This is a genomic window from Saccharothrix coeruleofusca, assembly GCF_017876325.1.
Taxonomy (GTDB): domain Bacteria; phylum Actinomycetota; class Actinomycetes; order Mycobacteriales; family Pseudonocardiaceae; genus Actinosynnema; species Actinosynnema coeruleofuscum.
The window spans coordinates 5,023,327-5,248,731 of sequence record NZ_JAGINV010000001.1 but is presented as its reverse complement, the minus strand read 5'-3'; the positions used below and the strand labels follow the sequence as shown (position 1 = coordinate 5,248,731).

Annotated in this window: 231 protein-coding genes and 2 riboswitches (2 of these 233 cut by a window edge); of the genes, 169 read left to right on the top strand and 62 right to left on the bottom strand. The window is 73.4% G+C overall.

The genetic code is table 11. The features are described from left to right. Positions 1 to 130, bottom strand: partial view of an anhydro-N-acetylmuramic acid kinase gene (locus JOF41_RS23575; protein ID WP_209622020.1) — the beginning only. Its footprint begins 1,025 nt before the window's first position; 130 of the gene's 1,155 nt are visible here — the first part of the coding sequence; it begins with the start codon at positions 128 to 130; its stop codon lies beyond the left edge, outside the window. Between the two features lie 114 nt (positions 131 to 244). On the opposite strand from JOF41_RS23575, the gene ftsY reads away from it, so the two are divergent. Further along, positions 245 to 1,759, top strand: a complete 1,515-nt coding sequence (gene ftsY, locus JOF41_RS23570) for a signal recognition particle-docking protein FtsY (RefSeq protein WP_209622017.1) — start codon at positions 245 to 247, stop codon at positions 1,757 to 1,759. 62 nt (positions 1,760 to 1,821) lie between these two features. Here the strand turns inward: ftsY and JOF41_RS23565 are convergent, their stop codons facing one another. Next, a complete protein-coding gene (locus tag JOF41_RS23565; protein ID WP_209622013.1) occupies positions 1,822 to 2,160 on the bottom strand; it encodes a hypothetical protein in 339 nt (112 codons plus the stop codon). Between the two features lie 61 nt (positions 2,161 to 2,221). Next, positions 2,222 to 2,992 (bottom strand): IclR family transcriptional regulator, encoded by a 771-nt coding sequence (locus JOF41_RS23560; protein ID WP_189222853.1) that lies wholly within the window; start codon positions 2,990 to 2,992, stop codon positions 2,222 to 2,224. Between the two features lie 72 nt (positions 2,993 to 3,064). Between JOF41_RS23560 and aceB the strand changes: the two genes are divergently transcribed. From aceB to JOF41_RS23545, 3 genes are all read left to right on the top strand, one after another. Then, on the top strand, positions 3,065 to 4,597 hold the full coding sequence (gene aceB, locus JOF41_RS23555) for a malate synthase A (protein WP_209622010.1): 1,533 nt from the start codon (positions 3,065 to 3,067) through the stop codon (positions 4,595 to 4,597). Then, positions 4,581 to 5,795, top strand: coding sequence for a DUF6986 family protein (locus JOF41_RS23550; RefSeq protein WP_209622007.1), 1,215 nt, complete (start codon positions 4,581 to 4,583; stop codon positions 5,793 to 5,795). Before aceB ends, JOF41_RS23550 begins: the two co-directional genes overlap by 17 nt. 83 nt (positions 5,796 to 5,878) lie before the next feature. After that, entirely contained in the window at positions 5,879 to 6,334 is a 456-nt protein-coding gene (locus JOF41_RS23545; RefSeq protein ID WP_189222856.1) for an Imm1 family immunity protein, read from the top strand. A 6-nt stretch (positions 6,335 to 6,340) separates the two neighbouring features. On the opposite strand, the gene pucL is transcribed toward JOF41_RS23545, so the two are convergent. The 3 genes from pucL to uraD are packed head-to-tail and all read right to left on the bottom strand — an operon-like array spanning position 6,341 to position 7,985. Further along, a complete protein-coding gene (gene pucL / locus JOF41_RS23540) occupies positions 6,341 to 7,207 on the bottom strand; it encodes a factor-independent urate hydroxylase (protein ID WP_189222857.1) in 867 nt (288 codons plus the stop codon). Between the two features lie 2 nt (positions 7,208 to 7,209). Beyond that, complete coding sequence (gene uraH, locus JOF41_RS23535; protein ID WP_189222858.1) at positions 7,210 to 7,506, bottom strand: hydroxyisourate hydrolase; 297 nt, start codon at positions 7,504 to 7,506, stop codon at positions 7,210 to 7,212. Then, positions 7,503 to 7,985, bottom strand: a complete 483-nt coding sequence (gene uraD / locus JOF41_RS23530) for a 2-oxo-4-hydroxy-4-carboxy-5-ureidoimidazoline decarboxylase (protein WP_209622004.1) — start codon at positions 7,983 to 7,985, stop codon at positions 7,503 to 7,505. The genes uraH and uraD overlap by 4 nt, the downstream gene beginning before the upstream one ends. A 119-nt stretch (positions 7,986 to 8,104) precedes the next feature. Between uraD and allB the strand changes: the two genes are divergently transcribed. The 26 genes from allB to JOF41_RS23400 all read left to right on the top strand — a co-directional run bounded on the left by allB (position 8,105) and on the right by JOF41_RS23400 (position 33,194). Next, on the top strand, positions 8,105 to 9,397 hold the full coding sequence (gene allB, locus JOF41_RS23525; RefSeq protein WP_189222860.1) for an allantoinase AllB: 1,293 nt from the start codon (positions 8,105 to 8,107) through the stop codon (positions 9,395 to 9,397). Beyond that, positions 9,394 to 10,413 (top strand): allantoicase, encoded by a 1,020-nt coding sequence (gene alc, locus JOF41_RS23520; protein WP_209622001.1) that lies wholly within the window; start codon positions 9,394 to 9,396, stop codon positions 10,411 to 10,413. Before allB ends, alc begins: the two co-directional genes overlap by 4 nt. Before the next feature lie 100 nt (positions 10,414 to 10,513). Further along, the gene (locus JOF41_RS23515) at positions 10,514 to 12,073 is read left to right on the top strand and encodes an alpha/beta hydrolase (protein WP_189222862.1); all 1,560 of its coding nucleotides are present in this window, start codon (positions 10,514 to 10,516) and stop codon (positions 12,071 to 12,073) included. 422 nt (positions 12,074 to 12,495) lie between these two features. Next, a complete protein-coding gene (locus JOF41_RS23510) occupies positions 12,496 to 13,836 on the top strand; it encodes an ammonium transporter (protein ID WP_189222863.1) in 1,341 nt (446 codons plus the stop codon). Positions 13,837 to 13,838: 2 nt separating this feature from the next. Continuing rightward, positions 13,839 to 14,177 (top strand): P-II family nitrogen regulator, encoded by a 339-nt coding sequence (locus JOF41_RS23505; RefSeq protein ID WP_189222864.1) that lies wholly within the window; start codon positions 13,839 to 13,841, stop codon positions 14,175 to 14,177. Between the two features lie 17 nt (positions 14,178 to 14,194). Beyond that, positions 14,195 to 16,564 (top strand): [protein-PII] uridylyltransferase, encoded by a 2,370-nt coding sequence (locus JOF41_RS23500; protein WP_209621999.1) that lies wholly within the window; start codon positions 14,195 to 14,197, stop codon positions 16,562 to 16,564. 240 nt (positions 16,565 to 16,804) lie between these two features. Beyond that, positions 16,805 to 17,347, top strand: a complete 543-nt coding sequence (locus JOF41_RS23495; RefSeq protein ID WP_244989666.1) for an AAA family ATPase — start codon at positions 16,805 to 16,807, stop codon at positions 17,345 to 17,347. A gap of 61 nt (positions 17,348 to 17,408) precedes the next feature. Then, positions 17,409 to 18,941 carry a signal recognition particle protein gene (gene ffh / locus JOF41_RS23490; protein WP_189222867.1) on the top strand — a complete coding sequence of 511 codons (1,533 nt, stop codon included), beginning with the start codon at positions 17,409 to 17,411 and terminating at the stop codon, positions 18,939 to 18,941. After that, positions 18,938 to 20,008, top strand: coding sequence for an amidohydrolase family protein (locus tag JOF41_RS23485; protein WP_209621993.1), 1,071 nt, complete (start codon positions 18,938 to 18,940; stop codon positions 20,006 to 20,008). Before ffh ends, JOF41_RS23485 begins: the two co-directional genes overlap by 4 nt. A gap of 83 nt (positions 20,009 to 20,091) precedes the next feature. Beyond that, on the top strand, positions 20,092 to 20,802 hold the full coding sequence (locus JOF41_RS23480) for a CPBP family intramembrane glutamic endopeptidase (protein ID WP_209621989.1): 711 nt from the start codon (positions 20,092 to 20,094) through the stop codon (positions 20,800 to 20,802). Between the two features lie 15 nt (positions 20,803 to 20,817). After that, positions 20,818 to 21,591 (top strand): CPBP family intramembrane glutamic endopeptidase, encoded by a 774-nt coding sequence (locus JOF41_RS23475; RefSeq protein ID WP_189222869.1) that lies wholly within the window; start codon positions 20,818 to 20,820, stop codon positions 21,589 to 21,591. After that, complete coding sequence (locus JOF41_RS23470) at positions 21,588 to 22,346, top strand: LamB/YcsF family protein (protein ID WP_189222870.1); 759 nt, start codon at positions 21,588 to 21,590, stop codon at positions 22,344 to 22,346. Before JOF41_RS23475 ends, JOF41_RS23470 begins: the two co-directional genes overlap by 4 nt. Positions 22,347 to 22,500: 154 nt before the next feature. After that, entirely contained in the window at positions 22,501 to 22,938 is a 438-nt protein-coding gene (gene rpsP, locus JOF41_RS23465; protein WP_189222871.1) for a 30S ribosomal protein S16, read from the top strand. Next, positions 22,935 to 23,174: an RNA-binding protein gene (locus JOF41_RS23460; protein ID WP_015804618.1), complete on the top strand. Its 240-nt coding sequence runs from the start codon at positions 22,935 to 22,937 to the stop codon at positions 23,172 to 23,174. The genes rpsP and JOF41_RS23460 overlap by 4 nt, the downstream gene beginning before the upstream one ends. A gap of 8 nt (positions 23,175 to 23,182) precedes the next feature. Then, positions 23,183 to 23,701: a ribosome maturation factor RimM gene (gene rimM, locus JOF41_RS23455; RefSeq protein WP_189222872.1), complete on the top strand. Its 519-nt coding sequence runs from the start codon at positions 23,183 to 23,185 to the stop codon at positions 23,699 to 23,701. Continuing rightward, positions 23,691 to 24,464 carry a tRNA (guanosine(37)-N1)-methyltransferase TrmD gene (gene trmD, locus JOF41_RS23450; RefSeq protein ID WP_209621986.1) on the top strand — a complete coding sequence of 258 codons (774 nt, stop codon included), beginning with the start codon at positions 23,691 to 23,693 and terminating at the stop codon, positions 24,462 to 24,464. The genes rimM and trmD overlap by 11 nt, the downstream gene beginning before the upstream one ends. A 190-nt stretch (positions 24,465 to 24,654) precedes the next feature. Beyond that, positions 24,655 to 25,014: a 50S ribosomal protein L19 gene (rplS, locus tag JOF41_RS23445; RefSeq protein ID WP_073896548.1), complete on the top strand. Its 360-nt coding sequence runs from the start codon at positions 24,655 to 24,657 to the stop codon at positions 25,012 to 25,014. Positions 25,015 to 25,049: 35 nt separating this feature from the next. Next, positions 25,050 to 25,952: a signal peptidase I gene (gene lepB / locus JOF41_RS23440; protein WP_307867510.1), complete on the top strand. Its 903-nt coding sequence runs from the start codon at positions 25,050 to 25,052 to the stop codon at positions 25,950 to 25,952. 16 nt (positions 25,953 to 25,968) lie between these two features. Then, entirely contained in the window at positions 25,969 to 26,880 is a 912-nt protein-coding gene (gene lepB / locus JOF41_RS23435; RefSeq protein WP_189222874.1) for a signal peptidase I, read from the top strand. Between the two features lie 9 nt (positions 26,881 to 26,889). Beyond that, a complete protein-coding gene (locus tag JOF41_RS23430; RefSeq protein WP_189222875.1) occupies positions 26,890 to 27,684 on the top strand; it encodes a ribonuclease HII in 795 nt (264 codons plus the stop codon). Next, a complete protein-coding gene (locus JOF41_RS23425; protein WP_033431454.1) occupies positions 27,684 to 28,007 on the top strand; it encodes a DUF2469 domain-containing protein in 324 nt (107 codons plus the stop codon). The genes JOF41_RS23430 and JOF41_RS23425 overlap by 1 nt, the downstream gene beginning before the upstream one ends. Before the next feature lie 205 nt (positions 28,008 to 28,212). Further along, entirely contained in the window at positions 28,213 to 28,581 is a 369-nt protein-coding gene (locus JOF41_RS23420) for a YraN family protein (protein WP_189222876.1), read from the top strand. Further along, positions 28,581 to 30,092, top strand: coding sequence for a YifB family Mg chelatase-like AAA ATPase (locus JOF41_RS23415; protein ID WP_209621983.1), 1,512 nt, complete (start codon positions 28,581 to 28,583; stop codon positions 30,090 to 30,092). The genes JOF41_RS23420 and JOF41_RS23415 overlap by 1 nt, the downstream gene beginning before the upstream one ends. Further along, positions 30,089 to 31,243, top strand: coding sequence for a DNA-processing protein DprA (dprA, locus tag JOF41_RS23410; RefSeq protein ID WP_209621980.1), 1,155 nt, complete (start codon positions 30,089 to 30,091; stop codon positions 31,241 to 31,243). Before JOF41_RS23415 ends, dprA begins: the two co-directional genes overlap by 4 nt. 33 nt (positions 31,244 to 31,276) lie before the next feature. Beyond that, complete coding sequence (locus JOF41_RS23405; protein WP_209621977.1) at positions 31,277 to 32,251, top strand: tyrosine recombinase XerC; 975 nt, start codon at positions 31,277 to 31,279, stop codon at positions 32,249 to 32,251. Further along, positions 32,226 to 33,194 (top strand): FliA/WhiG family RNA polymerase sigma factor, encoded by a 969-nt coding sequence (locus JOF41_RS23400; protein WP_189222880.1) that lies wholly within the window; start codon positions 32,226 to 32,228, stop codon positions 33,192 to 33,194. The genes JOF41_RS23405 and JOF41_RS23400 overlap by 26 nt, the downstream gene beginning before the upstream one ends. Before the next feature lie 160 nt (positions 33,195 to 33,354). Here JOF41_RS23400 and JOF41_RS23395 read toward each other — a convergent pair whose 3' ends face one another. Then, positions 33,355 to 33,873 carry a M23 family metallopeptidase gene (locus tag JOF41_RS23395; RefSeq protein WP_244989665.1) on the bottom strand — a complete coding sequence of 173 codons (519 nt, stop codon included), beginning with the start codon at positions 33,871 to 33,873 and terminating at the stop codon, positions 33,355 to 33,357. Between the two features lie 380 nt (positions 33,874 to 34,253). Here JOF41_RS23395 and rpsB point away from each other — a divergent pair, with 380 nt between their 5' ends. From rpsB to JOF41_RS23370, 5 genes are all read left to right on the top strand, one after another. Then, on the top strand, positions 34,254 to 35,090 hold the full coding sequence (gene rpsB, locus JOF41_RS23390) for a 30S ribosomal protein S2 (protein ID WP_189222882.1): 837 nt from the start codon (positions 34,254 to 34,256) through the stop codon (positions 35,088 to 35,090). A 92-nt stretch (positions 35,091 to 35,182) separates the two neighbouring features. Beyond that, positions 35,183 to 35,998, top strand: coding sequence for a translation elongation factor Ts (tsf, locus tag JOF41_RS23385; RefSeq protein ID WP_189222883.1), 816 nt, complete (start codon positions 35,183 to 35,185; stop codon positions 35,996 to 35,998). A gap of 118 nt (positions 35,999 to 36,116) precedes the next feature. Beyond that, the gene (gene pyrH / locus JOF41_RS23380; RefSeq protein WP_229795489.1) at positions 36,117 to 36,827 is read left to right on the top strand and encodes a UMP kinase; all 711 of its coding nucleotides are present in this window, start codon (positions 36,117 to 36,119) and stop codon (positions 36,825 to 36,827) included. 39 nt (positions 36,828 to 36,866) lie between these two features. Continuing rightward, positions 36,867 to 37,424 carry a ribosome recycling factor gene (gene frr / locus JOF41_RS23375; RefSeq protein WP_121008492.1) on the top strand — a complete coding sequence of 186 codons (558 nt, stop codon included), beginning with the start codon at positions 36,867 to 36,869 and terminating at the stop codon, positions 37,422 to 37,424. A 75-nt stretch (positions 37,425 to 37,499) separates the two neighbouring features. Continuing rightward, positions 37,500 to 38,354 (top strand): phosphatidate cytidylyltransferase, encoded by an 855-nt coding sequence (locus tag JOF41_RS23370; RefSeq protein WP_189222885.1) that lies wholly within the window; start codon positions 37,500 to 37,502, stop codon positions 38,352 to 38,354. A 4-nt stretch (positions 38,355 to 38,358) separates the two neighbouring features. Here the strand turns inward: JOF41_RS23370 and JOF41_RS23365 are convergent, their stop codons facing one another. Continuing rightward, positions 38,359 to 39,168 carry a VOC family protein gene (locus JOF41_RS23365; protein ID WP_189222886.1) on the bottom strand — a complete coding sequence of 270 codons (810 nt, stop codon included), beginning with the start codon at positions 39,166 to 39,168 and terminating at the stop codon, positions 38,359 to 38,361. Between the two features lie 54 nt (positions 39,169 to 39,222). Between JOF41_RS23365 and JOF41_RS23360 the strand changes: the two genes are divergently transcribed. From JOF41_RS23360 to JOF41_RS23345, 4 genes are all read left to right on the top strand, one after another. Beyond that, positions 39,223 to 39,969 carry a class I SAM-dependent methyltransferase gene (locus JOF41_RS23360; protein WP_229795359.1) on the top strand — a complete coding sequence of 249 codons (747 nt, stop codon included), beginning with the start codon at positions 39,223 to 39,225 and terminating at the stop codon, positions 39,967 to 39,969. A 38-nt stretch (positions 39,970 to 40,007) separates the two neighbouring features. Continuing rightward, the gene (locus JOF41_RS23355; RefSeq protein ID WP_189222888.1) at positions 40,008 to 40,985 is read left to right on the top strand and encodes an aldo/keto reductase; all 978 of its coding nucleotides are present in this window, start codon (positions 40,008 to 40,010) and stop codon (positions 40,983 to 40,985) included. Positions 40,986 to 41,079: 94 nt separating this feature from the next. After that, complete coding sequence (locus tag JOF41_RS23350; RefSeq protein ID WP_209621974.1) at positions 41,080 to 41,442, top strand: Scr1 family TA system antitoxin-like transcriptional regulator; 363 nt, start codon at positions 41,080 to 41,082, stop codon at positions 41,440 to 41,442. Between the two features lie 11 nt (positions 41,443 to 41,453). After that, positions 41,454 to 41,672 (top strand): DUF397 domain-containing protein, encoded by a 219-nt coding sequence (locus JOF41_RS23345; protein ID WP_209621971.1) that lies wholly within the window; start codon positions 41,454 to 41,456, stop codon positions 41,670 to 41,672. 142 nt (positions 41,673 to 41,814) lie between these two features. Here JOF41_RS23345 and JOF41_RS23340 read toward each other — a convergent pair whose 3' ends face one another. After that, positions 41,815 to 42,459, bottom strand: coding sequence for a PadR family transcriptional regulator (locus JOF41_RS23340; RefSeq protein WP_189222891.1), 645 nt, complete (start codon positions 42,457 to 42,459; stop codon positions 41,815 to 41,817). A gap of 139 nt (positions 42,460 to 42,598) precedes the next feature. On the opposite strand from JOF41_RS23340, the gene rlmN reads away from it, so the two are divergent. Continuing rightward, complete coding sequence (gene rlmN / locus JOF41_RS23335) at positions 42,599 to 43,705, top strand: dual-specificity RNA methyltransferase RlmN (RefSeq protein ID WP_189222892.1); 1,107 nt, start codon at positions 42,599 to 42,601, stop codon at positions 43,703 to 43,705. A gap of 119 nt (positions 43,706 to 43,824) precedes the next feature. Here the strand turns inward: rlmN and JOF41_RS23330 are convergent, their stop codons facing one another. After that, positions 43,825 to 44,211: a hypothetical protein gene (locus tag JOF41_RS23330; RefSeq protein ID WP_189222893.1), complete on the bottom strand. Its 387-nt coding sequence runs from the start codon at positions 44,209 to 44,211 to the stop codon at positions 43,825 to 43,827. A gap of 209 nt (positions 44,212 to 44,420) precedes the next feature. Between JOF41_RS23330 and JOF41_RS23325 the strand changes: the two genes are divergently transcribed. Beyond that, positions 44,421 to 44,660 (top strand): CopG family transcriptional regulator, encoded by a 240-nt coding sequence (locus tag JOF41_RS23325; RefSeq protein ID WP_209621968.1) that lies wholly within the window; start codon positions 44,421 to 44,423, stop codon positions 44,658 to 44,660. Then, entirely contained in the window at positions 44,654 to 44,998 is a 345-nt protein-coding gene (locus tag JOF41_RS23320) for a type II toxin-antitoxin system PemK/MazF family toxin (RefSeq protein WP_189222895.1), read from the top strand. The genes JOF41_RS23325 and JOF41_RS23320 overlap by 7 nt, the downstream gene beginning before the upstream one ends. A 6-nt stretch (positions 44,999 to 45,004) precedes the next feature. On the opposite strand, the gene JOF41_RS23315 is transcribed toward JOF41_RS23320, so the two are convergent. Then, complete coding sequence (locus JOF41_RS23315; protein ID WP_209621966.1) at positions 45,005 to 45,493, bottom strand: beta-class carbonic anhydrase; 489 nt, start codon at positions 45,491 to 45,493, stop codon at positions 45,005 to 45,007. Positions 45,494 to 45,622: 129 nt separating this feature from the next. Further along, positions 45,623 to 45,904 (bottom strand): DUF2631 domain-containing protein, encoded by a 282-nt coding sequence (locus JOF41_RS23310; RefSeq protein ID WP_189222897.1) that lies wholly within the window; start codon positions 45,902 to 45,904, stop codon positions 45,623 to 45,625. Positions 45,905 to 46,086: 182 nt separating this feature from the next. Here JOF41_RS23310 and JOF41_RS23305 point away from each other — a divergent pair, with 182 nt between their 5' ends. Genes JOF41_RS23305 through JOF41_RS23280 form a run of 6 tightly spaced genes read left to right on the top strand, consistent with a single transcriptional unit; the run spans position 46,087 to position 52,349 of the window. After that, positions 46,087 to 47,235: an ABC transporter ATP-binding protein gene (locus JOF41_RS23305; RefSeq protein ID WP_209621964.1), complete on the top strand. Its 1,149-nt coding sequence runs from the start codon at positions 46,087 to 46,089 to the stop codon at positions 47,233 to 47,235. Next, positions 47,228 to 48,376 carry a polyamine ABC transporter substrate-binding protein gene (locus tag JOF41_RS23300; protein ID WP_209621961.1) on the top strand — a complete coding sequence of 383 codons (1,149 nt, stop codon included), beginning with the start codon at positions 47,228 to 47,230 and terminating at the stop codon, positions 48,374 to 48,376. The genes JOF41_RS23305 and JOF41_RS23300 overlap by 8 nt, the downstream gene beginning before the upstream one ends. Then, positions 48,376 to 49,224 carry an ABC transporter permease gene (locus JOF41_RS23295; protein WP_189222900.1) on the top strand — a complete coding sequence of 283 codons (849 nt, stop codon included), beginning with the start codon at positions 48,376 to 48,378 and terminating at the stop codon, positions 49,222 to 49,224. The genes JOF41_RS23300 and JOF41_RS23295 overlap by 1 nt, the downstream gene beginning before the upstream one ends. Then, the gene (locus tag JOF41_RS23290; protein WP_189222901.1) at positions 49,221 to 50,033 is read left to right on the top strand and encodes an ABC transporter permease; all 813 of its coding nucleotides are present in this window, start codon (positions 49,221 to 49,223) and stop codon (positions 50,031 to 50,033) included. The genes JOF41_RS23295 and JOF41_RS23290 overlap by 4 nt, the downstream gene beginning before the upstream one ends. Positions 50,034 to 50,073: 40 nt before the next feature. Continuing rightward, a complete protein-coding gene (locus JOF41_RS23285; protein WP_307867509.1) occupies positions 50,074 to 51,696 on the top strand; it encodes a sensor histidine kinase in 1,623 nt (540 codons plus the stop codon). 2 nt (positions 51,697 to 51,698) lie between these two features. Next, on the top strand, positions 51,699 to 52,349 hold the full coding sequence (locus JOF41_RS23280) for a response regulator (RefSeq protein WP_189223316.1): 651 nt from the start codon (positions 51,699 to 51,701) through the stop codon (positions 52,347 to 52,349). 64 nt (positions 52,350 to 52,413) lie between these two features. On the opposite strand, the gene JOF41_RS23275 is transcribed toward JOF41_RS23280, so the two are convergent. Beyond that, entirely contained in the window at positions 52,414 to 52,680 is a 267-nt protein-coding gene (locus tag JOF41_RS23275) for a GlsB/YeaQ/YmgE family stress response membrane protein (RefSeq protein WP_189222903.1), read from the bottom strand. 158 nt (positions 52,681 to 52,838) lie between these two features. On the opposite strand from JOF41_RS23275, the gene dxr reads away from it, so the two are divergent. From dxr to map, 6 genes are all read left to right on the top strand, one after another. Continuing rightward, complete coding sequence (dxr, locus tag JOF41_RS23270) at positions 52,839 to 54,059, top strand: 1-deoxy-D-xylulose-5-phosphate reductoisomerase (protein WP_189222904.1); 1,221 nt, start codon at positions 52,839 to 52,841, stop codon at positions 54,057 to 54,059. A 4-nt stretch (positions 54,060 to 54,063) separates the two neighbouring features. Further along, positions 54,064 to 55,260 carry a M50 family metallopeptidase gene (locus JOF41_RS23265; RefSeq protein WP_209621955.1) on the top strand — a complete coding sequence of 399 codons (1,197 nt, stop codon included), beginning with the start codon at positions 54,064 to 54,066 and terminating at the stop codon, positions 55,258 to 55,260. Between the two features lie 13 nt (positions 55,261 to 55,273). Beyond that, a complete protein-coding gene (gene ispG / locus JOF41_RS23260) occupies positions 55,274 to 56,425 on the top strand; it encodes a flavodoxin-dependent (E)-4-hydroxy-3-methylbut-2-enyl-diphosphate synthase (protein ID WP_189222906.1) in 1,152 nt (383 codons plus the stop codon). A 49-nt stretch (positions 56,426 to 56,474) separates the two neighbouring features. Beyond that, the gene (locus JOF41_RS23255; protein ID WP_209621953.1) at positions 56,475 to 57,329 is read left to right on the top strand and encodes a GNAT family N-acetyltransferase; all 855 of its coding nucleotides are present in this window, start codon (positions 56,475 to 56,477) and stop codon (positions 57,327 to 57,329) included. Between the two features lie 120 nt (positions 57,330 to 57,449). Continuing rightward, positions 57,450 to 59,249, top strand: a complete 1,800-nt coding sequence (locus JOF41_RS23250) for a penicillin-binding transpeptidase domain-containing protein (protein WP_189222908.1) — start codon at positions 57,450 to 57,452, stop codon at positions 59,247 to 59,249. A 117-nt stretch (positions 59,250 to 59,366) separates the two neighbouring features. Next, positions 59,367 to 60,224 carry a type I methionyl aminopeptidase gene (map, locus tag JOF41_RS23245; RefSeq protein ID WP_189222909.1) on the top strand — a complete coding sequence of 286 codons (858 nt, stop codon included), beginning with the start codon at positions 59,367 to 59,369 and terminating at the stop codon, positions 60,222 to 60,224. On the opposite strand, the gene JOF41_RS23240 is transcribed toward map, so the two are convergent. Further along, entirely contained in the window at positions 60,211 to 60,909 is a 699-nt protein-coding gene (locus tag JOF41_RS23240; protein ID WP_189222910.1) for an alpha/beta fold hydrolase, read from the bottom strand. The two genes, map and JOF41_RS23240, sit on opposite strands and share 14 nt — an antisense overlap. Positions 60,910 to 60,916: 7 nt before the next feature. Between JOF41_RS23240 and JOF41_RS23235 the strand changes: the two genes are divergently transcribed. Further along, the gene (locus tag JOF41_RS23235; protein ID WP_209621950.1) at positions 60,917 to 62,488 is read left to right on the top strand and encodes a cobyric acid synthase; all 1,572 of its coding nucleotides are present in this window, start codon (positions 60,917 to 60,919) and stop codon (positions 62,486 to 62,488) included. Positions 62,489 to 62,864: 376 nt separating this feature from the next. Here the strand turns inward: JOF41_RS23235 and JOF41_RS23230 are convergent, their stop codons facing one another. Beyond that, positions 62,865 to 63,791: a pentapeptide repeat-containing protein gene (locus JOF41_RS23230; protein ID WP_209621946.1), complete on the bottom strand. Its 927-nt coding sequence runs from the start codon at positions 63,789 to 63,791 to the stop codon at positions 62,865 to 62,867. Positions 63,792 to 63,801: 10 nt separating this feature from the next. Further along, on the bottom strand, positions 63,802 to 64,695 hold the full coding sequence (locus tag JOF41_RS23225; RefSeq protein ID WP_209621943.1) for an EamA family transporter: 894 nt from the start codon (positions 64,693 to 64,695) through the stop codon (positions 63,802 to 63,804). A gap of 73 nt (positions 64,696 to 64,768) precedes the next feature. On the opposite strand from JOF41_RS23225, the gene JOF41_RS23220 reads away from it, so the two are divergent. After that, on the top strand, positions 64,769 to 65,677 hold the full coding sequence (locus tag JOF41_RS23220; RefSeq protein ID WP_189222914.1) for a LysR family transcriptional regulator: 909 nt from the start codon (positions 64,769 to 64,771) through the stop codon (positions 65,675 to 65,677). A gap of 30 nt (positions 65,678 to 65,707) precedes the next feature. Here the strand turns inward: JOF41_RS23220 and JOF41_RS23215 are convergent, their stop codons facing one another. After that, entirely contained in the window at positions 65,708 to 66,379 is a 672-nt protein-coding gene (locus JOF41_RS23215) for a FadR/GntR family transcriptional regulator (protein WP_189222915.1), read from the bottom strand. Between the two features lie 188 nt (positions 66,380 to 66,567). Between JOF41_RS23215 and JOF41_RS23210 the strand changes: the two genes are divergently transcribed. Beyond that, a complete protein-coding gene (locus JOF41_RS23210; RefSeq protein WP_229795362.1) occupies positions 66,568 to 67,725 on the top strand; it encodes an MFS transporter in 1,158 nt (385 codons plus the stop codon). 174 nt (positions 67,726 to 67,899) lie between these two features. On the opposite strand, the gene JOF41_RS23205 is transcribed toward JOF41_RS23210, so the two are convergent. Together JOF41_RS23205 and JOF41_RS23200 are read right to left on the bottom strand one after the other, a co-directional pair. Next, positions 67,900 to 69,273, bottom strand: a complete 1,374-nt coding sequence (locus JOF41_RS23205) for a mycothione reductase (protein WP_209621940.1) — start codon at positions 69,271 to 69,273, stop codon at positions 67,900 to 67,902. Positions 69,274 to 69,313: 40 nt separating this feature from the next. After that, positions 69,314 to 69,841: a YbhB/YbcL family Raf kinase inhibitor-like protein gene (locus JOF41_RS23200; RefSeq protein WP_189222918.1), complete on the bottom strand. Its 528-nt coding sequence runs from the start codon at positions 69,839 to 69,841 to the stop codon at positions 69,314 to 69,316. Between the two features lie 180 nt (positions 69,842 to 70,021). Here JOF41_RS23200 and JOF41_RS23195 point away from each other — a divergent pair, with 180 nt between their 5' ends. Next, the gene (locus JOF41_RS23195; protein ID WP_229795364.1) at positions 70,022 to 70,498 is read left to right on the top strand and encodes an AMIN-like domain-containing (lipo)protein; all 477 of its coding nucleotides are present in this window, start codon (positions 70,022 to 70,024) and stop codon (positions 70,496 to 70,498) included. A gap of 47 nt (positions 70,499 to 70,545) precedes the next feature. Here JOF41_RS23195 and lon read toward each other — a convergent pair whose 3' ends face one another. Continuing rightward, positions 70,546 to 72,906, bottom strand: coding sequence for an endopeptidase La (gene lon / locus JOF41_RS23190; RefSeq protein WP_209621937.1), 2,361 nt, complete (start codon positions 72,904 to 72,906; stop codon positions 70,546 to 70,548). A 126-nt stretch (positions 72,907 to 73,032) separates the two neighbouring features. Here lon and JOF41_RS23185 point away from each other — a divergent pair, with 126 nt between their 5' ends. Together JOF41_RS23185 and JOF41_RS23180 are read left to right on the top strand one after the other, a co-directional pair. After that, positions 73,033 to 73,821: an SAM-dependent methyltransferase gene (locus tag JOF41_RS23185; RefSeq protein WP_209621934.1), complete on the top strand. Its 789-nt coding sequence runs from the start codon at positions 73,033 to 73,035 to the stop codon at positions 73,819 to 73,821. A 64-nt stretch (positions 73,822 to 73,885) separates the two neighbouring features. Continuing rightward, entirely contained in the window at positions 73,886 to 74,674 is a 789-nt protein-coding gene (locus JOF41_RS23180) for an SAM-dependent methyltransferase (protein ID WP_209621932.1), read from the top strand. Positions 74,675 to 74,695: 21 nt separating this feature from the next. On the opposite strand, the gene JOF41_RS23175 is transcribed toward JOF41_RS23180, so the two are convergent. Both JOF41_RS23175 and JOF41_RS23170 read right to left on the bottom strand, forming a co-directional pair. Beyond that, positions 74,696 to 76,609, bottom strand: coding sequence for a patatin-like phospholipase domain-containing protein (locus JOF41_RS23175; RefSeq protein WP_209621929.1), 1,914 nt, complete (start codon positions 76,607 to 76,609; stop codon positions 74,696 to 74,698). A 99-nt stretch (positions 76,610 to 76,708) separates the two neighbouring features. Further along, positions 76,709 to 77,317 (bottom strand): CatB-related O-acetyltransferase, encoded by a 609-nt coding sequence (locus JOF41_RS23170; RefSeq protein WP_244991875.1) that lies wholly within the window; start codon positions 77,315 to 77,317, stop codon positions 76,709 to 76,711. Positions 77,318 to 77,420: 103 nt separating this feature from the next. Here JOF41_RS23170 and JOF41_RS23165 point away from each other — a divergent pair, with 103 nt between their 5' ends. Beyond that, positions 77,421 to 78,002 (top strand): TetR/AcrR family transcriptional regulator, encoded by a 582-nt coding sequence (locus tag JOF41_RS23165; protein ID WP_189222922.1) that lies wholly within the window; start codon positions 77,421 to 77,423, stop codon positions 78,000 to 78,002. Between the two features lie 3 nt (positions 78,003 to 78,005). Here the strand turns inward: JOF41_RS23165 and JOF41_RS23160 are convergent, their stop codons facing one another. Next, positions 78,006 to 78,722: a helix-turn-helix domain-containing protein gene (locus JOF41_RS23160; protein WP_209621923.1), complete on the bottom strand. Its 717-nt coding sequence runs from the start codon at positions 78,720 to 78,722 to the stop codon at positions 78,006 to 78,008. A 78-nt stretch (positions 78,723 to 78,800) separates the two neighbouring features. On the opposite strand from JOF41_RS23160, the gene JOF41_RS23155 reads away from it, so the two are divergent. Further along, positions 78,801 to 79,217 carry a VOC family protein gene (locus tag JOF41_RS23155; protein WP_209621906.1) on the top strand — a complete coding sequence of 139 codons (417 nt, stop codon included), beginning with the start codon at positions 78,801 to 78,803 and terminating at the stop codon, positions 79,215 to 79,217. Between the two features lie 64 nt (positions 79,218 to 79,281). On the opposite strand, the gene JOF41_RS23150 is transcribed toward JOF41_RS23155, so the two are convergent. Further along, positions 79,282 to 80,208 carry an alpha/beta hydrolase gene (locus JOF41_RS23150; protein ID WP_189222925.1) on the bottom strand — a complete coding sequence of 309 codons (927 nt, stop codon included), beginning with the start codon at positions 80,206 to 80,208 and terminating at the stop codon, positions 79,282 to 79,284. Positions 80,209 to 80,216: 8 nt separating this feature from the next. Here JOF41_RS23150 and JOF41_RS23145 point away from each other — a divergent pair, with 8 nt between their 5' ends. Together JOF41_RS23145 and JOF41_RS23140 are read left to right on the top strand one after the other, a co-directional pair. Further along, positions 80,217 to 81,068 (top strand): M48 family metallopeptidase, encoded by an 852-nt coding sequence (locus JOF41_RS23145; RefSeq protein WP_307867508.1) that lies wholly within the window; start codon positions 80,217 to 80,219, stop codon positions 81,066 to 81,068. Positions 81,069 to 81,139: 71 nt separating this feature from the next. Then, positions 81,140 to 81,895 carry a S1 family peptidase gene (locus tag JOF41_RS23140; RefSeq protein WP_189222926.1) on the top strand — a complete coding sequence of 252 codons (756 nt, stop codon included), beginning with the start codon at positions 81,140 to 81,142 and terminating at the stop codon, positions 81,893 to 81,895. Between the two features lie 44 nt (positions 81,896 to 81,939). On the opposite strand, the gene JOF41_RS23135 is transcribed toward JOF41_RS23140, so the two are convergent. Beyond that, positions 81,940 to 82,554 (bottom strand): LysE family translocator, encoded by a 615-nt coding sequence (locus JOF41_RS23135; protein ID WP_209621903.1) that lies wholly within the window; start codon positions 82,552 to 82,554, stop codon positions 81,940 to 81,942. Between the two features lie 165 nt (positions 82,555 to 82,719). Between JOF41_RS23135 and JOF41_RS23130 the strand changes: the two genes are divergently transcribed. Together JOF41_RS23130 and JOF41_RS23125 are read left to right on the top strand one after the other, a co-directional pair. Beyond that, complete coding sequence (locus JOF41_RS23130; RefSeq protein ID WP_209621900.1) at positions 82,720 to 83,442, top strand: S1 family peptidase; 723 nt, start codon at positions 82,720 to 82,722, stop codon at positions 83,440 to 83,442. Between the two features lie 50 nt (positions 83,443 to 83,492). Further along, positions 83,493 to 83,948: a GNAT family N-acetyltransferase gene (locus JOF41_RS23125; protein WP_189222928.1), complete on the top strand. Its 456-nt coding sequence runs from the start codon at positions 83,493 to 83,495 to the stop codon at positions 83,946 to 83,948. Here JOF41_RS23125 and JOF41_RS23120 read toward each other — a convergent pair. Continuing rightward, the gene (locus JOF41_RS23120; protein ID WP_189222929.1) at positions 83,902 to 85,080 is read right to left on the bottom strand and encodes an 8-amino-7-oxononanoate synthase; all 1,179 of its coding nucleotides are present in this window, start codon (positions 85,078 to 85,080) and stop codon (positions 83,902 to 83,904) included. The two genes, JOF41_RS23125 and JOF41_RS23120, sit on opposite strands and share 47 nt — an antisense overlap. A 36-nt stretch (positions 85,081 to 85,116) precedes the next feature. Between JOF41_RS23120 and JOF41_RS38390 the strand changes: the two genes are divergently transcribed. From JOF41_RS38390 to cobA, 11 genes are all read left to right on the top strand, one after another. Next, on the top strand, positions 85,117 to 86,328 hold the full coding sequence (locus JOF41_RS38390; RefSeq protein ID WP_209621897.1) for a cytochrome P450: 1,212 nt from the start codon (positions 85,117 to 85,119) through the stop codon (positions 86,326 to 86,328). A gap of 107 nt (positions 86,329 to 86,435) precedes the next feature. Further along, entirely contained in the window at positions 86,436 to 87,056 is a 621-nt protein-coding gene (locus tag JOF41_RS23110; protein ID WP_229795378.1) for a DUF433 domain-containing protein, read from the top strand. Further along, the gene (locus JOF41_RS23105; RefSeq protein WP_209621893.1) at positions 87,053 to 87,475 is read left to right on the top strand and encodes a PIN-like domain-containing protein; all 423 of its coding nucleotides are present in this window, start codon (positions 87,053 to 87,055) and stop codon (positions 87,473 to 87,475) included. Before JOF41_RS23110 ends, JOF41_RS23105 begins: the two co-directional genes overlap by 4 nt. A gap of 240 nt (positions 87,476 to 87,715) precedes the next feature. Continuing rightward, positions 87,716 to 87,837: riboswitch (cobalamin riboswitch) on the top strand. Positions 87,838 to 87,875: 38 nt separating this feature from the next. Next, complete coding sequence (locus JOF41_RS23100) at positions 87,876 to 89,861, top strand: putative cobaltochelatase (RefSeq protein WP_209621890.1); 1,986 nt, start codon at positions 87,876 to 87,878, stop codon at positions 89,859 to 89,861. A gap of 12 nt (positions 89,862 to 89,873) precedes the next feature. Beyond that, complete coding sequence (gene cobO / locus JOF41_RS23095; RefSeq protein ID WP_189222932.1) at positions 89,874 to 90,488, top strand: cob(I)yrinic acid a,c-diamide adenosyltransferase; 615 nt, start codon at positions 89,874 to 89,876, stop codon at positions 90,486 to 90,488. Next, positions 90,485 to 91,849: a cobyrinic acid a,c-diamide synthase CobB gene (locus tag JOF41_RS23090; protein ID WP_209621887.1), complete on the top strand. Its 1,365-nt coding sequence runs from the start codon at positions 90,485 to 90,487 to the stop codon at positions 91,847 to 91,849. The genes cobO and JOF41_RS23090 overlap by 4 nt, the downstream gene beginning before the upstream one ends. Positions 91,850 to 91,916: 67 nt before the next feature. Beyond that, positions 91,917 to 92,990: a cobalt-precorrin-4/precorrin-4 C(11)-methyltransferase gene (locus tag JOF41_RS23085; protein WP_209621884.1), complete on the top strand. Its 1,074-nt coding sequence runs from the start codon at positions 91,917 to 91,919 to the stop codon at positions 92,988 to 92,990. 1 nt (position 92,991) lies between these two features. Further along, on the top strand, positions 92,992 to 93,840 hold the full coding sequence (locus JOF41_RS23080) for a bifunctional cobalt-precorrin-7 (C(5))-methyltransferase/cobalt-precorrin-6B (C(15))-methyltransferase (protein ID WP_209621881.1): 849 nt from the start codon (positions 92,992 to 92,994) through the stop codon (positions 93,838 to 93,840). Between the two features lie 64 nt (positions 93,841 to 93,904). Next, positions 93,905 to 95,161 carry a cobalamin biosynthesis protein gene (locus JOF41_RS37920; RefSeq protein WP_189222936.1) on the top strand — a complete coding sequence of 419 codons (1,257 nt, stop codon included), beginning with the start codon at positions 93,905 to 93,907 and terminating at the stop codon, positions 95,159 to 95,161. Between the two features lie 90 nt (positions 95,162 to 95,251). Continuing rightward, positions 95,252 to 96,040 carry a S1 family peptidase gene (locus tag JOF41_RS23070; protein ID WP_209621878.1) on the top strand — a complete coding sequence of 263 codons (789 nt, stop codon included), beginning with the start codon at positions 95,252 to 95,254 and terminating at the stop codon, positions 96,038 to 96,040. A gap of 104 nt (positions 96,041 to 96,144) precedes the next feature. Next, on the top strand, positions 96,145 to 97,362 hold the full coding sequence (gene cobA, locus JOF41_RS23065; RefSeq protein WP_209621876.1) for a uroporphyrinogen-III C-methyltransferase: 1,218 nt from the start codon (positions 96,145 to 96,147) through the stop codon (positions 97,360 to 97,362). On the opposite strand, the gene JOF41_RS23060 is transcribed toward cobA, so the two are convergent. From JOF41_RS23060 to JOF41_RS23050, 3 genes are all read right to left on the bottom strand, one after another. Beyond that, a complete protein-coding gene (locus JOF41_RS23060; protein WP_189222939.1) occupies positions 97,307 to 98,254 on the bottom strand; it encodes a hypothetical protein in 948 nt (315 codons plus the stop codon). The genes cobA and JOF41_RS23060 overlap by 56 nt on opposite strands. 140 nt (positions 98,255 to 98,394) lie before the next feature. After that, positions 98,395 to 99,870: a DEAD/DEAH box helicase gene (locus JOF41_RS23055; protein ID WP_189222940.1), complete on the bottom strand. Its 1,476-nt coding sequence runs from the start codon at positions 99,868 to 99,870 to the stop codon at positions 98,395 to 98,397. Between the two features lie 178 nt (positions 99,871 to 100,048). Further along, the gene (locus JOF41_RS23050) at positions 100,049 to 100,540 is read right to left on the bottom strand and encodes an HXXEE domain-containing protein (protein ID WP_209621861.1); all 492 of its coding nucleotides are present in this window, start codon (positions 100,538 to 100,540) and stop codon (positions 100,049 to 100,051) included. Between the two features lie 31 nt (positions 100,541 to 100,571). Here JOF41_RS23050 and JOF41_RS23045 point away from each other — a divergent pair, with 31 nt between their 5' ends. Next, positions 100,572 to 101,129 (top strand): TetR/AcrR family transcriptional regulator, encoded by a 558-nt coding sequence (locus JOF41_RS23045; RefSeq protein WP_307867507.1) that lies wholly within the window; start codon positions 100,572 to 100,574, stop codon positions 101,127 to 101,129. Here the strand turns inward: JOF41_RS23045 and JOF41_RS23040 are convergent. The 4 genes from JOF41_RS23040 to JOF41_RS23025 all read right to left on the bottom strand — a co-directional run bounded on the left by JOF41_RS23040 (position 101,092) and on the right by JOF41_RS23025 (position 105,010). Then, a complete protein-coding gene (locus JOF41_RS23040) occupies positions 101,092 to 101,985 on the bottom strand; it encodes a serine protein kinase RIO (protein WP_244991858.1) in 894 nt (297 codons plus the stop codon). The genes JOF41_RS23045 and JOF41_RS23040 overlap by 38 nt on opposite strands. A gap of 244 nt (positions 101,986 to 102,229) precedes the next feature. Continuing rightward, positions 102,230 to 103,222: a Crp/Fnr family transcriptional regulator gene (locus JOF41_RS23035; protein ID WP_229795381.1), complete on the bottom strand. Its 993-nt coding sequence runs from the start codon at positions 103,220 to 103,222 to the stop codon at positions 102,230 to 102,232. Next, entirely contained in the window at positions 103,215 to 103,919 is a 705-nt protein-coding gene (locus JOF41_RS23030; RefSeq protein WP_189222942.1) for an RNA polymerase sigma factor, read from the bottom strand. Before JOF41_RS23030 ends, JOF41_RS23035 begins: the two co-directional genes overlap by 8 nt. 146 nt (positions 103,920 to 104,065) lie before the next feature. Continuing rightward, positions 104,066 to 105,010 (bottom strand): helix-turn-helix domain-containing protein, encoded by a 945-nt coding sequence (locus JOF41_RS23025; RefSeq protein ID WP_189222943.1) that lies wholly within the window; start codon positions 105,008 to 105,010, stop codon positions 104,066 to 104,068. Positions 105,011 to 105,096: 86 nt separating this feature from the next. Between JOF41_RS23025 and JOF41_RS23020 the strand changes: the two genes are divergently transcribed. After that, positions 105,097 to 105,315: a hypothetical protein gene (locus tag JOF41_RS23020; protein WP_189222944.1), complete on the top strand. Its 219-nt coding sequence runs from the start codon at positions 105,097 to 105,099 to the stop codon at positions 105,313 to 105,315. A gap of 34 nt (positions 105,316 to 105,349) precedes the next feature. Here the strand turns inward: JOF41_RS23020 and yaaA are convergent, their stop codons facing one another. Further along, the gene (gene yaaA / locus JOF41_RS23015) at positions 105,350 to 106,090 is read right to left on the bottom strand and encodes a peroxide stress protein YaaA (RefSeq protein WP_189222945.1); all 741 of its coding nucleotides are present in this window, start codon (positions 106,088 to 106,090) and stop codon (positions 105,350 to 105,352) included. A gap of 186 nt (positions 106,091 to 106,276) precedes the next feature. Here yaaA and JOF41_RS23010 point away from each other — a divergent pair, with 186 nt between their 5' ends. Beyond that, positions 106,277 to 108,022 (top strand): proline--tRNA ligase, encoded by a 1,746-nt coding sequence (locus JOF41_RS23010; protein WP_209621859.1) that lies wholly within the window; start codon positions 106,277 to 106,279, stop codon positions 108,020 to 108,022. 76 nt (positions 108,023 to 108,098) lie between these two features. On the opposite strand, the gene JOF41_RS23005 is transcribed toward JOF41_RS23010, so the two are convergent. The 3 genes from JOF41_RS23005 to JOF41_RS22995 form a co-directional block, all read right to left on the bottom strand. After that, positions 108,099 to 108,782: an HAD family hydrolase gene (locus JOF41_RS23005; protein WP_307867506.1), complete on the bottom strand. Its 684-nt coding sequence runs from the start codon at positions 108,780 to 108,782 to the stop codon at positions 108,099 to 108,101. Between the two features lie 3 nt (positions 108,783 to 108,785). After that, positions 108,786 to 109,733 (bottom strand): DUF8017 domain-containing protein, encoded by a 948-nt coding sequence (locus JOF41_RS23000; RefSeq protein ID WP_209621857.1) that lies wholly within the window; start codon positions 109,731 to 109,733, stop codon positions 108,786 to 108,788. Between the two features lie 157 nt (positions 109,734 to 109,890). Continuing rightward, complete coding sequence (locus JOF41_RS22995) at positions 109,891 to 110,298, bottom strand: YjbQ family protein (protein WP_209621854.1); 408 nt, start codon at positions 110,296 to 110,298, stop codon at positions 109,891 to 109,893. A 59-nt stretch (positions 110,299 to 110,357) separates the two neighbouring features. Here JOF41_RS22995 and JOF41_RS22990 point away from each other — a divergent pair, with 59 nt between their 5' ends. From JOF41_RS22990 to JOF41_RS22975, 4 genes are all read left to right on the top strand, one after another. Continuing rightward, positions 110,358 to 111,134: an SDR family NAD(P)-dependent oxidoreductase gene (locus JOF41_RS22990; RefSeq protein ID WP_307867505.1), complete on the top strand. Its 777-nt coding sequence runs from the start codon at positions 110,358 to 110,360 to the stop codon at positions 111,132 to 111,134. Positions 111,135 to 111,160: 26 nt separating this feature from the next. After that, a complete protein-coding gene (locus JOF41_RS22985; protein WP_209621850.1) occupies positions 111,161 to 111,640 on the top strand; it encodes a DUF4442 domain-containing protein in 480 nt (159 codons plus the stop codon). Between the two features lie 7 nt (positions 111,641 to 111,647). Beyond that, positions 111,648 to 112,649, top strand: coding sequence for an aminotransferase class V-fold PLP-dependent enzyme (locus JOF41_RS22980; RefSeq protein WP_189222951.1), 1,002 nt, complete (start codon positions 111,648 to 111,650; stop codon positions 112,647 to 112,649). Between the two features lie 127 nt (positions 112,650 to 112,776). Continuing rightward, positions 112,777 to 113,484, top strand: coding sequence for a hypothetical protein (locus JOF41_RS22975; RefSeq protein WP_209621848.1), 708 nt, complete (start codon positions 112,777 to 112,779; stop codon positions 113,482 to 113,484). 18 nt (positions 113,485 to 113,502) lie between these two features. Here the strand turns inward: JOF41_RS22975 and JOF41_RS22970 are convergent, their stop codons facing one another. Both JOF41_RS22970 and JOF41_RS22965 read right to left on the bottom strand, forming a co-directional pair. After that, positions 113,503 to 113,937 (bottom strand): ferritin-like domain-containing protein, encoded by a 435-nt coding sequence (locus JOF41_RS22970; RefSeq protein WP_189223324.1) that lies wholly within the window; start codon positions 113,935 to 113,937, stop codon positions 113,503 to 113,505. Further along, the gene (locus JOF41_RS22965) at positions 113,937 to 114,380 is read right to left on the bottom strand and encodes a hypothetical protein (protein WP_229795386.1); all 444 of its coding nucleotides are present in this window, start codon (positions 114,378 to 114,380) and stop codon (positions 113,937 to 113,939) included. The genes JOF41_RS22970 and JOF41_RS22965 overlap by 1 nt, the downstream gene beginning before the upstream one ends. A gap of 158 nt (positions 114,381 to 114,538) precedes the next feature. Between JOF41_RS22965 and rimP the strand changes: the two genes are divergently transcribed. The 20 genes from rimP (at position 114,539) to JOF41_RS22870 (ending at position 133,934) form a co-directional block, all read left to right on the top strand. Further along, a complete protein-coding gene (gene rimP, locus JOF41_RS22960) occupies positions 114,539 to 115,063 on the top strand; it encodes a ribosome maturation factor RimP (protein WP_189222953.1) in 525 nt (174 codons plus the stop codon). Next, positions 115,060 to 116,082 carry a transcription termination factor NusA gene (nusA, locus tag JOF41_RS22955; protein ID WP_189222954.1) on the top strand — a complete coding sequence of 341 codons (1,023 nt, stop codon included), beginning with the start codon at positions 115,060 to 115,062 and terminating at the stop codon, positions 116,080 to 116,082. Before rimP ends, nusA begins: the two co-directional genes overlap by 4 nt. Next, complete coding sequence (locus tag JOF41_RS22950; protein WP_372448492.1) at positions 116,036 to 116,449, top strand: YlxR family protein; 414 nt, start codon at positions 116,036 to 116,038, stop codon at positions 116,447 to 116,449. Before nusA ends, JOF41_RS22950 begins: the two co-directional genes overlap by 47 nt. A gap of 86 nt (positions 116,450 to 116,535) precedes the next feature. Continuing rightward, positions 116,536 to 119,613: a translation initiation factor IF-2 gene (gene infB / locus JOF41_RS22945; RefSeq protein WP_189222956.1), complete on the top strand. Its 3,078-nt coding sequence runs from the start codon at positions 116,536 to 116,538 to the stop codon at positions 119,611 to 119,613. 72 nt (positions 119,614 to 119,685) lie between these two features. Continuing rightward, positions 119,686 to 119,982, top strand: coding sequence for a DUF503 domain-containing protein (locus tag JOF41_RS22940; protein ID WP_189222957.1), 297 nt, complete (start codon positions 119,686 to 119,688; stop codon positions 119,980 to 119,982). Between the two features lie 17 nt (positions 119,983 to 119,999). Then, complete coding sequence (rbfA, locus tag JOF41_RS22935) at positions 120,000 to 120,449, top strand: 30S ribosome-binding factor RbfA (protein WP_189222958.1); 450 nt, start codon at positions 120,000 to 120,002, stop codon at positions 120,447 to 120,449. Positions 120,450 to 120,460: 11 nt separating this feature from the next. Next, positions 120,461 to 121,468 carry a DHH family phosphoesterase gene (locus JOF41_RS22930; RefSeq protein ID WP_307867504.1) on the top strand — a complete coding sequence of 336 codons (1,008 nt, stop codon included), beginning with the start codon at positions 120,461 to 120,463 and terminating at the stop codon, positions 121,466 to 121,468. A gap of 34 nt (positions 121,469 to 121,502) precedes the next feature. Next, positions 121,503 to 122,837 carry an MATE family efflux transporter gene (locus tag JOF41_RS22925; protein ID WP_307867503.1) on the top strand — a complete coding sequence of 445 codons (1,335 nt, stop codon included), beginning with the start codon at positions 121,503 to 121,505 and terminating at the stop codon, positions 122,835 to 122,837. Positions 122,838 to 122,905: 68 nt separating this feature from the next. Further along, positions 122,906 to 124,258 carry an MFS transporter gene (locus tag JOF41_RS22920; RefSeq protein ID WP_189222959.1) on the top strand — a complete coding sequence of 451 codons (1,353 nt, stop codon included), beginning with the start codon at positions 122,906 to 122,908 and terminating at the stop codon, positions 124,256 to 124,258. Between the two features lie 11 nt (positions 124,259 to 124,269). After that, positions 124,270 to 125,169 carry a tRNA pseudouridine(55) synthase TruB gene (gene truB / locus JOF41_RS22915; protein ID WP_209621844.1) on the top strand — a complete coding sequence of 300 codons (900 nt, stop codon included), beginning with the start codon at positions 124,270 to 124,272 and terminating at the stop codon, positions 125,167 to 125,169. A 61-nt stretch (positions 125,170 to 125,230) separates the two neighbouring features. Continuing rightward, complete coding sequence (locus JOF41_RS22910) at positions 125,231 to 125,617, top strand: hypothetical protein (protein WP_189222961.1); 387 nt, start codon at positions 125,231 to 125,233, stop codon at positions 125,615 to 125,617. Positions 125,618 to 125,664: 47 nt separating this feature from the next. Beyond that, the gene (locus tag JOF41_RS22905; RefSeq protein ID WP_209621842.1) at positions 125,665 to 126,603 is read left to right on the top strand and encodes a bifunctional riboflavin kinase/FAD synthetase; all 939 of its coding nucleotides are present in this window, start codon (positions 125,665 to 125,667) and stop codon (positions 126,601 to 126,603) included. 91 nt (positions 126,604 to 126,694) lie between these two features. Beyond that, positions 126,695 to 127,174, top strand: coding sequence for a helix-turn-helix domain-containing protein (locus JOF41_RS37320; RefSeq protein ID WP_189222963.1), 480 nt, complete (start codon positions 126,695 to 126,697; stop codon positions 127,172 to 127,174). Further along, positions 127,171 to 127,632, top strand: a complete 462-nt coding sequence (locus tag JOF41_RS37315) for a 2'-5' RNA ligase family protein (RefSeq protein ID WP_307867502.1) — start codon at positions 127,171 to 127,173, stop codon at positions 127,630 to 127,632. Before JOF41_RS37320 ends, JOF41_RS37315 begins: the two co-directional genes overlap by 4 nt. 123 nt (positions 127,633 to 127,755) lie before the next feature. Next, complete coding sequence (rpsO, locus tag JOF41_RS22895; protein WP_189222965.1) at positions 127,756 to 128,025, top strand: 30S ribosomal protein S15; 270 nt, start codon at positions 127,756 to 127,758, stop codon at positions 128,023 to 128,025. A 221-nt stretch (positions 128,026 to 128,246) separates the two neighbouring features. After that, a complete protein-coding gene (locus JOF41_RS22890; protein WP_209621840.1) occupies positions 128,247 to 130,490 on the top strand; it encodes a polyribonucleotide nucleotidyltransferase in 2,244 nt (747 codons plus the stop codon). Positions 130,491 to 130,636: 146 nt separating this feature from the next. Beyond that, complete coding sequence (locus tag JOF41_RS22885) at positions 130,637 to 131,941, top strand: M16 family metallopeptidase (RefSeq protein WP_189222966.1); 1,305 nt, start codon at positions 130,637 to 130,639, stop codon at positions 131,939 to 131,941. Next, positions 131,938 to 132,705, top strand: coding sequence for a 4-hydroxy-tetrahydrodipicolinate reductase (gene dapB / locus JOF41_RS22880; RefSeq protein ID WP_189222967.1), 768 nt, complete (start codon positions 131,938 to 131,940; stop codon positions 132,703 to 132,705). The genes JOF41_RS22885 and dapB overlap by 4 nt, the downstream gene beginning before the upstream one ends. A 214-nt stretch (positions 132,706 to 132,919) precedes the next feature. After that, a complete protein-coding gene (locus tag JOF41_RS22875; RefSeq protein ID WP_189222968.1) occupies positions 132,920 to 133,375 on the top strand; it encodes a tetratricopeptide repeat protein in 456 nt (151 codons plus the stop codon). A gap of 136 nt (positions 133,376 to 133,511) precedes the next feature. Then, positions 133,512 to 133,934, top strand: a complete 423-nt coding sequence (locus JOF41_RS22870; protein WP_209621838.1) for a PRC-barrel domain-containing protein — start codon at positions 133,512 to 133,514, stop codon at positions 133,932 to 133,934. On the opposite strand, the gene JOF41_RS22865 is transcribed toward JOF41_RS22870, so the two are convergent. Further along, entirely contained in the window at positions 133,885 to 134,379 is a 495-nt protein-coding gene (locus tag JOF41_RS22865; protein ID WP_209621835.1) for a YqaA family protein, read from the bottom strand. The genes JOF41_RS22870 and JOF41_RS22865 overlap by 50 nt on opposite strands. A gap of 21 nt (positions 134,380 to 134,400) precedes the next feature. Further along, entirely contained in the window at positions 134,401 to 134,955 is a 555-nt protein-coding gene (locus JOF41_RS22860) for a GNAT family N-acetyltransferase (protein ID WP_189222971.1), read from the bottom strand. 73 nt (positions 134,956 to 135,028) lie between these two features. Here JOF41_RS22860 and JOF41_RS22855 point away from each other — a divergent pair, with 73 nt between their 5' ends. Together JOF41_RS22855 and JOF41_RS22850 are read left to right on the top strand one after the other, a co-directional pair. Next, positions 135,029 to 136,240 carry a winged helix-turn-helix domain-containing protein gene (locus JOF41_RS22855; RefSeq protein ID WP_209621832.1) on the top strand — a complete coding sequence of 404 codons (1,212 nt, stop codon included), beginning with the start codon at positions 135,029 to 135,031 and terminating at the stop codon, positions 136,238 to 136,240. Positions 136,241 to 136,417: 177 nt separating this feature from the next. After that, positions 136,418 to 137,005 (top strand): TetR/AcrR family transcriptional regulator, encoded by a 588-nt coding sequence (locus JOF41_RS22850; protein ID WP_189222973.1) that lies wholly within the window; start codon positions 136,418 to 136,420, stop codon positions 137,003 to 137,005. Between the two features lie 54 nt (positions 137,006 to 137,059). Here JOF41_RS22850 and JOF41_RS22845 read toward each other — a convergent pair whose 3' ends face one another. After that, on the bottom strand, positions 137,060 to 137,953 hold the full coding sequence (locus tag JOF41_RS22845; protein WP_189222974.1) for a DUF4097 family beta strand repeat-containing protein: 894 nt from the start codon (positions 137,951 to 137,953) through the stop codon (positions 137,060 to 137,062). Between the two features lie 12 nt (positions 137,954 to 137,965). Next, positions 137,966 to 138,478 (bottom strand): toxin-antitoxin system HicB family antitoxin, encoded by a 513-nt coding sequence (locus JOF41_RS22840; RefSeq protein ID WP_189222975.1) that lies wholly within the window; start codon positions 138,476 to 138,478, stop codon positions 137,966 to 137,968. A 120-nt stretch (positions 138,479 to 138,598) separates the two neighbouring features. Between JOF41_RS22840 and thyX the strand changes: the two genes are divergently transcribed. From thyX to JOF41_RS22810, 6 genes are all read left to right on the top strand, one after another. After that, a complete protein-coding gene (gene thyX, locus JOF41_RS22835; RefSeq protein WP_189222976.1) occupies positions 138,599 to 139,351 on the top strand; it encodes an FAD-dependent thymidylate synthase in 753 nt (250 codons plus the stop codon). Positions 139,352 to 139,353: 2 nt separating this feature from the next. Then, complete coding sequence (locus JOF41_RS22830) at positions 139,354 to 139,743, top strand: ACT domain-containing protein (protein WP_209621829.1); 390 nt, start codon at positions 139,354 to 139,356, stop codon at positions 139,741 to 139,743. 84 nt (positions 139,744 to 139,827) lie between these two features. After that, the gene (locus JOF41_RS22825) at positions 139,828 to 141,261 is read left to right on the top strand and encodes a serine/threonine-protein kinase (protein ID WP_189222978.1); all 1,434 of its coding nucleotides are present in this window, start codon (positions 139,828 to 139,830) and stop codon (positions 141,259 to 141,261) included. A gap of 26 nt (positions 141,262 to 141,287) precedes the next feature. Next, the gene (locus tag JOF41_RS22820) at positions 141,288 to 141,908 is read left to right on the top strand and encodes a TIGR03085 family metal-binding protein (protein ID WP_209621828.1); all 621 of its coding nucleotides are present in this window, start codon (positions 141,288 to 141,290) and stop codon (positions 141,906 to 141,908) included. Positions 141,909 to 141,945: 37 nt separating this feature from the next. Next, positions 141,946 to 142,854: a 4-hydroxy-tetrahydrodipicolinate synthase gene (gene dapA / locus JOF41_RS22815; RefSeq protein WP_189222980.1), complete on the top strand. Its 909-nt coding sequence runs from the start codon at positions 141,946 to 141,948 to the stop codon at positions 142,852 to 142,854. Beyond that, a complete protein-coding gene (locus JOF41_RS22810) occupies positions 142,851 to 144,530 on the top strand; it encodes a ribonuclease J (protein ID WP_307867501.1) in 1,680 nt (559 codons plus the stop codon). The genes dapA and JOF41_RS22810 overlap by 4 nt, the downstream gene beginning before the upstream one ends. A gap of 203 nt (positions 144,531 to 144,733) precedes the next feature. On the opposite strand, the gene JOF41_RS22805 is transcribed toward JOF41_RS22810, so the two are convergent. Then, positions 144,734 to 145,537, bottom strand: a complete 804-nt coding sequence (locus JOF41_RS22805) for a lysophospholipid acyltransferase family protein (RefSeq protein WP_229795395.1) — start codon at positions 145,535 to 145,537, stop codon at positions 144,734 to 144,736. 130 nt (positions 145,538 to 145,667) lie between these two features. Here JOF41_RS22805 and JOF41_RS22800 point away from each other — a divergent pair, with 130 nt between their 5' ends. After that, positions 145,668 to 148,178 carry an FtsK/SpoIIIE family DNA translocase gene (locus JOF41_RS22800; protein ID WP_209621825.1) on the top strand — a complete coding sequence of 837 codons (2,511 nt, stop codon included), beginning with the start codon at positions 145,668 to 145,670 and terminating at the stop codon, positions 148,176 to 148,178. A 51-nt stretch (positions 148,179 to 148,229) separates the two neighbouring features. On the opposite strand, the gene JOF41_RS22795 is transcribed toward JOF41_RS22800, so the two are convergent. From JOF41_RS22795 to JOF41_RS22785, 3 genes are all read right to left on the bottom strand, one after another. Continuing rightward, a complete protein-coding gene (locus tag JOF41_RS22795) occupies positions 148,230 to 148,652 on the bottom strand; it encodes a phospholipase (RefSeq protein ID WP_189222983.1) in 423 nt (140 codons plus the stop codon). A gap of 273 nt (positions 148,653 to 148,925) precedes the next feature. After that, positions 148,926 to 149,789: a MerR family transcriptional regulator gene (locus JOF41_RS22790; protein ID WP_209621819.1), complete on the bottom strand. Its 864-nt coding sequence runs from the start codon at positions 149,787 to 149,789 to the stop codon at positions 148,926 to 148,928. A 54-nt stretch (positions 149,790 to 149,843) separates the two neighbouring features. Beyond that, complete coding sequence (locus JOF41_RS22785; RefSeq protein ID WP_189222985.1) at positions 149,844 to 150,344, bottom strand: amino-acid N-acetyltransferase; 501 nt, start codon at positions 150,342 to 150,344, stop codon at positions 149,844 to 149,846. A gap of 159 nt (positions 150,345 to 150,503) precedes the next feature. Between JOF41_RS22785 and JOF41_RS22780 the strand changes: the two genes are divergently transcribed. From JOF41_RS22780 to JOF41_RS22745, 8 genes are all read left to right on the top strand, one after another. Then, a complete protein-coding gene (locus JOF41_RS22780; RefSeq protein ID WP_209621817.1) occupies positions 150,504 to 151,682 on the top strand; it encodes an AAA family ATPase in 1,179 nt (392 codons plus the stop codon). Positions 151,683 to 151,883: 201 nt separating this feature from the next. Continuing rightward, on the top strand, positions 151,884 to 153,260 hold the full coding sequence (rimO, locus tag JOF41_RS22775) for a 30S ribosomal protein S12 methylthiotransferase RimO (RefSeq protein WP_189223329.1): 1,377 nt from the start codon (positions 151,884 to 151,886) through the stop codon (positions 153,258 to 153,260). Then, entirely contained in the window at positions 153,257 to 153,841 is a 585-nt protein-coding gene (pgsA, locus tag JOF41_RS22770; RefSeq protein ID WP_209621815.1) for a CDP-diacylglycerol--glycerol-3-phosphate 3-phosphatidyltransferase, read from the top strand. Before rimO ends, pgsA begins: the two co-directional genes overlap by 4 nt. Continuing rightward, positions 153,838 to 154,311, top strand: coding sequence for a CinA family protein (locus tag JOF41_RS22765; RefSeq protein WP_189222989.1), 474 nt, complete (start codon positions 153,838 to 153,840; stop codon positions 154,309 to 154,311). The genes pgsA and JOF41_RS22765 overlap by 4 nt, the downstream gene beginning before the upstream one ends. Before the next feature lie 157 nt (positions 154,312 to 154,468). Further along, the gene (locus JOF41_RS22760) at positions 154,469 to 154,888 is read left to right on the top strand and encodes a helix-turn-helix domain-containing protein (protein ID WP_189222990.1); all 420 of its coding nucleotides are present in this window, start codon (positions 154,469 to 154,471) and stop codon (positions 154,886 to 154,888) included. Between the two features lie 289 nt (positions 154,889 to 155,177). Further along, positions 155,178 to 156,029: a PspA/IM30 family protein gene (locus tag JOF41_RS22755; RefSeq protein ID WP_189222991.1), complete on the top strand. Its 852-nt coding sequence runs from the start codon at positions 155,178 to 155,180 to the stop codon at positions 156,027 to 156,029. 13 nt (positions 156,030 to 156,042) lie between these two features. Continuing rightward, positions 156,043 to 156,828, top strand: a complete 786-nt coding sequence (gene pspM / locus JOF41_RS22750) for a phage shock envelope stress response protein PspM (protein WP_189222992.1) — start codon at positions 156,043 to 156,045, stop codon at positions 156,826 to 156,828. Between the two features lie 194 nt (positions 156,829 to 157,022). Next, positions 157,023 to 158,267, top strand: a complete 1,245-nt coding sequence (locus JOF41_RS22745) for a uracil-xanthine permease family protein (RefSeq protein WP_209621813.1) — start codon at positions 157,023 to 157,025, stop codon at positions 158,265 to 158,267. Between the two features lie 143 nt (positions 158,268 to 158,410). On the opposite strand, the gene JOF41_RS22740 is transcribed toward JOF41_RS22745, so the two are convergent. From JOF41_RS22740 to JOF41_RS22730, 3 genes are read right to left on the bottom strand one after another with little or no spacing between them, the layout of a single operon-like run. Next, entirely contained in the window at positions 158,411 to 159,433 is a 1,023-nt protein-coding gene (locus JOF41_RS22740; RefSeq protein ID WP_189222994.1) for a quinone-dependent dihydroorotate dehydrogenase, read from the bottom strand. Between the two features lie 10 nt (positions 159,434 to 159,443). Beyond that, positions 159,444 to 160,241 carry a DNA-formamidopyrimidine glycosylase family protein gene (locus JOF41_RS22735; protein ID WP_189222995.1) on the bottom strand — a complete coding sequence of 266 codons (798 nt, stop codon included), beginning with the start codon at positions 160,239 to 160,241 and terminating at the stop codon, positions 159,444 to 159,446. Between the two features lie 18 nt (positions 160,242 to 160,259). Beyond that, positions 160,260 to 161,087, bottom strand: coding sequence for a ParA family protein (locus tag JOF41_RS22730; protein ID WP_189222996.1), 828 nt, complete (start codon positions 161,085 to 161,087; stop codon positions 160,260 to 160,262). 34 nt (positions 161,088 to 161,121) lie between these two features. On the opposite strand from JOF41_RS22730, the gene JOF41_RS22725 reads away from it, so the two are divergent. Together JOF41_RS22725 and JOF41_RS22720 are read left to right on the top strand one after the other, a co-directional pair. Continuing rightward, positions 161,122 to 161,832: a class I SAM-dependent methyltransferase gene (locus tag JOF41_RS22725; protein WP_189222997.1), complete on the top strand. Its 711-nt coding sequence runs from the start codon at positions 161,122 to 161,124 to the stop codon at positions 161,830 to 161,832. A 10-nt stretch (positions 161,833 to 161,842) separates the two neighbouring features. Next, positions 161,843 to 162,451, top strand: coding sequence for a sigma-70 family RNA polymerase sigma factor (locus tag JOF41_RS22720; protein WP_209621807.1), 609 nt, complete (start codon positions 161,843 to 161,845; stop codon positions 162,449 to 162,451). A gap of 135 nt (positions 162,452 to 162,586) precedes the next feature. Here the strand turns inward: JOF41_RS22720 and JOF41_RS22715 are convergent, their stop codons facing one another. Beyond that, positions 162,587 to 163,918, bottom strand: a complete 1,332-nt coding sequence (locus tag JOF41_RS22715) for a glutamine synthetase family protein (RefSeq protein ID WP_189222999.1) — start codon at positions 163,916 to 163,918, stop codon at positions 162,587 to 162,589. Positions 163,919 to 163,955: 37 nt separating this feature from the next. Here JOF41_RS22715 and JOF41_RS22710 point away from each other — a divergent pair, with 37 nt between their 5' ends. The 7 genes from JOF41_RS22710 (at position 163,956) to JOF41_RS22680 (ending at position 170,406) form a co-directional block, all read left to right on the top strand. Continuing rightward, entirely contained in the window at positions 163,956 to 165,053 is a 1,098-nt protein-coding gene (locus JOF41_RS22710; RefSeq protein ID WP_189223000.1) for an amidohydrolase family protein, read from the top strand. Between the two features lie 40 nt (positions 165,054 to 165,093). Next, positions 165,094 to 166,410 (top strand): DNA polymerase IV, encoded by a 1,317-nt coding sequence (locus JOF41_RS22705; RefSeq protein WP_189223001.1) that lies wholly within the window; start codon positions 165,094 to 165,096, stop codon positions 166,408 to 166,410. Between the two features lie 52 nt (positions 166,411 to 166,462). Beyond that, a complete protein-coding gene (locus tag JOF41_RS22700) occupies positions 166,463 to 167,653 on the top strand; it encodes an MFS transporter (RefSeq protein WP_189223002.1) in 1,191 nt (396 codons plus the stop codon). 68 nt (positions 167,654 to 167,721) lie between these two features. Further along, a complete protein-coding gene (locus tag JOF41_RS22695; RefSeq protein ID WP_189223003.1) occupies positions 167,722 to 168,363 on the top strand; it encodes a Crp/Fnr family transcriptional regulator in 642 nt (213 codons plus the stop codon). An 83-nt stretch (positions 168,364 to 168,446) separates the two neighbouring features. After that, complete coding sequence (locus tag JOF41_RS22690) at positions 168,447 to 168,707, top strand: hypothetical protein (protein ID WP_189223004.1); 261 nt, start codon at positions 168,447 to 168,449, stop codon at positions 168,705 to 168,707. Positions 168,708 to 168,879: 172 nt separating this feature from the next. Next, positions 168,880 to 169,845: a hypothetical protein gene (locus JOF41_RS22685; protein ID WP_209621804.1), complete on the top strand. Its 966-nt coding sequence runs from the start codon at positions 168,880 to 168,882 to the stop codon at positions 169,843 to 169,845. Between the two features lie 177 nt (positions 169,846 to 170,022). Next, entirely contained in the window at positions 170,023 to 170,406 is a 384-nt protein-coding gene (locus tag JOF41_RS22680; protein ID WP_189223006.1) for an SCO2097 family morphological protein, read from the top strand. Positions 170,407 to 170,562: 156 nt separating this feature from the next. On the opposite strand, the gene JOF41_RS22675 is transcribed toward JOF41_RS22680, so the two are convergent. The 3 genes from JOF41_RS22675 to JOF41_RS22665 are packed head-to-tail and all read right to left on the bottom strand — an operon-like array spanning position 170,563 to position 175,392. Next, complete coding sequence (locus JOF41_RS22675) at positions 170,563 to 173,025, bottom strand: transglutaminase TgpA family protein (protein WP_209621801.1); 2,463 nt, start codon at positions 173,023 to 173,025, stop codon at positions 170,563 to 170,565. Continuing rightward, positions 173,025 to 174,290, bottom strand: a complete 1,266-nt coding sequence (locus tag JOF41_RS22670; RefSeq protein WP_209621798.1) for a DUF58 domain-containing protein — start codon at positions 174,288 to 174,290, stop codon at positions 173,025 to 173,027. Before JOF41_RS22670 ends, JOF41_RS22675 begins: the two co-directional genes overlap by 1 nt. Before the next feature lies 1 nt (position 174,291). Next, positions 174,292 to 175,392: an AAA family ATPase gene (locus tag JOF41_RS22665; protein WP_189223009.1), complete on the bottom strand. Its 1,101-nt coding sequence runs from the start codon at positions 175,390 to 175,392 to the stop codon at positions 174,292 to 174,294. A gap of 447 nt (positions 175,393 to 175,839) precedes the next feature. On the opposite strand from JOF41_RS22665, the gene mraZ reads away from it, so the two are divergent. The 8 genes from mraZ (at position 175,840) to murD (ending at position 185,635) form a co-directional block, all read left to right on the top strand. After that, positions 175,840 to 176,271, top strand: a complete 432-nt coding sequence (mraZ, locus tag JOF41_RS22660) for a division/cell wall cluster transcriptional repressor MraZ (protein WP_189223010.1) — start codon at positions 175,840 to 175,842, stop codon at positions 176,269 to 176,271. A 160-nt stretch (positions 176,272 to 176,431) separates the two neighbouring features. Further along, positions 176,432 to 177,379 carry a 16S rRNA (cytosine(1402)-N(4))-methyltransferase RsmH gene (rsmH, locus tag JOF41_RS22655; RefSeq protein ID WP_189223011.1) on the top strand — a complete coding sequence of 316 codons (948 nt, stop codon included), beginning with the start codon at positions 176,432 to 176,434 and terminating at the stop codon, positions 177,377 to 177,379. Then, positions 177,376 to 178,053, top strand: coding sequence for a cell division protein FtsL (gene ftsL, locus JOF41_RS22650; RefSeq protein WP_209621796.1), 678 nt, complete (start codon positions 177,376 to 177,378; stop codon positions 178,051 to 178,053). The genes rsmH and ftsL overlap by 4 nt, the downstream gene beginning before the upstream one ends. Before the next feature lie 136 nt (positions 178,054 to 178,189). Beyond that, positions 178,190 to 180,094 carry a peptidoglycan D,D-transpeptidase FtsI family protein gene (locus JOF41_RS22645; RefSeq protein WP_189223012.1) on the top strand — a complete coding sequence of 635 codons (1,905 nt, stop codon included), beginning with the start codon at positions 178,190 to 178,192 and terminating at the stop codon, positions 180,092 to 180,094. A 51-nt stretch (positions 180,095 to 180,145) separates the two neighbouring features. Further along, the gene (locus tag JOF41_RS22640) at positions 180,146 to 181,732 is read left to right on the top strand and encodes a UDP-N-acetylmuramoyl-L-alanyl-D-glutamate--2,6-diaminopimelate ligase (RefSeq protein ID WP_209621793.1); all 1,587 of its coding nucleotides are present in this window, start codon (positions 180,146 to 180,148) and stop codon (positions 181,730 to 181,732) included. Further along, positions 181,729 to 183,198 carry a UDP-N-acetylmuramoyl-tripeptide--D-alanyl-D-alanine ligase gene (locus JOF41_RS22635; RefSeq protein ID WP_209621790.1) on the top strand — a complete coding sequence of 490 codons (1,470 nt, stop codon included), beginning with the start codon at positions 181,729 to 181,731 and terminating at the stop codon, positions 183,196 to 183,198. The genes JOF41_RS22640 and JOF41_RS22635 overlap by 4 nt, the downstream gene beginning before the upstream one ends. Beyond that, positions 183,195 to 184,283: a phospho-N-acetylmuramoyl-pentapeptide-transferase gene (gene mraY / locus JOF41_RS22630; RefSeq protein ID WP_189223015.1), complete on the top strand. Its 1,089-nt coding sequence runs from the start codon at positions 183,195 to 183,197 to the stop codon at positions 184,281 to 184,283. The genes JOF41_RS22635 and mraY overlap by 4 nt, the downstream gene beginning before the upstream one ends. 2 nt (positions 184,284 to 184,285) lie before the next feature. Further along, positions 184,286 to 185,635: a UDP-N-acetylmuramoyl-L-alanine--D-glutamate ligase gene (gene murD / locus JOF41_RS22625; protein ID WP_189223330.1), complete on the top strand. Its 1,350-nt coding sequence runs from the start codon at positions 184,286 to 184,288 to the stop codon at positions 185,633 to 185,635. Here murD and JOF41_RS22620 read toward each other — a convergent pair. Beyond that, positions 185,623 to 185,952: a hypothetical protein gene (locus JOF41_RS22620; RefSeq protein WP_189223016.1), complete on the bottom strand. Its 330-nt coding sequence runs from the start codon at positions 185,950 to 185,952 to the stop codon at positions 185,623 to 185,625. The two genes, murD and JOF41_RS22620, sit on opposite strands and share 13 nt — an antisense overlap. Positions 185,953 to 186,056: 104 nt before the next feature. Here JOF41_RS22620 and JOF41_RS22615 point away from each other — a divergent pair, with 104 nt between their 5' ends. The 15 genes from JOF41_RS22615 (at position 186,057) to ileS (ending at position 201,268) form a co-directional block, all read left to right on the top strand. Then, positions 186,057 to 186,902 (top strand): helix-turn-helix domain-containing protein, encoded by an 846-nt coding sequence (locus JOF41_RS22615; protein ID WP_189223017.1) that lies wholly within the window; start codon positions 186,057 to 186,059, stop codon positions 186,900 to 186,902. A 15-nt stretch (positions 186,903 to 186,917) separates the two neighbouring features. Beyond that, positions 186,918 to 187,106, top strand: coding sequence for a DUF397 domain-containing protein (locus tag JOF41_RS22610; protein ID WP_209621788.1), 189 nt, complete (start codon positions 186,918 to 186,920; stop codon positions 187,104 to 187,106). 188 nt (positions 187,107 to 187,294) lie between these two features. After that, positions 187,295 to 188,752, top strand: a complete 1,458-nt coding sequence (gene ftsW / locus JOF41_RS22605) for a putative lipid II flippase FtsW (protein ID WP_189223019.1) — start codon at positions 187,295 to 187,297, stop codon at positions 188,750 to 188,752. A gap of 26 nt (positions 188,753 to 188,778) precedes the next feature. Further along, on the top strand, positions 188,779 to 189,882 hold the full coding sequence (murG, locus tag JOF41_RS22600) for an undecaprenyldiphospho-muramoylpentapeptide beta-N-acetylglucosaminyltransferase (RefSeq protein WP_229795400.1): 1,104 nt from the start codon (positions 188,779 to 188,781) through the stop codon (positions 189,880 to 189,882). Then, a complete protein-coding gene (murC, locus tag JOF41_RS22595; protein WP_189223020.1) occupies positions 189,879 to 191,279 on the top strand; it encodes a UDP-N-acetylmuramate--L-alanine ligase in 1,401 nt (466 codons plus the stop codon). Before murG ends, murC begins: the two co-directional genes overlap by 4 nt. Continuing rightward, entirely contained in the window at positions 191,276 to 192,022 is a 747-nt protein-coding gene (locus tag JOF41_RS22590) for a cell division protein FtsQ/DivIB (RefSeq protein ID WP_209621785.1), read from the top strand. The genes murC and JOF41_RS22590 overlap by 4 nt, the downstream gene beginning before the upstream one ends. A gap of 66 nt (positions 192,023 to 192,088) precedes the next feature. Further along, positions 192,089 to 192,589 (top strand): DinB family protein, encoded by a 501-nt coding sequence (locus JOF41_RS22585; RefSeq protein ID WP_189223022.1) that lies wholly within the window; start codon positions 192,089 to 192,091, stop codon positions 192,587 to 192,589. A 181-nt stretch (positions 192,590 to 192,770) separates the two neighbouring features. Further along, positions 192,771 to 194,084 carry a cell division protein FtsZ gene (gene ftsZ / locus JOF41_RS22580; protein WP_189223023.1) on the top strand — a complete coding sequence of 438 codons (1,314 nt, stop codon included), beginning with the start codon at positions 192,771 to 192,773 and terminating at the stop codon, positions 194,082 to 194,084. Between the two features lie 77 nt (positions 194,085 to 194,161). After that, the gene (gene pgeF / locus JOF41_RS22575; protein ID WP_189223024.1) at positions 194,162 to 194,866 is read left to right on the top strand and encodes a peptidoglycan editing factor PgeF; all 705 of its coding nucleotides are present in this window, start codon (positions 194,162 to 194,164) and stop codon (positions 194,864 to 194,866) included. Continuing rightward, entirely contained in the window at positions 194,863 to 195,567 is a 705-nt protein-coding gene (locus JOF41_RS22570) for a YggS family pyridoxal phosphate-dependent enzyme (protein ID WP_189223025.1), read from the top strand. The genes pgeF and JOF41_RS22570 overlap by 4 nt, the downstream gene beginning before the upstream one ends. Positions 195,568 to 195,634: 67 nt before the next feature. Next, positions 195,635 to 196,267 carry a cell division protein SepF gene (locus JOF41_RS22565; RefSeq protein WP_189223026.1) on the top strand — a complete coding sequence of 211 codons (633 nt, stop codon included), beginning with the start codon at positions 195,635 to 195,637 and terminating at the stop codon, positions 196,265 to 196,267. 19 nt (positions 196,268 to 196,286) lie between these two features. Further along, positions 196,287 to 196,571 (top strand): YggT family protein, encoded by a 285-nt coding sequence (locus tag JOF41_RS22560; RefSeq protein ID WP_189223027.1) that lies wholly within the window; start codon positions 196,287 to 196,289, stop codon positions 196,569 to 196,571. Between the two features lie 45 nt (positions 196,572 to 196,616). Continuing rightward, entirely contained in the window at positions 196,617 to 197,432 is an 816-nt protein-coding gene (wag31, locus tag JOF41_RS22555; protein ID WP_189223028.1) for a DivIVA-like cell division protein Wag31, read from the top strand. Between the two features lie 12 nt (positions 197,433 to 197,444). Then, positions 197,445 to 197,912, top strand: a complete 468-nt coding sequence (locus JOF41_RS22550; RefSeq protein WP_189223029.1) for a hypothetical protein — start codon at positions 197,445 to 197,447, stop codon at positions 197,910 to 197,912. 248 nt (positions 197,913 to 198,160) lie between these two features. Then, positions 198,161 to 201,268, top strand: coding sequence for an isoleucine--tRNA ligase (gene ileS, locus JOF41_RS22545; protein WP_189223030.1), 3,108 nt, complete (start codon positions 198,161 to 198,163; stop codon positions 201,266 to 201,268). 41 nt (positions 201,269 to 201,309) lie between these two features. Here the strand turns inward: ileS and JOF41_RS22540 are convergent, their stop codons facing one another. Next, positions 201,310 to 201,930: an RNA polymerase sigma factor gene (locus JOF41_RS22540; RefSeq protein ID WP_189223031.1), complete on the bottom strand. Its 621-nt coding sequence runs from the start codon at positions 201,928 to 201,930 to the stop codon at positions 201,310 to 201,312. A gap of 201 nt (positions 201,931 to 202,131) precedes the next feature. Between JOF41_RS22540 and JOF41_RS22535 the strand changes: the two genes are divergently transcribed. The 5 genes from JOF41_RS22535 to JOF41_RS22515 all read left to right on the top strand — a co-directional run bounded on the left by JOF41_RS22535 (position 202,132) and on the right by JOF41_RS22515 (position 207,018). Next, positions 202,132 to 202,407, top strand: coding sequence for a DUF167 domain-containing protein (locus tag JOF41_RS22535; protein ID WP_443705667.1), 276 nt, complete (start codon positions 202,132 to 202,134; stop codon positions 202,405 to 202,407). Positions 202,408 to 202,483: 76 nt separating this feature from the next. Next, positions 202,484 to 203,971 carry a potassium/proton antiporter gene (locus JOF41_RS22530; RefSeq protein WP_189223032.1) on the top strand — a complete coding sequence of 496 codons (1,488 nt, stop codon included), beginning with the start codon at positions 202,484 to 202,486 and terminating at the stop codon, positions 203,969 to 203,971. A 50-nt stretch (positions 203,972 to 204,021) separates the two neighbouring features. After that, a riboswitch (SAM riboswitch) is annotated at positions 204,022 to 204,136 on the top strand. A gap of 41 nt (positions 204,137 to 204,177) precedes the next feature. Then, positions 204,178 to 205,494 (top strand): aminotransferase class V-fold PLP-dependent enzyme, encoded by a 1,317-nt coding sequence (locus tag JOF41_RS22525; RefSeq protein ID WP_209621781.1) that lies wholly within the window; start codon positions 204,178 to 204,180, stop codon positions 205,492 to 205,494. A gap of 19 nt (positions 205,495 to 205,513) precedes the next feature. Then, positions 205,514 to 206,092 (top strand): signal peptidase II, encoded by a 579-nt coding sequence (gene lspA / locus JOF41_RS22520; RefSeq protein ID WP_189223034.1) that lies wholly within the window; start codon positions 205,514 to 205,516, stop codon positions 206,090 to 206,092. Then, entirely contained in the window at positions 206,089 to 207,018 is a 930-nt protein-coding gene (locus tag JOF41_RS22515; RefSeq protein WP_209621779.1) for an RluA family pseudouridine synthase, read from the top strand. The genes lspA and JOF41_RS22515 overlap by 4 nt, the downstream gene beginning before the upstream one ends. Before the next feature lie 84 nt (positions 207,019 to 207,102). On the opposite strand, the gene JOF41_RS22510 is transcribed toward JOF41_RS22515, so the two are convergent. After that, entirely contained in the window at positions 207,103 to 207,978 is an 876-nt protein-coding gene (locus JOF41_RS22510) for an AsnC family protein (RefSeq protein ID WP_189223036.1), read from the bottom strand. Between the two features lie 167 nt (positions 207,979 to 208,145). Here JOF41_RS22510 and dnaE point away from each other — a divergent pair, with 167 nt between their 5' ends. From dnaE to JOF41_RS22495, 3 genes are all read left to right on the top strand, one after another. Continuing rightward, positions 208,146 to 211,676 (top strand): DNA polymerase III subunit alpha, encoded by a 3,531-nt coding sequence (gene dnaE, locus JOF41_RS22505; RefSeq protein ID WP_209621775.1) that lies wholly within the window; start codon positions 208,146 to 208,148, stop codon positions 211,674 to 211,676. A 134-nt stretch (positions 211,677 to 211,810) separates the two neighbouring features. Further along, complete coding sequence (locus JOF41_RS22500) at positions 211,811 to 213,037, top strand: cytochrome P450 family protein (RefSeq protein WP_229795401.1); 1,227 nt, start codon at positions 211,811 to 211,813, stop codon at positions 213,035 to 213,037. Then, entirely contained in the window at positions 213,024 to 214,277 is a 1,254-nt protein-coding gene (locus JOF41_RS22495; protein WP_189223039.1) for an adenosylmethionine--8-amino-7-oxononanoate transaminase, read from the top strand. Before JOF41_RS22500 ends, JOF41_RS22495 begins: the two co-directional genes overlap by 14 nt. Positions 214,278 to 214,290: 13 nt before the next feature. Here the strand turns inward: JOF41_RS22495 and JOF41_RS22490 are convergent, their stop codons facing one another. After that, on the bottom strand, positions 214,291 to 214,539 hold the full coding sequence (locus JOF41_RS22490; protein WP_189223040.1) for a glutaredoxin family protein: 249 nt from the start codon (positions 214,537 to 214,539) through the stop codon (positions 214,291 to 214,293). A gap of 60 nt (positions 214,540 to 214,599) precedes the next feature. On the opposite strand from JOF41_RS22490, the gene bioD reads away from it, so the two are divergent. The 8 genes from bioD (at position 214,600) to JOF41_RS22450 (ending at position 221,951) form a co-directional block, all read left to right on the top strand. Next, positions 214,600 to 215,340, top strand: a complete 741-nt coding sequence (bioD, locus tag JOF41_RS22485) for a dethiobiotin synthase (RefSeq protein ID WP_189223041.1) — start codon at positions 214,600 to 214,602, stop codon at positions 215,338 to 215,340. Between the two features lie 123 nt (positions 215,341 to 215,463). After that, entirely contained in the window at positions 215,464 to 216,480 is a 1,017-nt protein-coding gene (gene bioB, locus JOF41_RS22480; RefSeq protein ID WP_189223042.1) for a biotin synthase BioB, read from the top strand. After that, the gene (gene bsaP / locus JOF41_RS22475) at positions 216,477 to 216,665 is read left to right on the top strand and encodes a biotin synthase auxiliary protein BsaP (protein WP_189223043.1); all 189 of its coding nucleotides are present in this window, start codon (positions 216,477 to 216,479) and stop codon (positions 216,663 to 216,665) included. Before bioB ends, bsaP begins: the two co-directional genes overlap by 4 nt. Before the next feature lie 36 nt (positions 216,666 to 216,701). Further along, positions 216,702 to 217,319 (top strand): DUF2567 domain-containing protein, encoded by a 618-nt coding sequence (locus tag JOF41_RS22470; RefSeq protein WP_229795403.1) that lies wholly within the window; start codon positions 216,702 to 216,704, stop codon positions 217,317 to 217,319. Positions 217,320 to 217,487: 168 nt separating this feature from the next. Continuing rightward, positions 217,488 to 218,963, top strand: a complete 1,476-nt coding sequence (gene mptB / locus JOF41_RS22465) for a polyprenol phosphomannose-dependent alpha 1,6 mannosyltransferase MptB (protein WP_307867499.1) — start codon at positions 217,488 to 217,490, stop codon at positions 218,961 to 218,963. Between the two features lie 78 nt (positions 218,964 to 219,041). Next, complete coding sequence (gene lnt / locus JOF41_RS22460) at positions 219,042 to 220,577, top strand: apolipoprotein N-acyltransferase (protein WP_229795407.1); 1,536 nt, start codon at positions 219,042 to 219,044, stop codon at positions 220,575 to 220,577. 700 nt (positions 220,578 to 221,277) lie between these two features. Next, positions 221,278 to 221,598, top strand: coding sequence for a hypothetical protein (locus tag JOF41_RS22455; protein ID WP_209621770.1), 321 nt, complete (start codon positions 221,278 to 221,280; stop codon positions 221,596 to 221,598). Next, positions 221,598 to 221,951, top strand: coding sequence for a hypothetical protein (locus JOF41_RS22450; RefSeq protein ID WP_194523936.1), 354 nt, complete (start codon positions 221,598 to 221,600; stop codon positions 221,949 to 221,951). Before JOF41_RS22455 ends, JOF41_RS22450 begins: the two co-directional genes overlap by 1 nt. A gap of 75 nt (positions 221,952 to 222,026) precedes the next feature. Here the strand turns inward: JOF41_RS22450 and JOF41_RS22445 are convergent, their stop codons facing one another. The 4 genes from JOF41_RS22445 to JOF41_RS22430 form a co-directional block, all read right to left on the bottom strand. Further along, entirely contained in the window at positions 222,027 to 222,779 is a 753-nt protein-coding gene (locus JOF41_RS22445; RefSeq protein WP_209621767.1) for a putative hydro-lyase, read from the bottom strand. Continuing rightward, the gene (locus JOF41_RS22440) at positions 222,776 to 224,035 is read right to left on the bottom strand and encodes an MFS transporter (protein WP_189223048.1); all 1,260 of its coding nucleotides are present in this window, start codon (positions 224,033 to 224,035) and stop codon (positions 222,776 to 222,778) included. The genes JOF41_RS22445 and JOF41_RS22440 overlap by 4 nt, the downstream gene beginning before the upstream one ends. A 494-nt stretch (positions 224,036 to 224,529) precedes the next feature. Next, the gene (locus JOF41_RS22435; protein ID WP_189223049.1) at positions 224,530 to 225,210 is read right to left on the bottom strand and encodes an LON peptidase substrate-binding domain-containing protein; all 681 of its coding nucleotides are present in this window, start codon (positions 225,208 to 225,210) and stop codon (positions 224,530 to 224,532) included. Next, positions 225,207 to 225,405, bottom strand: the final stretch of a protein-coding gene (locus JOF41_RS22430; protein WP_189223050.1) for an NUDIX hydrolase. It continues 491 nt past the right edge of the window; only the last 199 of its 690 coding nucleotides appear in the window; its start codon lies beyond the right edge, outside the window — the gene reads right to left on this strand; the stop codon is at positions 225,207 to 225,209. Before JOF41_RS22430 ends, JOF41_RS22435 begins: the two co-directional genes overlap by 4 nt.

Sequence of the window (225,405 nt, the reverse complement as noted above, 5' to 3'; positions counted from 1 at the left end):
CCTCGGGGAACGGGTGCTCGTGGTGCTCGACCGGTTCGAGCACGACGATGGCGCCGTCCAGGGACAGGTCGGCGACGGCCACGTCGACGGCGTCCATCGACGTGCCCGAAATGAGACCGATCACCCTCACGGTTTGTGGTCTATTGCACACCGAACGCCCGCGCAAGGGGAATGGTGGGAAAGTTGCGGTAAATCCACCTGGTTCGTTGATTGATCACAATGCGTGGCGTGCGAGGATTGCCGCGTGTCCACCACGACCCTGATCTGGATCGTCGTCGTCGTCGCGGTGCTGCTCGCGGTCGCCCTCGTGGCGGGTGTCGCGCTGTCCCGGCGCAGGCGGATCAGCCTCACCGAGGAGAAGCCGGACCAGCCGTCGAAGGGGTACCAGGCGGGCGGCAGCATCTCGCTGTCCGCGCCCACGAGACCGGCGCCGGAGCCACCGCCCGCGCGGGCTCCGGAGAAGGTGCCCGAGCCGCGCACCGCGCCGAAGCCCAAGCCCAAGCCGGAGCCCAAGGCCGCGCCGAAGCCGAAGCCGAAGCCGGAACCGAAGCCCAAGCCGGAACCGAAGCCCAAGCCGGAACCGAAGCCCAAGCCGGAACCGAAGCCGGAACCGAAGCCGGAGCCCGCGCCGGTGCGGGAGCCGGAGGTCGAGGCGGAACCGGAGCCGAAGTCGGCGCCGGTGCGGGAGCCGGAGCCGGTTGAGCACCCGGTGGTCGACCGGACCGAGGTCGACGGGCAGCCGGGTGTCGGCGACGACGCGGCCGTGCCGCGCGACTCGGTCAAGCGCGGCTTCGTCGAGGTCGAGCTGCCCGAGCAGGCGCCGGAGATCGAGGAGATCGAGCCCACCGAGGGCAGGCTGGAGCGGCTGCGCGGCAGGCTCTCCCGGTCCCGGTCGGCGTTCGGCTCGGGCCTGCTTGGCCTGCTCGGCGCGGGTGACCTGGACGAGGACTCGTGGACCGACGTCGAGGACACCCTGCTGCTGGCCGACCTGGGCGCGGCCATCACCGACCAGGTCGTCACGGCGCTGCGCGAGCAGATCGCCGCCCGCGGGGTGCGCACCCCCGAGCAGGCCCGCGCGCTGCTGCGCGAGGTGCTGGTCGACGCGCTGCACCCGGAGATGGAGCGCTCGGTCAACGCCCTGCCGCACTCCGGCAAGCCCGCCGTGGTGCTGGTGGTGGGCGTCAACGGCGTGGGCAAGACGACCACGACCGGCAAGCTGGCCCGCGTGCTGGTCGCCGACGGCCGCACCGTGCTGCTGGGCGCGGCGGACACCTTCCGCGCGGCGGCGGCGGACCAGCTGGAGACGTGGGGCTCCCGCGTCGGCGCGACGACCGTGCGCGGCGCGGAGGGCGCGGACCCGGCGTCGGTCGCCTTCGAGGCGGTCAAGCGGGGCGTGGAGCAGGGCGTGGACACCGTGCTGGTGGACACCGCGGGCAGGCTGCACACCAAGACCGGCCTGATGGACGAGCTGGGCAAGGTCAAGCGGGTGGTGGAGAAGCAGGCCGCGGTGGACGAGGTGCTGCTCGTGCTCGACGCCACCACCGGGCAGAACGGGCTGACCCAGGCGCGGGTGTTCGCCGAGGTGGTGGCGGTGACCGGGATCGTGCTGACCAAGCTGGACGGCACCGCCAAGGGCGGCATCGTGTTCCAGGTGCAGCGCGAGCTGGGCGTGCCGGTGAAGCTGGTCGGGCTCGGCGAGGGCGCGGACCACCTGGCCCCGTTCGAGCCCGAGGCGTTCGTGGACGCCCTGCTCGGCTAGCGGCTCCGAAGGCGTCTGCAAGTACTACCCGACCGGGGTCGGGTAGTACTTGCAGACGCGGGTCAGTTGGCGCAGAGGTGCCAGCACTCCTTGGCCACCCGCCTGCCGGGCAGCACGTGGAAGTGCAGTGGCGCCAGCGCCTCGGCGGCGGGCACGGGCTCGGGGGCGGCGAGGCGGAACGACCCGCGCTCGGGCTCGCGCCAGCGGGGGCGGTTGGTCGCCCGCACCCGAGCGCCGGGGTAGGCGCGCTGGTAGGACCCGATCAGCTCAACCAGCCACTGCACGCGGTCGGCCGGCTCGGCGGCGCGGACGGGTTCCAGTTCCCCGCCGTCGCACCACCTGCCCACCACGTGCCGGTCGTCCCAGAACAAGGTCAGCGTGCGTCCGTAGTGCGTTGCCACGGCGTCGATCTTCCCCCGGCCCATCCCGACAGGCCCGACCGCATCACACGATGGAGTGGGATCAGGTCCTGGCCGCCTCGTGCGAGAGCCGCTCGGCGGTCTCCACGACGGCGGGCACGATGCGCGCCAGCGCCTCCCTGGTCAGCCGCCCCTCCGGCCCGGACACCGACACCGCGGCCAGCGTCGGCCCGCCCACCAGGGGCACCGCGACGCACCGCACGCCCAGCTCCTGCTCGCTCTCGTCGAGCGCGTAGCCCTGCGCCGCGATCCGGTCCAGCGCGGACAGCAGCCGCTCCGGGTCGGTGATCGTGTTGGGCGTGCGGGCGGGCAGCCCGGTCCGCTCCAGCAGCGCCCGCGCCTCCTGCCTGGGCAGCTGGGCCAGCATCGCCTTGCCCACGCCGGTGGCGTGCGGCAGCAGCCGTCGCCCCACCTCGGTGAACACGCGCATCGAGTGCGGCGACGGCACCTGCGCCACGTACACCACCTCGTCGCCGTCGAGCACGGCCAGGTTCGCGGTCTCCCCGACCAGGTCCACCAGCCGCGCCAGGAACGGCCGGGCCCAGGCGCCGAACTGGCCGCTCGCGCTCTCCCCGAGGCGGATCAGCCGCGCGCCCAGCGCGTAGCGCCGGTTGCTGTTCTGCCGCACGTACCCGAGCGCCACCAGGGTGCGGATCAGCCGGTGGATGGTGGGCAGCGGCAGCCCGGTGATCGCGGCCAGCTCGGACAGGCTCGCCTCGCCGCCCGCGTCGGCCAGGCGCTCCAGGAGCTCGAAGGCGCGCCGCAGCGACTGCACACCGCCCGTGGACTCGCCCGCCACCGGGACCAACTCCATTCGTTGCTGTTCCGCGATGCGAGAACTATAGTCCGCGAAGTAGAACCAGGCGTTGCGGAAGAGGTGGCCTCCATGTCCGGTATCCGCGTCCTCGGGGGCGAAGTTGAGCGCGGGGAGCAGATCCTCACGCCGGACGCGCTGGAGTTCCTGGCCATGCTGCACCGCTCGTTCGCGGCCACCCGCGACGAGCTGCTGGCCCGCCGCGCCGAGCGGCACCCGCTGGGCTTCCTGCCGGAGACCGCCGAGGTGCGGGAGAGCGAGTGGCGGGTGGCGCCCGCCCCCGAGCCGCTGCGCGACCGCCGGGTGGAGATCACCGGCCCCACCGAGCGCAAGATGACCGTCAACGCGCTCAACTCCGGCGCGCGGGTCTGGCTGGCGGACCTGGAGGACGCCAACACCCCGCACTGGCGCAACGTGATCTCCGGCCAGGTCAACCTCTACGACGCCGCGCGCGACCAGGTCGAGTTCACCTCGCCCGAGGGCAAGCACTACGCGCTGCGCGACGACGTGGCCAGGCCCGCCGTGGTGGTCCGCCCGCGCGGTTGGCACCTGCCCGAGCGCAACATCGAGATCGAGGGCAGGCCCGCCATCGGCGCGCTGGTCGACTTCGGCCTGCACTTCTTCCACAACGCGGCGCTGGGCAAGCCCTACTACTACCTGCCCAAGATGGAGAGCTACCTGGAAGCGCGGCTGTGGAACGACGTGTTCTCCGCCGCCGAGGCCGCGCTGGACGTCCCGCGCGGCGCCATCCGCGCCACCGTGCTGATCGAGACGATCCCGGCCGCGTTCCAGATGGAGGAGATCCTCTACGAGCTGCGCGAGCGCGCGTCGGGGCTCAACGCGGGCCGGTGGGACTACCTGTTCAGCATCATCAAGTACTTCCGCGACGCGGGCGAGGACCACGTGCTGCCCGACCGCGACAGCATCACCATGACCGCGCCGTTCATGCGCGCCTACACCGAGCTGCTGGTGCGCACCTGCCACAAGCGGGGCGCGTTCGCCATCGGCGGCATGGCCGCGTTCATCCCCAACCGGCGCGACCCGGAGGTCACCGAGCGGGCGCTGGCCAAGGTGCGCGAGGACAAGCGGCGCGAGGCCGAGGACGGCTTCGACGGCTCCTGGGTGGCGCACCCGGACCTGGTGCCGGTGTGCCGGGAGGTCTTCGACGCCAAGCTCGGCGACCGGCCCAACCAGCTGCACGTGCTGCGCCCCGAGGTGTCGGTGAGCGCCGAGCGGCTGCTGGACTTCCGCTCGGCGGGCGGCCGGGCGACCATGGCGGGCCTGGAGTCGGCGGTGGACGTCGGCGTGCGGTATCTGCTGTCGTGGCTGGGCGGAAACGGCGCGGCGGCGATCCACAACCTGATGGAGGACGCGGCGACCGCGGAGATCTCCCGCTCCCAGGTGTGGCAGTGGGTGCACAACGGCGTGGTGCTCGACGACGGCACGCCGGTCACCGCGGAGCTGGTGCGCTCGGTGCTGGCGCGGACCGCGCAGCGGCTGGAGGGCGAGCACCTGGACCAGGCCGTGCGGCTGTTCGAGCGGGTCGCGCTGGCCGACGAGTTCGTGGACTTCCTGACGCTGCCCGCGTATGAGCGGATCGCCTGACACGCCGCGGACCTCCCTGTCCGCGGAGGCGGTGCGGGCGGTCACCGCGCGCTTGGTGGACGTGGAGCCGCGCGAGCCGGTGGGGCGGCAGCCGGTGCACACCTGCTACGTCCCGGCGGACCGGGTGACGCCTTCGGTGCTGCGGGACTGGGGCGGGCAAGCGCTTGCGGCGCTGGACGCGCACAGCCCCGCCGAGCTCGCCGGGGTGCTGGGCCTGCCGGACGGGCTGGCGGAGGTGGTGCACGCGCGGGTCCGCGCGAAGCTGGTCGCCGAACCGGTGGAGGACCTGCGGGTGGACTTCGAGGACGGCTACGGCGTCCGCGACGAGGACGAGGAGGACGCCGACGCCGTGCGCACCGCGTCCGTGGTGCGCACGTGGCTGCGCGACGGGGTGGCCCCGCCGCGCTTCGGGCTGCGGATGAAGTCGTTCGACACCAGGGCGCTGCGCGAGCGGGGCATCCGGACGCTGGACGTCTTCCTCACCGAGCTGGGCGAGGCCCCGCCCGGTTTCGTGATCACCTTCCCGAAGGTCACCTCGGTCGAGCAGGTCGAGGTCCTCGGCGACGTGCTGGACCTGTTCGGGCTGCCGCTGCGGTTCGAGATCCAGGTGGAGACCACCCGATCCATCGTCGACCCGTCCGGCGCGCTGGCCCTGCCGCGCTTCATCGCGGCCGGGCGGGGCCGGGTGGTCGGGCTGCACTTCGGCACCTACGACTACACCGCCGGGTGCGGCCTCGGCGCGGCGCACCAGCACCTCGCGCACGGCGCGTGCGACTTCGCCCGCCACGTCATGCAGGTCTCGGCGGCGGGCACCGGGGTCGCCCTGTCCGACGGCTCGACCAACGAGCTGCCGGTGGGCGAGCACCTGCACGAGGGCTGGCGCACCCACTACCGGCTGGTGCGGCGCTCCCTGGCGCACGGCTTCTACCAGGGCTGGGACCTGCACCCGGCGCAGCTGGTCACCCGCTACGCCGCCGTGCACGCCTTCTACCGGGAGGGCGCGCAGGCCGACGCGCGGCGGCTGCGGGCCTACGTGGCGCGGGCGGGCGGGGCGGTGCTGGACGAGCCCGCCACCGCGCGGGCGCTGTCGTCGTCGTTCCTGCGGGCGCTGGACTGCGGGGCGTTGGACCCGGACGAGGTGCGCGGCATCACCGGGTTGGGGGTGTCCGAGCTGCGCGCGCTGGCGGACCGTCGGTGAGGGCTCGCGCCGGGTTCGCTGGATGGGGTGATCCTCGGCGGTGAGGGGGGCCGTGGGCGCGGGCAGCGTCCAGGGTGGTGCTCATGACCATGAGAGCCGGGTTGTGGACCGGTCTGCCCGACCCCGAACGGGCCGAGCACCGCTACCAGGTGGTGGCGTCCGTGGCGGACGTGGACGCGCTCATCGCCGCGCTGGCGCGGCCGGAGTGCAACGACGGCAGCCTGGAGCACTTCGACCGGGACACCGACGCGGACGGGGAGTGCGACCACAACGTGGTGCTGGCCGTGCGGGGCCGGTGGGGTTACCTCAACTTCGTCGACGAGGGGTTCTCCGGCTGGCCCAAGGGCGACCCGGAGGCGCCGTGCGTCAACGAGGCGTACACCGACTTCCCGCCCGGCGTGGGGCTGCCGCTGGAGGTGTTCCGCAGGGTGCTGCTGGAGTTCATGGTCACCGCGCGGCGGCCAAGGACGGTCGAGTGGTACATGGAGACCGAGCTGTTCCACCGGTGGCGGGCGCAGCGGCTGGGCATCGCGGACTGAGCCGCGTCACGGCAGCCACGCGGGGGCGGGGGGCTCGGCGTCCTCCCGCAGCACGGTGCCCTCGATGAGGCCGTAGGGGCGGTCGGCGGCGTGGAAGACCTCGTTGCGGTTCTCCAGGCCGAACGGGCTCAGGTCGACCGCGAAGTGGTGCTTGTTGGGCAGCGACAGGCTCACCTCGGCGACCTCGGGGCGGGCCAGCAGCACCGCCTCGCCCATCGCGTACAGGGTCTGCTGCAGCGACCGGCTGTGCTTGGTGGCGAAGGCGTCCAGCAGCGCCGCGCGGATCGCGGTGGCGCTGTCCGCCCAGTCGATCCCGTCGCCCTGGTAGCGCCACCGCGCGGTCACCGACGTGGCCAGGACGCGGTCGTCGGTCTCCGGCAGGGTGGTGTACCGGTCGCGCGGGAACCCGCGGAACTCCGAACCGGTCGTCTTGAGCACCACGAGGTCCCGCACGCCCGAGGTGACCCACGCGCGGTCGCTCTCGACGACCACCTCGGTGGTGCGCTTCTCGTTGCCCGCCTGGACGAACGAGTGGCCGTTGCCCCCGATGCGCGACCACGGGTGCTCGTCGACGCGCACCCGCGCGCCGGTGATGGCCCGTCCCGCGCCGACGAAGTGCCGCGCCAGCCGCAGCGCGAAGTCCTCGATCTCGCCGACCGGCGCCTGTTCGGCGAAGGCGTACACGGTGTTCTTCTGCGTGTCGGTGGCGAGCACCTCGGAGTTGTCGCCGGTGAGGTGGGTGGCGGCGAGGTCGCCGCGCAGCGCGGTGCTGACCGTGAGGTCCTTGATCGAGTGCACGTCCCCCTCGCGGGTCACCGCCACCAGCCGCGTCTCGGCCTTCCCGTACTGGTTGGGCCCCAGCACGATGCCCATCGTCAGCTCCCTCGGTAGGTGGTGAACGCGAACGGGCTCAGCAGGATCGGCACGTGGTAGTGCGCGCCGGGCTCGGTGACCCGGAAGGCCACCACGACCTCCGGGTAGAACGGCCCGTCGACCTCGAACACGATCCGGTAGACCCCCACCGGCAGGTCCGCGCCCAGCGCGCGGACGCGGCCGTCGTCGTCGGTGCGGTCCTCGGCCAGCACGCGGCCCTCGTGCTCCAGCCGCACCGGCACGCCGACCGCCGGACGCCCCGCCTCGGCGTCGAGCACGTGCGTCGACAGGGTGCTCACGCCACCACCTCGCGCAGCCGCAGGGCGGCGATCCTGGCCAGTTCGCGGTTGACCACGCGCAGCTCGACCTCGGGCGGGTTGGCCATCCGCCCGGCCAGGTCGGCCAGCACCTGATCGCCGCTCAACCCCTTGGCGCACACCAGGTAGATGTGCCCGAAGCGCTCCTCGTAGGCGCGGTTGGCGGCGGCGAGGAAGTCGGCGGGGGACTCCACGCCGGACTGCTCGGCGGCCGACCACCGCGCGGAAACGCCGTCGTGCCCCGCCCGCTCGCCGATCCGGGGGTGACCCGCGAGGGCGGCGCGCACCTCGTCGTCGCTCAGCCGCGCCGCGGCGTCGGACGCGGCCAGCAGGGCGTCCACGTCGGCGTAGGGCCGGTCGGCGAGCACGGCGTCGGCCCAGCGGGGCACCGCGAGGCACTCCAGCAGCAGCGGGCGCAGCTCCCGCGCCGGTGCGGTGTTGAACCCCTCCAGATCCGGCACGCTGGCACCCGCTTCCCGTGTGGCGGGGGAGATTCCACCTGCGGGGGACGCTACGAGCGGCCCCTTGGCGTGTCAACAGCCCCTCGCGCCGGGGACCGCCCGCTGTCACAGTGGGCGGCGTGGACCTGGTGCTGCGCGCCCGCCGCGTGATCACGCCCGAAGGCGAGGTCGCCGCCGACGTCGGGGTGCTCGACGGGCGGATCGCCGCCGTCGAGCCCCGGATCGGCGGTGCCGCGCGCGTGGTGGAGCTGGCGCCCGACGAGGTGCTGCTGCCGGGGCTGGTCGACTCGCACGTGCACGTCAACGATCCCGGCCGCGACGAGTGGGAGGGCTTCGAGACGGCCACCCGCGCCGCCGCGGCCGGGGGCGTGACCACCATCGTCGACATGCCGCTGAACAGCCTGCCGCCGACCACCGACGTGGCCGCGCTGGAGGTCAAGCGGGCCGCCGCGCGGGGCCGCGCGCACGTCGACGTCGGTTTCTGGGGCGGGATCGTCCCCGGCAACCTGGCCGACCTGCGGCCGCTGCGCGAGGCGGGGGTGTTCGGGTTCAAGTGCTTCCTGGTCCACTCCGGTGTGGACGAGTTCCCGCCGGTCGGCCCGGACCAGTTGCGCGCCGCGCTGGCCGAGGCGGGCGCGCTGGTGGTGGTGCACGCCGAGGACCCGCACAGCGTCACCGAGGCGGGCGGCTCCTACGCCGGGTTCCTCGCCTCCCGGCCGCACGAGGCCGAGTCCCGCGCCATCGCCACCGTCGTGGACGCGGCCAGGGAGACCGGCGCGCGGGTGCACGTGCTGCACCTGTCCAGCGCGCGGGGCCTGGAGGTGCTGCGGGCCGCCCGCCGCGACGGCGTCGCGGTGACCGCCGAGACCTGCCCCCACTACCTGACCTTCACCGCCGAGGAGATCGCCGACGGGGCCACCGAGTTCAAGTGCTGCCCGCCGATCCGGGAGGCGCGCAACCGCGAGCTGCTGTGGCGCGGACTGGCCGACGGCGACGTGGACGTGGTGGTCAGCGACCACTCGCCGTGCACCCCGGAGCTGAAGGCGGGCGACTTCGCCTCCGCCTGGGGCGGGATCGCGAGCCTGCAGCTGGGCCTGCCCGCGGTCTGGACGCAGGCCCGGCGGCGCGGCCACGCGCTGACCGACGTGGTGCGGTGGATGGCCTCCGGCCCCGCGGACCTGGTCGGGCTGCCGCACAAGGGGCGCATCGCGCCCGGCGCCGACGCGGACTTGTGCGCCTTCGCGCCGGACGAGGCGTTCGTGGTCGACCGCGCGCGGCTGCGCCACCGCAACCCCGTCACCCCCTACCACGGCCGCCCGCTGGCGGGCGTGGTGCGGCGGACGTGGTTGCGCGGGCACGAGGTCGACGGGGAGCGGCCGCGCGGGCGGCTGCTGAGCGGAGGAGGCGCATGAGCGGCGTGCCGGAGTGGGTCCACCTGCCGGACCTGGCCTCGCGCGGGGTGGGCGGCAGCGTGGTGTGGGCCAACGACGAGTCCTTCGCCGAGCGGGAGAACCTGATCAGCCGGGCGGAGCCGGTCCACCGCGCGGGCACCTTCGGCCACAAGGGCCAGGTCTACGACGGGTGGGAGACCCGCCGCCGCCGCGAACCCGGTGACGACGCGGCCGTGGTGCGGCTCGGGCTGCCAGGGGTGGTGCGCGGGGTCGTGGTGGACACCGCGTTCTTCACCGGCAACTACCCGCCGTTCGCCACGGTCGAGGCCACCTCGGCGGTCGGTCACCCGAGCCCGGAGGAGCTGGCCGGGTGGGAGGTCGTGGTGCCCAGGTCGCCGCTGCGGGGCGACCGGAAGCACCACTTCGACGTGGCGGTGCGGCGCCGGTTCACGCACGTGCGGCTGATCATCCACCCGGACGGCGGGGTGGCGCGGCTGCGCGTGCACGGGGAGCCGGTGCCCGATCCGGGGCTGCTGCTGCCCGGCGCGGTCGACCTGGCCGCGCTGGAGAACGGCGCCGCCGTCGTGGGGTGCAGCGACATGTTCTACAGCTCGCCCAACAACCTCATCGCCCCCGGACAGGCCGCGGTGATGGGCGAGGGCTGGGAGACCGCGCGCCGCCGCGACGACGGCCACGACTGGGTGGAGGTCCGGTTGGCGGGCGCGGGCGTGGTGCGCTTGGCGGAGCTGGACACCAGCCACTTCAAGGGCAACGCGCCCGGCTGGGCGGCGGTGCGCGGGCGCGACGCGCGGGTGGCCCCGGACCGGTGGTTCGACCTGCTCCCGCGCACCCGGCTGCAGCCCGACACGCGCCACCGGTTCCGCCTCGACGCCGCGCCCGAGGCGACCCACGCGCGGCTGGAGGTGTTCCCCGACGGCGGTATGGCGCGGCTGCGGCTGTTCGGCTCGTTGACCGATGATGGGATGTCCGATCTCGTGCGCCAGTACCAGGTTTTGACCGCGACTTCCTCGTCCTGAAGAGGACATCGGCATCCGACTTCAGTCGGTTGTGGCGCAGTTACACCCTTTGGAACCCTTCCGGCACCCGCATGGGTGACAGGGAACAAGGGAGGTACCTGTGCGAACCATCATCAGGGCGTTGGGTGGTGTGGCCACCACCGCGGCGCTCGTCGTGGGGACCGGCGTCGCCGCCGCCGCCCCGCAGGACAGCGGGCAGCGCGACCAGGACCGGGGGTACGCGGGGACCATCAGCTGGGCGCCGTGCCCGGAGGTCGCCGAGGTCGAGTGCGGCACGCTCAGCTTGCCGATCGACTGGGCTGAGCCGGAGGGCGAGAAGTTCGACCTCGCCGTGGCGCGCCGCAAGGCCACCGATCCGAGCAAGCGCGTCGGCGTGCTGTTCATCAACCCCGGCGGCCCCGGCGGTTCGGGCGTGGACTTCGCCTACAGCGCCAACAATTACTTCAGCCCCGAGGTGCAGCAGCGCTTCGACATCATCGGCTTCGACCCGCGCGGTGTCGCGCGCAGCCAGCCGGTGCGGTGCTCGCTGGACAAGCTGCTGGCGCAGCCCTCGACCTACCCCGCCAACCAGGCCGAGTTCGAGGCGCTGGGCCAGTACAACCGGGAGCTGGCCGCGGACTGCCGCGAGCACACCGGGCCGATGTACGACCACGCCGACACCCTTGGCGTCATCGACGACATGGACGCGCTGCGCCGCTCGCTCGGTGAGCGCAAGATCAACTACTACGGCATCTCCTACGGCACGCTGATCGGCCAGCAGTACGCCGAGCGCTACGGCCACCGCATCCGGTCCATGGTCATCGACAGCAACATGGACCACAGCCTGGACACCTGGGCGTTCAACGAGACCGAGGCCGCCACCGCCGAGGACTCCTTCGAGGAGTTCGTCAAGTGGTGCGAGCGCACCGAGTCCTGCGCGCTGCACGGCCAGGACGTGGTCAAGTACTGGAACCTGCTGCTGGAGCGGGCCGACCGCGGCGAGATCGTGGACCCGGACTTCCCCGACGAGAAGATCACCTCCGAGGTGATCATCGGCCAGGCGTTCGGCGCGTTCTACGGCCCCAGCTGGGCGCCGCTGGCCGACTGGCTGGTCGCGCTGGGCGGCTCCGAGCCGTCGGCGCGGGCGGCGGGCTTCGCCGAGGAGCAGCTGGTGCACAACCCCTTCCCGGCGGTGTTCTGCCAGGACTGGCAGATCCGGGTCAAGAGCTACCGGGAGATGTCCGCGCTGACGCGGCGGGCCGAGCAGATCGCGCCGAACATGCGCGGTTCCTCGCTGGGGCACTCGGCCATCGCGGGCTGCGTCGGCCTGACCGACGACGCGAACAACCCGCAGCACCGGCTGCGGATCAAGAACGCGCCGAAGATCCTGATGATGAACGCGCTGCACGACCCGGCGACCGGCTACGAGTGGGCCGTCAACGCCCACCGGCAGAGCCGCGACACCACCGTGCTGCTGACCTACGAAGGCTGGGGTCACGGCGTGTACGACCGCAGCGAGTGCACCCGCGGCACCACCGACGCCTACCTGATCAACCTGACCGTGCCGCGTGACGGCACCCGGTGCGCCGCGGTCGAGCCGCCCGCGCTGGGCACCGCCTCGGTCGGCGGCGCGGACCGTCCGGCGGGCCCGAAGCCCGGCCTGCCCGGCTGGCTGATCTAGCACCACCGCTGGTAATCAGGAGGGCCGACCCCACCGGGGCCGGCCCTCCCCTTTTTCCCGCGAACCGAGCGTTCGCGCACCACGAACCGAGCGTTGGCGTTGCCGGGGGGTGGTTACCGGCCCTCGCGAGCGGGTCGGGTAGTACTTGCAGGCGCGGGGTTCGACGGGTGGTGACCCACCGTTGTGGGCGTTCACGACCGCCGCACCGCACCCGCCGCTCGGGTGGGACCGGCAGCACGGTCCGTCACCGCACACCGCGACGCGACGCCCGGCGAGCGCGGGAAGCCACCCTTCCTTCAAAAGCGGGAAACGCGCCCGTAACACCGGGGCTCGGACAGTTCACCACCGCGAAACCTGAGGCGCGGCCGGTCGAAACAGGACATCTCGATGCTCCCTGCAACCGACGTGCAGTGGAGGTCGACGTGGATACAGGGGACACCGCCTGGGTGCTCGCCAGCTCCGCGCTGGTGCTGTTGATGACCCCCGGACTTGCCTTCTTCTACGGGGGCATGGTCCGGTCGAAGAGCGTGCTCAACATGATGATGATGAGCCTGGGTGCGATCGGCGTTGTCGGTGTGCTCTGGGTGCTGGTCGGCTACTCGACCGCGTTCGGCACCGACGTCGGCGCCGGCCTGCTGGGCAAGCCGTTCGAGTTCTTCGGCCTTGACGGCCTGCTGGGCAAGGAGTCCCTGTCCGGCACCATCCCGACCACCGTGTTCGTCTCCTTCCAGGCGATGTTCGCGATCATCACGGTGGCGCTGATCTCCGGCGCGATCGCCGACCGCGCGCGGTTCGGCCCGTGGCTGCTGTTCGCGGGCCTGTGGGCGCTGGTGGTCTACTTCCCGGTCGCGCACTGGGTGTTCGACTTCGACGGCAAGGACGAGGCGGGCAACGTCGTCGACCCCGGCGGCTGGATCGCCAACGACCTGCTCGCGATCGACTTCGCGGGCGGCACCGCCGTGCACATCAACGCGGGCGCGGCGGGCCTGGCGCTGGCACTGGTCCTCGGCAAGCGCGTCGGTTGGCCGAAGGACCGGATGAAGCCGCACAGCCTGCCCCTGGTCGTGCTCGGCGCGGGTCTGCTGTGGTTCGGCTGGTTCGGCTTCAACGCCGGTTCCGCGCTGGGCGCGAACTCCACCGCGGGCGTCACCTTCATCAACACCACCGTCGCCACCGCCGCCGCCATGCTGGCCTGGCTGCTGGTCGAGCGGGTCCGCGACGGCCACGCCACCACCCTGGGCGCCGCCTCCGGCGTGGTCGCGGGCCTGGTCGCGATCACCCCGGCCTGCTCGTCGGTCACCCCGCTGGGCGCGATCGCGGTCGGCGCGATCACCGGCGCGCTGTGCGCGCTGGCGGTCAGCCTGAAGTACCGCTTCGGCTTCGACGACTCGCTCGACGTGGTCGGCGTGCACCTGGTCGGCGGCCTGTCCGGCACCGTCCTGATCGGCTTGTTCGCCAGCGACGCCGCGCCCGCCGGGATCAACGGCCTGTTCTACGGCGGCGGCGTGGACCAGCTGTGGCGGCAGGTCGTGGGCGCCGCGGCGGTGCTCGCCTACTCCTTCGTCCTCAGCCTCGTGCTGGGCTACCTGGTCAAGCTCACCGTCGGCTTCCGGGCCGACGAGGAGGCCGAGGTCGGCGGCATCGACGAGGCCGAGCACGCGGAGACCGCGTACGAGTTCGGCAGCGGACTGGCCGGGTCGCGCGGCTCCGCCAAGCCCAGTGTCGCCGCGGGCGCTTCCGCGGTCCTTGAGGGGAGCAACTAGTCATGAAGCTGGTCACGGCGATCATCAAGCCGTTCACGCTCGACGACGTGAAGACCTCCTTGGAGCAGCTCGGCGTCCTCGGCATGACGGTCAGCGAGGTCCAGGGCTACGGCAGGCAGAAGGGCCACACCGAGGTCTACCGCGGCGCGGAGTACGCCGTGGACTTCGTGCCCAAGCTGCGCGTCGAGGTGCTGATCGACGACGCCGCGGTGGACAAGGTCCTGGACGCGGTGGTCGAGGCCGCGCGCACCGGCAAGATCGGGGACGGGAAGGTCTGGGTCACCCCGGTCGAGACCGTCATCCGGGTCCGCACCGGGGAGCGCGGCACGGACGCCCTGTAGCGATGGGGGACGGCCGTATGGACCACGAGGCAACGGCCGTCGTCACGGCTGACGACCTGGTGCGGGCACGCGATCGGCTGCTCGCGCCGGGTCGTCGCCGCTTGACGGGGGAATCGCTGCGCGAGGCGCTGGTGGACCTGCACGAGTTCTGGCTCACCGCGCACGCCGCCACCGCCGGGGTGGGCGGGGCGGGCAGCGGGCTGGCGCTGGTCGCCGTGGGGGGACTGGGCAGGCGCGAGCTGGTGCCCTACTCGGACCTGGACCTGGTCCTGGTGCACAACGGGCACAAGGGCGTGGACCGGGTCGCGGAGAGCCTGTGGTACCCGCTGTGGAACTCCGGCATCGGCCTGGACCACTCGGTGCGCACGGTCGGCGAGGCGCTGCGGGTGGCCGGGGAGGACCTGCGCACCGCGCTGGGCCTGCTCGACGTCCGGCACCTGGCCGGTGACCAGGAGGTCAGCGGGCGGCTGGCGGAGGCCGCGCGGCAGGCGTGGCGCTCGGGCGTGCGCACCCGGCTGGACGAGATGGCCGAGGCCGCGCAGCGCCGCTGGGCGCGCAGCGGGGAGATCGCGCACCGGGTCGAGCCCGACCTCAAGCACGGCCGGGGCGGGCTGCGGGACGTGACGCTGCTGGACGCGCTGTCCGCGGCGCAGCTGGTGGACCGGCCGGGGGCCGAGGTCGGCGACGCGCGCAAGCTGCTGCTGGACGTGCGCACCGAGCTGCGCCGGGTGGCGGGCAAGCCCAGGGACGTGCTGCGCGCGCAGGACGGCGACGAGGTCGCCGCCGCGCTGGGGCTGCCCGACCGGTTCGCGCTGGCGCGGGCGATGTCGTCGGCCGCGCGCACGGTCGTGTACTCGGTGGACGTGGCCATGCGCACGGCGCGGGCCGCGGTGCCCAGGCGCGGGCTGGGCGTGTTCGCCCGCTCGCCGCTGCGCCGCGCGCCCACCCGCCGCCCGCTGGACGAGGGCGTGGTGCTGCACGGGACGGAGGTGGCGCTGGCGCGCGACGCGATGCCCAGCCGCGACCCGGCGCTGCTGCTGCGGGTGGCCACGGCCGCGGCGCGCGGCAAGCACCCGATCGCCGCGGGCACCCTGTCGCGGCTGGCCGACTCCGCGCCGGAGCTGCGCCAGCCGTGGCCGCGCGAGGCCCGCGAGGAGCTGCTGGCCCTGCTGGGCAGCGGCCAGGGGCTGGTCGACGTGGTCGAGGCGCTGGACCGCACCGGCCTGTGGGGCAGGCTGTTCCCGGAGTGGGGCGCGGTCCGGGACCTGCCGCCGCGCGACGCGGCGCACGTGTGGACCGTGGACCGGCACCTGGTGCAGGCCACCGCGCACGCCGCGCGGCTGGTGACCAGGGTGTCGCGGCCGGACCTGCTGCTGCTGGGCGCGCTGCTGCACGACATCGGCAAGGGCAGGCAGGCCGACCACTCGGAGGTCGGCGCGGCGCTGACCAGGCAGGTGGCCGAGCGGCTGGGGCTGTGGCCGCAGGACGTGCTGACGCTGACCGCGCTGGTGCGCCACCACCTGCTGCTGCCGCACACCGCGACCCGGCGGGACGTGCGGGACGAGGCGACCGTGCGGCGGGTGGCCGACACCCTGGGCGGCGACCCGGTGCTGCTGGAGCTGCTGCACGCGCTGGCCGAGGCCGACGCGCTGGCGACCGGCCCCGGCGTGTGGTCGGGCTGGAAGTCCTCGCTGGTCGGCGACCTGGTGGCGGGCTGCCGCGCGGTGATGGCGGGCGAGGCGCTGCCCGAGCCGGAGCCGCTGGACCAGCGGCAGCGGGAGCTGGCCGCGGCGGTGCTGGCGTCGGGCAAGCCGGACGTGCTGGTGGCCGGGGCGGGCCAGTCGGCCACGGTCACCGTGGTCGCGCCGGACCGGCGGGGGCTGCTGTCCCGCGCGGCGGGCGTGCTGGCGCTGAACTCGCTGGAGGTGCACGCGGCGGCGGTGCGCTCGCACCGCGACCCCGCGCTGGGGGTGGCCGCGGTGGACGTGTTCACCGTCTCGCCCCGGTTCGGCTCGCTGCCGGACGTGGCGCTGCTGCGCGAGCAGCTGAGCCGGGCGGTGGACGGCTCGCTGCCGCTGGCGGAGAAGCTGGCGGCCAAGGAGCGCGACTACGGCGGCCCGCCGCAGGACCCGCCGCCGCCCAAGGTGCTGTGGTTCGACGACGAGTCCACCGGCGCGGTGGTGCTGGAGCTGCGCGCGGCGGACCGGATCGGGTTGCTGCACCACGTCGCGGGAGCGCTGGAGCAGTCCGGTGTGGACGTGCTGTGGGCGCGGGTGTCCACAGTGGGCGGAACGGTGATCGACTCCTTCGCGCTGGCCGCCGAGGGCGGCTTGGACGCGGGGCTGCGCAAGGGCGTCGAGCGCGCCGTGCTGGCCGCGACCGGGTGAGCGGGCCGGTGGGGCGAGCCGGTGGGTTGAGTAGGTCTACGCACGGCGGGCCGGGGGTGCTTGCGCTGCCGCCCGCCGTGCCCGCCGGGCAGGCTTGCCCTCGTGGCGCGCGGGGAGGAAGCGCCGCCACGGGGGTTGTCCGGGGGTGGCCCGCTGAGGGGATGGGGCCGCCCCCGGACGCACATCACGCCGGATCGCGGAACTCCTGCGCGTCCCGTACGTCTCTTTACTATGGAGACGATGACCGCCGTTGCCGTGGGCCCGCGTTCGCTGGTCGTGCTGGCGGGGCTGCCCGGCGCGGGGAAGACGACGCTGCTCGCCGACCTGGACACCGGCGGCGCGAAGGCGGTCGTGCTGGACTCCGACCAGGTGCGCGGTTCCCTCAAGGCGGCGTTGCCGCGCGGGCTGCCCTACCGCTGCTACCGGCCCCTGGTGCACCTGCTGCACCGGTCGCGCATCGCCTGGGCGGCGCTCTCCGCCCCCGGCCTGGTGCTGGTGCACGAGCCGTCGACCCGCGCGACCACACGCGCGGCGCTGGCCGGGCTGGGCGCGCTCACCGGCAGGCCCCGGCACTTCCTGTGGCTCGACGCCAGCCCCGAGGAGGCGCTGGAGGGGCAGGTGGAGCGGGGCAGGCTGGTGCGGTCGCGCTCGTTCGCCCGGCACGTGCGGCGGGCCGAGCGGTTGCGGGCCCGGTTCTCCGGCGGCGTCCCGCCGCGCGGCTGGCAGGGGCTGACCGTGCTCACCCGCGGAGACCGGCTGCGGCTGTCCGTGCCACCCCGGTGAGGACGGGCGGCTACCCTGGCGGGTGGCTCATCACCGACGACGTGCGAGGTCTGGCGGCACCGTGTTCAACACCCTTTCCGACCGGCTCACCTCGGTCCTGCAGAACCTGCGGGGCAAGGGGCGGCTGTCCGAGGCCGACATCGACGCCACCGCTCGGGAGATCCGGGTGGCGCTGCTGGAGGCCGACGTCGCGCTGCCCGTCGTCCGCGCCTTCATCGCCAAGGTCAAGGAGCGCGCCAAGGGCGCCGAGGTCTCCCAGGCGCTGAACCCGGCCCAGCAGGTCGTCAAGATCGTCAACGAGGAGCTGGTCGGCATCCTCGGCGGCGAGACCCGCAGGCTGAACCTGGCCAAGAACCCGCCGACGGTGATCATGCTCGCCGGCCTGCAGGGCGCGGGCAAGACCACGCTGGCGGGCAAGCTGGCCAGGTGGCTGCGCGGGCAGGGGCACACCCCGCTGCTGGTGGCCTGCGACCTGCAGCGCCCCAACGCGGTCACCCAGCTGCAGGTGGTCGGCGAGCGCGCGGGCGTGCCGGTGTTCGCGCCCGAGCCGGGCAACGGCGTGGGCGACCCGGTGTCGGTGGCGCGGCGCGGCATCGACGAGGCCCGCCGGGCCCAGCACGACGTGGTCGTGGTCGACACCGCCGGACGGCTGGGCGTCGACGAGGAGATGATGCAGCAGGCCGTCGACATCCGGGACGCCGTCCAGCCCGACGAGGTCCTGTTCGTGGTCGACGCCATGATCGGCCAAGACGCGGTGAACACCGCGACCGCGTTCCGCGACGGCGTCGGCTTCACCGGCGTGGTGCTGACCAAGCTCGACGGCGACGCCCGCGGCGGTGCCGCGCTGAGCGTGCGCGAGGTGACCGGCCAGCCGATCCTGTTCGCCTCCAACGGGGAGAAGCTGGAGGACTTCGACGTCTTCCACCCCGACCGGATGGCCTCGCGCATCCTGGGCATGGGCGACGTGCTCACCCTGATCGAGCAGGCCGAGCAGGCGTTCGACGCCGAGCAGGCCGAGGCCACCGCGGTGAAGATGGGGTCCGGCCAGCTGACGCTGGAGGACTTCCTGGAGCAGATGCTCGCGCTGCGCAAGATGGGCCCGATCGCGAACCTGCTGGGGATGCTGCCCGGCGCGGGCCAGATGAAGGACCAGCTGGCCATGCTGGACGAGAAGCACCTGGACCGGGTGCAGGCGATCATCCGGGGCATGACGCCCGCGGAGCGCGAAGACCCCAAGATCATCAACGCCTCCCGGCGGCTGCGCATCGCCAACGGCTCCGGTGTCCGCGTCAGCGACGTCAACGACCTGGTCAACCGCTTCTTCGAGGCGCGCAAGATGATGTCGCAGATGGCGGGCCGGTTCGGCCTGCCGGGCGGCGGCAAGGGCAAGAAGGGCGCCAAGGGCAAGAAGGGCAAGAAGGGCAAGGGGCGCGGCCCGACGCCGCCGAAGGTGCGCGGCGGGTTCCCGCCCGGCATGTTCCCCGGCGTGCCCGGCGGCCCCGGCGGCGGGATGCCCCAGCTGCCGCCCGGCCTGGGCTCGCTGGACCAGCTGCCGCCCGACTTCGACCCGTCGAAGCTGAAGTTCGGCAAGTGAGCGGTCTGCACCTGCGCGGCGTCGTGCTGCCCGACGACGAGCCGCGCGACCTGTGGGTGGTCAACGGGCGCATCCGGACCCGGCCCGTGCCCGGCGCGCGGACCGTGGTCGACGGCGGCTACCTGCTGCCCGGCCTGGTCGACGCGCACTGCCACGTCGGCCTGGGCCCGCAGGGCGCGGTCGAGCTGCCCGAGGCCGTCGACCAGGCGCTGGCGGACCGGGACGCGGGCGCCCTGCTGATCCGCGACTGCGGCTCGCCGATCGACACCCGCCCGCTGCAGGAGCGGCTGGACCTGCCCCGGATCATCCGCGCGGGCAGGCACATCGCCCGCCCCAAGCGGTACACCCGGTACGTGGGCGTGGAGGTCGAGGACCCGGCCGCGCTGCCCGCCGTCGTGGCCGAGCAGGCCGCCGAGGGCGACGGCTGGGTCAAGCTGGTCGGCGACTGGATCGACCGGTCCACCGGCGACCTGGCCCCGCTGTGGCCGGACGACGTGCTGGCCGAGGCGGTGAAGGTGGCGCACGAGGCCAAGGCGCGCGTCACCGCGCACGTGTTCGGCGAGGACGCGCTGCCGGGCCTGCTGGCGGCGGGCGTGGACTGCGTCGAGCACGGCACCGGCCTGACCGACGACGCCATCGCCGCCATGGCCAGGGCGGGCACCGCCCTGGTGCCCACGCTGATCAACATCGAGACGTTCCCCGGCATCGCGGCGAACGCGGAGAAGTACCCGGTGTACGCCCGGCACATGCTGGACCTGCACGCCCGCAACCGGGCCACGGTGGCCGCCGCCGTCGAGGCCGGGGTGCCGGTGTTCGCGGGCACCGACGCGGGCGGCGGCATCGCGCACGGCCGCATCGCCGACGAGATCGCGGCGCTGCACGGCGTGGGCATGAGCACGACCCTGGCCATCGGCGCGGCCTCCTGGGCGGCTCGGGAGTGGCTGGGCTTCCCGTCGCTGGTCGAGGGCGCGGCGGCGGACGTGGTCGTCTACCGGGAGGACCCGCGCCGCGACCTCGGCGTGCTGCGCCACCCGGACCTGGTGATGCTGCGCGGCCGAATCCACTGACGGCGCACGGGGTGCGGCCGTCAGGGTGATCTTGTGCGGTCCTGCTGGCCACCCCGCGCGGGCGTGCCAGTACGTTCGGTCGAGTGGAGGAACCGCGGCGGACCGCTCTGGCGCACTGGGGTTTCCCTGCCTTCTTCGCGGGCCTGGGCGGCTACCACCTGGCCACCCTGCTGATCACGGCGGTCAGCGCCGACCGCTTCGCCGAGATCGACATCGCCGACCCGCCGGTGCTCGGCCCGCTGCTGTTGCTGCTGTTCGTGCCCAACGCGCTGCTGGGGCTGGGGCCGGTGGTGCTGTCCTGGTGGCGCGGCGGGGGCCCGCGCCGCGACTTCGGCGTCGTCCCCACCGCGCGGGACGTCAAGGTCGGCTTGGCCTGCGGGGGGTTGTCCCTGCTGGCCGCGTGGGTACTCGGGGTCGTGCTCCTCCGACTGCGCCGCGACACCAGCAGCCCGCTGGAGGAGATCGGCGCGCTGTCGGGCGGGAAGTCGGTGTGGCTCGCGCTGGCGGCGCTGTTCGTGGTCGTCGGCGCTCCGCTGACCGAGGAGCTGCTCACCCGCGGCGCGCTCTGGGGCGCACTGGAGCACCACCGCGTCCCCCCGCTGGCCATACTGGGGCTGACCGCGCTGATCTTCGCGTTCCTGCACGAGGAGTCGTGGCGGACCGTCAGCCTCTTCGCCCAGGGCCTGGCGATCGGCGCGGCCCGCCTGATCACCGGCCGGGTGCCGGCCAGCGTGATCGCCCACGCCACCAACAACCTGCTGCCCGCGGCCTACCTGTACGCAGGCGCTTCCTGACTGGGGTGATGGCTCGTGAACCCACCGGATGAACCGCCACCGGGGCTCATCGCCAGCGTGCGCGCGGTCGGCCGCGAACCGCAGCAGCGGGCGGGGCAGCGCTGGGGCTTCGGCGCCTTCCTGCTCGTGGAGGCGGTCTTCGTGCTGTCCGCGGTGTTCATCACCGCGCTGGCCCGCACCTCCGGCACCGACATCGGCTCGTCGGTGACCTTCATCCTGGTGGGCTCGATGGTGCCCACCGTGCTGGCCGCGGCCGTGGCGGTGGTGATCACCCGGCTGCGCGGCAACGGGCCGCTGACCGACCTGCGGCTGCGCTGGGACTGGGCGGACGTGAAGGTCGGGCTCAAGCTGGGCCTGCTCGGCCTGGCGCTGACCTACGTGGCCGCGCTGGCCTGGTCCCGGCTGGTCGGCGACCAGAACGCCACCTCGGCCATCGGCGAGCTGGTGGACGGGGCGTCGCTGCCGCTGGGCGCGGCCGTCGCGATGTTCCTCTACGTCTGCTTCGTCGGGCCGGTGTGCGAGGAGATCATCTACCGCGGCCTGCTGTGGGGCGCGATCGAGCGGCAGGGCTGGAGCCGGTGGGCGGCGTTCGTGCTGACCACGCTCATCTTCGCGGCCAGCCACCTGGAGCCGCTGCGCACCTCGCTGCTGATCGTCATCGCGCTGCCCATCGGCATCGCCCGGCTGGTCACCGGCAGGCTCACCGCCAGCGTGGTGGCGCACGTGATCAACAACTTCCTGCCCGGTCTCACCCTGCTGCTGGTCACCCTGGGGGCGATGCCCGCGTGAACCTGGATCTCAACAGCGACCTCGGCGAGGGCTTCGGCATCTGGCGGCTGGGCGACGACGAGGCCCTGCTCGACGTCGTGACCAGCGCCAACGTGGCCTGCGGGTTCCACGCGGGCGACCCGTCGACGATGCGGAGGGTGTGCGCGGCGGCGGCCGAGCGCGGCGTCGCGGTGGGCGCGCAGGTGTCCTACCGCGACCTGGCCGGGTTCGGCCGCCGGTTCATCGACGCCGACCCGGCCGAGCTGGCCGACGAGGTGCTCTACCAGATCGGGGCGCTGGACGCGTGCGCCCGCGCGGCGGGCACGCGGGTGCTCTACGTGAAGCCGCACGGCGCGCTCTACAACGCCACCGTCCACCACGAGGCGCAGGCGCGGGCGGTGGTGGCGGGGGTGCGGGCGTTCGGCGAGCTGCCCGTGCTGGGCCTGCCCGGCTCGCGGCTGCTGGAGGCGGCCGAGCGGGCCGGGCTGCGCGCGGTGCGCGAGGCGTTCGCCGATCGCGGCTACACCCCGGAGGGCACGCTGGTCCCGCGCTCCCAGCCGGGCGCCCTGCTGACCAGCACCGACGCCGTGGTGGAGCGGGCGGTGCGGCTGGCCCAGCGGCGGGAGCTGATCGCCGTGGACGGTTCCGCGGTGCCCGTCGAGGTCGACTCGCTGTGCCTGCACGGGGACACCCCCGGCGCCGTCCGGCACGCCCGCGCGGTCCGCGCGGCACTGGTCGAGGCGGGCGTCGTGCCGGGCCGATTCGTCGCGGACTAGCCACGTCTGGCAGAATGGCTGGTTGTTCGCCGAGGCCGGTCCCTCTCACCGTGCCGTGGCGCCCAGACATTTGGGCTTTCACCACCCGTGCCCCACTCGGGTGAGGGAGTGCCCGCACGTGAGCAAAACGAGAGCCTGAGGAGCACCCACACCCGTGGCCGTCAAGATCAAGCTGCAGCGGCTTGGCAAGATCCGTCAGCCGTACTACCGGATCGTCGTCGCCGACGCTCGCACCCGCCGCAACGGCAAGGCCATCGAGACCATCGGCAAGTACCACCCGAAGGAGGAGCCGTCGTTCATCGCGGTCGACTCCGAGCGGGCCCAGTACTGGCTGGGTGTCGGCGCGCAGCCGACCGAGTCCGTCCAGCGCCTGCTGGAGATCACCGGCGACTGGCAGAAGTTCAAGGGCCTGCCCGGCGCCGAGGGCACCCTGAAGGTCAAGGAGCCCAAGCCGAGCAAGGCGGACCTGTTCGCCGCCGCGCTGGCCGCCGCCGGTGAGGAGCCCACCACCGAGGCGACCACCCCGAAGAAGAAGGCCGCCAAGAAGGCCGACGCCGAGCCCGCCGCCGAGGCAGCCAAGGACGAGGCGTGAGCTTGTTGGCTGACGCCCTGGAACATCTCGTTCGGGGCATCGTCGACCACCCGGACGAGGTCCGGGTGAACCTGGTCACGACCCGTCGCGGTCGCACGCTCGAGGTGCACGTCCACCCGGACGACCTCGGCAAGGTGATCGGCCGCAGCGGCCGCACCGCGACCGCGCTGCGCACCGTGATGGCGGGCATCGGGGGTCGTGGCGTGCGCGTCGACGTGGTCGACACCGACCGCTGAGCGCACGCATGGACGTCGTCGTCGGCCGAGTGGCCAAGGCGCACGGCATCCACGGCGAGCTCGCCGTGGACGTGCGCACCGATTCGCCGGAAACGCGGTTCGCGCTGGGCTCGGTCCTGGTCGCGAAGCTGCGCGACGGCACGTCTCGCAACCTCACCGTCGCAGCCGCCCGGCACCACGCCGGGCGGCTGCTGGTGCGCTTCGAGGAAGTCCTGACCCGCGACGTGGCCGAGCTGCTGCGCGGCACGCTGCTGTTCGGCCGCACCGAGGACCTGCCGCCCACCGGTGACCCGGACGAGTTCTACGACCACGAGCTGGAGGGCCTGTCGGCAGAGCTGGCCGACGGCACGAAGGTGGGCACCGTCCTGGAGATCGTGCACGGCCCCGGCGGCGAGCTGCTGGTCGTGCGCCGCGAGGGCGGCGGCGAGGCGCTGGTGCCGTTCGTGCGGGAGATCGTGCCCACCGTGGACGTGGCCGGTGGCCGCGTCGTCCTGGACCCGCCAGAGGGCCTGCTCGATGCGGATTGACGTCGTCACCATCTTCCCCGAGTACCTCCAGCCGCTGCGCGCCGCGCTGCTGGGCAAGGCCATCGACCGGGGCCTGATCAGCGTCGAGGTGCACGACCTGCGCGACTGGACGCACGACGTGCACAAGGCCGTGGACGACAGCCCGTACGGCGGCGGTCCCGGCATGGTGATGAAGCCCCAGGTGTGGGGCGAGGCGCTGGACGAGGTGTGCGCGGGCCAGACCCCCCGCCTGGTGGTGCCCACCCCCGCGGGCAGGCCGTTCACCCAGGAGTTGGCGCACGAGTTCGCCGCCGAGCCGCGCCTGGTCTTCGCCTGCGGCCGGTACGAGGGCATCGACCAGCGCGTGGTGGACGACGCGGCCCGCCGGATGCGCGTGGACGAGGTCTCCATCGGCGACTACGTGCTCGTCGGCGGCGAGGTCGCGGTGCTGGTGATGGTGGAGGCCGTGGCCCGGCTGCTGCCCGGTGTGCTGGGCAACCCGGCCTCGGCCGCGCAGGACTCGTTCTCCGACGGCCTGCTGGAGGGCCCCAGCTACACCCGGCCCGAGGTGTGGCGCGACCTGGCGGTGCCCGAGGTGCTGCGGTCGGGCAACCACAAGGCCATCGACCGCTGGCGGCGCGACCAGGCGCTGCTGCGCACCCTGGAGCGGCGACCCGACCTGCTGGCCGCCCTCCCCGAGGACGCGCTGGACAAGCACGACCGCAAGCTGCTCGACACCCGAACGCAAGCAAGTACCACCCGACCCGCGCCGCGGGGCCGTTAACCACTACCCGGCGTCGCCGGTTCACCCAGCACCCGATTTCGTGCGGACGCTGGTCGTCTGGCACACTGGACAGGTTGCTGCAGCCGGGTACGTCCGGCGTGCGCCGCAAGCCCGCCCCCAAGCTGGTAGTTGACATGGAACGCGCCCTGGGGGAGTACGCAATACACGTGAGGACGAGGACGGACCACCGATGAACACCCTGGACGCTCTTGACGCCCAGTCGCTGCGCTCCGACATCCCGAGCTTCCGGCCGGGCGACACGCTGAAGGTCCACGTCCGCGTCATCGAGGGCTCCCGCGAGCGGGTCCAGGTGTTCCAGGGCGTCGTGATCCGCCGTCAGGGCGGCGGCATCCGCGAGACCTTCACCGTCCGCAAGGTCTCGTTCGGCGTCGGCGTGGAGCGCACCTTCCCGGTGCACTCGCCCAACATCGCCGAGATCGAGGTCGCCTCGCGCGGCGACGTCCGCCGGGCGAAGCTGTACTACCTGCGCGACCTGCGCGGCAAGGCCGCCAAGATCAAGGAGAAGCGCGAGGCGAAGCCGGCCTCCTGACGGCGGGTTCACGCGACACGGATAGTCTGCCCCACGTGGCAGACCCCGTGCGCCCCTCCGCCGACGGAGGCGACCAGGATCGTCCCGGCGCGGCCGAGTCCCCAGCGGACTCGGCCGCCCAGCACCAGGGCGAGGCGAAGAAGAAGCCTCCGCTGTGGCGCGAGCTGCTCGTGCTGGCGGCCACCGCCCTGGTGCTGACGTTCCTCATCCAGACCTTCCTGGCGCGGGTGTACGTCATCCCCTCGCAGTCGATGGAGCAGACGCTGCACGGCTGCCCCGACTGCTCGAACGACCGGGTGCTGGTCGACAAGCTGGTCTACGACTTCAGCGAGATCGAGCCCGGCGAGGTCGTGGTGTTCCGCGGCCCGGACGCCTGGGGCAACGACTTCGTCTCCCAGCGCTCGGACAACCCCGTGGTGCACGGCCTGCAGACCGTGCTGTCCCTGGTCGGCCTCGCGCCGCCGGACGAGCGCGACTTCGTCAAGCGGGTCATCGCCGTCGGCGGGCAGACCGTGGAGTGCTGCGACGAGCAGCACCGCGTCAAGGTCGACGGCAAGCCGCTGGACGAGCCGTACATCTACTGGCAGCCCGGCACCTCCCCGGCCGATCACGAGCCGTTCGCGCCCGTGAAGGTCCCCGAGGGACACCTTTGGGTGATGGGTGACAACCGCACGAACTCCACCGACTCGCGCAAGCAGGGCGGCGGTGGCGAGGCGGGCACCGTGCCGGAGGAGAACGTCATCGGCAAGGCCCGCGTGATCGTGCTGCCGCCGTCGCGTTGGCAGGGCATCGGCGACCACAACCCGCAGGCGGTGGCCATGGGCGCGCCCGCCTGGCAGGGCGCGGTCCCGGCGGGCGCGGGCGTGCTCGCCGCGTGGCCGGTGCTGTTCCTCGGTCGGCGGCTGCGCAAGCGGCTGACCGGCCCCTCCCGAACCTGATCGGTACGCTGGGGGAGTGGTAGACGTCGCACCGTCCCGTGGCTCGTCCGACGAGGACCCCCAGCGCTCCTCCGACGAGGAGGCCGTCGAGGCGTGGCGCAGGCGCGCCCGGAAGGCGGGCAAGCACAAGCGCAAGGGCTCGTTCTGGCGCGAACTGCCGATCCTGGTCGTGGTGGCGGTCGGCCTGGCCTTCCTGATCCAGACCTTCCTGGCGCGGGTCTACATGATCCCGTCGGAGTCGATGGAGCAGACGCTGCACGGCTGCGCGAACTGCTACGGCGACCGCGTGCTGGTCGACAAGATCACCTACGACTTCAGCGAGCCCGCGCCGGGTGACGTGGTGGTCTTCCACGGGCCCGACACGTGGGTAAACCAGGACTTCGTGACCCAGGAGCCGACCAGCCCGGTGGCCAGGTTCTTCAACGGCCTCGGCACGCTGATCGGGCTGCCGTCGGCCAACGAGGAGGACTTCGTCAAGCGGGTCATCGCCGTCGGCGGGCAGACCGTGCAGTGCTGCGACGCCCGCAACCGGGTGGTGGTGGACGGCAAGCCGCTGGAGGAGCCGTACCTGTACTGGGAGCCCGGCCGCAGCACGGTCCAGGAGTCCTTCGCCGAGCTGAAGATCCCCGAGGGCTACCTGTTCGTGCTGGGGGACAACCGCAACGACTCGTGCGACTCGCGCTGCCAGGGCGACGGGCGCGAGGGCGGCCTGGTGCCGGTGGACAACGTGGTGGGCAAGGCGCGCGTGGTGGTGCTGCCCCCGTCGCGCTGGCAGACCGTGAGCGACCACAACCCGCAGGCGCAGGCCATCGGCGCGCCCGCGTGGCAGGACCTGGCCCCGGCGGGCGTGGGGTTCGCCGCGGCGTGGCCGGTGCTGCTGCTGGGCAAGCGCGCGCGGGCCAAGCTGCGGCGGTCCAGGCTGGGATAGGGTCGTGGGGTGATCCGCAAGCCGCCGCGCGCCCAGGTTCGGCAGACCGCGGGCATCTGGGCTTTCCAGGCCGCGCTGGACCGGCGCGGCCTCGGACCCGTCGCCGGGGTGGACGAGGCCGGTCGGGGCGCCTGCGCCGGTCCGCTGGTGGTGGCCTCCTGCGTGCTCAGACCCGGTGACGCCGCGAGGTTCGCCGGGCTCACCGACTCCAAGCTGCTCACCGCGGCGGCCCGCGACCGCATGTACGACCTGCTGCTGGAGCGCGCGGTCGACTACGCGGTGGTGGTCGTCCCGGCGAGTGAGGTCGACCTGATCGGCGTGCACGTGGCCAACATCGAGGGGATGCGGCGGGCGGTGGCCCAGTTGTCCGAGCACCCCGGCTACGTGCTGACCGACGGCTTCCCCGTGCCCGGCCTGACCGCGCCGAGCACGCCGGTGGTCAAGGGCGACCGGGTGGCCGCCTGCGTGGCGGCGGCGTCGGTGCTGGCCAAGGTGACCAGGGACCGGATCATGACCGGGTTGCACGAGGAGTTCCCGGTCTACGGCTTCGACGTGCACAAGGGCTACAGCACCGCCGAGCACACCGCCGCGCTGCTGGAGCACGGCCCGAGTGCGCAACACCGCTGGTCGTATGCGAACGTGGCGGCTGCGGCGGTTCGACATGGCGTGGAACCACCGCACCGGGTGGCGCGCGGGGTGATCAGCGCCGGCGTGGTCCAGAATGGAGGACCCCCGCAGATCGGCGGTGGCAGGCTCGCGACGAGGAGGGGCGCGGATTCGATGAGCACCCGCGCGGAGGCGTAATGAGTGCAGAGGATCTCGAGAAGTACGAGACCGAGATGGAGTTGTCGCTGTACAAGGAGTACCGCGACATCGTCAGCCAGTTCTCGTTCGTCGTGGAGACCGAGCGGCGGTTCTACCTGGCCAACTCGGTGGACGTGCAGGTCCGCAACGCGGACGGCGAGGTCTACTTCGAGGTGCGGATGTCCGACGCGTGGGTCTGGGACATGTACCGTCCCGCCCGGTTCGTGAAGAACGTCCGGGTGATCACGTTCAAGGACGTCAACGTCGAAGAACTGGACAAGCCCGAGTTGCGGCTGCCGGAGGACGGCCCGTTCAACTCCTAGTGCTCGTCGTCCGGAAGGGGGTTCCTCCGCGGAGGAACCCCCTTCCGGCGTTAGCACACCCCACCGACAGTTCCGGCTGACCCGGCCGGAGTCGTCCCCGGAGTTGTCCACAGCCACCCCGGTTGTCCACAGCCGCGCGACCGCCGCTGGATCGCCTCGCCCCCGGTGGGCACAGTCGGATCACCGACTGACCCGAGGAGGGGACATGACCGCACCGGCCAAGGCGATCGCCGCCGACCTGGGCCGCAAGGCCGAGGACGTGGCCTGCCGGTACCTGGAGGAGCAGGGCCTGGTGGTGCTCTCGCGCAACTGGCGCTGCCGCGAGGGCGAGCTGGACGTGGTGGCCACCGACGGCGAGCAGCTGGTGGTGTGCGAGGTGAAGTGCCGGTCCGGATCGGGGCGCGGCGACCCGGTCGAGGCGGTGACCCCGGAGAAGCTGGACCGGGTGCGGCGGGTCGCGCTGCGCTGGCTGACCGAGTACCGGGTCGGCTGGGTGCGGTTGCGCTTCGACGTGGTGGCGGTGGAGTGGCCGCCGGACGGACCGGTGCGGCTGCGCCACGTCAGGGGCGTGTGATGGCGCTGGCACGCGCGTGGTCGGTGGCGCTGTTCGGGGTCGACGGCGTCCCGGTGGAGATCGAGGCCGACGTCGGCGTCGGCGTGGTGCGGACCCAGCTGCTCGGCCTGCCCGACGCGGCGCTGCACGAGTCCAAGGACCGGGTCAGGGCGGCGGTCCGCAACAGCGGGCACCAGTGGCCCACCCAGCGGGTGACGCTGGGCATGTCGCCCGCGACGCTGCCCAAGGGCGGTTCCGGCTACGACCTGGCCCTGGCCTGCGTGGTGCTGGCGGCGGCGGGCGCGGTGCCCGCCGAGCGCCTGGAGGGCACCGCGCTGCTGGGCGAGCTGGCGCTGGACGGCCGGGTGCGCCCCGTCCGGGGAGCGCTCCCGGCGCTGCTGGCGGCCCGCCGGGCGGGCCTGCGCCGAGCCGTGGTGCCCGCCGACTCCCTGCCCGAAGCGGCGCTGGTGGACGGCGTGGAACTGCTCGGCGCGGCCTCGCTGGCCGAGGTGATCGCCTGGCTCGACGGCGACGACGTCCTGCCGCAGCCGGGCCCGGCGCCTGTCGCGGCGGTGCCCGAGGGGCTGGACCTGGCCGACGTGATCGGCCAGCCCGAGGCCAGGTGGGCGCTGGAGGTGGCCGCGGCGGGCGGCCACCACCTGCTGCTGGCCGGGCCGCCGGGCACCGGCAAGACCATGCTGGCCCAACGCCTGGTGAGCCTGCTGCCGCCGCTGTCACCGGAGGAGGCCCTGGGCGTGACGGCGGTGCACTCCGTGGCGGGTCTGCTGACCCCGGAGTCCCCGCTGGTGGCGACCCCGCCGTTCGTCTCGCTGCACCACTCGGCCTCACCAGCGGCGCTGGTGGGCGGCGGGCAGGGGCTGGCAAGGCCCGGCGCGGTCAGCCGCGCCCACCGCGGCGTGCTGTTCCTGGACGAGGCGTGCGAGTTCGGGCCGGGCAAGCTGGAGGCCCTGCGCACCGCCCTCGAGGAGGGGGAGGTCCGCCTGGCCAGGCGGGACGGCATCGTCCGCTACCCCGCGAGATTCCAGCTGGTGCTGGCGACCAACCCCTGCCCGTGCGCCCCGCCGAAGGAGGTCGACTGCGTCTGCCCGCCCGCCGCGCGCAGGCGCTACCAGGGCAAGCTGTCCGGTCCGCTGCTGGACCGGGTGGACCTGCGCGTCACGATGCGGCCGCTGACCGCCATGAGCGGCGCGGACGTGGCCGAGCCGGAGTCCACGGCGGTGGTCCGCGCTCGGGTGCTGGCGGCCAGGGACAGGGCGGCGGCCCGCTGGTCGGCCCACGGCTGGCGGACCAACGCCGAGGTGCCCGGCCCGGTGCTGCGCCGCGAGCACGCCCTGCCCAGGGCGACCACCGCGCTGCTCGACCGCGCGCTGGCCGTCGGGGCGCTGACCGGCAGGGGCGCGGACCGGTGCCTGCGGGTGGCGTGGACGCTGGCGGACCTGGCGGGCGCGGACCGACCGGAGGCCGACCACGTCGCCGCGGCCCTGCAGTTCCGCGAGCGGAGGGCGGGGTGAGCGGGGGTGAGCGGGCGCTGCGCCTGGCGCGGGCCTACCTCTCGCGCGTGGCCGAGCCACCGGCCCCGGCGCTGGCGTCGTTCGTCGCGGAACTCGGCCCGGTCCGGGCGGCCGAACTGGTGCGCCGGGGGGAGGTGCCCCCGGCGGTGGACAGCCAGACCTCGGCCCGCCGCGCCGAGGACCGGGCCGAGGACGACCTGCGGCGGGTCGCCCGGATCGGCGGCAGGCTGGTGGTCCCCGAGGACGAGGAGTGGCCCGCCTGGCCGTTCACCGCCCTGTCCGTGGCCGCCTCGCACGGCCTGCGCTGCGGTTTGGCACCGCTGGCCCTGTGGGTGCGCGGCGACGCGGACCTGGCCGGACTGGTCGAGCGGGCGGTCGCCGTGGTCGGCAGCCGGGCGGCCAGCGGATACGGCCAGCACGTGGCCGCCGAGTTCGGCTTCGGGCTGGCCGAAGCCGGTGTCACGGTGGTCTCCGGCGCGGCCTACGGCATCGACGGCGCGGCGCACCGGGGCGCGCTGGCCGCGGGCGGGCGGACGATCGCGGTGCTCGCGTGCGGGGTGGACGTCGCCTACCCGGCAGGGCACCAGGCGCTGCTGGAGCGCATCCCGCGGCAGGGGCTCGTGGTCAGCGAGTACCCGCCGGGCCACACCCCGGCCCGCCACCGCTTCCTCACCCGGAACCGCCTGATCGCGGCGCTGGGCGACGGCACGGTGGTGGTGGAGGCGGGCAGGCGCAGCGGCGCCAAGAACACCGCCGCGACGACGGCGGCGCTGGGGCGGGTGCTGATGGCCGTGCCGGGGCCGATCACCTCCGCCAGCTCGCAGGGCTGCCACGAGCTGCTCAGATCCGGAGAGGCGGTCGCGGTCGGCAGCGTCGCCGAGGTGATCGAGTCGACCGGTCGGCTCGGCGACGACCTGGTGCGGGCGGGGCGGTGCGACGGGCCGGGACCGCCGCAGGGCGACGCGATGCGGGTGCACGAAGCGCTGGGCCTGGCGGGCGGGCGCAGCGCCGAGGCCATCGCGGTGGAGTCCGGCGTCGAGCTGGCCAGGGTGCGCGCCCTGCTGCCGGAACTGGAGCTGGTGGGCCTCGCCGAGCGGGACGCCGCAGGTTGGAAGCGTTCCCAACGCACGACAGGGCGTGGCGATGCTTGACCAGGAGCGCCGACAGGCGCAGCGTTTGACGCTATGTCCCCGTCGCCAGCCAGGGCTCGCCGCGCAGACCTCGTCCGACTGCGCGGTGAGCTGCCCGACGACGTGCGCGGCTCCCTGGCCGCCTACGAGCGCCACCTGGCGATGGAGCGGTCCCTGTCCCCGCACACGGTCCGCGCCTACCTGGGCGACGCGGTGTCCCTGCTGGTCCACCTCTCGGGCGGCACGCCCGCCGACGCCACCGTGGAGTCGGTCGACCTGGCCGGGCTGCGGTCCTGGCTGGCCGCCCAGCACGCGGCGGGCGCCAGCCGCACCACCCTCGCCCGCCGCACGGCCGCCGCCCGGACGTTCACCGCGTGGGCGGTCCGCGCCGGTCTGCTCGGCGAGGACCACGGGCTGCGGCTGACCGCCCCGCGCAGGCACCGCACCCTGCCGACGGTGCTGCGACCGGACCAGGCGCGCGCCGCCCTGGAGGCCGCCGAGGCGGCTGCGGAGCAGAACGATCCGGTTGCGCTGCGTGACCGGGCCGTGGTGGAGTTGCTCTACGCGTCGGGCGTCCGGGTCGCCGAGCTGTGCGGTCTGGACCTCGACGACGTGGACTACTCCCAAAGGGTGATCCGAGTGCTGGGCAAGGGCAGTCGCGAGCGGACCGTGCCGTTCGGCATCCCGGCCGAACGCGCACTGCGGCAGTGGCTGGACCACGGGCGGTCCGCGCTGGTCAGCGACCGTTCACAGCGGGCGCTGTTCCTGGGCGCGCGCGGCGGCAGGCTCGACCCGCGTACCGCCAGGCGGGTTGTCCACGATGTCATGGGTGCGGTCCCCGACCCGGCGGACACCGGACCGCACGGCCTGCGCCACTCCGCGGCCACGCACCTGTTGGAAGGGGGAGCCGACCTGCGCACCGTCCAAGAGCTCCTCGGTCACGCTACGCTCGCGACGACCCAGCTCTACACCCACGTCACCGTCGAACGGTTGAAGGCGATCCATGACCGAACCCACCCCCGTTCCTGACGACGCCGGGGGACGTTCGCGGACCGCGACCGTGACCTCCCCGCACGCCGAACGCTCGGGGACCCCGTCGCAGGCGCAAGCCCCGGCGGGGGCGGACGATCATGCCGGCGGTGGGGCGGTGTTCAACGGCCACCAGCGGCCCGCGCACCCGGCCGCCGACTCGCGCACGACCGACGACGTGGAAGCCGGGATCATCGCGCTGTGGCAGACCTACGGCCGCTCGCGCGAGAACGCCCTGCGCGACCGGCTGGTGCTGCACTACGCGCCGCTGGTCAAGTACGTCGCGGGCCGGGTGGGCACCGGTCTGCCCGCGCACATCGACGTGTCGGACCTGATCCAGTCCGGCATCTTCGGCCTGGTCGACGCCATCGAGAAGTTCGAGCCCGAACGCGGCCTGAAGTTCGAGACCTACGCGATGCAGCGCATCCGCGGCGCGATCCTGGACGACCTCCGCTCCCAGGACTGGGTTCCCCGATCGGTGCGCAGCCGGGCGCGCGACGTCGAGCGGGCGCTGGAACGCCTCGGCGCCAAGCTCCAGCGCACCCCCACCGACCGCGAACTGGCCGCCGAACTGCGGATCGGCCTGGACGAGTTGCGGGAGCTGTACGCGCAGCTCCAGCTCACCAGCGTGGTGGCGCTGGACGAGCTGATCGCCGCCGGGCGCAGCGCGGGCGGCGTGGGCTCCTCGCTGGCCGAATCGCTGCCCGACGAGGACGCCGAAGACCCGGTGGCCACCCTCGTCGACCAGGACAGCCGCCGCCAGCTCGCCGACGCCATCGCCCAGCTCGCCGAACGCGACCGCGTCGTGGTCACCCTCTACTACTTCGAGAACCTCACCCTCGCCGAGATCGGCAAGGTCCTCGGCGTCACCGAATCACGGGTCTGCCAGCTGCACACCCGCGCCGTGCTGAGACTGCGCACCAAGCTCAACGAGCTGAGTTGAATTGCCGCGCCTCCGGCGCGGCGGGCTCGGCCGCCTGGAAGTCGGCCCATCGGCACGCGTTTCGGAAAAATCGAAGGGCGTGATTTTTCCGAAAGGCATGCCGACAGGCCGACGCGGCCTCGCGTGGTGGTCACCTGGCCTGCGCGGCCTCGCGTGGTGGTCACCTGGTTGGGGTGGCTTCGGGTGGGGGTTGCCTAGTTGGTGTGACTGGTAGTAGGCGGACGCGGGGTGGGGTGAGCAGGCGCAGGGGGTTGAGGTAGTCGCGGCTCCTGGGGGTTGTTCCGAGTGCTGCCCTGGTGGCGCCCCAGTGGAGGCAGGCCGCGGTGGGACAGCCCTGGTGGCCTGGCCGCAGGGTGCCGATCGGGGTGCCTCGGTTCACCCGTTGGCCTGGGCGCACGGTGGGGTGCACCGGTTCGTAGGTGGTGCGCAGGCCGCCCGCGTGCAGCAGGGAGACGAGCGGGCGGTCGGCCAGCACGGCGGCGTGCACCACCACCGCGTCACCCGCCGCCAGCACCTGCGCGCCCGGCGGCGCGCCCAGGTCGACGCCGCGGTGGCCGGGGCCGTACGGGGTGGCGGGTGGCTGGAACGGCCGCACCACCGGGTGCGGGGGTGCCAGCGGCCAGCCGAACCGCGCCGGGGCCGCCGCGGCGGGTGGCGCGACCAGCAGTGTCAAGGCCATGACCAGGAGCGTTCGCATCGTGGGAGTCACGGGCCCACCGTGCCGTCGCGGGCACGTGCCTGCCAGCGCGAACGGCCCGCCTGTGGACAACCCACCCGCCTGTGGACAACTCGCGGGGTCGGTTCGTGGTCGCGCGGGCTCCGGGCGTACACTCCTTGCGCGGCCCGTGTGAGCGCGGGGCGACTTCGCGTGCCAACGCAGATCCGACCTGTTCCTTCCGCGGTCGAGTCACGGCGTCCGGCGGTCCGGGGGTGAGTTCGACCCCCGGTTCGGACGGCGGCGGGGCACCAGGGCGGTGGGCCACCCGGTCCGCCGCGTGCAACCGGACACCGCGTGCCCGCCCGGCGGGCGCGCCTGATCGAAGAGGTGCGATACCGGCCATGGCCGTCGTCACCATGAAGCAGCTGCTCGACAGCGGCGTGCACTTCGGGCACCAGACCCGGCGCTGGAACCCGAAGATGAAGCGCTACATCTTCACCGAGCGCAACGGCATCTACATCATCGACCTGCAGCAGACGCTGACCTACATCGACCGGGCTTACGAGTTCGTCAAGGAGACGGTCGCGCACGGCGGGTCGATCCTGTTCATCGGCACCAAGAAGCAGGCGCAGGAAGCCATCGCGAACGAGGCCCTGCGGGTCGGCATGCCGTTCGTGAACCAGCGCTGGCTGGGCGGCATGCTGACGAACTTCTCCACCGTGCACAAGCGCCTCCAGCGGCTCAAGGAGCTGGAGTCGATGGAGCAGACCGGCGGTTTCCAGGGTTTCACCAAGAAGGAAATCCTGATGATGAACCGCGAGAAGGACAAGCTGGAGCGCACGCTCGGCGGTATCCGCGACATGTCCAAGGTGCCCAGCGCCGTGTGGATCGTGGACACCAAGAAGGAGCACATCGCGGTCGGCGAGGCGCGCAAGCTGAACATCCCGATCGTCGCGATCCTCGACACCAACTGCGACCCGGACGAGGTCGACTACCCGATCCCCGGCAACGACGACGCGATCCGCTCCGCGGCGCTGCTGACCAAGGTCGTGGCCGAGGCCGCCGCCGCCGGTCTGATGGCCCGCTCCGGCGTGCGCACGGGCGGTAACGCCGACGAGAAGCCGGAGCCGGGTGTCGCCACCGGCGAGCCGCTGGCCGAGTGGGAGCAGGAGCTGCTCGTGCCCGCCGCCGAGGCGGGCGACAAGCCCGCCGAGGGCTCCGAGGCCGCTCAGTCCTGATCCGCCGCAACGCCGCGCCCGCTGACCGAGCGGGCGCGGCGTGCGCACAGAACCACCCGCGCGTACCCCGCAGAAGGAACGGAAACCGCACGATGGCGAACTACACCGCCGCTGACGTGAAGCGCCTCCGCGAGCTCACCGCCGCAGGCATGATGGACTGCAAGAAGGCGCTGGAGGAGGCCGACGGCGACTTCGACAAGGCCGTCGAGATCCTGCGCATCAAGGGCGCCAAGGACGTCGGCAAGCGCGCCGAGCGGACCACCTCCAACGGTCTGGTCGTCGCCGAGGACGGCGTGATGATCGAGCTGCGCTGCGAGACCGACTTCGTGGCCAAGAACGCCGACTTCCAGGAGCTCGCGGCCCGGATCGTCGCGGTCGCCAAGGCCACCCGCCCGGCCGACGTCGAGGTGCTCAAGGCCACCGACCTCGACGGCAAGCCCGTCGACGCGGTCGTCCAGGAGTTCTCCGCCAAGATCGGCGAGAAGCTGGAGCTGGCCAAGGTCGCCGTCTTCGACGGCACGGTCACCACCTACCTGCACCGCCGCGCCGCCGACCTGCCGCCCGCCGTGGGCGTCGTGGTCGAGTACACCGGCGACAACGAGGACGCCGCCCGCGGCGCCGCGATGCAGATCGCCGCGATGCGCCCGCGCTACCTCACCCGCGACGAGGTGCCCGCCGACCTGGTGGCCAACGAGCGCCGCATCGCCGAGGAGACCGCTCGCGAGGAGGGCAAGCCGGAGGCCGCGCTGCCCAAGATCGTCGAGGGCCGCGTGAACGGCTTCTTCAAGGACGTCGTGCTCCTGGAGCAGGCCTCCGTGACGGAGTCCAAGAAGACCGTCAAGGCCGTGCTGGACGAGGCCGGGGTCACCGTGACCCGCTTCGCCCGGTTCGAGGTCGGCCAGGCCTGATCCGCGTGAGGGCGGGGTTGCGTCGCGTGGCAACCCCGCCCTTGCCGTGTCCAGAGGAGGACCCGTGGTGAGCGCAGGGGTAGAGCAGGCCGAAGCGGCGGGCGGGTACCGCCGGGTGATGCTGAAGCTGGGCGGCGAGATGTTCGGCGGCGGCGGGGTCGGGGTCGACCCGGACGTCGTGCAGACCGTCGCCAGCCAGATCGCCGCGGTCGTCCGAACAGGCGTGCAGGTCGCCGTGGTCATCGGCGGCGGCAACTTCTTCCGCGGCGCCGAGCTGCAGCAGCGCGGCATGGACCGCAGCCGCGCCGACTACATGGGCATGTTGGGCACCGTGATGAACTGCCTGGCGCTGCAGGACTTCCTGGAGCGCGAGCACGGCATCGACACCCGCGTGCAGACCTCCATCACCATGGGCCAGGTCGCGGAGTCCTACATCCCCCGCCGCGCCATGCGCCACCTGGAGAAGGGCCGCGTGGTGATCTTCGGCGGCGGCGCAGGGATGCCCTACTTCTCCACCGACACCACCGCCGCGCAGCGCGCGCTCGAGATCGGGTGCGAGGTCGTCCTGATGGCCAAGGCCGTGGACGGCATCTACACCGCGGACCCCAAGGTCGACCCGGACGCGCTGATGTTCGACAACATCACCCACCGGGAAGTGCTGGAGCGCGGCCTCAACGTCGCCGACGCCACGGCCTTCAGCCTGTGCATGGACAACAACATGCCGATCATGGTGTTCAACCTGCTGACCGAGGGCAACATCGCGCGGGCCGTGCGCGGTGAGAAGATCGGAACCCTGGTGAGCACCCCCGGTGGTCGCCCGTCCTTCTAGAACCTGCTGGGATTCGATCCGAACACTAGGGAGCCAGCCGTGATCGACGAAACCCTCCTCGACGCCGAGGAGAAGATGGAAAAAGCGGTGTCGGTGGCGAAGGAGGACTTGGCCGCGGTGCGCACCGGTCGCGCCACTCCGGCCATGTTCTCGCGCATCGTCGTCGAGTACTACGGTTCGCCGACCCCGCTGAACCAGCTGGCCAGCGTCGCCATCCCGGAGGCGCGCATGGCGGTCATCAAGCCCTACGACACCAGCCAGCTGAACTCGGTCGAGAAGGCCATTCGCGACTCCGACCTGGGCGTCAACCCCAGCAACGACGGCGCGGTGATCCGCGTGGTCATCCCGCAGCTGTCCGAGGAGCGCCGCCGCGAGATGGTGAAGGTGGCCAAGGGCAAGGGCGAGGACGCCAAGGTCTCCATCCGCAACATCCGCCGCAAGGCCAAGGAGGAGCTCGACCGCCTGGTCAAGGACGGCGAGGTGGGCGAGGACGAGGGCGTCCGCGCGGAGAAGGAGCTGGAGAACGTCACCCACCGCTACGTGGCGCAGGTGGACGAGCTGGTCAAGCACAAAGAAGCCGAGCTGCTCGAGGTCTGAGGTGGCGATCGCGTACGGCCGGGTCCCCGGCACGGTGGTGGACCCGTCCGGTGGCGGGTCGTGACAGGAGCACAGGTGGCAGGCGGCGGTGAGCAGGACGCGCCCGCGCCGTCCCGACAGGGCAGGGCGGGGCGTGACCTGCGCGCGGCCATCGCGGTCGGCGTCGGTCTGGGTGCGGTCATCCTGGTGTCGCTGTTCCTGGTGCGGCAGCTGTTCGTGGTGGTGGTCGCGGCGGCCGTCGGCGTGGCGATGTACGAGCTGGCGGGCGCGCTCAAGCGCGCGGCGGGCATCCGGGTCGCCCTGGTGCCCGCGCTCGCGGGCGGACAGGCCGTGGTGTGGCTGGCGTGGCCCTACGAGCGCGGCGGGGTGCTCACGGCCTTCGTCGTGACGATCCTGGTGTGCCTGGTGTGGCGGCTCAAGGACGGCGCCGACGGGTACCTGCGGGACGTCACCGCCTCCGTGTTCACGGTGGCCTACGTGGCGATGTTCGCCTCCTTCGCGGTCATGCTGGTCGTGCCCGAGGACGGCGTGTTCCGGGTGCTGGCCTTCCTGATCGGCGTGGTGCTGTCGGACACCGGCGGCTACGTGGCCGGGGTCCTGTTCGGCAAGCACCCCATGGCCCCCGCCATCAGCCCGAAGAAGTCCTGGGAGGGCTTCGCCGGGTCGATGGCGGCGGGCGTGGTCGGCGGCGTGCTGACCGTGGGCCTGCTGCTGGGCGGCCAGTGGTGGCACGGCGTGCTGTTCGGGGCGGCGATCGTGCTGACCTCCACCACGGGCGACCTGGTGGAGTCGCTGATCAAGCGGGACCTCGGGCTCAAGGACATGGGCACGCTGCTGCCCGGTCACGGCGGCCTGATGGACCGGATGGACTCGCTGCTGCCCTCGGCCGTGGTGTCCTGGCTGCTGCTGCACCTGTTCGTGCCCGCGTAGCGGGTCACTCGTCGTACGGGTCGTCCACGGGCGCGCCGATCTCCTCCAGCGGCACCTTGCGCGAGGGGTCGATGACGGAGAACACGGCGCCCGCGTGGTCGGTGACGGCGGTGATGCGGCCGACCGTGGTGTCGTAGGGCTCCACGGTCACCCGGCCGCCCAGCTCCAGCACCCGCGCGGCCACCGAGTCGGTGCCGATCTCGGGCGCGGCGGTGAAGTAGACCATCCAGTGCGGCGGCTCGCTGAGCGGGAACGCGCGGCCCATCTCCTGCCTGCCCAGCACGGTGTGGCCCGCCGCCGACCAGAGCGTGTAGTCCAGCGTCAGCCCGTCGCCGATCTGCACGACCTCGAACCCGCACAGCTGGCGGAAGAACTCGTCGGTGACCTCGCCCTGGCGGGTGTTCAGCTCCGCCCACGCGTACATGCCGTGGCCGTCGGTGCCGAACAGCCAGTCCGGCGGCACGCTGCGGAAGCCGGTCAGCACCCCGCCCGGCTCGACGATCAGCGTGCTGGTCTCGGTGGGCTCGCGGGCGATCCGCCCGCCCAGCGCCTGGGCCTTCTCGGCGGTGGCGCGGGCGTGCGGCGTGTTCAGGTACGGCACCCAGGCGCCGTGCCGGTCGTGGGGCCAGAACCCGGCCACCGGCAGGTTGTCCACCATGGCCACGGTGCCCGCGCCGTCCTCGGCGTAGTGCCAGGAGAACAGGCCCGCGTAGAAGTCCTTGGTGGCCTGGAGGTCGTCGACCGGCAGCTGCACCCAGACCGGGGCGCCGGGGTGGAGATCAGCCAGGGCGGGGGAGTTCGGGACGATCGTCACCGCGACCTCCAAGCGATGCGGGGGGTGATCACGCTACGGCTCTACAGTCGTCCCGTGAAGGGTTTCGTCCGAGCCGCGTTGACCGCCGTCCGCCTCGCGGACGTCCTGCCCAGCCCCAACATCTGGCACTGGCCCGAGGTCTACGAGGTGGAGAACCGCGCCCAGGACGTCGACGGGGCCATCTGGCGGGTCCTGCGCGAGAGCTGCGACTGGGCCGGGCGCGACGTGGTCGACGTCGGCTGCGGCGACGGCTTCCACCTGCCGGTGTTCGCCCGCGACGCGCGCCGGGTGGTCGGCGTCGAGCCGCACCCGCCGCTGGTGCGCAGGGCCAGGGCGCGCGTGGCCGAGCTGGGCAACGCCGAGGTCGTCGCGGGTCCGGCGCAGCGCCTGCCGCTGCCCGACGCCAGCGCCGACCTGGTGCACGCGCGCACCGCCTACTTCTTCGGCCCCGGCTGCGAGCCGGGCATCCGCGAGGCCGACCGGGTGCTGCGCCCCGGCGGGACGCTGGCGATCGTGGACCTCGACGGCGAGGCGCCGCCGTACGGGCCGTGGCTGTGCGCCGACGAGCCGCGCTACAAGCCCACCGACGTGACCCGGTTCTTCGACGCGCAGGGGTTCCAGCTGCGCCGCGTCACCGCGCTGTGGCGGTTCGAGCGGCGGGCCGACCTGGAGGCGGTGCTGCGCATCGAGTTCTCCGCGCCGGTCGCCGAGCGGGCCATCGCCGAGACGCCCGGCCTGTCCTTCCCGGTCGGCTACCGCGTGCACACCCGGCGTAAGCCCGCCGGCCTGCTGCTGGGCTGAGGGCGCGACCGCCGAACGCGCGACCTAGGATCGACGGCGTGGAAAAGCGGAGCGCGCGCAGGTTGGCAAGGGAAGTCGGCGTCATCGGGCTGGGCTGCTGGCAGTTGGGCGCGGACTGGGGCCAGGTGGACGAGGCCGACGCGCTCGCGGTGCTGCACACCGCGGCCGACACCGGCGTCACCTTCTTCGACACCGCCGACGTCTACGGCGACGGGCGCAGCGAGACGCTGGTCGGGCGGTTCCTGCGGGAGCGCGGCGACGCGGGCATCACGGTGGCCACCAAGATGGGTCGCCGGGTCGAGCAGGTGCCGGAGAACTACACCCGCGAGAACTTCCTGGCCTGGAACGACCGCTCGCGGCAGAACTTGGGCGTGGACACCATCGACCTGGTCCAGCTGCACTGCCCGCCGACCCCGGTCTACTCGCGCGACGAGGTCTTCGACGCCCTCGACGAGCTGGTGCAGGCCGAGCGGATCGCCGCCTACGGGGTGAGCGTGGAGACCGTCGAGGAGGCGCTGACCGCCATCGCCCGGCCGGGTGTGGCCAGCGTGCAGATCATCCTCAACGCGCTGCGCCTCAAGCCGCTGGAGCGGGTGCTGCCCGCGGCGGCCGAGGCGGGCGTGGCGATCATCGCCCGCGTGCCGCTGGCGTCGGGCCTGCTGTCCGGCCGCTACACCCGCGAGACCACGTTCGGCGAGGACGACCACCGCAACTACAACCGCCACGGCGAGGCGTTCGACGTGGGCGAGACGTTCTCCGGCGTGCCGTTCGAGGTGGGCCTGGAGGCGGTGGAGCGACTGCGCCCGCTGGTGCCCGAGGGCGCGACCATGGCGCAGTTCGCGCTGCGGTGGGTCGTCGACCAGCCCGGCGTCACCGTGGTCATCCCCGGCGCGCGCAACCCCGAGCAGGCCCGCGCCAACGCCTCCGCCGCCGACCTCGCCCCGCTGGAGTCGCACGCCGAGGTCAAGGCCGTCTACGACGACCTCATCCGCCCCCTGGTCCACGACCGCTGGTAACCCCCGAACCGAGCGTTCGGACACTGCGAACTGAGCATTCCGGCACCGCGAACCGAGCGTTCGCGGTGCCGGAAGCCGTTTCGGCCCTCGGAGCTTGATCCACGAGGAAACCACGGCCCCGCTGGCGTTGGTCGTCGAATCGAGCGGTGGGCCGGATGTGCTCCTGCGCCAACTCGAGCACCTGCACGTTGTCGCGCGGATGCCGAACGTGCGCTTCCGGGTGCTGGCCAGGTCGACCACGAGTGGCATCGTTCCCGCCCTGAGTTGCCCGTTCACGCTGCTGCACGTCGAGCCGGGGAAGACGCTCGCGTACGTGTCGTCGTTGACCCGGCCGGACTACATCAAAGCCACCGCGCCCTACGTCGCGGCCTTCGAACAAGCTTGGAATCCGGCCTCTTCGGAAGAGGAGTCGGTGGTGATACTTGAGCGCAGGATCGCTGACCTCGCTGACGGCTAGGAGGGCGGAGCATGTGGAGCGAAGCCACAGCGCTGCGAGGTGCCCGGTGGCGCAAGAGCAGCTACACCAGCGGAGGCAATGACCCGCAGTGCGTCGAGTTGGCGTGTCTTGCGGTGGGTACGGCTGTGCGGGACAGCAAGGCTCCGGCCGGGCCGGTGTTGGTCTTCCCCGGCGGTGCCTTCGAGGCGTTCCTCGGGCAGGCCGCCGCTGGGCGTTTCGACCGCCGCTGACGCCACGCCTGCAAGTACTACCCGACCCGCCTGGCAGGGTCGGTAACCACTACCCGGCACCGCGAACGCTCGGTTCGTGGTGTCTGGGGGTGGGGCTCGGGGGAGGGGTGGGGGCACCTCGGGGAGGTGCCCCCACCGGGGGTCACTCCAGGTCGTCTTCTTCGGCGTCCAGTTCGCCGAGGATGGCGTAGAGCTTGCGCCGGGTCTCGTTGAGGATCTCCACGGCCCGGTGCTGCTGGTCCCTGCTGCCCGCGCGGGCCACCTGCATCATCGCCGCGTTCAGCGTCATCGCGGCGGTGCGCAGCTTCGCGACGTGCTGGTCGAGTTCGTCGTTGACCTGCTGCCACGGCGGCGCGCCCGCCAGCTTGGCGGCCTCGGCCTGGCCCGTCCCGGTGAGGGTGAACAGCTTCTTGCCGCCGGGCTCCTCGCTGGCGGAGACCAGGCCTTCGTCGGCGAGCAGTTGCAGGGTCGGGTAGACCGAGCCGGGGCTGGGCCGCCACAGGCCGTCGGTGCGCTGGCCGATCTCCTGGATCATCTCGTAGCCGTGCATCGGCCGTTCGGCCAGCAGGGCCAGCAACGCCGCGCGGACGTTGCCCCGGCGCTGCCGCCCGCCGCCACGTCCCCCGCCCCGGCCGAAGGGGCCGGGAGGACCGGGCGGACCAGGGGGGACCAGCGGCGGGCCGAAACCGCCGAAACCACCGAAACCGCCGCCGAAGCCGCGGCGCGGGTCGCCCGAGCCGTGGTCGCGGTGGTGCCTGCGGGCGTGGTGCTCGTGGTGGAAGCGCATCTCGTGCTCCTTCGTCGTATCGGTATGACGCTATCGACGATATATCGGAAGCTATCGCGATGCAACGGCGATCTGTCTTGCCGAGGGTGAGCGAGCGCGCGGTCCCGCACCCCGCCGGGCGTGGGACACTGGAAGTGCTATGACTGCCCTCCCCCTCGTCTTCGACGCGCCCAAGCGCGGCCTGCCGCCGCGCCACCTCGCCGACCTCTCCGCCGACCAGCGTCGAGAGGCCGTGGCCGCGCTCGGTGAGAAGCCCTTCCGGGCCGCCCAGCTGTCGAACCACTACTTCTCCCGGCTGACCGTCGACCCCGACGCGATGACCGACATCCCCTCCGCCGCGCGCGAGCGCCTGGTGGCCGACCTCATGCCCCCGCTGTGGACCGAGGTCCGCAGCGTCGAGGCGGACGGCGGCACCACCCGCAAGACGCTGCTGCGCGCGCACGACGGCACGCTCGTGGAGAGCGTGCTGATGCGCTACCCGGACCGCGCCACGCTGTGCATCTCCAGCCAGGCGGGCTGCGGCATGGCGTGCCCGTTCTGCGCCACCGGGCAGGGTGGGCTGACCCGCAACCTGTCCACCGCGGAGATCGTCGACCAGGTCCGCCGCGGCGCCGCGGCGATGCGCGACGGGCTGCTGCCCGGCGGGCCGGGGCGGCTGTCGAACATCGTGTTCATGGGCATGGGCGAGCCGCTGGCCAACTACAAGCGCGTGGTCGAGGCGGTGCACCGGATCTGCGACCCGGCCCCGTCGGGCCTCGGCATCTCGCAGCGGTCGGTGACGGTGTCCACGGTCGGCCTGGTGCCCGCGATCCGCAAGCTGACCGAGGAGGGCCTGCACGTCCGGCTGGCGGTGTCGCTGCACACCCCGGACGACGAGCTGCGGGACACGCTGGTGCCGGTCAACACCCGGTGGAAGGTCTCCGAGGTGCTGGAGGCGGCTCGGGGCTACGCGGACAAGACCGGTCGGCGGGTGTCGATCGAGTACGCGCTGATCCGGGACGTCAACGACCAGGGGTGGCGGGCGGACCTGCTGGGCAAGACCCTGCGCAAGCACCTGGGGCAGCTGGTGCACGTGAACCTGATCCCGCTGAACCCGACTCCGGGCTCGAAGTGGGACGCCTCGCCGAAGCCGGTGGAGCGGGAGTTCGTGCGGCGGGTCAAGGAGCAGGGTGTCGAGTGCACCGTGCGGGACACCAGGGGGCAGGAGATCGCCGCGGCCTGCGGGCAGTTGGCGGCCGAGGGCTGACGCGGCGGGCGTGATTCGCGATGTCCTGAATCGGCGTGGAATCGCGAATTCGGCAGAGAGTCGGGCTTGTCACGAGGGTGCGGCCCCGTTGCAGGGACCGGGGCCGCACCGCGGCGGGATTACGAGCAGTACGACACCGGCCGGGTCTTGTGGAAGGTCACCTTGGTGACGGTGAAGTGCCGGGTGAAGTAGCCCCAGGGGCCGACGAAGCAGCCGTCGGTGTACTTCCGCACCGACCCGTCGGGCAGCGTCTCCTGGTATTCGACCAGCGCGTAGCGGCGGGTGCCGTTGTAGACCCGGAACGCGGTCGCGTCGCCGGTCCAGTCGGTGTCGGTGACCAGCGTCGGCCGCGCGTCCTCGCCGCCGGGGTTGACCCAGACGTCCCACAGGCAGAACTGCGTTTCCGGGCAGTTCCCCGCGGGTTCCGCCGAAGCGGCCGGAGTGAAAGCGGTGAGACTCGCAATTGCGGCGAGCAGGGTAGCGAGCACTCGGAACCTCAACCGCATTAAATGCCTCCTCCAGGGAAAGGTCGGACCATTCGACGCTAGCAGCGGCCCGCAGGAGGTACAACTTTCAACTATCGAACAGGTCCATTCGGGCAGGGATGGCCTTGTCGACGCCCGAGCGGGCACGTCGAGCCCGACGGGTTGACCGTGGGGCGGCGCGTGGGCGCGCGGTGCCCCACCTGCGGTAATACCGGGTTATACTCGGTTGCGTGAAGACCGCGATATCGGTACCTGACGAGACGTTCGCCCAGGTGGAGCGCAGTGCCAAGGGCTTGGGCCTGACCCGCTCCGAGTTCTACTCGCGCGCCGCGCGGTACTACCTGGAGCACCTGGAACAGCAGTCGCTGACCAACGAGATCAACGCGGCCCTGGAGTTGGTCGGCGACGACGACTCCGCCTCGGCGGCCGTCGGCGCGGGCAGGCAGGTGCTCGCGGACGACGAGTGGTGATCGAGCGGGGCAGCATCCACTGGGTCGACCTCGGTGAGCCGGAGGGCTCGCGACCCGCCAAACGCCGCCCGGTGCTCGTGGTGCAGGCCGACCCGTACAACGCCAGCCGCCTGGCCACGGTGCTCGTGGCGGTGCTCACCTCCAACACCAAGCTGGCCGCCGCGCCGGGCAACGTGTTCCTGCCGACCTCGGCCACGGGCCTGCCCAAGGACTCGGTGGCGAACGTGACCGCGCTGGTCACGGTGAACAAGACCGACCTCGCCGGACGGGCGGGCAAGGTGCCCCCGGCGCTGATGCGCGACGTGGACGCCGGGCTGCGTCGGGTGCTCGGGCTGTGACCGGGGCTATCGGACCTCGTTCAGCTTCCCCGTGGCCACGTCGAACACGAACCCCCGCACGGAGTCCTTCACCGGCACGAACGGGCTGTTGAGGATGCGCGCCACGGACTGGCGCACGTCCTCCTCCACGTCGCTGAACGCCTCGGCCGCCCACGGCGGCTTCACACCCACCTCGTCCTGGATCGACCGCTTGAACTCGTCGTCGGTGAAGGTGAGCATCCCGCAGTCGGTGTGGTGGATCAGGATGATCTCGCGCGTGCCCAGCAGCCGCTGGCTGATCGCCAGCGAGCGGATCTCGTCCTCGGTCACCACGCCGCCCGCGTTGCGGATGACGTGGGCCTCGCCCTCGTTCAGCCCCAGCGCCCGGTAGACGTCCAGGCGCGCGTCCATGCACGCGACCACGGCCACGTGCTTGGACGGGGGCAGCGGCAGCGGGCCGGAGAACCGCGCGGCGTAGGCCGCGTTGTTGGCCAGCAGTTCGTCGGTGACGGACATGGCTGCGGGTCCTCTCCTGCGGGGAGTTGGGCTCCCCGCCGAGCCAACTGGGCTCGGGACGGACCCGCAACGGCGTTCACCTGGTGGAACGCCGCTGAGCCGACCGGATGACAGCCGTTGCGCGCTGGGTCAGCGCTTGCGCCGCCACGGGGTGCGGTCGCGCACCTGGAGCCAGATCAGCCCGGCGGCCATGGCCACGCCGGTGCCGATCACCCAGATGTCCTCGGTGCGGCCGTGGTGGTTGCCGATCAGCAGGGCGAACACGGCCAGCGTCGACAGCCAGCCCGCGATCTTGATGCCCTTGGGGAAGGTGCCGTGCCAACCCCAGTCGGCCGACGGCTCGTCGTGCACGTCGACCGCCGAACGCCTGTCCAGCGCCGAACGCTTGTCCAGCTCAGAGGACGAAGACACAGCAGCACGACCTTCCTGCTCGATCACGTTCACCAGCGTGGCAATCGTCGCACACCGCCCCTGTGGGCGGGACGTGAGGTGCGCGGCACCGCCGGCGGCGTTTACCCTCACCCAGCACGCGTTCGCGTCGCACCACGCCGCCCGGAACCCACGAGGTACCGCGCTGCCCGAAAGGCGACCAGTTGGACGGACACGGCTTCCGGCCTGCCGAGGAACAGACCCCCGACACCCACGCGCCGGTCGAGGTGGGCCTGCACGGGGTGACCAAGCGCTTCTCCGACCAGGTGGCGGTGGACGACATCACGCTCCAGGTCCACGAGGGCGAGTTCTTCTCGGTGTTGGGCCCCTCCGGCTGCGGCAAGACGACCCTGCTGCGCATGATCGCGGGCTTCGAGGACCCGACGGAGGGCCGGATCGAGCTCGACGGCGTCGACATGGTGGGCGTGCCGCCCTACCGGCGCGACGTCAACACCGTCTTCCAGTCGTACGCGCTGTTCCCGCACATGTCGGTGTGGGACAACGTCGCCTACGGCGTCAAGCGCAAGGGCGTGCGCGGCGCGCAGTTGAAGAAGGTCGTCGGCGAGCACCTGGAGCTGGTGCGGCTGTCCCAGTACGCCAAGCGCCGCCCCGCCCAGCTCTCCGGCGGGCAGCAGCAGCGCGTGGCCATCGCCCGCGCGCTGGCCGCGGGCCCGCAGCTGCTGCTGCTCGACGAGCCGCTGGGCGCGCTGGACGCGGTGCTGCGCAAGGAGTTGCAGATCGAGCTGATGCGCATCCAGCGCGAGGTGGGCACCACCTTCCTCTACGTCACCCACGACCAAGAGGAGGCGCTGGTGCTCTCCCACCGGATCGCGGTGATGAACGCGGGCAGGCTGGAGCAGGTCGGCTACCCGGAGGACGTCTACGAGCGGCCCGCGACCCGGTTCGTGGCCGGGTTCATCGGCACCTCCAACATCCTGGACGCGAAGGTCTCCGGCGTGCGGGACCGCTGGGTGGAGCTGGAGGCGCCGGGGGTGGCGCGGCTGCGCGCCCCCGTGCAGCGCGAGGTCCGGCACGGGCAGCGGGTCGCGGCGACCGTGCGCCCGGAGAAGGTGCACCTGTACGACCTGGCCGAGGAGCCGCCGTCGGGCTGGTGCGCGCTGACCGGCACCGTGCGCGACGTGGTCTACACGGGCGTGTCCACGCAGTACGTGGTGGACGTGCCCGGTGGCGACGTGCTGGTCGCGTTCGTGCAGAACACCCGCCGCATCGACGACGCGGGCTCGCCGGGGCAACCCGTGCGGATGGCCTGGGACCCCGATTTCACCGTGCTGCTGGAGAACGCCGATGACTGACAACCTCCGGATCGCCCGGCTCTGGGACACCGACAGCGCTCGGGTGACCCGCCGGACGATGCTGCGCTCCACCGCGTTCTTCGCACTGGCCGCGACCGGCGCGTGCGGCGTGGGCTCCGCGCCCGACGGGACGGGCGCCGCCCCGTCGTCGGGGGCCAAGGCCACCAACGCGGTGAGCGAGCCCAAGCTGAACTTCTACAACTGGACCGACTACATCGCGCCGGACACGCTGTCGGGCTTCAAGGAAGCCAGCGGCATCGACGTCACCTACGACAACTTCAGCACCAACGACGAGATGGAGGCCAAGATCGCCTCCGGGGCCGCGGGCTACGACCTGGTGGTGCCCAGCGACAACTTCCTGCGCCGCTTCCTGCGCTCGGGTCTGCTCCAGCCGCTGGACCACGACCTGCTGCCGAACCTGAAGAACCTGGAGAAGCGGTTCACCGAGGCCGACTACGACCCCGGCAACCGGTACTCGGTGCCGTGGGCGTGGGGCACCACCGGCCTGGCCTACTCGAAGTCGCAGCTCGGCCAGGACGTCACCGGCTTGTCCGCCTACGACCTGGCCGCCGCGCAGGGCCGCAGCACGATCCTGGACGAGGCGCGCGACGCGCTGGCGCTGGGCCTGCTCAAGCTCGGCCACGACCCCAACACCACCGACGCCAAGCAGCTCGACGAGGCGGTGGCGGTGCTGCTGGAGCTGAAGAAGAAGATCGGGCAGATCACCTCGGACGTGATCGAGCCGCTGACCTCCGGGCAGGTGCCGCTGGCGCAGGCGTACTCCGGCGACGCCTTCCAGGCGGGCGACACCAACGAGGACATCGCCTACGCCATCCCGACCGAGGGCGGCCTGTCCTACGTGGACCTGCTGTGCGTGCCCAAGGACGCGCCGCACGCGGAGAACGCGCACCGGTTCATCGACTACGTGCTGCGGCCCGAGGTGGGCGCGGCGCTGGCCAACGCGATCCGGTACGGCAGCCCCAACGAGGCCGCCAAGCCGATGATCGACCGGGAGCTGCTGGACGACCCGCTGGTCTATCCCTCCGCCGACCAGCTGGCGAAGCTGCCGTTCACCAAGGACCTGGGCGCGGAGGCGGAGGCCCGCTACGCGGACGCCTGGACCAAGGTCAAGACGGGCTGATGGCGCGACGTCCACCCCGCTGGCTGGTCGCCACCGGCCTGCTCACCCCGACCGGCCTCTGGCTGGGCCTGTTCCTGCTGGCCCCGCTGGCGCTGGTGGTCCAGTTCAGCTTCGCCACCCGCGACACCGGGGTGGCGCGGGCGGTGCTGCCCTGGACCACCGACGCCTACGCCACCGCGCTGGACCCGGCATTCCTGCCGATCTTCGGCCGGACCCTGGCCTACGCGGCGGTGACCACGGCGCTGTGCCTGCTGCTGGGCTTCCCGCTGGCCTGGTTCATCGCCAGGCACGCGGGCCGGTTCCGCACCGCGCTGCTGGCCGCCGTGCTGGTGCCGTTCTGGTCCAGCTACCTGGCGCGGGTCTACGCCTGGAAAGCGCTGCTGGACGGCGACGGCCTGGTCAACCGGCTGCTGGGCGCGGTCGGCCTGGACCGCGACGGCGGGTTCCTGCTCACCCACGGGGCGGTGGTGCTCGGCCTGACCTACGGGTTCCTGCCGTTCATGGTGCTGCCGCTGTACGTGGCCTGCGAGCGGTTCGACCACCGGCAGGTGGAGGCGTCCTACGACCTGGGCCACGGCCGGGTCTCGACGTTCCTGCGGGTGGTGCTGCCCGGTGTCGCGCCGGGCGTGCTGGCCGGGTCGCTGCTGGTGCTGGTGCCCGCGGCGGGCGACTTCGTCACGCCCAAGCTGCTCGGCGGGGTGGGCCAGTCCACCTTCGGCAGCGTGATCGACGACCAGTTCCGCGGCGGCAACAACTGGCCGCTGGGCTCGGCGATGGCGGTGCTGCTGCTGGTGCTCGTGGTGGTCGTGCTGGTGCTGCGCGGACGGCGCGGGGAGGACGTGCTGTGAGCCGCCGTCCCTGGGCGCTGGGCGCGGTCGCCGCGCTGGTGCTGGCGTTCCTCTACGCGCCGATCGGGTGGCTGGCCCTGGTCTCGTTCAACGACTCGCGGTCGCTGAGCCGCATCACCGGCCTGTCCACCCGCTGGTACGCGCGGCTGTTCGACGACGCGGAGGTGCTGGAGGCGCTGGGGCTGACGCTGCGGCTGGCGGGCACCAGCGCGGTGGTCGCCACCGCGATCGGCACGCTGGCCGCGTTCGGGCTGCGCCGGGCCTTCCCCGGTCGCGGCGTGTGGACGGTGCTGCTCAGCGTGCCGCTGGTGGTGCCCGAGGTGGTGCTGGGCGTGGCGCTGCTGGGCTTCTGCGTGAAGCTGGCGGGCATCCCGCTGGGCTTCGGCGCGCTGCTGGCCGCGCACGTGGCGTTCTCGCTGAGCTTCGTGGTCGTGGTGGTGCGGGCGCGGGTGGCGGGCATGGACGCGCGGCTGGAGGAGGCCGCGGCCGACCTGGGCGCGAGCCCGCTGGTGGCGTTCCGCACGGTGACCTGGCCGCTGGTGGCCCCGGCGGTGGCGGCGGGGGCGGCGTTCGCGTTCCTGCTGTCCTTCGACGACGTGGTGACCTCCAGCTACCTGACCGGGGTCGGCTCGACCACGCTGCCGGTGTTCGTCTACGCGCAGGCGGGCAGGCGGGGCGTGTCGCCGGAGATCGTGGCGCTGTCGACGCTGATGGTGGCGGTCAGCGCGGCACTGCTGCTGGTCGGCGTGCTGGTGGCGGCCTGGCGGGCGCGGGCGTCAACTTTCGTCGAACCGACTCGCGACCATTGAGCGCGGACAGCCGCCCCACCGCCGGCTTACGTTGTCCGCTGTGAGCTCCGTCCCGCGCCGCCTGCGATTCCCGGACCCGAGGGAAGCGGTGCGGGGCTTCCTGCGCACCCACGCCGACCGGCTGCGCGCGCTGACCCGGTGGCGGGTCGGACGCGAGCTGCTGGGCGCGGTGCTGATCGTGCTGCTGGACGGCTGGCCCGGCTGGCTGGAGGAGCACTCGGGCTGGGCGGCGGCCTGGTGGGGCGCGGTCTACCTGGGGCTGTACGAGCTGCGGCTGCTGTTCCCCGCCGTGGCCCTGCTGGTGGGCACGTGGCTGGTGTTCAGCGGCGACCACGGCGGCGTGGCGACGATCATCGTGCTGGCCTACGCGGCGGGCTACCGGATCGCCCCCTGGCAGCGGGCGCTGCTGACCGCCGTGGTCGCGCTGGCGCTGCACATCCTCGCCTGGGACGTGGGCTCGCCGGGCCTGAGCGGCCCGTTCGGCTCGTTCGTGATGCTGACCGTGTACGGGATGATGATCGCGCTGCCGTTCCTGGTGGGCCGGTACGCCGCGCAGCGCGCCGAGCTGGTCAGCACCATGCGCGAGCGCGAGGAGCGCCTGGTCAACGAGCGGCGCATGATCACCCGCCAGGCCCGGCTGCGCGAGCGCAACCGGATCGCCCAGGACATGCACGACAGCCTCGGGCACCGGCTCAGCCTGATCTCGGTGCACGCGGGCGCGCTGGCGATGGACAGCGGCCTGGACGAGCACCAGCGCGAGGCGGTGCGGGTGCTGCGCAGCACGGCGCTGAGCGCGATGGAGGAGCTGCGCGGGGTCATCGGCGTGCTGCGGCGCGACGTGGAGCCGGACGAGGACCCGGCCCGGCGCACCGTGGAGGCCATCGACGAGCTGGTGGAGGGCGCGCGGCGGGCCGGGGTGCGGGTGAGCCTGGTGCGCGGCGGCAAGCCGTGCCCGCTGCCCGCCAAGGTCAGCCACGCCGCGTACCGGATCGCCCAGGAGGGCCTGACCAACGCCAACAAGCACGCGCCCGGCGCGAGCGTGCGGGTGAGCGTGAAGTACGAGCCGGACGCGCTGGTGGTCGAGGTGCGCAACAACCCGCCGCGGGTGCGCAAGCCCGCCGGGTCCGGGTTCGGCCTGATCGGGCTGGGGGAGCGGGTCCGGTTGGCGGGCGGGCTGCTGCACGTGGGCGAGCTGCCCTCCGGGGGCTTCCGGATCGCCGCCGTGCTGCCCTACGAGGACACCGCCGCGGCCGACGACGAGCCCGTCGAAGAAGAAGAGGAGCAGCTCGCCGAGCCCGCGCGCCCCGCGCGCCGGTGGGCGGGCATCGGCTCGATGGTGCTGGCGGGCGCGGTGGTCCTGGTGGTGGTGGGCGGCTACGTGTGGGTCGGCACCCAGTCGGTGACCAGGGTGGTCAGCGCCGAGCTGTACGACTCGGTGCGGGTGGGCCAGCCCGAGGCCGAGGTGATGGCGCTGCTGCCCGGCGGCGCCGAGCCGCCGGTGGGGGAGCTGTCCAGCCAGGCCCCGCCCGAGCCGCCCGGCTCGCGCTGCGTCTACCTGGTGGCCGACGAGCAGAGCTACACCTCCGGCGGCCAGAAGGTCGTGCGGTTCTGCTTCGCGGACGGCAAGCTCGTGGAGAAGCACACCCACCTGCAGGAGACGTGAGCGTGATCAAGGTCCTCATCGCCGACGACGAGCCGCTGATGCGCGCGGGCATCAAGGCTCTCCTCGGCACCGCCGACGACATCGAGCTGGTCGCCGAGGTCGGTGACGGGCGGGAGGCGGTGCGCGTCGCGCTGGAGCGGCGGGTGGACGTGGCCGTGCTGGACATCCGGATGCCGAAGCTGGACGGCCTCGGCGCGGCCCGCGAGCTGCGCTCGGCGGCGCCGTCGGTGCGGGTGGTGGTGCTGACCACGTTCGGCGAGGACGACAACATCGTGCGCGCGCTGTCCGACGGGGCGGCGGGGTTCCTGCTCAAGGACTCCGCGCCGGAGGAGCTGCTGCGGGCGATCCGCGCGGTGCACGCGGGCGAGGCGTACCTGTCGCCGATGGTGACCAGCCGGGTGGTGGGCATGGTCGCCCAGGCGGGGCAGCCGCGCCGCCAGGAGGCCAGGCGCCAGGTCGAGGGGCTGACCGAGCGCGAGGTGGAGGTGCTGTCGCTGCTGGGCCTCGGCATGTCCAACGCCGACGTGGGACAGCGGCTGCACATGAGCGAGGCGACCGTGAAGACCTACGTCAGCAGGCTGCTGGCGAAGCTGGGGCTGACCAACCGGGTGCAGGCGGCGCTGCTGGCGCGGGACGCGGGACTGGCGGGCTGAGGGCGAAAGCGCGGGAGCCCCGCGCCGTCGTTGGCGCGGGGCTCCCCGGTCGGGCGGGGGCGCTTTAGACGTGCGCCCGCCTGCCCGTCACGAGCCGGTAGATGCCGAGCACGATGAGCGAGCCGAGGATGGCCAGCAACCAGGTGCTCAGGGAGAAGAACTCATCGACACCGGTGCCGAAGATGGCGCTGCCGATGAACCCGCCGAGAATGGCGCCGACGATGCCGAGGAGCATCGTGATGATGATGCCGCCGGGGTCCCGACCAGGCATGATGGCCTTGGCGATGGCACCCGCGATCAGGCCCAGGACAATCCAACCCAAGATGCCCACGGGGGCACTCCTTCCTGCCGGCCGCCGGCGGGCCGATCCGCCGGGGCGCTTGATCCAGGAGTGCCCAGGGCCGGGTGATCTCACGCGCTCGTTATGATTCCGTTATCCAAGTACCGCGCTGCGGGGCGGCCGGCTCCGGTCCGGAAGAATGGGCGGTGATGAGCACACCACGCACGGTCCTGGTCCTGGGCTCCACGGGGTCCATCGGCACCCAGGCGCTCGACGTCGTCTCCGCCAACCGCGACCGCTTCACCGTCGCGGGCCTCGCCGCGGGCGGCGGCGACCCGGCCGCGCTCGCCGCCCAGGTCGTCGAGCACGGCGTCAAGGCGGTCGCGATCGCCCGCGCCACCGCTGTCGAGGACCTCACCCTGGCCCTCTACGCCGAGGCGCAGAAGCGGGGCTACGCGCGCGGCGAGTTCGCGCTGCCCCGCATCCTGGCGGGCCCGGACGCCGTGGTGGAGCTGATCGACACCACCCCGGTGGACGTGGTGCTCAACGGCATGACCGGCTCGATCGGCCTGGAGCCGACGCTGCGCGCGCTGGCCACCGGCGCGACGCTGGCCCTGGCAAACAAGGAGTCGCTGGTCGCGGGCGGCCCCCTGGTGCTGCGCGCGGCCAAGCCCGGCCAGATCGTGCCGGTCGACTCCGAGCACTCCGCGCTGGCCCAGTGCCTGCGCGGCGGCACCGCCGACGAGGTCGCCAAGCTGGTGCTGACCGCCTCCGGCGGCCCCTTCCGCGGCCGCACCCGCGCCGAGCTGGCGGGCGTGACCGCGCGCGACGCGCTGGCCCACCCGACCTGGTCGATGGGCCCGGTCATCACGATCAACTCGGCCACCCTGGTCAACAAGGGCCTGGAGCTGATCGAGGCGCACCTGCTGTTCGGCGTGCCCTACGAGCGCGTCGACGTGGTCGTCCACCCGCAGTCGATCATCCACTCGATGGTGACCTTCACCGACGGCTCCACGCTGGCCCAGGCCAGCCCGCCGGACATGCGCCTGCCCATCGCGCTGGGCCTGGGCTGGCCCGACCGCGTCCCCGGCGCCGCCGCCGCGTGTAGCTTCGACATGGCGACCGCGTGGACGTTCGAGCCGCTGGACCACGAGACGTTCCCGGCGGTCCGGCTGGCCAGGCAGGCGGGCACCGCGGGCGGCTGCCTGCCCGCGATCTACAACGCGGCCAACGAGGAGGCCGTCGCGGTCTTCCTCGACGACGGCACGTCGTTCACCTCGCTGGTGGACACCGTCAGCCGGGTGCTGGACGAGGCGGGGGAGTGGGCCCGCGAGCCCGCCGACGTCGCCGAGGTGCTGGAGGCCGAGCGCTGGGCTCGGGCCAGGGCGCGGGAACTGGTCGCCACCGCGGTGCGATCGGGAAGGGACTGAGAAGGTGGCTTTCGTCTTCGGGATCGTGTTCTTCGCGCTCCTCATCGGCATCTCGATCGCGCTGCACGAGCTGGGCCACCTGGCCACCGCCAAGATGTTCGGGATGAAGGTGACCCGGTACTTCATCGGGTTCGGGCCCAGGATCTTCTCGTTCCGGCGCGGCGAGACCGAGTACGGCCTCAAGGCCATCCCGGCGGGCGGCTTCTGCGAGATCACCGGCATGACCGCGCTGGACGAGGTGGCGCCGCAGGACCAGCCCCGCGCGTTCTACCGGCAGGCCACCTGGAAGCGCGTGGTGGTGCTGTCCGCGGGCTCCATCACCCACTTCATCGTGGGCTTCGTCGTGCTCTACGGCATGGCCGCCACCATGGGCCTGCCCAACCTCAAGGACACCCCGCTGGTCAGCGAGGTCGCCCAGTGCGTGCCCGCCGACCCGCGCGCCCAGTGCGCCGCGGGCGACCCGGCCCCGGCCAGGGACGCGGGCTTCCGGCAGGGCGACCAGATCGTCGCCGTCGCGGGCACCGGCACCCCCACCTGGCGCGACGTGCTGGACAGGACCAGGGAGCGGTCCGGCCCGACCGAGTTCAAGGTGCTGCGCGACGATCAGGAGGTCACCCTCACCGTCGACGTGGCGCGGGTGGCCCGCGAGTTCGAGCGGCAGGACGGCAGCCGCTACACCCAGGAAGTCGGCGCGATCGGCATCGTCGGCACCCCGATCTTCCACTACAGCGCCCTGGGCGCCCTGGGCGGCGCGACCTCGTTCACCGGGACGATGTTCGCCAACACCTGGGAAGGGCTGATGAACTTCCCGGAGAAGATCCCGGCGGTGGTCAAGGCCATCGGCGGGGCCCCGCGCGACCTGGACACCCCGGTCAGCGTGGTCGGCGCGAGCATCATCGGCGGCGACGCGGCCGAGCAGGGCCTGTGGGAGCTGTTCTGGCTGATGCTGGCGGGGCTGAACTTCTTCATCGGTGTGTTCAACCTCCTGCCCCTGCTCCCGCTTGATGGTGGTCACATCGCCGTCAACCTGTACGAGCGGGTGCGAAACTGGGTGAGGAAGCTCCGCGGCAAGCCCGCCGGGGCTCCGGTGAACTACCTGCGGCTGCTGCCGCTGACCTACTTCGTGATCTTCGTCGGCGGCGCCATCACGCTGCTGACGGTCACCGCGGACATCGTCAACCCGATCAGGCTCGGCCAGTGAGAGGTGTTAGTGCATGAGTGACGGCGTGATGCTCGGTCTCCCGGCGATGCCGCCACCGGTGCTGTCCGAGCGGCGTCGGACCCGGCAGCTGATGGTGGGCTCGGTCGGCGTGGGCTCGGAGTTCCCGATCTCGGTGCAGTCGATGACCACGACCGTGACCGCGGACGTCAACGCGACGCTGCAGCAGATCGCGGAGCTGACCGCGGCGGGCTGCGACATCGTGCGGGTGGCCTGCCCGTCGCAGGACGACGCGGACGCGCTGGCCGCGATCGCGCGCAAGTCGCAGATCCCGGTGATCGCGGACATCCACTTCCAGCCCAAGTACGTCTTCGCGGCCATCGAGGCCGGGTGCGCGGCGGTGCGGGTCAACCCCGGCAACATCAAGAAGTTCGACGACAAGGTGCGCGAGATCGCCGCGGCGGCGCGCGACCACGGCACGCCCATCCGGATCGGGGTCAACGCCGGGTCGCTGGACCCGCGCCTGATGGCCAAGTACGGCAAGGCCACCCCGGAGGCGCTGGCGGAGTCGGCGCTGTGGGAGGCGTCGCTGTTCGCCGAGCACGACTTCCACGACCTGAAGATCTCGGTCAAGCACAACGACCCGGTGGTCATGGTGCGGGCCTACGAGATCCTGGCCGAGCAGTGCGACTACCCGCTGCACCTGGGCGTGACCGAGGCGGGGCCCGCGTTCCAGGGCACCATCAAGTCCGCGGTGGCCTTCGGCGCGCTGCTGCGGCAGGGCATCGGGGACACGATCCGGGTCTCGCTGTCGGCTCCTCCGGTGGAGGAGGTCAAGGTCGGCCAGCAGATCCTGCAGTCGCTGAACCTGCGGCCGAGGAAGCTGGAGATCGTGTCGTGCCCGTCGTGCGGGCGGGCCCAGGTGGACGTCTACACGCTGGCCGAGCAGGTCACCGCGGGCCTGGAGGGCATGGAGGTGCCCCTGCGGGTGGCGGTGATGGGCTGCGTGGTCAACGGGCCCGGTGAGGCGCGGGAGGCCGACCTGGGCGTGGCCTCGGGCAACGGCAAGGGCCAGATCTTCGTCAAGGGGCAGGTGATCAAGACCGTCCCCGAGCACCAGATCGTGGAGACGCTGATCGAGGAGGCCATGCGCATCGCCGAGGAGATGGGCGACGCGCCGGGCGAGCCGGTCGTCACCGTCGGCTGAGCGGGTGGTGGACGCGCGCGGTACCCGGTTCATCTGGCAGTCTTGACCCGTGCTGAGGTTGGCCGGAGCGAGGTTGCTCGACGAGCGGGACCTGCCGGAGGTCCTCGCCGCGCTGGCGGCCGACCCCGTGGCCACCTGCATGGTGGCCGCGCGGGTCGAGGCCGTCGGCCTCGACCCGTGGCGGCTGGGCGGCGAGGTCTGGGCCTACGACCACCGCTCGCTGCGCGGTGGCCGGCTGGACGCGCTGTGCTTCGCGGGGCCGAACCTGATCCCGCTGCGCGGCAACGCCTCGGCGCTGCGCGGGTTCGCCGACCGGGCCCGGCGGCGCGGCCGGATGTGCTCGTCGCTGGTCGGGCCCGCCGAGCAGGTGCTCGGCCTGTGGGAGGAGCTGGCCCCGGACTGGGGGCCCGCCCGCGAGGTGCGCGGCGACCAGCCGCTGATGGCGCTGGGCGGGGCCACCGCGATCCCGCCGGACCCGCTGGTGCGCCCGGTGCGGCCCGAGGAGCTGGACCGGTACCTGCCCGCGGCGGTCGCCATGTTCATCGAGGAGGTCGGGGTCGACCCGTGCGCCGACGACGGCGGGATCAGCTACCGGGCCAGGGTGGCGGAGCTGATCGCGAGCGGGCGGGCGTTCGCTCGGTTCGAGGGCGGCGAAGTGGTGTTCAAGGCCGAGATCGGCGCCATGTCCAAGCAGGTCGGGCAGATCCAGGGGGTCTGGGTGCGGCCGGACCGGCGCGGCCACGGGCTCGGGGCCGGCGGCACCGCGGCGGTGGCCGAGCGGCTGGTGCGCGGCCTGGGCCGCACCGCCAGCCTGTACGTGAACAGCTACAACGAGGCGGCCAAGGCCGTCTACCGGCGCATCGGCTTCACCCAGGTCGGCCAGTACGCCACCGTCCTGTTCTGACCCGCGAACCGGCGCTCGGGTAGTGGTCAGCGGCCCGCACGGACCTGTCGGGTAGTACTTGCGGGCGGGGGATGTCGACACGTCGTCCGGGGTGGCGGGGCCACGGGGCATACTGCGACGGTGATCCTTCGCAAGCTGGCGGGTCTGAGCTGCGCGCTGGTCCTGGTGGCCGGGTGCGGCCTGTTCTCATCGGGGCCGGGGCCGGACGAGGTGGCCAGGGACTTCCTCGCGCGCTGGAGCGGCGGTGACCTCGACGGCGCGGCGGCGCTGACCGACGACCCCGCCGCCGCCAAGGAGCTGCTGGCGAAGGTGCACGACGCGCTCAAGCCCGTGAAGGTCGCGCACTCGCTGGACCAGGTGCGCTCGGCGGGTGAGGACACCGCGGCGGGCGCCACCGCGAAGCTGGACTGGACCCTGGCGCACGACCGCTCCTGGAACTACCGGGCCGAGTTCGAGCTGCGCCGCGACGCCGAGGACTGGAAGGTGCGCTGGGCGCCCTCGGTGGTGCACCCGAAGCTGGCCGCCCAGCAGGGCATCGGCCTGACCGAGGTGCAGCCCGACCTGGCCCCGGTGCTGGACCGGGACGGCACCCCGCTGCTGGCCCCCGAACAGGTCGTGTCGGTCCTGCTGGACCGCAAGGAGGCCGGTGACCTCAACGCGGTGGCCACCGCGCTGGCCGGGGCGCTCAACCCCATCGACGAGTCGATCACCCCGCAGTCCATCGCCGAGGGCGCGGGGAAGGTGCCCGAGGGGCAGGTCTACCAGGTGGCCGCGCTGCGCGACGCGGACTACCAGTCGGTCAAGCCGCGCATCTACGAGCTGCCCGGCGTCCGCTTCACCACCCGGACCAGCCTGCTGGCCCCCTCGCGCGACTTCGGCTCGCAGGTGCTGCCCGCCGTGCGCAAGGCCGTGGAGGAGGAGGCCGCGGGCCTGGCGGGGCTGCGCGTCTACACCGTCAACGCGGCGGGCGGCGAGGTGGAGACCCTGCACGAGGAGCGGCCCCAACCGGCCGAGGCGGTGACCACGGCGCTGAGCCGGACCGCGCAGGCCGCCGCCGAGGACGCGCTGGAGCCGGTCCAGCAGCCCGCGATGCTGGTGGCGATCCAGCCCTCCAGCGGCGACGTGCTGGCCGTCGCCCAGAACGCCGCCGCCGACGCGCAGGGCGCGATCGCGCTGACCGGCAACTTCCCGCCCGGCTCCACGTTCAAGATCGTCACCGCCGCGGCGGCCATGGCGGCGGGCAAGGCGGGCGCGGACAGCCCGCTGCCCTGCCCCGGCAAGACCACCATCGACGGGCGGCGCGTCGTGCCCAACGACAAGGAGTTCGACAAGGGCACCATCCCGCTGCGCTCGGCGTTCGCGTTCTCCTGCAACACCACCTTCGCCCAGCTCGCCGCCGAGCTGCCCGCCGACGCGCTGACCAGCGCCGCGGACAGCTTCGGCCTCGGCGTCGACTTCGAGGTCCCGGCCATCACCACCATCACCGGCTCGGTGCCGCCCGCCACCGACGTGGTGGAGCGCGCCGAGGACGGGTTCGGCCAGGGCAAGGTGCTGGCCAGCCCGTTCGGCATGGCGCTGGTCGCGGCCACCGCCGCCAGGGGGGCCATGCCCACGCCGAACCTGCTGCGCGGCCAGGAGACCAAGGTGGACCACCAACCCGCCGCGCCGCCGCCCGCGGTGCTGGAGCCGCTGCGCGCGATGATGCGCGAGGTGGTCGAGTACGGCACCGCCACGCAGCTGCGCGACCTGGGCGACGTGCGGGGCAAGACCGGCACGGCCCAGTTCGGCGACGGCACCAACTCGCACGGCTGGTTCGTCGGCTACCGGGGGGACGTGGCGTTCGCGACCCTGCTGCTGGGCACCAACGCCTCCACCCCCGCCGTGGACGCCACCGGCCGCTTCCTGCGCGCCCTGGGCTGACACCGGCAAGTACCACCCGACCCCCTCACCAGGGCAGCTCACTACTACCCGACCCGGCCGACGCCGAGTCCCCAGGGCGTTCGCGTCCCGATCGCGCCCCGCCGTAATGTGGTGGGCATGTCCGTTCGTGCCGTCCTCAAGCCAGGGGTGCTCTCCCCGCGTCGTCCGGTGCCCGCCGAGATCGAGCGGCCCGAGTACGTCGACCGCCCCGAGCCCAAGCGCAACACCGACCCCTGGGTGCAGCCGCCCGAGGTGATCGAGGCGATGCGGGTGGCGGGCAGGCTCGCCGCGCAGGCGCTGCAGGAGGCGGGCAAGGTCGTGGTCCCCGGCGTGACCACCGACGAGATCGACGCGGTCGTGCACGAGTTCCTCTGCGACAACGGCGCCTACCCGTCGACGCTGGGCTACCGCGGGTTCCCCAAGTCCTGCTGCACCTCGCTCAACGAGGTCATCTGCCACGGCATCCCGGACTCGACGGTGGTGCAGGACGGCGACATCGTCAACGTCGACGTGACCGCCTACATCGGCGGTGTGCACGGCGACACCAACGCCACCTTCATCGCCGGTGAGGCCAGCGAGGAAGTGCGCCTGCTGGTGGAGCGCACCCACGAGGCCACCATGCGGGCGATCAAGGCGGTCAAGCCGGGCAGGCAGCTCAACGTGGTGGGCCGGGTCATCGAGGCCTACGCCAAGCGGTTCGGCTACGGCGTGGTGCGCGACTTCACCGGCCACGGCATCGGCCGCACCTTCCACAGCGGCCTGGTCGTGCTGCACTACGACGCGCCGCACGTGCCCACGGTGATCGAGCCGGGCATGACCTTCACCATCGAGCCGATGATCACCCTGGGCGGCATCGAGCACGACATGTGGGACGACGGCTGGACGGTCACCACCAAGGACAAGAGCTGGACCGCCCAGTTCGAGCACACCCTGGTGGTCACCGACGACGGCGCGGAGATCCTCACCACCTGCTGATCAGCTCGGCCAGCGCCCGCGCCACCGGCTCGGGCGCGGTGGCCGGGGCCAGGTGGTCGGCGTCCAGCTCGACCACCGGCCACCCGCGCTCCCGCGCCGCGGCGGCCTCGGCCGCGTAGGCCGTGCTCAACCGCAGGTACGCCTCCCGGCCGGTCCACGCCACGGTCGGCCGGGGTTCCTTGATGAACGCCAGCGGCACCTCCGGGGCCTCGGCGGTGATCTCCTCGCGCAGCGCCGCGTCGGGCACGAGCCCGGCCAGCTCCTCCGGGGGCGACCACCGGTCCCAGCGCGGCATCAGCCCCTCCCGCGACAGGGACTTCAGCCGCGCCACCAGCTCCGGTGGCGCGTCGTCGCGCCAGCTGCGGCCCGGCGTGGGCAGTCCCGCGTCCAGGTAGACCAGGCCGCGCACCGGGGTCTCCAGCGCGTCGGCGAACGCGGGCAGCAGCGGTCCCGCCCCGCTGTGCCCGACCAGCACCAGCTCGCCCTCGACCGGCGAGTCCTCCAGCGCGTCGACGAACACCCCGATGATGCGCTGGTGCACCGGGGCCGCGTTGACGGTGACCCGCAGGTCCAGCAGCTGCACCGGGTGCCCCAGCGCGGTCAGCGCGTCGGCGAGCGGGCGCAGGCTCGCGGGCCCGAGGTAGGGGCTGTGCACCAGGACCGCGGTGGCGGGGACGTCGACCATGACGTGGATGATGTCAGCCGGAACCGACAACGAGGGGACTTCACCGAAGGTGAGCGGTGCGCTGCTGGTCGCCGGGACGACCTCCGACGCGGGCAAGAGCGTGCTGGCCGCGGGCCTGTGCCGCTGGTTGGCCCGCCAGGGCGTGCGGGTGGCGCCGTTCAAGGCGCAGAACATGTCCAACAACTCCGTGGTCACCGGTGACGGCGGCGAGATCGGCCGGGCGCAGGCGGTGCAGGCCGCGGCGTGCGGGCTGGCGCCGAGCGTGCGGTTCAACCCGGTGCTGCTCAAGCCGGGCGGGGACCGCAGCTCCCAGGTGGTGGTGCTGGGCCGCGCGGTGGGGGAGGTGTCCGCGCTGTCCTACCGCGCCCGCAAGGCCGAGCTGCTGCGGACCGTGCTGGCCACGCTGGAGGGGCTGCGCGCGGACTACGAGGCGGTGATCTGCGAGGGCGCGGGTTCGCCCGCCGAGATCAACCTGCGGGCCGACGACATCGCCAACATGGGTCTGGCCCGCGCGGCGGGCCTGCCGGTGCTGGTCGTCGGCGACATCGACCGGGGCGGGGTGCTCGCGCACCTGTTCGGCACCCTGGCCCTGCTCGACCCGGCCGACCAGGCGCTGGTCGCCGGGTTCGTGGTGAACAAGTTCCGCGGCGACCCGGCGCTGCTGGAGCCGGGGCTGCGCCAGTTGCGCGAGCTGACCGGCAGGCCGGTGCACGGGGTGCTGCCGTGGCGGGAGGAGCTGTGGCTGGACGCGGAGGACTCGCTGTCCTACACCGCCGACGGCGTGATCGGCAGGCCCGCCCCGCCGGTGGGCGGGCAGTGGCTGCGGGTGGCGGTGGTGCGGCTGCCGAGGATCTCCAACGCCACCGACGTCGAGGCGCTGGCGTGCGAGCCCGGCGTGTCGGTGCGGTTCGTCACCGAGCCCTCCCGGCTGGCCGACGCGGACCTGGTGGTGCTGCCCGGTTCCAAGGCCACGGTGCGGGATCTGGCGTGGCTGCGCCGCACCGGCCTGGCCGACGCGGTGCGCGCGCACCCCGGCCCGGTGCTGGGCATCTGCGGCGGGTTCCAGATGCTCGGCGCGCGCGTGCACGACGCGGTGGAGTCCGGCGCGGGTGAGGTGGCGGGCCTGGGCCTGCTCGACGTGGACGTGCGGTTCGAGCCGGACAAGACCCTGGACCGGCCGCGCGGCAGCGCGCTGGGCGAGCCGGTCACCGGGTACGAGATCCACCACGGCCGCGTGGTCCGCCGCGCCGACGACCTGGCCGGGCTGGTCACCCTGCCCGACGGCGCGCCGGAGGGCGCGCTGCGCGGCCGGGTGGCGGGCACCCACTGGCACGGCCTGCTGGAGAACGACGCCTTCCGGCGCGCGTTCCTGCGCTGGGCGGCGGCGCACGCGGGGCGCGACGGCTTCGAGCCCGCGCCGGACGTGGACTTCGCCGCCCGCCGGACGGCGCAGCTGGACCTGCTGGGCGACCTGGTCACCGAGCACCTGGACACCGACGCGGTGTGGGGGTTGCTGGAGCGCGGTGCGCCGAGTGACCTCCGAGTGGTCCCACCCGCGGGAGCCCCGACCCTCGTGTGACCTCGACCGGTGGTGCGGTGCGCGCGACCGCCAAGTCGCGCGGGTTCACCGGTTGGCCGAGCCGTGACCGCACCGGGCCGCCGGGTCCTGCGCGCGGGCCGCGCCGACCGCCAAGTCGGAGCGGGTCACCTCGTTCGGACCGGTGGCCGCGCGGATCGCACGGCTGCCTGGGACAGGAGCACTCGGAAGTCCGCTGCGCGAGCGCTGGGCGCTTATGAGCGCGAGCGCTGGGCGCTTACGAGAACGCGTGGCAGCGGAGGGAGATGCGTATGTACGTCACCTGCCACCTCCGCTCGTCAAGCGCTCCTGTCGTCATGCTGTGAAAGTACCGGGACAGGGGGAGGGGATACCAACCCCCGAACGGGCTAGAGGCGTGTCACGAACGGTGCAACGACGCCCAGCCGGGCTCCTCGGGCCGCTCGGTCCAGCCGTCCGGCCACTTGCGACGCACGCCCGCGTCGGTGCGGGTGCGCGCGCCCGCGAGCGCCGCGGCGGTGTGCACGCCGAAGTCCGTCTCGCCCTCGAACCGCGCGCCCCGGAACGCCGCTTCCGGCAACCGCACCCGGCGGAAGTCGGCCAGCCCGTGGAAGCGGGCGTCCCGGAAGTCCGCGCCGCCGGTGAACTCGGTGCCGCGGAACGTGGCGGGCCCGACGAACGAGGTGCCCGCGAACGACGCGGAGCGCACCCGCGCGTGCGTCAGGGTCAGCTTGACCAGCGTGGCGTTGGACAGGTCCAGCGCGATGCCGTCCCAGAACGCCTCCGGCCGGTCCGGGCGCAGGTGGGCGGCCAGCAGCCCGGCGGCGGTCTGGCGGACCTCCAGCTCCTGCAGCTTGCCCGCGTCGCGGGGGGTCAGCCGCGCCCGGACCTCCGGTGGCGGGGTGAACGGCATCCGCAGGTAGGCGCACACCAGGTTGACGATGGTCTGCCGGTGCGCGGGGTTGCCCTGCGCCAGCCGCTCCAGCGCGTAGAGCCCGGCCAGCCGCACCGGGGCCTTGTCGCTGCCGAGCTGGTCGGCGGCCTTGCCGTAGAGCTCGGTGACGCGGCGCTCGGTGGCGTCGTGGTCCTTCTGCACCAGGTCGAGCTCGGTGGACCGCTGCTTGCGCGCGGCCAGCAGCAGCGCCGCCGCCCCGCCGGTGCCCAGCACGATGCTGGACGCGGTGCGCACGGCGTCCAGCCGCACGCCGTCCTGCGGATTGCCGGAGCCCGCGAACACCCACAGCAGCACCACCGACGCCACGGCCAGGAGCACCAGGCCGACTCCCCACGCGACGATCGTCCGCGCGGACAGGACCCGGTGCTCCACGCCTCCCAGCTCAGCTCACGGGCACCGGTTGGTCAACCGGAGCGGGCTGGCGGGCTCGGATCACCGTAGCCGCGGCCATGCCCGCGACGACCAGCGCCGCCCCGGCCAGGCGGACCGGGGTCAGCGGCTCGTCCAGCAGCAGCCAGCCCGACAGCATCCCGGCCACCGGAACCAGCAGCGCGAACGGCACGACCGCGCCCGCGTCGTGCTCGCGCAGCAGGAAGCCCCACAGCCCGAAGCCCAGCAGCGTGGAGACCCAGGCGATGAACCCGATGGCGGCGACGTTGCCCACGTCCATCCCGCGCAGCGCGGCCAGGTCCGCCGCCGGGCCCTCGACCAGCAGCGACAGCGCGAACAGCGGCAGCGCGGCCACCGCGCTGACCCACACGATGAAGCTCAGCGCGTCCGGCGGCCGGGCGTAGCGGGTGACCACGTTGGACACGCCCCACGCCGCCGCGGCGGCGATCACCAGCAGCAGGGCCGAGATCGGGCTGCCCACGCCGTAGTCGACCGCGATCAGCACGACGCCCGCCGCCGCGACGGCCATGCCCGCCAGCTGCGCCGGGCGCGGTCGTTCGCGCAGCACCACCGCGGCGAACAGGATGGTGAAGAACACCTGGCTCTGCAGCACCAGCGACGACAGGCCGGCGGGCATCCCGGCGTCCATGCCGATGAACAGCAGGCCGAACTTGGCCACGCCGAGGAACAGCGCGACCGCCAGCACCCACCGCCAGGCCACCCTCGGCGGGCCGACGAAGAAGATCGCGGGCACCGCGGCGGCCAGGAACCGCAGCGCGGAGAACAGCAGCGGCGGGAAGTCCCGCAGCCCGACCTTGATGACGACGAAGTTGACCCCCCAGATGGTCGCGACGAGCACGGCCAGCGCGACGTGACGTGGTTTCACGCGGTCGAGTGTTGGCGGCACGATCGTTTAGCACTAGCGAAATGTGCTGAAGGGTTTCGTTTAGCATGACTGAATGCTCGATCTCGCCAGGCTGCGCGCCCTGCACGCGGTCGCCACGCACGGGTCGGTCGGCGCCGCCGCCACCGCGCTGGGCTACACGCCGTCCGCGATCTCCCAGCAGATCGCCAAGCTGGAGCGGGAGACCGGCGCGACGCTGCTGGAGCGGCGCGGGCGCGGGGTCGTGCTCACCGACGCGGCGCACCTGCTGGCGAGCACCGCGGGCCAGGTGCTGGCGCTGGTGGAGCGGGCCGAGGTGGCGCTGGAGGAGCAGCGCGGCGAGGCGGTCGGCGAGCTGCGCGTCGGCGCCTTCGCCACCGCCGCCAGGGGCCTGCTGCCCGCCGTGCTGGTGCGGCTGGCCGCCGACCACCCGGCGCTGGACCTCCGGCTGGTGGAGCTCGACCCGCCGGACGGGCTGGGCGCGGTGGCCAGGGGTGAGCTGGACGTGGCCGTCACGCACGACTGGGTCAACGCGCCGCTGGCGGTGCCCGAGCAGGTGTCGCGGACGCGGCTGGGGGAGGACGTCGCCGACGTGCTGCTGCCGGTGGCGCACCCGCTGGCGGACCGGGCCTCGCTGGTGCCCGAGGACCTGGCCGGGGAGCGCTGGATCTGCCAGCCGGAGGGCACCATCTGCCACGACTGGCTGGTCAACACCTTCCGCGGCGCGGGTCACGAGCCGGACCTGGCCTACCGCGTGCTGGAGTACCAGACGCAGCTGGCGCTGCTGGCCCGCGGCGTGGGCGTGGCGCTGCTGCCCCGGCTGGGGCGCGGCGCGCTGCCGCCCGGCGTGCGGGCGGTGCCGTTCCTGCCCACGCCCACCCGCCGGGTGTTCGCCGTCTGGCGCACGCAGGCGGCGCGCAGGCCCGCGGTGTCGGCCACCGTCGCGGCGCTGCGCTCCTGCTGGGACGAGCGCGAGACCGCCTGAGGTCCGCCGGACCGCGAACACCCGGCGGGGTCAGTCGCGGTGCCGCTCCAGCAGCTCCTCCAGGAAACCGCTCGCCTCGATCGCGGCGCGCGCCGGGTCGCGGTCGCGGACCGCTTCGAGCAGCCCGGTGTGCGAGACCTGGTCGTCGTCGTGCTCGGTGCGCACGGTCGCGGTGATGCTGGCCCGCACCGCCTCGGTCAGGCCCTGGTACAGCTCGGCCAGCAGCGCGTTGTGCGAGCACTGCACGAGCAGGGCGTGGAAGGCCGCGTCCCGCTCCACCAGCCGCTCCCAGTCCTTGGCCGCCAGCGCGGCGTCCCGTTCCGCCAGCAGCGCCTCCAGCTTGAGCAGCTCCTCGTCGGTGCGGTTGGTCGCGGCCAGCCTGGCACCCTCGACCTCCAGCGTGCGGCGCACCTGGAGCACGTCCCGCAGTTCGCTCCCGCACAGCCTGCGCACCGCGCCCGACAGCTCGCTGGTCGCGCGCACGAACGTGCCGTCGCCCTGGCGCACCTCCAGCAGGCCCGCGTGCGAGAGGGCGCGCACCGCCTCCCGCACGGTGTTGCGGCCGACCCCCAGGGCGGTGACCAGCTCCGGTTCCGGCGGGATGCGCTGGCCGACCGGCCATTCACCGCTGGCGATCGCGCCTCTCATCTGGTCGATCACCTGGTCGACGAGCCCTGCCCGTCGAGTAGTGGCCAACGGCACAACGCCATCCTTTCATCCGAACATCCTATGTCTGCGACAGTAGTCCTGTGACGATCCAGCACACCCAGCCAGACCGGACACCTGTGACCGTCCAGACTGCCACTGATCGCGGTCCCGGTGCGACGGTCCGGGCGGATCCGGCGGCACCCGCTGGACAACCGCCCGCGCGCAACCGCCAAGTGGCCCTGGTGGGCACCACCCTGTTGGCCATCGGCGTTGCGCTGGCCGCCGCCAACCTCAGGCCCGCGGTCACCAGCATGGCCTCCGTGCTGGGCGACGTGCGCGCCTCGCTGGGCGTGTCCACGACGTGGGCCAGCCTGCTGACCGCCATCCCGACGGTGTGCTTCGGCCTCGCCGCGTTCGCCGCGCCCCTGCTCGGCCGCAAGCTGGGCACGGCCAGGGCGGTGGGTGCCTCGCTGGCGGTGCTGACCGCCGGCCTCGTGCTGCGCGTGCTGGACGGCCCGTGGGTGGTGCTGGGCGGCACGTTCATCGCGTGCGCGGGCATCGCGGTGTCGAACGTGCTGATCCCCGTGGTCGTGAAGGACTCCTTCCCGAACAAGGTCGGTCCGGTCACCGGCGTCTACACCGCGGCGCTCGCCGCGGGCGCGGCGGCGGGCGCGGCGCTGACCCCGTCGCTGGAGTCGTTCCTGGGCTCGTGGCGCGGCGCGGTGGGCGCGTGGGCGCTGCTGTCGCTGGCGGCACTGCTGGTCTGGACGGCGGGCGCGCGTCACGGCGTCGCCGCCACCTCCGCCGCGCCCCGGCCGCAAGCGCCCCGGCGCTCGCTGTTCCGCACGCCGCTGGCGTGGGTCGTCACCGTCTTCTTCGGCCTGCAGTCGCTGCTGGCCTACACGGTCATGGGCTGGCTGCCGGAGATCATGGGCGACGCGGGGGTGGACCGCTCGACGGCGGGCCTGCTGCTGGCGATCACCATGGTGCTGGGCGTCCCGGTCAGCCTGATGGTGCCGCCGCTGGCCACCCGGCGGGCGGGCCAGTCCGCCCTGGTGGTGGTGCTGGGCGCGTTCTCCGTGGCGGGCGTGCTCGGGCTGGCGCTGGCCCCGCTGGCGGCCCCCGGCCTGTGGGCGGTGCTGATCGGCGTCGGCATGGGCGGCATGTTCCCGCTGGCCCTGGTGATCATCTCGCTGCGCACGGCCTCCAGCGCGGACACCGCGTCGCTGTCCGGGATGGCGCAGAGCGTCGGCTACCTGATCTCGGCCACCGGCCCGTTCGCGTTCGGCGTGCTGCGCGGCGCCACCGGTACGTGGACGGTGTCGATGCTGGTGCTGACCGCCGTCCTGGTGCTGCTGACCACCCTGGGCGCGCTGGCGGGCCGCCCCCGCACCCTCTGACGCCTGCAAGTACTACCCGACCCGTTCCCATGGGCCGCTAACTACTACCCGCCCCGCCGGGCACGGGTAGTAGTTAGCGGCCCGGCGACGGGGGCCTGGTAGTACTTGCAGACGCGACGAGGCCCCCGGAGCCGTTCCGGGGGCCTCGTGGTGTCTCGGGGGGCAGTCCAGGGGTCAGTCCAGGGGGAGGTTCAGCAGGGCGTTCTCCAGGACCTCCGGCATGGCCGGGTGGATCCAGTACTGGCCGCGGGCCATCGAGCGCGCGTCCAGGCCGAAGCTCATGGCCTGGATGACCGGCTGGATCACCGTGGGGGCCTGCGGGCCGATGATGTGCGCCCCGAGGATCTGCCCGGTGGCCGGGTCGGCCAGCACCTTGGCGAAGCCGGTGTTGTCCTCCATCGCCCACCCGTAGGCGATGGACGCGTACGCCTGCTCGGCGGTCACGAAGCGGACCCCGCGCGCGGTGGCCTCCTGCTCGGTCAGGCCCACCGAGGCGATCTGCGGCGAGGAGAACACCGCCGACGGCACGAACCGGTGGTCCGCGGCGATCGGCGCGTCCGGGTTGAGCAGGTTGTGCTGCACCACGCGCGCCTCGTGGTTGGCCACGTGCTTGAGCTGGTAGTCGGTGCTGATGTCGCCCAGCGCGTAGATGCCCTCGACCGAGGTGCGCTGGAACTCGTCGACCACCACGCGCCCGTCGGGGTGCGTCTCGACGCCGGTCGCGGGCAGGTCCAGCAGGTCCGAGTTCGGCTTGCGGCCCACGGCCACCAGCAGCTCCTCCGACTCCACGACCTCGGCGCCGTCCGGCCCCTCCAGGTGCAGCCGCACCACCCTGCCGACCCGCTCGGCGCGCACCGCCTTGCGGCTCAGCCGCACGTCCCACTTGCCCGACGCGAGCTGGGTGAAGCGGGAGGCGATGGCGTGGTCCTCGTGGCGCAGCAGCAGGTCCGACCGCGCGATCACGGTCACCTGGACGCCGAAGGAGGAGAACACGTGCGCGAACTCGGCGGCCACGAAACCGCTGCCGAGGATGGTCATCCGGGGCGGCAGCGCGTCCAGCCGCATCACCGTGTCGCTGGTGTGGTAGCCGACCGACTCCAGGTCGACCACGTCGGGCACGACCGGCCTGCCGCCCGCGGCGAGCACGAACCGGTCGGCGGTGATCACCTCGCCGGTGCCGGTGTCCAGCGTCTTGGGGCCGACGAACCTCGCGGTGCCCTGGTAGAAGGTGACGTTGGCGTTGCGCTCGGCGCGCCAGCGGCGCCCGTTCTCGGCGATCGGGTCGATGCGGCCGAAGATGCGGTCGCGGACGTCGGTCCAGCGCACGCCGTCCAAGTGGGCGTCGACGCCCAGCCGCGCGGCGGCGGCGGGCGTGCCCGCGACGTCCGCGGTGTGCACGAACATCTTCGTGGGGATGCACCCGACGTTCAGGCAGGTCCCACCGACCGCGCCTTTCTCGACGATCGCGATGTCCCAGCTCGCGAACCGCTTGTTGGCGATCGAGTTGCCGGAACCGGTGCCGATGATGACCAGGTCGAAGTGCCTCACACCGTGCTCCAACTCGCGGCGCGAGGCACTTGTTCCCGGCTCAGTGGGCGTAGGTGGGGACGATGATCGCGCGCGCCAGCGTGTGGAAGGCCAGGTTGAAGCTGACCACCGCGGGCGAGGAGTCCGGCGTCACGTCCAGCTTCTCCACGTCCACGGCGTGGACCACGAAGTAGTACCGGTGCACCTGGTCGCCCTTGGGCGGCGCGGCGCCGCCGAAAGCCGCCGTGCCGTAGTCGCTGCGCACGTGGAAGGCGTCGCCGGGCAGCGTGTCGTCGCTCGCGCCCGCGCCGGTCTCCAGCGAGGTCACCGAGGCCGGGATGTTCACCGCGACCCAGTGCCAGAAGCCAGAGGGGGTCGGCGCGTCCGGGTCGAAGCAGGTCACCACGAAGCTCTTGGTCCCCTCGGGGAACCCGGTCCAGCTCAGCTGCGGCGAGGTGTTGCCGCCCTCGAACACCTGCGCCTGCGGCAGGGGCTCGCCGTCCTGGACGTCGGTGGAGCTCACCCGGAACGAGGGCACCGCCGGGAGCAGCGAGTAGGGGTCCGGGGCCACCGGGCGTTCGAGGCTCATCAAGTCCTCCACGAGTGATCTTGGCTGACCCGGCCGACCCTATCGCCGGGCCCCGACCGGCGCAGCTCACCGGCGGGGCAACCCGCGCGCCGGTGGCGCGTCCTTGCAGTGGCAGAGGCCAGGGGGAGCGGGGAACCCGTCCTCGCCGGGGTGGCCTCGGGGGATACCGTGAACAACCGAGTGAAACGCGCTGTGTCGCTCGCGCTCGCCTGCGTCGCGGCGGCAGTCCTGCTCCCGGCCGCCTCGGCAGGCGGCGCGACGCCCCAGGTGCCGCTGCTCACCGACATCCGCGTCGGCAGGCAAGCCTCCTTCGACCGGGTCGTGCTCGACCTCGACGGACGCCGCCCGGAGTTCTTCATCCGCTCCGTGGACCAGCTCTTCTACGACGGGTCCGGCCTGCCGGTGGTCATCGACGGCAACCACTTCCTGCAAGTCACGTCCACCCCCGCCGCGGCGCACGACGACAGCGGCAACCCCAGCTACCACGGCCCGCACCAGTTCACCACGCCCTCGCTGGCCAACGTCCAGGCCGTGGCGATCACCGGTGACTTCGAGGGGCACCTGACCGTGGGGCTGGGGATGCGCGACGACTCGTGGCACCGGGTGCTGGTGCTGGACAACCCGACCCGCGTCGTGATCGACGTGGGCCACAACTGAGAGACGGCGGGGCGGGGGCTCCGCGCGGAGCCCCCGCCCCGGTCCGATCAGGCCGCGGCGGTGGCCGCGGCGGCGGGCTCCAGCGCCAGCTCCAGCACCTCGCGCACGTCACCCACCAGGTGCACGGTCAGCGCCTCGCGCACCGACTCCGGCACCTCGTCCAGGTCCGGCTCGTTGCGCCGCGGCAGCAGCACCGTGGTGATGCCCGCGCGGTGCGCGGCGAGCAGCTTCTGCTTCACCCCGCCGATCGGCAGCACCCGCCCGGTCAGCGACACCTCGCCGGTCATCGCCACGTCCGAGCGCACCGGGCGGCCGGACAGCAGCGACGCCAGCGCGGTCGTCATGGTCACGCCCGCCGACGGGCCGTCCTTGGGCACCGCGCCCGCGGGCACGTGGATGTGCACGCCCCGCTCGGCCAGCTCCGCCGCCCCGCTGTCGTGCGAGCGCAGGTAGGACAGGGCGATCTGGGCGGACTCCTTCATCACCTCGCCGAGCTGCCCGGTCAGCGTGACCCCGGACGCGCCGGTGCCGCGCTCGGCCAGCGACGCCTCGACGAACAGCACGTCGCCGCCCGCGCCGGTGACCGCCAGGCCCGTGGCCACGCCGGGCACCGCGGTCCGCTCGGCCGACTCCGGGGTGAACTTGGGCGAGCCCAGGTAGCCCCGCAGGTCGGCCACGTCGACCGAGACCGGCAGCCGCGCCTGCTCCAGCGCGACCTTGGCGGTGATCTTGCGCAGCACCCGCGCCAGCGACCGCTCCAGCTGCCGCACGCCCGCCTCGCGGGTGTACTCGCCCGCCAGCTTGCGCAGCGCGCCCTCGGTGACCGAGACGTCCTCGGGCGTCAGGCCCGCCCGCTCGACCTGCCGGGGCAGCAGGTGGTCGCGCGCGATGGTGACCTTCTCGTCCTCGGTGTAGCCGTCCAGCCGCACCAGCTCCATGCGGTCCAGCAGCGGCGCCGGGATGGCCTCCAGCACGTTGGCGGTGGCCAGGAACACCACGTCGGACAGGTCGAGCTCGACCTCCAGGTAGTGGTCCCGGAAGGTGTGGTTCTGCGCCGGGTCCAGCACCTCCAGCAGCGCCGCGGTCGGGTCGCCCCGGTAGTCCGCGCCCACCTTGTCGATCTCGTCCAGCAGCACCACCGGGTTCATCGAGCCCGCCTCGGAGATGGCCCGCACGATCCGGCCGGGCAGCGCGCCGACGTAGGTGCGCCGGTGGCCGCGGATCTCGGCCTCGTCCCGCACGCCGCCCAGCGCGACCCGGACGAACTCGCGGCCCATCGCCCGCGCCACCGACTCGCCCAGCGAGGTCTTGCCCACGCCGGGCGGGCCGACCAGCGCCAGCACCGCGCCGCTGCGCCGCCCGCCGACCACGCCCATGCCGCGGTCCGCGCGCCTGCGCCGCACCGCCAGGTACTCGGTGATGCGCTCCTTCACGTCGTCCAGGCCCGCGTGGTCGGCGTCCAGCACCGCCCGCGCGCCCGCGATGTCGTAGGAGTCCTCCGTGCGCTTGTTCCACGGCATCTCCAGCACCGTGTCCAGCCACGTGCGGATCCAGCCGACCTCGGGGGACTGCTCGGCGGTGCGCTCCAGCTTGTCCACCTCGGCCAGCGCGGCCGCGCGGACGTGCTCGGGCAGGTCCGCGCCCTCGACGCGGGCCCGGTAGTCCTGCTCCTCGGTGGCGGGCCTGCCGTCCAGCTCGGCCAGCTCCTTGCGGATGGCGGCGAGCTGCTGGCGCAGCAGGAACTCCCGCTGCTGGCGCTCCACGCCCTCCTTGACGTCCTTGCGGATGGTCTCCGCCACGTCCAGCTCGGTCAGGTGCTCGCGGCCCCACTCCAGCAGCTTCTCCAGCCGCTGGGCCACGTCGCTGGTCTCCAGCAGCCACACCTTCTGCTCGTCGGTCAGGTACGAGGCGTACCCGGCCAGGTCGGCCAGCGCGGAGGGCTCGTCGACCTGCTGCACCGAGTCGACCACCTGCCACGCGCCGCGCTGCTGGAGGATCGTGGTGACCAGGCCGCGGTACTCGCGCGCCAGCTCGCGGGTGCGCTCGTCCGGCGCGCTCTCGTCGGCGACCGTCGCCTCCACCCACAGCGCCGCGCCGGGCCCGGTGGTGCCGGTGCCGATGCGCACCCGGCTCTCGCCGCGCACGACCGCGGCGCGCTCACCGCCGGAGAGCCTGCCGACCTGCTCGATCACGGCCAGCGTGCCCACCTTGGCGTACTTGCCGTCCAGCCGCGGCACCAGCAGCACCCTGGCCTTCGCGCCGTCGGAGGCCGCCGCGCTCGCGGCCTCGACGGCGGCGCGCGCCTCGGCGCGGGCGTCCGACCCGGTCAGCCGGATCGGCACGACCATGCCGGGCAGCACGACCACGTCGTCCAGCGGCAGCAGCGGCAGCGCCAACGTCTCGCCCATCAGCTTCCTCCAAAGTTGAGTCCGTCAGGCTCAACCAGGTTGAGCGGGGCTTTGTTTCCGCGCGCTGTTCGCCCTGAGCGAGCGACAGGGGTTGTGCCCGCGCGGCCGGACCGGAACGATCGGCCCGTGGAACAGGCGAGTTGGGTGCCGGCGTCGGTCGACCTGGACCGCCCCAGCGCGGCCCGGATGTACGACTACTACCTGGGCGGCTCGCACAACTTCGCGGTCGACCGCGAGGCGGCCAAGGCCGTGGAGAAGATCTTCCCCGGCATGGCGGGCGCGGCGCGGGCGAACCGCTCGTTCCTGCGGCGCGCGGTGCGCTACCTGGTGGCGCGGGGCGTCGACCAGTTCCTCGACCTGGGCTCGGGCATCCCGACCGTGGGCAACGTGCACGAGATCGCCGACCAGGCCCGCGTGGTCTACGTGGATGTCGAGCCGGTGGCCGTGGCGCACAGCACGGCCCTGCTGCGGGACAACCCGAGGGTCACCGCCATCCAGGGCGATCTTCGTGATCCCGAAGGCGTGCTCGGGCACGAGCGCGTGCGCGAGTGGCTGGACTTCGACCGCCCCATCGGCCTGCTCATGGTCGCGGTGCTGCACTTCGTCCCGGACTCCGACGGCCCGCACGAAGCGGTGGCCCGGTACGTGCGGGCCCTGCCCGGCGGCAGCTACCTCGCCATCTCCCACGGCACCCTCGACGGCGTCGCCCCCGAGCACGTCGTCGAGGGGCGCCAGGTGCAGGACATCTACCAGCGCAGCGACAGCCAGCTGGTGCTGCGCCCGCACGCCGAGGTCGCGGCCTTCTTCGCGGGCCTGGACGTGGTCGAGCCGGGGGTCGTCGCGCTGTCGCAGTGGCACCCGGACTCCGAGGACGACTTCATCAGCGCCTACGCCGGGGTCGGCCGCAAGGCGTGACTTGTGCGCGCACCCCCCAGGGGGGCACGATCGCGCCGTTCTCGACCACACGAGGAGAGCCGCGATGGAGCAGGCGAGCTGGGTTCCCGCGTCGGTTGACGTGGACCGGCCGAGCACGGCCCGGATGTACGACTACTACCTGGGCGGCTCGCACAACTTCGCGGTCGACCGCGAGGCGGCCAAGGCCGTGGAGAAGATCTACCCCGGCATGGCCGGCGCGGCGCGGGCGAACCGCTCGTTCCTGCGGCGCGCGGTGCGCTACCTGCTGGCGCAGGGGATCGACCAGTTCCTCGACCTGGGCTCGGGCATCCCGACCGTGGGCAACGTGCACGAGATCGCCGACCAGGCCCGCGTGGTCTACGTGGATGTCGAGCCGGTGGCCGTGGCGCACAGCACGGCCCTGCTGCAGGGCAACCCGCGCGCCCTGGCGGTGCAGGCCGACCTGCGCGACCCGGCGTCGGTGCTGGAGCACCCGCAGGTCCGCGAGCTGCTCGACTTCGAGCGGCCGATCGGCGTGCTGATGGTGGCGGTGCTGCACTTCGTGCAGGACGCCGACGACCCGGCGGGCGCGGTCGCGCGCTACCGCGAGGCCCTGGCGCCCGGCAGCTACCTGGTGATCTCGCACGGCAGCCTGGAGGGCGTGCAGGTGGAGGGGCACGCGGACACCGCGCGCGTCCAGGACGTCTACAAGCGCACCGACAGCCCGCTGGTGCTGCGCTCCCGCGCGGAGGTCGTCCCGTTCTTCGACGGCTGGGACCTGGTCGAGCCCGGCGTGGTCATGCTCCCCGAGTGGCACCCCGACGGCGACGACGGCTACATCAGCGCCCTCGTGGGCGTCGGCCGCAAGCCCTGACACCGCCACCCCGGTCGCGCATCACTCGGGCGGGGTCAGCCGCAGGTCCGGGTCGACGGGCGGAGCGCCGTCGAAGGGGCCCGCCACGACGTTGCCCAGCGCGTCGAGGGTCAGCGCGATGTCGGCGGCGTGCGGGTCGGCGCCGGAGGGCGGCGAGGCGAACCACCCGTGCAGGTCGGGCGGGATGGGGTAGTTCGCCGCCAGCTCCCGGTACAGCTGCCCGCGCTGCGCGGCCTGCGCCGCCAGCTCCTGGTACTCGCGCATGGCCATGCGCATCCTGATCCACCGGTACCGGTCGGTCCGCGTGCCGCCGTCCGAGGTGAAGCGGGTGCGCAGCAGCACCCCCGCGGTCCGCCCCCGCTCGGCCAGCGCCCGGATCGTCTCGGGCCGCATGAACAGGTTGGTGCCGCCCTCGTCCCCGCGCAGCCGCACGTGCGCGATCCGCCCCCGGTACCCCGGCAGCGCCGACTGCATGGTGTCCCGCCACCCCAGCATGGTGTCCAGGATCGCCGTGACGAACCCCCGCACCCCGTCGACGCCGCGCCACGGCGCGCCCTCGGTCGACGCGTCCTGCTCGGGCAGCCACACCTCCGGCGCGCCGGGGCCGGGGTAGCCCTGCAGGCTCAAGCCGAACGTGGGCCAGCGCGGTAGCAGGCTGTCGAAGAAGTGGATGGGGAAGTTGCTGGTGATGCCGCCGTCGGAGAACCAGTGCACCCGCGGCTCCGGCTCGGTCCGGCATAGCGGCACCGCCGCGATCAGGCCGGGCAGCGGCATGCTCATCCGCACCGCCAGCGCCACCGGCAGGTCGCGCGGCAGCGCCCGCAGGGGCTCCTCGGGGTGCAGCGGGCACCGGTGTTCACCGGGCTCCTGCCCCAGCTGCGCCACGACTCGTTGCGGCACAACGTTTCCCAGGCACCGCGCGCAGTACGACCACGAGTCCGCGGTGTCGTTGAACGGCAACCGGTAAGGACGTCCCTCCGACAGGTCCGTGGTCATCAGCACCAGGTTGGTGTTCAGGTCGCTGAACCGCAGCCCCGCCACGCCGGAGAGGTCGTCGAGCCGCTCGGCGATCCAGTCGCTCAGCGGCGGCACGCCGGTCGAGGCGGGCACGCCGCACCGCCGGTCCCAGAAACCCGGCCGGAACCGCCCGGTGCCGGGTACCAGTCCGAAGTGGAGGGACCGGGCCTCCCGCGCCAGGAAGCGCCGCGCGCCCAGCCCGTAGGTCAGGGCGACCGCGCTGACGAACGCGAACCCCAGCACCAGCCACCACACCACGGCCGTCGCCGCCGACGCCAGGCTTTCCGCCGTCCACCGCGTCCTGATCGCCACCGGCACCAGGGGCGACGCCAGCAGCACCGCCGTCCCCAGTCGCCGCAGCACCGCGTCCCGACCCCTGGGCAGGACGTTGGCCAGCACCCACGGCACGACCACGGCCACCGCCACGACCACCGCGACGAGCACCCAGCGCGGCGTGCCGCGCCAGTCGACCGCGCCCGCCCACAGCGTCGGCCCGGCCAACCACAGCGCCAGCACCAGGGCCAGCGCCGCCTTGGCGCGCACCCCGATCGCCCCGAGCAGCGCCAGCAGCGTGCACGTCAGCGCACTGCGCCCGGTGGTGTCGCGCCGCTGCATCGACGCCGCCACGATCCGGTACAGCTTGCGGGTCCGGTCGCTGGGCTGGAACAGCTGCGCCAGCCGCCACCGCCCGTCGGCGAACCAGTCGACGACCTCCTCCAGCCGCTGGAACCCGCCGCTGTCGCGCCCCCGCTCCGCCGCCGCGGTGAACGCCGCCCCGATCGCCCCGGCGGAGGCCCCGCCGAGGGAGCGGAACCGGTAGTGCCGCGCGAGTTCCACCACCGCCAACGGGTAGACGACCCCGCTGGTCGTCCCGCCGCGCATGGTGAGGTCGCAGTACTGGTCGAAGTCGTCCGGCATGGCGCCCTCCCACCGACCATGATCGCGCGGATCACCCCGCGCGCGTTAGGCCGATCGGCTGGACCCGGTCGCCCCACGGCAGCGGTCGTCCGACACGGGTCAGTCCAGCCCAACTATCCGCGCGATCTCGGCGGGGGTGCCGGACATGATGGTGCGCACGTGCTCGGTGATCAGGTCGGTCGGCCAGTCCCACCACGCCGCGCGCAGCAGCAGCCGCACGTCCTCGTCGGGGTAGCGCTGCTTCACCGGCCGCGCCGGGTTGCCGCCGACCACGGTGTAGGGCGGCACGTCGGAGGTGACCACGGCTCCGGCGGCGATGATCGCGCCGTCGCCGATGCGCACGCCCGGCATGATCAGGCTGCGGTAGCCGAACCAGACGTCGTTGCCGACCACGGTGTCGCCGCGGGTGGGGGCGTCGACCACGAGGTCGAGGGTCTTGCGCGCCCACTCGCCGCCGAAGATGGTGAAGGGGAAGGTGGACGGGCCGGAGGTCAGGTGGTTGGCGCCCGCCATGATGAACGTCGTCCCGGCGGCCAGCGCGCAGAACTTGCCGATGACCAGCTTCTCCTGGCCGTAGGAGTAGAGGACGTTGCGCGTCTCGAACTCCGTCGCGTGCTCGGGGTCGTCGTAGTAGGTGTACTCGCCCACCTCGATGGTGGGTGAGGTGATCAGCGGCTTGAGCAGCACCACGCGCGGGTGCTCGGGCATCGGGTGGAGCACGGTCGGGTCGGGGGTCAAGGGCACTCCTATCGCAACTTCGGTTGCGTTAGCATGGCGGCTCGGACCGCCTTAACGCAACTGGAGTTGCATTGTGACTGCTCGACCGGGTGGGCGCTCGGCCCGCGTGCGCGCCGCCGTCATCGACGCGACCTTCGCCGAACTGGCCGAGGGCGGCTACCTCCGGCTCACCGTGGAGAACGTCGCCACCCGCGCGGGCGTCCACAAGACGACGGTCTACCGGCGCTGGGGCACCGTCGACGAGCTGATCGCCGACGCCCTGGAGCACTCGCGCGACGCGGACTGGCCGGTGCCGGACACCGGTTCGGTCGAGGGTGACCTGATCGCGGTGGCCGACGACGTGGCGCGGACCTTCGCCGACCCGGCGCGCCGCACCGCGCCCGTCGCCGTGGTGGCCGCCGCGCTGCAGTCCAGCCGCGCCCGCGAGGCGATGGCCCGCTTCTACGCCGACCGCCACCGGCGCGCGGCCGAGGTGGTGAGCAGGGCCGTCGCGCGGGGGGAACTCCCGGCGACCACGGACGCGGTCGAGCTGATCCGGCTGACCTGCGCCCCGCTGTTCTACCGGGTCTTCGTCACCGGCGAGCCGGTCGACCGGGAGGTGGCCGAGCGCAGCGCCCGCGCGGCGCTGGCCGCCGCGCGGGCCGGGCTGCTCTGAGGCTCACCCCGCGCTGAGCACCAGCACCCCGGTATCGGTGTCGCCGCCGGGGCGCAGCAGCGTGAACGTCCGGGGCAGGCCGTCCACGGTCGCCTTCGCCGAGCGGAACTCGCGCACCTCGCGGCAGCCCCACCACGGCGCCAGGTCCGGCCGCTCGGCGGTCAGCCGCCGCAGCAGCCCGCGCACCCGCGGGTCGTCCGGGGCCCGGTCGGCGTGCGCGCGGAACTGGCGGAAGACCTGGCGCGCCAGCGGTTCCCAGTCCGGCACCCGCGCCCGCCACGCCGGATCGGTCAGCGCCAGCACCAGGTTGCCGCCGGGCAGGCCCACCCCGGCGAACCCGGCGTTGGCCGCCACCACGTCGAAGCACCGGTCCAGCACGGCCGCCGCGGGCAGCCCCGCCAGCAGGCCGGTCGGGTCGTCGGGGGCGGGGGCGGCCTCCGAGGGGCGCAGCCCCGCCAGCGCCAGCACGTGCCGGTGCGCGTCGCCGTCGAGCCGCAGCGCCCGCGCGACCGCGTCGAGCACCTGCCGGGAGGTCTCCACCCGGCCCTGCTCCAGCCACGTGTACCAGGCCAGCCCCACACCGGACAGCGCAGCGACCTCCTCGCGCCGCAGCCCCGGCGTGCGCCGCCGCCGCGACCCCGCTGCCAGGCCCACCTCGGCCGGGTCCAGCAGCTCCCGGTGCGCCCGCAGGAACCGCCCCAACTCCTGCCTGGTCGACATGCCGCCGAGCCTATTACCGCCACTCACAGCACGAACGCCTGTCTCGTCCCGTGGGCCGCGCCGGGACAGGCTCGGGGCATGACCTTGTGGCGCACCGATCCGGATTCCTCCCACCGCACCGAACCCCGCGTCTACATCCGCGCCTACGTCCCGCCGGGCGGGATGGAGGACGCGATCGCCTTCTACGAGCGGCTGCTGGGCACGCCGGTGGACCTGCGCGCGCCCTACCCGGAAAAGGGGCTGTCGATCGCCACCGTGGGCGCGTTCCTGCTGATCGAGGGCGACGAGGAGACGGTGGAGCCGTTCCGCGCCACGCACGGCACGCTGCTCGTGGACGACGTGACCGGCTACCACGACCGGCTGGTGGCGGCGGGCGCGGAGATCACCGACCCGCCGGTCGAGGTGCCCACCGGGGTGGGCTTCACCGCCCGGCACCCCGACGGCACGGTGGTGGAGTACGTCCACCACCGCCCGAAACCGGGAGAGGGCCGGTAGCGGTGTCGCCCGTCGGGTAGTGGAGAACGGCCCCGGAGGGCGGGTCGGGTGGTACTCGGGGGTGTCAGGTGTCGAGGAAGCGGTCCACTTCGGCCAGTGCGCGCTCGCGCACCGACTGGGCGGACAGGAACAGGTCGTGCAGCCCGCCGTCGACCCGGACCACGGTCACGTCGCGGCCGATCTTGGGCGCCCACCGCTGCATGTGCGCCACGTCCAGCACCGTGTCGGCGGTCATCGCCTCCGGGGTCCACCGCTTGGCGCGCAGGTGGCTGCGGCCCGACCGCAGCACCAGCACCGGCACCCGCACGTCCAGCCCGCGGTGCAGCCGCGCGTGGCCGCGCCGCACCGCGCGCAGCCACCCGGCGGTCACCGGGAACGCCTCGATCGGCTTCCACGCCGTGTCGAAGTCCCACTCGCCGTGGTGGTCGCGGTGGATGCTCTGGCCGTACACCGGGCCGAGGCCGGGCCGGATGACCAGCTTCGGCGCGACCCGGCCCAGCGCGCGGATCGCCGCCGTGCCCAGCGTGCGCAGCAGCCACGGCTCGGCCAGCTCCAGCCACGGGCTGTTGAGCACCAGAGCGTCCAGCACGCCGTCGGCGCGCCGCTCGTGCGCCCACAGGCTGGTGGTCAGCCCGCCGGTGGAGTGGCCCATCACCACCAGCCGCCGGTGGCCGTCCTCCTCGCGGACCACCCGCACCGCGGCGTCGATCTCCTCGAAGTGGTCGGCCAGGTCGACCACGAAGTTGGCCACCTCGCCGGGCTTGAGCGAGCGGCCGTACGCGCGCAGGTCCACCGCGTAGAAGTCGTAGCCGCGCGCGGCGAAGTGGTCGGCCACGTGCCGCTGGAAGAAGTAGTCGGCGAACCCGTGGACGTACAGCACCGCCCCGCGGTCCGCGCGCGGCGCGCGTCTGCGCACCAGGGTCGCGGCCAGGTCGCCGCCGAGGGGCAGGGTGCGGGTCTGGTAGTCGTCGCCGAGCACGTCCGGGGTCACGGCGGCAAGTGTGCACGTCGGTTCCCCCGTTCCGGGAGAGCAACCCGCCGGGGAGTGGCAGGCTGGAGCGGCTGCTGCTGGAGACGGCTGCGGCGCTGGACGTGGACCCGGTGCCGGAGGTGTTCGTCAAGCGGGACCCGACGCCCAACGCCTCCACCCTGGGCATCGACAAGCCCTTCATCGTGCTCACCACCGGGCTGGTGGAGCTGCTCGACGAGGACGGCCTGCGGTTCGTGATCGGCCACGAGATGGGGCACGTGCTGTCCGGGCACGCGCTGCACCAGACGATCCTGCAGCGGCTGATGCAGCTGCAGCACGGCCTGGGCTGGATGCCCGCAGGCTACTGGGCGATCCGCGCGGTGATCGCGGCGCTGTGCGAGTGGTACCGCAAGACCGAGCTGTCCTGCGACCGCGCGGGGCTGCTGTGTGGGCAGGACCCGGCCGCCGCGCTGCGGGCGCACGTGGCGATGGCGGGCGGGATGGACCTGAGCCAGGTCGACACCGCCGAGTTCCTGCGCCAGGCCAAGGAGTACGAGCAGGTCGAGGACGTCCGCGACAGCGTGCTCAAGCTGGTCCGGACCTGGCCGCTGACGCACCCGATGGCCGTGGTGCGGGCCGCCGAGCTGCAGCGCTGGGCGGCGGGGGAGGAGTACCGGGCCGTGCTGACCGGCGACTACCCGCGCCGCGAGGACGACCGGCCGACCAGCGCGTTCACCGAGGACATCAAGTCGGCGGCGCGCTCCTACAAGGAGTCCGCCGCGCAGTCGGAGGACCCGCTGATGAAGGTGTTCAACGAGCTGGGCGACGTGCTGGCGGGGGCCGCCGGGCGGGTCAGGGACAGGGTCGGGGGTGCACGCTAGGCTGAATGGCCTAGCACTCTGCGTCATTCTGACTAATCTCCTCGTAGCAGCGTGCTGATCGAGGAGGAGTTATGCGCCTAGTCGCGCTCGTGTTGGTGCTGTTCGCCCTGGGCGGGGGGACCGCCGCGGCGGACGACCCCCGGATCGTCGGGGGGCAGCGGGTGTCGATCGGGGACCACCCCTGGGTGGTCTACCTGGCCGATCCCAGCGGGTACCAGTTCTGCGGCGGGACGATCGTGGCGCCGAGGAAGGTGCTCACCGCCGGGCACTGCGCGGCGGGGCTGACCGCCCGCGCCACGCGGGTGGTCGCCGGTCGCGAGGACAAGCAGAGCAGGCGGGGCGTCGTGGTGGCGGTGACCGACATCTGGGTGCACCCGCGCTACATCACCGCCGACCGCGGCGACGACCTGGCCGTGCTCACCCTGGCCGAGGCGCTGCCGTACCAGCCGCTGCCGCTGGCCGACCGCGACTACCCGGCGGGCACCAGGGCCACCATCCTGGGCTGGGGCCGCACCGGCGAGCAGGGCGCCCCGTCGCGGTACCTGCTCGGCGCGAGCGTGCCGCTGGTGTCCGACGAGAACTGCGCCAAGGCGTACCCGCAGTACGACGAGAGGTCGATGGTGTGCGCGGGCTACGAGCGGGGCGGGGTCGACACCTGCCAGGGCGACTCGGGCGGTCCGCTGGTGGTCGGGGGCGCGCTGGTGGGCGTGACGTCGTGGGGCGAGGGCTGCGCCCGTGCGGGCAAGCCGGGCGTGTACACCCTCGTGCGGGCGTACCTGGGCGAGCTCGCCGAGCAGATCGGGGCGCGGTCCCCGGCGCTGCGGTAGGACGGGGTGGAGGTGGGGGTGCCCTCTGGCGGGCACCCCACCGGTCAGACGACCAGGCCCACCGACATGGTCAGGAACACCGCCGCGCACACCGCGTCCAGCGCGGTGGTCACGCCCGGCTTGCGCAGCCTGCGGCCCAGGGTGGCCGCGGCCAGCACGATCGCCAGCTCCCACAGCGCGGCGAGCGCGAGGAACACCAGCGCCAGCGCGGCCAGCTGGGCCGACGGGTCGCCGGTGCCGATGAACTGCGGCAGGAACGCCAGGCTGAACAGCAGCATCTTCGGGTTGGTGATGTTGGTCAGGAACCCGCGCCGGAACGGCCGGTCGGCGACCACCTCCTCGGCGTGGTCCACCGCGCCGCGCCGCTGCACCAGGTCGCGCGCGATGGTGGCGGCGAGGTAGAGCAGGTAGGCCGCGCCGATCCAGCGCAGCGCGGCGAGCACCAGCGGGTAGCGCGCGAGCACCACGCCCAGGCCCGCGATCACCAGGCCGACCTGGGTCGCCGCGGCGGTGTGGATGCCCGCCAGCGCCAGCAGGCCCGCGCGCGTCCCCGAGCGCATCGAGGTGCGCAGCAGCAGGAAGGCGTCCACGCCGGGGGTGAGCACGACCACGGCGCACGCGATCAGGAACGCCGGGAACTGGCTGTAATCCAAGTGCATCGACAACCTCCCTCATGATCCGGACAGATCGGGGTGATCTGTGCCATATGCCGATAAATCTTCGGCGGCACGCCACTCTAACAGGAGAATCTCCTGATTTGATCCGGTGGTGCCTCGCCGCTACGGTGGGTGACCGGTCGTCCACCTGTCGTAGAGAGGTGCGCCATGCGCCGCAGTGCCCTCCTGCTGGCCGTCCTCGCGCTCGTGGCCTCCTCCGCGCCCGCGCGGGCGGTCGTCGGCGGGGAGGAGACGCCCGCGCCGCCGTGGGTCGTGGCGCTCCAGGACACCGGGGGGCGGCTGTTCTGCGGCGGCGCGCTGGTCGCCCCGGACCGGGTGGTCACCGCCGCGCACTGCGTGGTGGAGCGCTCCCTGCTCGGTCCGCGCGACCGCGCCCCGGAGTCGATCACCGCCGTGGTGGGCCGCACCGACCTGCGCGGTCGCGAGGGCGAGCAGGTGGGCGTGGTGGGCGTCTGGCGGCACCCGGAGTTCCGCGACGTGACCGGCGGCGACGACCTGGCGGTGCTCACCCTGGAACGCGGGCTGCCGCACCCGGTGGCGGTCGGCCGCGCGCGGGCCGGGGACGTGGCCACCGTGCTCGGCTGGGGGCGCACCGGCGAGTGGGCGGCCCCGTCGCCCCGGCTGCGGCGGGCCGACGTGCCGGTCCGCGCGGACGCCGAGTGCGCCGCGGCCGTCCCCGGTTACCGGGCCGACGCGATGCTGTGCGCGGGCCACCCGGAAGGGGGCCGGGACGCCTGCGAGGGCGACTCCGGCGGACCGCTGGTGGTCGGCGGCGCGCTGGTCGGGGTGGTCTCCTACGGGTTCGGCTGCGCCCGGCCCGGCCAACCCGGCGTCTACACCAGGCTCAGCCACTTCGGCGGGCGGTTCTGAAGCGGGCGGTTCTGAAGCGATCGGTTCTGGGACTGTGGTACCAACTCACGGTGCGCCCACAACCGCTCCAGGCCACCCTGCGCAGGCAGTGGTCGGCCGACCTGACCCCCGCGCAGCTGTACGGCCTGCTCAGACTGCGCGGCGAGGTGTTCGTGGTCGAGCAGTCCTGCGCCTACAACGACCTGGACGGCCGCGACCTGGAGCCGGGCACCCGGCACTTCTGGCTGGAGGCCGAGGGCGGTGACCCGCTGGCGTGCCTGCGCCTGCTGGAGGAGGCCGACGGCGGCTTCCGCATCGGCCGCGTCTGCACCGCCCGTGCCGCCCGCGGTCGCGGCTGCAGCAGGCGGCTGGTGGAGGCCGCGCTGGTGGAGGTCGGCGACCGGGAGTGCGTGCTGGACGCGCAGACCTACGTGGTCGACTTCTACGCCTCGTTCGGCTTCCAGCCGGAGGGCGCGGAGTTCATCGAGGACGGGATACCGCACCTGCGGATGCGCCGGTCTCCGTGATCACCCGCACCGCGCGCTCGACGTCGGCCTCGGTCAGGTCGGCGCGCGCGGTCAGCCGCAGCCGGGAGATCTGGTCGGGCACCGACGGCGGCCGGAAGCAGCCCACCACGACGCCCTGGGCGCGGCACGCCTCGGCCCAGCCGAACGCCGCCTCCGGCGACGGCGCGAGCACCGACACCACCGCCGCGGCGGGCGTGCTGACCCGAAACCCGTTCTCCCGCAACCGGTTCGCCAGCTCCGCGGCGACCTCCAGCGCCCGCGCCGGGCGCTCCGGCTCCTCCCGCAGCACCTTCAGCGCGGCCAGCGCCGCCGCCGCGCTGGAGGGCGCCAGACCGGTGTCGAAGATGAACGTGCGCGCGGTGTCCACCAGGTGCCTGATCACCCGGCTGGGCCCCAGCACCGCGCCGCCCTGCGCGCCCAGCGCCTTGGACAGCGTCACCGTGGTCACCACGTCGGGCGACTTGGCCAGGCCCGCTGCGTGCACCGCGCCCCGGCCGCCCTCGCCGACCACGCCCAGCCCGTGCGCGTCGTCGACCACCAGCGCCGCGTCGTGCTCGCGGCAGGTCGCGGCCAGCTCGGCCAGCGGCGCCAGGTCACCGTCCACGGAGAACACCGAGTCGGTCACCACCAGCGCGCGGCGCTTGCCCCGAGTGGACAGCGCGTGCGCCACCTTGGGCAGGTCGCAGTGCCCGGCCACCACCACGTCCGCCTTGGACAGCCTGCACCCGTCGATCAGCGAGGCGTGGATGTGCTGGTCGGCCACGATCGCGGTGCCCGGCCCGGTCAGCGCGGTCAGCGCGCCCAGGTTGGCCGCGTAGCCGGAGGAGAACACCAGCGCCGACTGCGCGCCGCAGAAGTTGGCCAGCTCGTACTCCAGCTCGGTGTGCAGCTCGGTCGAACCGGTGACCAGCCGCGAGCCGGTCGACCCCGCGCCCCAGCGCAGCGAGGCCGCCGCCGCGGCGCCGGTGACCCGCTTGTCGCGGGCCAGCCCGAGGTAGTCGTTGCCCGCCAGGTCCAGGTCGGTGGAGGTGGCCGGGCGGGGGCGGACCCGCCGGGCCAGACCGGCCTTCGCGCGGGCCTCCGCGCGGGTGTCGATCCAGTCGAACACCGATTCGCCTGTGCGCGCACTCACTCCGGCAGTGTCGCATTCGGCGCTAACGTCGCCCGCGTGGACCTCTTCCGGCTCGGCCACCCCGAACTGCGGGCGCTGCGCGAGGACGCCCCGGTGCACCGCGACGAGCGCACCGGGCTGTGGTTGGTCAGCAGGCACCGCGACGTGCGGGCGGTGCTGGCCGACCCGGCGGCGTTCCACCCGGACAACGCGCTGACCGCGATCACGCCCATCCCCCGGCCGCTGCTGCGGGTGCTCGCGCGGGCCGGGTTCTCGCTGCCGCCGACGCTGGCCAACAACGGCACCGCCACCCACGCGGGGCTGCGCCGCCTGGTCGCCCGCTTCCTGACCCCGGCGCGGGTCGCCGCGCTGGAGCCGCGCATCGCGGAGCTGGCCGCCGAGCGCCTGGACCGGATCACCGGCCCGACCGCCGACCTGCACCCGGCGCTGGCCCGCGACCTGCCCGCGCTGGTGCTGCTGGAGGTGCTGGGCATCCGCGACGTGGACGTGGCCGCGCTCAAGGACTGGAGCACCGCGTCGCTGGAGCTGTTCTGGGGCGAGCCGGACCCGGCCAGGCAGCGCGGACTGGTCGCCTCGGCCGCCGCGTTCCACCAGTGGCTCACCGCGCGGATCTCCGCCGCCGACCCGGCCGGGGACGACCTGTTCGGCGCGCTGCGAGCGCACGGCGTGCCGCTGCGCGACGCGGCGGGGCTGTGCTACTTCCTGCTCATCGCGGGGCAGGAGACCACCACGCAACTGCTGTGCGCGGTGTTCGACGCGGTGCTGCGGCACGATTTGTGGCCCCGTGCGGCCGAACCCGGCATGGCCGCGCGCTGCGTCGAGGAGGTGCTGCGCCGCCACCCGCCGGTCACCACGTGGCGGCGGGTGGCGGCCCGGCCCGCGACGCTGTCCGGGGTGGACGTCCCGGCGGGCGCGCACCTGCTGCTGATGCTGGCGGGCGCGGGCTCGGACCCGGAGGTCTTCACCGACCCGGAGTCGTTCTGCCCGGCCCGGTCCGACGCGCGCAAGCACCTGGCGTTCGGCCACGGCAGGCACTTCTGCCTGGGCGCGGGGCTGGCCAGGCTGGAGGCGGAGGTGGTGCTGCGGGAGACCGCGCGCCGCTTCCCCGCGCTGCGCCTCGCCTCCGCGCAGTCCCCGCCGATGCTGGGCCTGCTGTCGTTCCGCGCCCCGCTGAGCGTGCCGGTGGTGCTGGACGGGCGGGGCACGGCCGGGCAGCGGCGGATCATTGACGCGGTGGGCGCGTCATAGTCACAGGATCGGGTAACGATGTCCGTCCGGCTTTCGATCAGTGAGGTATTCGCGCCACAACCTGTCATGCTGTCGTCGAGGTCGCGATGAACGCGGGGGTGGTGTGAATGGTGTTCCCGGCCGATGTCGCATCCGTGCTCAGCGGCGCGTCGATGGGGCAGCTCAGGCACTGGCGGAATACCGGGCTGGTGGTCCCCGGTGTTGCGGACGATCCGGCTCTGTACTCCTACCAGGACGTGGTCGCCCTGCGCATCGTCATGTGGCTCCGCACGGAGTCGACCTTGCAGAGGGTGCGAAAGGCGTTCGCCAACCTGAGGGCCTACCGGTTCACCGACCACCCGGCCTCGTACCGGTTCGGCACCGACGGCGACACCATCGCCGTGCGCGATGACGACGAGCGGTGGACGGATTTGGTGCGCAAGCCGGGGCAGACGCACATGTTCACCCTGGCCGAGGTGTTTCAGCCGTTCACCACGCGCAACGGCCGGGAAGTCGTCGACTTCACGCGGCCGCGCGGACATCTTCGCGTCGACGCGAACCTGCTCGGTGGCTGGCCCGCGATCGAGGGCACGCGCATCGGGTTCGACACCGTGGCCGCCTTGGTGGAGGACGGCTCGCTCACCGCGGAGGACGTGCACCACTACTACCCGTCCGTACCCGTGGAAGCTGTTCCCGACGCCGTGAGCTTCGCCGATTCGGTAGCCGCGGCCAGGAGCGGCGCGGCGTGAAGTTCTTCATCGATGAAAACCTTCCCCACAGTCTTGTCGGTCCCCTCGGGGTGCTCTTCCGCGAGCACGGATTTCATTCCTGCCACAGTGAGGGATTGACCGGGGTTCAGGACATCCCGTTGTTCCAAGTGCTGAGCGCGGGCGGTTTCACCGCGATCATCACCAAGGACGCCAGGCAGGTTCGTGCGAACGACGCCGAGCGGCGAGCCCTCCACGACTGCGGAGTGCACTGGATCGGAGTGCGCCAACCCTCGGTGGGTGGGCTCAAGCTCATGGCCGCTTGGGTGGCCGGTCTGACGGCGGCCATGCCCCACATCCTCGACCGCCTCGGCCAAGTGAGCACGCCGTCCTGGTTCAGGGTCAACGGGATTCCCCACGAGGCCAGTCAGCGCATGACGTCCGGTCCGCTGCTCGGATGACGGGAGTCGTCACCTGCCGCAGTCGGTGTCCGGCAGCGTGACGGCCTCGCCGCCTGCGCTCCGCACCTGCAAGTACCACCAGCGCGGCCGTAGCGAGCGCATGGCCACTACCCGCGTCGGTGGACGCGGACGCGGGTAGTGGTTAGCGGCCCGTGGGACGGGGGCGGGTGGTACTTGCAGACGAGAGCGCCGTCACGTTCCCGGTGGTTCGCAGGGCGGGGACTTGGTCGCAGCCGGGCGAGGTGCGACGATGCCTGGGCTGTGAGGGGTGCGCGAGGAAGCCGGTGAGAGTCCGGCACGGTCCCGCCACTGTGACCGGGTGACGCCGGGAGTCAGGAACTCGGCCCCCGAGTCACCGAACCGGACACGGGCGTGGACACCCGAGGAAGGACACCGCCGCATGGGCGCGCGTTTCCCCTTTTCCGCTGTCGTCGGCCACGACGACCTCCGCTTGGCCCTGTTGCTCAACGCCGTGCACCCCGGTATCGGGGGAGTGCTGGTCCGAGGGGAGAAGGGAACCGCCAAGTCGACCGTGGTGCGCGCGCTGGCCGCGCTGCTGCCCGAGCTGGAGGTGGCGGCGGGCTGCCGCTTCGGCTGCGACCCGGCCGCGCCCGCGGACTGCCCCGACGGCCCGCACGGCGGCGGCGTCGAGCGGCGGCCCGCCCGGCTGGTCGAGCTGCCGGTCGGCGCGACCGAGGACCGCCTGGTCGGCTCGCTGGACCTGGAGCGCGCGCTGACCGAGGGGGTGCGCGCCTACCAGCCCGGACTGCTGGCCGCCGCGCACCGCGGGGTGCTCTACGTCGACGAGGTCAACCTGCTGCACGACCACCTGGTGGACCTGCTGCTCGACGCCGCCGCGATGGGCCGCGCGCACGTCGAGCGGGAGGGCGTGTCGGTGTCCCACCCGGCGTCGTTCCTGCTGGTGGGCACGATGAACCCGGAGGAGGGCGAGCTGCGCCCCCAGCTGCTGGACCGCTTCGGCCTCACCGTGTCGGTGCGCGCCGCCCGCGACGTGGCCACCCGCACCGAGGTGATCCGGCGCAGGCTGGCCTACGAGGCCGACCCGGAGGGCTTCGCGGCCCGCTGGGCCGAGCGGGACGCCGAGCTGGCGGGCCGGATCGCGGCGGCGCGGGCGGCGCTGCCGGGCGTGCGGCTGCCCGACGCCGAGGTGCGCCGGATCGCGGCGGTCTGCGCGGCGTTCGAGGTCGACGGGATGCGCGCGGACCTGGTGGTCGCGCGCACCGCCGCGGCGCACGCGGCGTGGCGCGGGGCGGCCGAGGTCGCCGAGGAGGACGTGGAGGCGGCGGTGCGGCTGGCGCTGCCGCACCGCAAGCGCCGCGACCCGTTCGACGAACCGGGCCTGGAGGAGGAGCAGCTCGCCGACGCGCTGCGCCAGGGCGCGGAGCACGCCGAGGAGCCGGACCCCGACCCGGAGGACGACCCCGACGGCGGCGGTGACGGACCCGGAGGCGGCGGCGAGTCCACCGGGGAATCCGCCCAGGAGTCCACTTCGGACGGTCCGAGCCCTGAACGGCCCGACGGCGGGGGTTCCGGCTCGGGGGAGCGCACGCACGCCCCGGCCCCCGCGTTCCGCGCCCGGCTGCTCCAGGTGCCCGGCGTCGGCGAGGGCGCGCCGGGCAAGCGCTCCCGCGCCAGGGCCCGCACCGGCCGCGTGGTCCGCCCGTCCGCCTCGGACGGCGGCGGCCTGCACCTGGTCGGCACGCTCGGCGCGGCCGCGCCGCACCAGGCCGCGCGCGGCCGCAGCGGCCCCGGACTGGTGCTGCGCGGCGAGGACCTGCGGCGGTCGGTGCGCGAGGGCAAGGAGGGCAACCTCGTGCTGTTCGTGGTCGACGCCTCCGGCTCGATGGCCGCGCGGCAGCGCATGTCGGCGGTCAGCGGCGCGGTGGTGTCCCTGCTGCGCGACGCCTACCAGCGGCGGGACAAGGTCGGCGTGATCACCTTCCGGGGTGCGGCGGCCGAGGTCGCGCTGCCGCCCACCGGCTCGGTCGACGCGGCGGCGGCCCGGCTGCGCGCCCTGCGCACCGGGGGCCGCACCCCGCTGGCCGACGGCCTGCTGCGGGCCCGCCGGGTGCTGGAGTCCGAACGGGTCCGCGACCCCCGGCGCAGGCCGCTGCTGGTGCTGCTGACCGACGGCCGCGCGACCGCCACCGGCGCGGGCGGCGACCCGGCGGCCGACGCCCTGCGCGCGGCGGGCCTGCTGGCCGCCGACGGCGTGGCGGCGGTGGTGGTGGACTGCGAGCGCGGCCCGGTGCGGCTGGGCATGGCGGCCCGCGTGGCCGCCGCGCTGGGCGGGGTCTGCCTGCGCCTGGAGGAGTTGTCCGCGGACCAGGTCGCCGGCGTCGTGCGCGCCGCGCGCGCCGCCTGAGAGGGGAACGCCATGCCTCAGGGACAGCCGTCCTCGGTGCCCGTCGACGGGCTCACCACCCGGCAGCGCCGCAACCGGCCGCTGGTCGTGGTGCACACCGGCGAGATGAAGGGCAAGTCCACCGCCGCCTTCGGCCTGGCCCTGCGCGGCTGGAACCAGGGCTGGTCCATCGGGGTCTTCCAGTTCGTGAAGTCGGCCAAGTGGAAGGTCGGCGAGGAGACCGCCTTCCGCGCGCTGGGCAGGCTGCACGAGCAGACCGGCGAGGGCGGCCCCGTCGAGTGGCACAAGATGGGCGAGGGCTGGTCGTGGGCCCGCAAGCAGGGCACCGAGGCCGACCACGCCGCCGCCGCGCTGGAGGGTTGGCGGGAGGTCGCCCGCCGCATGGCCGAGCAGCGGCACGGGCTGTACGTGCTCGACGAGTTCACCTACCCGATGCACTGGGGCTGGGTCGACGTGGAGGAGGTGGTGGCCGCGCTGCGCGAGCGCCCCGGCCACCAGCACGTGGTGATCACCGGCCGCTACGCCCCGCCCGCGCTGCTCGACGCCGCCGACCTGGTGGTGGAGATGACCAAGGTCAAGCACCCGATGGACGCCGGGCAGAAGGGCCAGAAGGGGATCGAGTGGTGAACCGGCTGGTGGTCGCCGCCCCGGCCTCCGGCAGCGGCAAGACCACCGTGGCCACCGGGCTGGTGGCGGCGCTGCGCCGGGCGGGCGACCGGGTCGCGCCGTTCAAGGTCGGCCCGGACTACATCGACCCCGGCTACCACGGCCTGGCCGCCGGTCGCCCCGGCCGCAACCTGGACCCGGTGATGGTGGGCGAGCACCGGGTGCCCGCCCTGTTCGCGCACGGCTCGCGCGGCTGCGACATCGCCGTGGTCGAGGGCGTGATGGGCCTGTTCGACGGGCGGGTGGGCACCGAGGGCGTCGGCTCCACCGCGCACGTGGCCAAGCTGCTGTCCGCGCCGGTGCTGTTCGTGGTCGACGCGCGCGGGCAGAGCCGCAGCCTGGCCGCCCTGCTGCACGGGTTCCGGGGCTACGACCCGACCGTGCGGCTGGGCGGTGTGGTGCTCAACCAGGTCGGCTCGGCGCGGCACGAGGAGGTGCTGCGCGCCGCCTGCGCGGAGGTGGGCCTGGAGGTGCTGGGCGTGCTGCCGCGCGACGCCGGGCTCAGCCTGCCGTCGCGGCACCTGGGCCTGGTCACCGCCGCCGAGCACGGCCACGAGGCGGTCGCCGCGGTGGACGCGCTGGCCGAGGCGGTGACCGAGCACGTCGACCTGGCCGCGGTGCGCGCGCTGGCCGCGCGGGCGCCGTCGCAGGCGGTGCCCGCGTGGGACCCGCACGCCGAGGTCGAGCCGGTGCCGGGCAGGCCCGTGGTGGCGGTCGCGGGCGGGGCGGCGTTCACCTTCGGCTACGCCGAGCACGTCGAGCTGCTGCGCGCGGCCGGGGCCGAGGTCGCGGTGGTCGACCCGCTGCGCGACGAGGAGCTGCCGGAGGGCACGGCGGGACTGGTGCTGCCCGGCGGGTTCCCCGAGCAGCACGCCGCCGAGCTGTCGGCCAACGAGCCGCTGCGCGCCGCGGTGGCCCGACTGGCGGCCTCCGGCGCGCCGGTGCACGCCGAGTGCGGTGGCCTGCTGTACCTGGCGCGCTCGCTGGACGGCGTGCCGATGTGCGGGGTGGTCGACGCCGACGGCGCGATGACCTCGAAGCTGGTGCTGGGCTACCGGGACGCGGTCGCGGCGGGCGAGTCGGTGCTGGGGGTCGCGGGCGCGCGGATCACCGGGCACGAGTTCCACCGCACCGCGCTGACCGCCCCGCACGGCCACCGCCCGGCCTGGCACTGGCGCGGCCACGACCAGCGCCCGGTGGCCGAGGGGTTCGTCGTGGGCGGGGTGCACGCGTCGTACCTGCACACGCACCCGGCGGCCGCGCCGGAGGCGGTCGGCCGCTTCGTGCGGGCCTGCGCCACATCCCGTCAGGCCACTCGATAGTGGATCGCCCGTGCGCGGTACGGTCCTTGCCCAGCGAGATCGAACACAGCGTGGGGAGCAGGTAGCGATGACCGGTCGGGTGACGTTCGTGGGCGCCGGTCCGGGTGCCGCCGATCTCATCACCTTGCGGGGGGCCAAGCGCATCGCCGAGGCCGACGTGGTGCTGTGGGCGCCCGCGGTGGTGGAGGTCGAGTGCGTCCGCGAGCACGCCCGCCCCGACGCCGAGCTGGTCGACTTCTCCCGTGTGGGCGACGCCGAGGTGGTGGAGGTCTACCGGCGCGCGGCGGCGAGCAAGCTCAACGTGGTGCGGCTGCACCCCGGCGACCCCTCGCTGTGGGGCGGGCTGCGCGAGCACCACGACACCTGCCGCCGGCTGGGCATGGTGATCGAGGTCGTGCCGGGCGTGTCGCAGATCTCCGCGGCCGCGGCGGCCATCGGCCGGGAGCTGACCACCTCCGAGGTCGCCCAGTCGCTGGTGCTGACCGGGCCGGACACCGCCGAGCACGTCCGCGAGTTCGCCGCGCACGGCACCACGATGGCGATCTCCGCCTCCGGCGCGCGGGTCTCCCTGCTGGTCGAGCAGCTGCGCGCGGGCGGCTACTCCGACGACACGCCCGTCGTGGTGGCCTACAAGGTGTCCCTGCCCGACGGGACGGTCGCGCAGACCACGCTGGGCGAACTGGAGGCGTGCGTCAAGGAGCACAAGCTCTACCGCACCACGCTGTTCCTGGTCGGCCAGGTGCTCAAGGCGCCGTCGCGGCGCGGGGTCCTGGAGGGCGACGAGCCGGTGCGCGGGTTCCGCCGGTCGAGGTGGTCGGCGCGCACGCACCGCGAGTCCCGCTCCGAGGCGGTGTGGTCGGCCGTGCACGACTGGCAGGAGACCGCCCGCGCCCGCCGCGCCGCGACCAAGCCCAAGGCGGAGGAGCCCACGCTGGAGCTGGTCCCCGAGATCCCCGCCGGGGCCGCTGCGGAAGCCCCCGCCCAGACGCCCGCCGAGACACCCGCCGAGCAGGGCGCAGAGCAGGCCGTGGTGAAGCCGAAGGTGGTCGCGGCGAGCAGGCGCAAGCCGGGGTCGGTGCAGGCCAGCACGACACCGCGCAAGCCCGCCGCGCGGACCAAGAAGACCAAGCGCGCCAACTGACGTGGACGTCGTCGCGCTGCACCGGTTCGTCACCCAGGCGGGCCGCTCGTGGGACGAGGTGACCGTCGTGGACGCCGCGGCGGTCGGGTCGCGGCACGCGGTGAACGCCTGCCGGGCCCGCCCCGCCGTGGTGGTCTCCGGCGCGGACCCGGCGGAGCTGGCCCGCGACCTGGCCGGGTGGCGGCGCACCCTGGTCGTCGCCGACGCCTCCGGTCTGTCCACTGTGGACCCGGCGGACGCGGTGGTGCGGCGCTGGGTCGACCCCACCGCGCTGCTGTGCCTGGCCGAGGGCGGCCGGGGGCGCGCGAGCACCGGCTGGGCGCTGCCCGACGACGACTTCGCGCACCGCGGCGACGGCATGGTGGCCACGGCGGAAGTGCGCGCGCTGGTGCTGGCCCGCCTCGAGCCCCGGCTCGGCACGCTGGTGTGGGACGTGGCGGCGGGACCGGGCGCGGTCGGCGTCGAGTGCGCCCGGCTGGGCGCGGCGGTGGTCGCCGTGGAGCGCGACCCGGTGCAGTGCGTGCGGATCATCGCCAACGCCTCCGCGCACGACGTGGACGTGCGCGTGGTGGAGTCGGAGCTGTCGGCCGTGGTGGCGGACCTGCCGCGCCCGGACGCGGTGTTCGCGGGCGGCGGCGGACCCGACGTGGTGCGGGCGTGCGCCAGGGTCGGCGCCGCACGGGTGGTCGTCGCCACCGCCGACCTGGACCGGGTGGTGCCCGCGCGGCACGCGCTGGCCGAAGCCGGGTACCTGGTGCGGGGCAGTCAGCTCTCGGCTGCCAGGCTGGACGGGGGCGCGCTGCGCGCGGTCGACCCGGTGACCGTGCTCTGGGCGACCCGGCAGGGCTGACAGCGCGGAGCACAGCCGGGAACACAGCGCGGAACACAGCGGGGAACCGCAGGGAGAAGACGACGTGATCGGTCTGTTCGCGGGCACCGAGCGGGGCCGCCGGGCCGCCGCCGACCTGGCCGGGTTCCTCGGCCCCGACGCCGTGGTGGCGGACGGGCCGGTGGGGCCCGCGCTGCGCGGGCTGTGGCCCCGGCTGGGTGCCGCGGTGTTCTTCTCCGGCACCGAGTCCGTGGTGCGGCTGGTCGCGCCGCTGCTGCGCGACGAGCGCTCGGACCCCGGCGTGGTGTGCGTGGACGGCGGGTTCGCCGTCGCGCTGCTGGGCGGCGCGCAGGCGCTGGCCGAGCGGATCGCCGACGTGCTCGGCGCCACCGCCGTGGTCACCGCCGCCGCGGCGGTCTCCCCGCTGGACGAGCTGGTCGAGCTGCTCGACGCCGCGGTGGACGGCGACCTGGCCGCGTGCGGGGCCGCGCTGCGCGCGGGCGAGCCGGTGCGGCTGAGCAACCCGCTGGGCTTCCCGCTGCCCGCCCTGCCGGACAACGTGGTCGAGCACGGGCACGAGAGCGCCTGGACCGTGCTGATCGACGACCGGGTGCCCGCCAAGCGGGCGGAGCGCCTGGTGCGGCTGGTGCCGCGCACGCTGGTGGTCGGCGTCGGGTCGAGCACGGGCGTGGCGGCCTCGGCGGTGTCCTCCGCGCTGGACCAGCTGGGCGCGCGGGGCAAGCTGGACCTGCGGGCCATCCGCGCGTTCGCCACGCTGGACCGCAAGGTCGCCGAGCAGGGCATCGCCGACGCCCTGGAGGACTGGGGCTTCTGGCACGGCTCGACCACCACGCCGCTGCTGAGCTACCCCGGTGAGGAGCTGGCGGTGATCCCGGTGCCCAACCCGGTGGAGCTGGCCATCGGCATCCCGAGCGTGGCCGAGGCCGCCGCGCTGCGCGGCGCGGCGGAGCTGTCCGGCGGCGGCCGGGTGGAGATCGCGGCGGAGAAGGTCAAGGGCGCGGGCGTCACGGTGGCCGCGGCGCGGGTGCTGCCGCGCGGGCGGCTGGCGCTGGTGGGCCTGGGGTCGGGCCGGGCCGACGAGCGCACCCCGCGCGCGGAGGCCGAGCTGCGGCGGGCCTCGGTCGTGGTCGGTCCCGCCGAGTGCGTGGACCAGGTGCGGCACCTGCTGCGGCCGGGCACCCGCGTGCGCGCCGACGGCGCGGTGGGGCTGGCCGAGTCCGGGGCCGCGGTGGCGTTCGTGGGGCCCGACGCGGGGCCGGTTGTTGCAGGTCCGGTACACGCGGATGTCGTGCGCGTGACAGGTGTGGCCCGTCAACTGTGAAACCGCTTCGCCGAACCTGATGGGGGTTGTCGCGGTCGCGCCGGAGTCGTAGCTGTGGGGATTCACCCCTGCACGGAGAGGAACCGCGCTATGGCGAAAACCCTGCGTCGCCTGGTGAAGTCCATCGCTCTCACGGCGGCCGTCGCGGCGGTCGGTTTGACGACCACCGCTCCCGCCTCCGCCGCCGACGTCTCCCCCTACGTCGTCGGCGGCACCCGCGCCACCATCGCCGAGACGCCCTGGGTGGTCTACCTGGCCACCACCTCGGGCGGCCAGTTCTGCGGCGGCACCCTGGTCAAGGCCGACAAGGTGGTCACGGCCGCGCACTGCGTCACCGGCCGGTCCGCCGCCTCCACCCGCGTGGTGTGGAACCGCGAGGACAAGCAGAGCACGGCGGGCACCGTGGCCGCGGTCAGCCGCATCTGGGTCCACCCCGGCTACACCACCGCCACCGCGGGCTACGACGTGGCGGTGCTGACCCTGACCGCCGGGATCACCTCCGACTACCTGCCGCTGGCCACCCCCGAGGACACCGACCTGTACGCGGAGGGCACCCAGGCCACGGTGCTGGGCTGGGGCACCACCTGCTCGGGCTGCTCGACGTCCCGCTACCTGCTCAAGGCCACCGTGCCGGTGACCTCCGACACCACCTGCCGGACCGCGTACGCGCAGTACCGCAACACCTCGATGGTGTGCGCCGGTCGCCCGGAGGGCGGCGTGGACACCTGCCAGGGCGACTCGGGCGGCCCGATGGTCGCGGGCGGCAAGCTCATCGGCGCCACCTCGTGGGGGCGTGGCTGCGCGCTGGCGAACTACCCCGGCGTCTACGCCCGGATCGCGCCCTACTACGACGTGCTGACCGCCCAGATCGGCTCCTGAGCCGGGTGCCGCCGTGCCCGCCGCGCGACAGCGGGCACGGCGGTCGCCGGTGATGTGGACCACGCCGCTTGGACCCGGCTCCCCCGGTGTGGATGCTTCTACCCATGCACGGTGAACAGCACTACCTCGTGGGCCTGGACCTGACCGGGAAGCGCGTGGTCGTCGTCGGCGGCGGCACGGTCGCCCAGCGGCGGCTGCCGCGCCTGGTCGCGGCGGGGGCGCGGGTCGAGGTCGTCTCGCCCGAGGTGACGCCCGCGGTCCAGGGCGTGGTCGACGCCGGTGAGGCGGTGTGGCACCCGCGCCGCTACGCCGAGGGCGACCTCGACGGCGCCTGGTACGTGCTGGCCTGCACCTCCGACCCGGAGGTCAACGCGGCGGTGGCGGCCGACGCGGAGCGGCGCCGGGTGTTCTGCGTGCGCGCGGACGTGGCGGTGAAGGGCACCGCGGTGACCCCCGCCGTGGGCGAGCACGACGGGCTGCTGCTGGGCGTGCTGGCGGGCGGCGAGCACCGCCGGTCGGCGGGCGTGCGGGACGGGCTGCTGGCGGCGCTGCGGGACGGCTCGCTGGCCGACCACCACGACCAGCCCGCCGGGGTGGCGCTGGTCGGCGGCGGGCCCGGCGACCCGGACCTGATCACCGTGCGCGGGCGCAGGCTGCTGGCGCGGGCGGACGTGGTGGTGGCCGACCGGCTGGCGCCGCGCGAGCTGCTGGACGAGCTGCCGCCGCACGTCGAGGTGGTGGACGCGGCCAAGATCCCGTACGGCCGCGCGGCCACGCAGGAGTTCATCAACACCGCGCTGGTGGACAACGCCAAGGCCGGGAAGTTCGTGGTGCGCCTCAAGGGCGGCGACCCGTACGTGTTCGGCCGGGGCTTCGAGGAGCTGATCGCCTGCGCCGAGGCGGGCGTGCCGGTCTCCGTGGTGCCGGGGGTGACCAGCGCCTTCGGCGTGCCCGCGCTGGCCGACGTGCCGGTGACGCACCGGGGCGTGGCGCACGAGGTGGTCGTGGTGTCCGGGCACGTGGCCCCCGACGACGAGCGCTCGCTGGTGGACTGGGACGCGCTGGCCCGGCTGCGCGGCACGGTGGTGATCCTGATGGGCGTCGAGCGGGCCGGGGCGTTCGCCGCCGCGCTGCGGGCGGGCCGCCCCGGCGACACCCCGGTCTCGGTGATCCAGGAGGGCAGCACCCGCGCGCAGCGCGTCATCCGGTCCACTTTGGACTCGCTCGGTGCGGACGTGGTGGCGCACGGGGTCCGTCCTCCGGCGATCATCGTCGTAGGACCGGTGGCCGGACTGGCCCAGGAGCTGCCGCCGCGTCCCTGAGCGCCCACGCGACGCCCGCGGCGGTCGCGGCGGCCAGGACCACCAGCGCCGCCAGCACCGCCGCGCCGGGCCGCAGCAGCGGCTCGCCGCGCAGCGCCTGCCAGGTCAGCAGGCCGAACAACCCGGTGTACCCGGCGACGGCGACCAGCACCAGGCGCGCCCTGGTGCGCTCGGCCACGCCCAGCGCGGTCAGGCCCAGGGCGAGCAGGAGCACCACCTGCAGGCCGTGCATCCCGACGAAGTGCGGGATGCGCAGGTCGCCCCCGGTGGTGCTCCACGCGGTCACCGGCAGGCCCGCGCCACCGTCCGGGGCACCCACGGTGTGCCCGCCGGACAGCTGCACGACGTTGCCCGCCGCGTCCGGCACCGCGCTGCGCCTGCCGCGGTTGGCGAACACCATCAGGTAGCCCGAGGCCATGCCCAGCACGGCCAGGCCGAGGCCGCCGCGCACGGCCAGCGCCAGCGACCGGTCGCCCAAGCGCTGGCCCGCCATGATCAGCGCGAGCGCCACGTTGGCCAGGAACATCACCGGGATCGTGGTCGCGAACGCGGCCTGCACCAGCCGCGTGAACGGGTCGTCGGAGGTGTTGAAGTGGCTGAACTGGCCGCGCGCGGCCTGCGCCGCGACCAGGCCCACGTCCAGGAGCATGATCACCGCGATCGTCGTGGCCAGCCCGGAGGTCCAGCGCTTCCCCTTGTGGGGCAAGGACAGCAGCCAGGACAGCGTGATCGAGTACAGCGCCAGCGAGACGGCGAACTTGAAGGGCTTGAGCCACACCGGCGAGTCCTGGAGCACGCGGTCGTCGAGCAGCAGGCCGCCCAGGGCCACCGCGGTCAGCGCGGTCATCACCACCGCCAGCCACAGCGTCGGCCGGTGCCAGGTCTTGGTCATGGCTGAGAGCCTGCGCGCTCCCGGCGGCGTTCTCACTGGAGCAGGCGGGCCGTTGCGCGGTGGGGCTGGCCCCCGTCACCCTCCCGCGAACGGCGAAGCGCCCCTCCCCGCACGGGGGAGGGGCGCTTCACGTGCCGGGGTCAGTGCTGCGCGACCCGCCGGGGACGGCCGCTGCCGCCGCCGCGCTCGCGGTCGCGGTCGAACCGGCCGCCGCGGAACTGGCCGCCGCTGCGCCGGGGACCGCCGCCACCGCCGCCGCGCCGGGCGCGGACCGGGACCTCGGGCTCGGCCACCGGGATGCCGCTGGGCTCGCGGGCGCCGGTGATGCGGATCAGGTCCTCGTCACCGGGGCGGACCTTGGTCGACGCCGGGCGGATGCCCGCCCGCGCGGTCAGGCCCTGCACCGCGCGCCGCTGGTCGTGGGTGACCAGGGTGACGACCGTGCCGGACTGGCCCGCGCGCGCCGTGCGGCCCGCCCGGTGCAGGTAGTCCTTCGGGTCGGCGGGCGGGTCGACGTGCACGACCAGGCTCACGTCGTCGACGTGGATGCCGCGCGCGGCCACGTCCGTGGCGATCAGCACCGGCGTGGTGCCCTCGCGGAACTGGCCGAGCACGCGGGTCCGCGCGCTCTGCGCCTTGCCGCCGTGCAGCGCGCCCGCCTGGACGCCGACCGAGCGCAGCTTCTTGGCCAGCCGGTCCACGTGGTGCTTGGTGCGCACGAACATGATCGTGCGGCCCTCGCGCGCGGCGACCTCGGTGACCACGGACTGCTTGTCCTCGGCGGAGACGAACAGCAGGTGGTGCTCCATGGTGGTCACGCTGCCGGTGGGCGGCGCGACCGAGTGGACCACCGGGTCGTGCAGGTACTGCCGGACCAGCTTGTCCACGTCGCCGTCCAGCGTCGCGGAGAACAGCAGCCGCTGGCCGTCGCGCGGGGTCAGGTCGAGGATGGCCCGGACCTGCGGCATGAAGCCCATGTCCGCCATCTGGTCGGCCTCGTCCAGCGCGGTGAACATGACCTCGGACAGGTCGGCGGTGCCCTGCCGGACGTGGTCGGACAGCCTGCCGGGGGTGGCGATGAGCAGGTCGACGCCGCGGCGCAGCGCGTCGATCTGGCGGGGGAACGACGTGCCGCCGACGACCGTGCGGCACCACAGGCCCAGCGCGCGGGCGAAGGGCGAGAGCGCCTCCTCGACCTGCATGGCCAGTTCGCGGGTGGGCACCAGCACCAGGCCGCGCGGCTTGAGCGGCTTGGCCCGCTCGCCCGCCAGGCGGGACAGCAGCGCCAGGCCGAAGGCCAGCGTCTTGCCGGAGCCGGTCTGGCCCCGGCCGAGCACGTCGCGGCCCGCCAGCGCGTCGGGCAGGGTGGCGGCCTGGATCGGGAACGGCTCGGCGATGCCCGCCGAGGTCAGCGCGCGCACCAGCTCCTCGGACAGGCCCAGCTCGCTGAACGAGGGCAGCGGGCCCTCGGGGACGGTGCTCTCGACGTGGTCGGGCACGGTGGTGGGAACCGCCTCCGCGGTGAGCGGGCGGCGGGTGTTGCCCTGGCCAGGGCGCCTGCTGCGGGACTTGCGGAACTGCGGGCGCTCGGAACGGCCTTCGGACAAGGGTGGCAAAGCACAACCTCCGGGACACGGCACGTCACGGGGATTGCTCTGCTGGGCAGGCGCGATCGCGAGGACGGGCCCGGCGCTCGTTCGCGCCGATGGTGGGTGGGAGCACCGGGTCGCACGTGGGTGACCTGAGGGGCGCTTCGGTGGCGCCACCGGACGGTGCGCCATCCAGTCTAGCCGATCACGGCCGGGAGGGCCGAATCCGCGTGGTGTTCTGGCGCACAGGGGTCGTGAAGTGCGCGATCGCGTGCGCCGCGCCGACCACGACGGGGAACCACAGCAGCGCCCTCGGGTCGGTCGGGGCCGCGACGCCCGCGCGGCGCAGCCGCCGCCGCGCCCACAGCGCGAACGGCGCGACGACGGTGGGGGCGGTGAGCACGCCGGGCGTGTAGCCGCGGAAGACGACGCTGCCCGCCACGTGGGTGATCGAGTGCAGCCCGAAGCCGGTCAGCGCGGCCTGGAAGAACCGCGACCGGCCGCCGGTGCGCGCGCCGTCCGCCGCCGCGGCGGCCATGACCGCGCCCACCACGCCGATCGCGACGGCCGAGCGGGCGGGCGTGACGGTGGGGACACCGGCCTGGCGCCGGGTCCACCAGGACGTGGTGGCGAGCTCTTCGGCGTCGTGCGCCAACCAGGCGACGAGCAGGCCCCAGGTGACCTTCTTGCTGACCATGCCAATACGTTACATCTTGTATCGTATTCGGGTGGCCGGACGACCCCGCAGCGCCCGCGTGGACCGCGCGCTGGCCGACGCGACCCTGGAACTGCTCGACGAGGTCGGGTTCGACGCGCTGACCCTGGACGCCGTGGCGGCCCGCGCGCGGGTGAGCAGACCCGCCCTGTACCGGCGGCACCCGGACAAGCTGCACTTGGTGGCGCACGTGCTGCTGACCGCCGCGGCGCCGATGTCCGACCCGGACACCGGCAGCGCCCGCGACGACCTGCTGGCGCTGGCGCGAGCGCTGGTCGACGGCCTGTCGTGGGTGGTGCTCGCGGTGCACGCCGAGGTCAGGCGCGCCTCCGGTCCGGTCGCGGACTTCCTGGCCGAGCGGCACGCCATGGTCGCGCGGGTGGTGCGGCGCGGCGTGGCGCGCGGCGAGCTCCGGGCCGACCTGGACCCGGAGCTCGTGCGCGACCTGCTGTTCGGCCCGCTGGTCTACCACTGGCTGGCCACCGACCGGGCCCGACCGGCCGCCGAGGTGTTCGACCTGGTCTGGCCGCTGCTCAGCGCAGACCGGCCACCTCCAGCAGTAGCCCGGTGACCTCCTCGGGGTCGGCCAGCTCCGGCTGCAGGCCGCGCGCGGCGAACCAGCCCGCGACGTTGCGCACGTCCCGCGCCAGGAACTCCGGCCCGCGCGGGTTGGCCGCCAGGTCCACCACCTGCGGCAGGTCGATCACCACCAGCCTGTCGTCGTGCACCAGCAGGTTGTAGGCGGACAGGTCGCCGTGCGCCAGGCCCGCCGAGGCCAGCACGACCAGCGCGTCCACCAGCTGCCGCCACAGGTCCAGCAGCTGGTCGGGGTCGGGCTGGGCGCGCGCCAGCCGCGGCGCGGCCACCCCGTCCGCGCCGATGAACTCCAGCAGCAGCTCGGTGCCCACCCGCTGCACCGGGTAGGGCACCGGCGCGCCCAGCTGCCACAGCCTGGTCAGCGCGGCGAACTCGGCCACCGCCCACCGCTCGGCGATCAGGTTGCGACCGAAGGCGCTGCGGTTGCTCATCGCGCGCATCTCGCGGGAGCGCCGCATCCGGCGGCCCTCCAGGTAGCCCGCGTCGCGGTGGAACAGCCGGTGGTCGTTGTCGCGGTAGCGCTTGGCGGCCAGCAGGCAGGACCGCTCGGGGGTGGCCCGCTCCACCAGGAAGACGTCGGCCTCCTTGCCGGTCTTGACCACCCCCAGCTCGCGGTCCACCGCGGCCAGGTCGGTGACCAGCCAGGACGGGTGCGGCTTCGGGCCGCGCTCGGCCTCGGCCCAGGTCGACCAGCGGTCGGCGGCGGCGGGCGGCTCGACGCCGTCCTCGCGCTGCCTGGCCAGCCGCTGCCTGGCCTCCTCGGTCAGCCTGCCCCGGCGGGTCGGTCCGGCGCCGCCGCGACCCGCGCGGCGCTTGGCCACCCAGCGCAGGTCGTCGGCGTGGTCGTAGTCGGATTCGTAGTCGGGTTCCAGGTTCGGGTACTGCTCGCGCACTGCGGGGCTCCCTGCGGAAGAAGGTGATCGCCCCACCGGCGCGGACCGGCGGTGGTCAGCCGGTGGGAGCGAGCGGACGGGCTGGTGCCGCGTCCAGGACGGTCATCGTCATCGCGCACCTCCTCAAGTCGGCTCGGTCGCCGAACAGCATGCCGCGCTCCCACCACGCGGGCAACCGCTTTCACAACCCGGCGTACTCCCGCAGCGCCGCCAGGTCCGGCACCAGCACCTGGCGCCGCAGGTGGCTGACCACGACCCCGGCCTTGCGCAGGTCGCTGAACGCCTTCTCGGCGGTCCTCGGCTTCATGCCCGCGATCGAGGCCAGCTCCACCTTGGTCAGCGGGATGCCCAGCGACCAGCCGTGCCGCTCCCGGCTGCCGTAGGTCTGCACCAGCTCGGCCAGCACCCGCGCCACCCGCTCGGCCGCCGGGTGCGACAGGAAGTCGCGCCTGCGCTGGATCGACCAGCGCAGCCGGTCGTTGACCATCGCGATCAGCTCGACGAACACCTCGTTGCGGCGGTGCAGGAACGCCAGCAGCTCCCCGCTGGGGATCAGCTTGGCCACCACCTCCCCGCAGGTCACCACGGCCGCCGAGCGCGGTTTGCGGTCCAGCGCGGCCATCTCGCCGACCAGGTCGCCCGCGGACCGGATGGCCAGCAGCGCGGTGTCGCCGGTCTCGTCGGTGGTCTGCACCTTGACCACGCCCTCCAGCAGCAGCAGCGCGTGCGTGTCGGTGGCGTCCTGCTCGATCACCTCGCGGTCGCCCCCGTAGCGCACCACCGTGCCCAGGTGCAGCAGCTCCTGCCGGGTGCGGTCGGTCAGCCGGTCCAGCAGGCTGTCCGGCGGCCACCCCGACGAGGACCCGGAGGAACCGGGGGAGGGTGACGGGGACGGCCCGGCGGCGGGCTCGGCGTTCTCGCGCAGCGCCAGCTGGCCCAGCACCGCGCCCGCCGGGGCGCCCGCCGCCGGCGCGGCCGTCCAGCGGCCGGGGCGGCCGGGCCGGTGCCCCGCCGCGCTGTCGAGCATCTCCACGCGACCCATGACGGCCGCGGCGACCTCGTCCGAGGTCCGCTTGCGCAACTCCCGCGCGGCTTCGGTGCCCAACGACGACTCCTCGATCAGGATGGCCACGGCGTCCACGTCGTGGCCGGACGTGCCGATTGGTTCAGACATTGCTACCTCCGCTGCCGGTCGACCTGCCGCCGCCGGACTTCCGCAGGCGCTCCAGCGCCCCCTTGACGGCACCGGGGGTGGTCTCCAGCAGCTCCGCGATCTCCACGACGCTGTAGCCCGCCTCCCGCAGCACCACCGCGCGCTGCGTGCGCTCGTCGGGGATGCCTGCCAGGCCCTGCCTGACCTCCAGCCTGCGCACCACCAGCTCGGCCGGGTCCGGCCCCGGCGCGGGGCGGTCGGCCACGTCCTCGGTGCGCACGGTGCGGGCGCCCAGCTCCTGCCGCCGGTCGAACTCCCTGCGCCACCGGCGGTAGTGGTTGGGGAAGGCGTAGACGCACGTGGTGGTGAAGTAGCTCTTCAGGCTGGTGCCGCCGTCGGGGCTCCACCCGCCCTCCAGCAGCGCCTTGCGGCGGAACTCGCTGATGGCCTTGACCACCGTGTCCACGGCCAGCGCCGCCCGGTCGTCGTGCTCCCAGTACGGCGGCGGCGGTCCGGGCCAGCAGCCCTTCTCCGCGCACTTGGTGAAGATCACCTCCGAGCGCAGCCACGCCATGAGCACCGCGTAGCCGTAGCGGGCCAACTCGGTCGCGAAGCGCTGCCACACCGGTCCCGAACAGCCCTCGGCCAGCAGCAGATCACGCAGCCTGGCGTCGGAATCGGGTAACCGACGGCCGTCCCCCGTGTGCCGTTCAGACATGCGCACCACCCGGCAACCAACCTCACCGACTCGGGCGCCTCCGCGGGCGCTGTGGACACCGGTTCACAACCGGTTCTATGTCGCATGTCGGTGCGATGGCACGCGGACGTTCCGCGAATTCGGAAATTCCACCCCAAAAGGGGGAATCAGCGGTGGGCGAAGGAACGCCGGTAATCCTTGGGCGCGATACCCACCAAGGCGTTGAAGTGGTGCCGCAGCAGGGCGGCGGTGCCGAAGCCGCACTCGCGGGCGATGTCCTCCACGCCCAGCCGGGTCTCCTCCAGCAGCTGCCGGGCGCGCAGCACGCGCTGCGTGGTCAGCCAGCGGTGCGGGGTGGTGCCGGTCTCGGCGGCGAAGCGGCGGGCGAAGGTGCGCTCGGACATCGCGGCGCGCTCGGCGAGGCTGCCCACGGTGTGCTCGACGCCGAGGTTCTCCAGCAGCCAGGCCAGCAGCGGCTGCAGCGTGCCCGCTTCCGGCACGGGCAGCTCGACGAACTGGCGCTGGCCGCCCTCGCGCTGCGGGGCCACCACCATGCGGCGGGCGATGGCGGTGGTGACGGCGGACCCCAGCTCGCGGCGGACCACGTGCAGGCAGGCGTCGATGCCCGCGGCGGTGCCCGCGCTGGTGACCACGTCCCCGTCGTCGACGAACAGCACGTCCGGGTCGACCCGCGCGGCGGGGAACCGCTCGGCCAGCGCGTCGGCGTAGCGCCAGTGGGTGGCGCAGCGCCTGCCGTCGAGCAGGCCCGCCGCGCCGAGCAGGAACGCGCCGCTGCACACCGACAGCACGGTGCTGCCCGCCGCGTGGGCCGCGCGGATGGCCGCCAGCACCGCCTCCGGGTACTCGTCGCGGACGGTGCACGCGGGCACGGCGACCAGGTCCGCGCCGACCAGCCCGTCCAGGCCGTGGTCGGCGATCAGCGCCGCGCCGACGCCGCTGCGCACCGGTTCGCCGGGGCGCTCGGCGCAGACCCGGAAGTCCAGCCGGGGCACGCCGTCGTCGCTGCGGTCGATGCCGAAGACCTCGCAGACCACGCCGAACTCGAAGGGGGCGACGCCGTCGACGAGCACCACGGCCGCGGAGGTGAGCACGGGTCGAGGATAGCTGGCGGGATTTTGACGAACAACGACTTCTCTGCCAGTGGTGGCAGCTTCTTGCTCATCGCATAGTTAGCGCCATGACAGCGATCTTCCTGGCACTGGCCGTCGTGGCACTGGTCGTCTACGGCTTGGAGCGCAACCACAGCAGGAACACCCGGCCCGGCACGCGGCTGGCGGGCAGCTGCGACGTCGAGGACCGCGACCTGCCCAGGGTGCGCGCGGAACTGCACCCGGTCGCCGAGCGCCCTGGGGCGCGGCGCGACGGGCGGCCCAGGCTCTCGGTCCGCTCGGCCTGACCACCTCAGGTGAACCGCCCTCAGGCGACCACCCTCAGGCGACCACGAGGTCCAGGGCGGTCGCGGTGACCGGCTCCAGCCGCAGCCCCGCCGCCGCGGCCAGCCGCACCAGCCCGCGCACGGTCCCCGGCTCGGAGCGCGACCGGGCGATGGCGCGGGCGAGCAAACCCTTGTGCGCCTTGTTGAAGTGGCTGACCGCCTTGCGCCTGCCCGCGCCGTCCTCGGTCACCACGCGCACCACCACGGCGTGCGGCACCCGCGCCAACGACGCGTAAGGCCCCGACCGCAGGTCCACCACGAAGTCGTCCACGCCAGCCAGCACCGGCTCCAGCGCGGGCCGCCACAACGGGCCCAGCGGACCCGTGGAGGGCAGCGCGGAACCACCCGACAGCCGGTAGGCCGGAATCGGGTCCGCGCCGCCCACCACGCCGAACAGCGCCGAGGCCACCGCCAGCCTGCCCGCCGCGCGGGAGCGCTCCGCCCCGGTCATGCCCGCGACGTCCAAGGCGTCGTAGAGCACCCCGGTGTAGCGGTGCAGGGCGGGCGTGGTCGGCGAGCGGCGCAGTTCCGCGTTGCGCGCCACCTCATCCGCCTGGCGCTGCGACAGCCCCAGCGCGGCCAGCGCCGCGGGCACGTCCGAAGCCAGCTCGACCAAGGCGTCCACCAGCTTGTCGCGCACCGGGTTCAGCTCCGGGTGCGACAAGCGCTCCAGCTCCAGCGGCGCGCCGTCGCCACCGGTCGCCTTGGTCTCCGACGGGGGCAGCAGCACCAGCACGGGGGGCGAGCCTACCGGGCGGCCCGGCCCACCCGCCGACGCGGAACCGGTCGCCCCCGGGTCGGCAGGCACCGTCCGGGCCGGGCTCGGCGGCACCCCGTGCCACGCTGGGCGTAACCCGTTGGAACTGGGCGGACCGGGTTCACTACCCTTCTGCGGACTACCCCGCCACGAGGAGCGCCCACCGTGATCACGAGGATGTCGTCGCTGTTCCTGCGCACCCTGCGCGAGGACCCGGCCGACGCCGAAGTCCCCAGCCACAAGCTGCTGGTCCGCGCCGGATACGTGCGCCGCGTGGCGCCGGGCGGGTACTCGTGGCTGCCGCTGGGCCTGCGGGTGCTGCGCAACATCGAGCGCGTGGTGCGCGAGGAGATGGACGCCTTCGGCGCGCAGGAGATCCAGTTCCCCGCGCTGCTGCCCAAGGAGCCCTACGAGGCCACCAACCGGTGGACCGAGTACGGCCCGAACCTCTTCCGCCTCAAGGACCGCAAGGGCGCCGACTACCTGCTCGGCCCCACCCACGAGGAGCTGTTCGCGCTCACCGTGAAGGGCGAGTACAGCTCCTACAAGGACTACCCGGTCACGCTCTACCAGATCCAGACCAAGTACCGGGACGAGGCGCGCCCCCGCGCGGGCATCCTGCGCGGCCGCGAGTTCGTCATGAAGGACTCCTACTCCTTCGACCTGGACGACGAGGGCCTGACGCGCTCCTACCAGCAGCACCGCGACGCCTACATCCGCATCTTCGACCGGCTGGGCATGGAGTACGTGATCGTCTCCGCCACCTCCGGCGCGATGGGCGGCTCGGCCTCGGAGGAGTTCCTGGCGGTCGCGGCGACCGGCGAGGACACCTTCGTGCGCAGCACGGAGTCCGACTACGCGGCCAACGTCGAGGCGGTCACCACGCCCGCGCCGCCCGAGCAGCCGGTCGAGGACAAGCCCGAGGCGCAGGTCCACCACACGCCCGGCACGCCGACCATCGAGACGCTGGTCGCCTTCCTCAACGGCATGGGCGAGCGGCGGTTCACCGCCGCCGACACGCTGAAGAACGTCCTGGTCAAGACCCGCCAGCCCGGTGAGCGGGAGTGGCAGCTGCTGGCCATCGGCCTGCCCGGCGACCGCGAGGTGGACCTCAAGCGCCTGGAGGCGGCCGTCGAGCCCGCCGAGGTGGCGATGCTGGAGGAGGCCGACTTCGCCCGCCACCCCTTCCTGGTCAAGGGCTACATCGGCCCGGCGGCGCTGCAGGCCAACGGCGTGCGGTACCTGGTCGACCCGCGCGTGGTGCGCGGCACGGCGTGGGTGACCGGCGCGGACAAGGCCGACCACCACGTGGTGGACCTGGTCTGCGGGCGCGACTTCACCCCCGACGGCACCATCGACGTCGCCGAGGTCCGCGAGGGCGACCCGTCGCCGGACGGCAGGGGTATGCTGGTCGCCGCGCGCGGCATCGAGATCGGCCACATCTTCCAGCTGGGCCGCAAGTACGCCGACGCGTTCGCGCTGGACGCGCTGGGCCCGGACAGCAAGCCCATCCGGATCACCATGGGCTCCTACGGCATCGGCGTGTCCCGGCTGGTCGCGGCGATCGCCGAGCAGAGCCACGACGAGCGCGGCCTGGTCTGGCCCCGCGCCGTGGCCCCCGCCGACGTGCACGTGGTGGTGGCGGGCAAGGACCAGGCCCTGCTCGAAGGCGGCGAGCAGCTCGCGGGCGAGCTGGCGGCGGCCGGGCTGCAGGTGCTGCTGGACGACCGCAAGGCCAGCCCCGGCGTGAAGTTCGCCGACGCCGAGCTGATCGGCGTGCCGACCATCCTGGTGGTGGGCCGCGGCCTGGCCAACGGGGTCGTGGAGGTCAAGGACCGCCGCTCCGGCGAGCGCGTCGAGGTGCCGCTGGCGGACGCGGTGCGGCACCTGGTCGAGGTCGTCCGGGGCTGAGCCCCGCGGTCGGGGAGCGGGTGGGGACCACCCGCTCCCCCGACCACGGGTTCCGGACCCCGGTCGGGGGGCGAGCTCACCTGAGGACGGCGGCCACCACGGCGGAGGTGTCGGACAGGTCGTCGAGCACCACGTGCGCGCCCGCCTCCCGCAGCTCCCGCGCGCTGCTGCGGCCGGTGGCCACGCCGATGGCGACGTGGCCGTGGTGCAGCGCCGCGTCCACGTCGTGCGGGGTGTCGCCGATGACCACCACCGACGACGGCGTCAGGCCGTGCTTGGCCGAGGCCAGCCGCACCGCCTCGGCCACCAGCGCGGGCCGGTGCTCGGAGACCGAGCCGTAGCCGCCGATCTCCCAGTCCAGGTGGGTGTCCAGGCCGAACGCGGCCAGCTTGTACCGCGCGATCTCCACCAGGTTGCCGGTGACCAGGCTCTGCACCACGTCGCCGCGCGCGGCCAGCGCGGCCAGCGCCTCGGCGGCGCCGGGCAGCGCGCGGCCTCGCCGCGCCAGCAGCGCGTGCTCGGCACCGGCGATCGCGATCAGCTCGGCGTGCAGCTTGGTGACCAGCTCCTCGGTGGGCTCCAGTCCGTGCGCGGTCAGCAGCTCGGCGGTGATCGCGCGCTCGGTGCGGCCCGCGAAGCTGGGCGTGTGCACCATCTCCAGCCCGGCGGCGGCCAGCAGCGCGGTGCGGTACCAGCCGCGGCCGAGGCCGTGCGCGTCCACCAGGGTCAGGTCGATGTCCCAGAGCACCAGCGTCCGCACGGGTCAGCTCACCGGCAGGGGCTTGACCGACTCGACCATGGCCTGCAGGTCGGCCTCGGCGACCGGGGCGGGGTCGGCGGGGCCGCCCTCCAGGTCGCCGTTGGCCATGAACACGTGGAAGCTCTTGTCGCCCTTGAGCACCAGCACCTTCACCATGCCCTTGGTGGCCAGGCACTTGTTGCCCGAGGTGGTGATGGTGGCGTCCGCCTGGGCGCCCTCGATGTCGGTCCTCTTGCCGTCGGCCTCGTAGGGGATCTTGACCGGCCTGACCTCGCCGACCTTGACCTCGGCCTGCGGCGCGGAGCTGTAGAACTCCTCGCCCAGCTTCTGGGCGAACTGCTTGGCGACCGCGCCCAGGTCGGTCTGCGGGACCACCGCGCCGCCGGTGCTGCCGCGGTTGAAGCCCTTGCCCTCGCAGTCGTAGACGCCGTAGGCGGTCAGGCCGGTCAGCCTGGCGTCGGGGATGCCGTCGATGGTGGCCGAGCCGTCGCGCCGGGACCAGCCCTTGGGCACGTCGTAGCTGTAGGACAGCGCCTCGACGGGCAGGCAGTTCCAGCCCGACTTGACCGGCTCGCAGGTGATCGGCTGGTCCTCGGGCTCGGTGGTCGGGGGGACCTCGCGGCTGGTGCTCGACGGCGGCGTGCTGCTGCTGGTGGGGCTGCCCCCGGCCTGCTGCTGGTCGTCGGGGCGGGTCAGCACGTACGTCGTCACGCCGCCCGCGACCAGCAGCACGACCGCGCCGATGACCACCCAGAGCGTCGTCCTGCTCTTCTTGGGCGGGGGCTCGTCACCGCCGGAGAACACGCCGAGGCCGCCATAGGAACCGCCGTAGCCCTGCTGGGGGAAGCCCGCCTGGGGGTACCCGCCCTGCTGGGGGTAGCCGCCCTGGTTCCAGTCGCCCTGGTTGGGCTGGCCACCCCAGCCGGTCTGCCCGTCACCTGGGTAAGTCACGGCGCAACGGTACCCCGCCACCCCGCCACCCCCACCAGTCCCCAACGCGTCGGCAAGTACTACCAGGGCCCCGTCGACGCGCCGCTTGCTACTACCCGAGTTGGCTCGGGTAGTAGCAAGCGGCGCGTGCGGGGGTGGCGGGTAGTACTTGCAGGCGCTAACCGGGGAGGAAGCTGAGGCGGACCTTGCGGACCGGGTTGTCGACGTTGGTGTCCACCAGGCACACCGACTGCCAGGTGCCCAGCGCCATGACCCCGCCCAGCACGGGCACGGTCGCGTACGGCGGCACCAGCGCGGGCAGCACGTGGTCGCGGCCGTGGCCCGGCGTGCCGTGCCGGTGCCGCCACCGGCGGTCCGGGGGCAGCAGCTCGCGCAACGCCGCCAGCAGGTCGTCGTCGCTGCCCGCGCCGGTCTCCAGCACGGCCAGTCCGGCGGTGGCGTGCGGCACCCACACGTGCAGCAGCCCGTCGCCGTCCACATCGGACAGGAACCGCTCGCACTCGCCGGTGAGGTCGTGCACGACCTCGCTGGCCCCGGTGCGGATCTCGATCTCCACGCTGCGCATCACCCGAGGGTACGGAAAACGGGCTGACCGCTCGCGACGTGATGGGGCAGCATCACCGCGTGCCGCACACCGCGATCGTCACCGGGGCCAACCAGGGCATCGGCGCCGCCGTCGCCAAGGCGCTGGCGGCGCAGGGGGTCGACGTCCTGATCACCTTCCTGCGCTACACCCCGCCGGAGGACCCCAGCCTGCCCGAGGAGTACTTCACCGCCCGCGAGTCCGGCGCCGACGCCGTGGTCGCCGCGATCACCGCGGCGGGCGGGCGGGCGCACGCGGTCGAGTCGGACCTGACCGACCCGACCGCCCCGGCGCGGCTGTTCGACGTCGCGGAGGAGGTCTTCGGCCCGGTCGACGTGCTGGTCAACAACGCCTCCGGGTGGGTGCAGGACACCTTCCTGGCGGCGGAGCGGGACGGCTTCGGCCGCGTGCTGCGGCCGGTGACGGCGGAGACGTTCGACGCGCAGTTCGCCGTGGACGCCCGCGCCGGGGCGCTGATGATCGCCGAGTTCGCCCGCAGGCACCTGGCGCGCGGCGGCACGTGGGGCCGCGTCGTCGGGCTGACCTCGGGCGGGCCGCAGGGGTTCCCCAGCGAGGTGTCCTACGGGGCGGCCAAGGCGGCGCTGGACAACTACACGATGGCCGCGGCGGCCGAGCTGGGCCCGCACGGCGTCACGGCGAACATGGTCAAGCCGCCCGCCACGGACACCGGCTGGGTCAACGACGCGGTGCGCGCGGCGACCGCCGTGGCGCGGCCGGAGGAGGTGGCGTCGGTGGTGGCGTTCCTGTGCACCGAGGCGGCTGGGCGGGTGACCGGGAACGTCATCACCCTGCACTGAAATTACCCGTGGGTAACATGTGCGCCATGAAGGCTTCCCGTCTCCGCCGGGTCATGAACCTGTGGCCCCCGTTCCTGTTCGCCGGCGTGCGCGTGGTCGAGCTGTCCGACGACTACCGCCGCGCGCGGGTGCGGATGCGGCTGCACTGGTGGAACCGCAACTACGTGGGCACCCACTTCGGCGGTTCGCTGTTCGCCATGACCGACCCGTTCTGGATGCTGCTGGTCATGCACAACCTGGGCCGCGACCACGTGGTGTGGGACCGGGCGGCCGAGATCGAGTTCGTGCGGCCCGGCCGGGGCACCGTCGAGGCCGAGTTCCGGCTCACCGACGAGCACCTGGCCGAGCTGCGCGCGCTGACCGAGGGCGGCGGCAAGGGGCTGGTCTGGTTCGACACCGACGTCGTGGACGAGGGCGGCGAGGTCGTCGCGCGGGTCCGCAAGCAGGTCTACGCCCGCCGCAAGAACCGCGGCGCGGTGGACGGGCCGGTGGGCGAACCAGTCTGATGGGGGCATGCGCACAGCGTTCGGCGAGTCCTTCGACGTCCCCACCGGCTACCTGAACTCCCCCAGCGTGGGCGTGCCGCCCGCCTCCGCCGTCGCGGCGGTCGCCGAGTCCGTGCGGCGGTGGGGTGCGGGCGCCGACCACGCGCCCTCGTTCGACCGGCCCGTGGCGGCGGCGCGGGCGGCGTTCGGGCGGATCGTGGGCGTGCCCGCCGAGCGGGTCGCCATCGGCGCGTCGGTCTCGCAGCTGGTCGCCCTGGTCGCGGGCAGCCTGCCGGAGGGCGCGCGGGTGCTGGTGGCGCGCGGGGAGTTCACCAGCGTCACGTTCCCGTTCGCCGCGCGCGGGCTGCGGGTGACCGAGGTCGAGCTGGACGAGCTGGTGGCCTCGGTCGACGGGCACGACCTGGTGGCGGTGAGCGTGGCGCAGTCCGCGGACGGGCGGCTGGTCGACCTGGACGGGCTGCGCGCCACCGGGGTGCCGGTGCTGCTGGACGCCACCCAGGCGGCGGGCTGGCTGCCGCTGGCGCTGGACTGGGCGGACTGGGTGGTCGCGGCCGGGTACAAGTGGCTGCTGGCGCCGCGCGGCGCGGCCTGGCTCGCGGGCTCGGAGCGGGCGCTGGCGGGCACCGCGCCGCTGGCCGCCAACTGGTACGCCGGGGACGACCCGTGGACCACGGTCTACGACCTGCCGCTGCGGCTGGCCGCGGACGCCCGGCGGCTGGACCTGTCCCCGGTCTGGTGGGCGCACGTGGGCGCGTCGGTGTCGCTGCCCTGGCTGGCCTCGCTGGACGCGGAGGCGGTGCGGGCGCACACCACCGGGCTGGCGGACGGGCTGCGCAAGGCGTTGGACCTGCCGCCCGCCGGGTCGGCGATCGTGTCCCTGGACGTGCCGGGGGAGCGGCTGGCGCGCGTCGGGGTGCGCGCCGCCGCGCGCGCCGGGCGGAGCAGGCTGGGGTTCCACCTCTACAACACCGCCGAAGATGTCGATCTTGTACTGGAGGCGCTGGGATGAGAGCGGTCCGTTACCGTGAGTCCCCGTGACGGTTCCACCAGAATCGCCTGAAGAGGTGACACAGCGGATTCCGCGGATACCGCCCGGCCCCGGACCGGCGGGCACCGCGCGGTTCGAGCCTGCCCGCATGGGTGACCTCGACGCCCTGCTGGGCGGCCCCCCGCCGCCGCCCCCGTTCCACCCGCACCCCGCGCCCCGGCCCGGTCCCCGCCCTGGGGCGCCCCAGCAGGGAGCGCCCCGGCCGTCGCGCGGCGGGCTGCTGTGGAAGGGGCTGGCGCTGGTGGGCGTCGCCGTGGTGTCCGGCCTGGTGTGGCTCATGCTGCGGCCCGGTGAGGAGCGCGACACCGCCGCGCCCACGTCCACGCCCAAACCCGCGGGCGAGTTCACCTTCACCAAGGCGCCGGAGGTCCCGCAGCCGGTCAAGGACAGCCGCTGCGCCGAGCACGCCTACGGGCAGACCAAGGAGTTCCTGACCGCCACGCCCTGCCAGCAGCTCACCCGAGGGCTCTACACGACCACCACGCCCGACGGGAGGACCGCCTACAGCTCGGTCTCCGTGGTGCGGATGAAGAGCGAGCAGGACGCGACCAAGCTCAAGGAGCTGACCGCCCGCGACGGCACCGGCAACGTCAACGACCTGGTCAAGGACGGCGCGGTCAAGGTCGAGGGGCTGCGCACGCTGGCGAACGGCGGGTTCGCCGCGGTCCAGCGCGGTCAGGACGTGGTGATCGTCGAGACCGACACCGCCCGGCACGGCGGCGACGAGGCCGCGCACAACGCGCTGATGAAGCGGATCAGCACCGACGCCTTCCGCCTCGCCGCCGACCTCGGCTGACCGGCCGCGCCCGGCCGATCAGCCCGCCGCGCCCGGCATGGCGATCGACACGGGCGTGAGACCCGCCACCTTGCGCCACCGCGTCGCCCGCACCGCCGAGACCGTCAGCGCGTCCAGCGCGGTCCGCCGCAGCGCCGCGTCGTCGGTGCGCTCCAGCACGCCCCGCCAGGCCGCGCAGGCGTCGTTCTCGGCCACCACCAGCGCCGCGACGGCCGAGGACGCGCTGTCCACCGGCTCGGGCGGCAGGTAGGCCGGGGCGGGCGGCTCGGGCTGCTGGCCCGCGTCGCGCAGCCAGCGCTCCGTGGCGTCCCGCCGCGCCCGGTGCGCGTTGGCGCCCTCCGCCACGTCCGCCGCCTGCTGCTGGAGGAACGCGCTGACCAGGCCGTAGGTCCACACCGCCGCGTGCTCCGCCGCCAGCGCGTCCTGCACCGCGTCATGGGTCGTCGGCTGCATCACCGCATCGCCTCCAGCAGGCTCGCGCACCCGGCGGACACCGAGCCCACCAGGCCGGCCCGGTGCGTCGGCAGCGACGGCAGCAGCTCGCCCGCCTGCTTCTGGGCCGCCTGCAGCGCCGCGACCAGCTGCTCGCGCGTCGGGTTCGGCGGCGGGGAGACCGGCGGGGTGCCCGACGGCGCGGCCGAGGCCGACGGCACGGCGGGCGCGGCGCGGTCCACCTCGGCCTGCAGCCGCTCGGCGTGCTCGGCGCGCGCCGAGGCCACCTCGTTCGCGCCCACCGCCGAGGCCAGCGCCGAGTCCGCCCGCGCGGCCCGCACCAGCTCCGCCAGCGGGTCCGGGGGCGGGGGTTGCGGTGGTGGTGTGGTGCACGCGACTGCCAGCGGCGCCGAGGCCACCGCGAGCAGCACGCCGCGCCTGCTGAGCGCCGTTCTCCCGATCACGTGTACCGATCCTGCCAGACCCCCGGTGGTCGGCCGTGGCACGTGCGACCCCGCCGGAGGGGATAGTCTGGGCGACCACGGCCGGCGAGTGCAGCGTCGACCGGGGTCGTCGTGCCCACCAGCCGGACTGCACCACCGACACCCGAGGAGAAGTCAACGTGTCCAGCCCGCCGCGCGGAGAACTCGCCGCGCAGCTAGCACCCGTCGTGCGGGAGGCGGTCGAGGCGATCGGCTTCGACCTGGAGCTGCTCGACGTGAACCAGGCTGGGCGCCGCAGGCTGGTGAAGGTGGTCGTGGACGGCGAGGACGGCATCGGCCTGGACGAGGTGGCGCAGGCCAGCCGCGCGATCTCCGCCGCGCTGGACGCCCACGAGCACCTGATCGCGGGCTCCTACACGCTGGAGGTCACCTCTCCGGGGGCGGACCGGCCGCTGACCAGGCCGAGGCACTGGCGGCGCGCCCGGCTGCGCCTGGTCAAGGTCAAGCAGCCCGATCGGGTGGAGTGGTTCGGCCGGGTCGGCGACGCCGACGACACCGGCGTGGTGCTGCTGGTCAAGGGCGAGCTGCGCCGCGTGGAGTACCGCGACATCGAGCGCGCCGTGGTCGAGGTGGAGTTCAAGCAACCGCCCGCCGAGGAGCTCGCGCTCCTGGGCGGCCGAGGTTCGGAGGAGGAGTCGGAGTGAACGTCGACATCGCCGCGCTCAGGGCGATCGAACGGGACAAGGACATCCCCTTCGACACCGTGCTCGAAGCCATCGAGACCGCCCTGCTGACCGCCTACAAGCACACCGAGGGCCACCACCCGCACTCGCGGGTGGAGATCGACCGCAAGACCGGCGTGGTCCGCGTGCTGGCCCAGGAGCTGGGCCCGGACGGCGCGGTCACCGAGGAGTGGGACGACACCCCCGAGGGGTTCGGCCGCATCGCCGCGACCACCGCCCGCCAGGTCATCCTGCAGCGCCTGCGCGACGCCGAGCACGAGCGCACCTTCGGCGAGTTCGCCGCCAAGGAGGGCGAGATCATCGGCGGCGTGGTGCAGCGCGACGCGCGCGCCAACGCCCGCGGCATGGTCGTGGTGCAGGTCGGCGACACCGAGGGCGTGCTGCCGCCCGCCGAGCAGGTGCCCGGCGAGAGCTACGAGCACGGCTCGCGGATCAAGTGCTACGTGGTGGGCGTCTCCCGCGGCGCCCGCGGCCCGCAGATCACCCTCTCGCGCACCCACCCCAACCTGGTGCGCAGGCTGTTCGCGCTGGAGGTCCCGGAGATCGCCGACGGCACCGTGGAGATCCCCGCGGTGGCGCGCGAGGCGGGCCACCGGTCCAAGATCGCGGTCCGCTCGACGGTGCCCGGCGTCAACGCCAAGGGCGCCTGCATCGGCCCGATGGGCGCGCGGGTGCGCAACGTGATGAGCGAGCTGGCCGGTGAGAAGATCGACATCATCGACCACTCCGACGATCCGGCCACGTTCGTCGGGAATGCCCTGTCGCCCGCGAAGGTTGTCTCGGTCAGGGTGCTCGACGAGCGGGCCAAGACAGCGCGCGTGGTGGTGCCGGACTTCCAGCTCTCCCTGGCCATCGGCAAGGAGGGGCAGAACGCCCGGCTGGCCGCGCGGCTGACCGGCTGGCGCATCGACATCCGCAGCGACGCCGAGGCGGGTGGGTCCGCTCCGGCGGGCGCGGCGACATCCGGTTCGGCTGAATGACGATCAGGGGATAGACTTCTCAGTGGTTCGACGTCGGGGATCGGTTTTCACGCACGACGGCCCGGTTCGCACGTGCATCGGATGCCGCGCTCGGACGTCGTACGCTGAGCTGCTGCGCGTGGTGGCCGTGGACGGGACTGTGATCCCGGACACGCGCCGACGGCTGCCGGGGCGGGGAGCATGGCTGCACCCCGATCCCCAGTGCCTCCGCAACGCCGAGAAGCGGCGGGCGTTCCCGAGGGCCCTGCGGGCCCAGGGGGCGCTCGACGTGGAGGGTGTGCGCGAGCACGTGGAGCGGTTCGGGAAGACGGTAGCGGGATCGCCCCGCGACCGGCACGAAGCAAGGAAGCAGGTCGACCCGTCATGAGTCAGCCGTGAAGCTGAAGCCATGAACGCGCGACGTTAAGACGAGGTCGACGGGACTGCCGCCGACCTCATCACCTGAGGAGAGCAGTGGCAGGCAAGGCCCGTGTGCATGAGCTCGCGAAAGAGCTCGGTGTCACCAGCAAGGAACTACTGAGCAAGCTCGCCGACCAGGGCGAGTACGTCAAGTCCGCGTCCAGCACCGTCGAGGCCCCGGTGGCCCGTCGACTGCGCGACGCCTACGCCAAGTCCGAGGCGAAGCCCAAGTCCGGCGCTCGCCCGGCCCCCCCGAAGCCGCAGGCCCCGCAGCAGCAGCCCGCTGCCGCGCAGCCCGGTGCCCGTCCCGAGCAGCCCCGGCCGTCCGCGCCGGTGGGCAAGCCCGGTCCGCGCCCGATGCCCGGCCCGCGCCCGCAGGCCCCGAAGCCGGCCCCCAAGCCCGCTCCGGCGGCCCAGCCGCAGGCCCCGGCCGCGCGTCCGCAGGCCCCGGCGCCTCAGCCGCAGGCTCCGGCCGCGCAGCAGCAGGCTCCGGCCCCGGCGGCGCAGCCGCAGGCCCCCGCCGCGCAGCAGCAGGCTCCGGCCGCGCGTTCGCAGGCCCCGGCGCCCCAGGCGCCGAAGCCGGCAGGCCCCCGGCCCGGCCCGCGTCCGCAGCAGCAGCCCGCTGCCGCGCAGCAGAACCCGTCCGTGGTGCCGCCCCGGCCCCAGGCTCCCAAGCCGCAGGGCCCGCGTCCGCCGCGTCCGGGCAACAACCCCTTCGGCGTCGGCGGCGGCGCCCCCGCGCCGCGGCCCAGCGCCCCGCGCCCGGCCGCGCCCAGCGGTCCCGGTGGCGAGCGCGGCCCGGCGCCCAAGCCCGGTGACCCGCGTCCGGCCCCGCGTCCCGGCGGCTCCGCCGGTTCCGGCGGGCCCCGGCCCAACCCCGGCAACATGCCGCCCAGGCCCAACCCCGGCATGATGCCCGGCCGCCCGGCCGGTCCGCGTCCCGGTGGCGGTGGCGGTCGTCCCGGCCCCGGTGGCGGCGGTGGCCGTCCCGGCGGTGGCGGCGGTCGTCCCGGCGGCGGTGGCGGCGGCTTCCGCGGTGGTCCCGGTGGCGGCGGCGGTGGCGGTGGCTTCCGCGGTGGCCCCGGCGGTGGCGGCGGCGGTGGCGGTGGCTTCCGCGGCGGTCCCGGCGGTGGCGGCGGTGCCCCGGCCGGTGGTGGTGGCGGCTTCCGCGGCCGTCCCGGCGGCGGTGGCCCCGGTGGTCGCGGCGGCACGGCGGGCGCGTTCGGCCGTCCCGGTGGTCCGGCGCGGCGCGGGCGCAAGTCCAAGCGCCAGAAGCGCCAGGAGTACATGGACAACATGCAGGCGCCCTCGGTCGGTGGCGTCCGCCTGCCCAAGGGCAGCGGCGAGACCATCCGGCTGCCGCGCGGCGCCTCGCTGACCGACTTCGCCGACAAGATCAACGCCAACCCGGCTTCGCTGGTGCAGGTGCTGTTCCACCTCGGCGAGATGGTCACCGCGACGCAGTCCGTCTCCGACGAGATCCTGGAGCTGCTCGGCTCCGAGATGAACTACAACGTGCAGGTCGTGTCCCCCGAGGAGGAGGACCGCGAGCTGCTGGAGACCTTCGACATCACCTACGGCGAGGACGCGGGTGACGAGGGCGACCTCCAGGTCCGCCCGCCGGTGGTCACCGTCATGGGTCACGTCGACCACGGCAAGACGCGCCTGCTGGACACCATCCGCAAGACGAAGGTGGCCGAGGGCGAGGCGGGTGGCATCACCCAGCACATCGGCGCCTACCAGGTGGAGACCGAGCTGGAGGGCACCCCCCGGCTCATCACCTTCATCGACACGCCGGGTCACGAGGCGTTCACCGCCATGCGTGCCCGCGGTGCCAACTCGACCGACATCGCGGTCATCGTGGTGGCGGCCGACGACGGTGTGATGCCGCAGACGGTGGAGGCGATCAACCACGCCCAGGCGGCCAACGCGCCGATCGTGGTCGCGGTCAACAAGATCGACAAGGAGGGGGCCAACCCCGCCAAGATCCGCCAGCAGCTCACCGAGTACGGGCTGGTCGCCGAGGAGTACGGCGGCGACACCATGTTCGTGGACATCTCGGCCAAGCAGGGCATCAACATCGACGGCCTGCTGGAGGCGATCCTGCTGACCGCCGACGCGTCGCTGGACCTGCGGGCGAACCCCGAGATGGAGGCCCAGGGCGTCGCCATCGAGGCGCACCTGGACCGCGGTCGCGGCCCGGTGGCCACGGTGCTGGTGCAGCGCGGCACGCTGCGGGTCGGCGACTCGATCGTCGCGGGCGACGCCTACGGCCGCGTCCGCCGCATGGTCGACGAGTACGGCGCGGACGTCACCGAGGCGTACCCGTCGCGGCCGGTGCTGGTCATCGGTCTGACGTCGGTGCCGCGCGCCGGTGACACCTTCCTGGTGGTGGAGGAGGACCGGGTGGCCCGGCAGATCGCCGAGCGCCGCCAGGCCCGCACCCGCAACGCGCAGAACGCCGCCAAGCGCAAGCGCGTCAGCCTGGAGGACCTGGACGCCGCGCTGAAGGAGACCAGCCAGCTCACCCTGATCATCAAGGGCGACAACTCGGGCACCGTCGAGGCCCTGGAAGACGCCCTGATGAAGATCGAGGTCGGCGACGACGTCGAGCTGCGGGTCATCCACCGCGGTGTCGGTGGCATCACCGAGGGCGACATCAACCTCGCCGTCGCGGGTAGCGCCATCGTCCTGGGCTTCAACGTCCGGGCCGAGGGCAAGGCCACCGAGCTGGCCAACCGCGAAGGCGTGGACGTCCGCTACTACACGGTGATCTACCAGGCGATCGACGAGATCGAGCAGGCCCTCAAGGGCATGCTCAAGCCGGAGTACGAGGAGGTCCAGCTGGGCCGCGCGGAGATCCGCGAGGTCTTCAAGTCCTCCAAGGTCGGCACGATCGCGGGCTGCATGGTGCTCTCGGGCGAGATCCGCCGCAACGCGCGGGCCCGCCTGCTGCGCGACAACAACGTGGTCCAGGAGAACCTGCCGATCAGCTCGCTGCGGCGGTTCAAGGACGACGCGACCGAGGTCCGCGAGGGCTTCGAGTGCGGTCTGACGCTCGGCAACTACGCCGACCTGAAGGTCGGCGACGTCATCGAGACGTTCGAGATGCGCGAGAAGCCGCGCGCCTGATCGTCCCACCCGGTGCACGGGGCCGTCCTGGTGGCGGCCCCGTGCCCATGAGCGCACACCTGCGGTGATCACTTGTTCGTGGGAGCACTGGAGCTGGACGTCCTGCTCGGCGACGTCCACTCGCTCAAGCAGAAGCGGTCGGTGGTCCGACCGGTCGTGGCCGAGCTGCGCCGCAAGTTCGAGGTGGCCGTGGCCGAGGCCGGGCACCTGGACCTGCACCGCCGCGCCCTGATCGGAGTGGCGGCGGTGGCCGCGGACGCCGAGCATGTCAGGGAAGTCCTCGTCGCCTGCGAGCGGCTGGTAGCCGGACGACCCGAACTGGAACTGCTCTCCGCCCACCACAGGCTGGTCGGGCCGGAGGACGAGTAGGAAGAGGAGGGAGCGCCGTGGCCGACCAGGCACGGGCTCGCAGGCTGGCCAAGCGGATCTCGCAGATCGTCGCCTCCGCGCTGGAGCACGAGGTCAAGGACCCGAGGCTGGCCAGGGTCACGATCACCGACACCAAGGTGACCGGCGACCTGCACGACGCCACCGTCTACTACACCGTGCTCGGCGAGAAGCTCGACGCCGAGCCGGACTTCGCCGGGGCCGCCGCCGCGCTGGAGAAGGCCAAGGGCGTGCTGCGCACCATGGTCGGCCAGCAGACCGGGGTGCGGTTCACGCCGACCCTGTCCTTCGTCACCGACACCGTGCCCGACGAGGCGCGGCGGATGGACGAGCTGCTGGCCAAGGCGCGCGAGGCGGACGCCGAGGTGGCCAGGATCGCTTCGGGGGCCGAACCCGCGGGTGAGGCCGACCCGTACAAGCCGCCGCGCGAGACCGAGGAATCGGACTAGCGTTCCGGGGCGTGTCCCACGACCTGACCGCCGACCCGCCCGCCGACCTGAGCGCGGCCGTCGACGCCGCCGCCCGCGTGCTGGCGGACGCCGCCGACGTCACCCTGCTGGCCCACGTCAACCCCGACGCCGACGCGCTGGGCAGCGCCCTGGCCCTGGGCCTGGTGCTGCACCGGCGCGGGGCGCGGGTGCGGGTGTCCTTCGGCGCGCCGGAGGAGGTGCCCGAGACGCTGCGCGGCCTGGACGCGGCGGGACTGCTCGTCCCGGCCGCCGAGGTGCCCGCCGCGCCGCCGCTGCTGGTGGCGCTGGACACCGCAAGCGTGGACCGGCTCGGCCCGCTGGGCGACCGGGTGGCCACCGCCGGGCAGGTCGTGGTGCTGGACCACCACGTGTCCAACCCCGGTTTCGGCACGGTCAACGTGGTCGACGCCCGCGCCGAGGCGACCACGCTGGTGGTGCTGCGGGTGCTCGACGCGATGGGCGTGGAGCTGGACGAGCCGGTGGCCCGCTGCCTGTACGCGGGGCTGGTCACCGACACCCGCTCGTTCCGGCACGCGGGCGCGGCGGCGCACCGCGTGGCCGCGCGGCTGATCGAGGCGGGCGTGGACCCGGATGCGGTGGTCCGGCCGCTGATGGACGCCCACCCGTTCGGCTACCTGGCCATGGTGGCCAAGGTGCTGGCGCGGGCGGAGCTGGACCGCGCGGCGGCGGGCGGACGCGGCCTGGTGCACGCCGTGGTGACCCGCGAGGACTCCGCCGGGTTGCGCCCCGAGGAGGTCGAGAGCGTGGTCGACCTGGTGCGCACCACCGCCGAGGCCGAGGTCGCCGCCGTGCTCAAGGAGCTGCGGCCGGGCACGTGGTCGGTGTCGCTGCGCGCGGTGCGCGCGGTGGACGTGGGCCGGGTGGCCCAGCTGCTGGGCGGCGGCGGGCACCGGCTGGCGGCCGGGTTCACCGCGGGCGGCCCGGCGGAGGCGGTCGTGGCCGACATCAAGGCGGCGTTGGCCGGGGTGGCCGGCTGAGTTCACCGAACTGTCGGACCCCTGTGCTTGGCTGGTGGCATTCCACGTGGACGGGGGTCGGGCGGTGGCGGAGCGGGTGCCCGCGCGCAGGGTGGTCGGGTTGGCGGTGCCCGCGCTGGGCGTGCTGGCGGCCGAGCCGCTGTACGTGCTGGTCGACACGGCGGTGGTGGGCCACCTCGGCGCGCTGCCGCTGGCGGGCCTGGCGCTGGGCGGTGTGCTGTTCACCCAGGTCGCCACCCAGCTGACCTTCCTGTCCTACGGCACCACCGCGCGCACCGCCCGGCTGTTCGGCGCGGGCCGCCGGGCCGAGGCGGTCGAGGAGGGCGTGCAGGCGACCTGGCTGGCGCTGGCGGTGGGCGCGCTGGTCGTGGTGCTGGGCCAGCTGCTGGCCGGACCGGCCGCGCGGCTGCTGGCGGGCGAGGGCCCGGTGGCCGCCGCCGCGGTGAGCTGGCTGCGCATCGCCCTGTTCGGCGCGCCGTTCGTGCTGGTCACGATGGCGGGCAACGGGTGGATGCGCGGCGTGCAGGACACCGTGCGCCCGCTGCGGTACGTGCTGCTGGGCAACGGCCTGTCGGCGGTGCTGTGCCCGCTGCTGGTGCACGTGGCGGGGTGGGGCCTGGAGGGTTCCGCGGTGGCCAACGTGGTCGCCCAGGTGCTGTCCGCCTGCCTCTTCTTCCGCGCGCTGATCGTCGAGCGCGTCCAGCTGCGCCCCGTCCCGCACCTGATGCGCGCCCAACTGGGCATGGGGCGCGACCTGGTGCTGCGCAGCCTGGCGTTCCAGGCGTGCTTCCTCTCGGCGGCCTCGGTGGCGGCTCGGACGTCGGTGTCGGCCGTCGGCGCGCACCAGGTGGTCCTGCAGCTGTGGACGTTCCTGGCGCTGGTGCTGGACTCGCTGGCGATCGCGGCGCAGTCGATCGTGGGCGCGTTCCTCGGCGCGGGGCGGCGGGCCGAGGCCAGGCGCTTCGCGTGGCAGGTGACCGGGTACGGGCTGGCGTTCGGCGCGGCGCTGGGCGTGCTGTTCGCCGCGCTGTCCGGGGTGCTGCCGGGGGTGTTCACCAGCGATCCGGGCGTGCTGGCCGAGGTGCCGCGCGCGTGGTGGTTCTTCGTGGCGCTGCAGCCGGTGGCCGGGGTGGTGTTCGCCCTGGACGGCGTGCTGCTGGGGGCCGGTGACGCGGCGTTCCTGCGCACCGCGACCCTGGTGTCGGCGGCGGTCGGGTTCCTGCCGCTGATCTGGGCGTCGCTGGCGTTCGGCTGGGGGCTGGCGGGGATCTGGACCGGGCTGTCGGCGTTCATGGTGCTGCGCCTGGTGAGCCTGCTGGTGCGGACCCGCTCGGGCGGTTGGGCGGTGGTGGGCGTGGCCGTGCGGTGACGACGGCGGCTGTGGTGAGGATTACGCCCGGAATCGTTAACACAGGGCAAGTGTTTCCGATGTACGGAATGCCACCGCACCGAGCCGAGGGGACCCCTGCGTTGCCGGTCGATCGCACCACCAAGCGAGCGTGGCTGATCTGGGCCACCGCCGTCACCGTCTACATCGCCGCCGTGTTCCACCGCGCCTCGCTGGGCGTGGCCGGCCTGGAGGCGTCGGAGCGGTTCGGCGTCGGCCCGGCCGCGCTGAGCACCTTCACCGTGCTCCAGATCGGCCTGTACGCCTTCATGCAGATCCCGACCGGCCTGCTGGTCGACCGGTTCGGGCCGCGCCGCGTGCTCACCGCCGCCGCGCTGCTCATGGGCCTGGGGCAGGTCCTGTTCGCCCTGGCCCACTCCTACCCGCTGGGCCTGGCCGCGCGCGCGGTGCTGGGCGTCGGCGACGCGATGACCTGGGTCAGCGTGCTGCGGCTGGCCGCCGCGCACTTCCCGCCGCGCCGGTTCACCCTGGTCATGTCGCTGTCCGCGGCGCTGGGCGGCGCGGGCAACCTGGTCGCCACCGTGCCGCTGACGCTGCTGCTGGACAACGCGGGCTGGGCGGCGACGTTCCTGGTCGCGGGCGCGGCCACGGCCGTGTACTCGGCGCTGGTGGCGCTGCGGGTGCGCGAAGTCCCCGAAGGCGTGCCGCAGCCGGAGCCGGAGTCGGTGCCGCTGCGCACGATCGCCAGGCGGGTCGCCGCCGCGTGGCGGGTGCCGGGCACCCGGCTGGGCTTCTGGGTGCACTACACCTCGATGTCCACGCCCGCCCTGCTCGGCCTGCTGTGGGGCTTCCCGTACCTGGTCGAGGCGCAGGGCATGGCCCGTCCCGAGGCGTCGGCGGTGCTCAGCCTGCTGGTGGTCGTCGCGATCGTCACCGGTCCGGTGATGGGCGCGGTGATCGCCCGCAAGCCGGAGTGGCGGATGCCGATCGTGGTGGCCTACCTGGTCGTCGCGGTGGTGTGCTGGGCGCTGCTGCTGGGCTGGCCGGGCGGGGTGCTGCCGGTGCCGCTGCTGGTCGCCGTCTTCGCCGTGCTGGCGCTGGGCAACCCGGCGTCCGGCGTGGCGTTCGCCCTGGTCCGCGACTACAACCCGCTGCACCGGGTGAGCACCGCCACGGGCGTGGCCAACGTCGGCGGGTTCGCCGCGATCACCGTCTGCGCGCTGGTCGTGGGCGTGCTGCTGGACCTGGTCGAGCCCATGCCCGCCGCGTCGGCCTACCGCGTCGCGTTCCTGGCCGTGGCCGCGGCGCTGCTGCTCGGCGTGTGGCGGACCACCGTGTGGTGGCGCCGGGCGCGGGCCGCGGTGTTCGCCGCGGAGGAGCGCGGCGAGCAGGTGCCGGTGCAGATCCGCCGCCGCCGTTGGGACGTGCTGGCCGACGCCTAAGATGCTCGGTCGTGCCCGCTTCTCCTCGCCCCGCAGTTCCGCCCGGTCTCGTCGTCGTGGACAAGCCCGACGGCATGACCTCCCACGACGTCGTGGCCAAGGTGCGCCGCATCCTCGGCACCCGCAAGGTCGGCCACGCGGGCACGCTGGACCCGATGGCCACCGGTGTGCTGGTGCTCGGCGTGGAGCGGGCCACCAAGCTGCTGGGCCACCTGGCGCTGGACAGCAAGGCCTACCTGTCGACCATCCGACTCGGCTCGTCGACCACCACCGACGACGCCGAGGGCGAGGTGCTGACCACCGCGGACGCCTCCGCGGTGCCCGAGGAGACGATCCGGGCGGGCGTGGCCAGGCTCACCGGCCCGATCCAGCAGGTGCCCAGCGCGGTCAGCGCGGTCAAGGTGGACGGCAAGCGCGCCTACGCCAGGGTCCGCGCCGGTGAGGCGGTCGAGCTGCCCGCCCGCGCGGTGACCGTGCACCGGTTCGACGTGCTGGCGATCCGCCGCGAGGAGGGCGCCACCGAGCTGGACGTGATGGTCGAGTGCTCCTCCGGCACCTACGTCCGGGCGCTGGCCCGCGACCTCGGCGCGGACCTGGGCGTGGGGGGCCACCTGGCCGCGCTGCGCCGCACCAGGGTCGGCCCGTTCGACCTGCGGGTGGCCCGGACCCTGCCCCAGCTGGAGGCCGAGCCCGGCCTGTCGCTGGACCTGGACGCGGCCGTGGCAGCGGCGTTCCCCCGGCGGCAGATCGCGCCGCGCGAGGTGGCCGCGCTGTCCCACGGCCGCCGCCTGGCCGCGGGCGGCCTGGACGGCACCTACGGCGTGTTCGGCCCCGACGGCCACGTCGTGGCGCTGGCCAAGGACGAGGGCCCGGTGGCCAAGCCGCTGGTGGTGCTCACCCCGGCGGGCTAGTCCCGTCGGTGAACCCGTCAGGGGGTACGTCCACCCGGCGCGCGCGGCCTACCGTGGTGGCATGGCGAGATGGGTGTGGCCGACCGCGACGGGCGTGCTGGCGTCGGCGACCGGAGTGGTGGTCAACCTGGCGACGGAGCTGAAGACCAGCTGGTGGGCCTGGGCGGTGGTCGCGCTGCTCACCGCCGTCGGCGTGCTGGTGGCCCTGCTGGCCCAGCCCGCCGAGCGGCCGGGGCGGGAACCGGAGCGGGAGCAGGAGCCCCCGGCGCCCCGCGGCGCCGTCCACAACAGCGTGTCCAGCCCCGTGTACGGCACGGTGGTGCAGGCGGGCACCATCGGCGCCTACCACGAGAACCGCCCGCTCACCGTCAACCAGAACGCGGTGGCCCGCGACGGCGGCACCGTGCACCAGGCCGGTAGGGACCTGCGCCACGACCCCGGCGCGTGAGCCGGTTCCCGCGCGAGCCGATCATGGCGGCCACGTAGGCTTCACCCGTGCAACGGTGGCGAGGTCTTGAACACCTTCCCGGCGGCTGGGGCCGCTGCGTGGTGACCATCGGCGTGTTCGACGGGGTGCACCGCGGGCACCAGGCGCTCATCGGCCGCGCGGTGGAGCTGGCCAAGGACCGCGGCGTGCCCTCGGTGGTGATGACCTTCGACCCGCACCCGTCCGAGGTGGTGCGGCCCGGTAGCCACCCGGCCCAGCTGACCGGCCTGCGCAGGCGGGCGGAGCTGGTGGAGGCGCTGGGGGTGGACGTGTTCTGCGTGCTGCCCTTCACCGTGGAGCTGTCCCGGATGCCCGCCGACGAGTTCGTGCACGAGGTGATCGTCGAGCGGCTGCACGCGGCGGCGGTGGTGGTGGGCCAGAACTTCACGTTCGGCCACAAGGCGGCGGGCACCGTGGAGTTGCTGCACGCGCTCGGCAAGCGGTTCGGTTTCGTGACCGAAGGGGCGGACCTGGTGACCGACGACGGCGTGACCTACTCCTCGACCTACATCCGCGCCTGCATCGACGCGGGCGACGTGGCCGCGGCGGCCGTGGCGCTGGGCCGCCCGCACCGGCTGGAGGGCATCGTGGTGCGCGGCGACGGCCGGGGCAGGGAGCTGGGCTTCCCCACCGCGAACCTGTCCACCACCCGGTTCGCCGCGGTGCCCGCCGACGGCGTGTACGCCTGCTGGTTCGTGCACGGCAGCGGGCGCAGGCTGCGCGCGGCGGTGTCGGTCGGCACGAACCCGACCTTCTCCGGGCGCGAACGCCGGGTGGAGGCGTTCGTGCTCGACGTGGACGAGGACTTCTACGGCCAGCGGGTGGCCCTGGACTTCGTGGCGCGGCTGCGCGACATGGAGAAGTTCGACAGCCTCGACGCGCTCATCGACCAGATGCACCGCGACGTGGCGGAGACCAGGGACGTGCTGGCCGAACCCGGTATGTGACCGGTTGAACCAGGTGGGTGGAACCGCCCGTGTGACAGCCGACGACCTGGCAGGATGCGGGCACGTCGGCAGGCCCAGGGGAGAGGCGAAGGTGGAGGACCACAAGATCGTCCAGCGCAACCTCGCTTTGCAGCGGGAGTGGTACGGGGAGCCCCTGGGGGACCGGGTGCGCCGGTTGGTGGTCGCTTTCAACGTGTCCCAGGCCCAGCTCGCCGAGGTGCTGGGGATCAGCGCGCCCATGCTCAGCCAGGTGATGAGCGGGCGTCGCGCCAAGATCGGCAACCCGTCGGTGCTGGCGCGGATGATCATGCTGGAGCGCAAGGTGCTCACCCCCGACGTGGCCACCGGCGCCCCCGAGGCGCTGCAACGCGCGCTGGACGAGGTGCGCGACTCCAAGCCGACGGTGAGCCGGGACTCCCTGCCGGTCAACGGCGCCGACGACGAGGCCGTGGTGTTCCCCGTGCTGCGCCGCGTCGCCGACCGCGCGGAGCTGTCCCAGGCCGCCGACGTGCTGGGCGAGGACTTCCCGGCGCTGGCCGACCTGCTGCGCCGGGCGGGCAAGGGCCGGTGAGGCTGTTCACGGCGCTGTTCCCGCCGCCCGAGGCGGTCGAGGAGCTGGCCGCCGCGCTGGCGCCGCTGCACGCCCGGTACCCGGAGCTGCGCTGGGTCGACCCGGCCCGCTGGCACATCACGCTGCGCTTCTTCGGGGAGACCGAGCCCGCCGACCAGCTGACCCCGTTCGAGGGACTGGCCGGTCCGGTGCTGAGGCTGCGCGACACCGGTCACTTCCCCGGCGTGCTGTGGGTCGGCGTGACCGGGGCGCTGGAGCCGCTCGGGACCGCCGCGGGCGCGGGCCCGGACTGGCGTCCACACCTGACGGTGGCCCGCTCCCGGCACGCCAAGCGCTGGCCCCGCCTGGAGTTCACCGGTCGCGAGTGGACCGCCGCTGAGGTGGCGCTGGTGCGCAGTGATCTCGGCCGTGGTTACACCGTGCTGGACCGGGTATTCCTGAGCACGTCGAACGGCTGAACGCGACGAGGGCTGGTAGCCTCGACATTTGGGTCTGGCTGCGGTCCGTGGCGGCCAGCACCGTCTACCCCGGCAGTTTCGAGGGGCCGCACGGAACCGACAGGCACAAGGAGTAGCACCGCAGTGGCACTGACCACCGAGCAGAAGAAGTCCATCCTCGCCGAGTACGGCGTCCACGACACGGACACCGGTTCCGCCGAGGCCCAGGTCGCGCTGCTGAGCAAGCGCATCGCCGACCTGACCGAGCACCTCAAGCAGCACAAGCACGACCACCACTCGCGTCGCGGCCTGCTGCTGCTGGTCGGCCGCCGCAGGCGGCTGCTCAACTACCTGCAGAAGGTGGACATCCAGCGCTACCGGTCGCTGATCCAGCGGCTCGGCCTGCGCAGGTGAGCCGTGCCGAGGGGGAGTGACCTGGCCGGTCACTCCCCCTCGGCGCAGCCGAAAGCACAAAAGACGAGGGACGCACGCGCGGCGCACGGGACGACAGTTCGCCGGTCCTCGGTAGTGGCCCCCTGGCACAGCCAACCAGGGGACTTCGATCGAAGACCGGCCTCGTCCGAACCGCGATCCCGCGCCCGAGCGCGCTGCGGCCCGCAGACGAGGAGCACCGCATGACCGATATCGAGGTCCACGAGACTTCAGCCCTGATCGACAACGGTCGGTTCGGCACCCGCACCATCCGCTTCGAGACCGGCCGCCTGGCCCGCCAGGCGGCAGGCAGCGTCGTCGCCTACCTCGACGACGAGACCATGCTGCTGTCCGCCACCACGGCGTCCAAGCAGCCCAAGGAGCACTTCGACTTCTTCCCCCTGACGGTGGACGTCGAGGAGCGCATGTACGCCGCGGGCCGCATCCCCGGCTCGTTCTTCCGCCGCGAGGGCCGCCCCTCCACCGACGCGATCCTGACCTGCCGCCTGATCGACCGGCCGCTGCGCCCGTCCTTCGTGGACGGCCTGCGCAACGAGATCCAGGTCGTCATCACGGTGATGAGCCTGAACCCGGCCGACCTGTACGACGTGGTGGCCATCAACGCCGCCTCGGCGTCCACGCAGCTGGCGGGCCTGCCGTTCTCCGGTCCCATCGGCGGCGTCCGGGTGGCGCTGATCGAGGGCCAGTGGGTCGCGTTCCCGACCCACGAGCAGCTGGAGAAGGCCGTGTTCGACATGGTCGTGGCGGGCCGCGTGGTCGGCGACGACGTGGCGATCATGATGGTCGAGGCCGAGGCCACCGAGCACGTGATCGACCTGGTGAGCGAGGGCGCCCAGGCCCCCACCGAAGAGGTCGTCGCGGCAGGCCTGGAGGCGGCCAAGCCGTTCATCCGGGTGCTGTGCGAGGCCCAGGCCAAGCTGGCCGAGGTCGCCGCCAAGGAGACCGGCGAGTTCCCGACCTACCCGGCCTACCAGCCCGACGCCTACGAGGCCGTCGAGCAGGCCGCCGCGGGCGAGCTGGCCCAGGCGCTGACCATCGCGGGCAAGCAGGAGCGCGAGAACCGCATCGACGAGGTCAAGCTCTCGGTGCTGGAGAAGCTGGCCGAGCAGTTCGAGGGCCGGGAGAAGGAGGTCGGCGCGGCCTTCCGCTCGCTGACCAAGAAGCTGGTCCGCCAGCGCATCCTGCGCGACAAGGTGCGCATCGACGGCCGCGGCCTGACCGACATCCGCTCGCTGTCCGCCGAGGTCGCGGTCATCCCGCGCACCCACGGCTCGGCGCTGTTCGAGCGCGGCGAGACCCAGATCCTGGGCGTCACCACGCTGAACATGCTGCGCATGGAGCAGCAGATCGACTCCCTGTCGCCGGAGACGCACAAGCGCTACCTGCACCACTACAACTTCCCGCCGTTCTCCACCGGTGAGACGGGCCGGGTCGGCTCGCCCAAGCGGCGCGAGATCGGCCACGGCGCGCTGGCCGAGCGGGCGCTGATCCCGGTGCTGCCCAAGCGCGATGAGTTCCCCTACGCGATCCGCCAGGTCTCCGAGGCGCTGGGCTCCAACGGCTCCACCTCGATGGGCTCGGTCTGCGCGTCCACGATGTCGCTGCTCAACGCGGGCGTGCCGCTCAAGGCGCCGGTGTCGGGCATCGCCATGGGCCTGGTCTCCGACGAGGTCGACGGCAAGACCGAGTACGTGGCGCTGACCGACATCCTCGGCGCCGAGGACGCGTTCGGCGACATGGACTTCAAGGTGGCGGGCACCAAGGAGTTCGTGACCGCGCTGCAGCTGGACACCAAGCTCGACGGCATCCCCTCCGAGGTGCTGGGCGCGGCGCTGAGCCAGGCCCGCGACGCGCGGCTGACCATCCTGGAGGTCATGGCCGAGGCCATCGACGTCCCGGACGAGATGAGCCCCTACGCGCCGCGCGTCACCTCGGTGAAGATCCCCACCGACAAGATCGGCGAGGTCATCGGGCCCAAGGGCAAGATGATCAACTCGATCACCGAGCAGACCGGCGCCGACATCTCCATCGAGGACGACGGCACCATCTACGTCGGCGCGGCGGACGGCCCCTCGGCCGAGGCGGCGATCGGCCTGATCAACGCCATCGCCAACCCGCAGCTGCCCAAGGTCGGCGAGCGCTTCCTGGGCACCGTGGTCAAGACCGCCGCCTTCGGCGCGTTCGTGTCCCTGCTGCCGGGCAAGGACGGCCTGATCCACATCTCCAAGCTGGGCAACGGCAAGCGCATCGGCAAGGTGGAGGACGTGGTCAAGGTCGGCGACAAGCTGCGCGTCGAGATCGCCGACATCGACCAGCGCGGCAAGATCAGCCTGGTCCTGGTCAACGAGGACGAGGCGGCCGCCCCGGCGGCGGACGCCCCCGCGCAGGCCCCGGCCGAGACCCCGGCCGAGTCCCCGGCGCAGTGACCAGCAGCGTCAACGAGACGGCCGCGGGTGCTTCGGGCACCCGCGGCCGTCCGCGTCAGAACGGGGCCCAGGACAGCACCCCTGGCAGGACCCGGGACAGGACTCGGGGCGGACCGGGCCACCTCCAGCGGCCCGGCAGCACGCGGGTGCTGGAGCAGAGCGCCGCGGGCGTGACGGTGCGCCGCAGCGTGCTGCCCTCCGGCCTGCGGGTGATCACCGAGCGGATCCCCGGCGTGCGGTCGGCCTCGGTGGGCCTGTGGGTGCAGGTCGGTTCGCGCGACGAGCGCGCCGACGTGGCCGGTGCCGCGCACTACCTGGAGCACCTGCTGTTCAAGGGCACCGCGCGGCGCTCAGCGGCGGTCATCGCCGAGGAGATCGACGCGGTCGGCGGCGAGCTGAACGCGTTCACCGCCAAGGAGCACACCTGCTACTACGCGCACGTCCTGGACGAGGACCTGCCGCTGGCCGTGGACCTGGTGTGCGACGTGGTGTTCGAAGCGCTGTGCGAGCCCCGCGACTTCGAGACCGAGCGCGGCGTCGTGCTCGAAGAGATCGCCATGCGCGATGATGACCCCGAGGACCTGCTGCACGACGCCTTCCTCGACGCGCTCATGGGAGACCACCCGCTGGGCCGACCGGTGCTGGGCACCGAGAAGTCCATCGGGGACATGAGCCGCGACGCGCTGTACGGGTTCTACCGGCGTCGCTACACGCTGCCGCGGATGGTGCTCGCGGTCGCGGGCAACATCGACCACAACCACGTGATGCGGTTGGCGCGCAAGCAGATCGGCGACCGGCTCGCCCGCACGGGCACGCCGGTGGCCCCGCGCGCGGGTCGCGCGCGGATCGCCTCGTCGCGCAAGCTCGTGCTGCACAGCGACGACACCGAGCAGGCGCACCTGATGCTCGGCGTGAAGGCCCTGGACCGCCACGACGAGCGCAGGTTCGCGCTCAACGTGCTCAACGCGGCACTGGGCGGCGGCATGAGCTCCCGCCTGTTCCAGGAGGTCCGCGAACGCCGCGGCCTGGCCTACCAGGTGTACTCGTCGGTCGGGTCCTATGCGGACACCGGCACGTGGTCGGTGTACGCGGGCTGCCAGCCCGACCGGCTCGGCGACGTGGCGGGCGTGATCCGCGACGTGCTGTCGGTGGTGGCCGCGGAGGGGCTGTCCGACGCCGAAGTGGCCAGGGGCAAGGGCCAGCTGCGCGGCGGCCTCGTGCTGGGCCTGGAGGACACCAGCTCGCGGATGTCACGCATCGGCAAGGGCGAGCTCAACTACGGCGACTACCTGTCGGTCGAGCAGACGCTTGAGCGCATCGAGGCGGTCACCGCGGACGACGTGGCCGCCCTGGCCGCGGAGTTGCTCCGACGTCCCGTCGCCGCCGCGGTGGTCGGCCCTTACGCTCACGCCGACGACTTGCCGCCCCAGGTGCACGAGGTGATCTCTTGACCCAGCGTTCTTCCGACGAGCCGATCCGGGTGGGCGTGATCGGCGCCCGCGGCCGCATGGGCGCGGAGGTGTGCCGCGCCGTCGAAGCCGCGCAGGACATGGAGGTCGTCGCCACGGTCGACGCGGACGACCGGCTGTCCGCCCTGTCCGACGCGGCCGCCGAGGTGGTGGTCGACTTCACCCACCCCGGCGTCGTGATGGACAACCTCCGGTTCTGCGTCGACCACGGCATCCACGCCGTGGTCGGCACCTCCGGCTTCGACGCGGACAGGCTGTCGACCGTGTCCGAGTGGTTGCGGGCCAAGCCGGACCTCGGCGTCCTCGTGGCCCCGAACTTCGCCCTCGGCGCGGTGCTGACCATGCGCTTCGCCGAGCTGGCGGCTCGGTACTACGAGTCGGTCGAGGTCATCGAGCTGCACCACCCGCGCAAGGCGGACGCGCCCTCGGGCACCGCCGCGCACACCGCCCGGTTGATCTCCCAGGCCCGCGAGGCGGCGGGACTGGCGGCCATGCCGGACGCGACGACCCAGGAGGCACCCGGCGCGCGGGGCACGCTGGTGGGCGACGTGCGGGTGCACTCCCTGCGGATCGCCGGCCTGATCGCGCACCAGGAAGTCGTGTTCGGCACGGAGGGCGAGACGCTGACCGTGCGGCACGACTCGCTGGACCGCAAGTCGTTCATGCCGGGTGTGCTGCTGGCCGTGCGGTCGGTGTTCGACCACCCCGGCCTGTCCGTCGGCCTGGACAAGTACCTCGACCTCTGAGGCGGTGGTCCTCGGTGGGGTGGGGGCGCCACCCTCCTCACCGGGGACCGCGACGTCGGCCGCTGGTGTCGATAGGCGTCTCCTTCCTGTCGTCGCGTCGGTGGACTCGCCCCGCGCCGCCGGGGGCCCTCCGGCGGTCGCCCGTGATCGACTGTAGAACAAGTGTTCGAACGATGTGGCCGCGCAGGCCCGTGTTCAGCAGATCGGATGACAGATGAGGACCCGCACCACCGCCCTGCTGATCACCGCCGCCCTGGTGGTGTACTTCGTGCTGCTCGGCGGCCGGGCGGTCGTGCTGCTGGGCACCGGCGACCCGGTGGGGATCGGCCTTGGCGTGGGGGTCCTGCTGCTGCCGCTGATCGGCGCGTGGATCGTGTGGACGAACCTGCGGTTCGGGTTCGTCACCGAGCGGATGGCCCGCCTGCTGGACGCGGAGGGCGGTCTGCCGGACCTCTCCGACCTGCCGCGCAGGCCGTCCGGGCGGGTGGACCGGCAGGCCGCCGACGCGTGGTTCGACCAGCGCCGCGCCGAGGTGGAGGCCGACCGGGGCGACTGGCGGAAGTGGTTCCTGCTGGCGCAGGCCTACGACCTCGCCGGGGACCGCGGCCGGGCGCGCGAGACGATGCGCAGGGCCATCGAGCTGTTCCAGTCCTCGGCGGATCAGCCGTAGGTCCGGGGGGAAGCGGTCGGTCCCGCGTCACCCGCCGCGTCGTCGCGACCGTCCCTTACCTCGGGCAGGCGATTTCCAGTCCCTCGCCTGAGTGAGACCGGGTGCGACCCCGCTCGTCGAGGGGTATCGCGAGACCATGTACCCCTCAGCTGTGGAACGCCTCTACGACTGCGAAGTCCTCGACCGGCACGGCCAGCGCATCGGGTCGCTGCGCGGGCTGTGGCTGGCGGCGGGCAGCGGCGTGCCGAGATGGGCCGTGGTGGGCATCGGCGGCGCGGAGGTCCTCGTGCCGGTCCGCGGCGGGCAGGTGCGCGAGCGCCGTCTGGTGCTGCCGATCGAGAAGCACGAGGTCGAGGGCGCCCCTGCGGCGCAGGGCGACTCGCTGGACGTGGCGCGGGTGCACGACCACTACCGGCTCACCGCGTCCGACGAGCAGCTGGTGCGGCACGAGCGCGCGGCGGGCGTCGGCGCGGCCAGCGTCAGTGCGGCCAGCGTCAGTGCGGCCTGCGTCAGTGCAGCCAGCCCGCGACCGCCGCGGGGGACGCCGCCAGCAGGCTGAACCGGGCGAACCGGCCCACCACGCCGGTGGTCAGGAACAGCGTGGTCGACATGCCCGCCAGACCGGCGAGCACGGTGGTGAACATGAACGGCGGCATGCCGACCACCGAGCTCACCGCGTGCGTGCCGAACATCCAGTGCGGGTGCCGGTGGCAGCGCTCGCGGACCCACTCCAAGCGCGACTTCCACTTGACCCGCCACGCCGAGGTCCGCTCCGGCCGCTCCTTGCGCTTGAGGAACGCGGGCAGGTGCAGGCTTCCGCGCGCGGCGAGGAAGTACAGCAGCTTGCCCAGGACCTGCCCCGCCGCCACCGCGATGCCGATGCACCACCACGAGATGCCCGGTTGCTGGGTCGCCAAGCCGATGACGAACACCTCGATGCTGATGAGGGGGACGATCGCGGAACCGACCGCGACGCCGAAGGTTAAGATCAGCCAGCCGAGCACCTGGCCGAGGCTAGCAACGACTCAGCGCCGCAGCAGTAGGGTCAGCACCCCGGAAACCCTTATTTCGCGCAGCGGTCGCCCGCCCGCGTCCAAGGTGCGCACCGTTCCGTCCGCGGTCCAGCCCGCGGAGCGGTAGAAGGCGGTGGAAGCCTTGTCGGCTTCGGGGATCCACGCGATGCCGCGCGTCGCGCCCCTGTCCCGCAACGCCTCCGCGGCCGTGGCGAGGAGCCTGCCGCCGTGTCCGCGTCGCCCCCACCGGGGCTCGACCAGCAGCGTGGACACCAGGGCCGTGGTGGCCGCGTCCTCGGGCAGCGTGCCGTCGGCGGCGGCCACCTCCTCGTCCGGGGCGAGCCCGGCGAGGCAGAACCCCACGATCCAGCGGCCCTCCGTGGCGACGAGGACCTGGCCGTGCGCCACGGCTTCGGCCCACCTCGGCGCGGTCCGGGAGACGTCGAGGTCGGCGAGCACCTCGGGGGGCAGGAGGTCCGCGTAGGCGGTGCGCCAGGTGTCGCGGTGGATGCGGGCGATCTCCGCCACGTCTTCGGGCCCGGCGGTGCGGACGGCGGCGTCGGCCATGCCGGGCACCCTAGGGGATCGGCGTCCGTCGGGACTGTCGGACCCTGCCGGCACGATCTCACCCGTGCAGAGGATGAGCGCAGACGTAGCCAGGCGGATCGCGTTGGCGGCACAGGGGTTCGCCGATCCCCGGCCCCTCTCCCCACCCACCCGCCGCCACCTCCAGCGGGTGCTCTCGCGCGTCCAGCTGCTCCAGCTCGACTCGGTCAACGTGGCCGTGCGCGCCCACTACATGCCGGTGTTCAGCAGGTTGGGCTCCTACGCGCCCTCGCTGGTGGACGACGCGGCGTGGTCGCACAGCGCCCGCAAGCCGAGGCTGCTGGTGGAGTACTGGGCGCACGAGGCGAGCCTGGTGCCGGTGGAGGACTGGCCGCTGCTGCACTCCGGGGCCAAGAAGCCCGGCTGGTGGCGCAACTACGGCGTGCACGCGCAGCGGTCCTCGCAGCTGGTCGACGACATCCTGGCGGTGGTCAAGGAGCTGGGCCCGGTCGGCGCCGGGACGATCGAGCGGGAGCTGACCGGCGGCGGTCCGCGGGCGCGGGGTCCGTGGTGGGACCGCTCCGAGGTCAAGCAGCTGTGCGAGTACCTGTTCGGCCTGGGGGAGCTGGCCACGGGGTCGCGGCGCGGCTTCGAGCGGCTCTACGACCTGACCGAGCGGGTGCTGCCCGCGCAGGTGCTGTCCCGGCGGGTGGACGCGGCGGAGGGGGCGCGCGAGCTGGTCGCCAGGGCGGCCGTGGCGATGGGCGTGGCGACCGAGCCGGACCTGCGCGACTACTACCGCCTGCAGCCCGGCCACAGCAGGCGCGCGGTGGCGGAGCTGGTGGAGCAGGGCGTGCTGGTCCCGGTCCAGGTGGACGGGTGGTCCGCGCCCGCGTACCGGCACGTGGCGGCCGCCGCGCCGCGCAAGGTCGCCGGTCGGGCCCTGCTGTGCCCGTTCGACCCGCTGATCTGGGAGCGGGCCCGCACCGAGCGGTTGTTCGGCTTCCGGTACCGCATCGAGATCTACGTGCCGGAGGAGAAGCGGGTGCACGGCTACTACGTCTTCCCGTTCCTGCTGGACGGGGAGCTGGTGGCCAGGGTCGACCTGAAGGCGGACCGCGCGGTGGGGGCGCTGCGGGTGCAGGGGGCCTACGTCGAACCCGGCGCCGAGCCCGGCCGGGTGGCGGCCGAGCTGGCGGCCGAGCTGCGCCACATGGCCGACTGGCTGGAGCTGGAGGACGTGGTGGTGATGCCGAGGGGCGACCTGGCGCTCGCGCTCGGCGCCGCGGTCCACACCATCAGGTGACAAGGGGTGAAAATTGTCAGCACAAGGCCGATGATGGAGGCATGACCGAGACCACGACGCGGCGCGTGCCGGAGGCGGCGGCTGCCTGCCACGCGGTGGGCCGGTCCCCGGCGCTCGGAGTGGTCCAGACCCGCACAATGGTCCCGCCAGTACCGCGAGCACCAAGAGGAGACCGTCGTGGCGGAAGGCGCGTTGACCCCCGAGGTCATCCTCGACACGGCCGAAGAGGTCCTGCGCCGCTTCGGCCCGGCCAAGGCGACGGTGGTGGACGTCGCCAGGGCGCTGGGGGTCAGCCACGGCAGCGTCTACCGGCACTTCCCGACGAAGGTCGCGCTGCGCGAGGCGGTCACCCGGCGCTGGCTCGACCGGGGCCGCGCGGAGCTGGCCGAGCTGGCGGCCGGTGACGCCCCGGCGTCCCGGCGACTGCGCGACTGGCTGAACGCGCTCTTCGAGGCCAAGCGCAGGAAGGCGGCGGAGGACCCCGAGCTGTTCGCCACCTTCTCCGTGCTGGTCGACAAGCGGAGCGGCGTGGCGGCCGCCCACGTCAGCCAGCTGGAGGAGGAGCTGACCAGGATCATCAGCGACGGTGTGGCCAGCGGCGAGTTCGCGCCCCGCGACCCGCGCACGACCGCACGGGCCGTCTTCGACGCCACGAGCCGCTTCCACAACCCGTCGCACGCGGCGGATTGGGTGTCCCCGGACATCCGGGCCGCGTTCGACGCCGTGGTGTCACTGGTGGTGTCAGGGTTGCGGTCGAGCGAGTGAGCCCGCGGCCCGCCGGTGCGCGGGCCGCGGGCCTCGGGGCTCCGCCGGGGTCGGTCAGCTCGCCGATGTGGTGACCAGGGCGTGGCCGCTGCTCGTGCGGCCGGTGACGAACAGCGAGGGCTCGTCCTCGGGCGGGGTCTTCGACACCTCCAGGTCGCTGCGCGCCGATCCGGAGTTGGAGGCCAGGTCGATCTGCGCCGCCACGCCCGGCCGGACGCCGACGCGGACGTCGCCGGAACCGGTGCCCATGTGGAGGCGGCCGGAGGCGGCGTCGGCCACGGTCACGTCACCGCTGCCGGTGCGCACCTGCACGTCGTCCTGCACCGCGCCGAGCCACACGTCCCCGGTGCCGGTGTAGAGGGTCGTGTTGCCGCCGATGGACGACACCTCGATGTCGCCGCTGCCGGTCTTGGCCTTCAGCCCGCCCAGCATCGGTCCCAGGCGAACCTTGCCCGAGCCGGTGGTGACCTGGGCCGCGCCGTCCGCGCGGTCGGCGTTGACGCTCCCGGTGCCGGTGTTGAGGTCCAGCCGCCCGGCCGCGCCGGTCACGGTGACGTCCGCCGACCCGGTCTTGGTCGTCACGTGCGACCCGTTGGGGGCCCGCACCACCACGCCCAGCGGCACCGCGCGCAGCGGCAGCGCCTTGGACGCGTGCACCACCAGTCGCTGCCCGGTGAACTCGACCTGCGCGTCGCGCACCGCCTCGGTCGGCCCGGCCTGCTGGCCGCGGTTGCTGCCGAACTGGTCGTTCACCCAGGTCAGCAGACCTGACAGGCCCGCGGTCCAGGACTCGCCCGCGCCGGGGTCGTGGCGCAGTTCGACGTGCACGCCCGGCTCGTCGACCAGGTGCACCTGCACACGGCCCGCGAGCAGGGCCACGTCGACCTCCACCGGCCCCTCGGCGTCGAAGTCCTGCCTGCGGACCAGGTCCGATCCCGTGCTCTCCACCGCTCCCCCTCCTCAGCCCTGCACCCAGCCGCGCACCCGCGACGACGGGCCGCCGCCGTGGTCCTTCGGCGGTCCCCAGGGGCCGCCCTTGGGCCCGCGCCGCCCGCCGACCGCGCCCTGCACGGCCTGCGCGACGAAGGTGTTCAGCGACATCCCCTGGGCGGCGGCGGCCTGTTCCGCCTTGGCCTTGAGCTCGTCCAGCAGTCGCAGGGTGACGCGCGTGGCGTCACCGCCCGCGGGCCGGGGGACTTCCTGCGGCTCCGGTTCGGGCTCCTGCTGGGGCGCCGCCCCGGTGACCACGACCCGGACGTCCCGGCCGTCCAGCCGGACCTCCACCACCGGACCGTCGAGCGCGGCGGTGACCTCGGCGGCCATGTCGGAGAGCGCGTTCATGACCGCCAACCGGGCGGCCGGTTCCAGCGCGGCGGACAGCGCGGCGGCGGCCCGGCGGGTGGCCTCGTCGCCCGCGGACGCCGCGGTCGCGAAGTCCTCGCGCAGTGCTGCGATGTACGGTGACAGATCCATGACACCACCATGACGTCATATCTGGCGTCAGTCAAGCGTCAGCGTGATGCGTTCACTGGTGGCGGACATTCCCACCATGGGCGTTTTCGCTCGGCGCGGGACGGCGGTTAGGGTTCGGCCATGGCTGAGACGGTGTCGCCGAAGGTGCAGTTGATCGCGAAGACGGAGTTCTTCCCGCCTGCGGACGTGCCGTGGTCCACCGACGCCGACGGCGGCGAGGCGCTCGCCGAGTTCGCGGGCCGCGCGTGCTACCAGTCGTGGACCAAGCCCAACCCGGCGACCGCGACCAACGCGGGCTACCTCCGCCACATCATCGAGGTCGGCCACCTGTCGGTGCTGGAGCACGGCTCGGTCAGCTTCTACCTGACCGGCATCTCCCGCTCGCTGACCCACGAGCTGATCCGCCACCGGCACTTCTCGTACTCACAGCTGTCCCAGCGGTACGTGCCCGAGCGCGACGCCGCCATGGTCGAGCCGGACGTCATCGCCGCCGACCCCGAGCTGCACGCCAAGTTCGTGGCCGCCGCCGAGGCCAGCGTGAACGCCTACAACGAGCTGCTCAAGGGCCTGGAGGAGAAGTTCTCCGACGTGCCGAGCGCCACGCTGCGCCGCAAGCAGGCCCGCCAGGCCGCCCGCGCCGTGCTGCCCAACGCCACCGAGACCCGCATCGTGGTCACCGGCAACTACCGCGCCTGGCGGCACTTCATCGCCATGCGCGCCACCGAGCACGCCGACGTGGAGATCCGCGCATTGGCCGTGGAGTGCCTGCGTCAGCTGCAGAAGGCCGCGCCCAACGCGTTCGCCGACTTCGCCATCTCCGCGCTGCCCGACGGCACCGAGGTGGCCTCCAGCCCGCTGGTCAGCGAGGGCTAGCCGTGAAGCGGCTCGTGGTCGACGTCCGGCCGGGCGAGTACACCGTCGCGCGGCTGCCCGCCGACGCGCCGGTGCCGCCCGGTCTGCTGGACGCCGAGGGGCTGGTGTCGGTCACCCGCACGCCGGACGAGCTGTCGGTGGTGTGCCCCAGCGAGCACGCGCCCGCCGACGCCCGGACGCAGGACGGGTGGCGGCTGCTGACCGTGCGCGGACCGCTGGAGTTCACCCTCACCGGCATCATGGCCGCGCTGTCCGGGGAGCTCGCCGCGGCCGGGGTGAGCCTGTTCGCGCTGTCCACTTACGACACCGACCACCTGCTGGTCAAAGCCGTCGACCTGGCCCGCGCGGTGCAGGCGCTGCGGCAGTCGGGGCACGAAGTCACGAAACCGTGAAACCGGGACGGGCGTCGAGCGGTCTGAAGTAGCGTTCGACGCCCACTGGGGTTCGACGCCCGCTGGGGTTTGAGGAGTGCCACGGTGACTGGACAGCAGGGCTTGGCCGCGCAGCCGCGCGTCATCGCGGGCAGGTACACCCTGCTCGTCGAGCTGGGGCGCGGCGGCATGGGCGTGGTGTGGCGGGCGCAGGACACCGTGATCGGCCGCCAGGTGGCGATCAAGGAGCTGCACCTGCCCGAGGGCATCGCGCCGCAGGAGCGCCGGGTCCTGGAGGAGCGGGTGCTGCGCGAGGCGCGCACCGCGGGCAGGCTCAACGACCCGGCCGTGGTCACCGTGTTCGACGTGGTCGCCGAGAACGGCATGACCTACATCGTGATGGAGCTGGTCGAGGCGGCCACGCTGTCCACGCTCATCGAGCGGCACGGCCCCCTGCCGCCGGACCGGGTCGCCTCCATCGCGCTGCAGGCGCTGTCCGCGTTGGACTGCGCGCACCAGGCGGGTGTCGTGCACCGCGACGTCAAGCCTGGCAACCTCATGGTCACCCCCGGCGGCCGGGTGAAGCTGACCGACTTCGGCATCGCCCAAGCGGTCGACGACCCGCGGCTGACCACCAGCGGCAGCATCATCGGCTCACCCGCCTACATGGCGCCCGAGCGCCTCCACGGTCACGAGGCGTCGCCCGCCTCCGACCTGTGGGCGCTGGGCGCGACGCTGTGCTACGCCGTGGAGGGTGCCAACCCCTACGAGCGCTCGACCACCGCCGCCACGCTGAACGCGATCATGACCGAGGTGCCCCGGCTGAGCCGGGCGCACGGCACGCTCGCCGCGGTGATCACGGGCCTGCTGATGCCCGATCCGGCGGCCCGGCTGACCGGCCCCCAGGCGCGGGCGATGCTGGAGCGGGCCGCCGCCCAGCCCACCCCGCCGCACGGCTTCGGCCCGTCGCAGGTCACCGTCAGCCACACCCAGCCGACGGCCGCCGCGAAGAAGCCGCCCGCCCGCAAGCTGGCCGTCGCGGGCGCGGTGGTGGCCGCGCTGGCGCTGTTCACGGCGGGTGTGTTCACGGGCCGCTGGCTGTTCACCGACACCCCGCCCGTCGCACTGGCCGAGACGGTCACCTTCGGCGCGGGCGGCGCGATGCGCGAGTTCAAGCTGGACCAGGGGCAGTGCGGGGACAACTTCCTCGGGCAGAACGTGCAGGTCGGCTACACCGACTGCGCCGACGAGCACGCCGTGGAGGTCTTCGCCGAGGGCTCGCCGTTCGGCTCGGTCGACAAGATCCCCTACCCCGGCGACGAGTGGCTGCGCGCCTACGCGCTGGACTTCTGCACCCTGCACTTCAAGTCCGAGCGCGTGCCGCTGGCGAGCAAGGACAGCCAACTGCTCTACGCCGCCGTCGTGCCCACCGCGGGGGAGTGGAAGGTGGAGGCCGACGGCAAGGGGGCGCGCGGCATCGCCTGCGTACTGTGGAACAAGGACCGCAGCCAGCTCACCGAGCGGGTGATCGCGAAGTAGTCGTGACCACCCAGTAACGTGGGCGCATGGGTGTCGCGCGCGACGAACGCAGGCTGCTGGTCGAACTGCTCGGCGAGGTCGGCCCGGACGCGCCGACGCTGTGCGACCCGTGGCGCACCAGGGACCTGGCCGCGCACCTGGTCCTGCGCGAGCGCAGGCTCGACGCCGCGCCCGGCATCATGCTCAAACCCCTCGCGGGCCACACCCGGCGCGTCCAGGACGCCTACGCGGCCAAGCCGTGGGCCGAGCTGGTCGACCTGGTCCGCCAGGGCCCACCCCGGTGGTCGCCGTTCGGGCCGCTGGACGAGCCTGCCAACGCGATGGAGTACTTCGTCCACCACGAGGACGTGCGGCGCGCGGTCGACGGCTGGAGCCCCCGCTCGCCCGAGCCCGCGCGCGACGCGGTGCTGTGGCGCCACGTGGGCCGCGTCGCCAGGAGGACCTACCGCCGCAGCCCGGTGGGCGTGATCCTGCGCCGCCCCGACGGCGACGCGGTGACCGCCAAGTCCGGGCCCAACCCCGTGGTGCTGAACGGGCAGGTCGCGGAACTGCTGCTGGTCGCGTCCGGCCGCGACCGCGTCCAGGTGGACTTCGACGGCGACCCGGACGCCGTGCGCGCTGTCAAGACCCTCGACCGGAGTATGTAGTCGCTGCTCGCTGAGGGTGACGCGGTAGCGTTTGGCCATGACCGGATGCCCTACCGCCTCGCCCGGCCGCCCCTTCGGCCGCGTGCTCACCGCCATGGTCACCCCGTTCGACGCCCAGGGGGCCGTCGACCTGGACAAGGCGCAGCACCTCGCGAAGCACCTGGTCGAGCTCGGCAGCGACGGACTGGTCGTCAACGGCACCACCGGCGAGAGCCCGACCACCGACGAAGCCGAGAAGCTGGACCTGATCCGCGCCGTGGTCGAGGCGGTCGGCGACCGCGCGACCGTGATGAGCGGCGCGGGCACCTACGACACCGCGCACAGCGTCGGGGTCGCCCGCAAGGCGCAGGACGCGGGCGCGCACGGCCTGCTGGTGGTGACCCCCTACTACTCGCGGCCCACGCAGGCGGGCCTGCTGGCCCACTTCACCGCCGTGGCCGACGCGGTGGACGTGCCGGTGATGCTCTACGACATCCCGCCGCGCTCCATCGTGCCGATCGAGGTCGACACCCTGCTGCGGCTGGCCGAGCACCCGCGCGTGCTCGCGGTCAAGGACGCCAAGGGCGACCTGGCGGCGGGCAGCCGGGTCATGGCCGAGACCGACCTGGCCTACTACTCCGGCGACGACCCGCTGAACCTGCCGTGGCTGTCGGTGGGCGCGGTCGGCTTCGTCAGCGTGCTCTCGCACGTGGCGGCCGACCGGCTGCTGACCATGCTGGACGCCTTCGAGTCCGGCGACGTCGCCACCGCCAAGGCGGTGCACCGGTCGCTGCTGCCGCTGCTGCGGCCGTTCGGCCGGATGCCCGGCGTCACCTACACCAAGGCGGCGCTGCGGCTGCGCGGCATCGACGTGGGCGACCCGCGGCTGCCGCTGGTCCCCGCCACCCCCGAGGACATCGACTACATCACTGAGGCCCTCGAGGCCGAACCGGGAGTCAACGCGTGATCAACCCGAGCTCACCCCCGCCCGCACTGCCCGACGGAGCACTGCGCGTCGTCGCACTGGGCGGCATCGGCGAGGTCGGCCGCAACATGACCGTCTTCGAGCACGCCGGACGGCTGCTCGTGGTGGACTGCGGCGTCCTGTTCCCCGAGGACGACCAGCCTGGCGTCGACCTCATCCTGCCCGACTTCAGGGCGATCGAGCACCGGTTGGAGGACATCGACGCGCTCGTGCTCACGCACGGGCACGAGGACCACATCGGCGCCGTGCCGTTCCTGCTCAAGCAGCGGCCGGACCTGCCGGTGGTGGGCTCGAAGTTCACCCTGGCGCTGCTGGCGGCCAAGTGCAAGGAGCACCGGCAGAACCCCACCCTGGTCGAGGTCGTGGAAGGCGAGCGCCGCTCGTTCGGCCCCTACGACCTGGAGTTCTTCGCGGTCAACCACTCCATCCCCGACGCGCTGGCGGTGGCCATCCGCACCGCCGCGGGCCTGGTGCTGCACACCGGCGACATCAAGCTCGACCAGCTGCCGCTGGACGGCCGCCTCACCGACCTGGGCGGGTTCTCCCGGCTGGGCGACGAGGGCGTGGACCTGTTCCTGGTCGACTCCACCAACGCCGAGGTGCCCGGTTTCGTGGCACCCGAGCGGGAGATCGGTCCGGTGCTGGAGAACGTCATCCGCAAGGCCAACCAGCGGGTGATCGTGGCCTGCTTCGCCTCGCACGTGCACCGCGTGCAGCAGGTGCTGGACGTGGCCGTCCAGTACCGCCGCCGGGTGGCCCTGGTCGGCCGCTCGATGGTGCGCAACATGGGCATCGCGGCCGAGCTGGGCCTGCTGCACGTGCCCGACGGCCTGTTCGTCGACCTCGACGAGGCGATGCGGCTGCCCGAGGACGAGGTGCTGTTCGTCTCCACCGGCTCGCAGGGCGAACCGCTGTCGGCGCTGTCGCGGATGGCGCGCGGCGAGCACCGGCAGATCTCCATCCGCGCGGGCGACACCATCGTGCTGGCCAGCTCGCTGATCCCCGGCAACGAGAACGCCGTCTTCGGCGTCGTCAACGGCCTGGTCAAGCTGGGTGCGACGGTCATCCACCAGGGCAACGCCAAGGTGCACGTGTCCGGCCACTCACCCGCCGGTGAACTGCTGTTCCTCTACAACGCGGTGCGCCCCAGCAACGTCATGCCGGTGCACGGCGAGTGGCGCCACCTGCGCGCGAACGCCGCGCTGGCGGTGGCCACCGGTGTGGCCGAGGACCGGGTGGTGATCGCCGAGGACGGCGTGGTGGTGGACCTGGTCGACGGCAAGGCCGCCATCAGCGGCCGGGTCGAGGTCGGCCACGTCTACGTCGACGGCCTGTCCGTGGGCGACGTGGGCGAGTCCACCCTGTCCGACCGCCTGGTGCTGGGCGAGGGCGGCTTCATCGCCATCACGGTCGCCGTGGACTCCAGCACCGGTCGCGCGGTCGCCCCGCCCACGGTGTCCGGGCGCGGCTTCTCCGACGACCCCAAGGCGCTGGACCAGGCCGTCTCCCTGGTGGAGATGGAGCTGTCGCGCACCGAAGCGGAAGGCATCACCGACTCGCACCGCATCGCGCAGGCGGTGCGCCGGGTGGTGGGCCGCTGGGTCGCCGAGACCTACCGCCGCCGCCCGATGATCGTGCCCACGATCCTGCCTGTGTAGGACTGACCCGGCTCCGCCGGGTCAGGCTCGGCCGCCCGGAAGTCGGCCTGCCGACGCGGCCTCGCGTGGGGGTCACCTTGTCGGTGTGACTTCGGCGGCTGGGGTGGTGGGGGCGCGGTTGCTCGCCGGTCGGACGAGCGCGCCGGAGAGCCCGAACGCGGCCGACGACAGCAGCGCAGGCGCGGTGCCCCTGGCGGCACGGGTCACGACACCGTCCGGTCGCCCGCCGGTCGCCAGGGGCTGCTGCCGGTGGTGGGGCGGGTCGGGTCGTGGAACTTGGGCAGGTCCGGCTCGTCGGCGCGCAGCGGGACCAGACCAGCGGTGATCGCCCGCATGATCCGCTCGTGCGCCCGCCGCGCGTCGCCCGCACGTCCGTCGCGCAGGTCCGACAGGTCCACCGGCGTTCCGAAGTGCACCTTGAACGTCGGTCGCTTGCGCAGTCCGCGCAGGTAGGAGGTCAGGTAGGGCTTGAAGTCCGCCCACCCGCGCACGTGCGTGTTGCCCCAGCAGACCGCCTCGTGCGCGCCCCACTGGCTGACCGGGACCACCGGCACGCCGCCGCTGAGCGCCAGCCGAGCCGCGCCGGTCTTGCCCCGCTCCGGCCACAGGCCGGGGTCGAGGCTGATCCGGCCCTCGGGGTAGAGGGCGATCGGGTCGCCGCCGCGGCCGAGCACCTCCACCGCGCGGTGGTAGGCCGTGCCCACGTCGGCCGCGGCCCGGTCGACCCGCAGGTGCCCGCACGCCTTGAGGACCGGTCCGATGACCGGTGTGTCGAGCAGCCCGCCCGCGAGCAGGAACCGGGGGGCGACGCCGATCCGGTGGCAGGCGGCGATCAGCACGAACGGGTCGAGGTTGCCGATGTGGTTGGACACCAGCAGCAGGGGGCGGCCCCGCAGGTCCTCCGGGATGTCACCGGTGACCTCAAGGCGCCCGCTCAACCCGACGAGGGCCCGGTCGACGGCGGTCAGCGCGCGCCACAGCGGCGGGGTGGACGCAGGATTCGGCACAGCGGGCAGGCTACGGCGTGTCGAGGTGTCGGCGCACCGGGTTCCGGGCAACCATGGGCGTCGAGCAGCGCACGTCACGTCCCCGGTGACTCGTGGGGCGGGTGGGACACGAGGGACTACCGTTAGAGCCATGGCCGGCCGGACTGGGACTTCGCGCAAGGGCACGACCCGCAGCAGGACCGGGTCGAAGCCGCGGGCAGGCGCGTCCAGGGCGCGATCCGCGGCCAAGCGACCCGCGGCGAAGCGACCGGCGGCCAGGAGACCCGCCGCGCGCCGGTCCTCCGGGCTCGGCCTCGTCGGCCGGACCTGGGGTCTGCTCGGCCGCGGCGTCGGCGGGGTGGTCCGCGCGGTCGGCCGGGGCAAGGAGCTGGACCCGGCGCACCGGCGCGACGGCCTGGCGCTGGTGCTGATCGCGCTCGCGGTGATCACCGCCTCGGGCGTGTGGTGGCAGGCGGGCGGCCCGGTCGGGCAGTGGGTCGACGTGGCGGTGCGCAGCTCGGTGGGCGCCCCCGCGATGATCCTGCCGGTGGTGCTGCTGGCGATCGCGATCACGCTGATGCGCACCGACCCGACGCCGGAGGCCAGGCCCCGGCTGGTGATCGGCGGGCTGCTGGTCACCGTGGGCTTCCTGGGCATGTTCCACCTGATCGGCGGGCTGCCGTCGGACCCGGTGGCGCGGCGCGGCGCGGGCGGCGCGCTGGGCTACCTGTCCGGCGGGTTCCTGGCGCAGGGCCTGACGCCGTGGGTGGCGGGCCCGCTGCTGTTCCTGATCTTCGGCTACGGCGTGCTGGTGCTGATGCACCTGCCGGTCCGGCAGATCGCGCCCTGGCTGCGCGAGCACGTGCACCGCGGGCACGACCAGCTCGACGGCTTCGAGAAGGACATCGACCTCGACGACCTCGAGGACCTCGAGGAGGAGCCCAAGCCCGCCCGGCTGCGCAGGCCGTCGCGGCGCAGGCAGGCCGCCGCGCCCGAGGGGCAGCCCGAGCTGCCGCTGGACGAGGAGGTGCCCCCGCCGCCCACGCGCCCGATCAAGCAGGCCAGGGCCGCCGTGCCGCCCCCCGACCGGGCCGCCGAGACGGTCCCCGACCGGACCGCCGAGAAGCCCGCGGAGCGCACCGCCAGGGTCGAGGCGCTGGCGGTGCGCGCGGTGGAGGGCGACTACCAGCTGCCGCCGCCCACCATCCTCAAGGACGGCGACGCGCCCAAGGCCCGCAGCAAGGCCAACGACCTGATGATCGAGGCCATCACCGGCGTGCTCGACCAGTTCTCCATCGACGCGCAGGTCACCGGCTTCACCCGCGGCCCGACGGTCACCCGGTACGAGGTGGAGCTGGGCCCCGGCGTGAAGGTCGAGAAGATCACCGCGCTGACCAAGAACATCGCCTACGCGGTGGCCACCGACAACGTGCGGCTGCTCGCGCCGATCCCCGGCAAGTCCGCGGTGGGCATCGAGGTGCCCAACAGCGACCGCGAGATGGTGCGGCTGGGCGACGTGCTGCGCTCGCCGGGGACGGTGGCGGACAACCACCCGATGGTCATCGGCCTGGGCAAGGACATCGAGGGCCACTTCGTCACCGCGAACCTGACCAAGATGCCGCACCTGCTGGTCGCGGGCTCCACCGGTTCGGGCAAGTCGAGCTTCGTGAACTCGATGCTGGTCTCGCTGCTGGCGCGGGCCACGCCGGACGAGGTCCGGATGATCCTGATCGACCCGAAGATGGTCGAGCTGACCCCGTACGAGGGCATCCCGCACCTGATCACGCCCATCATCACCCAGCCGAAGAAGGCCGCCGCGGCGCTGGCCTGGCTGGTGGAGGAGATGGAGCAGCGCTACCAGGACATGCAGGTCAACCGGGTGCGCCACATCGACGACTTCAACCGCAAGGTGCGCAGCGGCGAGATCAGCGCCCCGCCGGGCAGCGAACGGGTGTACCGGCCCTACCCCTACATCATGGCCATCGTCGACGAGCTGGCCGACCTGATGATGACCGCGCCGCGCGACGTGGAGGACGCGATCGTGCGGATCACCCAGAAGGCCCGCGCGGCGGGCATCCACCTGGTGCTGGCCACCCAGCGGCCGTCGGTGGACGTGGTGACCGGTCTGATCAAGACCAACGTGCCGTCGCGGCTGGCGTTCGCCACCTCGTCGCTGACCGACTCGCGGGTCATCCTGGACCAGCCGGGCGCGGAGAAGCTGATCGGCATGGGCGACGGGCTCTACCTGCCCATGGGCGCGGGCAAGCCGGTGCGCATCCAGGGCGCGTTCGTCGGCGACGAGGAGATCGCCGAGATCGTCGAGTTCACCAAGCGGCAGGCCCAGCCGGAGTACACCGACGGGGTCACCGCGGCCAAGGCGGGCGAGAAGAAGGAGATCGACGCCGACATCGGCGACGACCTGGAGCTGCTGCTCCAGGCCGCCGAGCTGATCGTGACCTCGCAGTTCGGCTCGACCTCGATGCTGCAGCGCAAGCTGCGGGTGGGCTTCGCCAAGGCGGGCAGGCTGATGGACCTGCTGGAGACGCGGGGCGTGGTGGGCCCGTCCGAGGGCTCCAAGGCGCGCGAGGTGCTGATCAAGCCGGACGAGCTGGACTCGGTGGTGCACCTGATCCGCGGCGGTCCGGCTCCGGAGGAGGAATAGGAACAGCCCGGAGCCGATCCGCCGCGTCCCGCCCCGACCCGCGGGTTCCGGTCAGCTCGCGCCGAACTCGCGCACGGCCTCGTAGTAGAGGTCCGCGACGCGCTGGCACGCCCAGTTGCCGCCGCACTGGTGGTACATGTCGGCCTTGAACTTGTCGTCGATCGTGAGCCTGGTGGTCTCGTTGAACCGGCTCTGCCGCTTGTAGTTGCGGTAGCCGAAGTCGTGGCGGTGGCAGGCGGGCAGGAACTGGAAGCCGAACGGGTTGTCCGGCGACCACGAGCAGCCGTCCGAGGACCAGTCGAGCTGGTCGGCGTTGGGCTGGCTCGCGCGGATGGAGCTGAACTGGGCCAGGGTCTTGGTGAACAGGTAGTCGTCGGTGACGGCGGGCGCGTCGATGGCGTGGGCGGTGCCCGCGCCGAGCAGCAGGCCCGCCGAGGCGGCGACGACGGATAAGGCGGTGCGCAAGGACCTCACGGTGCTCCCCCTCGTGGTTGGTGTGGGAGCTTCATACCGGGTGGTGGCGAAGGGCGGACAGGTCCGATCGGACCCATGCGGTGGCCTCCGCCCCCTGTCCTCGCGGCGCGGCAAGCGTTTGCCGCGCACCGCCCGGCGGACTTCGGCTCCCATACGGGACCGGTGTCCGCCGGGCGGCGGGCGCCCGGCTAGCGGGCGGTGGAGCGGGCGAGCCGAACCCCTCTCACCGGCTCGAACCGCTCGACCGGCGCCGGGCACGTGGGGGCGGCGCGGTCACCGGATGGACTCCTCCGGCTCGTCGGCCCGGTCGAGGAAGCGCTGGATCGCCGGTTCGTCCGGGACCTCGGCGTCCTCCGGGGCGCTGATGAGACGTTCGGCGATGGGCAGGGGTTCCGCCACCCACGCCGGGTGGAACTCCCCGCCGGGCAGCAGCCCGTGCTTGCGGGCGAACCCCTCGGCGGCCTCGCGGATCGACTCGCGCAGGGTGCCGACGACCACGGTCTCGGCGGTGTAGGTCAGCTCGACCAGCAGCGCGCGCATCCGGTCGAGCTGGTCGTCCTGGTCGGTCTTGTCCGCCAGCTGCGGCCACAGCCTGCGCTCGAACAGGGTCACGAAGTCCGCCGCGATCGCGTCGGTCGACCGGCGCAGCAGCGCGAAGTGGTCCAGCGCGTCGTCGCAGAGCACGCCCATGCCGGACAGCCGGTGGCCGCACTCCAGCGCCCAGCGCCGCGCGTACGGCCTGCCGCGCCGCCACCGCAGCAGGCCCAGCTGCACGGCCCGGCGCAGCACGCTGGGGCGCATGTGGCCGACGGGGACCAGCTTGGTGATGTCGCGCAGGCCGACCCGCACCCAGTCGTCGGGGCCCTCGTTGTCGCCGACGCCGAGCACGGCCGCGACCGTGGCGCCCCGCTCCCGCGCGGCGACCAGCTCGGCGATCGCGGGCAGCGAGAAACCACGCGCCTGCAGCCGCTGCACGAGGGTCAGCCGCTCGATGTGCGAGGCGTCGTAGTAGGCGACCCGGCCCTGCCTGCGCGGCGCGTGCAGCACGCCTTTGGTCTGGTACATGCGGATCGTGCTGCCGGGCAGGCCCACCCGCACCGCCAGCTCGTCCACCGTCAGCTGCTCCACGCCGCCCATCGTGACGGGTCGGCGTTAGAGCAGTCAACACTGTTCGAGTTCTGGCTCGAATAATTACAGGTGCAGCAGCATGCGGGAGTTGCCCAGCGTGTTCGGCTTCACGTAGGACAGGTCGAGGAACTCCGCCACGCCCTCGTCGGCCGAGCGCATGATCTCCTCGTACACCTCGGGTGACACCGGCGTGCCGTCGATCTCCACGAACCCGTGCTTGCCGAAGAACTCGGTCTCGAAGGTCAGCACGAAGATCCGGGCCAGCTGCAGCTCCCGCGCCGTCTCGATCAGCTTGCGCACGATGCGGTGCCCGATCCCTCGACCGACGGCGGTGGGGGAGACCGCGACCGTGCGGATCTCCGCCAGGTCCTCCCAGAGCACGTGCAGGGCCCCGCAGCCCAGCACCTCGCCGTCCTCCTCGGCCACCCAGAACTCCTGGACGTCCTCGAACAGGGTGACCAGCGGCTTGGCCAGCAGCACCTTGCCCGCGTAGTGGTCGATGAGGGCCTTCATCGCCCGCACGTCACCGGTGCGAGCCCGCCGCACGTTGATCGGGTCGTTCACACCGCAAACGTAGTCTTCGCGCGCGGGCACCCGCTGATCGGTACTCCACAGGGTGAAACTCGCCGGAGAGCGGCTGCGTGCGCCCGGTCCTGCGGTCTACTCGTCCGGAACTGCCTGCGGTGTCCTGGAACGGGGTGTCACGTGCTTCGGAGTTTCCGGGTGGGCAACCACCGGTCGTTCCGCGCGGAGCAGGAGTTGCTGTTGATGCCCCTCCACGCGCAAGCCCGGTTGGTCGTGCCCGTGGCGGCCGTCTACGGCGCGAACGCCTCCGGGAAGTCGAACCTCCTCGACGGCCTGCGATTCATGGCCGATACGGTTGGCGATTCCCCCGGTCCGCGGTATCCGGGGAATGGCATTTCCCGGCGGCCGTTCAAGCTCGATCCGCTCGCCGAGCACGAGCCCTCGATCTTCGTCGTCGAAGTGGTCGAGAACGGTGACCGGTACACGTACGGTTTCGAGGTGGGTGATCGGCGGGTCCGCTCCGAGTGGCTGTACAGCTACCAGGGGAGAAGCCGCAGGCTGCTGTTCGAGCGTGCCGACGAGCAGGTCGAGTTCGGCAAAACGCTCACCGGGGCGACCAGCGGGATGAACGCGCTGAAAGATCTGCTGCGACCTGATGCGCTGTTCCTCGGTCTGGCCGCTCGTGCGAATGTCGTGGCGCTCATGCCCGCGTACCGCTGGTTCGTGCACCGGTTGACTTTCCAGTCGGGAATTCCCCCAGTGGACGTCGACCGGCGGACAGTGGAGTTCCTCCTGTCGAGCGAGAGGGAGCGGGCACGGGTCGTTGCCTTGTCGCGCGCGGCGGACCTGGGTTTTTCGGATGTCGAGGTGGTCGGTGAGGGCGATCCTCGTGGAGGCTCCCTTCTGCTCCGCACTGCCGGCGGCGCCGGGAAACGCCTCCGGTGGGCCGAGCTGTCGGCGGGAACACGAGCTTGGCTGAGCCTGCTCCCCAGCGTGCTGACCGTCCTGGCCGAGGGGGGAACGCTGGTCGTCGACGGGATCGACGCCACCCTGCACCCACTGCTCGCGGCCCGGCTCATCGCCCTCTTCCGCGATTCCGGCAGCAACACCGGGGGCGGTCAGCTCATCTTCACCACCCACGACGCCACGCTGCTGCACCCACCGCTCGCCGAGCGGGTGCTGGACCGGGACGAGGTGTGGTTCGTGGAGAAGGGGCCGACCGGTGCGAGCACCCTCCACCCCCTCACCGAATTCGGACCTGACACCGGGGACAACCTGGAACGCCGCTACCTGTCCGGTGCGTACGGGGCGGTGCCCGATCTGCACGAGGAGCTGTTCGACAGGGCCGTGCGAGGCGGCGCGGACTCCCCGGCGTGAGGAGTTCGGGAGCGGACGCGGAACGCCGTCGCGCTCCGGCGGGGCCTGGCCACCACGGGGTAGGGCGCTGCCGCCGGGCAACCCCTCCACCGGCGTCTGGCGGCTGGTCGAAGCGGCCTTGAACCGCTGAGTGCGGGAGCCCCCGGCGGGGGCGGTTACCCTGGGGCGGTGTCTTCCCCCACCACGTCCAAGCGCGTAGCCATGCTGACCCTCGGGTGTGCCCGCAACGAAGTCGATTCCGAGGAGCTGGCGGGCAGGCTCACCGCGGGCGGCTGGGAGCTGGTCGACGAGGAAGCCGACGTGGTCGTGGTCAACACCTGCGGCTTCGTCGAGTCGGCGAAGAAGGACTCCGTGGACACCCTGCTCGCCGCCGCCGACAGCGGGGCCAAGGTGGTCGCCGTCGGGTGCATGGCCGAGCGGTACGGCGCGGAGCTGGCGGAGAGCCTGCCCGAGGCGCATGCCGTGCTGGGCTTCGACCACTACGCCCAGCTGGCCGAGCGGCTCGACGACGTGGTCGCGGGCAAGGTGCTGGAGTCGCACAAGCCGGTCGACCGCCGCACGCTGCTGCCGCTGACCCCGGTGCAGCGGCCCAAGGCGGCCGAGGAGGTGCAGGTGCCCGGCCACGGGTGGGGGCCGCGCGTGCTGCGCACCCGCCTGGAGGACACCCCGGTCGCGCCGCTGAAGATCGCCTCCGGGTGCGACCGGCGGTGCTCGTTCTGCGCCATCCCGTCCTTCCGCGGCGCGTTCGTCTCCCGCCACCCCGACGAGGTGGTCGCCGAGGCGATGTGGCTGGCCGAGCAGGGCGTCCGCGAGCTGTTCCTGGTCAGCGAGAACTCCACCTCCTACGCCAAGGACCTGCCGCGCGAGCTGGGCGGCCTGGAGCAGCTGATCGGGCGGCTGGCCGAGGTGCCCGGCATCGACCGGGTGCGGGTGTCCTACCTGCAGCCCGCCGAGACCAAGCCGTCGCTGGTCAAGGCGATCGCCACGACCCCCGGTGTGGCCGACTACTTCGACATGTCCTTCCAGCACTCCAGCGAGCCGGTGCTGCGCCGGATGCGCCGGTTCGGCTCCACCGAGTCGTTCCTGGCGCTGGTCGAGCAGATCCGCGCGCTGGCGCCCAAGGCGGGCATCCGCAGCAACGTGATCGTCGGCTTCCCCGGCGAGACCGAGCAGGACCTGGCCGAGCTGGAGCGCTTCCTCACCGAGGCCCGGCTGGACGCGGTGGGTGTGTTCGGCTACTCCGACGAGGACGGCACCGAGGCCGAGGGGCTGCCGGGCAAGCTGGACCCCGACACCGTCGCCGAGCGGGTGGCGCGAGTGTCCGCGCTGGTGGAGGAGCTGACCGCGCAGCGAGCCGAGGACCGGGTCGGCGACGAGGTCGTGGTGCTGGTCGAGCACGAGGAGGACGAGGAGTCCGACTGCGTCGGCCGCGCCGCGCACCAGGCGCCCGAGGTCGACGGCGAGTGCGTGATCACCAACTCCGAGGGGCTGCGCGTGGGCGACCTGGTGCGCTGCCGGGTCGACGCCGCCGAGGGTGTGGACCTGGTGGTCTCCGCGATCGAGGTGCTCCCGCGGTGACCGAACCCGCGCGCGTGCCGGTGCTGAACATCGCCAACGTGCTGACGATGTCCCGGCTGGCGCTCGTGCCGGTGTTCCTCTACGCCCTGTTCGCCGAGGGCGGGCACCACTCGTGGTGGCGGCTGACGGCGTTCGCGGTGTTCGCGGTGGCCTCGGTCACCGACCACGTGGACGGCAACCTCGCCCGCAAGCACGGCCTGATCACCGACTTCGGCAAGATCGCCGACCCGATCGCGGACAAGGCGCTGACCGGCGCCGCGCTGGTGGGGCTGAGCCTGCTGGGCGAGCTGCCGTGGTGGATCACGGTCTTCATCGCGGTGCGCGAGCTGGGCGTGACGCTGCTGCGGTTCTGGGTGATCAGGCACGGCGTCATCCCCGCCAGCCGGGGCGGCAAGGCCAAGACGCTGGCGCAGATCCTGGCGATCGGCCTGTACCTGCTGCCGCTGCCCGCCTGGCTGGAGCCGCTGGCCCCGGTGACCATGGGCGTGGCGGTGGTGCTGACCGCGGTGACCGGCGTGGACTACGTGGTGCGCGCGTTCCGGCTGCGCGCCAGGGGCAAGCGGGCGGTGGCCGGGGCGTGAGCGCGCGGGAGGTGGTGGCGCGGCTGCTGGCCCGCCGGGAGACCGTGGCCACCGCCGAGTCGCTGACCGCGGGCATGGTCGCCGCCGAGCTGGCCACCGTCCCCGGTGCCAGCGCCGCGCTGCGCGGCGGGCTGGTGGTCTACGCCACCGACCTCAAGCACGCCCTGGCGGGGGTGGACGCCGGGTTGCTGGCCGAGCACGGCGCGGTGCACCCCGAGGTGGCCCGCCAGCTCGCCGAGGGCGCGCGGGCGCGCTGCGGGGCCACCTGGGGCCTGGGGCTGACCGGCGTGGCCGGGCCGGACCCCCAGGACGGCGTCGCCCCCGGCACCGTTCACCTCGGTTTGTCCGGTCCGTCCGGTTCGGCGGTGCGCACCATCGCGGTGGGCGGAGATCGCGCCGCGGTCCGCGCGAGGTCCACAGTGGCCGCCCTCGACCTCCTGCTCGATCACCTCCCGGTCGCCGCCGGATGAGCTGAACTGGGCAATTCCGGTCACACCCGAATGCGGGCGCGGGAACTTCCCGGCCCGTTCACCCGTTCGCTCTTGGAGGACGTGCCGGGAAGTCGCTGCCCGTCGAGGGGACGGGTCGGTAACGTGGTGGGCACGGCCGGCCGGAAGGAGGCGCGCGATGACCGTGCTGCTACGCGAGGCGATCGGTGATCGGCTCCGCCATGCCCGCACCACCCAACGCCGCACGCTGCGCGAGGTCTCCAGGACCGCACGCGTCAGCCTCGGCTACCTCTCCGAGGTGGAACGCGGCCGCAAGGAGGCGTCCAGCGAGCTGCTGGCGGCGATCTGCGAGGCGCTGGACCTGCCCTTGTCCGAACTGCTGCACCTGGTCGCGTCCGACATCGGCGCGGTCCAGCCGGTGCCGAGCACGGCCGAGCTCACCGAGCGCGTGGAGCCGGCGGCCCCGAGCCTGGAGGGCGGCACCCTGGTGCCCGCGGTGATCGGCAACGACCTGTCCGACCTGAGGCTGCAGCCCGTGCTGTCGCACCGGCTGTCCACATCGCTGGGCGAGCCGCGCGGCGCCGTGGTGGCCGCCTGAACGTCGTTCGACTCCACCGTGAAGCCGAGCCGGTCACCGGCTCGGCTTCTCGCGTGCAACGACTTGGCAACCGAGTGCGGGGTGCGCGCGGCCCCGGCGCGGCGGGCGGGGAGGATGGCCACTGCCGATCGGGGGAAGGTCCGGGGTGGATCAGGGTGATCCCGGATATCTCCCCAGGCCGGTGGAAGCGGCGGGGCACAACTGAGACGATGGAACCAACACCGGCACCGGGTCGTTGCCAATCACGAGCGCGAGCCAGGGAAGTGCGGAGAAGGCAGGCGTAGGAGAGATGGCCAACCCTTTCGTGAAGGCGTGGAAGTACTTCATGGCGGCTTTTTCGTCCAAGATCGACGAGCACGCCGACCCGAAGGTGCAGATCCAGCAGGCCATCGAGGAGGCGCAGCGGCAGCACCAGGCCCTGTCCCAGCAGGCCGCCGCGGTGATCGGCAACCAGCGCCAGCTGGAGATGAAGCTCAACCGGCAGCTGGGTGAGGTCGAGAAGCTGCAGGCGTCCGCGCGGCAGGCGCTCGTGCTCGCCGACGAGGCCAGGGCCAAGGGCGACGAGCAGCGCGCGGCCGAGTTCGAGAACGCCGCGACCTCGTTCGCCACCCAGCTGGTGACCGCCGAGCAGGGCATCGAGGACCTCAAGTCGCTGCACGACCAGTCGCTGCAGGCCGCAGCGCAGGCCAAGCAGGCCGTCGAGCGCAACGCGATGGTGCTGCAGCAGAAGCTGGCCGAGCGGACCAAGCTGCTCAGCCAGCTGGAGCAGGCCAAGATGCAGGAGCAGGTGTCCAACTCGCTGCGCCAGATGACCGAGCTGGCCGCGCCGGGCAACACCCCCTCGCTGGAGGAGGTCCGCGACAAGATCGAGAAGCGGTACACCACCGCCCTCGGCTCCGCGGAGCTGGCGCAGAACTCGGTGCAGGGCCGGATGCTGGAGGTCCAGCAGTCGACCACGCAGATGGCGGGCTCGTCCCGGCTGGAGCAGATCCGCGCGTCGATGAAGGGCGGTTCGGTCGCGGGCGAGATCGCGGGCGCCAAGCCCGGCAGCGCCGCCGCGAGCATCCAGCAGGAGATCCAGCAGCGGGTGCAGCAGAGCCAGCAGCAGACCCAGCAGAACCCGCCCGCGAGCCAGGGCTGACATGGCGTCCGCGATGGATCCCCGGCGACGGGTGGCCGGTGAGATCGCCCAGGTGGTCGGCGCCCAGCTGCAGGGACAACTCGCGGACCAGGTCAGGCGGCGCGTCGCCGCCTGGAACGACCCGCGCGCGAAGCTCGACCGGCGCTACCGCCGGTCGAGCCGCGTGCTGACCTTCTGGCTGATCGTGCTGGCCATCCTGTCCGCGCTCGGCGTGCTGGCCCTGGTCGGCGCGGTGCCGGTGGCCGCGGGCGTGGCCGCCGCGATCGGCATCGCGGGCACCGGCGTGCTCGCCGCCCGCACCGGCGTCAGGATGCGGCAGCTCAACGCCGAGCGCGAACGGCTCGTGCTGACCACGCCGCCGCCCCGCCCCCCGCTGCCCGCCCGCGCCTCGGCCGCCAGGGAGCCGATGGAGCGGCTGCGGGACGCCGAGGACGCGCTGGGCGAGCTGCTGGGCCAGCTCGACTCCGCCGCGCTGACCTCCGTGCCCGCCGACTCCGTCGCCCAGGCCCGCGCCACCGGCAGGGAGGCGTCCTCGGCGCTGCGCGCGGTGTCCATGCAGCTGCAAGCCGTGGAGCGGGCGCGCGACACCGCGCCCCCGCTGGAGCGGGGTCCCCTGGTCGAGGGTGTGCGCAGGCTGCGGGCCCAGCTCGACGAGGGCGTGGACGGCTACTGCGGGCTGGTCGCCGCCGCGGGCCGCGTGCTGGCCGAGAGCAGCGCCGCCCACCCCCGTGAGATCCTGGGTGACGCCACCGACCACTTGGCGGGCCTGGCCTCGGCGTTGCGCGACCTCTCCGGCTGACGTTCACACCTGCGCGAACGCCACTCTTTCACTCAGCGTCATCGAGTCACACAAGTGATCGAGTCGCGCCCCTCCACACTGCTGCAATAGTGTGATTATCAGACCGTTATATAGCGTTGCCCACTACATGGCGTGGCAGGATTCGACATCGGCCACAGCCCGGTGGTCGAGCACGGCGGTCGGGAGGGCATTGAGTGGCGTTGTGGACCGTGCACGGTGACGGGCGCACCACCGACGGTGACGCCATCGCGCCCGACGAGCGGCTGAGCTGGCCGCTCACCATCGGCTTCGGCGCGCAGCACCTCGCCGCCATGATCGGCGCCACCGTCCTGGTCCCCGCCAGCACCGGCCTGTCGGTCAGCACCACGCTGCTGTTCTCCGGCCTGGGCACGCTGCTGTTCCTGGTGCTCACCCGCAACCGGGTGCCCAGCTACCTGGGCGCCTCCTTCGCGTTCATCGCCCCGCTGACCGCCGCGCGCAGCGAGGGCGTCCCGGCACAGTTGGGCGGCGTGCTCGCGGCGGGCCTGCTGGTGGTAGTGGTGGGGGTGGCGGTCAAGGCGCTGGGCGTGCGGATGCTGGAGTCGGTGATGCCGCCCGTGGTCACCGGTGCGGTGGTCATCCTCATCGGGCTGAACCTGTCCCACAGCGCCACCGCGTCGTTCGCCGAGCAGCCACTGCTGGCGGCGGTGACGATGGGGGTCATCCTGCTGTGCGGGGTGCTGGGCCGCAGGCTGTTCTTCCGGTTCTCCGTGCTGCTGGGCGTGGTGGTGGGCTGGGCGCTGGGCTTCGCGCTGGACCTGGTCGACACCGCCGCGCTGGCCCGCGCCGCCTGGTGGGGGCTGCCGGAGATGCACTCCCCGGAGCTGCGCCCGTCGGTGACCCTGATGGTGCTGCCGGTGGTGATCGTGCTGGTCGCCGAGAACGTCGGCCACGTCAAGGCGGTGGCCGCGCTGACCGGCCGCAACCTCGACGGCAGCGTCGGCGACTCGATCATCGCCAACGGCCTGTCCACCGCGCTGGCCGGGGTCGGCGGCGGCACCGGCACCACGACGTACTCGGAGAACATCGGCGTGATGGGGGTGACCAGGGTCTTCTCCACCGCCGCGTTCGCGGTCACCGGGGTGGCCGCGGTGCTGCTGTCGTTCTCGCCCAAGGCCGCGGTGCTGCTGGCCAGCATCCCGCCGGGGGTGCTCGGCGGCGCGACGCTGGTGCTGTTCGGCCTGATCAGCCTGGTCGGCGTGCGGATCTGGCTGGACAACCGGGTGGACCTGACCAACCCCGGCAACGCGCTGGTCGGCGGCGCGGCGCTGGTCGCGGGCGTGGGCAACCTCACCCTGGTGCTCGGCGACCTGGAGCTGGGCGGCCTGGTGTGGGGATCGCTGCTGGTGGTCATCCTGCACCCGGTGCTGCGCTGGATGCGCGCCGCCCGCGGCGCCTGACGCCTGCAAGTACTACCCGCTCTCACCACCGAGGCGCATAACTACTACCCGACCTGTGGCCGCGCGTGCCTGCGATCGCGCGTTCGACGAGCCCGGTAGTAGCAACCGGCCCGCGCGGGGGTGTCGGGTAGTACTTGCAGGTGTCAGGGGATGAGGGACTTGTTGATGCGGCGGACCAGGCCGGGGCCCTCGTAGATGAAGCCGGTGTAGACCTGCAGCAGGCTCGCGCCCGCGTCCAGCATCCGCTTGGCGTCGTCCGGCCCGGCGATGCCGCCCACGCCGATGATCGGCAGCTTCCCGGCGGTCTCGCGGCTGACGAACCGCACCACCTCGCGCGCCCGCGCCGCCAGCGGCCTGCCGCTCAGGCCACCCGCCTGCTCGGCCAGCGCCCGGTCGGCCGGGGCCAGGCCCTCCCGCGAGAGCGTGGTGTTGGTGGCGATCAGGCCGTCCACCCGGTGCTCGGCGCACACCTGGAGCAGTTCGCCGATGGCCGCGTCGGTCAGGTCCGGGGCGATCTTGACCAGCAGCGGCTTGCGCGCGCCCAGCGCCGCCATCTCCTCGTTCAACGCCGACAGCAGCTCGGTCAGCGCCGCCCGGTCCTGCAGGCCGCGCAGGCCGGGGGTGTTCGGCGAGCTGATGTTGATCGCGAAGTAGTCGCCGTGCCGGTGCAGCGCCCGCAGCGAGGCGCGGTAGTCCTCCACCGCCCGCTCGACCGGCGTCACCTTCGACTTGCCCAGGCTGATGCCCAGCGGCACGGACAGCCCGCCCAGCCGCTCCAGCCGGTTGGCCAGCTCCTGGGCGCCCTCGTTGTTGAAGCCCATCCGGTTGATGATCGCCTCGCTGGCGCGCAACCGGTACAGCCGCGGCCGGGGGTTGCCCGGCTGCGGGTGCCGCGTCACCGTGCCGACCTCGACGAACCCGAACCCGAGCGCGGGCCACGCGGGCAGCGCGCGGCCGTCCTTGTCCAGGCCCGCCGCCAGGCCGACCGGGTTGGGGAACCGCACCCCGAACACCGTCCGCTCCAGCGACGGGTGCCGCACCGCCGCGCTGACCTTCGCCAACGGGCTCAGCCGGGCGAGCACGCCGAGGGTGGTCTCGTGGACCCGCTCCGCGTCCCCGCCGTGCAGGCGGAACAACGCCCTGCGCACCACTTGCCGGTAGACCACGGGGCACACCCTAGGCGATCGGCCCCGGCTGGCACTTCGGGCACCAGTACGCCACCCGCTCCAGCACCCCCTCGCCCTGCCCGCCGACCCGCACCCGCGTGCCGCAGCGCAGGCACGGTTTGCCGGTCCGCTCGAACACCCAGTGCTGCCGCCCGCGCGCCAGCACCCCGGTGGTGCTCTGCTCCGGGCGCCAGGCGTTGGCCAGCAGCAGCTTGCGGGACAGCCGCACCGCCTCGCGCGGGTCCACCGCGGACACCGGGGACCACGGCGACACGCGCAGCAGGAAGCACACCTCGGCCTTGTAGAGGTTGCCCACCCCGGCCACCACCCGCTGGTCGAGCAGCGCCAAGCCCAGCTCGCGGTCCGGGTCGGCGGTCAGCCTGCGCACCGCCTCGGCCTCGTGCGCGTCCGACCAGTCCTCGGCCAGCAGGTCCGGCCCCAGGTGGCCGACCAGCCTGTCCTCCTGCTCGGTGGGCAGCAGCTCCAGGTCGTGCAGCGCGAACCCCACGGCCACCCGGTCGGGCACCGCCAGCACGGCGCGGACCTGGTGGCCGGGCCGCCGCCACTTCTCGCCCGGCCGGTACAGGTGCCACGCCCCGTCCATCCGGAAGTGGCTGTGCAGGCTCAGCCCGCCGGAGAAGCGGGTGAACAGGTGCTTGCCGACCGACCGGACGCCGAGCACCGCCCGCCCGGACAGGTCGGCCGTCGCCAGGCGGGGGTGCCGCAGCTCGCCCCTGAGCAGCGTCTTCCCGGCCAGGGCGTCGTCGAGGCGGTGCCCGGCCAGGAAGACGGTGTCACCCTCGGGCACCGCGTTCGGCCAGCGCGCTCACGCCTCGATCGCCTCCTGGATCTCCTCGTCGTCGAAGTCGGGGTGCGCCGGGCGGCGACGGCTGCGGCTCATCCGCAGGATGCGCGCCAGCAGCAGGTTGAACGCCAGCGCCACCTCGCGCGCCCCCGGCGTGCCCCACTCGTGGATGGGCATGCAGGCGCCCTGCGCCTGCTGCACCGCGAGCCGGTCCGGCAGCGCCACCGGCATCACCAGCGGGCCGAAGATGTCGCGCAGCTCCTCGATGCGGAACTGGTGCTCGTGCGAGCGCGGCCGGACCCGGTTGACCACCACACCCAGCGGCTGCAGGCCCGCGTTGTGGGCGCGCTCGGCCTGCACCGCCTCGAACGCCCGCTGCACGCCCGCCACCGCGAACATGGTCGGCTCGGTGACCAGCAGCGCGCGGTCCGCCGCGACCAGCGCCGACCGGGTCAGCTGGCCCAGCGAGGGCGGGCAGTCCAGCAGCACCAGCTGGTAGTCGTCGGCCAGCAGCGCCAGCGCCTCGCGCAGCCTGCCCAGCCGGGTCTCGCCCGGATCGGGGTGGTTGAGCGCCTCGGCGTCCTCCGAGCCCGCCAGCACGTCCACCGACTCGCCCCAGGAGCTGGGCGCGATGGCGGCCCGCACGTTGTCCGGCGTGGGGTCCTCCAGCACGTCGCAGATGCTGCCCGAGGTCTCACCCGGCTCCAGCGTCGATGTGGCGTTGCACTGCGGATCCAGGTCGATGACCAGCGTCCGGACCCCGCGTCGGAGCGCGGCCGACGCGAGGCCGAGCGCGACCGTGGTCTTCCCTACGCCACCCTTGAGGCTGAGCACCGCGACCGTATGCACGATGTGCAGCCTACGGTCTCTAGGCTGCTGTGCCATGCGACCGGACGCCGTACACAGGGTGCTCGACACCGAGCTCGCCGCCGCGCGGGAGCGCCGAGGCGGCCAACCGCCCAGGGTCCTCGACGTCGGCGGGGGCAGCGGGGTGTGGGCCGTGCCGCTGGCCGCGGCGGGCTGCGCGGTCACCGTCATCGAGCCCAGTCCGAACGCGCTGGCCACGCTGCACCGCCGGGCCGAGGAAGCGGGCGTGGCGCAGCGCATCACCGCGGTGCAGGGCGACGCGGACGCGCTGGGTGAGGTCGCCGTCGACGGCGCGGCCGACCTGGTGCTCGGCCACGGGCTGCTGGAGGTCGTGGACGACGCCGCCGCGGCGCTGGCCGCGCTGGCCGCCGCGGCGGCCCCCGGCGCGGCGGTGTCCGTGCTGGTCGCCAACCGCTACGCGGCGGTGCTCCAGCGGGCCGTCGCGGGCCGGTTCGACGACGCGCGGAAGCTGCTCGACGACGCTGCGCACTCGCTGCCCCGCAGGTTCGACGCGCAGGGTCTTGAGACCCTGGTCCGCGCCGCGGGCCTGGAGGTAGAACTGCTCCAAGGGCACGGGATCGTCGCCGATCTGGTGCCAGGGGCCGTGCTGGAGGCGAATCCCGGCGCGGCGGAAGCACTGGCGGAGCTGGAACTGGCCGCCGCGGCCCGGTCGCCGTTGCGCGACGTGGCCGCCCGGCTGCACGTGCTGGCCCGCCGTCCAGGCTGAGCGGAGTGGCATGGCAGGAGTCGACGCACCCGAACCCGTTTTACCGACCGCGGTCCGCTGCACCGCCGAGCAGGTCAGAGCCGCCGCGGCCGGCGACCGCGCGGCCGTGCGGCAGTTGTTGTCGGCCATCCGCCCCCTGGTGGTGCGGTACTGCCGCGCCCGCGTCGGCAGCCGGGAGCGGTCCTTCGCCTCGGCCGACGACGTGGCCCAGGACGTCTGCCTGGCGGTGCTGACCGCGCTGCCCACCTACCGCGACCAGGGCCGCCCGTTCCTGGCGTTCGTCTACGGCATCGCGGCGCACAAGGTGGCCGACGCGCACCGCCACGCCGCGCGCAACCGGGCCGAGCCGGTGTCGGAGGTGCCCGACGGGCCGGAGACCGCCGCAGGGCCGGAGCAGCGGGTCGTGCAGGGCGAGCTGACCGAGCGGATGGCCCGGCTGCTGCGGCTGCTGCCGGACAAGCAGCGGGAGATCCTGGTGCTGCGCGTGGTGGTGGGCCTGTCCGCCGAGGAGACCGCCGCGGCGGTCGGGTCCACGGCGGGCGCGGTGCGGGTGGCCCAGCACCGGGCGCTGGCCAAGCTGCAGAAGGCGCTGACGCGACAGGAGCACCCGGTGGCCTGACAAGCGCCTGCAAGTACTACCCGACGTGCTCGCGAGGGCCGTTGACTACTACCCGACTCCGCGAAAGCGCGGTTCGGGGTGCGCGAGTGCGCGGTTCGGGGTGCCTGGACGCTCGACTCGTGCCCGGAACAGCGGCTAGTGCCGCCAGCGGGTGGCCGCGGCGACCTGTTCGGCGCCGACCCCCTCGAACAGCGCGACCTCGCCCCGCCGCACGTCGGCGACGGTCGCCGCGAACTCGGCCCCGAACGCCTCGCGGAGCACTTCGTCGGCCTCGAACGCGGCCACCGCCTCGGCCAGCGTCGTGGGCAGCCGGGGCACGTCGGGCAGCGTCGCCGGGTCCACCGCCAGCGGCTCGGGCAGCCGGGCCCGGTCGGCCATCCCGGCCAGGCCCGCCACCAGGGTCGCGGCCACCACCAGGTAGGGGTTGGCGGTCAGGTCGTAGCACTTGACCTCCAGCGATCGGCCCGCGACCAGCCGCAGCGCGGTCTCCCGGTTCTCCAGGCCCCACGCGGCGAAGCAGCCCGCCCAGTGCGACGGCACCAGCCGCAGGTAGCTGGCCACCGAGGGGCAGCCGATCGCGCACAGCGCGGGCAGCCCGCGCAGCACGCCCGCGGCGAACGCCTCGGCCTCGGCGGTCAGGCCGAACGGACCGTCGCCGCCCGCGAACAGCGGCCGCCCGTCGCGCCACAGGCTCAGGTGCAGGTGCCCGCCGTTGCCGACGCCGTCGGCGAGCACCTTGGGCGAGAAGGAGGCGCGCAGGTCGTGCCGGGAGCTGATCGCCCGGATCGTCTCGCGCACCAGCACGGCGGTGTCGGCCGCGCCCACCGGGTCCTCCGGCGCGGTGGACACCTCGAACTGGCCGGGCGCGTACTCCGGGTGCAGCTGCAGCACCTCGACGCCCTGGTCGGCCAGCGCGGCGAGCAGGTCCGCGGCGTAGTCGGACACCTCGACCTGCCGGGCGTGCCCGTAAGCGGGGCCGAGGGCAGCGGGCACGAACTCGTCGGTGCCGGTGCGGCCGACCACCCACTCCACCTCGAACCCGGCCAGCGCCTCCAGGCCCCGCGCGGCCAGCCGGTCCGCCACGGCGCGGGCCAGCCCGCGCTCGTCCTGCGGGTGCCGCCCGCCGTCCTGGTCGTACCGGTCCGCGGGCGCCCACGCCCAGCCCGGCTGGCCCGCCAGCGGCGTGAGCCGGTCCAGGTCCGGGTGCAGCCGCAGGTCGCCGACCGGGCCGCCCGCGTGCCGCCCGGCCACGATCGAGTCGTCCAGCAGGAAGGCGTCGAACACCGGGGACGCGCCGACGCCCCGCGCGGCGGCCTCGGGCAGCCCGGCCAGCGGCACGGACTTCACCCGCGTGATGCCGCTGTGGTCGACCCAGGTGATGGCGACCGCGACCACGTCCCGGTCGGCCAGCTCGCCGACCAGGTCGCGCGCCCGCTGGTACCGGCGGTCCCGCTCGGCAGCGTCCATGAGGTGCTGGGTACACCCGCTCACTACCCTCGGACAAGTGGACTCGCTGCTGCCCTGCGCGGCAGGCGCCCGGCTGGTGGACCACCACTGCCACGGCGTGCTGGCCGCGGACCTCGACCGCGCCGGGTTCGAGGAGCGGTTGACCGAGGCGGCGGAGGTCGGCCCGCTGGGCACGACGCTGTTCGACTCCTCGATCGGGCTGGCGGTGCTGCGGTGGTGCGCGCCAGTGCTGGACCTGCCGCCGCACTGCGCGCCCGACGAGTACGTGCGGCGGCGCCGGTCGCTGGGTGCGGCCGAGGTCAACCGGGCGTTCCTGGTCGCCTCGGGCATCGACGACTTCCTGGTGGACGCGGGCATCTGGCCGGACGGCTTCGCCGACCCGGCGTCGTGGACCGGGCGGTCCTTCGACGTGGTGCGGCTGGAGGCGCTGGCCGAGGACGTGGTGGTGGCGGGCGCGCGGGGGTTCCCGGACCGGGTGCGCGCGGCGCTGGCCGCCCGCGACGCGGTGGCGGCGAAGTCGATCGCGGCCTACCGGGTGGGGCTGGACCTGGACCCGGCGCGGCCGTCCGACGGCGAGGTCGAGGCGGCCGCCCGGCGGTGGCTGGGGTCGGGGTCCTCGCGGTGCGCGGACGAGGTCCTCTCCCGGTTCCTGGTGTGGGAGGCGGTCGACCGGGGGCTGCCGGTGCAGTTCCACGTCGGCTACGGGGACTCCGACGTCGACCTGCACCGCTGCGACCCGCTGCTGCTCACGCCGCTGCTGCGGGCCACGCGGTCGCGCGGGGTGCCCATCCTGCTGCTGCACAACTACCCGTTCCACCGCCACGCCGGGTACCTGGCGCAGGTGTTCCCGCACGTGTTCGCCGACCTGGGCCTGGCCACCCACGCCGTGGGCCACCAGGCGAGCCGGGTGCTGGCCGAGGCGCTGGAGGTCGTGCCGTTCGGCAAGTTCCTGTTCTCCACCGACGCCTTCGCGCTGGCGGAGCTGTACTACCTGGGCGCGCTGCTGTTCCGCCGGGCGCTGTCGGACTTCCTGGTCGACGGCCTGCGCCGGGGCGCCTTCACCGAGTCGGACGCGGAACGGGTGTGTCACCTGGTAGGAGGAGGGAACGCGCGTCGCGCGTACCGGCTGGACTAGAGTGTCGAACAGCTGTTCGAGATCGTTTCCGGAGGTGGTCGTGGGACGCAGCGCGGACCTGCCGCGCGGTCTGCTCGACCGCTTCCTGGCACGTGGCGACCAGTGGCCCGACGACACCGGCTGCCCGATGCTGCACGTGGACATGGACGCCTTCTACGCCTCGGTGGAGATCCGGGACCGGCCCGAGCTGGCGGGCAGACCGGTCGTCGTCGGCGGCACGGCGCACCGGGGCGTGGTGGCCTCGGCGAACTACCTGGCGCGCGAGTTCGGCGTCCGCTCGGCCATGCCCACCGCGCACGCGCGGCGGCTGGCCCCGCACGCGGTGTTCGTGCCGCCGAACTTCGCCCGGTACCAGGAGGTCTCGCGCGGGGTGATGGCGATCTTCCGGGACATCACGCCGCTGGTCGAGCCGCTGAGCCTGGACGAGGCGTTCCTGGACGTCAGCGGCGCGCTGCGGCGGCTGCGCGCCACCCCGGCGGCGGTGGCGCGGTCGATCCGGGAGCAGGTCGAGCGGGCGCACGGCATCACCTGCTCGGTCGGCGTGGCCCCGACCAAGTTCGTGGCCAAGCTGGCCTCGGGCATGTGCAAGCCCGACGGCATGATGGTGGTCCCGCGCGCCGAGGTGCTGCAGTTCCTGCACCCGCTGCCGGTGTCCGCGCTGTGGGGCGTGGGCAAGCGCACGGCCGAGCAGCTGGAGCGGGTCGGGCTGGAGCGGGTGGCCGACGTGGCGGCGATGCCGCTGCCCCGGCTGCGCAGGGTGGTCGGCGGGGCGCTGGCCGACCACCTGCACGCGCTGGCCAGGGGGCACGACGACCGGCCGGTGGTGCCCTCGACGCGGGAGAAGTCGATCGGCGCGGAGGAGACCTTCGAGGTCGACCACCACGACCGCGAGCTGCTGCGCCGGGAACTGCTGCGGCTGTCCGAGCGGACCTCGGCGACGCTGCGGGCCAGGGGGCTGCGCGGGCGGACGGTGTCGATCAAGGTCCGGTTCGCCGACTTCACCACGATCACCCGCGCGAAGACCCTGCGGGTGGCCACGGACGTGACCAGGGAGGTCTACCGCACCGCGGCGACCCTGCTGGACGAGCAGGTCCCGCCGGGCGCGGTGCGGCTGATCGGCGTCCGGGTGGAGCAGCTGGTGCAGGGCGAGGACGGCGAGCAGCTGGTGCTCGACGCCCCGGAGCGCGGCTGGCGCGAGGCAGAGCAGGCGGCGGACCAGGCCAGGACCCGCTTCGGCACGGCGGCGGTCCGCCCCGCGTCGCTGCTCGGCGCGCGGCCGGGGCGCGCGGACGAGGACCGGCCGAAACCCGACCGGGGAGGAGCACCGCCCCCGGCGCACCAGCCGGGCGGGCCGTGACCTCCGCCGATATTCCTTTGGCGTGCTCAGGGCCGTGCAGCAGGCTGGCCGCGTGACACAGCAGACGATCATCACCGACCCGTCGGGCACGAGCCGCTGGCGCCGGATCGCCGCCCTGGGGGCGCTCTCGGTGGGCACGTTCAGCTTCGTCACCACCGAAGCCGCGCCGATCGGCCTGCTCACGCTGATCGCCGAGGACCTGGACCGGTCGCTGACCACGATCGGCTCCCTGGTCAGCGCGTACGCGGCCGTGGTGGTGCTGGCGTCGGTGCCGCTGACCAGGCTGACCCGCGACCTGCCCCGACGCACCCTGCTGGGCGGCCTGCTGGCGGTGTTCGCGGTGGCCACCCTGGCCTCGGCCCTCGCGCCGACCTTCGAGCTGCTGCTGGTGGCCCGGCTGGTCACCGCGCTGTCGCAGGCCCTGTTCTGGAGCGTGGTGGCGCCCGTCGCGACCGGGATGTTCCCGGCGCACCGGCACGGCGCGGTCGTCTCGACGCTGTTCACCGGCAGCTCCCTGGCCCCGGTGCTGGGCATCCCGGCGGGCACCTGGCTGGGCGTGCAGGTGGGCTGGCGGGCGACGTTCCTCGCGCTGGCCGCGATCGTGACCGCGACCTGCGTCGTGGTGATCGCCCTGTTGCCCGCCGGGGGCGGGAGCGAGCGGAGCGCGGCCGGGGAGGAGGCCGACGCCCGTCGCTACGCCTGCCTGGTCGTGGTCACCGCGCTGGGCATCACCGGCCTGTTCAGCGCCTACACCTACATCACCGCGCAGCTGCTCGACGTGGCCGGGTTGCCGAGGCAGTCGCTGGGCGTGGTCCTGCTGGGCACCGGGGCCGCGGGCGTGCTGGGCGCGCTGATCAGCGGGCGGCTGGTCCAGCGCAGGCCGCTGATCAGCCTCGTCGTGCCGCTGGCCACGATGGCCGCGGCGATGCTGCTGCTGTTCCTGGCCGGGCGGTGGCTGCCCGCCGCCGTCGTCGCGGTCGCGCTGCTGGCGCTGGCGGGCAGCTGGTTCGCGGCCGCGCTGCAGGGCCGGGTGCTGCGGGTGGCGCCGCTGAGCACCGACATCGCCTCTGCGGGGAGCTCGACCGCGTACAACGCGGGCATCCTCGCGGGCTCCTGGCTGGGCGGAGTGCTGGTGGACGGTCCTGGCCTGCCTGCGACGGCGCTGGCGGGCAGCCTGCTCGCCGCGGCGGCCACGCTGGTCATGCTGACCGAGCCGCTGTTGGCCAGGCGGAAGCTCCGCTGATCGAGCCGTTCGGGTGTCATCCGAACCCATTTCGACCACGCTCGGCGAACACCCGGCACCCTGGGGGTGTGGACCGCTTCTGGACCTTGCTGACGCCTGCGGAGCACGCGCTGCTCAGCGGCAGCGGGGTCGAGCGCGATTACCCGCAGGGTTCGGTGGTCTGCCACGAGGGGGAGGTCACCGCGCACGTCCTGGTCGTGCTGCGCGGCCTGCTCAGGGTGACCGCGACCTCGGCGCACGGCCACGAGAGGGTGCTGGCGGTCCGGGGCGCGGGTGACATCGTGGGGGAGCGGTCGGCGGTCGACGGGCTGCCGAGGTCGGCCACCGTGCGGGCGCTGAGCGCGGTGCGCGCCCTGGTGGTGTCGGCGGCGGCGTTCGCCGCGCTGTGCCAGCGGCACCCGCGCATCGCCTGGGCCGTGCTGACCGTGGTGGTGGGCCGCCAGCGCGACACCGACCGGCAGCGCGTCCAGTTCAGCGGCACGGCCACCCAGCGCGTCTCGGCCGTGCTGGTCGACGTGGCCCTCCGGCGCGGCGTCGCCGACGGGGGCGCGGTGTCGCTGAGCCAGGAGGAGCTGGCGGGCATCGCGGGCACGTCGCGCGAATCGCTGGTGCGCGTGCTGCGCTCGTTGCGGGACGAGGGCATCATCAGCACCGGCAGGCGCAAGATCGAGATCCACGACGTGGACCGCCTCCACGAGTTCACCAGCTGATTCCCCGGAGTGCGTCATCTGACGCAGACCCGGCGTCCCCGGCCTCTTACAAATGAGGTACGTCGGAGCCCGGAGGGGGAGTCATGAACCACAACGAGGAGCACGGGAAGTCCCGCCGTCGGTCCATCGAGCACCTGGTCTGCGCGGTGGTGTTCACCGCGGTGCAGCTGTGGGCGGTGGTCTTCGTCCTGGTCGGCCTGGACGTGGGGGGCGCGCAGGCGCTGGCCGTGGCGGTGCTGGCCGCGGGCGGCCTGCTGGCCGTCCACGACGCGTGGCGCGAGGTCCACCCGGTCAAGCGCGCCGAGAAGGCGTCGGTCGAGCCGGGGGAGCTGGTGCGCCAGTGAGCTCGCGGCGGTCTTCGAGGGGTGGCCGCCGCCGCCCGCCGGTCCCCTCCGGAACGCGCTCCGGAGAGGACCGGCGGGGTCTCGACCCCCGAGTTGTCCACAGCCCACCCAGTTGTCCACAGGTCGTGATCACCGGCTCGACCGGGCGAGCGCGACCGACCACAGTGGACGCATGCGCCACACCAACCGCGCCACCGTCGACCTCGACGCGCTGGGACACCTGTTCACCCACCGCGTCGCCAAGGTCTCCGAGCTGATCCACCTCGGCCTGTCCGGCCGGGTGCTGCTGGACCGCTGCCGCCCCGGCGGCCCGTGGCAGCTTCTGCTGCCCGGTGTCCTGCTGCTGGACCGCACACCGCCCACCCGGTGGCAACTCGCGCAGGCCGCCCTGCGCCACGCCGGACCGGGCGCCCTGCTGACCGGCTTGGACGCGGTGCTGCTGCACGGCCTGCACGTGCTGCCCGCCGTCGGCCCGGTGCACGTGCTGGCCACCCGCCGCGCCCCGCCCGTCGACCGGGTCCGGGTCACCCGCGCGCGAGCGCTGCCCGCGCTCGTGCTGCGCAAGGGGTTCCCCACCGCCCCGCTGCCCAGGGCGGTGGCCGACGCCGTCCGGTTCCTGCCCGGCCACGAGGCCGTCCGCGCGCTGCTCGCCGAAGCCGTCCGCGCCGGTGTCGCGGTGGCGGAGCTGAGGGCGGGTCTGCGCCGGGGTTGCGAGGGGGCCCGCCGCGTCCTGGCCGAGCTCGACCGGGGCGGGCCGGGCGCGCCCGGTCGGCGACCACCTCGCCGCGTCGAGCCGCCTGCTCCGGTCCGGCGGCTGCTGGACCGGTCGGGAGTGCCCCCGCCGCGCTGGGGCGTGCCGCTGCGCTCGGCGGAGGGGCGTGCGCTGGGGTCCGCCGACGCCTGGTGGGACGAGTTCGGCGTGGCGTGGCAGTTCCGCACCCCGCCGTCGGGCTCGCGGGCGCTGGCGGCGACCGGCGTGGTGGTCGTCCAGACCAGTGCGCGGGAGCTGCGGCACGCTCCGGAGGCGGTGGGCGCCCACCTGCTGCGCGCGCTGGCCGCGGCACGGGCGCGTCCGCGTCCGGCGGTGGCGGCGGGGGAGGGGGTGCGGACGGGTCGTCTGGACCTCACGGAGGTCTGACCGTTGCCCCGTGAGGATGATGGTGACCGAAGAGACCGCCCAGGAAGGCGGACTGGGTAGTCGCGGAGGCTCGCGAATCGTATCCTGGTCGTGACACCCCCAGGGCGGGGCGTCCGCCGGGACCGGCGGCAACCGTGACCACCCGGCGCCCGCGACCGCTGTGCCGGAGGAGGAGCCATGCCACTCTCCGAGCACGAGCAGCGACTGCTCGACCAGATCGAGCGCGCGCTCTACGCCGAGGACCCGAAGTTCGCATCCACCGTGCGCGGCGCCAAGCTGCGCAAACCGTCCCGACGTCGGCGCATCTACGGCATCGTGTTGTTCGCCGTGGGTGTGGCGCTGCTGGTGACAGGTGTGATGTTGCCGAAGCTCGCTGGTATCCCGGTGGTGAGCGTGGTCGGTTTCCTGTTGATGTTCTTCGGCGTGCTGTTCACCATGACGACGCTGCGTCGTGGTGAGCAGGGTGCCGAGGAGCCCAACGACGAGGGAAGCAGGCCCAGCCGCAGCTCGTTCTCGCAGAAGATGGAAGAACGTTTCCGTCGTCGCTTCGAGAACGAGTAGCAGCCCGACCCGACACACACGGCCCGCCCGCCCAGGGCGGGCCGTGGGTTGTGTTGCGCGCTCCGTGACCCGTGGGACGACCCGCGGGCCGCGCGTCCAGTTCCGCACCTAGCCGTCCTGCGGGGGCCGAGCACCGAGCCCGGCCCCCGCAGCACGTCAGTCCTCCGACGGCTCCACGGGCGGCTTGGGGCGCAGCACCGACCGCGGCAGCACCCTCGCCCGCAGCGCCAGGGGCGCGTTGCGGCTCATGCTCTCCCGCACGTCGGCGACCGCCTTGGGCAGCGCCGGGTCCGCCCCGCCGTGCGCGCTGTACCAGGACCGCTCCACCGCGCCCACCACGGCCCGCAGCCCGTCGCGCCCCCGGTCGTCGAGGTTGTGCTCCCGCGCCAGGCGGCGCGCCGCGACCCGCACCGTCTCCGTGTTCGGCACCCGCGTCCCGCGGTCCACCGACTCGGCCAGCAGCTCCTGCCACGCCGCGCCCGCCGCGTCCGGTCCCAGCGCCGCCACCGCCCGGAGCCTGCCGCGCCTGCGGTACTCGCGCACCGCCGCCGGGGCGAACGCGGCCACGAGCAGCACCAGCGGCACCACCAGCCACCACGACAGCAGCGCCACCAGCAGGACCAGCGCGACCGCCGCCGAGACCGCTCCGGAGACCGCCGCCACCGTCGAGGCCAGGCCGGTCGGCCCCGGACGCCGCCACGACATCGTGCGCGGCCCCTTCCCGGCGGCTCGCAGCAGCAGCGCCAGCACCAGGGCCATCAGCACCGCCACGCCCAGCGCCGTCCACAGCGACACCACGTGCCACGTCGGCGCCGCCGACTCCGCCGCGCCCGCCTCGCCCTGCCCGAGGTTCTCCGGCGCCGCGGAGGTCGAGCTCTCGGCGCCCGGCGCGGTGGTGGTCGTGGTGGTCGTCGTCGCGCTGGTGCTGCTGTCGCTCTCCTCGCCGTCGGGGTTCTGGCCCGCGATGTAGGGCGGGACGACGCCGCGCCCGTCGGACAGCGGGGTCGGGTCGAACACCATCCAGCCGTAGCCGGGGAAGTAGATCTCCACCCAGGCGTGCGCGTCCTGCGTGGTGATCGACTGGAAGTCCGACACCGGGTACCCGGCGGTGAAGCCGATCGCCACGCGGGCGGGCATCCCGACCGAGCGGGCCATGATCGCCATGGCGGAGGCGTACTGCTCGCAGAACCCGGTCTTGCCGTTGAACACGAAGTCGAACAGGGCGTCGGCGCTGGTGTCGCCGCTGGTCTCGGTCGTGTACTTGAAGCCGTTGGTGCCGTCGGTGAAGTACTCGTACAGCGCGGTGGCCTTGTCGAACTGGTTGGTCGCGCCGCTGGTCAGCTCCAGCGCCAGGGCGCGCACCCGGTCGTCCACGCCGTCGGCCTGGAAGTAGGCGCGGTCGACCTCGCCGACCGAGCCGGTGGCCCGGCGCAGCGCGTCGGCGGGGGGCGTGGCCAGCACGGTGTCCAGCTCGTACTCGCCCGCCTTGCGCGCCCGGACGCTGTAGACCATGCCGCGGGCCGGGTCGAACCGCCAGTTGTCGTCGACGTTGTCGATGCGGCGCGGCTTGCCGTACACCGGCAGCCAGTTGTCCAGCCAGCCCACCGGCTCGATCCTGACCTTGGTGCGCTCGCCGTCGCCGGAGTCGCCCGGCTGGAACGGCAGGTCGCCGCCCGCGGGCACGCCGACGGGCAGGTCCTCGCCGAGCTGCCAGCCCTGGTTGGGCACGAACTCGCGCAGCGTCATGGCCCGCAGGTACGACGACCGGTCCAGCCCGCGCACCCGGAACAGCTCGCGGCTGGCGCCCTGGTTGAGCATCCCGCGCAGCTCGGTCATCGGGTCGATGCCCAGCCCGCCCGCGCCGCCGCCCACCTGGTCGCCCGCGCCGGGCAGCCTGCCGACGGTGCCCACCGGGGTCAGGCTCGCGCCCGCCACCAGCGCCACCACCACGGCCAGCCCCGCCACGCCCGCCGCGGCCGGTCCCGACCCGCCCGCGCCGCCGCCACCCCTGCCCCGCCACGCGCTGTGCCGGTGCTGGCCGTCCACGGCCAGCAGCAGCGCGAACGCCACCGCGCCGGCGACGAACGTCCACAGCGGCAGCATCTCCTCGGCCAGCGAGGCGGGCACCGCGAACACGCACAGCAGCACCAGGCCCGACGCGGCGGGCGCGGCCGCGGCGACGGCGAGGGTGTCCACCGCGACGGCGACCAGGCCGATCGCCACCATCACCAGGCAGCGCATGGCGTTGCTGTCGGGCACCGGCGGCACGCCGGTCTGCACCTCGCTCAACGCCTCGGCCAGCACGCCCACCAGGTCCTGCAGCGCCTGCGGTCCGGGCAGCACCACCAGCACGCCGCTGCGGGTGAACAGCGTCACCAGCACGCACAGCAGCGCCAGCAGCTGCCCGAGGAACACCACCGGCGTGGGCAGCCGCGTGGTGCGCAGCAGCACGCCGGTGCCCGCCACCACCATGACCGCCACGGCCACGTAGACCAGCCACAGGACGCCCGCGATCACGCTCGACAGCGCGGTCGCCGCGCACAGCGTGGCCAGGCCCGCGACGGCGGGGGTGGCCGTCACCGCCCAGTTCTCGCCCGTCGCGGCGGTGTTGCCTGCCACTAGCCCACCTCCGTGCGCACCACCGGGCCGCGATTGCCCGCGCTGTGGCACAGCTGCTGCCACACCTGGTTCATCGGGGTCGAGGGCGTCGCCACGGCCACGCCCCAGCCCGCCGCGCCCAGCAGCCGCTGGGCCTCGGCCGGGTCCGGCGCCGGGTCCTCGTTCGGCCCGGCCCACGCCTTGACGTCCAGCACCACGGCCAGGCTGCGCATCCCGCGCGGCCGGTTGCGGGCCATCGCGTCCACCGCGGCGGGCGTGCACGCGCCGAGCACGGCGATGACCTCCTGGCCCGCGCCGGGGTCCAGGCCCGCGGCGGGCTCGCGCCGGTGCGAGGGCTGCAGCGCGGCCAGCGCGTCGAGCACCACGCCGTCGCTGTGCCCGCCGTCGGCGGAGCCGCCCGCCAGCACCCGGCCGTCCTCGCCGACCAGCCGCACCTGGTGGCCGAACCGGTGCAGGTGCAGGCACACCGACGCGGCGAAGGACACCGCCCACTCCAGGCTCGCGCCGGGGCCGCCGCCGCGGTGCGCGACCAGCCGGTGGTCCAGCAGCACGGTGGTGCCGCCGCGCCACGGCCGCTCCTCGACCCGCACCATCAGCTCGTCGCGGCGGGCGGTGGAGCGCCAGTGCACCTTGCGCAGGTCGTCGCCGTGCCGGTAGGGCCGCACCACCGCGTCGTCCTCGCCCTGGCCCGCGCGCAGCCGGATCGACCCGTCGTCGCCCGCGCCCATGCCCGAGCCGCTGGGCAGCCCGGTCAGCGGCACCACCCTGGGCACCACGACCAGCCTGCTGCGCCCGGCCATCTCGCGGTCGAACTCGGCCAGGCCGAACGGGTCGGTGATCCGCGCCAGCAGCGGGCCGACCTGCTGGACGCCGCGCATCACCGGCTTGAGCTGGTAGCGCAGCGCGGTCACGGTGTTGCGGGGCAGCCGCTCGACCACGAACCTGGGCCTGCTGCCCAGCGCGTAGGGCACGGAGTCCTCCAGCAGCAGGCCGCCGGTGGGCAGCCGCCCGGTGCTGCGCAGCTCCACGCGCACCTCGCTGGCCGCCCCGACCTGGACCCGGCCGGGGAACAGCAGCCGCGTCGCGTGCAGGCCGACCCGCGCCCGCTGAGCCAGCCAGGCGGCCAGCAGCGGCAGGGCCACCACGAACGCCGCCACGCGAAGCAGATCGCGCTCGTTGAGCACGACCCCGCACAGCGCGGCGGCGAACCCCGCGGCCAGCAGGCAGCGTCCGCGGGTGGTCAACCCCGACAGGGCGCCGCGCATGTCAGCGGTTGGGGTTGACGTTGTGCAGGAACTGCCCGGTGGGGTCCAGCGCCGCCTGCGGCACCGGCACCCGCTGGAGCAGGTGGCGCACCAGGTCGGCGGCGGACCGCCGGGCCGCCTGGGCCTCCGCGGTGAGCACCAGCCGGTGCGCCAGCACCGGCACGGCCACCGCGTGGATGTCGTCGGGCACCACGAAGTCGCGGCCCGCCAGCGCCGCCTGCGCCCGCGCGGCCTGCACCAGTTGCAGCGTCGAGCGGGGTGAGGCGCCCAGCCGCAGGTCGGGCAGCCGCCGGGTGGCGCCGACCAGCTCCACCGCGTACCGGCGGACCTCCGGCGACAGGTGCACCCGGCGCACCGCCTTGATCAGCTTGTGCACCTGCTCGCCGTCGGAGACCGGGCGCAGCTGGGCCAGCGGGTCGTGGCCCGCGTGCTCGTCGACCATGGCCATCTCGGCGGCCGGGTCGGGGTAGCCGATCGACACGCGCGCGGTGAACCGGTCCCGCTGCGCCTCGGGCAGCGCGTAGGTGCCCTCCATCTCGATCGGGTTCTGGGTGGCGATCACCATGAACGGCGCGCGCAGCGGGTAGGTGTTGCCGTCGACGGTGACCTGCTGCTCCTCCATGCACTCCAGCAGCGCGGACTGCGTCTTGGGCGAGGCCCGGTTGATCTCGTCGCCGACCACGATGTTGGCGAACACCGGGCCCGGGCGGAACTCGAAGTCGTTGTCCTGCCGGTTGTAGATCGAGACCCCGGTGATGTCGCTGGGCAGCAGGTCGGGGGTGAACTGGATGCGGCTGACGGTGCAGTCGATGGACCGGGCCAGCGCCTTGGCCAGCGAGGTCTTGCCGACCCCCGGCACGTCCTCGACCAGCAGGTGGCCCTCGGCCAGCAGGGTGACCAGCGCGACCCGGACCACCTCGGGCTTGCCGACGATGACCTTCTCGACGTTGGCGGCGATCCGCCCGACCACCGCGTGCAGCTCGCCCAGCAGCTCCTCCGGCCTGCCCTGCGGGTGGGCCGCGTTGCTGTTGCCGTTGTTGTGCGTCCCGCCCCCGCCGTAGGCGTGCTCGGGTAGTGCGGCTGGCTGGGTACTCGGAGTCACTCGACCTCCTGGGGCGGGGCCCACCCTCGACCGGTTCGCGGAGGTGGTGAGCGTTTCACGAAGTGTGTCAAAACGGGGCTAAGCCCCGCGCCGATTGAACAGATTCGGCTCGCAGGTTTCCACGGGCGACTCGGGGGACCGGTTCACCACCTCCTTCCACGATTCCCCACCTGGCGCGGACGTGAACCTGTTTTGGCCGTTTTTGCTACTCCGTTCGAGTGAAGATCTGGCCTCTCAGACTCACTCGCAGAGGTGGAGGTGGCTCGCTTCCCCCACCACCATCCCCGCTGACCGCAACGCTTCTACCAGCATAAACGTCTCCGGCCTGACGGCTTGACGCCCCGTTTCAGCGTTGACTGTGGTGAAAAGTGGGGTACTGTGGCGGCCGGTGGGGCAGACGGGGGCCTCACTGCCGGTCGCGGGTCCAGCGACGGGAGGTGGGGCGCCGTGTTCCTCGGCACGCACCACCCGAGGTTGGACGACAAGGGCCGGCTGACGATGCCTGCGAAGTTCCGCGACGCGCTAGCGGGGGGTCTGATGGTCACCAAGGGCCAAGACCACTGCCTCTACGTGTTCCCGCGGGCCGAGTTCGAGCAGATGGCGCGCAAGGTCGCGGAGGCTCCCTTCACCAACGAAGCCGTCCGCGCCTACCAGCGCTACCTGTTCGCGGGCACGGACGAGCAGCGGCCGGACGGCCAGGGCCGGGTGCTGATCGCCCCGGAGCTGCGCCGCTACGCCGGGTTGACCAAGGAGTGCGTGGTCATCGGCGCGATCAACCGGCTGGAGATCTGGGACGCGCAGGCGTGGCAGCGCTACCTGGAGGAGCACGAGGACCGCTACGCCGAGGCCCGCGAGGAGGTGCTGCCCGGCGTGTTCTGATCGGCCGGATCGCTTTGTGGTTTCGGGTGCCGTGAGGCCTCGGTCCGCTCGGCTTTCGGCCCTGGCGCACCTTCCCCGGCGCCAGGTCCGACGGGCGGGCGGGGACCTGACGACACCCGATTCGCGTTGTGGGGAGGAGTTCGAGGTCATTGGAGTGGACATGGCAGAGCGGGCGCGGCACGTGCCGGTGCTGCTCGACCGCGTCCTGGGCCTGCTCGCCCCGGCGCTGGCCGACCGCGACGCCGTGTTCGTGGACTGCACGCTCGGACTGGGCGGGCACTCCGAGGCGGTGCTGCGGGCTCACCCCCGCGTCCGGCTGATCGGGCTGGACCGCGACCCGCAGGCCATCGAGCTGTCCCGGCGGCGGCTGGCGCCCTTCGCCGACCGGGTCGAGTTCGTCCAGGTCACCTACGACCGGATCGCCGAGGCGGTCGGCGGCGCCAAGGTCGACGGCATCCTGATGGACCTCGGCGTGTCCTCGCTCCAGCTCGACGCCGAGGAGCGCGGCTTCGCCTACTCGCGGGACTCCCCGCTGGACATGCGGATGAGCGCGGGCACCGGCCCGACCGCGGCGGACGTGCTCAACACCTACTCCGCTGACGACCTGACGCGGGTGCTGCGCGACTACGGCGAGGAGCGGTTCGCCCGCAAGATCGCCGCCGCGGTCGTGCGCGAGCGCGCCAAGGAGCCGTTCACCACCAGCGGCAGGCTGGTCGAGCTGCTGTACGCGGCGGTGCCCGCGGCGACCAGGCGGACCGGCGGCCACCCGGCCAAGCGGACCTTCCAGGCGCTGCGCATCGAGGTCAACCAGGAGCTGGAGTCGCTGCGCCGGGCGCTGCCCGCGGCGCTGTCGGTGCTGGCGGTGGGCGGGCGCATCGTCGTGGAGTCCTACCAGTCGCTGGAGGACCGCATGGTCAAGCGGGCCTTCGCCGACCTGGCGGTCTCCCGCACCCCGCCGGGGCTGCCGGTGGAGCTGCCCGGCCACGGCCCGCAGCTCAAGCTGCTCACCAGGGGTGCGGAAGTGGCCTCCGAGCAGGAGGTCGAGGAGAACCCGCGAGCCGCGCCGGTGCGGCTGCGGGCGGCGGAACGGATCGGGGAGGCGACGTGAGCGCACCCGCTCGGGTGGGCGGTGGCTCGACCACGCCCGCCCCCAAGGCCAGGCCGCGCGAGCGCGCCCTGCGCTCGGTGCCCGAGCGCACCGGTCGGCCCCGGTCGGCGGCGGTGGAGCGCGCCTACGCCCGCCGCGCCCAGCGCTCCAGGCAGGGCCGCGGCGCGGCCGCGGTGACCAGGCAGCTCTCCGACGGGCCGAGGGCGCCGTTCGTGATGATGGTCATGCTCGTGCTGGGCGCGGGCATCACCGCGATCATGTGGCTGTCCACCCAGGCGACCGCGGACTCCTACCGGCTGCAGGACGCGCGGGCCGAGGAGACCCGGCTGGCGCGGCAGGTGGAGCAGCTGCGGCGGGAGGTCGCGATGGCGGAGTCCCCGCTGTCGCTGGCCGAGGCCGCGGCCAAGCTGGGGCTGGTCCCGGCGGGCGATCCGGCCCGGTTGCGCAAGCTGCCCGACGGCTCGGTCGAGGTGCACGGCAAGCCGTCCCCGGTGCCGTCGCCGACACCGTCCACGACCCCGAGCGCCCCGCCGCAGACCGACCAGCAGGGCCAGCAGCAGCAGGACCAGCAGCAACAGCAGGGTCAGCAGCAGGACCAGGGTCAGGGTCAGCAGCAGGACCAGGGCCAGCAGCAGGGTCAGCAGCAGGGCCAGCAGGACCAGCCGCAGAACTGAGCACGTGACACCGCCGGGCGGGTGGTGGGTCGACAGCCCGGCCACCCGGCCCGCGACCCGACCGGAGGGCCGCGGGCGGCAGCGGTCCACCCCCCGGTGGCCCGCGCTCCCGCCATCCGGCACCAGGAGGTAAACCATGCCGGGGCCCTCGCGGGGCAGGCCCCCGCGTCGTCCGCTGTCGGTGCGCGGAGCCGAGCCCGCGCGGCGGCGCGGCGCCAACAACCGGGTGCGCGTCGTGGTCGGCCGGGTCCTGCTGGTCGCGGCGCTGGTGGCGGCGGGGCTGAAGCTGGTGCAGGTCCAGGTCGTCGAGGCCGAGGAGTGGTCGGCGCTGGCCGAGAAGCAGCGCGCCACGCCCATCGACATCCCGGCCGCGCGCGGCTCGATCACCGACCGCAACGGCAACCAGCTGGCCTTCAGCGTGGAGGCGCGCGCCCTGTACGCGGTGCCCAAGCTGATGCGCGAGAGGTGGGACATCGCCGCCGAGTCCAACCCGGACATCGGCTCCTTCGACGATCACGTCAAGGCCATCGCGGCGTTCATCGAGCAGACCCTGGGCCCCGAGGTCGCCGGGCAGAAGACCGACCAGCGGACCATGCTGGACATGCTGTCCAGGGACACCACCTACGTCGAGCTGGTGGACAACGTGGACCCGGCCAAGGCCGAGGTGATCACCGACAAGTACTCCGACATCGGCTCGGAGTACCGGGCGGTGCGCGTCTACCCCAACGGGCGGCTGGCCGCCAACATCGTCGGCGCGGCGAACTGGCGCAAGAACGAGCAGCCGCCCGCCACGCACGGCCTGCTGGGCCTGGAGACCTCGCAGGACAACCTGCTCGCGGGCCGCAACGGGCGGCGCATCGTGGACACCATGCAGGGCGGCAACGTGGTCATCCCCGGCCCGGACCGGTCGCGGGAGCTGGCCGCCGCCACACCGGGCAAGAGCCTGGAGCTGACGCTGGACCTGGACACCCAGCACGCGGTGCAGCGGATGATCACCGACTACACCGCCCGCTCCGGCGCGCGCAACGGGTCCGCGGTGGTGCTGGACAGCCGCACCGGCGAGATCCTGGCCATGGCCAACGACAAGACCTTCGACCCGACCGACTTCGGCTCCGCCACCGAGCAGGAGCTGCGCAACACGGCGGTGGCGTCGGTGTTCGAACCGGGCTCGGTGAACAAGGTGATCACCGCCGCCGCGGCCATCGAGGACGGGGTCTACCAGCCGGACAGCGTGCTGCACGTGCCCGACCGCATCAGGATCGCCGACCGGGTCATCAACGACGCCAGCCCGCACCCGCCGCAGGACATGACCTTCACCGGCGTGTTCGCCAAGTCCTCCAACGTGGGCACGCTGATGACCGCGCAGGAGGTCGGCCAGGACCGGTTCGCCAAGCTGCTGGAGGAGTTCGGGCTGGGGCAGCGCACCGGCTCCGGCCTGCCGGGCGAGGAGGCGGGCTACGTGCCGCCGCGCAACCAGTGGTCCGGTTCGACGTTCGGCAACCTGCCCATCGGTCAGGGCCTGAGCATGAACCTGCTCCAGATGACCGGCATGTACCAGGCGATCGCCAACGACGGGCTGCGCATCCCGCCCAGGGTGATCCGCGCCGAGGTCGACGCCAACGGCGCCCGCAAGGAGCTGGACCGCCCGCAGGGCGTGCAGGTGGTCAGCCCGCAGACGGCCAAGACGGTGCGCGAGATGTTCCGCGCCGTGACGCAGAGCGCCCCTGGGCAGACCGGCACCGGCGCCGCCGCCGCGCTGCCCGGCTACCAGGTCACCGGCAAGACGGGCACCGCGCAGCAGGTCGACGAGAAGTGCAAGTGCTACAGCATGTCGCAGTACTGGATCACGTTCGCGGGCATCTTCCCCGCCGACAACCCCCGGTTCGTGGTGGGCCTCATGCTCGACGCGCCGGACCAGGGCAAGGGGTTGGTCGGCCAGTCCGCGGCGCCGCTGTTCCACGACATCGCCTCCTACCTGGCGCAGCGCTACCAGGTGCCGATGTCGGCCGAGCCGAGCCCGGTGGTGGAACTGGTCCGGTGAGCGCAGGCGCGACACCCCTGGAACTGGGACACCCGGTCCGGAATGGACGTCATGACCGACCACTCTGCGTGCGCCGGTAGCCTTCCGCGCGTGCCTGCCAAGCTAGAGGGCAAGGTCGCGACCGCCCCGCCTCGCCCTTCCCGCACCTCCCCGGTGGCGGTGGCGGAGCTGGCCGCGGCCGTGGACGCCCGCCTCACCGCCCCCGCCCACGCGCACGTCCAGGTCAGCGGGGTGACGCTGCGCGCCCAGCACGTGCTGCCCGGTGACCTGTTCGCCGCGCTGCCCGGTGCCCGCGCGCACGGCGCGGACTTCGCCGACGAAGCCCTCGCGCGCGGCGCGGTGGCCGTGCTGACCGACGAGGCGGGCGCGTCCCGCGCCGCGCTGCGCGACGTGCCGGTGCTGGTGCACCGCGACCCGCGCGGCGTGCTGGGCGCGCTGGCCTCCCGCGTCTACGGCGACCCGTCGACCAAGCTGGCGGTGTGGGGGGTCACCGGCACCTCCGGCAAGACCACCACCACCTACATGGTCGAGTCCGCGCTGCGCGCCGCAGGGCTGGAGACCGGGGTGATCGGCACGGTGGAGACCCGCATCGCCGGGGAGCGGCTGGACAGCGCCCTCACCACCCCCGAGGCCCCCGACCTGCAGGCCCTGCTCGCGGTCATGGTCGAGCGCGGGGTCAGCGACGTGACGATGGAGGTCTCCAGCCACGCGCTGCGGCTGGGCCGGGTCGGCGGGGTGGGGTTCGCGGTGGGCGCGTTCACCAACCTGTCGCAGGACCACCTGGACTTCCACCCGGACATGGAGGACTACTTCCAGGCCAAGGCGCTGCTGTTCGACGGCCGCGCGCGGACCGAGGTGGTCTGCGTGGACGGCGAGTGGGGCCGCCGCCTGGTCAAGCCGGGCACGGTGACCGTGTCCGCCACCGGGTCCACCACCGGCGAGGCCACCTGGACCGCCTCGGACGTGCGCGTCACCCCCACCGGCGAGCAGTCGTTCACCGCGCACGGCCCGGACGGGCTGACCCTGCCCGTCGAGCTGCGCCTGCCCGGCTCGTTCAACGTGGCCAACGCGCTGCTGGCGATCGCCTGCCTGCACGCGCGCGGTGTCGAGCCGGGGGCGATCACCCGCGGCCTTGCGCGGGTCCAGGTGCCCGGCCGGATGCAGCGGGTGGACGAGGGCCAGGACTTCACCGCCGTGGTCGACTACTCCCACAAGCCCGCCGCGGTCGCGCTGGCGCTGGACGCGGTGCGCGCCCGCGCCACCGGCAGGGTGATCACCGTGCTGGGCTGCGGCGGCGACCGCGACACGGCCAAGCGCCCGCTGATGGGCGAGGAGGCCGCGCGGCGCAGCGACGTGCTGGTGGTGACCGACGACAACCCGCGCGGCGAGGACCCGGCGGAGATCCGCGCGGCGATGCTGCGCGGCGCGCTGGCCGTGCCCGGCGGTGAGCGGGGCGAGGTCGTGGAGATCGGCGACCGGCGCCGGGCCATCGAGCACGCGGTGTCGCTGGCCCGCGCGGGCGACGTGGTGGTCGTGGCGGGCAAGGGGCACGAGACCGGCCAGGAGATCGCGGGCGTGGTGCACCCCTTCTCCGACGTGGCGGCACTGTCCGAGGCGATCCGAGGAGCGCGTCCGTGATCCCGTTGAGCTTGGCCGAGATCGCCGAGGTCGTCGGCGGCAGGCTGCACGGCACCGACGGCAGCCCGGTGGTCACCGGCTCCGTCGAGTTCGACACCCGCGAGGTCACCGGGGGCGGGCTGTTCGTCGCCCTGCCCGGCGAGCGGGTGGACGGCCACGACTTCGCCGCCCAGGCCGTCGGCGCGGGCGCGGTGGGCGTGCTGGCGGCCCGCGAGGTCGACGGGCCCGCCGTCGTCGTGCCGCCGGTCGAGCGGCGGGGCGGCAACGCCTACGTGCTCTCCGGCGACACCGAGGGGCACGGCGCGGCCGTGCTGGCCGCGCTGGCCAAGCTGGCCAGGCACGTGACCGACCGGCTGGCCGCCGAGCACGGCCTGGTCGTGGTCGGCGTGACCGGCTCCTCCGGCAAGACCTCCACCAAGGACCTCATCGCGCAGGTGCTGTCCCCGATGGGGCCGACCGTCGCGCCGCCCGGCTCGTTCAACAACGAGCTCGGCCACCCGTGGACCGCGCTGCGCGCCGACGCCGACACCCGCTACCTGGTGCTGGAGCTGTCCGCGCGCGGGCCGGGGCACATCGCCCACCTGTGCCAGGTGGCCCCGCCCAGCATCGGCGCGGTGCTCAACGTCGGCAGCGCGCACCTGGGCGAGTTCGGTTCCCGCCAGGGGATCGCGCAGGCCAAGGGCGAGCTGGTGGAGGCGCTGCCCGAAAGCGGCGTCGCGGTGCTCAACGCCGACGACCCGCTGGTGGCGGGCATGGCGCCGCGCACGAGGGCGAAGGTCGTGCTGGTCGGCGAGCACCCCCGCGCCGACGTGCGCGCCGAGGACGTGGTGCTCGACGAGCAGGCCCGCGCGGGTTTCCGGCTGGTCACCCCGAAGGGCGAGGCCCAGGTGCGGCTGGGCGTGCACGGCCCGCACCAGGTCGGCAACGCGCTCACCGCCGCCGCGATCGCCCTGGAGCTGGGCGCGACACCCCAGGAGGTCGCCGACCGGCTCGGGCAGGCGCAGCGGGTCTCCGCGCACCGCATGGCGGTCACCGAGCGCGCGGACGGCGTCACGGTGATCAACGACGCCTACAACGCCAACCCCGAGTCGGTGCGCGCCGCGCTGAAGTCGCTGGCCGCCATGTCCCGCGCCACCACGCCCGCCCGGCGCAGCTGGGCGGTGCTGGGCGCGATGGCGGAGCTGGGCGGGGACTCGGTGCGCGCGCACGACGAGATCGGCAGGCTCGCGGTCCGCCTGGACATCAACAAGCTGGTCGTCGTGGGACCCGACGCCCGCGCGATGCACCAGGGAGCGCACCTGGAAGGATCATGGGGAGAGGAATCAGTTCTGGTGCCGGACGTCGCGGCGGCAATCGAGCTGCTGCGCGCCGAGGTGCGACCGGGTGACGTCGTGCTGGTGAAGGCATCCAACTCATACGGCCTGTGGCGGGTTGCCGAGGCTCTCCTGGAGGCGGGCAGCAAGTGAAGAGCATCCTGATCGCGGCGGCGATCGCGCTGATCGTGTCGATCATGCTCACGCCGTACTTGATCAAGATCTTCTCCAGACAGGGCTTCGGCCAGGAGATCCGCGAGGAGGGACCGCAGAGCCACAAGACCAAGCGCGGCACGCCGACGATGGGCGGCGTGGCGATCCTGGTCGCGATGTGGGCGGGCTACCTGGGCGCGCACCTGGTGAACTCGATGTCGGCCTCGGCGCAGGACCAGACGCCCAGCGCCTCGGGCCTGCTGGTGCTGATGCTGACCACCTCGCTGGGCATCGTCGGCTTCCTCGACGACTTCATCAAGATCCGCAAGCAGCGCAACCTGGGTCTGAACAAGACCGCCAAGCTGGTCGGCCAGTTCGTCGCCACCATCATCTTCGCGGTGCTGGTCATCCAGTTCCCGAACAAGCAGGGCCTCACGCCCGCGTCGGTGAACCTGTCGTTCGTGCGCGACATCGCCGTGGTGTCCTTCGGCGTGGTCGGCTTCGTGGTGTTCTGCTACGCGGCGATCTCCGCGTGGTCCAACGCGGTCAACCTGACCGACGGCCTGGACGGCCTGGCGGGCGGCACGTCGGCGATGGTGCTGGGCACCTACGTGGTGATCAGCTTCTGGCAGTTCCGCTACAACTGCTCCAACCTGCCCGTGGCGGGCTGCTACGACGTGCGCGACCCGCTGGACCTGGCGCTGGTGGCCGCCGCGGCGATGGCGGGCTGCATCGGCTTCCTGTGGTGGAACGCGGCCCCGGCCAAGATCTTCATGGGCGACACCGGCTCGCTGGCGCTGGGCGGCCTGGTGGCCGGACTGTCCATCACCACCCGCACCGAGCTGCTGATGATCGTGATCGGCGGCATGTTCGTGGTCGAGGTCATGTCGGTGGTGCTGCAGGTCGCGGTGTTCCGCACGTCGCGGCGGCGGTTGTTCCGCATGGCGCCGTTCCACCACCACTTCGAACTCGCGGGCTGGGCCGAGACCACGGTGATCATCCGGTTCTGGCTGCTCGCGGGCATCTGCTGCATGTTCGGCCTCGGTCTGTTCTACAGCGAGTGGCTGACCGCGGTCGGGAGCTGAGCATGGGTTTCCTCGCCGGGCGCGCCGTGCTGGTCGCGGGCGCCGGGGTGACCGGGCGGTCGGCCGCGGAGGCGCTGCTGGCCGCGGGCGCGTCGGTCACCGTCACCGACGGCTCGGCCGAGCGGCTGGCCGCGCTGGAGCAGCTGCTGCCCGGCGTGGCGCTGGTGCCGGGGCTGACCACGCCGCCGCCGGGGGTGGACCTGGTGGTGACCAGCCCCGGCTGGCGCCCGGACAACCCCCTGCTGGTGGCCGCCGCGGCGGCCGGGATCGAGGTGGTCGGCGAGGTCGAGCTGGCCTGGCGGATGGCCGCCGAGCTGGCCGATCCGCCCACCTGGCTGGCGGTCACCGGCACCAACGGCAAGACCACCACCGTCGGGATGCTGGAGTCGGTCCTGCGCGCGGCGGGCGTGGACGCGGTGGCGTGCGGCAACGTGGGCCTGCCCGTGGTGGACGCGCTGCTGGCCGGGCACCGGGTGCTGGCGGTGGAGCTGTCCAGCTTCCAGCTGCACTGGTCGCCGTCGGTGCGCCCGCAGGCGGGCGTGCTGCTGAACCTGGCCGAGGACCACCTGGACTGGCACGGCGGCATGGACGCCTACGCGGCGGCCAAGGCGCGCGTGCTGACCGGCGAGGTGGCCGTCGGCGGCGTGGACGACGAGCTGGTCGCCGCGCTGCTGTCGGCGGCCCCGGCCGCCGCGCACGTCGGCTTCACCCTGGGCGAGCCCGAGGAGGGCCAGCTCGGCGTGGTGGGCGGCGCGCTGGTGGACCGGGCGTTCGGCCCGGACGCCGTGCTGGCCGAGATCTCCGACGTGCACCCGCCGGGCCCGCCCGGCGTCGCGGACGCGCTGGCCGCCGCGGCGTTGGCCCGCGCCTACGGCGTCCCGCCCGCCGCCGTGCGGCAGGGGCTGCGCGACTTCCGGCCCGGCGCGCACCGCGCGGTGCTCGTGGCGGAGGTGGACGGGGTCAAGTACGTCAACGACTCCAAGGCCACCAACCCGCACGCCGCCGCCGCGTCGCTGCGCTCCCACGACAGCGCGGTGTGGATCGCGGGCGGGCTGCTCAAGGGCGCGTCCGTGGACGACCTGGTGCGCGAGGAGGGACACCGGCTGCGCGCGGCGGTGCTGATCGGCGCGGACCGCGAGGTGATCGCGTCCGCGCTGGCCCGGCACGTGCCGGAGGTGCCGGTGGTGGACGTGGCGACGATGGAGGACGCGGTGCGGGCGGCCCGCTCCCTGGCGCGGCCGGGCGACGCGGTGGTGATGGCCCCGGCGGCGGCGTCGATGGACATGTTCACCGACTACGCGCACCGGGGACAGGCGTTCGTGGAAGCGGTGCGGGCCCTTCAGCGCTCGTAGAGCTTCTCCGGGCGGCGCAGGTACTCGTGCGCGCCGCCGACCACCGGGCACGGCCACGGCTCGCGGGCGAAGTGGCCGTCCACCCAGGTCGGCGCGCAGCCCAGGCACAGCCCGAAGACGTCGGCCCGGTGGTCGCGCAGCATCCCGCGCACGGCGGCCACCAGGCGCGGCACCTCGGTGCGCGCCACGTCGAGGATGGTCTCGTCCTCGGTGTCGGCCTCGCTGGTCAGCAGCTCGACCTCGTCGAGGTAGCCGAGCATCTCCTGGTGCAGCAGCTCGTGCGCACGGGACAGGGCTGGGGGAACGGTTTTCGGCATGGCGGGAACAGTCCTCGCCGATGGACTGTTATGCAACACCGCAATGTGAAATGTCGCAGAAATGCACCCGATCGGTGGGCTGCTTTCCCGCTATCGTCGCGGTTATGCCGCAGAACCGAGGACCAGGGGTGCGCCGCCGTGTCCTGGCCAGTGCTCTGACCCAACTCCGCGAGGAAGCGGGGCTCAGCTTCGACGACGTGATCGAATTCCTGGGTTATTCCAAGTCCAAGATCAGTCGCATCGAGTCCGCGACTTCGGGGTTGTCCATAGTGGACACCAGGGCGCTGGCCCAGTTGTACGGGGCCGATCCGGAGAAGACGGCGTGGTTGGTGCACCTGGCGAAGGTGGCCAAGAAGCGCGGCTGGTGGCACGTGTACGGCGACGTGCTGTTCGACTGGTTCTCCGAGTACGTGGCACTGGAGTCCGAAGCGATCGCCATCGACACCTTCGAGATCGACCTGGTGCCCGGACTGTTCCAGAGCCCCTCCTACGCCCGGTGGGTCATGCGTGCCTACGCGCCTGATGCGACCGATGCCGTCATCGACAAGCGCGCTGAGCTGCGGCAGACGCGACAGCGTCGCTTGGAGGACGGTTCGCTTTCGGTGTGGGCGATCCTCGATGAAGCCGCGTTGCGCCGGGTAGTGGGCGGCATGGAGGTACATGAAACGCAGCTCCAGCACATGCTGGGGTTGACCGAACTGCCCAACGTGACGTTGCAGGTGCTGCCGTTCGGCAAAGGGCAGCACATGGCCATGGGTACCGCGTTCACCATGTTGAAGTTCACCGGCTTTCCGGACATCGTCTACATAGACAACCTGACCGGCGGCCTCTATTTGGACGAAGGGGCGGAAGTCGAGAGGTATAGCCTGGTCATGGATCACCTGCGCGCTTCCGCGCTCGACCCGCGTGAGTCGGTTGTGTTCATCAAGCAGGTGATGGGCGGCGTCTAGGGGCGGGAGAAGGTCATGTGGTCGGAGTGGCGCAAGAGCAGTCGTAGCAACGGGTCCGGCAACTGCGTCGAGGTGGCCGCTTCGGCTGAGGTGTTCCGGGTGCGGGACAGCAAGAACGCGGGCGGGCCGGTGTTGACCTTCTCCGGTCACGCGGTGGCGGCTTTCCTGGCGGCAGGGCGGGCGGGTCTCCTCGATCGCGGCTGAGGCGGTGCCGGAACGCTCGGTTCGGAGGGTCCGAACGCTCGGTTCGGGGTGCGCGGACGCGCGACTCGCGGGTGGGCCAGTAGGCTGCGGGTAGTGATCGCGGTCGCGTCCGCGCGACACGCGGCCGATGTCCTGCCCTCCCCGCCGCAGGCGGGAGACCATGCACCCGTGGCGGAACGAGCGAGATCGTGACCCTGGTGGACCGGCCCGCGCGGGCCGCGCGACCCCGGCGCACCGGCCGGGGTGTCGCGGTGCGCGGCGCGCTGACCGCGTGGCTGAGCAGGCCGCTGGCCGACTTCCACCTGCTGCTGGCCGTGCTCGGCATGCTCACCGTGATCGGCCTGATCATGGTGCTGTCCGCGTCCGCCCCCGGCGAGGTGGCCGAGGGCGCGTCGGCGTACTCGGTGTTCCAGAAGCAGCTGACCTACGTGCTGGTCGGCGCGGTGCTGTTCTGGATCGTGCTGCGGATGCCGCTGCGCAGCATCCGCTACGGCAGCACCATGGCGATGCTGGTCTGCGTCATCATGCTGGTCCTCGTGCTGACGCCGCTGGGCACCGTCGCGGGTGGCGCGCAGTCCTGGTTCACCGTCGGCCCCATCTCCTTCCAGCCCATCGAGGCCGCCAAGCTCGCGCTGGCGCTGTGGGGCTCGCACGTGCTGGTCACCAAGCGCGCGCTGCTCAACCAGTACCGGCACCTGCTGGTGCCGGTGGTGCCGGTCGCCCTGGTGGTCTTCGCGCTGGTGATGCTGCAGCCGGACCTGGGCGGCACGATCACCCTCGGCGTGGTGCTGATCAGCCTGCTGTGGTTCGTCGGCGCGCCGCTGCGGCTGTTCGGCGCGATCGCCGCCGCGGGCGTGGCCGCCGCCGCGTTCCTGGCCGTCACCGCGCCCTACCGGCTGGACCGGGTGCTCACCTTCCTCAACCCGGAGGCCGACCCGCTCGGCAAGGGCCTGCAGGCGCGGCAGGCGCTGTTCGCGCTGGCCGAGGGCGGGTTCTTCGGCAAGGGCCTGACCAACGGCAGCTCCAAGTGGCGCTACCTGCCCAACGTGCACAGCGACTTCATCTTCGCGGTCATCGGCGAGGAGCTGGGGTTCATCGGCTGCCTGCTGGTGCTGGGGCTGTTCGGCCTGCTGGCCGTGGTGGGCCTGCGGGTGGCGGCGCGCAACACCGACCCGTGGATCAGGATGGTCGCGGCCACGCTGACCGTGTGGCTGGTCGCCCAGGCCGCCATCAACATCGGCTACGTCGTGCGGCTGCTGCCGGTCACCGGCATCACGCTGCCGATGATCTCCTCCGGCGGCACGTCGATCGTCACCACCATGATCGTGTTCGGCATCCTGGCCAGCTGCGCGCGGCACGAGCCGGAAGCGGTGGCCGCGCTGCGCTCGCTGGGGCCGGGCCGGGTGGGCGGCGCGCTGAAGCTGCCCGCCCCCGAGGCCTACCGGCCGCCGCGCAAGCGCAAGCCGGTGCGCCCGTCCACCCCGCCGCGCGCGCCCGGCCGCCGGACCCCCGCGCCGCCGCCGGTGGACGAGCGGAGGATGGCGGGCAGGTCCGCGCCGCCCTCGGAGTACCGTCGTCGAGAATCCCGCAAGGCCACCCTGGACCGGTCCACCCGGTCCCGGCGCACCGGCCGCGACGGGAGATAGTCCCCACCGAACCGAGGAGGAAGTGCGTGACCGGGGTTCCCCAGCAGACCGGACCGTGCGTGGTGGTCGCCGGAGGCGGCACCGCCGGGCACATCGAGCCGGCACTGGCCCTGGCCGACGCGGTCATGCGCCTGCGGCCCGACGCGCGCGTGGTCGCGCTGGGCACCGAGCGGGGGCTGGAGAACAAGCTCGTGCCCGCGCGCGGTTACCCGCTGGAGCTGATCCCGCCCGTGCCGATGCCGCGCAAGCCCACGCCAGAGCTGCTCAAGCTGCCGCTGAAGGTGCGCGACTCGGTGCGCCGCACCAGGGAGGTGCTGGACCGGGTGGGCGCCGACGTGGTGGTGGGCTTCGGCGGCTACGTGTCGCTGCCCGCCTACCTCGCCGCGCGCGGCCGGGTGCCGATCGTGGTGCACGAGGCCAACGCCAAGACCGGCCTGGCCAACAAGGTCGGCGCGAAGTTCGCCGCGCGGGTGGCCGCCGCGGTGCCCGACTCCGGCCTGGCCGACGCCGAGATCATCGGCATCCCGCTGCGCCACTCGATCACCTCGCTGGACCGGGCCGCGCTGCGCGCCCAGGCGCGGGCCCACTTCGGCCTGCACCCGCACGCGCCCACGCTGCTGGTGTTCGGCGGCTCGCAGGGCGCGCGGTCGATCAACAACGCGGTCTCCGGCGCGGCGGCGGCGTTCGCGAGCGCGGGCGTGGGCGTGCTGCACGCCCACGGGCCCAAGAACACCGTCGCGGTGCAGGCCGTGCCCGGCGCGCCCGCGTACGTGCCGGTGCCGTACCTGGAGCGGATGGACCTGGCCTACGCCGCCGCCGACGCGGTGCTGTGCCGCTCCGGCGCGATGACCGTGGCCGAGGTGTCCGCGGTCGGCCTGCCCGCGGTGTTCGTCCCGCTGCCGCACGGCAACGGCGAGCAGGCGCTCAACGCGGGCCCGGTGGTCTCGGCGGGCGGCGGTCTGCTGGTGCCCGACGAGCAGCTGACCCCGCAGTGGATCGTGGACAACGTGGTGCCGCTGGTGGCCGACCGGGCGCGGCTGGCCGCGATGAGCGCCGCCACGCTGGGCACCGGCCACCGCGAGGCCGACGAGGTGCTGGCCCGCATCGTGCTCGAGGTGGTCAAGAAGTGAGCGAGGTCCTGGACCGGGTGCACCTGGTCGGCATCGGCGGGGCGGGCATGAGCGGCATCGCCCGCATCCTGCTCGCCCGCGGCGCGCGGGTGTCCGGCTCGGACGCCAAGGACTCCCGCACCGTGCTGGCGCTGCGGGCGCAGGGCGCGGAAGTCGCCATCGGCCACGACGGCGGCAACCTCGACCAGCTGCCCGGCGGCCCGACCGCGGTGGTGGTGTCCACCGCGATCCGCGAGGACAACCCGGAGCTGGTGGCCGCCCGCGAGCGCGGCCTGGTCGTGCTGCGGCGGGCCGAGGCGCTGGCCGCGCTGATGCTGGACCACCGGGTCGCCTGCGTGGCGGGCACGCACGGCAAGACCTCCACCACGTCGATGCTGACCGTGGCGCTGCAGCACTGCCGGATGGACCCGTCGTTCGCCATCGGCGGCGACCTCAACGAGTCCGGCGCGAACGCGCACCACGGCACCGGCGGCGTGTTCGTCGCCGAGGCCGACGAGAGCGACGGGTCGTTCCTGTTCTTCTCGCCGTCGGTGGCGGTGGTGACCAACGTGGAGGCCGACCACCTCGACCACCACGGCACGGTCGAGGCCTACACCGCGGTGTTCGACTCCTTCCTGGAGCGCATCGCCGACGACGGCGTGCTCATCGCCTGCGCCGACGACCCCGGCTCGGCGGCGCTGGCGGACCGCGCGGCCAAGCTGGGCCTGCGGGTGCGCCGCTACGGCCGCTCGGCCGTGGGCGAGGGCGCGGCCACCCTGGTCGGCTACCGGCCCGAGGGGGGCGGCGGGCTGGCCGAGGTGGAGCTGGACGGCGAGCGGGTCCAGGTGCGGGTGGCCGTGCCGGGCGAGCACATGGCGGGCAACGCCGTGGCCGCCCTGCTGGCCGCGCTGGAGCTGGGCGCGCAGCGCGAGGGCGTGCTGGAGGGCCTGGCCGCGTTCGGCGGGGTGCGCAGGCGGTTCGAGTTCAAGGGCCGCGCCGCGGGCGTGCGGGTCTACGACGACTACGCCCACCACCCCACCGAGGTGGCCGCGCAGCTCACCGCGGCCCGGCCGGTCGCGGGCGAGGGCAGGCTGGTCGTGGTGTTCCAGCCGCACCTGTACTCGCGGACCCGGCTGTTCGCCGAGGAGTTCGGCAAGGCGCTGGGCCTGGCCGACGAGGTCGTGGTGCTCGACGTCTACGGCGCCCGCGAGGACCCGGAGCCCGGTGTCACCGGCGCGCTGGTGGCCGAGGCGGTGCCGCTGGAGGCCGGGCGGGTGCACCACCAGCCGTCGTTCGACCGGGTGCCCGAGCTGGTGGCGGGTCTGGCCGCGGAGGGTGACGTGGTCGTCACCATGGGCGCGGGCGACGTCACCATGCTGGGCCCGGAGATCGTCGACGCGCTGGCCCGGAGGTCATGAGCGCGCCGACGGCGCGCCGCCGCCCCGCTCCGGCGCGGCGGCGCCCGTCGCGCGCCCCGGCCCGCAGGCCCGCGCTGCCGTCCAGGGCCACCGTGCTGCGCCGCCGCGCGGTGGCGCTGCTGACCCTGTTCACCGTGCTGGGCCTGGGCTACGCGGTGTGGTTCACCTCACTGCTGGGCGTGCGCGTGGTGGAGGTCGAGGGCCTGGTGGAGCTGGAGCCCGCGGCGGTGCGCGAGGCGGCGGACATCGGCCCCGGTGAGCCGCTGGCGCGGCTGGACGTCGAGGCGGTCACCGCGCGCGTGCGGGAGCTGCCGCGGGTGGCGGACGTGCGGGTGGAGCGGGTGCTGCCGGGCACGGTCCGGCTGACCGTGCGGGAGCGCGTGCCCGTCGCCGTGCTCAAGTCCGCCGACGGCGCGCACCTGGTGGACTCGACCGGCAAGGACTACGCCACGGTGGCGCAGGAGCCCGCGGGTCTGCCGGAGCTGAAGGTCTCGGGGGACCGGCGCGCCACCGACGCGGCGGTCTCCGTGCTGATCCAGCTGCCGGAGGGGCTGCGCGACGAGGTGCTGGCCGTCTCGGCGGGCACCGGGGCGGACGTCGAGCTCACCCTGACCGCCGGGCGCCAGGTGCGCTGGGGTTCCGCGGCGGAGACGCCCCGCAAGGCCGCGGTGCTGGAAGTGCTGCTGAGCCGTCCCGGCACGGTGTTCGACGTCTCCAGCCCGGAACTGGCGACGGTGTCGTGATCGCCGTCACCGCCGCGTCGGCGGAAAGCGATCGTGGGCTCCGCGGCGGGAGTCGATACTGCACGCATGGCCGACACCCGCGTGGAGCCACCGTACACCGGTGACGAGCGCACCCTGCTGACCGCGTTCCTGGACTACCTGCGGGAAACCATCGCGTTCAAGTGCGCGGGACTGTCCGATGAGGACGCTTCGCGCTCCGTCCTGCCGTCCCCGCTGACCACCGCCGCGGGGATCGTGAAGCACCTGCGCTGGGTCGAGGAGTACTGGTTTCACGTTCGCCTGGGCGGGTACCCCTCTCAGGCCCCCTACTCACCGGACGATCCCGACGTGGACTGGCGCTTGGCACCGGGGGAGACGATCTCGGGATTGCTGGACGACTACGCTGGGCAGTGCGCGGTGAGCCGCCGGCTCGTCGCGGGGTGGGATCTCGACCACGAGGTGCCGTTCCGGGGCGACAAGGCGCTTTCGGTGCGCTGGGTGCTGATCCACATGATCGAGGAGACGGGTCGGCACGCGGGGCAGCTGGACGTGGTGCGGGAACTGCTCGACGGGGTGACCGGGGAGTAGTCCTCGTGCCCGACACGGCGTGGCTGCTGGACCGACGCACCAGCGGTGCATACCGTCCAGCAACAACATACGGGGTTGACATAACTCTTGACCTCTGGTTGAGGGTTCCAATCCGGGCGGTGGACCGGTGCGGTCACCCGCTCCAGCACATGAGCACGGACACGATCAGGAAGGCGGACCGATGACGCCCCCGCACAACTACCTCGCGGTGATAAAGGTCGTCGGCATCGGCGGTGGCGGTGTCAACGCCGTCAACCGCATGATCGAGGTCGGGCTCAAGGGCGTCGAGTTCATCGCGGTGAACACCGACGCGCAAGCGCTGCTGATGTCCGACGCCGACGTCAAGCTCGACATCGGCCGCGAGCTGACCCGCGGCCTCGGCGCGGGCGCCAACCCCGAGGTGGGCCACAAGGCGGCCGAGGACCACCGCGAGGAGATCGAGGAAGTCCTCAAGGGCGCCGACATGGTCTTCGTCACCGCCGGCGAGGGCGGCGGCACGGGCACCGGCGGCGCGCCGGTGGTGGCCTCCATCGCCCGCAAGCTCGGCGCGCTGACCATCGGCGTGGTGACGCGGCCGTTCTCCTTCGAGGGCAAGCGCCGCGCCAAGCAGGCCGAGGAGGGCATCCAGGCCCTGCGCAACGAGTGCGACACGCTCATCGTGATCCCCAACGACCGGCTGCTGCAGCTGGGCGACATCGGGGTGAGCCTGATGGACGCCTTCCGCTCGGCCGACGAGGTGCTGCTCTCCGGTGTCCAGGGCATCACCGACCTGATCACCACCCCCGGTCTGATCAACCTGGACTTCGCCGACGTCAAGAGCGTCATGTCCGGCGCGGGCAGCGCGCTGATGGGCATCGGCTCCGCGCGCGGCGAGGGCAGAGCCGTGCAGGCGGCGCAGAAGGCGATCAACTCGCCGCTGCTGGAGGCGTCGATGGAGGGGGCGCACGGCGTCCTGCTGTCCATCGCGGGCGGCTCGGACCTGGGTCTGTTCGAGATCAACGAGTCCGCCTCGCTGGTGCAGGAGGCGGCCCACCCGGACGCCAACATCATCTTCGGCACGGTGATCGACGACTCGCTGGGCGACGAGGTCCGGGTGACCGTGATCGCGGCCGGGTTCGACAGCGGCGGGCCGACGCACAAGAAGCTGGAGCCGACCGCGCTGTCCAGCCCCGCGCGGGGCGGGGCGGGCGAGCACGGGCAGGTGCAGTCGTCCACACCGCAGTCCACCGCGCCGCAGCCCTCCGCGCAGCCGTCCGCGCCGCAGTCGGAGCAGCAGGCCGCGCCGCCCCCGGTGGTGCCGCCGCGGCCCACCGTGCCGACGCAGCCGCAGCACGCGACCACCACGCCGCCGCCCTACCAGCCGCCGCCGCAGCCGATGCCCCGGCTGTCGCAGAGCGGCACCCTGCCCACCAGCGGCACGCTGCCCAACCGCGCGGTGCCGGTGACCGACGACCCGGACGACGAGGTCGACGTGCCGCCGTTCATGCGGCGCTGAAGTCGTTCCGACATCGGAGGCGCCCGGTCCGCGGACCGGGCGCCTCCGCCGCGTCGTGGGCGTGACAAGCTGATGGGGTGCGCATCCGTCGTGTCGTGACCACCCGCGAGGGTGGGGTCTCCAAACCGCCGTACGACTCCTTCAACCTGGGCGACCACGTGGGCGACGACCCGCGCGCGGTCGCGGCCAACCGGCGCAGGCTGGCCGAGGGCATCGGCCTCGCGCCGGACCGGCTGGTGTGGATGGAGCAGGTGCACGGCCGCACGGTGGCCACCGTCGACGGCCCGCAGGAGGGCCCGCTGGAGGCCACCGACGCCGTGGTCACCGCCACGCCGGGGCTGGCACTGGTGGTGCTCACGGCGGACTGCGTGCCGGTCCTGCTCGGCGACCCGGAGGCGGGCGTGGTCGCCGCCGCCCACGCGGGTCGCGTCGGCGCCAGGGTCGGCATCATCCCGGCCACTCTCGCCGCCATGCGGGACGCGGGCGCGCACCTGGAGAACATCGAGGTGCTGCTGGGGCCCGCGGTGTGCGGCCAGTGCTACGAGGTGCCCGCCGACATGCGCGACGACGTGGAGCGGCACCTGCCCGGCAGTGCCGCCAAGACCCGCTCCGGCAAGCCCGCGCTGGACCTGCGCGCGGGGCTGTGGCAGCAGCTGGCCGACGCGGGCGTGGGCAAGGTCGGCGTCGACCCGCGCTGCACGGTGGAGGAGCGCTCCCTGTTCAGCCACCGCCGCACGCCGGGCACCGGCAGGCTCGCGGGCGTCGTCTGGATCGACGCGTGAACCGGCGCGAGGAGCTGCGCGCCAACCTCGACGAGGTGCGCGCCCGGATCGCCGCCGCCTGCGCGAAGGCCGACCGCGACCCGGCGGAGGTCACCCTGCTCGCGGTGACCAAGACCTTCCCGGCCGCCGACGTGGCGCTGCTCAGCGAGCTGGGGCTGCGCGAGTTCGCCGAGAACAAGGACCAGGAGGCGGCCCGCAAGACCGCCGAGCTGACCGACCTGCCCGAGGGCACCCGGTGGCACATGGTGGGCAGGCTGCAGCGCAACAAGGCCAAGTCCGTGGTCGGCTGGGCCGACCAGGTCGACTCGGTGGACTCGGCCCGGCTGGCCGACGCCCTCGCGGGCGCGGCGGCCAAGGCCGGGCGGGGCCCGGTGGACGTGCTGATCCAGGTCAGCATCGACGGCGACCCGGCGCGCGGCGGCTGCCCGCTGGACGAGCTGCCCGCGCTGGCCGATCACGTAGCGCGTTCGGGTGAACTCGCCCTGCGAGGGGTGATGGCCGTCGCACCCAGGCAGATGTATCCGGGGGAAGCGTTTGCGCTCTTGAACAGAGCGGTAACCCGTTTGCGCGACGATCACCCTGCTGCGACCGTGCTCTCAGCGGGGATGAGCGGCGACCTGGAAGATGCCATCGCGTGGGGATCGACGTGCGTGCGTGTCGGAACAGCGTTGCTGGGCGAGCGGAGGCTAGCCTCCCCGTGATTGCCTGGAACCTCTGGGGCGGCCGCGACGTCCTTGCGGGTAGGGATCGGCGGAGGAAGGGCTGGGCATGAGCGGGTTTCACAAGCTGAAGGCCTACTTCGGGATGGTTCCCGCCGAGTACGCCGACGATCCCGACGCCTACGAGGACGAGCGGGGCGGTCGCTACGCCGACTACCGGTCCGACTACCCGGAGGTCGCCGAGTACGACGGGTACGCCGAGCAGCGCAACGGGCGCCGCCGGGTGCTCGGCCGCTCGGACTACCGCGCCGAGCTCGACGAGTCGGAGGACTACGAGCCCGACGCCCGCACCCGGTCCCGCCGCTCCTGGAGCGGCGACACCGCGGTGCACGGCGCGCTGGCCGTGGACTCCCAGCGCGAGCCCGCCGCGCGCACCCGACCGGCCACCGAGCCCGCTCACCCGCTGGGGCGCATCACGACGCTGCACCCGCGCAGCTACAACGAGGCGCGCACCATCGGCGAGCACTACCGCGACGGCACCCCGGTGATCATGAACCTCACGGACATGGACGACGCGGACGCCAAGCGGTTGGTGGACTTCGCGGCCGGGCTCGCGTTCGCCCTCCGGGGGTCAATCGATAAGGTGACAAACAAGGTGTTCCTCCTCTCACCCCCGAACATCGACGTCACCGCCGAGGACCGCAGGCGGCTCGCCGAGGGTGGGTTCCTCAACCACGGCTGAGTGGTGGCACAGTTGAGGGGTGGATGCACTCTGGCTCGTGGTCTACTACCTGCTGTTCTCGTTCTGGCTGCTGCTCACGGCGCGCGTCGTGGTGGAGCTCGTCCGCTCGTTCGCCAGGGAGTGGCGGCCCGCGGGCGGGGTCGCGGTGGCCTTGGAAACGGTTTACACGGTGACCGATCCCCCGGTCCGGCTGCTCCGTCGGCTGATCCCGACGGTGCGGATCGGGGGCGTCGGTCTGGACTTGTCCATTATTGTGCTGTTGCTGGTCGTTATCATTCTGATGCGAGTAGCCGATCCCAGGTGAGGGGACCAGGGATGTCCACAGCCCAGGAGTGCGTGAGGTGATCTGATGCCGTTGACCCCCGCGGACGTGCACAACGTCGCGTTCAGCAAGCCGCCCATTGGCAAGCGGGGCTACAACGAGGACGAGGTGGACGCGTTCCTCGACCTGGTTGAGGGCGAGCTCGCCCGCCTGATCGAGGAGAACAACGACCTGCGCCAGCAGGTCGAGCAGCTCGACCAGCAGGTCGAGACCGCGCGCGCCGACCTGGAGGACGCACGGGCCAAGGTCGCCGCGGGCGTCGGTCCCAGCCGCGTCATCGAGGAACCGCGCAGGCTCGCCCCGGTTCCGCCCCCCTCGGCGCTGGAGCAGACCTCCCCCGGCGGGGGAGGCGACCACCACGTGCAGGCCGCCAAGGTCCTCGGCCTGGCCCAGGAGATGGCCGACCGGCTCACCGGCGAGGCCAAGGCCGAGGCCGACGGGATGCTCTCGGAGGCCCGGACCAAGTCCGAGCAGCTGCTGTCCGAGGCCCGCGCCAAGGCCGACACCATGGTCAACGAGGCCCGCACGCGGGCGGAGACCATGCTCAACGACGCGCGGACCCGCGCCGAGACGCTGGAGCGGCAGGCCCGTGAGAAGGCCAGCGCGCTGGACCGCGACGCGCAGCGCAAGCACGCCGAGGTGATGGGCAACATCACCCAGGAGAAGAACACCCTCGAGAAGCAGATCGACAAGCTGCAGACCTTCGAGCGCGAGTACCGCACCCGGTTGAAGACCATGCTGGAGTCGTCGCTGCGCGACCTCCAGGACCGGGCGCCCGCCGCGCCGTCGGAGAGCCGCAGCCAGCAGGGCTACTCGTTCGGCGCGCGCGCCGAGGCGGGCTGAGCCTGAGCCGCTGTGCTCTTCGTCGTCCTGCTGCTGGTCCTGGCAGCCCTCGGGCTGCTCGTCCCGGCGCTGACCACCACGTCCACCCCGTGGGCGTGGTGGTCGGTCGCGGCGAGCGGGGCCGCCGCGGTGGTCCTGGTGCTCGACTGGTGGCGGCACCGCCGCCCCGCGACCGGTGACCGGCCGCCCGCGCCCGTGGCCACCGGTCCCGCCCCGGAGCGGGGGCAGCCGTCCACGCCGGACGACGAGCCCGCCGAGGAGCAGACCGACGCGGCGGACCTGCTGGTGGTGACCGACCTCGCCGAGGAGGTCCGCGTGCTCGACGAGCGGCCGCGCTACCACCTGGCGACCTGCTCGTGGTTGGGGGAGCGGGCCTCGCTGGGGCTGCCGGTCTCCGAAGCGCGCGAGCTCGGGTTCACGCCCTGCGGGGTGTGCCTGCCGGACTCCGCGCTGGCGGCTGCCCAGCGGGCGTCGTCCTGATCACTCGCCTGATCGAGCGATTCCAGTCTTGCGCTACCCTTGTCAAGGCGTTGATCCGGCCATCACCGGGGAGCTTCCGGAAGAACAGGCCACGCGGCCCCAGTAGAACCGGACGGGAGCGGCCCGTCACAGCCGCTGACGAGAGGCCAGAGCCTTCGCGCCCTGGCAAGCGGGGTGGTACCGCGGTGCGCCTGCGTGGCGTGTCGTCCCCGTGAGCCGGTTGACCGACGCGCGCGAGGAGCTGCGACATGGCCTATCCCAAGGCGGGCGGGGGCTCGGTGCCCTCCCAGCCGTCCTTCCCCACCCTCGAACGCGAGGTGCTCGACCACTGGCAGGCCGACCGCACCTTCCGGGCCACGGTCGAGGCCCGACCCGCCGGTGAGCGCGGGGCCAACGAGTTCGTCTTCTACGACGGCCCGCCCTTCGCCAACGGCCTGCCGCACTACGGGCACCTGCTCACCGGGTACGTGAAGGACGTCGTACCGCGGTACCAGACCATGCGCGGCAAGCACGTCGAGCGCCGGTTCGGCTGGGACACCCACGGCCTGCCCGCCGAGGTGGAGGCGGAGAAGCAGCTCGGGTTCTCGTCCAAGAGCGAGATCGAGGCGTTCGGCATCGAGAAGTTCAACGAGGTCTGCCGCACGTCGGTGCTCCAGTACACCGACCAGTGGCGCGACTACGTGACCCGGCAGGCGCGCTGGGTGGACTTCGACGACGACTACAAGACCCTCGACCTGGACTACATGGAAAGCGTCATGTGGGCCTTCAAGACCCTGTGGGACCGGGGTCTGGTCTACGAGGGCTTCCGGGTGCTCTGGTACTGCTGGCGCTGCGAGACGCCGCTGTCCAACACCGAGACCAAGATGGACGACACCTACCGGGACCGGCAGGACCCGGCGGTGACGGTGGGGCTGCGCCTGGAGACCGGCGAGCTGGCGCTGGTGTGGACGACCACGCCGTGGACGCTGCCCAGCAACCTCGCCGCCGCGGTGCACCCGGACGTGGACTACGTGACCGTCGAGGCCAACGGCGAGCGCTACCTGCTCGCCGAGGCCCGCGTGCCCGCCTACGCCCGCGAGCTGGGCGAGCAGCCGCCGGTGGTGGCCCGGTGCAAGGGCAGCGACCTGGTCGGCCGCCGCTACACCCCGCCGTTCGACTTCTTCACCGGCCGGGAGAACGCGCACCAGGTGCTGCCCGCCGACTACGTCACCACCGACGACGGCACCGGCATCGTGCACATCGCCCCGGCCTTCGGCGAGGAGGACAAGGCGGTCACCGACGCGGCGGGCATCGAGGTCGTCGTGCCGGTCGACGCGCACGGCCGGTTCACCGCCGAGGTGCCGCCGTACCAGGGCCTGCAGGTGTTCGAGGCGAACAAGCCGATCATCCGCGACCTGCGGGAAGCGGGTCTGCTGCTGCGCCACGAGACCTACGACCACCCGTACCCGCACTGCTGGCGCTGCGACAACGCGCTCATCCAGCGCGCGGTGTCGTCGTGGTTCGTCGCGGTGACGCGGTTCAAGGACCGCATGGTCGAGCTGAACCAGCAGATCAACTGGGTGCCCGAGCACATCCGCGACGGCCAGTTCGGCAAGTGGCTGGAGAACGCGCGGGACTGGAACATCTCGCGCAACCGGTTCTGGGGCTCGCCGATCCCGGTGTGGGTCTCCGACGACCCGGCCTACCCGAGGGTGGACGTCTACGGCTCGCTCGACGAGCTGGAGCGCGACTTCGGGGTGCGCCCCACCGACCTGCACCGGCCCCACATCGACCAGTTGACCAGGCCCAACCCGGACGACCCGACCGGCAGGTCGACCATGCGCCGGGTGCCCGAGGTGCTCGACTGCTGGTTCGAGTCGGGCTCGATGTCCTTCGCCCAGGTGCACTACCCGTTCGAGAACGCGGAGTGGTTCGAGGACCACTACCCCGGCGACTTCATCGTCGAGTACAACGGCCAGACGCGCGGCTGGTTCTACACCATGCACGTGCTGGCCACGGCGCTGTTCGACCGGCCCGCGTTCCGCAACTGCGTGGCGCACGGGATCGTGCTGGGCGACGACGGGCAGAAGATGTCCAAGTCGCGCAAGAACTACCCGGACGTCAACGAGGTGTTCGACCGGGACGGCTCGGACGCCATGCGGTGGTTCCTGATGTCCTCGCCGATCCTGCGCGGCGGCGACCTGGTGGTCACCGAGCGGGGCATCCGCGACGCGGTGCGGCAGGCCGTGCTGCCGCTGTGGAACTCCTGGTACTTCCTGGCGCTGTACGCCAACGCCGAGGGCGTCGAGGGGACCTGGCGCACGGACTCGCCCCACGTGCTGGACCGCTACGTGCTGGCCAAGGCGCACGACCTGGTGGCGCAGGTGGGCGGGCAGCTCGACGCCTACGACATCTCCGGCGCCTGCGCGTCGGTCCGGGACTTCCTGGAAGTGCTCACGAACTGGTACGTGCGGCGCTCGCGCGACCGGTTCTGGGCGGGGGAGAAGGACGCCGTCGACACCCTGCACACCGTGCTGGAGGTGGTCTGCCGGGTGGCGGCGCCGCTGCTGCCGCTGACCACCGAGGCGGTGTGGCGCGGCCTGACCGGCGGGCGCTCGGTGCACCTGGCGGACTACCCGTCGGCGTCGGACCTGCCCGCCGACGACGCGCTGGTGGCGGCCATGGACAAGGTGCGGCAGGTGGCGTCCGCGGCGCTGTCGCTGCGCAAGGCCAACAAGCTGCGCGTGCGGCTGCCGCTGGCCAAGCTGGTGATCGCGGCGGACGACGTGGCGGCGCTGGGCGGGTTCACCGAGATCCTGCGGGACGAGGTGAACGTCAAGCGGGTCGAGCTGACCGGGGACGTGGCCGCGCACGGCCACTTCCAGCTGGCGGTCAACGCGCGGGTCGCCGGTCCCCGGCTGGGCCCGGACGTGCAGAAGGTCATCAAGGCCGTCAAGGCGGGGGACTGGACCGAGCGGGACGGCCGCGTGGTGGCGGCCGGGGTCGAGCTGTTCCCCGAGGAGTACGAGCAGCGCCTGGTCGCCACCGACCCGGCGGCCACCGCCGCGCTGCCCGGCGGCGGCGGGCTGGTCGTGCTCGACACCGCCGTCACCGAGGAGCTCGCCGCCGAGGGCGTGGCGCGCGACCTGGTCCGGGTGGTGCAGCAGGCGCGCAAGGACGCGGGACTGGAGGTCTCCGACCGGATCGCGCTGACGGTGCAGCTGCCCGACGACGTGGCCGCCGCCGTGCGCGGGTTCGAGGAGTTCGTGGCGGGGGAGACCCTGGCGGACGCGGTGTCCTACGGCGAGGTCGCCGAGGGCTCGGTGGGCGTCGTGGGCGACGGCGTCAAGGTCCGGGTCGCGGTGGCCAGGCTCTGACGGCCGCGGTGGTGCCCGCTCCGGTGAGCGGGCACCACCGCTCACGCGCCGCCTTCCTCCTCCAGCCGCCGGCGCAGCGAGTTCAGGCACCGGCCGCGGGTGGGGCCGATGCTGCCGCGCGGCATGGCCAGCGCCTCGGACACCGCGCGGTACTCGGGCCGCCCGGCCAGCACGGTCAACCGCAGCAACTCCTGGCAGCGCTGGGGCAGCGCGTGGAAGGCCCGCCACAGCCGCTGGTCCCGCTCGTCGCGCAGCGCCTCGACCTCCGGCAGCCACCGGTCGTCGGGGAGGTCCTGCGCGGTGTCCCCGGACAGCACGGCCCGCCCGCCGCTGTCCCGCCACGTCCGCTGGGCCTCCCGCCGCGTGGTCACGATCAGCCAGCCCGCCAGCGCGCGCGGCTCGGCGATCCGCTCCAGGTGCCGCAGGAAGTGCAGCCACACCGTCTGCGCCACGTCCTCGGCGCTCGTGCGGTCCAGCCCGTTGCTCCGCGCCACGTGCCACACCAGCGGCGTCAGCTCCGCGACCAGCCGGTTCAGCGCGTCGCGGTCGCCCGCGCGGGCCTGGGTCAGCAGCGCCGCGTGCCGCCGCGCGCGGGCGGGCGGGTCCTCCGGGACCGCCTCGGCGGGCAACTGCTCCAGTCGCGGGCCCACTTCGTCGGTCATGGTGCTCCCTCCCGCGTCGCGCGCCCCGCGCCCGGAGGAGGGCGGTGTGGACGTCCTCGGCCACGCGCGTCGTGCGGGACCCCGCGCGGAACGGCTCCAGAGTGTGTCCGCGAGCCCCGCCGGGACCAGGGTGCTCACCCGTTCGGCCCGGCACGGAATCGGTGCAGTCGCGTCGTGGGACCGCCGTCGTACGGTGACGCGGTGGCGGGACTGAGGTTCGGGGTGCGGGTGAAGCCGGGAGCCCGGCGGGACGCGGTCGGCGGCCGGTGGGGCGACGGGGCGCTGGTGGTCGCGGTCGCCGCGCCCGCGGTCGAGGGCAAGGCCAACGAGGCCGTGCGCAAGGCGCTGGCCAAGGCGTTCGGGGTGCGCAGGCAGGACGTGGCCATCGCCTCCGGCGAGCGCGGGCGGGACAAGGTCGTGGTGATCGACCCGGCCCCCGACGACGGCGCGGAGGTGCTCGCGGCGCTGCTCGGTTGAGTCGGTGCCCGATTCGTCCACTTCGAGATCGTCAAGGAAGAATGCACCCACTACCGGGCGACAGCGGGGAGGGCGAGTGGGTGGTGTCACGGGTTTCCTCGGCATCGGTGCGGCGGTGTTGCTGGTGGCCGCCATCGCGGTACGGGTGTCGAGCAGGCTCGGGCTGCCCTCGCTGCTGCTCTACCTCGCCATCGGCGTGCTGCTGGGCGAGTCGGTGCTGGGCATCGAGTTCGAGGACGCCGACCTGACCCGTTCGCTGGGCACCGCCGCGCTCGTGCTGATCCTCACCGAGGGCGGCCTGACCACCCGGTGGGCCGCGGTCAGACCCGCGCTCGGCCTGGGCATCGCGCTGTCCACGGTGTCGGTGGGGGTCAGCGTCGCGGTCACCGGCGTGGCCCTGCACCACCTGCTGGGCCTGGACTGGCGCACCGCGCTGCTGTGGGGCGCGGTGCTGTCCTCCACCGACGCGGCCGCGGTGTTCAGCGTGCTGCGCTCGGTCGGCGTGGGCAGGCGGCTGATCGGCGCGCTGGAGCTGGAGTCGGGCATCAACGACGCCCCGGTCTACATCGCCGTGGTGCTGCTGGCCTCGCCGGACCCGATCACCTGGACCGCGCCGCTGCTGATGGTCTACGAGCTGGTCGCGGGCGCGGCGATCGGCGTGGCGCTGGGCCTGCTGGGCGCCGTGGGCCTGCGGCGCGCGGCGCTGCCCGCCACCGGCCTGTACCCGCTGGCCACGGTCGCGGTGTGCCTGCTCGCCTACACCGCGGGCGACCTGGCGCACGCCTCCGGCTTCCTGGCCGTCTACGTCGCGGCGGTGGTGCTGGGCAACGCCCGGCTGCCGCACCGCTCGGACACGCTGTCCTTCGCCGAGGGGTTGGGCTGGGTCTCCCAGATCGGCCTGTTCGTGCTTCTGGGCCTGTACGCCTCGCCGGAACGGCTGCTGCACGCGCTGGTGCCCGCCCTGGTCGCGGGCGCGGTGCTGCTGCTGGTGGCCCGGCCGCTGTCGGTGCTGGTGGCCGCCACGCCGTTCCGGGTGCCGTGGCGCGAGCAGGTGTTCCTGTCGTGGTCCGGGCTGCGCGGCGCGGTGCCCATCGTGTTCGCCCTGATCCCGCTCATCCAGCAGGTGCCCGGCGCCGACCAGCTGGTCGACGCGGTGTTCGTGCTGGTCATCCTGCTGACCCTGGTGCAGGGCACCACCCTGCCCAGGCTGGCCCGCTGGCTGGGGCTGGTGCGCTCGGGGGAGGCCAGCGAGGTGCAGTTCGACTCCTCGGCGCTGGACCAGTTCAACGCCGAGCTGCTCCAGGTGCGCATCCAGCGCGGGTCCAAGCTGCACGGCGTGTACCTGTCGGAGCTGCGGCTGCCGGTGGGCGCCTCGGTGAGCCTGGTGGTGCGCGAGGGCGGCGGGTTCACCCCGCAGTCGACCACCCGGCTGCAGGAGCGCGACCAGCTGCTGGTGGTGTGCACCGAAGGCGTGCGCACCGCCGTCGAGCAGCGCATCCGGGCGGTGGACCGGGCGGGCAGGCTGGCCCGCTGGAAGGGCGACACGGGCCGCGAGATCCCATGATCCGGACGGGGCTCGACGGCGGGCGGGTCCGCCGCTAACGTCGTGGGCGAGGTCATGAGTGCCAGCGACAAGCCCGGGCTAGCTGGCCGGCAACCCTCCTACCGCGGTGGGGTGCCCCCGGTGAGGACCTGGTCCGGCGCGGGGTGCGCCGGGCAAGCGCGGGCCTCCTGTCGAGCAGGGGCCCCCGAGGCCGCCGGAGGCTCGTCGTGACCGTCGCCGTTCCCCGTCCCGTCGCCGCCCTGCCCCGCGTGGTCGGGGCGGACCTGAAGGTCCCCCTGGTCACCGGGCAGTTCGTCGAGTACGCCAACCTCGACCACGCCGCGTCCGCGCCCTGCCTGGAGCAGGTCCGCGACGCGGTGGACGAGCTGCTGCCCTGGTACGCCTCGGTGCACCGGGGTGCCGGGTTCGCCTCCCACGTCAGCACCCGCGTCTACGGGCAGGCCCGCGACGCGGTGCGGCGGTTCCTCGGCGCCAGGGCGGGCGACGCGGTGGTGTTCACCCGCAACACCACCGACGCGCTGAACCTGCTGGCCCGAGCCCTGCCCCGGCGCACCTCGGTGGTGCTGTTCGACACCGACCACCACGCCGCGCTGCTGCCGTGGCGCGGACCAGGCGTGCGGCGGCTGCGCACGCCCTCCTCGGCGGCGGGCGCGGTGCTGGAGCTGGACCGGGCGCTGCGCGCCTGCCCCGAGGGGCCGCGACTGGTCGTGGTGACCGGCGCGTCCAACGTGACCGGTGAGGTGTGGCCGGTGGCCGAGCTGGCCGCGGTGGCCCGGCGGCACGGGGCGCGCGTCGTGCTCGACGCCGCCCAGCTGGCCCCGCACCGGCCGGTCGACCTCAAGGCGCTGGACGTGGACTACGCCGTGCTGTCCGGCCACAAGCTGTACGCGCCCTTCGGCGCGGGCGCGCTGGTCGGTCGCGCGGACTGGCTGCGGGCCGCCGAGCCGTACCTGGTCGGCGGCGGCGCGACCGCGCTGGTCACCGACCACGGCGACCGGCTGGGCGTGGCGTGGTCGGCGGTGCCCGAGCGGCACGAGGCGGGCTCGCCCAACGTGGTCGGCGCGCACGCCCTCGGCGTGGCCTGCGACGTGCTGGGGCGGCACTGGGAGCGCACCGGCGCGCACGAGCGCGGCCTGCTGGCGCGGCTGCGGGCGGGCCTGGCCACCGTGCCCGGCGTGCGCGAGCTGTCGCTGTTCGGGGCCGAGCACGACCGGGTGGGCGTGGTCAGCTTCGTCGTCGGCGGGCAGGACGCGGGCTACCTGGCCGCCGCGCTGTCCGCCGAGCACGGCATCGGCGTGCGCGACGGCGCGTTCTGCGCGCACGTGGCGGTGCACCGGCTGGCCGCCGGGCAGCGGGCGCTGCGCGCGTCGCTGGGGCTGGGCAGCACCGAGGAGCACGTGGACCGGCTCGTGGCGGCGCTGCGGTCGCTGGTGCTGGAGGGGCCGCGGGTCGACTACGCCCAGCGGGACGGCCGCTGGGCGCCCGCCCAGGACACCCGGCCGCTGCCGCCGTTCCTGGTCTGAGTGCGGTCGCGCGAACCCGATGCGGGACAATGGGCCGGTGAGCACTGAGCCCAACGCCGAACCCGAGGCAGTTCCGGGAGCCCCCGCCCCGCCACCCAGGCGGGTGCTGCTGCTGGGCGTCCTCGCCGCGGTGGTGCTGGCGCTGGACATCGCCACCAAGGTGGTCGCGGTCGCCGAGCTGGAGGGGCGGCAGCCGGTCGAGCTGTTCGGCGGGCTGCTGTACCTGCCGCTGGTCCGCAACCCCGGCGCGGCCTTCGGCATGGCCGAGGGGTGGACGTTCGTGCTGGCGCTGATCGCGTTCGGCGTGGTCGGCTTCATCCTGTGGATCGCCCGCAAGCTGCGGTCGGTCGGCTGGGCGATCGGGCTGGGCCTGGTGCTCGGCGGGGCGCTGGGCAACCTGGTCGACCGCGTGTTCCGCGCGCCCGGCCCGCTGCGCGGCCACGTGGTGGACTTCATCTCCGTGCTCGACCCGTGGGGCGGTTTCTTCCCGGTGTTCAACCTCGCCGACTCGGCGATCTGCGTGGGCGGCGGCGTGATCGTGCTGATGGCCCTGCTCCAGCGCGACTACGACGGCACCAGGGTGGAGAAGAAGGCATGAGCGGCTACCGAACCCTGCCCGTGCCCGACGGGCTGGACGGGATGCGCGTCGACGCGGGCCTGGCCAAGCTGCTTGGCCTGTCGCGGACCGCGGTCGCGGCGCTGACCGAGTCCGGCGACGTGGTGCTCGACGGACAGCCCGCGGGCAAGTCCGACCGGCTGGTCGCGGGCGCGTGGCTGGAGATCACCCTGCCTGAGCCGGAGCGGCCGGTGAGCGTCCAGGCCGTGCCGGTGGAGGGCCTGGGGGTGCTCTACGAGGACGACGACGTGATCGTGGTCGACAAGCCGGTGGGCGTGGCGGTGCACCCCAGTCCGGGGTGGACCGGGCCGACCGTGGTCGGCGGGCTGGCCGCCGCGGGCGTGCGCATCGCCACCTCGGGCGCGGCCGAGCGGCAGGGCGTGGTGCACCGGCTGGACGTGGGCACCACCGGCGTGATGGTGGTGGCCAAGAGCGAGCACGCCTACTCGGTGCTCAAGCAGGCGTTCAAGGAGCGCACGGTGGACAAGCTCTACCACGCGCTCGTGCAGGGCCACCCGGACCCGATCCGCGGCACCATCGACGCGCCGATCGACCGCCACCCCAAGCACGACTACAAGTTCGCGGTGATGGCCAACGGCAAGCCCAGCGTCACCCACTACGAGGTGGTCGAGGCGTTCCGGGCCGCGTCGCTGCTGGACGTGCACCTGGAGACTGGGCGCACGCACCAGATCCGGGTGCACTTCTCCGCGCTGCGCCACCCCTGCGTGGGCGACCTGACCTACGGCGCCGACCCGGTGCTGGCCAAGCGGCTGGGCGTGACGCGGCAGTGGCTGCACGCCCGCACGCTGGGCTTCCACCACCCGGCCGACGGGCAGTGGGTGGAGTTCACCAGCGAGTACCCCGCCGACCTGGCCCAAGCCCTCGACCAGCTCCGCGCCGAAGGCTGACCCGCGAACCGAGCGTTCAGGCACCGCGAACCGAGCGTTCGGACACCGCGAACCGGGCGTTCGGGCGCGGGGCCGCCCCCGGCCTCAGTCGTCGACGGTCCAGACCAGGGTGTTCAGGTCGGTCTCCGGCCGGGAGCTCCACCGGACCGAGGTCACGGTGACGTTCTCCGGCAGGACGTACACGGTGTGCCCGCCCGCCGTCTCGCCCGGCTGCACGCCGATCTTGTGCGGCGGCCGGGAGGACAGCGACACCGGGGCCTTGCTGACCGTCTCACCGGTGTTGGTCATCAGCACCAGGTACATGTCCGGCAGGGCGTTGAACGGCACGGTGCCGATGTTGGCCAGCTCGGTGTGCACCACCACGGCCCGCTCGCCGTCGGCCAGCTTGTAGCCCGCCGCGGTGAACAGGAAGTCCGCCGGGTCGACCACCTCGACCAGCTGGATGGTGAACCGGGCGCCCTCCAGGCCCTCGGTCTCCAGGGTGCTGCCGATCTTGCCGGTGCGCGACCGGGGCGCGGGCTGCTGGTCGCCGCGCGCCCAGCCCGCCGACTGCGGCGGTCCCCACGTGCTCATCGGCTCGGGCACCGGGACCGGGCCGGACTGCGGCTGGGCCGGGAACGGCTGGCTGGGCGGCCCCTGCGGGCCGGGGTGGGGCGGGTAGGGCCCGCTGGGGGTGCCGCGCACCGAGCCGGGTGGTGGGTAGGGGCCGCTGGCCGTGCCCTGGGCGGGCCCGGTGTAGCTGCCCCACGCCACGCTGTTGGCCAGCGCCTTGCGGATGCCGTTGGGGTCGCACTCCACGCCCACCAGCAGCGGCAACCCGCTGCCGGACAGGGTGATCAGGCGGGTGGCCGCCTCGCGGGGGTCCATGCCCAGCCGCGCCGCCACCTCGTGCACGGCGGCTCGGCCCATCTCCGCGATCATCGCGAGGAGGCGGGCGTCGACGGGATCGGGCGCGACCACGACTCGAACGCTACCCGCCCACCAAGATCGGCGCGCCACGACCCCGGCGCGTCCGAGCTCACGGCGAGCCGGGGCGGCGCGGACCACCCCGACGGACTAGTGTGCTCCCTGCGGCTGGCTCGTCGCCGTCATCTGCTGTTAGTGCCTGGTACACAAGGGGGTTTGGGGTGGCCGACTCGTTTGTGCACCTCCACGTGCACACCGAGTACTCGATGCTCGACGGAGCGGCGAAGCTGAAGGACATGTTCGCCGAGTGCGAGCGGTTGGGGATGCCCGCCGCCGCCATCACCGACCACGGCAACATGTACGGCGCCTACGACTTCTTCAAGCAGGCCACCGCGGCGGGCATCAAGCCGGTGGTGGGCATCGAGGCGTACATGGCCCCCGACTCGCGCTTCAACAAGAAGCGCGTGCTATGGGGCGACCCCGGCCAGAAGTCCGACGACGTCTCCGCCAGCGGCGCCTACACCCACCAGACCATCTGGGCCAGGGACAACGAGGGCCTGCACAACCTGATGAAGCTGTCCAGCCGGGCCTCCACCGAGGGGCAGCTGGGCAAGTGGCCGCGGATGGACGCCGAGCTGATCGCCGAGCACTCCGCCGGCCTGATGGCGACCACCGGGTGCCCCTCCGGCGAGGTGCAGACCCGGTTGCGCCTGGGCCACGACCGGGAGGCGCTGGAGGCCGCCGCCAAGTGGCGCGACATCTACGGCGCGGACAACTTCTTCGTCGAGCTGATGGACCACGGCATCGAGATCGAGCACCGGGTCCGCGACGGCCTGCTGGACATCGCGAACAAGCTCAAGATCCCGTTCGTGGTGACCAACGACTCGCACTACACCTTCGCCGAGGACCGGGACGCGCACGACGCGCTGCTGTGCGTGCAGACCGGCAAGACGCTGCAGGACCCCGGCCGGTTCAAGTTCGACGGCCAGGGCTACTACCTCAAGTCGCCGGACGAGATGCGCGCCATCGACTCCTCCGACGCCTGGCAGCAGGGCTGCCGCAACACCCTGCTGGTGGCCGAGAAGGTCGACACCACCGGCATGTTCGCCTTCCAGAACCTGATGCCGCGCTACCCGATCCCGGACGGCAAGACCGAGGCGGAGTACTTCCGCGAGCAGGTCTGGGAGGGGATGCGGCGGCGCTTCCCCGAGGGCGTGGACGAGGTCCACCGCCAGCAGGTGGAGTTCGAGATCGGCGTCATCCTCCAGATGGGCTTCCCGTCCTACTTCCTGGTGGTCGCCGACTTCATCAACTGGGCCAAGGCCAACGGCATCCGGGTGGGCCCCGGCCGAGGCTCGGCCGCGGGCGCGCTGATCGCCTACGCCATGGGCATCACCGACCTGGACCCGCTGGCGCACGGCCTGATCTTCGAGCGGTTCCTCAACCCGGACCGGGTCAGCCCGCCCGACATCGACATCGACTTCGACGAGCGCAGGCGCGGCGACGTGATCCGCTACGTCACCGAGAAGTGGGGCGCCGACAAGGTCGCCCAGGTGATCACCTTCGGCACCATCAAGGCGAAGGCGGCGATCAAGGACTCCGCCCGCGTGCTGTACGGCCAGCCCGGTTACGCGGTGGCCGACCGCATCTCCAAGGCCATGCCGCCCGCGGTGATGGGCAAGGACATCCCGCTGTCGGGCATCTTCGACCCGTCGCACAAGCGGTACGCCGAGGCCGCCGAGGTCCGGGCGCTGTACGAGACCGACCCGCAGGTCAAGGAGATCATCGACACCGGCCGCGGCCTGGAGGGCCTGATCCGCAACGCGGGCGTGCACGCCTGCGCGGTGATCATGTCCGCGGAGCCGCTGATGGACCACATCCCGGTGTGGCAGCGCCCGCAGGACGGCGCGATCATCACGCAGTTCGACTACCCGACCTGCGAGACGCTCGGCCTGCTGAAGATGGACTTCCTGGGCCTGAGCAACCTGACCACGATCGACGACACGCTCAAGAACATCGAGCTCAACGGCAAGCCGCCGGTCGACCTGGACAAGATCGGCATCGACGACAAGAAGACCTACCAGCTGCTGTCCAAGGGCGAGACGCTGGGCGTGTTCCAGCTCGACGGCGGGCCCATGCGGGACCTGCTGCGGCTGATGCGGCCGGACAACTTCGAGGACATCTCCGCGGTGGGCGCGCTCTACCGGCCGGGTCCGATGGGCGCGAACTCGCACACCAACTACGCGCTGCGCAAGAACAAGCTCCAGGAGATCACCCCGATCCACCCGGCGCTGGCCGAGGACCTGGAGGACATCCTCGGCACGACCTACGGCCTGATCGTGTACCAGGAGCAGGTCATGGCGATCGCGCAGAAGCTGGCCGGGTACACGCTGGGACAAGCGGACCTGCTGCGCCGCGCGATGGGCAAGAAGAAGAAGGAGATCCTGGACAAGGAGTTCGCGGGCTTCGAGGCGGGGATGCTGAAGAACGGCTACCCGCCGGACGCGGTCAAGACGCTGTGGGACATCCTGGTCCCCTTCGCCGACTACGCCTTCAACAAGGCGCACTCCGCCGCGTACGGCCTGGTCTCCTACTGGACCGCCTACCTCAAGGCGAACTACCCGGCCGAGTTCATGGCCGCGCTGCTGACGACGAACTCGGACAACAAGGACAAGTCGGCGATCTACCTCGCCGAGTGCCGCCGGATGGGCATCACCGTGCTGCCGCCGGACGTCAACGAGTCCGAGCGCGAGTTCGTCGCGGTCGGCGACGACGTCCGGTTCGGCCTGGGCGCCATCCGCAACGTCGGGGCGAACGTGGTCGACGCGATCATCAAGGCGCGCAAGGAGAAGGGGAAGTTCGTCGACTTCTCCGACTTCCTGCGCAAGGTCGACGCCACGGTCTGCAACAAGAAGGTCGTGGAATCGCTGATCAAGGCGGGGGCGTTCGACTCGCTGGGCCACCCGCGCAAGGGTCTGCACATGGTCCACGTCGAGGCGGTCGACGCGATCATGCTGACCAAGAAGGAGGAGGCGCGCGGGCAGTTCGACCTGTTCGGCGACGGCGGCGGGGACGACGGGGCCAGCGTGTTCGACGTCAAGATCCCCGACGAGCACTGGGAGTCCAAGCACCAGCTCACGCTGGAGCGGGAGATGCTGGGCCTGTACGTGTCCGGCCACCCGCTCAACGGCGTGGAGGGCATCCTGGAGTCCTACTCGGACGCCTCCATCCCGCGCATCCTGGAAGGCGATGTGCCCGACGGCCAGCAGGTCACCATCGGCGGCATCCTGGCGTCGGTGACCAGGCGGGTCAACAAGAACGGCGAGCCGTGGGCCTCGGCGCAGCTGGAGGACCTGGCCGGTGGCATCGAGGTGCTGTTCTTCCCCAAGAGCTTCGCGGTGCACGGCATGTCCGTGGCCGAGGACGCGATCGTGCTGGTCAAGGCGCGGGTGGCCAAGCGGGACGACCGGATCTCGCTGATCGCCAACGACCTGGTGGTGCCGGACCTCAACGAGCTGGGCAACCAGGCGCTGAAGCTGAAGCTGGCGGCCTCGCGCTGCGACCCGAAGCTGGTGGCCTCCCTCAAGGAGGTGCTGGCCGCGCACCCCGGCACCACCGAGGTGCACCTCAACCTGATCATCAACAGCAGCCGCAACACGGTGCTCAAGCTGGACGACGCGCTGCGGGTCAGCCCGACGCCGTCGCTGATGGGCGACCTGAAGGCGCTGCTCGGACCGGGGTGCCTGGGCTGACCGGGCACCCCCCGCGCGGGTGAACCTCCGGCAGTTCTTAGGCCGATCGGGTGACATTGCGGTGACTCGGGGACACCGGAGCGACACCGAACGTTGGGTAAACAGTGTTAACCCAACATGAGGAGGGGGTTCCGGTGGGCGATGCCACCATCGAGGTGCCGCGGCTGGAGCAGGACTACTTCGACGACCCGCACTCGATCCACGCCCTGATGCGCGAGCAGGCCGCCGCCACCCAGGTGGTGCTGCAGCGCGGCCTGAAGGTCTGGCTGGTCACCCGCTACGAAGAGGCGCGCATCGCGCTGGCCGACCCGCGCTTCCGCAAGGACATCCGCGACGAGCGGCTGATCGACCGGCACTTCGTCGGCGACCCGGCCGACCGGGTGCAGTTCAACGACACGCTCGCGCACCACATGCTCAACATGGACCCGCCGGACCACACCCGGCTGCGCAAGCTGGTCACCAAGGCCTTCACCGCCCGCCGCGTCGAGCAGCTGCGCCCCCGCGTGCAGCAGATCACCGACGAGCTGCTGGACGCGATGGACGGCAAGTCCGAGGTCGAGCTGCTGGACGCGCTGGCGTTCCCGCTGCCCATCACGGTGATCTGCGAGATGCTCGACGTCTCGATGGACGACCGCGAGCAGTTCCGCGAGTGGTCCAACACCCTGGTCGGCGGCACCGACCCGATCGCCACCAGGGACGCGGGCGCCGCGATGGCGGAGTACCTGGCCAAGCTGGTCGAGCACAAGCGGGCCCACCCCGGCGACGACATCTTCTCCGCGCTGGTGCACGCCAGCGACGAGGACGACCAGCTCAACAACGCCGAGCTGATCGCGATGGCGTTCCTGCTGCTGATCGCGGGCCACGAGACCACCGTCAACCTGATCGGCAACGGCACCTACCACCTGCTGCGCAACCCCGACCAGCTGGCGGCGCTGCGCGCGGACCGCTCGCTGCTGCCCAACGCGATCGAGGAGTTCCTGCGCCTGGAGGGACCGGTCAACCAGGCGACCGTCCGCTACACCGCCGAGGAGGTCGAGCTCGGCGGCACGGTGATCCCGGCCGAGGAGCTGGTCTTCGTGGCGCTGTCCTCGGCCAACCGCGACCCGAACCGGTTCCCCGACGCGGACAAGCTCGACATCACCCGGCCCGCGGGCGGGCACCTGGCCTTCGGCCACGGCGTGCACTACTGCCTGGGCGCGCCGCTGGCCAGGATGGAGGGCGAGATCGCCATCGGCTCGCTGCTGGACCGGTTCGACCTGTCCCTCGCGGCCGACCCGGACACGCTGCGGTGGCGGGAGGGCACGCTGATCCGCGGCCTGTACTCGCTGCCGGTTAACCTCGCACCCCGTGGAGCGCGATGAGCTGCTGAAGCTGGACCGGGCGCACGTCTGGCACCCGTACGGGCCCATGCCGGGCACCCGCTCGCCGCTGGTGGTCACCTCGGCGTCGGGTGTCCGGCTGCGCCTGGACGACGGCCGCGAGCTGATCGACGGCATGTCCTCGTGGTGGGCGGCCATCCACGGCTACCGGCACCCGGTGCTCGACGCCGCGGTGCGCGACCAGTTGGACCGGATGAGCCACGTGATGTTCGGCGGCCTGACCCACGAGCCCGCCGTCGCGCTGTGCGCCAAGCTGGTGGAGATCACCCCGGACCCGCTGGAGCACGTGTTCCTGTGCGACTCGGGCTCGGTGTCGGTCGAGGTCGCGGTCAAGATGTGCCTGCAGTACTGGCGCTCCCAGGGGCGACCGGAGAAGCGCAGGCTGCTGACCTGGCGCGGCGGCTACCACGGCGACACCTTCCAGCCCATGTCGGTGTGCGACCCCGAGGGCGGGATGCACGCGCTGTGGCGCGGGGTGCTGCCCGAGCAGGTGTTCGCCTCCGCGCCGCCCGCCGAGCTGGACACCGCCTACGTCGCGGAGCTGGCCCAGCTCGTCGAGCGGCACGCCGACGAGCTGGCCGCGGTCATCGTCGAGCCGGTCGTGCAGGGCGCGGGCGGGATGCGCTTCCACGACCCCCGCTACCTGCACGTGCTGCGGGAGCTGACGCTGGCGCACGACGTGCTGCTGGTCTTCGACGAGATCGCCACCGGCTTCGGCCGCACCGGCGAGCTGTTCGCCGCCGACCACGCGGGCGTCAGCCCGGACGTGATGTGCGTGGGCAAGGCGCTGACCGGCGGCTACCTGTCGATGGCCGCCGCGCTGTGCACCGCGCGGGTGGCCGACGGGATCTCCCTGGGCGAGGTGCCGGTGCTGGCGCACGGGCCGACGTTCATGGGCAACCCGCTGGCCTGCGCGGTGTCGCTGGCCTCGGTCGAGCTGCTGCTGTCGTCGGACTGGCGCGGCGCGGTGCGGCGGATCGAGGCCGGGCTGCGCGCCGGGCTGGCGGGCGCGCCCGGCGACGTGCGGGTGCTCGGCGCGATCGGCGTGGTGCAGCTGGACCACGAGGTGGACATCGCCGCCGCCACCGCCGCCGCGGTCGAGCACGGCGTGTGGCTGCGGCCGTTCCGGGACCTGGTCTACACGATGCCGCCGTTCACCTGCACCGACGAGGAGGTGGCCGCCATCGCCGCCGCGGTGGCCGCGGCGGCGAAGGCGGGCTGACCCGGCCTCGGCGTCAGGCCGTCGCCGCCCGCACGGCCTCGGCCAGCTCGACGTTCGTCGGCTCGACCAGCACCCGCCCGCCGGGCAGGACCACCACCGGGATGTTCTTGCGCCCGCCCGCGATCTCGACCGCCCGCTCGCGCGCCGCTTCGTCGTGCTCCACGTCCACCTCGGTGAACGGCACCCCGTTCTCCCGCAGCCATGCCTTCGCGCGGCGGCAGTCCCCGCACCAGTCCGCGCCGTACAGGACGATCTCACCCATGACGGTGACTTTAGAACTCCACCTGTGACCGCGCCGCGCGCGGCCGTAGGGTGAACGGCCGTGAGCGTCCTCGTGATCACAGGCACGGGCACCGAGGTGGGCAAGACCGCGGTGGTCGCCGCACTCGCGGCGGTGGCCGCCGCCGGGGGGCAGCGGGTCGCCGTGCTCAAACCCGCGCAGACCGGAGTCGCCGCGCACGAGCCGGGCGACCTGGCGGAGGTGGTGCGCCTGGCGGGCCCGGTCACCACCCGCGAGCTGCGCCGCTACCGCGAACCGCTGGCCCCCGCCACGGCCGCCCGCCGGGCGGGCGAGCCCCCGGTGCGCCCCCAGCAGGTCGCCGCCGCGGCGGCGGAGCTGCACCGCGACCACGACCTGGTGCTGGTCGAGGGCGCGGGCGGGCTGCTGGTGCGCTTCGACGACGAGGGCTCCACCATCGCCGACGCCGCGTGGGCGCTCAACGCCCCGGTGCTGGTGGTCGCCCAGGCGGGGCTGGGCACGCTCAACACCACCGCGCTGACCGCCGAGGCGCTGCTGCGCCGCGGGCTGGAGTCGGTGGGCGTCGTGGTGGGGCGCTGGCCCGCCGAGCCCGACCTGGCCGCCCGCTGCAACCTGGTGGACCTGCCCGAGGCCGCGGGCGCGCCGCTGCTGGGCGCGCTGCCCGAAGGGGCCACGGCGCTGGACCGCGCGCGGTTCCTGGAGGTCGCGACGGCGGCGCTGTCGCCGTGGTTCGGCGGCACCTTCGACCCGGAGCGGTTCACCGAGGAGCACGCGGCGCCGCACGCCCACCAGCCCGACCAGTGACCTCCCGGCGGATGACCGCCCAGTGACCGACGTCGCGCCCGCGCGGCCGATCAGTGGGGCACACTGGCCCGGAGCCCGAGCCGGCCCCGAGCCGGAACCCGAGCCCGACACCGAGGAGGAGCAGTGACCACAGCCCCGGAACAGCTCGACGTGCTCAGCGTCGCGCGGGAGCAGGTGCTGGAACGCGGTGTCGGGCTGTCCGAGGAGCAGGTGCTGCGGGTCCTCCAGCTGCCCGACGAGCGCATCGGCGACCTGCTCGACCTCGCCCACCGGGTGCGGATGCGCTGGTGCGGCCCGGAGGTCGAGGTCGAGGGCATCGTCTCGGTCAAGACCGGCGGCTGCCCCGAGGACTGCCACTTCTGCTCCCAGTCCGGCCGGTTCCCCTCCCCGGTCCGCTCGGCCTGGCTGGACATCCCCGGCCTGGTCAAGGCGGCCAGGCAGACCGCCGAGACCGGGGCGACCGAGTTCTGCATCGTCGCCGCCGTGCGCGGCCCCGACCAGCGGCTGCTCTCCCAGGTCCGGGAGGGCATCAAGGCCATCCGCGAGGACGGCAACGACATCCAGATCGCCTGCTCGCTGGGGATGCTGACCCAGGAGCAGGTGGACGAGCTGGTCGCCATGGGCGTGCACCGGTACAACCACAACCTGGAGACCGCCCGCTCGCACTTCCCCAACGTGGTCACCACGCACTCCTGGGAGGAGCGCTGGGAGACGCTGCGGATGGTGCGCGAGGCGGGCATGGAGGTCTGCTGCGGCGGCATCATCGGGATGGGGGAGACGCTGGCCCAGCGCGCCGAGTTCGCCGTGCAGCTGGCCGCGCTGGAGCCCGACGAGGTGCCGCTGAACTTCCTGATCCCCAACCCCGGCACGCCCTACGAGCACTACCCGGTGGTCGAGGGGCCCGACGCGCTGCGCGCGGTCGGGGCGTTCCGGCTGGCCCTGCCCCGCACCATCCTGCGCTTCGCGGGCGGGCGCGAGCTGACCTTCGGCGACCTGGGCGCCAAGCAGGGGATGCTGGGCGGGATCAACGCGATCATCGTCGGCAACTACCTGACCAACCTGGGCCGCCCCGCGCAGGAGGACCTGGACATGCTCCAGGAGCTGTCCATGCCGATCAAGGAGTTGAGCAAGACGCTGTGACGTACTGCGGTTATTGCGGCAAGCCGACCGGGGAGGCCGACCACGCGGCGTGCGCGCGGCGGCTGGGCGTGATCGACCCGCCGCGCTTCTGCCAGCGGTGCGCGCGGCGGATGGTCGTCCAGGTCACCCCCGCCGGGTGGACCGCGTCGTGCAGCCGCCACGGGGAGATCCACTCCGCGCGGTAACCTCCCTGCGTCGTCGTGGTGCTGGGGAGGTCGTGGGTGGCGGAACAACCGGTCGGCGGGCAGCAGCCGCCCGTGGAGGCGGCCCCTGCGGGGACGTTCCCGGAGGCTCCCGAGGTGTTCGCCTACTACTACGTCCCGCCCAGGCCGCGCGTGGTGGTGCGGAGGGACCTGCTGCCCGCGTTCGGCGTGCTGTCGACGGTGGCGCTGTTCGGCCTGCCCACCGGGTGGCTGTGGGCGTGGCTGGCACCCGCGCAGAACGTGGTGGTGCAGCAGGACAGCGCGCTGATCCCGGTGACCGGGGAGAGCTACCACCGGCTCGACGCGCTGATGGTGTTCGTGCTGATCGGGCTCGGCGCCGGGCTGCTGACCGGGATCGCGGTGTGGGCGCTGCGCGAGCGGCGCGGGCCGGTGGTGATGCTGGGGGCGGTGCTGGGCGGCGCGCTCGCGGCCTTCCTGGCCCAGCGCACCGGCATCGGCGCGGCGGCGGGCCGCTACGCGCTGGGCGCGGCGCCCTCGGTGGGCGACGTGATCGCCAAGGCGCCCGACCTGGAGACCTGGTGGGGCGTGCTGGCCTGGCCGCTGGGCGCGGCGCTGGCCTACGGCTGCCTGGCAGCCTGGAACGGCATGGACGACCTGGGCCGCAGGCTGGGCTGATCGTCCCGACCGCCGGAGGGTCCTCCTGAGGTCGTACGGGTCCGTGCGACCCCAGTGCGATCCGCGGTGATCTCCCCACCAGTCATGATGATCGCGCTCATGTCGATCACCAGTTCATCGTGCGCACCGCCTGCGGGCCGATCCGCGCACCACTTCCCCGGAGGACAGGTGTCGCTCTCGACGCTGGACCGCTCGCCCACGCCGTCGGCCGCGTCGCCCGACCTGCTCCGCTGGACCGGGTTCGGCGGTGTGCTGCTGCTCACCGCGGCCGCCTGGGCGGGCGTGGCCTTCCCCGGTCGGGTGTCGCCGTCGCTGGCCGCCGGGGTCGCCGGGCTCGGTCTGGTGGTGCTGTCGTGGGCGCTGCTGGGCCGTGCGCCGCTGCCGACCGCGAACCGGCTGCGGTGGACGCTGGCGCTGTGGTGCGGTCCGCTGCTGCTGGCCCCGCCGCTGTTCAGCGGCGACGTGTTCAGCTACCTGGCGCAGGGCGAGATCGCCGCGCGCGGTCTGGACCCCAGCACCACCGGTCCCGCGCAGGCCCTGGGCGCGACCTCGGAGGTCGTCGCGCGGGTGGGCGTCTACTGGCGCGACACGCCCTCGCCGTACGGCCCGCTGTTCAGCGCCGTCGAGCGGGTGGTCACGCAGGTCTCGGCGGGCGACCCGGTGATGGGCGTCCTGCTGCACCGCCTGGTCGGGGTGCTGGGGCTGGTCCTGCTGGTGTGGGCGCTGCCGAGGCTCGCCGACGCGGCCGGGGCGTCGCGGCGCGCCGCGCTCTGGCTGGGCGCGCTCAACCCGCTGGTCCTGTGGCACCTCGTGGGCGGCGCCCACAACGACTCGCTGATGCTGGGCCTGATGCTCGTGGGCACGGCCGTCGCGCTGGAGGCGCTGCGGGAGCGGGTCCGGTGGTGGCCCCTGCTCTGCGGCGTCGTGCTCATCGCCCTCGCGGCCGAGGTGAAGCTGCCCGCCCTGGTGGCGCTGGCGGTGGTCGGCACCGCGCTGGCCCGCCGCCGCGGCGGCTCGCTCGGCCAGTTCCTGCTCGCGGGGGTCGGCATGGTCCTCGCCTTCGCCGTGGTGTCCGTCGTGGTCTCCCTGCTGACCGGCATCGGGTTCGGCTGGCTGCGGGCGCTGGGCACGCCGGGCAGCGTCAACAGCTGGATGGCGCCCACGAACTGGTTCGGCTTCCTGACCGGCGGGATCGGCGCGCTGTTCGGCGCGGACATCACCCAGACCATGATCGGCGTGGGCAAGCTCATCGGCTCCGCGCTGGCGGCGGTCGGCATCGCGGTCCTGCTGCACCGGCAGCTGCGCGGGCGGATCGACGAGATCACCTGCCTCGGGGCGGTGCTGGGCCTGCTCGTCGTCCTCGGCCCGGTGGTGCAGCCCTGGTACCTGCTGTGGGCGGTGGTCCCGCTGGCCGCGTGCCTGCCCGCCGGACGCGCGCGGACCCGGCTGGCCGCGCTCGTGGCGGTCTTCGCCGTGCTGATCCCGCCGCTGGCGGGCAACTTCGCGGGCCGGGTCGGCCAGCTCGTCCTCGGCTACGCGGCGGGAATCGCCCTGGTCGGCCTGGCGTTGCTGGTGTTGCGCAAGCTCGACCGGCGCTCCCCGGCCACGTCCGCGAACACCCCCTCGGTTGCCGCGAGCAAGTGACTACCGCGAGTGTTCGGGTAGTACTTGCGGTTGCGCCGGGTGGCGCGGTACTGGCCCGAAGTCCGGATCGGAGTGCACGTGGGGATCAGCGCGGGAATCGACGCGGTGACCAAGCGCGTGCCCGGTCTGGCGCGCTACGCCGCCGCCGCGCTGGCGGGCGTGGCGCTGCACGTCGCGTTCCCGCCCCGCACGCTGTGGTGGACCGCGATCGTCGCCTTCGCCGTGCTGTGGTTCACCCTGCGCGGCGTGCGCGTGCGCCGCGCGGCGCTGCTGGGCTTCGTGTTCGGCCTGGGGTTCTTCCTGCCGCACCTGCTGTGGATCAACGACTTCCTGGGGCGTGACTTCGGCCTGCCGCCCTGGCTCGGGCTGTCCGCGCTGATGGCCCTGTTCACGGCCGCCACGTGCGCCCTCGTGCCGCTGGTGGCGCGGCTGCCCGCCGCGCCGGTGTGGGCGGCGCTGCTGTTCGTGCTCCAGGAGAGCGCGCGCAGCCGGGTGCCCGCCAACGGCTTCCCGTGGGGGCGCGTGGCGTTCGGCCAGGTCGAGGGGCCGTACCTGCCGCTCGCGGCGATCGGCGGCGCGCCGCTGGTGTCGTTCGCGGTCGTGGTGACCGGCTTCGGCGTGGCGGCCTGGGCGGCCCGGCCCCGCGACCCGCGGCGGGCCTGGGCGGTGCTGCCGCTGGCCGCGGCGCTGGCCGTGACCCCCCTGGTCGGCGTCGACGCGCAGCACGGCGAGCGCACGGTGGCCGTGGTGCAGGGCAACGCGCCGGACGTGGGCCTGGGGCTGCTCCACGAGCGGGACACGCTGCGCCGCAACCACCTGCGCGCCACGGCCGAGCTGACGGCCAGGATCCGCGCCGGCGAGGTGCCCCGGCCGGACCTGGTGGTGTGGCCGGAGAGCGCGACCGGCGCGGGCGAGCGCGACCCGGTGCTGGACCGGGCCGTCGCGGAGCTGGGCGTGCCCACCCTGATCGGCGCGCTGCGCCGGGTGGACGGGCGGGAGGAGAACGCGGTCATCGCCTGGGACCCGCGCACCGGCGCGGGCCCGAGCTACGCCAAGCAGGAGCTGGTGCCGTTCGGCGAGTACATCCCGATGCGCTCGCTGGCCACCCTGGTCACCCCGTTCGCCGAGGCGCCCGACCTGAGCGCGGGGACCGAGCCGGGCGTGTTCGACATCGCGGGCACCCGCGTGGGCGTGGGCATCTGCTACGAGGCGGCCTACGACGCGGTGCTGCGGGAGAGCGCGGCCGAGGGCGCCCGGCTGTTCGTGGTGCCGACCAACAACGCCTGGTACGGGCCCGGCGAGATGACCTACCAGCAGCTGGGCATGGCCAGGCTGCGCGCCGTGGAGCACGGCCGGGCGGTGGTCGTGGCGGCGATCAGCGGCGTCAGCGCGGTGGTGCGGCCCGACGGCAGCGTGGTGCGCTCCACCGGGATGTTCACCGAGGACCTGCTCGTGGAGAGCGTGCCGCTGAGGTCGGACACCACCCTCGCGACCAGGTTCGGCGGTGTCCTGGAGGCGCTGTTCGCGCTCATGGCGCTCGCCGGCGCGGGATGGCCGCTGCTGCGCGGGTGGCGTGCTCGGCAGTCGCGGCGGAGCCGATCGGTGGCGGTTTGAGCGGCGACCGCGCATGCGCTTCCGCGCCCGCTGGTGACGGGTAGCGGGACCTCCCCCGCGATTGTTCTTGGCACCCGGAATATTCCAGCTATCACGAAATATCCCAACCGGCGCGGTCGTCACTGCGAATTCCGTTCCGATGTGGTCCCGACGAGGAACGGGGTTTCGTCCGTCCCGGTGAACTGGTGGGGTGCTCTTTCCTCTCGTAAAGCTCCGTGGCATGGTTGTTCGCACGGGGGTTCTGGGGTACTGGGGGGTATCCGGCGAGTTCGTGACAGGGGTGTGCCGGTTTTCGGGTTTTGCTCGACGTCGAACATCTGGCGCGTCGCGCCTCGGTCGATTCCTCCCGCTGCGGCCACAGTGGCGGAACCCTCTTCAAAATGAGGGAAACAGGGGGGATCATGGGTTGTCGATCATTCTTGACGCGCCTTGGTGTCGCGCTCGGCGCGACCTTCGTGACGATCGGGGTCGTTGTCCCGGCGTCGAGTTCCGCGTCAGTCGCGTCGGCCGCGGCAGGGCGGGAAGCGGGCGCCGCGGTCGCGGGCTACACGATCCACACGGCGTCCGGCGCGGCACTGCCCGTTCACGCGGAGGCGGTGTGGGCCGCGTGCGGCGTTTCCGACTCCGAGACCAAGCTGGTCAGGCGGTTCGCGCTCGGGTCGGGTCTCCCCGACGGGGGCCTGGTTGGCACATCTCCGACTTGCTGTGCGGCACCGCGGGATACGGCTACCGTCACATCAAGGACCGGCACATCACCGACTGGGAGAACATCGCCTTCATGGTGGGGTGGAACTGGCGGGACATGGCCGACTTCGCGCTGGAGCACGGTCTTGACTACCCGCAGCGGGTGGACTACCGGCCCGCCAACGACACCTTCCTCTACCAGGGGTCGTTCTGGATCGCGGACTCGGAGGGGAACGTGATGGCCAAGTACTGCTCGCAGAACGTCATCGCCTCCCAGGACGGCAAGATCATCACCTCGTTCCCGAAGTCGAGCACCCTGCCCACCGGCGTGTGCTGATGCGGGAACCGGGCTTGCTCGGAGAGCTTGTCCGCCGGCTGAACCTGGCCGGCGGACAAGCCGCTTACCACTCCGAGGAAGGAGTGCTGGTCATCACGGCGTGGCGGGATGACCAATTGGAACCGCCAGTTCGGCTGTTCGTGGATGAGAGCGCGCTCGAACAGCACCTCCCGCTCCTCTACAGCGACGCGGCGGCCCTGTGGCCGAACAGCGATCGGGTGGCGGGCGCGTTCAACCTCCTCTCCGTGCACATCGAGGAAACCGTTCTCACCCGAAAGCCCGGACAAACGGATCTGGTTCTGGACCGGGACGGGCGCGTCCCGGAATGGGTGAGACCAGGCGACGGCACGTGACCCCCGGTCATTCGGGGCGGGCGCGCGGGCGCCAAGCCGAATCCGGCCACCGCCGTCGCGGTGTCCGTCGCGGCACTAGATCCGGTATGCCGAGTCGGGCACGTCCGTGACGAACATGTGGCCCGGCGCGTGGGTGATCGCGAACGGTGGTCCGGACGCCATCAGCGCGGCCTGCGGGGTCACCCCGCACGCCCAGAACACCGGCACGTCACCGGGTTCGGGCGTCACCGGATCGCCGAAGTCCGGCCTGCCCACGTCCGCGATGCCCAGCGCGCTCGGGTCCCCGACGTGCACGGGGGCGCCGTGCACGGCGGGCATCCGGGCGGTGACCTCCCGCGCCGTCCCCACCAGCGCGGCGGGCACCCAGCGCATCGACACCACCACCGGCCCGCGCATCCGCCCGGCCGGGCGGCACTGCCGGTCGGTCACGTACATGCTGACGTTGCGCCCCTGGTCGACGTGCCGCAGCGGCACGCCCGCCCGCCGCAACCCGGCCTCGAAGGTGAAGCTGCACCCGATGAGGAACGCCACCAGGTCGTCGCGCCAGTGCCCCTTGACGTCCGTGGGCTCCTCGACCAGCTCGCCGTCGCGCCACACGCGGTAGCGCGGCAGGTCCGTGCGCAGGTCCGCGCCCGGCGCCAGCACCGTGCGCGGGCTGCCCGCGTCGGTCACGTCCAGCACCGGGCAGGGCTGGGGGTTGCGCTGGGTGAACAGCAGCACGTCGTAGGCCCAGTCGGCGGGCACGGCGATCAGGTTGGCCTGCGCGTAGCCCTCCGCCAGCCCCGCCGTCGGGCCGGTGGCCCGCGCGCGGACCTCCGCCGGGGTCACGCCAGCTCCCGGCCGAGGGTCTCGGGCAGGCCCAGCAGCGCCAGCACGGCGATGCCGTAGGCGACCGCGCCGAACACCATCGCGCCGCCCACGCCCATGCTCTCCGCCATGAAGCCGACCAGCGTGGGGAACAGCGCGCCCACCGCGCGGCCGAAGTTGTAGGTGAAGCCCTGCCCGGTGCCGCGCAGGTCGGTCGGGTACAGCTCGGCCAGGAACGAGCCGAAGCCGCTGAAGATCGCCGACATGCAGAACCCCAGCGGGAAGCCCAGGAACAGCACGGCGGTGTTCGCCCCCGAGGGGATCTGGGTGTAGAGCAGGATCAGACCGGCGGAGAGCACGGAGAACAGCGCGAAGGTCTTCTTGCGGCCCAGCCAGTCGGTGACGTAGCCGCCGGTGACGTAGCCGACGAACGCGCCGGAGATCAGGAACGCCAGGTAGCCGCCGGTGCCGATGACGGTCAGGCCGCGCTCGGTCTTGAGGTAGGTCGGCAGCCAGGTGGCCAGCGTGTAGTAGCCGCCCTGCACGCCGGTGGCCAGCAGCGAGGCGAACAGCGTGGTGCGGGTCAGGTCACCCTTGAAGATCGCCGCGAACGAGCCCCTGCGCGCGCTGCCCGCCCGCTTCTCGGTGACCTGCGGGGCGTCCTGGACGGTGCGGCGGATGTAGATGATCAGCACGGCGGGCAGCGCGCCGGTCCAGAACAGCACGCGCCAGGCCACGTCCGGGTCGAACAGCTCGAACACGGCGGTGTAGACCAGCACCGACAGCGCCCAGCCCACCGCCCACGAGCTCTGGATGAACGCGACCGTGCGGCCCCGGTAGCGCGGCTTGCAGTACTCGGCGACCAGGATCGCGCCCGCCGCCCACTCGCCGCCGAAGCCGAGGCCCTGCAGTGCCCGGAAGACCAGCAGCGTCTCGTAACTGGTGGCGAACCCGCACAGGACGGTGAACACGGCGTAGGTGACGACGGTGATCATCAGCGTGCGGACCCGGCCGATGCGGTCGGCCATGATGCCCGCGACGGCGCCGCCGATCGCCGAGACGACCAGGGTGACCGTGGTGAGCAGGCCCGCTTCGCCCTTGCTGATGCCGAAGTAGGCGGTGATGGCTACCAGGCCCAGCGGGAGGACCTGGAAGTCGTAGGAGTCCAGGCCGTAGCCGCCGAAGGCGCCGATGAAGGCGCGCTTGCCGTTGCGGCCGAGGGTGCGGAACCAGGCGAAGCGGCCCTCGTCGGTGCTGGTGGTCGATGTGGTGCTCATGCGTTCACCTCGCAGGCGTGTGGGTGTGCCCTGCCCCACACCGTAGAGGATTGTTGAACAATCCGACTAGAGGGCAATTCGGGCACCCCCCGCGAGTCGAACGCCAGGGTTGGGTGAGTTCAACGCTCAGGTCGTGTGAGTTCTACGTTCAGGTCGCGCGAACTGAGCGTTGGGGTTCGGGAGGTGCGCTCGCCGCGCGGCAGGTCGCCAAGGACGGCGGGTCGCTTCGCGCGCCCCCCTGGTGCGTGGGCAAGTACTACCCGACGGGGTTGGCAGGGCCGGTAACTACTACCCGAGGCACGGAAGCGCGGAGCGGAGCGCGCGGAAGCGCGGGTCGGGGCGCGAAAGTGCGGGTCGGGGTGCGCGAATGTTGAGTTCAGGGTGTCTGAGCGTTCGACTCGCGGGGGCGACACGCCCGACACGCCCATGGGTGGGTGACGCTGAGGGTGGGCGTGGTGGTCCTGGGGGTGTACTCGGGGGTCTGGAGGGAGGGGTTAGTTGCGGTGGGGGAGTTGGCCCAGTTCGGACAGGGGGGCGGGGACGGCGCGCAGGGCGCGCAGCAGGCCCGCCTCGCGGTGCAGCATCCGGCGCACCAGGCGCAGGCGGCGGGCCGGGTCGGTCTCCTCCAGCAGGCGCTGCCGGTCCTCCAGGGTCAGCAGGCAGTCGTCCGCCAGGGCGTAGGCCAGGTCCTCGTAAGCGGTGTCGGGGGCGGGCGGGCTCCAGTCGTCGCCCTCCCAGGCGGCTTCGCGGTAGCGGCCGTGCGCGGCTCGCGCGCTGTCGGCCAGCAGCGGCAGCACGTCGCGCACGGCGGCGGGCGAGGCGCTGTCCGGCAGCCACTCCACCTCGCCGACCAGGTAGGGGGCGCTGTCCTCGGTCACCGACAGCAGGCGGAACCGGCGTCCGCCGAGGGTGGTCAGGTCGAACCGGCCGTCGGGCAGCCTGCGCGCCTCCTCCAGCACCGCCGAGCAGCCGACCTCGTGCAGCGACTCGACGTTCTCCGCGCCGACCTCCCAGCCCTGCCGGATGGCCACCACGCCGAAGCTGCGGTCGGGCACCGCCCCGGTCACCAGGTCCACGGTCAGCTGCCGGTAGCGCGGCTCGAACACGTGCAGTGGCAGCGACGCCCCTGGAAGCAGCACGGTGCCCAACGGGAACAGGGGGAGCGTCGAGGTCACGGCACCACGCTACGACCTGTCGGCGGGCGCAGCACGGCGAACGGATCGGTGACCCGCATCCCCCTGGAGGCGAAGCGGAACAGCGCGGCGGGGCGGCCTCCCGCCGGGCCGGGCGGCGCGGTGTCGCCGGTGGGTTCGAGCAGGCCGCGGCGGGACAGCACGCGCTGCAGGTTGGTCGCGGAGACCGGGTAGCCC

What these genes read in the sequence shown, in the direction of transcription:
- pucL (WP_189222857.1), bottom strand. Translation starts at nt 7,207, where the DNA reads ATGGGCATCGTGCTGGGGCCCAACCAGTACGGGAAGGCCGAGACGCGG.
- rimM (WP_189222872.1), top strand. Translation starts at nt 23,183, where the DNA reads ATGGACGTCGTCGTCGGCCGAGTGGCCAAGGCGCACGGCATCCACGGC.
- JOF41_RS22800 (WP_209621825.1), top strand. Translation starts at nt 145,668, where the DNA reads ATGGCCGGCCGGACTGGGACTTCGCGCAAGGGCACGACCCGCAGCAGG.
- JOF41_RS22840 (WP_189222975.1), bottom strand. Translation starts at nt 138,478, where the DNA reads ATGGATCTGTCACCGTACATCGCAGCACTGCGCGAGGACTTCGCGACC.
- JOF41_RS22875 (WP_189222968.1), top strand. Translation starts at nt 132,920, where the DNA reads ATGAGGACCCGCACCACCGCCCTGCTGATCACCGCCGCCCTGGTGGTG.
- JOF41_RS22715 (WP_189222999.1), bottom strand. Translation starts at nt 163,918, where the DNA reads ATGGACGCTGCCGAGCGGGACCGCCGGTACCAGCGGGCGCGCGACCTG.
- rsmH (WP_189223011.1), top strand. Translation starts at nt 176,432, where the DNA reads ATGGCAGAGCGGGCGCGGCACGTGCCGGTGCTGCTCGACCGCGTCCTG.
- JOF41_RS22890 (WP_209621840.1), top strand. Translation starts at nt 128,247, where the DNA reads ATGACCGATATCGAGGTCCACGAGACTTCAGCCCTGATCGACAACGGT.
- pspM (WP_189222992.1), top strand. Translation starts at nt 156,043, where the DNA reads ATGGATCCCCGGCGACGGGTGGCCGGTGAGATCGCCCAGGTGGTCGGC.
- rpsB (WP_189222882.1), top strand. Translation starts at nt 34,254, where the DNA reads ATGGCCGTCGTCACCATGAAGCAGCTGCTCGACAGCGGCGTGCACTTC.
- dxr (WP_189222904.1), top strand. Translation starts at nt 52,839, where the DNA reads ATGAGCACACCACGCACGGTCCTGGTCCTGGGCTCCACGGGGTCCATC.
- JOF41_RS22910 (WP_189222961.1), top strand. Translation starts at nt 125,231, where the DNA reads ATGGCGAGATGGGTGTGGCCGACCGCGACGGGCGTGCTGGCGTCGGCG.
- JOF41_RS22860 (WP_189222971.1), bottom strand. Translation starts at nt 134,955, where the DNA reads ATGGCCGACGCCGCCGTCCGCACCGCCGGGCCCGAAGACGTGGCGGAG.
- JOF41_RS22685 (WP_209621804.1), top strand. Translation starts at nt 168,880, where the DNA reads ATGCGCCACACCAACCGCGCCACCGTCGACCTCGACGCGCTGGGACAC.
- JOF41_RS23315 (WP_209621966.1), bottom strand. Translation starts at nt 45,493, where the DNA reads ATGTCCGTCACCGACGAACTGCTGGCCAACAACGCGGCCTACGCCGCG.
- JOF41_RS23505 (WP_189222864.1), top strand. Translation starts at nt 13,839, where the DNA reads ATGAAGCTGGTCACGGCGATCATCAAGCCGTTCACGCTCGACGACGTG.
- JOF41_RS22440 (WP_189223048.1), bottom strand. Translation starts at nt 224,035, where the DNA reads ATGAGCACCACATCGACCACCAGCACCGACGAGGGCCGCTTCGCCTGG.
- murD (WP_189223330.1), top strand. Translation starts at nt 184,286, where the DNA reads ATGGGTTTCCTCGCCGGGCGCGCCGTGCTGGTCGCGGGCGCCGGGGTG.
- JOF41_RS23140 (WP_189222926.1), top strand. Translation starts at nt 81,140, where the DNA reads ATGCGCCTAGTCGCGCTCGTGTTGGTGCTGTTCGCCCTGGGCGGGGGG.
- JOF41_RS23070 (WP_209621878.1), top strand. Translation starts at nt 95,252, where the DNA reads ATGGCGAAAACCCTGCGTCGCCTGGTGAAGTCCATCGCTCTCACGGCG.
- JOF41_RS22590 (WP_209621785.1), top strand. Translation starts at nt 191,276, where the DNA reads ATGAGCGCGCCGACGGCGCGCCGCCGCCCCGCTCCGGCGCGGCGGCGC.
- JOF41_RS23060 (WP_189222939.1), bottom strand. Translation starts at nt 98,254, where the DNA reads ATGACCAAGACCTGGCACCGGCCGACGCTGTGGCTGGCGGTGGTGATG.
- JOF41_RS23170 (WP_244991875.1), bottom strand. Translation starts at nt 77,317, where the DNA reads ATGCCCGAGCACCCGCGCGTGGTGCTGCTCAAGCCGCTGATCACCTCA.
- JOF41_RS22680 (WP_189223006.1), top strand. Translation starts at nt 170,023, where the DNA reads ATGCCACTCTCCGAGCACGAGCAGCGACTGCTCGACCAGATCGAGCGC.
- JOF41_RS22975 (WP_209621848.1), top strand. Translation starts at nt 112,777, where the DNA reads ATGGGTGACCTCGACGCCCTGCTGGGCGGCCCCCCGCCGCCGCCCCCG.
- JOF41_RS23405 (WP_209621977.1), top strand. Translation starts at nt 31,277, where the DNA reads ATGTCCCCGTCGCCAGCCAGGGCTCGCCGCGCAGACCTCGTCCGACTG.
- tsf (WP_189222883.1), top strand. Translation starts at nt 35,183, where the DNA reads ATGGCGAACTACACCGCCGCTGACGTGAAGCGCCTCCGCGAGCTCACC.
- JOF41_RS22540 (WP_189223031.1), bottom strand. Translation starts at nt 201,930, where the DNA reads ATGACCGACGAAGTGGGCCCGCGACTGGAGCAGTTGCCCGCCGAGGCG.
- JOF41_RS22670 (WP_209621798.1), bottom strand. Translation starts at nt 174,290, where the DNA reads ATGCGCGGCGCCCTGTCGGGGTTGACCACCCGCGGACGCTGCCTGCTG.
- aceB (WP_209622010.1), top strand. Translation starts at nt 3,065, where the DNA reads ATGTCCGGTATCCGCGTCCTCGGGGGCGAAGTTGAGCGCGGGGAGCAG.
- JOF41_RS22820 (WP_209621828.1), top strand. Translation starts at nt 141,288, where the DNA reads ATGGGTGTCGCGCGCGACGAACGCAGGCTGCTGGTCGAACTGCTCGGC.
- lon (WP_209621937.1), bottom strand. Translation starts at nt 72,906, where the DNA reads ATGGGCGAGACGTTGGCGCTGCCGCTGCTGCCGCTGGACGACGTGGTC.
- JOF41_RS23110 (WP_229795378.1), top strand. Translation starts at nt 86,436, where the DNA reads ATGGTGTTCCCGGCCGATGTCGCATCCGTGCTCAGCGGCGCGTCGATG.
- JOF41_RS22755 (WP_189222991.1), top strand. Translation starts at nt 155,178, where the DNA reads ATGGCCAACCCTTTCGTGAAGGCGTGGAAGTACTTCATGGCGGCTTTT.
- JOF41_RS22720 (WP_209621807.1), top strand. Translation starts at nt 161,843, where the DNA reads ATGGCAGGAGTCGACGCACCCGAACCCGTTTTACCGACCGCGGTCCGC.
- JOF41_RS23235 (WP_209621950.1), top strand. Translation starts at nt 60,917, where the DNA reads ATGATGTCAGCCGGAACCGACAACGAGGGGACTTCACCGAAGGTGAGC.
- JOF41_RS23330 (WP_189222893.1), bottom strand. Translation starts at nt 44,211, where the DNA reads ATGCGGTTGAGGTTCCGAGTGCTCGCTACCCTGCTCGCCGCAATTGCG.
- JOF41_RS23050 (WP_209621861.1), bottom strand. Translation starts at nt 100,540, where the DNA reads ATGGTCAGCAAGAAGGTCACCTGGGGCCTGCTCGTCGCCTGGTTGGCG.
- ispG (WP_189222906.1), top strand. Translation starts at nt 55,274, where the DNA reads ATGAGTGACGGCGTGATGCTCGGTCTCCCGGCGATGCCGCCACCGGTG.
- lspA (WP_189223034.1), top strand. Translation starts at nt 205,514, where the DNA reads ATGCGGGACAATGGGCCGGTGAGCACTGAGCCCAACGCCGAACCCGAG.
- JOF41_RS23155 (WP_209621906.1), top strand. Translation starts at nt 78,801, where the DNA reads ATGACCTTGTGGCGCACCGATCCGGATTCCTCCCACCGCACCGAACCC.
- cobA (WP_209621876.1), top strand. Translation starts at nt 96,145, where the DNA reads ATGCACGGTGAACAGCACTACCTCGTGGGCCTGGACCTGACCGGGAAG.
- JOF41_RS23545 (WP_189222856.1), top strand. Translation starts at nt 5,879, where the DNA reads ATGACCATGAGAGCCGGGTTGTGGACCGGTCTGCCCGACCCCGAACGG.
- alc (WP_209622001.1), top strand. Translation starts at nt 9,394, where the DNA reads ATGAGCGGCGTGCCGGAGTGGGTCCACCTGCCGGACCTGGCCTCGCGC.
- JOF41_RS23020 (WP_189222944.1), top strand. Translation starts at nt 105,097, where the DNA reads ATGACAGCGATCTTCCTGGCACTGGCCGTCGTGGCACTGGTCGTCTAC.
- thyX (WP_189222976.1), top strand. Translation starts at nt 138,599, where the DNA reads ATGGCTGAGACGGTGTCGCCGAAGGTGCAGTTGATCGCGAAGACGGAG.
- JOF41_RS22985 (WP_209621850.1), top strand. Translation starts at nt 111,161, where the DNA reads ATGAAGGCTTCCCGTCTCCGCCGGGTCATGAACCTGTGGCCCCCGTTC.
- cobO (WP_189222932.1), top strand. Translation starts at nt 89,874, where the DNA reads ATGCCTCAGGGACAGCCGTCCTCGGTGCCCGTCGACGGGCTCACCACC.
- JOF41_RS22760 (WP_189222990.1), top strand. Translation starts at nt 154,469, where the DNA reads ATGACCGTGCTGCTACGCGAGGCGATCGGTGATCGGCTCCGCCATGCC.
- map (WP_189222909.1), top strand. Translation starts at nt 59,367, where the DNA reads ATGTCCGTTCGTGCCGTCCTCAAGCCAGGGGTGCTCTCCCCGCGTCGT.
- JOF41_RS22995 (WP_209621854.1), bottom strand. Translation starts at nt 110,298, where the DNA reads ATGCGCAGCGTGGAGATCGAGATCCGCACCGGGGCCAGCGAGGTCGTG.
- JOF41_RS22970 (WP_189223324.1), bottom strand. Translation starts at nt 113,937, where the DNA reads ATGCAGCCGACGACCCATGACGCGGTGCAGGACGCGCTGGCGGCGGAG.
- rimO (WP_189223329.1), top strand. Translation starts at nt 151,884, where the DNA reads ATGCTGACCCTCGGGTGTGCCCGCAACGAAGTCGATTCCGAGGAGCTG.
- JOF41_RS23345 (WP_209621971.1), top strand. Translation starts at nt 41,454, where the DNA reads ATGTGGAGCGAAGCCACAGCGCTGCGAGGTGCCCGGTGGCGCAAGAGC.
- JOF41_RS23560 (WP_189222853.1), bottom strand. Translation starts at nt 2,992, where the DNA reads ATGGAGTTGGTCCCGGTGGCGGGCGAGTCCACGGGCGGTGTGCAGTCG.
- JOF41_RS23175 (WP_209621929.1), bottom strand. Translation starts at nt 76,609, where the DNA reads ATGCCGGACGACTTCGACCAGTACTGCGACCTCACCATGCGCGGCGGG.
- ftsZ (WP_189223023.1), top strand. Translation starts at nt 192,771, where the DNA reads ATGACGCCCCCGCACAACTACCTCGCGGTGATAAAGGTCGTCGGCATC.
- JOF41_RS23240 (WP_189222910.1), bottom strand. Translation starts at nt 60,909, where the DNA reads ATGGTCGACGTCCCCGCCACCGCGGTCCTGGTGCACAGCCCCTACCTC.
- JOF41_RS22615 (WP_189223017.1), top strand. Translation starts at nt 186,057, where the DNA reads ATGCCGCAGAACCGAGGACCAGGGGTGCGCCGCCGTGTCCTGGCCAGT.
- JOF41_RS23200 (WP_189222918.1), bottom strand. Translation starts at nt 69,841, where the DNA reads ATGAGCCTCGAACGCCCGGTGGCCCCGGACCCCTACTCGCTGCTCCCG.
- JOF41_RS22490 (WP_189223040.1), bottom strand. Translation starts at nt 214,539, where the DNA reads ATGGGTGAGATCGTCCTGTACGGCGCGGACTGGTGCGGGGACTGCCGC.
- JOF41_RS23035 (WP_229795381.1), bottom strand. Translation starts at nt 103,222, where the DNA reads ATGTCTGAACCAATCGGCACGTCCGGCCACGACGTGGACGCCGTGGCC.
- JOF41_RS23550 (WP_209622007.1), top strand. Translation starts at nt 4,581, where the DNA reads ATGAGCGGATCGCCTGACACGCCGCGGACCTCCCTGTCCGCGGAGGCG.
- JOF41_RS22640 (WP_209621793.1), top strand. Translation starts at nt 180,146, where the DNA reads ATGACCGACCACTCTGCGTGCGCCGGTAGCCTTCCGCGCGTGCCTGCC.
- JOF41_RS23400 (WP_189222880.1), top strand. Translation starts at nt 32,226, where the DNA reads ATGACCGAACCCACCCCCGTTCCTGACGACGCCGGGGGACGTTCGCGG.
- JOF41_RS23085 (WP_209621884.1), top strand. Translation starts at nt 91,917, where the DNA reads ATGACCGGTCGGGTGACGTTCGTGGGCGCCGGTCCGGGTGCCGCCGAT.
- JOF41_RS23425 (WP_033431454.1), top strand. Translation starts at nt 27,684, where the DNA reads ATGAGTGCAGAGGATCTCGAGAAGTACGAGACCGAGATGGAGTTGTCG.
- JOF41_RS23130 (WP_209621900.1), top strand. Translation starts at nt 82,720, where the DNA reads ATGCGCCGCAGTGCCCTCCTGCTGGCCGTCCTCGCGCTCGTGGCCTCC.
- JOF41_RS23160 (WP_209621923.1), bottom strand. Translation starts at nt 78,722, where the DNA reads ATGTCGACCAGGCAGGAGTTGGGGCGGTTCCTGCGGGCGCACCGGGAG.
- JOF41_RS22450 (WP_194523936.1), top strand. Translation starts at nt 221,598, where the DNA reads ATGCGGGAACCGGGCTTGCTCGGAGAGCTTGTCCGCCGGCTGAACCTG.
- JOF41_RS23395 (WP_244989665.1), bottom strand. Translation starts at nt 33,873, where the DNA reads ATGGCCTTGACACTGCTGGTCGCGCCACCCGCCGCGGCGGCCCCGGCG.
- JOF41_RS22620 (WP_189223016.1), bottom strand. Translation starts at nt 185,952, where the DNA reads ATGCCGAAAACCGTTCCCCCAGCCCTGTCCCGTGCGCACGAGCTGCTG.
- rlmN (WP_189222892.1), top strand. Translation starts at nt 42,599, where the DNA reads ATGACTGCCCTCCCCCTCGTCTTCGACGCGCCCAAGCGCGGCCTGCCG.
- JOF41_RS23135 (WP_209621903.1), bottom strand. Translation starts at nt 82,554, where the DNA reads ATGCACTTGGATTACAGCCAGTTCCCGGCGTTCCTGATCGCGTGCGCC.
- JOF41_RS23220 (WP_189222914.1), top strand. Translation starts at nt 64,769, where the DNA reads ATGCTCGATCTCGCCAGGCTGCGCGCCCTGCACGCGGTCGCCACGCAC.
- JOF41_RS22920 (WP_189222959.1), top strand. Translation starts at nt 122,906, where the DNA reads ATGCCACCGCACCGAGCCGAGGGGACCCCTGCGTTGCCGGTCGATCGC.
- JOF41_RS22725 (WP_189222997.1), top strand. Translation starts at nt 161,122, where the DNA reads ATGCGACCGGACGCCGTACACAGGGTGCTCGACACCGAGCTCGCCGCC.
- JOF41_RS23340 (WP_189222891.1), bottom strand. Translation starts at nt 42,459, where the DNA reads ATGCGCTTCCACCACGAGCACCACGCCCGCAGGCACCACCGCGACCAC.
- JOF41_RS23420 (WP_189222876.1), top strand. Translation starts at nt 28,213, where the DNA reads ATGACCGCACCGGCCAAGGCGATCGCCGCCGACCTGGGCCGCAAGGCC.
- JOF41_RS22645 (WP_189223012.1), top strand. Translation starts at nt 178,190, where the DNA reads ATGCCGGGGCCCTCGCGGGGCAGGCCCCCGCGTCGTCCGCTGTCGGTG.
- JOF41_RS22565 (WP_189223026.1), top strand. Translation starts at nt 195,635, where the DNA reads ATGAGCGGGTTTCACAAGCTGAAGGCCTACTTCGGGATGGTTCCCGCC.
- pyrH (WP_229795489.1), top strand. Translation starts at nt 36,117, where the DNA reads ATGCTGAAGCTGGGCGGCGAGATGTTCGGCGGCGGCGGGGTCGGGGTC.
- JOF41_RS23500 (WP_209621999.1), top strand. Translation starts at nt 14,195, where the DNA reads ATGGACCACGAGGCAACGGCCGTCGTCACGGCTGACGACCTGGTGCGG.
- trmD (WP_209621986.1), top strand. Translation starts at nt 23,691, where the DNA reads ATGCGGATTGACGTCGTCACCATCTTCCCCGAGTACCTCCAGCCGCTG.
- JOF41_RS23100 (WP_209621890.1), top strand. Translation starts at nt 87,876, where the DNA reads ATGGGCGCGCGTTTCCCCTTTTCCGCTGTCGTCGGCCACGACGACCTC.
- JOF41_RS22870 (WP_209621838.1), top strand. Translation starts at nt 133,512, where the DNA reads ATGTACCCCTCAGCTGTGGAACGCCTCTACGACTGCGAAGTCCTCGAC.
- JOF41_RS22690 (WP_189223004.1), top strand. Translation starts at nt 168,447, where the DNA reads ATGAACCACAACGAGGAGCACGGGAAGTCCCGCCGTCGGTCCATCGAG.
- JOF41_RS22585 (WP_189223022.1), top strand. Translation starts at nt 192,089, where the DNA reads ATGGCCGACACCCGCGTGGAGCCACCGTACACCGGTGACGAGCGCACC.
- wag31 (WP_189223028.1), top strand. Translation starts at nt 196,617, where the DNA reads ATGCCGTTGACCCCCGCGGACGTGCACAACGTCGCGTTCAGCAAGCCG.
- JOF41_RS22790 (WP_209621819.1), bottom strand. Translation starts at nt 149,789, where the DNA reads ATGGGCGGCGTGGAGCAGCTGACGGTGGACGAGCTGGCGGTGCGGGTG.
- dapA (WP_189222980.1), top strand. Translation starts at nt 141,946, where the DNA reads ATGACCGGATGCCCTACCGCCTCGCCCGGCCGCCCCTTCGGCCGCGTG.
- JOF41_RS23495 (WP_244989666.1), top strand. Translation starts at nt 16,805, where the DNA reads ATGACCGCCGTTGCCGTGGGCCCGCGTTCGCTGGTCGTGCTGGCGGGG.
- JOF41_RS22515 (WP_209621779.1), top strand. Translation starts at nt 206,089, where the DNA reads ATGAGCGGCTACCGAACCCTGCCCGTGCCCGACGGGCTGGACGGGATG.
- JOF41_RS22980 (WP_189222951.1), top strand. Translation starts at nt 111,648, where the DNA reads ATGCGCACAGCGTTCGGCGAGTCCTTCGACGTCCCCACCGGCTACCTG.
- JOF41_RS23415 (WP_209621983.1), top strand. Translation starts at nt 28,581, where the DNA reads ATGGCGCTGGCACGCGCGTGGTCGGTGGCGCTGTTCGGGGTCGACGGC.
- ileS (WP_189223030.1), top strand. Translation starts at nt 198,161, where the DNA reads ATGGCCTATCCCAAGGCGGGCGGGGGCTCGGTGCCCTCCCAGCCGTCC.
- JOF41_RS23180 (WP_209621932.1), top strand. Translation starts at nt 73,886, where the DNA reads ATGGAGCAGGCGAGCTGGGTTCCCGCGTCGGTTGACGTGGACCGGCCG.
- JOF41_RS23300 (WP_209621961.1), top strand. Translation starts at nt 47,228, where the DNA reads ATGACTGACAACCTCCGGATCGCCCGGCTCTGGGACACCGACAGCGCT.
- JOF41_RS22855 (WP_209621832.1), top strand. Translation starts at nt 135,029, where the DNA reads ATGAGCGCAGACGTAGCCAGGCGGATCGCGTTGGCGGCACAGGGGTTC.
- JOF41_RS22610 (WP_209621788.1), top strand. Translation starts at nt 186,918, where the DNA reads ATGTGGTCGGAGTGGCGCAAGAGCAGTCGTAGCAACGGGTCCGGCAAC.
- JOF41_RS23030 (WP_189222942.1), bottom strand. Translation starts at nt 103,919, where the DNA reads ATGTCTGAACGGCACACGGGGGACGGCCGTCGGTTACCCGATTCCGAC.
- rplS (WP_073896548.1), top strand. Translation starts at nt 24,655, where the DNA reads ATGAACACCCTGGACGCTCTTGACGCCCAGTCGCTGCGCTCCGACATC.
- JOF41_RS23295 (WP_189222900.1), top strand. Translation starts at nt 48,376, where the DNA reads ATGGCGCGACGTCCACCCCGCTGGCTGGTCGCCACCGGCCTGCTCACC.